We start from the raw sequence: 166,905 nt of genomic DNA, 5'->3' as shown, positions 1-166,905 counted from the left end.
CCCCCCCTCCGCCCCCTCCTTCCTCCGCATATGCGGGAAATTCGCAGCCAGGACCCCGTCCAGCACGCGAATTTCCCGCATATGCGGGGGTTGGGGTGGGGTGGGTCGCGGACCGTCTACGCTTCCCCCGTGGCTGGTGGACAGGGTGTGGTGTGGCAGGACGGACCGTGGGAGCACCGGTTCGTCCCGGCGAACGGTGCGCGCTTCCACGTTGTCCTCGCGGGCCCCGAGTCCGGTGAGCTCGTCGTCCTGCTCCATGGCTTCCCCCAGTTCTGGTGGGCCTGGCGCCACCAGCTGACTGCGCTGGCCGACGCCGGCCACCGCGTGGCGGCGATGGACATCCGCGGCTTCGGCGGTTCGGACAAGCCGCCCGGTGGGCACGCGACGCCGGTGCTCACCGCCGACGTCGGCGGCGTGGTCCGCTCGCTCGGCCGAGAACGGGCGGTCGTCGTGGGCCACAGCTTCGGCGGCATCCTCGGGTGGTCGATGCCGGTTCTCGAGCCGCGCGTGACCCGCGCCGTCGCCGTCCTCAGCGCCCCGCACCCGCTACCGCTGCTGCGCCTCCGCAACCACCTCGGCGCGCGCGCCCGCGCCTTCCTCGCCCGCGTGCAGGTGCCGTGGTTCCCGGAGCAGGCGCTGCGCCGCGGCGACCTCGTCACGCGCGTCCTCACCGACCTCTCCGCACCCGGCCGGGTCCTGCCACCCGAGGAGCTGCGCGCCTACCAGGCCGCGGTGCGCCTCCCGTCGGTCGCCCACACGAGCCTCGAGCACCTGCGCTGGCTCGTGCGCTCGACCCCGCGCCCGGACGGCCGCCGCTACCTCGCCGCCATGGCACACCCGGTGACCGTGCCGGTCCTCAGCGTGCGCGGGGGCGCGGACCGCTTCGCCCCCGCCGCCGCCTACGCCGCGGACCCGGCGTACGTGCGGGGCCCGCTGCGCACCGCCGTCGTCCCGGGTGCCGGGCACCTGCTGCCCGAGGAGGCCCCCGAGGCCGTCACCGGGCTCCTCCTCGACTTCCTCGCCGGCCTCCCCGACTGACCGGCGTCAGTCGGGGCGGCGCACGAGCCCCTCGGCAACCGCCGGGTCGGTCTCCCCGACCCCGTAGTTCGGGCACACGCCGGCGAGCACGCAGGCGCCGCAGGCGGGCCGGCGCGAGTGGCAGACGCGACGACCGTGGAAGATCAGCCGGTGGCACAGCATCGTCCACCGCTCCGCCGGCACGAGGGCGGCGATGTCGCGCTCCACCTTCACCGGGTCCTTGTTCTCGGTCCAGCCCAGGCGTCGCGCCAGCCGCCCGACGTGGGTGTCGACCGTGATGCCGGGGACGCCGAAGGCGTTGCCGAGCACGACGTTCGCCGTCTTGCGGCCCACGCCGGGCAGCTTCACCAGCTCCTCGAGGTCCGCCGGCACCTGCCCGCCGTGGTCGGCGAGCAGCGCCGCAGCGAGGCCGCGCAGCGAGGTCGCCTTGGCGCGGAAGAAGCCCAGCGGCCGCAGCACCTCCTCCAGCTCCCCCTGACCCGCGGCCGCCAGCTCGGCCGGCCCGGGCCACCGCCGGAAGAGCGTCGGGGTCACGGAGTTCACCCGCACGTCCGTCGTCTGCGCGGACAGGACGGTGGCGACGAGGAGCTCGAAGGGGGTGGAGAAGTCGAGCTCGCAGCGGGCGTCGGGCCACTCCGCGGTGAGGACGTCGTCGACCTCGACGGCGGGTGCCGGGCCACGCTCGGCGAGCGGCAGGTCGGTGCTCACCGGGCCAGGTTACGGGCGGCAGCCTGCTCTCAGTGGCAGGATGGTCGCCATGGGCTCCGGCCCGGCCGCCGACACCGACGTGAAAAGGAAGCAAACGTGGACGACTCCGCGATCAGCTCCGTGCCCCTCTTTGCCTCCCTCGACGACGACGCTCGAGCGGCCCTGCGTGAGGCCATGCACGAGGTGAGCCTGCGTCGCGGGGAGACCCTCTTCCACGAGGGTGACCCCGGGGACCGTCTCTTCCTCGTCATCGAGGGCAAGATCAAGCTCGGGCACCGCTCGACCGACGGCCGGGAGAACCTCCTGGCCATCCTCGGCCCGGGCGAGCTGCTCGGCGAGCTCACGCTCTTCGAGCCGGGTGAGCGCACCGCCACGGCCACCGCCGTCGCCACTGCCCGCCTGCTCGAGCTGCAGCACGACCCGTTCATGCACCTGCTCGACACGCGCCCCGAGCTGGCCAAGCACATGCTGCGCGCGCTGGCCCGCCGCCTGCGCCGCACCAACGAGGCGCTCGCCGACCTCGTCTTCTCCGACGTCCCCGGCCGCGTGGCCAAGGCGCTGCTCGACCTGTCGATCCGCTTCGGCGAGCAGACCCCCGACGGCCTGCGGGTGGCCCACGACCTCACCCAGGAGGAGCTGGCCCAGCTCGTCGGCGCCTCCCGCGAGACCGTCAACAAGTCCCTCGCCGACTTCATCTCCCGCGGCTGGATCCGCCTCGAGGGCCGCGCCGTGCAGATCCTCGACCTCGAGCGCCTCAAGCGCCGCGCGCGCTGACCCGCGCCTCCCGCCCCCACATTCGCCGAGAGCCGGATTCCTCCGTGGAGGAATCCGGCTCTCGGCGTGTGTGTGGGGCGCGTGTCGTCAGGCGACGGCGAGGACGAGCTCGATCTCCACGGGCGCGTCGAGGGGGAGGGCGCTGACGCCGACGGCGCTGCGCGCATGGCGCCCGGCCTCGCCGAAGATCTCCCCGAGCAGGTCCGAGGCGCCGTTGACGACGCCCGGCTGGCCCGTGAAGGCGGGGTCGCTGGCGACGTAGCCGACGACCTTGACCACCTGGACGACGGCGTCGAGGTTGCCGACCTTCGCGGCGACGGCTGCGAGGGCGTTGAGCGCCGCCACGCGGGCGAGCTCAGTGGCCTGCGCGGGCGCGACGAGCCCCTCGCCGTCGCCCACCTTGCCGGTCACGGGCAGCGCACCGTCGACCATGGGCAACTGACCCGAGGTCCACACGAGGTCACCGTGACGGACCGCGGGCACGTAGCTCGCGACCGGCGGCACGACCGGCGGCAGCGAGAGCCCGAGCTCCTGGAGACGCCGGGCGATGCTCATGCCTTGGGGCGCTTGAGGTAGGCGACCGGGTTCTGTGTGGGTCCAGGCACCACCTGGACGAGCTCCCAGCCGTCGGCGCCCCACTGGTCGAGGATCGCCTTGGTGTTGTGGATGAGCAGAGGAATGGTCGCGTACTCCCAGGTCGTCATGGCGCCATTCTAGGCCTGACGGATCTTGGCGAGGATGCGGGGCGCACGGTCGGCGCGGAGCTCGGCGATGATGTCGTCCTCCTCGTCCTGGAGCCGGTCGGCCCAGGACCGTACCTCGGGGTAGCGGCGCAGCAGCGCGCGACGCTCCCGCTCCGTCAGCCCACCCCACACCCCGAAGGTGACGTGGGAGTCCAGCGCATCGGCCAGGCACTCCATCCGCACCGGGCAGCGGAAGCACAGCTCCCGGGCCGCCCGCTGCGCAGCCCCACGGACGAAGAGCTCGTCCGGCTCGATCGTCCGACACGCGGCCCGCGCGGCCCACGTCTGGTCGTCGTGAGTGCTCATGCCCCACCTCCTGCGTTCCCACGGCATCGTTGCCGCTCGTCTGTGTCCCGACGCTAGCCCTCTTAGTCGGGACGTGGAAGGCCTATGGCGTAATCGTGACCTTGCCGAAATCGTCACATGTCACAGGCTGGATGTCCACAACCCTGCGAAAAGTCGGTGACCTGCCCCACCGTGCACCCCTGCGCGGGGCACGCGCCGTACCCTGGAGCAATGCCCTCACGTCCCATGCCGCGCGGGCGCGCCGTCCGCCCCGTCCAGCTCGTCGCCATGATGATCGCGTTCATGCTGATCGCCGTGGCCGGAGGAGTGCTGACGGCAGGGCTTCTCCTGCCCGCCGTCGGCTCCGTCGGCGCCGTCGGCAACGCCACCACCGACCTCTTCAGCGACATCCCCACCGAGCTCGAGATCGACGAGCCGTCCGAGCAGAGCGTCATGTACGACGCCAAGGGCAACGAGATGGCCGTCTTCTTCGCGGAGAACCGCGTCGTCGTCGGCTTCGACGACATCTCCCAGCACGTCAAGGACGCCGTCGTCGCCATCGAGGACCACCGCTTCTACGACCACGGCGGCGTGGACCCCGAGGGCATCCTGCGGGCCGTCGCCCGCAACGTCGGCGGCGGCGACCTCGAGGGCGCCTCGACGCTCACCCAGCAGTACGTGAAGAACATCCAGGTCGAGGAGAGCCGCGTCAGCAACGACCCGGAGCTCTACCAGGCAGCCACGGAGACCGACGGCGCCGCGGGCATCGCTCGCAAGCTGCGCGAGGCCCGGCTCGCCATCGCCCTGGAGAAGGTGCGGTCCAAGGACGAGATCCTCACCGGCTACCTCAACATCGCCCAGTTCGGGCCCTCGCAGTACGGCATCGAGTCCGCCGCGCACCACTACTTCAACAAGACGGCCGCGGACCTCAACATCCCCGAGGCCGCGATGCTCGCCGGCATCACGCAGAACCCCGCCAAGTGGGACCCGGTGAGCAACCCGGAGAACGCCGAGCAGCGCCGCAACACCGTGCTCGGGCGCATGCTGTCCCTCGACGCCATCACGCAGGAACAGTACGACGAGGCCGTCGCGATCCCCATCGCGGACATGCTGCTCGACGTCCAGGACACGCCCCGCGGCTGCGCCGTCGCCGGCACCGCCGCCTACTTCTGCCAGTACGTCGTCAACGAGATCCTCACCAACGAGGCCTACGGCGAGACCGTCGAGGACCGTCGCCAGCTGCTCAACCGCGGTGGCCTGGAGATCCACACGACCCTCGACCCGGACAAGCAGGAGGCCGCCTTCAAGGCCGTCACCGACTCGGTTCCGATCGAGGACCAGTCCGGGATCTCGATGGCACTGTCGTCGATCGAGCCGGGCACCGGCCGGATCTTCGCGATGGCCCAGAACACCCGCTACGGCATGGCCTCGGAGGACGACCCCCGCGCCACCCAGGTCAACTACAACGTCGGGCAGTCGCACGGCGGCGGCTCCGGCTTCCTGTCCGGGTCCACCTTCAAGGTCTTCACTCTCGTCCAGTGGCTGCGCGATGGCCACTCCCTCATGGACCGCGTCAACTCGGCGAACCGCGTGTTCCCGCGCGAGGTCTGGGACATCTCCTGCGGCGACTACGCGCCCGCGCCCGGCGATCCCTACAAGCCCAAGAACCTCGAGGGCTTCGGCGGCGGCGTGGAGACAGTGCTCGAGTCGACGCGGAAGTCGGTCAACACCTCCTTCGTCGTCATGGCGCAGCAGATGGACCTGTGCGACATCACCGATGTCGCCGCCGACATGGGAGTACGCACCGGTGACGGCTCCGAGCTGAAGCCGAACCCGGCCATGGTTCTCGGCACCAACACCGTGACCCCTCTGTCGATGGCCAACGCCTATGCCACCCTCGCCGCCGGCGGCACGTACTGCGAGCCGATCGCCATCACCACCATGGTCGACCGGAACGGCGAGGACTTCCCGGTGCCCCCCTCGGACTGCCAGCAGGTGCTCGAGGAGGACGTCGTCAACGGCGTCACTCACGCCCTCCAGGCGGTCATGGGTCCGGAGTGGGACTCCACCGGATCTCCCGCCCGCATCCCTCCCCGGCCAACCGCGGGCAAGACCGGCACGGCGAACGACGCGATGCACGCCTGGTTCGTCGGATACACCCCGCAGATCTCCAGCGCGGTGTGGATGGGGTACGCGAACGGTGACCAGCCGATGGTCAACCTCACCATCAACGGCCGCTGGGTGCCGAGCGTCTACGGCGGTCTCATCGCGGCACCGACGTGGAAGGCCTACATGCTCGAGGCCACCAAGGACATGCCGATCGAGAATTTCGACGACGCAGCGAGCACGGTGGTGCGCGGGGAGTTCCTCAGCGTGCCGAGCATCGGCGGGCAGACCGTCGAGGACGCCCGCCAGACGCTCGAGGCGGCCGGTTTCAACACCACCATGGGCTACCCCGTGGACTCCGGCTGGCCCGAGGGCCTGGCCGTGGCCACCACCCCCGAGGCCGGCAGCAGCGCCCGGCGCGGGGAGACGGTGACGATCTACACGAGCGGCGGCCGGGGCGGGGGCGACGACTGACCGTGCTCAGCAAGCTCGCGGCGGCCACCGCGCTCACCGCCGTCGGCGGTCTCGGCTGGGCCGTGACCGAGACGCGGCTCTTCACCGTGCGCACCCACGTGGTGCCGGTGCTGGCGCCGGGCAGCCGGCCGCTGCGGGTCCTGCACGTCTCCGACCTTCACCTCACACCTACCCAGCGGCGCAAGCAGGAGTGGGTACGCCGCCTGGCGGACCTGGAGCCGGACCTCGTCGTCTCCACCGGGGACAACCTCGCCCACCAGGAGGCGGTGCCCTCCGTGGAGCACGCCCTCGGCGAGCTGCTCACCGTGCCGGGTGTGTTCGTCCTCGGCTCCAACGACTACTACGCCCCGCAGCCGAAGAACCCGGCCCGGTATCTCATGCCCTCCTCGCGGCGGAGCACGACGAGCGAGGAGCCCCAGACCCTGCCCACCGACGAGCTCGCCGACGTGCTGGGCTCCGGGGGGTGGCTCGACCTCACCAACACCCGCGGGAGTCTCGACGTCGCCGGTCGGCGGCTGTCCTTCGTCGGTGTCGACGATCCCCACCTCGAGCGCGACCGCTTCCCCGCCCCCGGTGGCGAGCGCGGCAACCTCCACGTCGGCGTCTCGCACGCCCCGTACACGCGCGTCCTGGACCAGATGGCCGACGACGGGTGCGGGCTGGTCCTCGCCGGGCACACCCACGGCGGCCAGCTCCGCGTCCCGGGGTACGGCGCGCTCGTGACGAACTGCGACCTCGACCGGGAGCGAGCGAGGGGGCTCCACGGGTGGCCGGGGCCCCGTCCGGACGCGCCCGGGGGGCAGGGCTCGGCGTGGCTCAACGTCTCGGCCGGCATGGGCACCTCCCCGTACACGCCGGTGCGCTTCGCCTGCCGGCCCGAGGTCAGCCTGCTCCAGCTCGTGGCCACCGAGTAGCGACATGCCTCACACGGCGGGGTGGCGGTTTCACTCCTGAGCAGGTGCTCCGCTATCCTGATCTGGCTTTACCGGGGTGTGGCGCAGCTTGGTAGCGCGCCTCGTTCGGGACGAGGAGGTCGTGGGTTCGAATCCCGCCACCCCGACCGGTAGAAGGCCCGGGACCGTGAGGTCCCGGGCCTTCGTCGTCTCCGCGAGCGGCCGTCAGCCTGCGGGCCAGCCGTTGGGCAGGCAGCCGCCCAGGCCGAGGGTCTGCTGGACCATGACCGGGGCCGGCTCGCCCGGGGCGGGGCAGCCGACGTGCCCGTAACCGATGACGTGGCCGACCTCGTGGTTGACGAGGTAGTGGCGGTACTCGGCGACCGTCCCACCGGCCTCGAGGAAGGGCTCGGCGCCCTGCGCCCAACGGACCGCGTTGAGGACGGCGTAGCCCACCCGGCCGCACGAGACGGTGCCGCCGGTGTCCACCGGGGCGCACAGCTCGTCGGTGGTGGCCGGTGAGGCGAGCGTGAGGTCGACGTCCGCCTCGCCGTCGGTGCGGGCGAAGACGACGGAGCCGTCGTGGCCCCACCCGCGCGGGTCGTTGAGCGTGTCCATGACCTGACGGGCGAACTCGCGCCCGTCCACCCCCAGCCCCGTCTCGACCTCCACGCGCACGGTGACGACGCGCTCCGCCTCGTGCGGGGCCGCGACGGCGCCCGGGACGGTGCGCAGGTGCCCGCCGGCGTCGTGCGGCACGGCGGTGCGCCACAGGCCGCCCTGCTCGGCGAGAAAGGCGAGAGTGGGTGCCTTGGCGGGCGGCTTGCGGTCCTTGCCACCGACGGCGGATGCGCGGTTCTCATCAGGCGCGCGTGCGCCGTCGGGCACCCGTCCACCGTCGGGCACGCCCGTGCCGCCGAGGATCCGGGGGGCCACCCAGGGGTCCCCGGACTCGGGCACGGGCGCCGGCGTGGGCGCCGGGACGGCGCCCAGCAGGGCGGCCGCCGTCGCCAGCGTCGCCATGCCCCACGACACGCGTCTCATCTCACCTCACGGGACATTGCCGGCGTCCCCCGCCGCGCGGGGGGCGGCGGCGCGGACGCGGCCGAGTGTACTCAGGCCTGCTGCTCCGCCTGGGCGTCGGCAACCTTGGCCCGGACCTCCTCCATGTCCAGGCCCTTGACCTGGTCGATGAGCTGCTCGAGCTGCGGGCCGGGCAGGGCACCGGCCTGGGAGAAGACGAGGACGCCCTCACGGAAGGCCATGAGCGTGGGGATCGCGGTGATGCCGGCCTGAGCGGCGAGCTGCTGCTCCGCCTCGGTGTCGACCTTGGCGAAGACGATGTCCCCGTGCTTCTCGGAGGCCTTCTCGTAGACCGGCGCGAACTGCTTGCAGGGGCCGCACCAGTCGGCCCAGAAGTCCACCAGGACGATGTCGTTGTCCGTGATGGTCTGCTCGAGGGTCGTCGCGGTCACGTCGGTGGTAGCCATGCTCACTCCTGTCGATCGGGGTTGTCTGCGGGTCAACACGTGGCGCCGTCAACTATTCCGTCTCGCGCGTGCGCCGCCAACCTACGCTGGGCTCATGTCGAGGCTGTCACGCTCCCGCGGCCGGCGCACGCGCGCCGCACGCAGCTCACCGGGCGGTTGGCCGCCCCCGGCCTGGGAGCAGCGCTTCCGGGCGCCCGAGGTCGAGGTGCCCGAGTGGGCAACGGACGCGCCGGACCGCGCGTGCGTCGTCGCGACCGTCGAGGGGCGCCCGCAGGCGCACTCGTGGGAGGCGAGCACCGGACGTCTCGTGGCCGCCACGGACCGTCCCGCGGGCACGACCGACGCGACGATCGACCCGGCCGGCCGGTGGCTGTGGTGGTTCGCCGACACCGACGGCGACGAGTGGGGCAGCTGGCGGCGCCAGCCCTTCGGCTCCCCGCCAGGGTGGTCCGCCGAGACGCCGCTCCCGCTTCCACCCGCCTACCAGGCGGGTCTGCACCTCGCGCGCGACGGCACGGGCGTCGTCGGGCGCACCGACCCGGACGCCGGCACGACCATCCACCAGGTCTTCCTCGACGGCTTCTCGGCGACCCCCGCCCCGGTGCTCCTCTACGCCGGGGACCACGACGCCGAGGCCGCGGCCCTGAGCGACGACGGGAACCTGCTCGTCGTCGGCCACGGCGAGCGCGGCGACCCGCGCCACCCGGCCCTGCGCGTGCTCTCGGCGGACACCGGCGCGACGGTCGCCGCGCTCGACGACGGCCCGGGCCGTGGACTGTGGGCGCTCGACTTCCCGCCCCTCCCCGGCGACTCCCGCCTCCTCGTCCTCCACGAGCGCACCGGCACGCCCCGAGCCGCGGTCTGGGACGTGCTGAGCGGCGCGTGGCGCGAGCTCGCCCTCGACGTCGACGGCGAGGTCGCCGACGCCACGTGGTACCCCTCCGGGGACGCCGTGCTGCTGGCCGTGGACCACCGGGCGCGCACCCGCCTGCACCGCCACGACCTGCGCACCGGGCGCAGCACCCTGGTCGGGCCGGCCGACGGGACCGTCGACGGCGCGACGGCGCGCCCCGACGGCGACGTCTGGTACTCGTGGTCCTCGGCCGCCGAACCGCCCAGCGTCCGCACCACCCGGACCGGCGCCGTCCTCCTCGCTCCCGTCGGCCCGCGTCCCCGCCTGTCCGTCGGGGTGCGCGACGTCGACGTGCCGGGTCCCGACGGCGAGGTGCACGCGCTCCTGCGGCTGCCCGCCACGGGGACGGGCCCGCACCCCGTCGTCGTCGACGTCCACGGCGGGCCGGCCGACCACCGCACCGACTCCTTCTCCCCCACCCTGGCGGCCTGGGTGGACCACGGCTTCGCCGTCCTCAGCGTGAACTTCCGCGGCTCGACCGGCTACGGCACCCGGTGGCGCGACGCCATCGAGGGCGACGTCGGCCGGGCAGAGCTCGCCGACATCGCCGCCGTCCACGGCGGCCTCGTGGCCGAGGGGACGCTGGACCCGCGGCGCTCGGTGCTCGCCGGGGCGTCGTGGGGCGGCTACCTCACGCTGCTCGGCCTGGGCACCCAGCCCGAGCGGTGGGCGCTCGGCCTGGCCGACGTACCCGTGGCGGACTACGTCGCGGCCTACGAGGACGAGCTGGCCACCCTGCAGTCGGTCGACCGGGCGCTGCTCGGCGGCTCACCGGAGGAGGTCCCCGAGGCCTACGCGGCCGCGAGCCCCATCACCTACGTCGGCGCGGTACGGGCGCCGGTGCTGCTGCTAGCGGGGCTGAACGACCCGCGCTGCCCCCTGCGGCAGGTGCAGCGCTACGAGAGCGCCCTGCGGGAGCGGGGCGGCGTCGTCGAGCTCTACCAGTACGGCGGCGGGCACGGTTCGCACGTCGCCGCCGAGCAGGTGCAGCAGATGCGGGTCCAGCTCGACTTCGTCACCCGCCACCTCCCCACCTGACCGCCGAGTACGCACAAACGGTCACCGGGCGGCGCTGGCAGGCGCCCGCTGGTGACCGTTTGTGCGTACTCGGCGGAGGGGTGTGGGGGTTACGCGCCGGCGAGGATCTTCTCGGCGAGGAGCTCGGCGATCTGGATGGTGTTGAGCGCCGCGCCCTTGCGCAGGTTGTCCCCGACGACGAACAGGGCGAGCCCGCGGCCGTCCTCGACGCTCTGGTCCTGTCGGATACGACCGACGAAGGTCGCGTCCTTGCCCGTCGCCTCCAGGGGCGTGGGCACGTCGGCGAGCTCGACGCCCGGGGCGTCCGCGAGGAGCTCGCGGGCGCGCTCGGCGGAGATCGGGCGCTCGAACTCGGCGTTGATCGACAGCGAGTGGCCGGAGAACACCGGCACCCGCACGCAGGTGCCGGAGACGGCGAGCCCGGGCAGGTCGAGGATCTTGCGGGACTCGTTGCGGAGCTTCTGCTCCTCGTCGGTCTCCTCGCTGCCGTCGTCGACGATGCTGCCCGCGAGGGCGACGACGTCGAAGGCGATCGGCGCGACGTAGGTCTGCGGCTCGGGCAGGGTCACAGCGGAACCGTCCTGCGCGAGCGCCGTCGTGTCCTGCTCGACGGCGGCCCGTACCTGGGTGTCGAGCTCACGGACCCCGGCGACACCCGATCCGGACACGGCCTGGTAGGTCGAGACGATGAGCCGCTTGAGGCCGGCCTCCTCGTGGAGCACCTTGAGCGTCGGCATCGCGGCCATGGTCGTGCAGTTGGGGTTGGCGACGATCCCGGCGGGGATGTCCTCCAGGGCGTGCGGGTTGACCTCGGAGACGATGAGGGGCACCTGCGGGTCCTTGCGGAACGCCGAGGAGTTGTCCACGACGAGCGCACCGGCCGCGACGAAGCGCGGCGCCTGCTCCCGGGACGTGGCCCCGCCGGCGGAGAACACGGCGATGTCGATACCGCTGACGTCCGCCGTCGCCACGTCCTCGACGACGACGTCCTCGCCCTTCCAGGGCAAGGTCGTGCCGGCGGAACGGGCAGAGGCGAAGTAGCGGATGGCCGCGACGGGGAAGTCGCGGTCCTCGAGGATCTGGCGCATGACCGCGCCGACCTGCCCGGTGGCGCCAACGACGGCCAGCGTGACGCCGGCCCGGTCTGCTGCGTGAGTGCTCATCGCCCCGACCCTCCGTAGACCACGGCCTCGGACTCGCTGCTGTCCAGCTCGAAGGCGCTGTGGACGGCGCGTACGGCGGCGTCGAGCACCTCGGCGCGGGTGACGACGGAGATGCGGATCTCCGAGGTCGAGATCATCTCGATGTTGATGCCGGCGTCGAAGAGCGCGCCGAAGAGCTTGGCGGAGACGCCCGGGTGGGAGCGCATGCCCGCCCCGACGAGCGAGAGCTTGCCGATCTGGTCGTCGTAGCGCAGGTCCGCGTAGCCCAGGTCCCCGGCGGCAGCCCGCAGCGCGGCGAGGGTGGCCTCGCCGTCGGACTCGGGCAGCGTGAAGGAGATGTCGGTGAGGCCGGTGGCCGAGGACGAGACGTTCTGCACGATCATGTCGACGTTCGCGCCGGCGCCGGCGACCACCGCGAACAGGCGGGCGGCCGCACCCGGGACGTCGGGGACCCCCTTGACGGTGATCTTGCCCTGGCTGCGGTCGTGGGCGACCCCGGCGATGATCGGGTCTTCCATGCTGCTCTCCTCGCTCTGGGAGTCGTCGTTGCTGATCCAGGTCCCCACCTTGGAGGAGAAGGAGGATCGCACGTGGATGGGCACCCCGTAGCGGCGGGCGTACTCGACCGCTCGCAGGTGCAGGATCTTGGCGCCGTGCGCCGCCATCTCCAGGGTCTCCTCGCTGGTGATCGAGGTGATCTGGCGGGCGGTGGGCACGATGCGCGGGTCCGCGGTGAACAGGCCGTCGACGTCGGTGTAGATCTCGCAGACGTCGGCGTCCAGCGCCGCGGCGAGGGCGACGGCGGTCGTGTCGGAGCCGCCGCGGCCCAGGGTGGTGGCGTCCTGGTTCTCGCTCACGCCCTGGAAGCCGGCGACGATCGCGACGCCGCCCTCCTGGATGGTGCGGGCGATGCGCTCGGGGACGACGCCGACGATCGAGGCCTTGCCGTGGGCGGCGTCGGTGAGCACGCCGGCCTGCTGGCCGGTGTAGGACCGGGCCGTGACGCCGAGCTCGGTGATCGCCATCGCGAGGATTGCCATGGAGATGCGCTCGCCGGCCGTGAGGAGGATGTCCAGCTCACGCTCGGACGGCGTCGCGGTGACCGAGGCGGCGAGGTCGAGCAGCTCGTCGGTGGTGTCGCCCATGGCCGACACGACGACGACGACGTCGTTGCCGGCCTCCTTGGTCTCGACGATCCGTTTCGCGACGCGCTTGATGCTGGTGGCGTCCGCGACGGACGAACCGCCGAACTTCTGCACGACAAGGGGCACGAGAGGGCTCCGCTGGTTGGGTACAGGTGGAGCCGGCCGGGAGGGGGCGCGGCCCCGAGAACGCAGCACAGTCTAGGTCGATCTCAGATCTCGGTCATCCAAGTGTCCGCCCGCTGGAAAGCCTGCGTCAACGGTCACCCGCTGAGCACGTCCCAGCCCAGACGGGCGATGAGCGCGAGGACGACGACGAGGAACACGATCCGGACGAAGCTGCTGCCCTTCGCCACGGCCATCCGCGCGCCGAGGTAGCCACCGGCGAGGTTCGCCGCCCCGAGCGCCAGGCCCAGGCCCCACAGGACGGCGCCGTGCGGGACGAAGAACAGGAGCGCGCCGGCGTTCGTCGCGAAGTTGACGATCTTCGCCAGCGCCGAGGCCGGCAGAAAGGCGTAGCCGAGCACGGAGACGAGGCTGATGACGAGGAAGGTCCCGGTGCCGGGGCCGAGCAGCCCGTCGTAGGCGCCGATGATCAGGCCGAGGGCGGCGGCGGCGAGGTGGTGGCCGCGGCCGCTCCAGCGCAGGTCGGTCGTGGCGCCGATCTTGGGCCGGGCGATCGTCCAGGCCGCCACCGCGAGGAGGACGACGAGGATGATCGGGGTGAAGAGCTCGGCGGGGATCTGGGCGGCGAGCACTGCCCCGCCGAAGGCGCCGACGAGCGCGGCCAGTGCCATGGGCGCCGCTGTGCGCAGGTCCGGGCCTACGCGCCGGTAGTAGGTGAGGGCGCTGACCGATGTGCCCATGATCGAGCCGACCTTGTTGGTCGCCAGCGCCTGGACCGGGCTGATGCCCGGGACGAGGAGCAGCGCCGGCAGCTGGATGAGACCACCGCCACCGACGACGGCGTCCACCCAGCCGGCGGTGAAGCCGGCGAGCAGCAGGAGGACGAGGCCGAGGACGTCCAGGTCGAGGGGCACCCGCCCATCCTGCCGCACCAGGCCGGGCGGCCCCTTCGGGGATCGCGGCGGATGGGGTCAGGCGCCGCCGTCGGCGTGGAGGGCGTCGAACTCGGCGTCGGCGGCGACGTCGGCCGGCACGTCGAGGCGGACGTGGGAGAGCACCGAGAGCAGGGCGCGCAGGGCGGCCGCGGCGCGGTCGCCCCAGTTGGACAGGTAGGAGAACTGCCACCACCACAGCGCCTCGATGACGTTGCCGGCGCGGTGGTGGATGAGGCCGCGACGCAGCGCGAGGGCCACCTCGGCGATGTCCGCGGACAGCATGCCGGAGACGGAGACGTTGTCGACGAGCGGGTCGGGGACCTCGCGGTACTCGTCGAGGCCGTCGAAGACGTTCGCCAGACCGAGCCGGAGCGGGTCGGCGTCGGGCTCGTCGCCGTCGTCGGGCTCGAAGCGCTGCGGCGGGACGACGTCGGTGACCGCGCCGAGACGGGCCCCGGCGGCGCTGAGGTCGGCGAGCGCGAGGAGGAGCAGCGAGATGGCGAGGTCCGGGTGGGCGCCGGCGGCCACCTGCGTGGCCGTCTCGAGGAAGCGCTCCGACTCGGCGGCCATCGCGCCGGCCAGGGCGTGGAGGTCGGCGGCCTCCGCGGTCTGCGTCTGGTCCTCAGGCATCGATCCTCCTGCGTCCCTCGAAGGCCCGGCCCAAGGTGATCTCGTCCGCGTACTCGAGGTCCCCGCCGACGGGCAGGCCGGAGGCGAGCCGCGAGACGGGGATGTCCATGCCGCGCAGCATCCGGGCGAGGTACGTGGCGGTGGCCTCGCCCTCGATGTTGGGGTCGGTGGCGAGGATGACCTCGGTGACGTTGCCGTCGGCCAGGCGGGTCATGAGCTCACGGATGCGGAGGTTGTCCGGGCCGATCCCGTTGATCGGGTTGATCGCGCCACCGAGCACGTGGTACTTCCCCCGGAACTCGCGGGTGCGCTCGATGGCGACGACGTCCTTGGCCTCCTCGACGACGCACAGGACGTCGTCGCTGCGGCGGGTGTCCAGGCAGATGCGGCAGCGCTCACCCTCGGAGACGTTGCCGCACACCTCGCAGAAGCGGACCTTGCTCTTGACCTCCGTGAGGACGTGCGCGAGCCGCTCGACGTCCGCGGTCTCGGCCGAAAGAATGTGGAACGCGATCCGCTGGGCGCTCTTGGGCCCGATCCCGGGGAGTCGACCGAGCTCGTCGATGAGGTCCTGCACAGCGCCTTCGTACACCTGGACAGCGTACGTCCCCCCGGTGACACCGGGGCGGTGGGGGTGATCAGCTCCGCGCACCGACCGCACGCGAGACTGACGAGCGCTAGGGGTATGCCACCCGCGCTCGGTAGTTTCGCGTGCGCTCGCTGGCGGGCGGGCCGCGCCGCGGCGGCTACTCCTCGTGGATGATCGTCCCGCCGAGCATCCGCTCGATGAGGGGCGCCCCGACGAGCCCGGAGTGCTCCGCGTCCGGGTCGTCCATGCTCGGGACGTCGTCGGCGGGCGCGATCCGTGCCGCGGCGGGCGGCTCCGGCGCAGGCGGCGCCGTGCGCAGTGCAGCGGCGCCTGCCTGCTGGCCCGCTCCGTCCCGTCCCGTCGCGGACGACGACGGCGAGCCGGCCGACGGCGGTGACGCGGCGGGGGCCCGGGAGTCGGGCTCGGGGCTCGGCGGCGCCGCCGGCTCGGCGGTCCAGGCCGGCGGCTCGGGTGCGGGCTCGCCCCAGGGCTCGGCCGCGGGGCCGGGGTCCGGGGCTCCCCAGGCGGAGGAGGTGGCCGGTGCGGGGGCCGCGTAGGGGGCCTCGCCCTGCCGCCCGTCCTCGGCCGCGGTGCTGAGCACGGGCTCGATGCGGAGCTGGACCCCGAGGGTCTCGAGGAGCGCGCGCTGGAGGTGCTCGCTGTGGGCGCCGCTGCCGAAGGTGTGCGCGAGCCCGGAGGTGGCGAAGGCGAGGTGGAGCACTCCCCCGGAGACTTCGCCGACCTGGGCGTTCTGGGAGACCAGCGCCCAGGTGGTGCGCTTGAAGCGCGCGAGGGTGGAGAGCACCTCTGGCCACCGGCGGCGGATGAGGTCCGCGTCCGGGCCGGTCGGCGCGGGGGCGGCAGGCGCGGCGCCGCCGCTGGGCGTCACCCCGCGGCTGGGCGCAGGGCCGCCGGGGGCCGGGCTCGCGGGCGCGCTGCCCCAGCCGGCCTCGGACCGCGTCTCCGCCGCCTGCCGCGTGGCCGGGACCTGGGTCGCGGGGCGCTCGGACGTCCGGTCCATGCCCCACGCGGGCTGCTCGCGCTGCGGGGGCTGGATGGCGGGGCGGTCGTCCTCCTGCGCGGACCCGGAGGGCGGGGCGTCCTGCGAGCTTGCGACGTCCGACCGCTCGGGGGCGGCAGCCTCGCGTCCGGTCTGCTGCTCCTCGCGGGGGCCGTCGTGGCTGGGACGCTCGGCCGCCGCCGGACCGGCGTCCGACTGCTCCTCCACCCGGCGGGTGTCCTCCCGCTGCGGGTGGTCGTCGCGGTCCGGTCCGGAGGCGGGCTGGGACCCGGGGGCCGCAGACCCGGCCTGCGTCGGGGTTGGGGCCTCCTCGGCGGGCGCCGACGCAGCCTGGGACGGCGCGGACCGAGCGGGCGCGTCCTGCGCGGGAGCCGACGGCACGGGCGCGGCCGGGGTCGACGGCGCGGGCGCTGCCTCAGCCGGAGCGGACGGTGCAGGCGCAGCCTTGGCCGAGGTCGACGGCGCGGCGCCAGCCTCGGCGGGCGACGGCGCGGCCTGAGTTGGAGCCGACGGCGCGGGCGCAGCCTGGGCACGCGCGGACTGGGCCGCCACGGGCTGGGCGGCAGCCGGAGCGGCCGGTGCGCCTCCCCCGCTGGAGAGATGACGCTCGATGCGGTCCAGGCGGGCCCCGTGGCCGCGGGCGGCGTCGTCCGCGCCCGGCAGGAGCAGCCGCGCGCACATGAGCTCGAGCTGCAGACGCGGGGAGGTGGCGCCGCTCATCTCGGTGAGGGCGTCGTTGACGAGGTCGCCGGCGCGGGTGAGCTCGGCGGGGCCGAGCTGCTGGGACTGGACCCGCATGCGCTCGAACTGGTCCCTGGGCAGCGAGCGCAGCACGGAGACCGCGTGCTCCCCGGACACGGCGATGACGACGAGGTCGCGGATCCGCTCGAGGAGGTCCTCGGCGAAGCGCCGTGGGTCGTGCCCGGAGTCGATGACGCGGTCCACCACGCGGAAGAGGCTCGCGCCGTCGCGGGCGGCCAGCGCGTCGACGACGTCGTCGAGCAGGGTTGCGTGGGTGTAGCCGAGCAGGGCGACGGCCCGCTCGTAGCTGACCTCACCGTCCTGGGCACCGGCGATGAGCTGGTCGAGCACCGACAGGGAGTCACGCACCGAGCCGCCGCCCGCGCGGACGACGAGCGGCAGCACGCCCGTTTCCACCCGCACGCCCTCGGCCGTGCAGAGCTCCTCAAGGTAGGACTGCAGCCGCTCCGGCGGCACGAGGCGGAAGGGGTAGTGGTGGGTGCGGGAGCGGATGGTCCCGATGACCTTCTCGGGCTCCGTCGTCGCAAAGACGAACTTCACGTGCGCCGGCGGCTCCTCGACGAGCTTGAGCAGGGCGTTGAAGCCCTGGCTCGTCACCATGTGCGCCTCGTCGATGATGAAGATCTTGTAGCGGTCCCGGGCGGGGGCGAAGGCGGCCCGCTCCCGCAGCTCGCGCGCGTCGTCGACGCCACCGTGCGAGGCGGCGTCCATCTCGACGACGTCGAGCGAGCCGGAGCCGCCGCGGGCGAGGTCGACGCAGCTGGGGCAGACACCGCACGGGGTGTCCGTCGGGCCCTCGGCGCAGTTGAGGCAACGCGCGAAGATGCGCGCCGACGTCGTCTTCCCGCAACCGCGAGGCCCGGAGAAGAGGTAGGCGTGGGTGATGCGGTCCGAGCGCAGCGCGGCCCGCAGCGGGTCGGTGACGTGCTCCTGCCCGATGACGTCCGCAAAGGTCTCGGGGCGGTAGCGGCGGTACAGGGCGGTGCTCACCCGACGAACTCTAGGCGCCCGGAACCCCTCCCCGCGCCCCCCTGTGCAGACATGCAAGGACCCCTCGCGCACCCGCCAGAGCTCACCTGCCCTTGCTGCCTTCCGGCCCTGGGGGAGTTCAGTGAGGTGACGCCGCACGAGGGGTCGTCACCAAGTCTAACGGACGCTGAGGACCGGTCCATCCCGCCGCCCCGACCGGGGCCCGGGTGAGGGATGGCGCACACCTGGGCCCCGGCGGTTCGATCCGAGGCCGGTCCTCGGGTACTCTCGACCCGCCAGGAGGATTCGCCTAGTGGCCTATGGCGCACGCTTGGAAAGCGTGTTGGGTTCACGCCCTCGGGGGTTCGAATCCCCCATCCTCCGCAGTGGGACGGGCCCGCCGGTCAGCCGGCGGGCCCGTTCGCATCTCCCCCTTGGCGCGCTCGCCCCCTACTATCGACGAGTGATCTTCAAGGCAGTCGGCGACGGCCGTCCCTACCCCGACCACGGTGTGGAGACCACCCGCGACTGGGCCGCGGTGGCACCGCGGCAGGTCCGGCTGGACGATCTCGTCACCACCAAGAGCGAGCTCGACCTGCGCCATCTCCTGGCGGAGGACTCCACCTTCTACGGCGACCTCTTCGCCCACGTCGTCTCCTGGCGCGGCGTCCTCTACCTCGAGGACGGGCTGCACCGGGCGCTGCGCGCGGCCCTCCAGCAGCGCCTCCACGTACACGCGCGGGTCCTCGAGCTGGACCTCGACGGGACGGTCCTGTCCACCGGCTGACCCTCCAGGGAACGACATCCGGCGCGTGACGGGTTCACGCCGGAGCGTGCCCACGCACTACCTTTGCCTCTGTGACGACTGACCCCGCCGAGGCCGCGCGCCGTCGTGCCGCCCGTCGCCGCCATCTCCAGCAGCGCCAGACCCTGATCTTCGGGATCATCATCACCGCGATGCTCGTGGTGGCGCTGGTGGCCGCCGCGATGTGGGGCAACGTGATCCCCTCCCCCTTCGCCCGCCCCTTCAGCTCTCCGGAGCCCACCGACGCGGCCAGCACGAACGTGCCCTGTCCGCCGGCGGACGCGCTCCCGGCGCCCTACAGCGAGATCACCGCGAACGTGTACAACGCGACGGACGAGACCGGCCTCGCTGCCCGCACCGCCAGCGGCCTGGCGCAGTACGGCGTCGTCATCTCCCAGCAGGCGAACTACGGGGGCAACCTCGAGGGGGTCGCCAACATCGTGAGCGGACCGCGCGGCCTGCAGGCCGCCTACACCGTCGCCCAGATCGTGCCCGGCTCGACCGTGTCGCTCGACGGGCGGGACAACGCCACCATCGACGTCGTCCTCGGCGGTGCCTTCAGCGAGGTTCCCTCGCCCGAGGAGACGGCCGTGGATCCCGAGCAGCCGCTCCCCCCGCCGCCTGGCTGCACGCCCGTCCCCGTCCCGAGCGACCCCGTCGAGGACGAGGAGGCGGCAGCGGAGGGCTGAGCCGCTTCGCCGCCGCCGCCTCGAGCCTCCGGCCTCAGTCCTCGCGCGAGGCGTCCGGCACCGACGCAGGACTCGCCGGCTCCGCCGTCGTCCCACGCCACCGGGCCAGCGCCCGCATGAGGTGGTAGACACCGAGCGCCGCGGCAGTGCCGAGCGCGATGCCCTCGAAGCGCAGGTCCCCGGCCACCCACGTGTAGTTCGCGATGCCGACGATGAGCGCGATGGCCGCCGTCGTGAGGTTGACGGGGTCGGAGAAGTCGACCTTGGCCTGCACCCAGATGCGCGCGCCGAGCACGCCGATCATCCCGTACAGGACGGTCGCGGCGCCGCCGAGGACGCCCGCGGGGACGGTGTTGATGAGCTCGCCGAACTTCGGGGACATGCTGAGCAGGAGGGCGACGAGGGCGGCGACCCCGTAGGCGGCGGTCGAGTACACACGGGTCGCGGCCATGACGCCGATGTTCTCGGCGTAGGTCGTCGTGCCGGAGCCACCGCCGGCGCCGGCGAGCGTCGTGGCGAGCCCGTCGGCGAGGAGGGCGCGGCCGGTCACGTCGTCGAGGTTCTCCCCCGTCATCGCGGCCACGGACTTCACGTGGCCGATGTTCTCGGCGACGAGGACGATGACGACGGGCACGAACAGTCCCATGAGGGACAGGTCGAAGCTCGGCGCGGTGAAGGTGGGCAGCCCGAGCCAGTCCGCCTCGCCCACGCGGGTGAAGTCGACCTCGTCACGCAGGACCGCTACGACGTAGCCGGCGAGCACGCCGACGAGGATGGCGAGCCGCCCGAGGATCCCGCGGAACAGCACCGTGACGAGGACGACGACGGCGATGGTCGCCAGCGCCGTCGCCGGCGCCTTCTTCACGTTGTTCCACGCGCTCGGCGCGAGGTTGAAGCCGATGAGGGCGACGACGGTGCCCGTGACGATCGGCGGCATGACGACGTCGATCCACCGCGCCCCGGCGAAGTGGACGAGCAGCCCGATGAGCGCGAGGAGAACACCGACGACGAGGATGCCGCCCAGCGCGGCCGGCATCCCGCCCACCTCGGTCGCCGCACCGATGGGGGCGATGAACGCGAAGCTCGACCCGAGGTAGCTCGGGACGCGGTTACGGGTGATGAGGAGGAAGAGGACGGTGCCGACGGCGGAGAAGAAGAGCGTCGTCGACGGCGGGAAGCCGGTGATGAGTGGGACGAGGAAGGTCGCCCCGAACATCGCGACGACGTGCTGGGAGCCGATCCCGATGGTGCGCGGCCAGCTGAGCCGCTCCCCGGGGCCGACCACCTCCCCCGGTCCGATGCGGACCCCGTCCCCGTGAACCGTCCAGATCGCCATGTCCGTGCCCTTCGCCGCAGGTGTGTTCGCCGCCGCGCAGACTAGCGGCACCAGGGCGCCCGGCCCGGCCGTGTCCCAGCGTGCAATCCTTGACGCGTGGACGACGGTCAGTGGCGCGCGCCGGGGCGTGAGGAGGGCGTGCCCCCGCGAGAGCCGTACGCCTCCGCCGGCGCTGCGGTCCCGGCGGGCGAGCCCTACGGGGGCGCACCGGCGCGATCCCCGTACGTGACGCCGTCGTCGTCCGCGTTCGACACGAGCGAGCGCCACCGCGACCGGGTGCTCGGCGGGGCCGGCTACGACAGCCCCGCCTACCGCAACGACCGGGTCGCGGTCGCGGCGATGGTGTTCGGCGTGCTCGGGGTGGTGGTGCCGGGGCTGTGCCTCATCGCGATCGCCTTCGGGCACCTGGGCCTGCGCCGACTGCGGACCTCCTACGAGGGCGGGCGCGGGCTCGCGGTGGCCGGGCTCGCTCTCGGGTACGCGATGACCGCAGTGTGGACAGGGCTGTTCCTCCTCTTCCTCTCCGCGCGGACAATGATCTGAGCGAGCCGCGGCACGCAGGTAACCTGCGGACGTGAAGCCCTTCCTGCTGATCTCCACCCGCTCCGAGGACGACGCCGCCGACTCGGAGTACGCGTCGATGCTCGCGCTGGGCGGACTCGCCGAGGCCGAGCTCGAGCGGCTGCGGCTCGAGGCGGAGCCGCTGCCGGACCTCGACCTCGACGCATACTCGGGCATCATCCTCGGCGGCAGCCCCTTCACCAGCTCGGTCCCCGACGAGCACAAGAGCGACACCCAGCGCCGGGTGGAGGCCGAGCTCAGCGGGCTGCTCGACGTGCTGGTGGAGCGTGACTACCCCTTCTTCGGGGCTTGCTACGGGATCGGCACGCTCGCCCGGCACATCGGCGGGGTCCTGGACGGCACGTACTCCGAGCCGATCAGCGCGCCGGTCATCTCCCTCACCGACGAGGGCCGCGCCGACCCCGTCCTCGCGGGCCTACCGGTGTTCTTCCAGGCCTTCGTCGGCCACAAGGAGGCGTGCACGCACCTGCCGGAGAGCGCCGTCATCCTCGCCACCTCCGAGCACTGCCCGGTGCAGATGTTCCGGGTGCGCACCAACCTGTACGGCACCCAGTTCCACCCCGAGCTCACCCTCGAGGCGCTGGTGGAGCGGATGACCGTCTACCGCCACGCCGGCTACTTCGACCCTGACGACTTCGACGACGTCCACCGCGAGGTCGCGGCCGCCGACGTCACCGCGGCCGGCCGGGTGCTGACGAACTTCGTCCAGCGCTACGCGCGCTGAGAAACGGCAACGGCCCGGGGCTCACTGGGAGACCCGGGCCGCCGCGCTGGCGGTAGCGGTGGGATTTGAACCCACGGTGGCTTGCACCACACAGCATTTCGAGTGCTGCACCTTCGGCCGCTCGGACACGCTACCTCGGCGACCGAGTGTACCGGCCGGCGCGCCCGAGCCACTAATCGCTGGCTGCTCCTGCCGTGTGGGCCTCGCCTCAGGCCCGCTCCCTCAGGATCGCCGCCGGCGTGCCGATCGGTCGACATGGTGAGGGACGAGTCGTTCGAGAGGTAGGCCAGACCAGTGCTAGCAACCGCGCCGACGGGAGTGGCGCGCACCTTCGGTGAGGACGAGATCATCGTCTCCAAGACCGACCTCAAGGGTCGGATCACCTACGCCAACGACGTCTTCCTGCGGGTCTCGGCGTACTCAGAGGACGAGGTCCTCGGCCAGCCGCACAGTCTCATCCGCCACCCCGAAATGCCCCGCGGTCTGTTCCATCTCCTGTGGGAGACCATCCAGACCGGGGAGGAGATCTTCGCCTACATCAACAATCTCGCGAAGGACGGCGCCCACTACTGGGTGCTCGCGCACGTGACGCCCACCCGCGACAGCCGCGGCGCCGTCGTCGGCTACCACTCCAGCCGCCGCTCGCCCTCCCCCGCGGCTGTCGCCCGGGTCGCGAGGATCTACGCCGGCATGCGCGCCGCCGAGGCGAGGCACCGGCGAGCCTCCGAAGCTGCCGTCGCCTCCCGTGCCGCGCTCGAGGAGCAGCTCGCCGGGCAGCCCTACGACGAGCTGGTGTGGGAGCTCGTCGGGGAGGGACGGGCATGAGGCGCAGGCAGGTTGCCGCCCGGATCGCCGAGCTGGAGGCCGAGCTGGCGTCCCACCACGCGGCTCGCGCCGCCGTCACCGCCGTCGTCGAACGCGCCGCGGCCGGTGACCTGGAGGTCCGGGTCCCGGACTTGGGCGAGAACGTCGACGCCGACGCGCTGCGCGACGGCGTCAACCGGCTCCTCGACGTCACCGACGCCTTCGTCCGCGAGTCCCAGGCAGCACTCACCGCCGCCGCGGCCGGACGCTTCCACCGCCGCTTTCTCCAGCAGGGCATGCCGGGCAGCTTTCGGGAGGGCGCGGCACGGATCGACGCAGGACGGGCATCGATGCAGGACGGCGCGCGCAGGCTCGCCGAGCAGGTCGACGCGCGGACGAGCTTCGCCGGCTCCGCGCTCGCTGCCTCGGCGCAGGTCACGGCCGACCTCGTCGAGGTGGCCACCTCCACGAGCAGCCTCGCTGCCTCGACCGCCACCGCGGTCAGCGAGGCGCGGGCGGCGCTGGACACCATGCAGGAGCTGGAAGAGGCGTCCGCGGCCACGGCGGAAGCCGTCACCCTCATCAGCACGGTGGCGGCGCAGACCCGCATGCTCGCTCTCAACGCCACCATCGAGGCCGCACGGGCGGGAGACGCGGGCCGCGGCTTCGCCGTCGTCGCCCACGAGGTGCGCTCGCTCGCGGACGAGACAGCCACGTCCGCCGGGCGGATCGGCGCCCAGCTGGAGGCCGCCATCGACTCGGCCCACGAGGCCGCCGCGACCATCGACCGGATCGCCGGGCTCGTCGGGGAGATGGACACGCAGGTGGGGACCATCACGGCCGCCACAGGCGAGGGCTCCACGCTCGCGGAGATGGTCCACTCACTGCGTGAGCAGATCGGTACCTTCGCCGGCTGAGCGGACCGGTGGGCCCGGGGTTAGCCTCGGCCGGGTGGACCCGCAACGACCCCTTATCGTCGCGCCGCCGGCCGACGCCGCCCGGCCCGAGCCGGAGGACGTCCCGGCCGCACTGGCGCCCGTCGTCGAGCTGCTGTCCGGGGCGACGGTCGCGGCGCTGACCGGGGCCGGGCTCTCGACCGACTCGGGCGTGCCGGACTACCGCAGTCCCGGTTCCCCGCCGCGGCGGCCGATGACGCTGCAGGAGTTCATCGCCACCGAGGAGCACCGTCGCCACTACTGGGCACGCAACCACCTCGGCTGGCGCCACCTGCGCGACGTCAACCCCAACGCCGGCCACGCGGCGCTGGCGCTCATGGAGTACGAGGGCACGGTCAACGGGGTCGTCACCCAGAACATCGACCTCCTCCACCTCAAGGCCGGCTCCCGCAACGTCGTCCACCTCCACGGCCGCTTCGACCAGGTGGTCTGCCGCGACTGCGGGCGCACCTTCTCCCGGGAGGCCCACGACCAGGCCCTGTCCGCACTCAACCCGGGCTGGCGGGAGCGGCACGTCGACGACGTCGAGGTCGCTCCAGATGCCGACGCCGCCCTGGAGAGCACCGCACACTTCCGCGTCGCACCCTGCCCACGTTGCGGCGGCACCCTCATGCCCGACGTCGTCTTCTTCGGCGGGACGACGCCGAAGGAGCGGGTGGACCACGCCCGGGCGATCGTCGACGAAGCCGACGCGCTGCTCGTCGCCGGCTCCTCGCTGGCGGTCATGTCCGGGCTGCGCTTCGTCCGCCAGGCCGCCAAGTCCGGCAAGCCGGTGGTCATCCTCACCCGGGGCGAGACGCGGGGGGACGACCTCGCGACGGCGAAGGTCGAGGTCAGCACGACCGTCGCCCTGCCCTACCTCGCCCAGACCCTCCGCCCCCGGCTGACGTAGCACCGAGAGCCCAGCTCCCCGACAGCCGGCCCACGCTGTCGGGATCCTGCGCACAGGTTCGCGACACGCTGCCGACACGCCGGGACAGGCGACGATGAAGGGGCACCCCAGAGGACTTCTGCGCAGAACGCGAACACCCGGGCCCGGAGGAATCCGGCTGTCGGCGGGAGGGGCGAGCTCTCAGCGGCGGGCGGCGAAGAAGTCCCGCAGCAGGCGCGCCGAGCGCTCCTCCTCGACCCCGCCGACCACCTCGGCGCGGTGGTTGAGCCGCGAGTCCCGCACGACGTCACGGATCGAGCCGCACGCGCCGGCCTTGGTGTCCCAAGCACCGAAGACGATCCGGTCCACGCGGGAGAGCACCACCGCGCCGGCGCACATCGTGCACGGCTCGAGCGTGACGACGAGGGTGCAGCCCTCGAGGCGGACGTCACCGGTGGCGGCGGCCGCGGCGCGCAGGGCGAGGACCTCGGCGTGGGCGGTGGGGTCCCGGTCGACCTCACAGCGGTTGTGCGCCGTCGCGACCACCCGGCCGTCCCGGTCGAGGACAACGGCGCCGACCGGCACGTCCCCGCCCGCGAGCGCCCGCTCGGCGAGCTCCAGGGCAGTGTTCATCGCCACGGTCCACGGTGCCATGGGTCCCATCCTGCACGCCGTCGCCCGGGCACCGGTACGTTCTACCCATGCGCCTGCACGTCGCGGACCACCCGCTCATCGCCCACAAGCTCACCGTCCTGCGGGACGAGCGCACCGAGTCGCCCACCTTCCGGCTGCTGGTCGACGAGCTCGTCACCCTCCTCGCCTACGAGGCCACCCGTGAGGTGCAGACCGAGCAGGTGGAGATCGACACGCCGGTCGCGCGCACCACGGGCACGCACCTCGCGGCGCCCCGTCCGCTCGTCGTGCCGATCCTGCGCGCGGGCCTGGGGATGCTCGACGGCATGACGCGTCTGCTCCCCACTGCCGAGGTGGGCTTCCTCGGGATGCAGCGCGACGAGCAGACGCTCGAGGCGATCACCTACGCCAACCGGCTGCCCGAGGACCTCAGCGGCCGCCAGGTCTTCGTCCTGGACCCGATGCTCGCCACCGGCAACACGCTCATCGCGGCAATCGAGTACCTTCTGGCGCGCGGTGCCCGCGACGTCACGGCCATCTGTCTGCTCGTCGCGCCCGAGGGTCTACGGACCCTGGAGCAGGCGGTCGGCGCGCGCGGTGAGGTCAAGATCGTCACCGCCGCCGTCGACGAGCGCCTCGACGAGAACGCCTACATCGTCCCCGGCCTCGGCGACGCCGGCGACCGCCTCTACGGCGTGGTCTGAGCCGCCCCTCTCTCACTGTGCGCCCGTCGACTGCACCATGCTCCCGCTCGGCCGGGAGCACGGTGTACCGGCGGGCGCACGGTCGTTTCCGTGCCCGCCAGCAGTGTTACTCGTGTTACTTATGTGACATGTGAGGCCGGTGGGTCTACCCTGAGCGCGGACACATGGCTCGACGGCCCGCTGCACCCTCCCGCCGTCGACGCCTCGGCTAGTCACGGGCAGGGACGCACACGTGCGCAGGCGGAGGAGGAGCCGTCGTGGCATCTGACCCGCAGGCACGGACCGGCGCACGCCGTCCGCGCCGCACCGCTACGCGCGTGGGCGCCGTCGCGGCCTCCTTCGTCCTCACCCTCACGGTGCTCGCGAGCACCGTGACCGCGGCGCCGACGCTGCCCGCCTGGGTGCTCCTGCCGCTCGAGGCCAGCGGCATGCCCGCGCACATGACCGGCGGCACGATCGTGACGACGACGGCGGAGCGCGCGGACATCGCGATCTCCCTCGCCGACTACGCCGCCCAGGAGCGCGTCACCGAAGTGACGCTGGCCGCGGCCGCCGACGCCACCAAGGCCCGTACGGACTCCCTCGCCTCTCGCTCGCAGCGTCCGGAGAAGGCCACCCCCGCGGTCGTCATGAACGAGAGCCCGGTGTCGACGCCCGGCGGTGACAACCCCGTCCTCGTGCCCGACGCCGGTGAGGAGACCCTTCCCGAGCCAGAGCCGACCACCGCGCCGGCGCCCGTGCCCGAGCCCGAGGTGACAGAGGAGCCGTCCCCGGAGCCGGAGGTCACCGAGGAGCCGGAGCCGGAGCCCACTGAGCCCCCGGTCACGGCCGACCCCGCGCCCGCGCCGGAGGCGTCCGAGCCGGCCGAGCCCAGCGAGCCGGAGGCGCCGGCGAAGCCGGAGCCTACCGAGCCCGCGGAGCCGGAGGAGGGCAGCACACCGCGTCCGAAGCCCTCGGACACGCCGACCCCGGAGCCCAGCCCCAGCGCCACTCCGAAGCCGACGCCCACACCTCCCCCGGCCCCTGCCCCCGACCCGACGCCCACCCCGAAGCCAACGCCGGCACCCACGCCCACGCCGAAGCCGACGCCCACGCCGACGCCTCCACCCGCTGAGAACCCCGGCAAGTGCTCGGTCTCGTCGGCACGGAACTCCCTGTTCGCGCACATCAACTCCTTCCGAGCCGCGAACGGGCGCGGGCCGTTGGAGTACAGCACGCACCTGCAGAGCGTCGCGCAGGGCTGGGCCAACCAGCTGCGCACGATCGACGCCGTGCAGCACAACCCGAACTACCGCACCCAGGTGGGCGTCGAAGTGCGCGGCAGCGCCTGGACGCGGGCCAGCGAGCTCGTCGTCCGCAACACCGGCGGCGCCTCCATGGAGTGCGGGACGCTGTTCCTCGCCCTCCACACGTGGTGGACGAACTCGAACGGTCACGCCCCGTGGATGCTAGACCGCGAGTACACCCACGTCGGCTACGGCTTCACCTACAGCACGTCCGGCGTGCCCTACGCGGTCACCATCCTCGGCAAGAACGGCTGAGCCGCTACCGCACCTGGAAGTCCTGCTCCGCCCGCGGGTCCTCGACGCGCACGTCGACGTCCTGGACCCGTGCGGCGGGCGGACCCTCGTGCAGCCACCGCAGCACCTGGTCGACGGCGGTCTCCTCACCCTCGAGGACGGCCTCCACCCGCCCGTCGGGCAGGTTGCGCACCCAGCCGGCCACGCCTGCGCGCTCGGCCCGGGCGGCGCAGGCCATGCGGAACCCCACGCCCTGGACCCGGCCGGTGACGGTCACGTAGCAGCGCCGCATGTCACTCCTCCTCGGCAAGCACCTCGGCGGTCTGGCCGACGACGCCGACCATCCACCCGGCGTCGGGCACCGCAGCCACGTCCGTCGCCGCGATCTGGACGACGACGGCGTACCCCTCGCCGTCCGCCGACCCCAGGTACCACGAGCCTGCCATCTCACCGGGCGCGCTGCCGCCCTTGAAGCCGACGTACTCCCAGCCCTCGGGCGCCTCGATGCCCGGGTTGAGCGCGAGGATGCCGAGCACCGTCTCGTCGCCACTCTGCTTCAGGCCGGCGTGCGCACGGCACAGGTCCTGCGCCGTGGCGAACCAGTCGAGGCCGTCGGGCCAGATGACGTCCTGGGCGAGCGCCGGGTCGACGGCGACCTCGCCGCCGGGCAGGCCGGCGACGATCTCCTGCCGGCCGGCGGTGTCGGCGGCGGCCCACCGCTCGCGCAGCCCGGGGTCGGTGAAGCCAAGCTGGAACAGCTCGCGGGTGGTGACGAGCGGGGTGAGCAGTGCGGCGTCGTGGTGACCGAGCCGCTCGACCGCCGCGAGCACGGCCTCGCGCCCCACGGCGTCGATGAGGAGGTCGGTGGCCGTGTTGTCGCTGATGGAGATCATGAGCTCGGCCGCCTCGCGGACGCTCACCTCGTGGCCGGCCGGTTCCTCCTGGAGGACGCCGGAGGGCAGGGAGCGCAGGTCGTCGGTGAGCGTGAGGGTGTCCTCCCACGCGAGCGTGCCGTCGGCGACGGCCTGGCGGACGGCGTCCAGGACGTAGAGCTTGACGATCGAGCCGATCGGCCGTGCGACGTCGGACTCCCGCTCAAGGAGCGCCTCGCAGGTGGCGCCGTCGGCCACGAGGACGGAGGTCTCGGCGTCGAGACCGGCGAGCGCGGCGTCGAGGTCCTCCAGGGAGGTGACGTCCGGGACGGCGCGCGTCGCCTCGAAGAACAGGGTGCTCATCCGGCCGTCGGGCTCGGTGACGACGTGGAGGAGGAAGCGGCCGTCCTGCGCCGCGAGCGGCAGCCGGGCGGCGTCCTCGGTGCCGTCGTACCCCTCGACGACGTAGGGGCCGCCCGCCCGCAGCTGGGCGAAGACGGCGGCCACCTGAGCCGCGGGCACCTCCGCGAGGAAGGCGTCCGCGAAGCGCTCCTGCGCCTCCTCGGCGCTGGGCCCCTCGTCCGCGGCGAGCTGCTCGAGCACCCACGCCGCGGCCTGGCCCGCCCGTGTCTCCGGGAGGGTGACGCCGTCGGCGATGCTCACCTCCTCGGTGGGCGCGGGCGGCGAGGACGACGACGGCGCACCCTCCGAGTCCTCCGTCTCACCTCCCCCGCACCCGCCGACGAGGAGCAGCAGCGCGAGCGCTGCCGGCACGGTCCGACGTCTCCCCCGAGTCATGGCGACGATCCTCCCAGACGCCTGCGAGGATGCGGCCATGTCCGCCCGCCTCTCCCCGCCCCTGCCCGACGTCCTCGGTGAGCCGTGGGTGCAGCGCCGCATCGCCCTGCGTCCCTCGCCCGACTACGACGGGCAGCCCGAGGCCGTCCTCGTCCACCGGCGGGAGCCGACGAGCCGGCAGGCCGTGCTCTACCTCCACGGCTTCACCGACTACTTCTTCCAGGCCGCCCACGCCGAGCGCTGGGTGGCCGCCGGGCTGGACTTCTACGCGCTGGACCTGCGGATGAGCGGGCGGGCGCTCGGTGAGCAGACCCGCGCAGGGGACGTGCGCGACCTGCACCACCACGACGAGGAGATCGGCGTCGCGCTCGATGCGATCCGCGCGGACGGGCACGACCAGGTCGTCCTGCTCGGCCACTCCACCGGCGGTCTCATCGCGGTGAGCTGGGTCGACCGTCACCCGGGGCAGGTGGACGCCGTCGTCCTCAACAGCCCGTGGCTCGAGCACAACGGGCCGTGGGCGGAGCGCGTCCTCCTCACCCGGCTCATCGGCCTGCTCGCCCGGTGGCTGCCGAGCGTCGTCGTCAGCCACCTGGACGAGCCGTACGGACGGTGGCTGCGCGAGCAGGGCTGGGACTACGACCTCGCGTGGAAGCCGGTCGAGGGCTTCCCGATGCGTGCGGGGATGGCCGCCAGCGTGCGCCGCGAGCACGCCCGAGTGGCGCGCGGGCTGGCGGTCGACGTGCCGGTGCTGCTGTGCTGCTCCACCCGCTCCGGCTCGCCGTCCTCGCCCACCGCGGAGGAGCTGCGCAGCGCCGACTGCGTCCTGGACGTGCGGCACATGGTGGACCGCGGCCCGCGCCTGGGCCCGGACGTCAGCGTCGTCCAGGTCGACGGCGGGGTCCACGACCTCGCCCTGTCGCCCGGACCGGCGCGCCAGGCCTACGAGAGCACCGCCGTCGAGTGGGTGACGGAGCGGCTCGCGGCCCCGCGGGACGGCAGGGGTTAGCCCGCCCTGCGGGCCGGGCCCTCGTCGTCGGTGCCCGCGGCGTCGTCGGCGGCGGGCAGCTCACCCTTGACGTCCTCGACGGCGCGCTTGACCTCGAGGTCGACGGTGTCGCGCAGCGTGGAGCCACGCATGAGGACTGCCGCGACGAGGGCGACGACGGCGAGGACACCCATGATGAGGAAGATGAGGTCCATCCCGTCGCCGTAGGCGCTGCGGACGATCGCCTCGACGTCGTCGGGCAGTGCTGCGACGTCCAGCGTGCCGCCCCCACCGGCCATGGCGTCCGCCGGGATGCCCGCCTCGGTGAGCCGGGAGACGAGCAGGGTGGAGATGTGGGCGGAGAGCACCGCGCCGAGCACCTGGACCCCGATCGCGCCGCCGAGGGAGCGGAAGAAGGCGACGGCCGAGCTGGCGGCACCCATGTCCTTGAGCGCGACCGTGTTCTGGACCGCGAGGACGAGGTTCTGCATCGAGGCGCCCTGGCCGATGCCCATGAGCGCGAGGTAGATGCCCAGCACCCACAGGGGCGTGGACACCCCGATCGTTGCCATGAGCATGACGCCGACGGCCTGGATCGCGATGCCCCCGACGACGTACCGCTTCCACGTGCCGCCCGAGCTGACGAGCCGGCCGGCGATGGTCGAGGCGAGGAAGACGCCGAGCATCATCGGGACCATGAGCAGGCCCGACTCCGTGGGGCCGTAGCCGCGGCCGATCTGGAAGTACTGACCGAGGAAGACAGGGGCGGCGAACATCACGGTGCCGACGGCGAAGCTGGCGACGATGCTCAGGGCGGTGGTGCGCTCGGTGAGGATCCACATGGGCACGACGGGCTCGGCGGCCCGCAGCTCGACGAGGACGAAGGCGACCGTCCCGAGGACGGCACTGCCGAGCATGGCGGCGGACTGCCACGAGACCCACGCGAAGCTCGTGTCGACAAAGGACAGCCAGAGCAGGAGGAGGGTGACGGACATGACGATGAGAGCCGCGCCCCAGTAGTCGATCTTCGGCTTGCGGCGCGTGCTCGGCGGCACGTGCAGGCGCCGGTGGAGGACCCAGATCGCGATGAGCGAGAAGGGGATGGCGCTCCAGTAGCACCAGCGCCAGCCCAGCCACGGGGTGTCGACGATGACCCCGCCGATGAGCGGGCCGGACACGGTGGCCACCGCCATGACAGCGCCCATGTAGCCGTTGTACCGCCCACGCTCGCGCGGGGAGATGATCGTGGCGATCGTCGTCTGGACGAGCGCCATCTGCGCGCCCATACCCACGCCCTGGATGACGCGGTAGGCGATGAGCGTGTTCGCGCTCTGCGCGGACCCGGCGAGCAGCGAGCCGACGCTGAACAGGCCGATCGCGAGCAGGAGGAGCTTCTTCTTGTCGAAGAGGTCCGCGAGCTTGCCGAAGATCGGGGTGCTCGCCGTCGAGGCGAGGAGGGCCGCGGTGACGATCCACGTGTACTGCAGCTGCGTGCCGCCGAGGTCCGCGATGATGACCGGCAGCGCGTTGCCGACGATCGTGCCGGAGAGCATGGCAACGAAGAGGGCGAGGAGCAGGCCGGTGAAGACCTTCATCACCTCGCGGTGCTTGGCCTCCTCCGCCTCGGTGCGGCGGCCCGGGCGGGGCATGCGGTCGGGGCGTGCCATCAGCGCGCCACCTCCTGGGTCGCGTCGAGGAAGCGGGCCACAGTGTCCAGCACGTCGGTGAGCTGGGCGACGTCGTGCTCACTCCAGTCGGTGAGGGCCGACTCGAGGTGGCGACGGCGCAGCTGACGGACCGCCGCGAGCGCGTCCTCGCCCGTGGGCGTGAGCCGCAGGAGCGCGGCGCGCGCGTCCGCCGGGTCTTGGCGGCGCTCGACGCTGCCGTCCTGCTCGAGCGGACTCACGTGCCGGCTCACCACGGAAGGGTCGACGAGCAGGTCCTCGGCCACGTCGGCGATGCGGCACTCCCCCTGGCGGGCGAGAGAGGCGAGGACCGCCACCTGGGAGGCGGGCCGGCCGGACTCCCGAGAGAGGCGGACGGTGAGGTTGCGGTGGCGACGGGTGAGGTCGGCCAGCGCGTCGATGAGGCCTTCGAGGACGTCGTGCTGAGCTGCGGTCACGATGTCCACGATAACCCTTACATGCAGCATGCATCTATCGCAGAGCATGGTGAGGTCGCCCACCCTCGGGACCAAAGCCCCTTCCCCGCCGGGGACGCCCTGCGCCGACAGCCGGATCTCTCCGCGAGGAATCCGGCTGTCGGCGCGAGGGGTGGTGCTCGGTCGACCGCGAGGAATCCGGCTGTCGGCGTCAGGGGGTGGGTCAGTGGTTGCGGAGGGCCTTGATGAGCTCGTCCTTGTTCATGCTCGACCGGCCGTCGATGCCGATCTCCCGCGCGCGGTCCTGGAGGTCGTCGACCGTCCAGTCCTCGTAGGAGCCGGAGTGGCCGCCCTTCTCCCCCACGTCGCTGCGTGAGCTGTTGGCCGCGGCGTTGGCGATGCGGGCCGACTTCTCCTTGGAGTTGCCCTCGTCGCGGAGGGACTCGTAGAGCTCCTTGTCCTTGACGCTGGGGCCGGGGTCCTGCTTGCCGGGCATGTGCCGCCTCCTTCTCGTCGGGCCTCCAGGATCCGCCGGGGGCGCGGGGCTCGCATCCGCAGCGTGTCCACCCCTCGGTGGACACGTCCTCCACCCGGGAGGGGACGGCGACGGCGCAGGATCAGTCCCCCGCCCGACGCGCCCCGGCTGGTCGCGGCCGGAGGCTGGAGCCATGACAGCCCACACCTCCGCCCCGCCACCACCCACCACCGCCGCGGTGCCGGTCCTCAGCACTCGCGGCCTCACCATGACCTACGGGATGACGACGGCGCTGGCCGGGGTCGACGTCGACCTGCGGGCCGGGGAGTCGGTCGCCGTCATGGGAGCCTCCGGCTCCGGCAAGACGACCCTGCTCCACTGCCTCGCCGGGATCATCCGCCCGAGCAGCGGCCAGGTCCTGCTCTCCACGAGCCACGGGCCCGTCGTCATCAGCTCCATGTCCGACGCGGAGCGCTCCAGGCTGCGCCGCGAGCGTCTCGGCTTCGTCTTCCAGGAGGGGCTGCTCATCCCCGAGCTCACCGCCGTGGAGAACGTCGCGATGGCGCTCATGCTTCAGGGGGTCGGGCGGCCGGCGGCCGAGCACCACGCCGCCGTCTGGCTGCGCTACCTCGGCCTGGCCGGGATGGAGGACCGCCGCATCGGCCAGCTGTCCGGTGGCCAGGCCCAGCGCGTGGCGATCGCGCGGGCGCAGGTGACCGGCGCGGAGGTCGTCTTCGCGGACGAGCCCACCGGCGCGCTGGACAGCGACACCTCCCGCGAGGTCATGCAGGCCCTCCTCCACGCCACGACCGGTGCCGGCCGCACCCTTGTCGTCGTCACCCACGACGAGACGGTCGCCGCGCAGTGCACGCGCGTCCTGCGGCTGCGGGACGGGTGCGTCGTCGGGGACTCCCGCTCATGAGCACGGTGACGGGCCCGACGTCAGCGCCCACGCTGGCCCCTCCCCCGCCACCGGCCGGCAGCGGTACCGGGGTGGTGCTCCCGGTGGGCATGCTCCTCGCCCGCCGCGGCAGCGCGCGGTCGGCGGTGCTGCTCCTGCCGGTCGTCGCCTTCGCCGCGACGACGACGCTCCTTCTCACCGTCCTCGCCGGCGCCCTGTCCTTCCGGCAGTGGGACGACAGCTACGCCCTCGCCTACCAGCTCTTCGCGGCACTCGCCGTCGTCCTGCTCGTCGTCCCGCTCGCCTCCCTCGGCGGCGCCGCGGCGCGGCTCTCGGCCCGGCGGCGCGACGACCGCCTCGCCACGCTGCGCCTCCTCGGGGCGACGACGGCGACGGTCGCCAGGATGACCGTGCTCGAGGCCGCGACCGTCGCGCTGACCGGCGCGCTCGCCGGAGTCGCCGGGTACGTCGTCCTCGCTCCCATCGTCGCGCTCATCCACTTCCGCGGTGAGCCGATCGGCAGCGCCTTCTGGCTGGCACCGTGGGTCGTCCTGCTGGCGGTCGTCACCGTCGTCCTGCTCGCCGCCGTGAGCGCCGTCGTCGGCCTGCGGCAGGTGAGCATCTCCCCGCTCGGGGTCCGGCGCCGGACCGACGCCCCCACGGTCGGGTGGGTGCGGGCCGCCGTCAGCGTCGTCGTCATCGGTGCCGCCGCCGTCGCGATGCAGGGCAGCTACGCGGACCTCGCCGTCATGATGGCCGTCCTCCTCGGGGGCTTCGGGAGTGTGCTCGCCGTGCTCAACCTGCTCGGCCCGTGGGTGGTTGCGCGGCTCGCGCGCCGCCAGCTGCGGCGGGCGCACACGCCGGCGCAGCTGCTGGCCGCCCGCAGCATGGCGCAGTCGCCCAAGGCGGTGTGGCGGCAGGTCAGCGGCGTGGTCATGGCGTGCTTCGTCGCGGTCGTGGCCGGCAGCGGCGTCGCGGTGATGAGGGTGACCGCGGACATGAGCAGCCGCGACGACCAGATGCTGCTCGTGGACGTCCAGACGGGCATCGTCATCACGCTCGTCGCCACCTTCCTCATGGTCGCCGTGTCCGCCGGCGTCACCCAGGCCGCCGAGGTCCTCGACCGCGCCGAGCTCTACCGCAGCCTCGACCGGCTCGGGATGCCGGAGGCGACGATGGTCGTGGCCCAGCGCCGCACCGTGATGAAGCCCCTCGTCGTCGTCACCGTCATCGCGGTGGCCGCCTCGGGCACGCTCGTCCTCCCGCTCGTCGGGATCGCCGTCGTCACCGCGCCGATCTCGGTCCTCGTCACCGCGGCGAGCATCGTCGGTGGGGTGCTCCTCGTCCGTCTCGGGGTCACGACGTCCAGGAGCGTGCTCCGCGGCGTCCTGGCCGAGGGGAGGTCGTGATGGTCCCCGTCCCGGTCCCGCTCGAGGAGGCCGAGCTGCGGCTGCGGCGCGCGCTGGTGCTGCTGGCGCTTTTCGTCCTCGGCTGCGCAGTGGTCGCTGCCGGCACCGCCCTGGGGCTGGGCGCGGTGTGGCAGGACGTCCACGAGTGGGTGTTCTCCCGGGTGGCGGGCGACCAGCTCGGCGGGTGACAGCCCGACGCCCCTGCGCCGGTCCTCGCCGCGGTACCGTGCGAGCCATGAGTGACGTCGAGATCACCGTCCGCGGCTCGAGCCACGTCTTCCACCCGGCCGAGCGTGCCACCGTGCACGCCCAGCTCGGGCTCGAGGGCCCGGATGCGGACCGGGTGTACGCCGCCGTCGTCGAGCAGGCGGGCCGGTTGCACACGAGCGTGACGGCACTCCACGACCCGGCGCACGGGCCGGTGACCTGGTGGTCCGCCCAGGACGTCCGCACCTGGGCCGAGCGTCCGTGGAACACGGAGGGCAAGCAGCTCCCGATCGTCCATCATGCCCGCGCCGAGCTGCACGTGAAGTTCCGCGACTTCGCGCGGCTGGGCCGCTGGCTGTCCGAGGCGGCCACCGTCCCGGGGTTCGGCGTCGACCGGGTGGAGTGGGCCCTGACCGCCGCACGCAAGCAGGAGCTCGAGCACCGGGCCCGGTCCGCGGCGGTGGAGGAGGCCCGGGCGAAGGCCGGCGCCTACGCCGCGGCGCTCGGGCTCGACGGCGTCCGGGCCGTCGCGCTCGCCGACGCCGGGATGCTCGGTGACGGGCTTCGCCCGGTCGACGACGGCGGCGCACCGTTCGCGCGCGCCATGGCCGCCCCGGCGGCGGATGACATGCTGCAGCTCGTCCCGCAGGACATCGAGATCACGGCCCAGGTCGACGCCCGGTTCGTCGCCGTCAGGCCGTAGGGCTCCCACCGAGCTGACCCGGCGCGCGGTGGGCACGCTTCGGTGCCCACAGACACCGACAGCTGGACTCCCCGGAAGGAGCCCAGCTGTCGGCACTGCAGGACGTGTCAGGCGAGCCTGGCCGTGGTCATCACCACCCTGCCCACCGCGGCGGCCGCGGACACTGCCGTGGCCGGGAGCCGGCGCAGGCCCAGGCTGTCACGGCCGTCACCGTTCCAGTCACCCACGAAGGCCTCGTCGGTGGCGCGACCGTAGGTCACCACGACGTCCGCCGGCCCACCGGCCAGGGAGTTCTTCGCGTAGTAGACCGCACCGCGACGTACCGCCAGCGTGTCCTTGCCGTCACCGTCCCAGTCACCAGCAAGCGTGACGTCCCCGGCACGGCCGTAGTGGAACTCCACATCCGCACGGCCACCGGCGATGGAGTTCTTCACGAAGTACTGACTGCCCCGGCGCACGGCCAGGGTGTCCGCACCATCACCGTCCCAGTCACCGACCAGGACCGTGTCACCGGCCCGGCCGTAGGCGATGACCCGATCGGCCGCACCGCCACTGAGGGTGTTCTTCACCAGGTACTGGTTACCGCGACGCACGGCCAGCGTGTCGACCCCGTCACCGTCCCAGTCACCGACCAGCACCGTGTCACCGGCCCGGCCGTAGTGGAACACCTCGTCGGCCACCCCACCACGCGGGGAGTTCGACACGTAGAACGCGTTCCCGCGGCGCACGGCGATGGAGTCCGTGCCGTCCCCGTCCCAGTCACCGATGAACACCTCATCGGTGGCCCGGCCGTACTGGAACGCGTAGTGCGTGGTGCCCGACCAGTCATCGGTGAGGAAGAACCCGCTGCCCAGCGCCGGGACCGGCCCCTGCCCACCAGCGGTGGAGAAGGTGTGGGACCACTGGGTCTGCACACCCTCGGCCAGCACGAAGCCCTCCAGCGCACGAGCGGTGACGGTGACCGTGCCGGAGCCCGGGTGGGTCCCGGCGTCGACGACCTCGCCGTCGACGACGTACTCGACGCCCTCGACCGCGGGGACCGTGAACGTGTCGTTCGCGAAGCCGGCCCGGTCAGTGAAGGTCACCGCCGCAGGCGTCACCTCCACCGGCTCGGGGGTGGTGTCCTCGAGGTCCGCCACGCGCACGTTGCGGAAGTAGACGTCGTCCCCCTCGCCGTGGTTCTGCAGCCCGATGAAGCCGGAGGTGAGGTCACGGTCGGGATGGGTGCTGTCGAAGTCGTTGATCAGCACCTCGTTGAGGAACACCTTGATGTTCTGTCCCTGGACGACGATCTCGTAGGAGTTCCACTCCCCCGGCGCGTTGAGCGCCTCGTCGCGGGCCTCCAGGTCGGCGCTCTGGAAGGTGTAGATCGCACCGGTGGTGCGGTCGTCCGCGTCCGTCGCGTCGATCTGGACCTCATAGCCCTCGTTGACGGCCACCCACGGGTCGTCGCCCGGGTCCGGGAACCCGACGAAGACACCGGAGTTGTCATCCCCGGACATCATCCAGTCAAGCTTGAGGCTGTAGGCCCCCAGCTCCTCGGGGTACCAGAGCAGCCCCATGCCACCGACGCTCAGCATCGAGCAGTCCTCCTGCAGCTCGAAGCTGCCGGGGCCCGCCATCCGCCAGGCGTCCAGGCTGCCCTGCGTGCCGTCGAACAGCGCGCGGTAGCCCTCCTCGACCGCTCCCGGCTCGCAGGCCGGGGGCTCGGGCTCGCCGCCGTCGGTGGCGAAGGTGTGCTCCCACGTCGTGGTGGCGCCGTCGGCGAGCACGTAGCCCTCCGATGCCCGGGCAGTGACGGTGACCGTGCCGGAGCCCGGGTGGGTCCCGGCGTCGACGACCTCGCCGTCGACGACGTACTCGACGCCCTCGACCGCGGGGACCGTGAACGTGTCGTCCGCGGTGCCGTCCTCGTCGGTGAAGGTCACGGCCTGGGGAGTGACCTCCGTCGGCTCCGCGACCTCACCGGCAACCCTGAACTCGATCTCGTGGACCTCGCTCGTGTTGCCGGCCGCGTCGGTGGCCCGGAAGGCCGCCGTGTGCGCACCGGGCTCGTTGACCGCGACCGCACCCTCGTAGACCGTCCACTCCCCGCCGTCCAGCGCGTACTCGAGCGTGTCGACGCCCGAGCCCTCGCCGTCGTCGGCCGAGACGATCAGCGACGCGGGTGCGTCGTAGGCCGCGAACTCGGCGCAGGCGATGGGCAGCCCGGGGAGCTTGGAGTCGTGGATCATGATCGACAGCGGCTGCTGCCGGGCGATCCACGTCGCCGCCCCCGAACCCGTCGCGATGCCGTTGCGGTTGGGGACGAGGTTGCCCTTCGGGTTGCTGGTACTCGATGCCGCCCAGATCTCGTTCGGCGGCGCCTCCGGACCGTTCGGGTCGTGCTTGTAGTGGCCTCCGTGGTCCGTGCAGGTGCCGTCGTGCAGGTGCGAGGCGTACTGCTCACCCGGCACCAGCCCGGTCGCCCGCACCATCACCGAAGTGCCGTCCCCGTGCTTGAGCAGCGTGGCCGTGCCCCCGATGTCCAGGTTCGTCCGGTGGTTCGGGCTGAACTCACCGGTCGACGTGCCGAGCACGTTGCCCGACACCGTGGGAGCGTCCTCGTCGACCGGAGGCTCGACGTCGCCGTCGACCACCCGGAAGTAGTCGAAGCTCACGGTCACCGGCTCGGTCTGCTCCGGGCCGATGGCCACGAGGCCGACGGTGGAGAGGTCACCGGCGTGGGTCACCGGCTCGCCGAGCGGGGTCCAGGTCTCCCCGTCCGCGCTGACCCATCCCGCGTAGCTGTCACCGGTGCGGCTCATCCGCAGGTGCCAGTAGTCACCTTCGGGCTCACCGGCGAGGTCGACCGAGCGGTTGCCGCCGGCCCCGAAGGAGCCGTCGACCTCGGAGACGAGCTCCGCGCCGAGGTTGAGCGCCGCACCGGGCGCGTTGCGGGCCACGACGTCGAGCTTGACGTACTCGTCGTCGTCGCCGTACGCGAGCAGGCCCGCGTACTGCCACTGGTGGACGAGCGGCGCGTGGAAGCGCGTCTCGACCGTCCAGTCACCCTCGGGTGCCGACTGCAGGATGAAGTTCTCCGGCGAGTCGGGGTTGTCGTTGTTGATGTCGCCGGGAGCGGTGAGGATGTGCAGCTCCCCGTCGGCGACGGAGACGTTCTCCTCGTTGTACCTGACGGTCGCGTCCCAGCGGCAGCCGTCGAGGGCGTCGCCCTCGAACTCGTCGCTGGGCTCACGCTCGCCGTCGTCCTCGCGGTCCGGCGTGATGCGGACGTGGTCGACGACGGCGACGCCGTCACCCGCCCCGGTGTCGCCCGCGGCGACGACACCCACGGTGGCCTCGGGGTCGAGGGTCGCGGAGCCGTCGAGCGTGGTGAAGTCCACACCGTTGACGGAGTACGCCGCGGTGACGTTCTCCCCGTCGCTGCTCAGCCGCAGGTGGATGGTGGCCGGGGTGTCGGCCGGCAGGTTGACGTTCGCCGCGTTCGGGGTCCGTGAACCGCCGGACTCGGTCCAGAACTCGAGGAAGCGGCTGCCGTTGTTGCTCCGGGTGAACGTCAGCTTGGTGTAGTCGTCGTCCCCGGTGTGCAGCATCAGGCCGCTGTACTGCCAGTGCCGCTGGTGGTCGAGGGTCACCTGCGTGTCGACCTGCCACTCACCCGAGGGCACCGGCTGACCGACGTAGCTGATCGGGCCGGTGTTGGCACCGTCGATGTCGCCGCCGGTGACCGGCAGGCGCAACCCGCCGTCGGCGACGGAGACGTCACCGCGGACGGTGGTCCAGCGCTGAGCGTCCAGGCTCTCGCCGTCGAACTCGTCGCTCATCGACACCTGGCAGACCGGTCCGGGCCCCGGCTCGGGGTCCGGGCCGGGAACGACCGGGTCGTCGTCGAAGACGAAGTCGCTGAACACGACCTCGCTCGTCGCCGTCGCGTGGTGGGCGGTGACGAACAGGCCCAGGTCCTGGACCGATGCGGCCCCCGGCAGCGTGACCGGCTGGCCGATCTGCGTGAAGTCCTCCCCGTTGGTGCTGTGGAAGGCCGTGTACTGGTCGCCGTCGCGCACGATGCGCGCCCACGCCGGGTAGGCGGTGGAGCCGGCCGCCGTGGACGCGTTCAGCTGACCGTTGCCGCTGGCCGAACGCAGCCACTCGAAGCCGCCGCTGGGACGGATGCCGAGGGCGGCGTAACCCGCCGACTGTCCCGGGGCGGTCATGTCGTTACGGACGATGAGACCGGCCTTGGCGCTCCCGTGGGAGTTGCCCTGGCTGACGATCTTCACCGTGGCGGACCAGTTCTCGTCCGCGCCCGCGGGCAGGTACAGCGAGCTGTACTCGTCCGTCGCGTTCCACATGTTGCCGCCGCCGGAGGTGATGACGAACGAGCCGTCCTCACCGCGGGAGAACTCCCCGCGGGCGTTGGTGAACTGGCTGAAGTCGCCGAAGGGCTCACCGACGGTCACCGGGACGATCCGGGACGTCGTCGACACGCCGTTGTCGTTGGTGGCGACGGCGGTGAGCTGGAAGATCGACTCCTCGGTCGCCTCCCAGGTGACGCTGTAGGGCGCCTCGTCGTCGACGCCGATGGACTCGTCACCGACGAAGAACTCGACCTGGGTGATCTCGTTCTCCGCGTCCGTCGCCTCGGCGGTCACGGTGATGTCACCGGGGTCCAGGGACTCCGCACCGCTCGGCGCGGTGATGGCGACCCGCGGCTTGGACGTCGGGGACACACCCTTGCCGTCGGCCTCGATGAAGTTGAGCCTGCGCTCGCCCTCACCGGGGAAGACGACGTACAGCTCGAAGGACTCACCCGGGTCGGTGACCTCGACGGCCACGTCCGTGTAGCGCGACAGGCCACCGGTGGAGGAGACCTCCGCCGTGCCGAGGAGCTCACCGTCGGGGGCGTCGCGCCGCAGCTCGATGTCCCCGCCGGTCGCCGAGGCGACCCGCAGGAGCAGGCGGTCGATGTTGATGAGGTTGACCGGGTCGTACGAGGCCCAGGCCCCGTCCTGCCCGCTGATCGAGGTGCCGTGGCCCTCGACGTCGCGGGAGGGCGCCGCCGTGACGCCCTGGGAACTGGCGAAGAACTCTGCCTCGCGGATCTTGCCGAAGAGCAGCGTGGTGTCCTGGCCGGTGAGGCTCGACACGCCGTCTCCACCGGAGTCGGTGTATCGGGCGTCGAGCACGTAGAAGACGTTCATGTCCTCGCTGTGCCCGCCGCCGAGGCTGGTCGCGACCGTGCCCGTCCGGCCGGAGAACGGCTCAGCGGGGTGGGCGTGCGCGTCGTGGCCGAGCGCGGGCTGGACGATGATGTCCGCGTCCGCGATCTCCTCCTCGGCGTCGCTCGCCTCGATGTCCCAGCTGATCTCGTCGCCGAAGTCGAAGAAGGCGCCGGTCGGGGGAAGGTTGAAGCGGATCTCCGGGCGGGTGTTGCCGACCGTGACGGGGACCGTCGTCGTGCCGACCTTCCCGTGCGGGTCGGTCACGGTGAGACGAGCGTCGTAGACGCCGTTCGCGGCGTACGTCGTCGTGGGGCTGATCTCGGTGGAGTCGACGACGCCGTCACCATCGAAGTCCCACGCGTAGCTCAGCTCCTCCTTCTCCGGGTCGCTGCTGGCGGACCCGTCGAAGGTGACCTCCAGGGGTGCCTGGCCGCTGTCGGGGGTTGCCGTGGCCACGGCCGACGGCGAGCGCGAACCGGAGACGTAGTCGATGCGGTGCAGCCCGGAGTCCGGGTTGTGCCGACCGAAGCCGCCGCCCCAGTCCAGGACGTACATCGAGCCGTCCGGCCCGAACTTCGCCTCGATCGGCGCCATGAAGGGCTCCGAGGGCAGGAACGCGTTGACCTTCTCCAGGTCGGTGCCCTCCTCGTCGAGGAGGAAGGAGTACATCTTGTTGCGCGCCCACTCGAAGAAGAAGGGCTGGCCGTCGAAGTACTCGGGGAACTTCGTGTCCGACTCGAGCTCGGCGTCGAAGCTGTAGAAGGGGCCCCCCATCGGGGCGAGGCCACCACCCTTGGGGATGATCTCGGGGTGGGAGGCGCGCTGGTAGCCGTACCACATGTCCGGCGCGACGGCCGCCGGCAGCTCGGTGAGGCCGGTGTTGTGGATCGAGTCGTTGACCGGGTTCTCACAGTCGAAGTAGTCCCCGACGGTCACCGGGTTGGTCGTGTAGTCCACGTCCCGGAACGGCTCGTTGTCTCCCATGCACATCGGCCAGCCGTAGAAGCCGGGGCCTTCGACGAGCATCCACTCGGCGATGCCCGCCGGACCGCGGTTGGGGTTGTCGCTGCCGTTGTCCGGGGAGTAGTCGGCCAGTGAGATGTTGCCCGTCTTCTCGTCGATGGCGAACTGGAAGGGGTTGCGGAATCCCATCGCGTAGATCTCAGGAAGGGTCTTGTCCTCCGTGTCCTGCGACTCGTCGAACATGTTGCCCTCGGGGATCGTGTACGTGCTGCCGATCCCCGGCTCTGCGTCCGCGGCGATGTCCGCCACCGGCGTGATCCGCAGGATCTTGCCGCGCAGGTCGTTGGAGTTCGCCGACGTCGCGCGGGCGTCGTGGAACTGACCCTCACGCTCCGACAGCGGGGCGTAGCCACCCGAGGGCTCGCTGTGGGGGTTCACGTCGTCACCGACGCCGAGGTAGAGGTTGCCCTGCGCGTCCATCTCGACGACGCCGCCCGTGTGGCCCGGCTCGTCCGGCAGGCGCCGGGCCGGGACCTCGAGGACGACCCGCTCGGTCGCGGGGTCGATGATCCCCGTCTCGTGGTCCATGGTGAACCGGGACAGCGTGGAGATGAAGTTGGCCGGGTCGGTGTCGTCCTCGCTGGCCGGGGAGTAGTACAGGTACAGGTGGCCGCTGTCGGCGAAGTCCGGGGCCAGCGCGATGCCGAGCAGCCCGTCCTCACCGCCTGAGTAGACGTCCAGCTCGAGCGCCGTCGTCGTCGTGTGCGTCATCGGGTCGTAGACCTGCACCTGCCCGCGGACGAGCTCGGTGAAGAAGACCCTGCCGTCGTCGGCGATGTCCATGCCGAAGGGCGCGGAGGTGTTCTGGTCGAGCGCGACCCGCTCGTACATGCTCCAGTCGGTGCCGCCGCAGTCACCCTCGGCCAGACCGGCAGCCCACTCGACGCCGCCGACGATGTGCTGCACGAGGTCCGGCTCGTCGGTGAAGTGCGAGCCGAAGTGGCCCATGCCGGTCATCCAGGCGCGGCCGCCGTCGTAGGGCTTGCACCAGGAGATCGGGTGGTCGTAGCCCATGGCGTTGCCGCCGGGCTGGTAGGTCGACTCGTCCATGGTGGCAAGGACGTGGGCCTCGCCGCGGACGTTCGCGGAGTAGTTGTACCACTCGTCGGCTCGCTCCCACCGCTGGGGGAGGTGCTCGGTGGACGGGTGGGCGCGGTCCTCGACCCGCACGGTGCCGGGAAGGCCCGGGTCGGATCCGGTGGCGGCGTGACCGGGCATCAGCGCACCGATCATCTCGTCCCACCACTCGTAGTCGCCGCGCATGTCCGTGGCGTTGTGGATGGCGGCGATGCCACCACCCGCCTGCTGGTAGCGCTCGAGCGCGGCCTTCTCCTCGGCGTTCCACGGGTCACCGGAAGCCTGGAACATGACGAGGGCGTCGAACTGGGCGAGGTCCTCGTCGTTGAAGATGCTCGAGTCCTCGGTGTGCACGGACTCGATCCCGGCGTCCGCGAAAGCGTCGATGAGCACGGGCGTGCCCACGTCGATCGCGTCCGCGTGCCGGTACTGCGTCGTCTTGGTGAAGATGAGGACCTGAGGTCCGTCGTCCTCGCCCGGCGGCGGTGTCGTCTCAGCGACCGCCGGGACCGCTGTCAGCAGTGACAGGGAGAGCACGCTCGCGGACGCCGCGGTCAGTGCCCGCCACGCCCCACGTCTGAAATCGGGTCTCATTCACTTCCTCCACATCGATCGAACGGGTGCCGGCTCGGCCGGCAGCAAGGGACCTGTCGCGAGAAAGCGACCCCCCAGACGTCAGACGCTGCGCATCAACCCCCTCAGGTGGGCCAGACCGTCCACAGCGATGGCGTCCTGCGTGGCCGCCAGTGGGCGCCAGATGGATGCGGCCGTCGCGATCGTCGCGTTCTCGGCCGTGAAGGACTCGATGCACAGCGGGCCGTCGTAGCCGGCGTCGTCGAGCGCGGTGAGGATGTCGCGCCAGGGCAGGTGGTCGGCGCCGGGCGCGCCGCGGTCGTTCGCGCAGACCTGGACGTGGGCGATCCGGGAGCCGGCCCGTCGGATCGCGTCGGGCACGTCCCTCTCCTCGATGTTGAGGTGGTAGACGTCGAGGAGGATGCCGACGTCGGGCACCGGGGCGAGCGCCTCCAGCGCCTGGTCGACCGTGTTGATCAACGAGGTCTCGTACCGGTTGAGCGGCTCGACGGCGATGCGCACCCCGGCCTGCACGCCGTGCTCGGCCACGGGGGCCAGGTTCTCGGCGAGCTCGGCGTAGCAGCGGCGCCGCTCGTCGTCGTCCATCCGCCACGTGCGCCCGACCGAGGCGTAGGCGGGCCCGGCAATGACCGGGGAACCGACGGCCCGGGCGGCGTCGATCACGCCCCGCAGGTAGTCCTGGGTGGCGCGCACGGTGGCGGCGTCGGTGGCGACGAGCTCGCTGCCCTCACCCATGACGAGCGTGACGGTGGCACCGAGGCCCAGGTCCGTGAGCAGCGCCGCGGCGGCGGCGGGGTCCCAGTCGCCGAGGTGCTCGACCGGGAGCTCGATGAGGTCGAAGCCCCAGTCCTTGACCTGCGGCGCGAGACGGCGCAGGGAGTCGTCGGTGAGTGGGGAGGTCCACACCCACGTGTTCACGCCGATCTGGCGAGACGTCATCGTCCATCCTTTGTCGGGCCGGGCACCTGTGCCCAGCGGGGGCCGTGCTAGTTGCCCTGCCAGGCCTCGGGGAAGCCGGGCAGGTCCTCGCCGCCAAACTTGGCGTAGTGCAGCGAGGGCATGTCGGCGTTCCGCTCGAGGTAGTCGTCGAGGTCGGCGTCGGTGATCGGCGCCTGCGGGAGCACCCACTCGGCCGGGACCTCCTCGCCGTTCCAGATCATCTGGGCGGCCAGGACGGGCGTGCGCCACTGGAAGTTGGAGTAGCTCAGGCCGATGGCCGTCATCCCCGTCTCCTTCCACTTGCGCATGAAGCTCAGCTCGTCCTCACCGACGAAGACCGGGTAGTCCTCGCCCATGTCCTCAAAGGCCTCGACGGCGGCGACGGCGCCGTCACCGGCGTCCATCCAGATCCCGTCGACGTCCCCGCGCTGGAGGTACTGCGTGACGATGTCCTTGATCTGGGCGGCATCGCCACCGGTGAACTCCTGACCGACGACCTCGAGGTCGCTCTGGGAGAAGATGTCGTTCGCCGCGCCCCAGCGGTGCTCGAGGACGTCGACTCCCGGCAGGATCCTCAGCGCGAGGACCTTCGAGCCGGGCTCGAGGTTGTCCACGAGGAACTCCGCACCGCTCGCCCCGTAGGCGTAGCCGCCGATCGGGTGGATGAAGGTGACGGGGCAGTCGGTGTTGACGCCGCGGTCGAAGACGATGACGGGTGCGCCGCTCTCGCAGGCCGCCTCCACGGCGGGGGTGAGGGTCGCCGTCGTCGACGGGGAGATGATGATGGCGCCGCAGTCGCCGTCGGAGATGAAGGACTGGATGTCGGAGATCTGCTTGTTGTCGTCGTCGCCGGCGTCGGCGACGCGGAACTCCCCGATGACGCCCTCCTCCTGGAGGACCTCCACCTGCTGCTGCATGGTGGTCCACCCGGTGACGCGCCAGGGGTTGGAGATCGAGGCGTTGGAGAAGCACAGCGTCTGGGCGCCGTCGGCGGCGAACTCGGAGGTGTCGACCATCTCGATGGGCTCGATCATCTGCAGCCACGGGGTGGCGGGGTCGCCCTCGGGCTCCATGTCGCGCTGGGCGAGCTCGCGCTCGTAGTCGGCACGGACGAAGAACTCGCCCTCGGGGGTGCCGCCCTCGTCGCCGGTGCCGTCGCCGGCGTCGTCGTCGACGTCCTGGGAGGCGGCGGTCGTGGGGTCCGCGGACTCGGACGGGGTGTCGGTGGTGCAGGCCGTGAGGACGAGCCCCAGGCCGAGGACGCCTGCGGTGAGGCGGAGCGCGGTGCGCTTCATCAGTACCCTCCTTGGTAACGATGTAGGAAATCGGTAGGTCGTGTGTCGGGTGTGCGGACGGGACTGCGGTCAGCTCATGCGGCTCCCACGGGCTGGGGCTCCGCCGGGGTCTGCGGCGCCGTCCGGCTACCGCGGCGCATGCGCGACTGGTTCGCCGCGAAGGCGACGGCCGCGATGATGATGACGCCCTGGATGGTCGGGTTGAGGGTCGAGGGCATGTCGAGCTGGACGAGCAGGCGCTCGAGCAGCTGGTAGGTCAGCGCACCGGCGATCGCCCCGACGATCCAGCCGCGCCCACCGCCGAGGAGCACGCCACCGAGGACGACGGCGGTGATCGCCGTGAACTCCATGCCCTGGCCGACCTGCGCGGTGACGCCGGCGAAACCGCCGACGAGGATGCCCGCCACCGTGGCGAAGAGGGCGGACAGGACGAAGGCGCCCGTGCGGACGAGCCAGACGCGGCCGCCGGCGAAGGTGGCCGCGGTGTCGTTGTCACCCGTCGCGACGAGCACGCGCCCGTAGGAGGACCTCATGACGAGGATCCCGACAACGGCGAGGACCACCATGATGAGCAGTGCGTAGGGCAGTTGACGCAGGACGGGCATGTCGATGCCCATGCGGCCCCACTGGCGGAAGCTCTCCGACAGTGCGCCCGTGGGCGCGCCGCCTGTCCACAGCCGGATGGCACCGTAGAGGACGAGCATCGTGCCGAGGGTGGTGATGAAGGAGGGGACCCGCAGCAGGGTGGTGACGAGGCCGTTGACGAGCCCGACGAGCAGCCCGAAACCGATCATCAGCGCGATGACCGGCCAGGTGCGGTCCTCCTCGCCGTTGATGAGCTTGGCCGCGATGACGACCTGCGCTCCGACGAGGCTGCCGACGGAGAGGTCGAACTCGCCGGACACGATGACGAAGTACTGGCCGATGGCGAGGACGACGAGCGGCGCCGCGTTGCGCAGGAAAGCCATGAGCGACGGCGGCTCGTAGAAGCCCGGGTTGAGCACGAGCATGACGGCGATCAGCACGGCCAGGACGACGAGCACCGGGCCGCTGCCGTTGTGCCGCAGCTGAGTGAGGACGGAGGGCCGCGCCGGGCGGACCGTCTCGGTACTGGTGGTCATGAGTGGCCCCCTTCGATCGCCGGTGCCGGTCTCGTCCGTCGGGACGTCGCGTCCCGGAAGCGGGCTCTGGCCTTCTTCGGGTCGATCTGGCGGCGGGCGTACATGGCGACGGCCGCGATGATGATCGTGCCGCGCAGGACGTCACGGAAGAACGGGTTGATCTGCAGGGAGTTGAACAGGCTGTCGAGGACGCCGAGGATGAGGACGGCGGCGATCGTGCCGCCGATCCCGCCGCGACCGCCGAGGAGCAGCGTGCCACCGAGGACGACAGCGGCGATCGAGTCGAGGTCGTAGCCGGCGCCGTAGATCTGGGCGCCGACACCCGTGCTGAAGCGGGCGGCCAGCAGCAGGCCGGCCAGTCCCGCCATGGTCGAGCACATGACGTGCGCGACGATCATGGTGCGGTCGGTGCGGATGCCCGAGAGCCGGGCGACGTCGATGTTGCCACCGACGGCGAACATGCTGTGACCCAGCCGCGTGCGGTGCAGCATGAGGACGCCGACGCCCGCGATGACGAGCATGATGATCGCCGACAGCGGCAGCACCCCGATGCGCGTGTAGCCGAAGCCTTGGAAGGACGCGGGCACCGAGCCGGACGGGCCGGGGTACCGCGTGTCGACGAAGCCCTTGATGATGAGGCCAGAGCCGAGCGTCGTGATGAAGGCGTGGACGCCGAGCTTGGTCGTGATGATGCCGTTGAACAGGCCGACGGCGGCCGAGACGCCCAGCGCGGCGGCGACGCCGAGCAGGACCCGGGACTCGTCACCGTCCATGACGACAGCGGCGACGAGGCTGCTCAGGGCGGCCACGTAGCCGACCGACAGGTCGAGGGAGCGGCACAGGATGACGAGCGTCTGCCCGATGGCGATGAAACCGAGCAGGCTGGAGCGGGTGAGGATGTCGATGACCGACCCGCCGCTGAAGAGGTTGTCCCCGCGCATGGCGAGGAGCACGCCGGCGATGACGAGGAGGATCAGCAGGGCGACGTAGATGAGCGGGACCGAGCGCAGCGGGGACCGCCGGCCGGGAGCGGTGCGGGCGGGCTTACCGGGTGCGGCAGCAACCTCGGGGGTAGCGGTCATCATGCGCTCTCCTCCAACGCGTCGTGGCGGGTGGCCAGGGCCATGACGGCCTCCTCGTCACAGCCGCCGGGCAGCTCACCGCTGATCTCACCGTCGTGGAGCACGATGATCCGGTCGGCCATGCCGATGACCTCCGGCAGCTCGGAGGAGATGAGGACGATGGCCACGCCCTCGGCGGCGAGGTCGCGCATGAGCTCGTACACGGCCCGCTTAGCACCGACGTCGATGCCGCGGGTGGGCTCGTCCATGACGATGACGCCGGGGTCGGTGACGAGCCACTTGGCCAGGACGACCTTCTGCTGGTTGCCGCCCGAGAGGAAGCGGACCTCGTGGCTGCCGCTGCGCGCGGCGAGCTCGAGGGAGGAGAGGATCTCGGGGATGCGGCGCGCGCGGCGCGTGGCCTGGCGGGGCGCGACGGCGTCGAGCACGAGACGGGCGTTGGCGGCGACGGACTGGTTGAGGGCCAGGCCCTCGACCTTACGGTCCTCGGTGACGAGGGCCAGGCCGGAGCGCACCGCCTCGCGCGGGGAACGTGGGTCCACGCGCTTGCCGTCGACGTGCACCTCCCCGGTGCGGAAGTGCTCGACGCCGAAGAGACCGTGGGCGATCTCGGTGCGTCCGCTGCCCTGGAGGCCGGCGAGGGCGACGATCTCCCCGGCGCGGACCTCGAAGCTGATGTCCCGGACCATGTGGTTGCCCACACCGCGCAGGGCCAGGCGGACGTCACCCATGCGGGTGCCCTCCCGCGGCTCGGGGAACAGGGCGCTGATCGACCGGCCGACCATCTTCCGGACGAGCTCGTCGGAGGTGATGCTCGCGGTGTCGACCGTGTCGACGAGGCTGCCGTCCTTGAGGATGGTGATCCGGTCGCAGAGGTCGAAGATCTCCTTGAGCCGGTGCGAGACGTACAGGACGGCGACGCCGCGGTCCTGCAGGCGGCGCACGAGGCGGTAGAGGAGCTCGACCTCGTGGTCGGCGAGCGCCGCGGTGGGCTCGTCCATCGAGATGATCCGCGCGTCGAAGGACATCGCCTTGACGATCTCGACGACCTGCTGCTCGGCGACCGACAGCGCGCGGACCCTGACGTCCGGGGCGATGGCGTCCACACCGAGGTCCGCGAGCAGCGCGGCGGTGTCGCGCACCATCTGGGCGCGGTCGACCAGGCCGCGGCGGCGCGGCTCACGGCCGAGGTAGACGTTCTCGGCGACGGTGCGCTCGGGCAGGAGGTTGAACTCCTGGAAGACGGTCGTCACGCCAGCGGCCTGCGCCTCGAGCGGATGGGCGAAGGTGACGCGCCCGCCGTCGAGCTCGATGGTGCCGCTGTCGGCGGGCTGGACCCCGGCGAGGATCTTCATCAGCGTCGACTTGCCCGCGCCGTTCTCCCCGACGAGCGCGTGCACCTCACCGGCGCGGACCTCGAGATCGATGCCGGTGAGCACCTGGACTCCGAAGAAGGACTTGGTGATGCCGCTCATCCGGAGCAGCGGCGCTCCTTCACTCACTGCGGGACCTCCACCCAGGTTCGGGACGCGGCCGAGTGGACGACGGCGTCGGCCAGCCGGGTGGCGCGCAGCCCGTCCGCGAAGGTGGGCAGCCCGTCGACCGGCTGGCCGGCGATGGCGCGGGCGGTGTCGGCGACGAAGCTGGAGAAGCACTCCTGGTAGCCCTGCGGATGGCCGGCCGGCACCCCGGCGTACTGCGCCGCAGGGGCGGAGAGCGTGTCGGGGTCGCGCACGAGCAGGCGGGAGCCGTCGCGCGCGCCGAGCCACAGCTTCTCCGACTCCTCCTGGTCGAAGGCGATGGTCGAGCTGGCCCCGGAGACCTCGAGGAACAGCCGGTTCTTCCGGCCGGGGGACACCTGGGAGATCGTGGCCGCACCGACGACCCCCGCCGCGGTCTCGAACTGGAGGGCGACGAGGTCCTCGGTGTCGACGGCGGACCGGTCGTTGCCCCGCTCGGTGTTGACGGTGGCGCTGCGGGCGCTGACTGCCGCGATGCGGTGCCCCGTGACGAACTCGAGGAGGTCGCACCAGTGGGAGCCGATGTCCCCGAAGGCACGGGTCGCCCCGCCCAGGCGTGCGTCGACCCGCCAGTTGTCGTCCTCCGGGCCGGCGAGCCAATCCTGCAGGTAGGACCCGTGGGCGAGGACGATACGACCGAGGTCGCCGCGCCGGACCCGCTCGCGGGCCTCGCGGACCATCGGGTGGAAGCGGTAGACGAAGGGCACCGCACCGACGAGACCGGCGGCCTGCGCCGTCTCGTGCATCTGCGCGGCGTCCTCCGACGTGGTGGCGAGCGGCTTCTCGCACACGACGTGCTTGCCGGCGGCGAGCGCCCGCATGGTCAGCTCGTGGTGCAGGTAATTGGGCGTACAGACGTGGACGACATCGACGTCGTCGGAGGCGAGCAGGTCGTCGACGTCGCGGAACGGGCGCGTGGCGAGGAACTCGCCGGCGGCGCGGGCCGAGCGGTCCTTGTTGCTCGCCACCACCCCCACGACCTCTCCGCCGTTCACCCGGACCGCGCGTGCGTGCACGCCCCCCATGAACCCGGCTCCGACGATTCCCGCGCGATAGCCGCCAGCGTTGGCAGCCTCGCGTCCCCGGTCAACTGTGACCCCCATAACAGGCATGCCCGGACCGTACGAGGGACTTACGTCGCTTGTCAAGCAAAAGCCGCAATCCGCTTCGCGGACATGTGTTTACCGATGGGCGCGGACCGTTGCGGCGACGGCCGTGCCGGCCATGCACGCGGACGCGGCAGCCAATTGATCGGCGCCGGCTCACCGCGAGCATCGCCGGGCACGACCGCCCCTGACGGTCCCGCCGTCCAAATCTCGTCCTCGAGGTTGACGTGGCGGCTCTCCGGGCGCGCGCCCACATCGCCGCCATCGAGCAATGCGAGCGCACGACTGACCTCGTCGGAGATGCGCCGCCCACGGCAGGCATGCCGTGAGCAACCGAGCTGCTAGCGCGGTTCGACGTTGGCGATGAACACTGCCAGCGATACGAGAAACGGCCCCACCGTAGTGAGGCCGTCCCGTTCGCTGTCTCAAACGAAGTGCGCCCGGAGGGACTCGAACCCCCAACCTTCTGATCCGTAGTCAGATGCTCTATCCATTGAGCTACGGGCGCATCGGCCCCGCAGGGCCGAGAACGAGCATAGCCGTCCGACGCCGCCGGTGAAAACCCGATGCACCCCTCTAGGCCGTGATGTCCACCACGGGCGCGGGTGGCCCGGATGTCACTCGCCGGGGAACGCGCTCATCGTGTGTCAGGTCCGGCGTAGGCCCCTCTCGGCCGCACAGGAGAAGACCTGCGACGACGGCGAGTGCCGCAAGGAGCACGAGCCCACCGTTGCCGCTCCGGTTGGAAGGCCTGACCACGCTCGCCGGTACGTGCAACCTCTGTCGATTCAGCGGTTCGAGCGACGGTTATCTGGCTCTTCGGACGTCAGAAGAGCCGGTGAAGCGCGCCTTCGCCCGCACAGCGTGTATGCGGGCGAAGGCGCTACCGCTCCGTCCCGGCGGGGGGACGGAGCGGCGGTCTATGACCGGCTGACCCTGGTCCGGGTCCGCAGGACTACTCCGAGCCCGAGGACCGTGAGGAGTGCGGCGATCCCCGCGATCGTCCCTACACGGGTACCTGTCTCCGGCAGGTCCGGCGCGACCGGCACAGCGTCGTAGGCGTTGACCACGAACGCCTGCGCCTGACCAGGGGCAGTCGTCGAGCTGAGGCCCACCTCGGCGGTGGCGCCATCGGTCGTCACCGGGCTCTCGCCCTCGACCGCCACGGTGATCAGCGTGCCGTCGGCGTCGCTGGTGTCCGTCTCAGTCAGGTGGCAACTCGTGCCCACTGGCAGCTGCTCGAACACCGTCGTCAACTCGTTGTCGACGTTGAGCTCGCGCACCGCCCCGCCCGGGACGTCGACCGCCACTGTCTGGCCGTCGACCTCCCAGCTGCAGACGAGCTCGACCTCGAACGGACCGCTGGCACCCGGTGCGGTCAGGTCGCCCTGCACCTCCTTGGTGACCTCGAGCGAGGTGACGTCGAAGGTGTTGGTGAGCGTGACGGTGACCGTCTGCTGCTCCCCCTGGTCGTCGTTGGCCGGAATGGTGACCGCGCCGCCCTCGGGAGCAATGGCCGACGACGTCGCACCACCGGTGAGCGTCTCGGTCACCACACACTCCGCGCCCACGATGAGGTCACCGATGGAAGCGACGTAACCGTTCTCCTCGGAGAGGACCACCACGCCGTCGTTCGACAGATCGATCGGCAGTGTCACGCCCTCCTTGTCCCAGGTACAGACCGCCTGCGCCTCGAACGGACCGACACCGAACAGCTCCGCGCCGTCGCCCTCGATGATCTTCTCGATCTCCAGCACGCCGAGATCGAAGGTGTTGGTCAGCGTGACGACGGCGGCCTGGGCCGCACCATCGTCGTTCGGCGGGACGGTGACACCGTCCGCCGGCGCGATGCTCGAGGACGTCGCACCCCCGGTGAGCGTCTCGGTCACCACACAGTCCGCGCCCACGATGAGGTCACCGATGCTCGCGGCGTAGCCGTTCTCCTGCGAGAGGACCACCACGCCGTCATCTGCCAGCTCGATCGGCAGAGTCTCACCGTCCTTGTCCCAGGTGCAGACCGCCTGAGCCTCGAACGGACCGACACCGAACAGCTCCGCGCCCTCACCGTCGACAACCTTCTCGATCTCAAGGGATCCGAGGTCGAAGGTGTTGGTCAGCGTGACGGTGACCGCCTGCTGCCCCTCCTCGTCATCGTTGGCGGGAATCGTGACCGCGCCGCCCTCGGGGGCAATGGCCGACGACGTCGCGCCGCCTGCCGCGGTCTCGGTGACGGTGCAGTCGGCACCGACGATCAGATTCCCGATCGTCGCGCGATAGTCGTTCTCCTGCGACAGCGTCAGGACGCCGTCGCCCGGCAGCTCGATCGGCACGGTCTGGCCGTCCTTCTGCCAGGTGCAGACGGCGGTTGCCTCGAACGGGCCGACGCCGAACAGCTCCGCGCCCGTGCCGTCGATCACCTTCTCGACCGCGAGCACGCCGAGGTCGAAGGTGTTGGTGGCCTCAGCGGTGACGTTGCTGATCTCGTCCTGCCCGTCGGGGCTGACGATCTCGACGGTCCCGTCGGTCGGCGTGAGGACCGTGGCGGTCGCGCCGCCGGTGGCAGTCTCGGTGACCGAGCACTCGGTGCCGACCGGGAATACCCCGAAGGACCGGGTGTCGCCACCGAAGAGCTCGAAGCTCTCTGCCAGCAGTGTCTGGTCTTGGTAGGTGCACACGGCGTCAAAGCCGAAGGGTCCGCTGCCGAACAGCTCAGCCCCTGCGCCATTGACGTTCTTGGCCACCGTGAAGGTTCCCGCGTCGTAGCCGTTGGTCACGGTGACCTCGGCCGGGTCGATGCCCGGAACGATGGTCGCCGAGCCGTCACCGTGATCGGTGACGTTGTCCCCGAGAATGACGATCTCATCGGCGAAGAAGTCATCGGTCTCGGTGACCGTACAGCTCGCCCCGACCGGGATCCGGTCTGCCGGCGCGGTGAAGGTCTCGCCGTCCCCCAGCGTGAAGCTCAGCGTGGTCTGACCGTCGTCGCCCAGCGCCACCGGGATGTCGGTGGCAGAGGTGCAGGTGAGATCGAAGCTGAAGGGACCGAAGTCGCCCTCGGTGGCCGCGGTGTCGACCACCTTGGTGACCGACAGACCGGTGAACTGGTAGTCGTTGGTGACCGTGGCGACCTGCGCCGTCGGCACGTCTTGGTCCTCGACGGGGATGGCCGGGTTGGTCGGCTCGGTGAGGACGAGCTCGCCGCCCACCGGGTCGATGAACCGTGAGGTCTCACCGTACTGACCGGCGTCGCCGACCTCAGTGACGATGCACGACGTCAGTGGATCGACGCTGTATGGGATGCCGTCGACGCGTGCCCGGTAGTTGTTCTCGGCCGATAGCGTCAGCGTGGCGTACTCACCGAGGTCGAGCTCGTGCTCACCGATCGTGCAGGTGAGCGCCACGTCGAAGGACTCCGGTGCGTACGCTTCCGCGGCCGGGCCGGTGACCTCCTTCTCGACGGCGATCGAGCCGCTCCGCAGGTGGACGCCGACCTTGTTCGGCGCGAGCGCCTTGACGGTGCCGACTCCCTGGAGGTTGACGTCGGTGTACTGAACACCGAACTGGTTCCAGGCGATGGCATCGGCCGCGGGAACCACGTCCGGCGCGCCGCTCGGGTCCTCCTCGGTCGCGGGGACGTTCTGCGTCCGGAAGGTCACGTCCACCAACTCGGCGGTCTCCAGCTCACCAGCGTCGGTCGCGGTGAAGTCGAGGTGCACCCGCAGACCGCTGACCGCTGCCCAGTCGGTGTCTTGCCCCACGGTGGTCCAGACCTCACCGGCCTGCTCACAGGCAGCCTGCGAGCTCAGCATCGGCCAGGTCCCGGTGCATACGTCCGGGCTGGTGGTGACCTCGATGACCGTCTCGGTGCCGGCTGGCGCGATCACGTCGATCGAGTCAGCTACGAGCTGCGGCCGGTAGGCCGAGGCTCGACCGGCGCCGATGAGCATCCGGTCACCTTCCACCGGGAGCTGGTCGAAGACCGTCATCGACGTCACCGGGAAAGTCCCTGCGTTCTGGACACGCAGCACCCAGTCGTCGATTCCGCCCAGGTCGCTGTGCGCGACGCAGGTCGGCCGGTAGTAGGAGCCGCCCGCCGCGGTGAGCGTGGGGCTGCACTGCGCACCGGTGGAGCGGTTGTACGCCCCGCCGGCCGACGTTCCCTCGAGCGAGCCGCGCACGCCCTTGACCGCGAAGAGGTTCGGGCCGGCGACGGTGTCGACGTAGTCCTGCGTGGCGCAGGTGTTGTCGCCACCGGTCCAGTTGGCGCTGCCGTCGATGTTGCCGCAGGCGTCGAGGGTCTCGACGGTCGTCACGACGATGTCGTTGAACACCCGGGCTCGGGTGGGTTGCAGCTCGAAGGGCACGTCGATGACAAAGGTCTCGCCCGGTGCCATCCGGTTGCCGTCCGCCGGCCAGGTGAACACCAGCTCCGAGCCGTCACCCTCGATCGTGAGGCTGACGTCCTCGGACAGCAGGCCGTCCTCGTCGCCGGTGTAGACCGGCTCCGGGTCGCCCAGGTAGACCAGCTCGGCGGGGAGCGTGTCCCGCAGCTCGGTGATGGTCAGGAACCCGGTTCCGGTGTTCTCGAAGCTGAGCTGGAACGGCACGTTGTCGCCCGGGTTGGCGGAGCGGTTGCCGCTGTTGGTGAGCTTGTTGACGGCGATCTCCTGGGTGCCCTCGCTCAGCGTGATCCGCGCGTTCGCGGTCTTCGGCTCGGAGTTCTTTCCGTCGGTGCGCAGGCTCTGGGAGGTCTGGGTGTTGTCCACCGAGCCGGCGAAGACCATGTCATCGCCGGAGTCACGGTAGGTGTCCCGCAGCTCGACCATGAAGCTCGCGTCCGCCGCCCAGTTGGCGGCCGGCGACGTCGGGTGGAAGTAGCCCCCGTCGTCGCGGGTGTAGGTGAAGCGGATGCCCTGGATGTCACCGTAGTCGTCCGCGGCAACGGGCACCGCGGCTGTGGCTGCCGGCGTGCCGGTGGCCCAGGTGTCGGCGTCGTCGTCACCGAAGGGGCCGTAGACGTCCACCTGAACGCGGTCGGCGCCCTGAGGAAGGGTCACACCCCCGAGACCGGTGAAGTCGAAACTGTTCCAGAAGTCCGGTGAGCCGGCCTGGTCCTCGATCACCACGGTCGACGGCGAAAGCGTGCTGCGAGGGTCGGTCCCTTGGTTCGCACCGAGCGTGACCGTGACGGGCACGTCCGGGTCAGCGAGCAGGATCTCGGTGGGGGTCACCGACTTCGACGGGGCGATGTTGACGTCACCGCCGGTGAGCACGACGCCGATGTCGGCGAGGTCACCGGTGGGAACGCCCGGGCTGAGGACGTCGTCGTAGGACTGCGCGAAGACGCGGTTGTCCACGTCGATCGTCTGCGTGACGCTGAGCTCGAGGGGAATCTCACTGCTCCGCGGCGTCGTGCGCAGCTGGGAGTCCAGCGTGATGGTCAGCCGGTTCTCCTGGGTGATCGTCGTACCCACGCCGTCCACCCCGGCGTTCGCCGCCTGGAAGGTGGCCGAGATGCCGACGACGTCGGCCAGGTCGCCTGTGTCGAGGGCTTCAGCAGCGGTGCTGGAGAGCTGGGTGGTGGAGTAGGTCGCGTCCGCCGCGTCGTACCGCAACAGCCACACCACGGTGGCGTCGAGGTCGATCTGGTGCTCGATGCTCGCCGCGAGGTCGATGCCGGTGAGGTCGAAGTACTCGAAGGGGCTGTCCTTGAGCCAGTCGATCCCCTCATTGGCGAAGGGATTGCCATTCGGGTCTGCCAGCTGGCAGTCGGCCGATGGTGCCGGTGCCGAGCATGCGGCCGCGGGGTCAGTGACCCGCACGTACCCGGCCGAGGCGACCGACGCGTTGTTGGCGGTGATGGTCCACGTCGCCGTGGGCCACTGGTCCGCCGGCGTGTCCAGCTCGGGCACGAAGATCGGCTCCGCAGCCTCGACGGACTTCACGACGTTGACCGCCGGACCGGGCTCGAATATCTGGATAGTGGCGTTGTCGGTGTCGCGGCTCGGGTCGCCGCCGTCGAGCGGGATGCCGTCCAGGGACACCGCGTTGTCCACGGTGCCTGCGTCGGCGGTGTTGTACACGACGTCCTCGGTGACCCAGCCACCAGCGGCACCGTCATCGGTCCGAGTGCGGTCGCGCAGCTGCCACTGGAGCCTGAACTGCCTCGTGTCGCTGCTGGTGGCCACGCCGGTGCCGGGTGCCGGGGCGTAGGGGTCAAAGGCGCCGCCAACCTGCTGGGCGGCCTCGCGCGCAGCGGTGTTCTCCGCGAGCACAATGCGCACGCCAGTGGTCGCGGCGGCCTGCTCGGCGGGCAGGATGTATCCGGCGAAGGCACCGCCCTGGATCCATCCACTGCCAGGGGCCGGGAGGGTGACCCACGCTCCGTCCTGGTAGAGCTCGATGTCGGTGATGACGTCGTACTTCAAGTACCAGCCGTTGGTGAAGGGCGTGCTACTCGCCCCGACCGGGTCGATGCGCACGAGGTCGAAGGCCTCGAACACCGTGCCTGACGGCGTGTCGAACCCGCTCGCGGGATCGGTGACGGTGACGGTGCCGAAGCCCGGGGTCACCCGCCAGTCGAGCAAGGTACCGGCGGTGTCACCGGCCTGGGCGTTCACGAAGCCCTTGTTCCACCGCTTGTCAATGCCCAGCGGGCCGGGGCCACCGGGGTAGGTAATGACCGAACCGGTGCCGATGTCACCGTCGTCGTCGGTGAGGTCGTTGCCGCCCTGGGAGACACCGCTCGCGTCGACGACGGCGCTATTCTCATACGGCGCCGCCTGCTCGTCACCCGGGGTGATGTCGGTGCCGTCCCGCATCTGCGAGCGGGCATCGAAGATCAGCGTCGGCTTTACCGTGATGTCGCTCGGGAAACCTCCCACGCTGTGGAAGGAGAGCCGGGCTCCGGTGATGCCGTCCGCGGTGATTCCCGCGCCCGATGAGGCCGCAGCGAAGGCCGCGCGGTCGAGCTGGAAGATCGTCGCGGCGGCTTCCGGGCCGTACTGGCTGAGCTCGACCCAGCCGTCGGCAGTCTGTACCTGGATCGTCAGGACGGTGCCGGCCGGCACCTGGGTGGGTGCGATGCCCGCGAGGTCGAAAGCGTCCCAGAACTCGGCGTCGCCCTCGCTGATGGCATCCTCGATGACGAGGTCGTGCAGCGTGGCACGGTCAGTTGCGGTGCCGTGTGCCTCAAGACTGACGTAGGTGCTCTCGCCCGGCTGTACCGCCGTGGAGGGACGCACCTGCTTGTCGAGAGTCACGGTGACGGCCGGAGTGATGATGGTGAGCTGGTCGGAGGCCGAGGCGGTCGCGTCCTGGCCGTTGGCAGCGGTCGCGGTGGTCGCGACGGTATTGGTCAGCGTGGCCTGGGCGCTATCGCCGGCGGCGTCCTCGCTCGTGTTGATCGTGAACTCAACGGTGGTGTTGGCCGCCGACTCGATGGCGTTGCCATCGGCGGTGAAGACGACCTCGAAGCCGGAGATCGCGACCGACGGATCGGCGGGGACCGCTCCGTGACCGAAGGGCACCTCGACAGGCTCACCACCGCCGAGCGGGTGGTAGACGACGGTGGCGCCTGTGGCGCCGGCAGGCCAGGCGGGAGCCTGGTCGAAGCCTCCGAAAGTCACGTCTGCGGTGAAGAAGTCGAGGTCCGCGAGACGCAGCTCCTGGACCGGTGAGGTGCTGTTCGTCCCGATCAGGGTGCCGGTAGCACTATGGCCGCCGGTCACGGTGTTGGGCTTGATGTTCTTGGAGGTCTCGACACCGAGGCTCACGGGATTGACCGCGTAGGTCGCGCTGGCGTCAGCGGTCGCAGTCTCGTCGAGCTCGACGGAGGTTGCCGTGGCCTCGACCACGTTGTCAACGGACTGCGACGCGGTGGACAGGTCGGCACCGGTGTCGCGGTTCGTCGCGCGCTGAGCTAGTTCAAGGTTGACCGTGCCGCCTCCTCCGGGAGTGATGTCACCGGTGTAGCGCAAGCGCAAGCCGCCGACGTCCGCGTTCGAGACGCCGTCGGGCAGCGTGGGAGTGGCGCCCGGGGCACCACTGACCCAGGACCAGGTCGCGTCCCCGCCCAGGACATAAGCGTCGACTTCCACCTGCGCACCGTCGGGCAGCGTGGCGCCGCCGAAGCCGGTGAAGTCAGTGATCGTGAAGGGGTTGGTGGCCGCGAGCCCGGCGGCACCATCGGCGGCGTCCTTGGGCTCCTGCAGGGTGAGGACGTCGACGTCGACGTTCGAGGCGTTGGCGACGCCCAGCGCGATGGTCGACCCGGCGCCGGGATCGAAGCTCTGCGGGCTCGGGCCCCAGCTCTTGCTCGGTGTCACGTCGATGGTGACCGGGACGCTGACGGTGATCGGTGCCGGCGCCTCGTCGGGTAACGAGTTGGTCGCCGTCGTGCGCGCGGTGTTGACGATCTCGTGCTCGCCAGGTGCGACATCGGTGGGGACCTGGAGTGTGAGCTGGATGGTGAAGGTGGTGCCGAACTGCAGCCCGACGCCGTCGGGCGCGCTGACGGTGCCGTCGAAGTCGACGGTGAAGCCGGTCGCCGGGCCGACGACGGTCGGTGTACCGGGCAACGGCGCTCCGTCCTCAGTCCAGCTGATCGTGCGCGGGACACTGCTTGCGCCGGGATTGGTCGTGACGTTCTGGAGCGGGTAGCCCTCAAGCTCTGCCGGGAGGAGGTCGGTCATCTGCGCGTCCAGGCAGGATGCTTCATCGCACGTGACCTGGATGCTGTAGCTGAAGCTCTGCCCTGGATCGACCTCGTTCGGCGCAGCACTCTTCGTCACCGTCAGGTACGGGAACTGCGCATCGTCTGCTGCCACCGGCGCGGCAAACGCCGCCACTGCCGGCAGTGCCACCGCAAAAGCGGCAATGATGGCCCACACTTTTCGTAGCCGCTCACGTTGCTTTTGCCTGGTTCGGTTCCGAGCGCCCACCTGCGAGACCATTGTGCCCCTGCTTCTTTGTGTCAGCTGCGATTCGAGCCCCATGACCACAGAAGGAGACCGCCCACGGCTGTCCCTCGTCTCGGCGCAGGGCATACCAACGGCCTAATATTCCACATAAGTAGAAGTAAACCTAATTTGTGTGGCTCTTCGGACATTCGGTGAAGATCGGGTCTTGAATCCCCCGGCGGCGAGGAACGCGCGAGGCGGTAGTTGGTGAGGTTGCGGTAGCCCGGGCGAGGCGGTGGTGGAGCTCGATGATGCCGTTGATATCTCCTGTGTTTATCAAGCACCGACGAGTTCGTTCTCAGCGGCGGCATTGAGGCGGCGTGAATGCCGCGGGCGAGAAGCGCTGCAGCGACGTGCCTCTCGGAGGGGGCGTCGTTCGGCGGTGCGGCACTCGACGTAGTGACGGGTTCGCGGGTCCATGCGCATGCGGGTGACGACGGGCCGTGTGGAGTGCTCGGTTGAGGCGCCGGTCACCACCGCGGTTGATCCGGTGCCGGACGGTGTTGCCCGACGACGCTGGGATGGGGCTGGTCCCCCGCGAGGCTGGCGAACCCGGCTCCGGATCGGATGCGGCCACGGTGATCAGAGCAATGCCGGGCTGGTTGAGCAGGTCGTCTGCGGGGCTCTGTCGAAGCGGGCCGGCGACCCGCTTGGTCATGTTCTTGAGCTCGCCGTCGAGCGCCAAAATACCGCCCCACCAGCTGACGGAGGGTGACGACATCTACATGGGCAGAGCTCACCGCCGCCCCGCAGCGTGGACAAGCATCAAGGACGTCTTATCGACGTGCCCGTGTCGCGACTTTTCGTCCTACCTTCCCGGACGTCGGCCCAACGCAGGCGTGCCCGCCGGCTCACAGCTGCTTGCGAACCCCGGCCTCGTGCACCACGGAACTGAGCTCGTCCTGGGCGCTCCCGGTCATGGTGTCGGCGCCGGTACCGCGCCGTCCGGTCGGCAGGACGGTGCGGTGGTGGGTGTCCTCGAGCTCGAGGGCCAGCGCGGCGTAGAGTGCGGCAGCGGCGAGAACAAGGCCGGCACCTCCGGCGACGGTCGCCCACATGTCGCCCCCGGTGATCTCCGCGACCCCGGTGAGCGCGAAGCGCAGGGAGGTGAGGGCCATGACCGCGGCCGCGACGATCTTGGACAGGCCGGCCACGGCCGGGACGAGCATCATGGCCGCCGCGGCGAGGAAAAGAACGCCCAGGCCGGGCGAGGACGCCCCCGGTGGGGACGTGGCTGTCACCAGGCCCGCCGCCGCCCACGTGCCGGCGAGCGCCGCCATGCCGGTCCCGGCAACAGGGTCCCGGGCGAGGAACCCGTAGATCGCGGAGATGAGCTGCACCGGGACGGTCAACGCGAGGACGCCGATGGCGACGGCGCGGCCCTGCTCGGGCGCCAGCCAGCCGAGCTGCAGGGCGCTGAACCCCACGGTCGCGACGAACAGTCCCAGGAAGCCCAGGGGCAGCGGGGTCCCGATGGGGCGCACGACGATACGCGTGGCCACGGGCGCCGGTGCAGCGCTCAACTGACGAGCACCTGGGTCGCCTGCACCTTGAGCTGGGCGTTGGCCCACCGCATCTGACGCAGCGTGTCCGGGTGGCACTCCTCGGCCAGCTGCAGGAGATCGACGTGCTTGATCCCCTGTGCGGCCTGCGCGAGCAGCTCCCAGTCCACCGAGACGCCGGCGGCCTTCATGTAGACCTCACGCAGGTCCCGCAGCATGAGCAACCCCGGTGTCCTCGCCCGCCCCACGAGCTCGCTGCCCTTGTCCCGGGCCCGCTCCATCAACCCGAGCTCACCCTCCGGCTCGTGGTCGAGCTTCTCGCCGTAGTGCTCGGCGATCGTCGCGATCTCCCGCACGTGGCGCTGGGACCACACGGCGAGGTCACGGGCGACGTAGAAGATCTCGTGGTCCACCTTGTGCCGCTCGGAGACCTGGATGAGCTCGTGAGCGAGGTCGTTCTCCGAGCGGTGGAGCTCGCGCAGCGTCAGGCCGATCTTCATCGGGTGCCTCCTCCGGTGAGGTTCTCGTCAGCCGTGCCAGCGGGGCCGCCGACCGTGGCGGGCACGGAGGGGTCGACGGGCGCCGACCCCGCCGTCGTGGGAGCCGACGACGGCGTCCCCCCGCCGTCGTCGACCTTGCGGACACGGGCGGCGGCCGTCTTGAAGATGGGCTGCTTCGATGCCGGGTCCCAGTCGGTGATCGTGAGCTCGTTGGCGGCGCGACCGGCGCCGTCGGGCTCGTGGCCGGCGTCGGTGTCCCAGTAGCCGTAGTGGAACGGGAGGAAGACCACGCCGTCACGGATGCCGCTGACCCGGACCCGGGCACGGACGGAGCCGCGCGGGGTCGTGATCTCCGCGAGGTCCCCCTCGGACAGGCCGATGCTCGCCGCGTCGGCGACGGAGACCTCGACCCACACCTCGGGTGCCGCGGCCTGGAGCTGGGGTGCCCGGCCGGTCTTCGTCCTCGTGTGGAAGTGGTAGACGGTGCGCCCGGTGATGAGCTGGAGCGGGTAGTCCTCCCCCGGCTGCTCGTGGGGTGGGAACCAGGCCGCCGCCTTGATGATCGCCTTGCCGCTCGGGTTCAGCGCCTTGTACTCCGTCGGCTCCAGCGGCGCCCCGGTGACGAGGTCACGGCCGTAGCTCTCGCAGTAGTCCGGTGCGGACCAGAACTGTCCGTCGGTGTAGATGTGCTCGGTGCCGTCGGGGTGCTCGTCGGTGCAGGGCCACTGGATCCCGCCGGAGCCGCGCAGCTTGTCGTAGCTCATGCCCGTGTAGTCGCACGGCCGGCCGCGACTGCACTCCTTCCAGCCCTCAAAGGCCCCCTCGGCGTCGGCCCACTTGACGAGAGGGGCGCCGTCCTTGTCCTTCAGGCCCAGCCGGTGGGCGAAGTCGATGAAGATGTCGAGGTCGGCGCGGGCCTCACCGGGCGGGTCGACGGCCTTCTCCGAGAGGTGGACGGTCCGGTCGGCGTTGGTGAACGTGCCGGTCTTCTCCCCCCACGTGGCGGCGGGCAGGACGACGTCCGCGAGCTGGGCAGTCTCGGACAGGAAGATGTCCTGGACGACGAGGAAGAGCCGCTTCTGGCTGAGGATCGACCGGACCCGCGCGAGCTCGGGCAGCGAGACGGCCGGGTTGGTCGCCTGCACCCACAGCATCCGGATGGAGCCCTCCTCGGCGTACCGAAACATCTGCATGGCGTGGGTGGGCGGGGAGTAGTGCGGGATGTCCATCGGGTCGACGTTCCACACCCGTGCCAGGTCCTTGATGTGCTCCCCGTTGGACCAGTTGCGGAAGCCTGGCAGATCGCCGTCCGCACCTGCCTCCCGCGTGTTCTCGGCCGTCGGCTGGCCGTTCATCTGCAGCACCCCGCACCCGGGGCGCCCGAGCATCCCTCGCAGGAGGTGGACGTTGTTGACCTGGACCGCGGCGGCGGTCGCCTGGTGGGACTGGTAGAAGCCCTGGAGCACCGTGGACAGCAGCCGCTCCGCCGTCCCGAGGAGTCGTGCGGCGTGCCGGATCTGCTCGGCCGGCACGTCGCAGATCTCGGCCACCCTCTCGGGCGGGTAGTCCCGGACCCGCTTGGCGAGCTCCTCGAAGCCGACCGCGTGCGCGGCGACGTAGTCGTGGTCCACCCAGCCCCCCGCGACGATCTCGTGGAGCAGCCCGTTCATCAGGGCGACGTTCGTGCCGGGCCGCGGGGCGAGGTGGACCGTCGCCGCTCGGGCGACCGGCGTGAGTCGCGGGTCCACACAGACGATCTGCGGCGGGTTGGGGCCGGCCAGCCGGTCGAGGACGCGGGTCCACAGCACGGTCTGTGTCTCGGCCATGTTGTGCCCGTACAGGGCGATGACGTCGGCGTGGTCGACGTCGGTGTACGAGCCCGGCTGGCCGTCACAGCCGAAGGACTCCTTGAGCGCAGCCGCGGCCGTGGCGGTGCACAGGCGGGTGTTGCCGTCGACGTGGTTGGTCCCGATGCCGCCGTGCGCGACGAGGCCCAGGGTGTAGTACTCCTCGAGGAAGAGCTGGCCGCTCGTGTAGAAGCCCACCGCGCTGGGGCCCTGCTCCGCGAGCAGCTCCTTCGTCCGACCGACGACGAGGTCCATCGCCTCGTCCCAGGACGTCTCGACGAGCTTGCCCCGCTTGCGGACCAGCGGACGCGTCAGCCGGTCCGCCGATCCGTTCGCCTGCCAGCCGAAGAGGTCCTTGGGGCCGAGGCGCCCGTGGTTGACGCGGTCCTTCGCACGGCCGCGGACACCGACGATCCGGTCGTCCTTCACCGCGATGTCGATGCCGTCGCCGTTGGAGTGGAGGATCGAGGCGCTGGGTACCCACCGGTCGACGTCGTCGGGGTCGACGCCTTCCGCGAGGTGGGTGTCGACGCGGACCGGCCACGCCTCCCCCGGCCCGTAGGGCGTCCGTGTCCCCCAGATCTCTGCGATGCGGTCCGTCGTCGCCACCGTGCTCCTCCTGGCTGTCGTCGTCATGCCAGCAAAGACTGGTCCCGGAGGTGGCGCAACTGCGGGGTCGGCCGCCGCGACCCGGCGCGGTGGCCGCGAGCGCACGAAGGGCCCGGGACCTGCGACAGCGTCGCGGTTCCGGGCCCTTCAGGACACGAGCGGAGACGGTGGGATTTGAACCCACGGACGGGTTGCCCCGTCACGGCCTTAGCAGGGCCGCGCACTAGACCTGACTATGCGACGTCTCCAAGGGTCATGCGCCACCCAAGATACCCGGAGACGCGCGCGCGTCCAAAGCGCGTCGTCGTCACCGGTCGAAGGCCCAGTTCTTGTCGGTGAGCATGCGGGCCACCGCGAGCCCCACACCCAGCCCCATGACGACGAAGGTCGCCTCCACGCCGTTGCCCAGCGCCTGGGCCACCTCGCCCTCGTTGAGGTGCACGAGGGACCGGTAGATCATCACGCCGGGCACCATGATGACGACGGCGGGCACCGAGAGCGTCACCCGCGAGGCCCGGCCGCGGGAGGCCGCGAGCGCGGCGAGCAGCCCGATGACGCAGGCCGCCGCGAGCGAGGCCGCCTGCGGGGCGACGCCCGCCTCGACGAGGGAGATCCGCGCCGGGTTGGCGATCCCGCCGATCACCGCCGCGACGCACGCGGCCCGCGGGGTGGAGTTGAAGAGCATGGCGAAGCCGGCGGCTGCGACGGCACTGGCCACCACCCGCAGCGCGAGGAGGAGCGGACCGGCGAGCGCCGTCGTCGTCGTCCCGTCGAGCTCGAGCGCCGCCACCCATGACACCGCCCACACGCTCATCCCGGCCGACAGGAGCGTGACGGTGACGTAGGCGAGGCGCGCGACACCGGCGGACAGGTCCATGCGGACGAGGTCGAGCACGCCCGTGACGAGCGGGAAGCCGGGCACGAGATAGAGGACCGCGGAGATGAGGCCGGCCTCGTGGGAGGCGTCGGCGACGTCGAGCCGCTCGAGGCCGAGGACGATCCCCACGTACACGCTGCTCGACAGCGCCGCCGCGAGCGCCGTGATCGCGAACTTGTTGAGCCGCGCGTGCTGCATCCGCCGGCGGACCGTCTGGCCCAGTCCCGCGGCCACGAGCACGGCGGCACAGACGATCGGCCCGCCGTTGTTGAGGAAGGCGAAGGCCGCGCAGGCCAGGGCGACGGCGAGCGCGTTGAGGACGGCGCCGTAGCGCGGGGGCGTGCGCTCGGCCCGTCCCAGCGCCTCCTCCAGCTCGCTCACGGGCCGGCCGGGACGCAGGCGCTCGACGACGCCGGCGAGCGCGTCGATCCGGTCGGCGTTGACCCCCACCTCGCGCTGCTCGACGACCTCGGTGCGCACCTGCTCGCCGTCGCGGGCGGTCGTGGTGATCTCGGTGAGCGTCACCTGCGCGCGGTGCTGGTGCAGGCCGAGGGCGTGCGCCGCCCGCCGCATCGAGTCCTTGACCCGGTAGGAACCGGCGCCGGCGGCGAGCAGCATCGAGCCGAGCCGGAGGACGGCTGCCGACCTGCGCTCGAGGGAGTGTTCGGGAGCGTCCTGCACCGGACCATCATGCCGGGCCACGACGACGGCGCCACGGTCCGTCCGCCCGACGGCCGCTGGCCGCGTGGGAGACTTCCGTCATGCGACGCAACAGCCTCCTGACGATCCTCCTCGTCATCGCCGCCGTCGTGCTCGCGTGGTGGCTGGTCGGCGTGCTCTTCAGCGCGGTGTGGTTCCTCGTGCGGCTCGTCGTCGTGCTCGTCGTCGCCCTCGTCCTGTACCTCGCGCTGCGCTCCTGGTTGAACACCGACAGACGCTGACCCTCCGGGTGCGACCCTCCGGCCACGCTGGGACGCTGGAGGACATGAGGCGATCGGTACGCGTGTCCGCGATTCTCGCTCTGACGACGGGCTTCGTCGTCGGCTGCACGAGCGACGACGACCCACCCGCCGACGGCGGCGCGACGAGCGAGGGCATCGTCACCGACCGCGAGCCCGACAACCCCGAGTTCTCCCCCGGCGAGGACCAGTCGCCCGAGCCGGTCCCCGGTGAGGACGGCGCCGTCAACGCGCTGAGCACCGCGGCCGAGGAGCTGGGCGGGCAGGCCTTCGCGGTCGACCGCAGCGACGACGACGGCGAGGACCTGTGGGAGGTGTCGGTCGCCGTCGGGGACGAGGACGTCGAGGTGCACGTGTCCGCCGACGGCAACGAGATCGTGCGCGAGGGTGAGCGTGAGCCGCTCGAGGACGAGGACCGCCAGCGGTTGGACGCGGCGTCGATCTCCGCCTCCGAGGCCGCGATCACCGCCGCCACCGAGATGAGCGCGGCCGTCGAGGAGGTCGACCTCGACGAGCACCTGGGGACCGTCGTGTGGGACGTCGAGCTCCGGTCGACCGACGGCGCGACGACCGAGGTCCGCGTGGACGCGACGACGGGCGAGGTGCTTTAGCCCCCCCGACTTGGGTCGCCCTTTCCGCTCCGCGCCGGGGTGCCAGAAAGGGCGACCGGTGATCGGAAAGTGCGCGGCAAGCGGGGCACCGGCGGAGGGCAAGGGATTCGAACCCTTGGTGGGTTGCCCCACAACGGTTTTCAAGACCGTCACATTCGGCCGCTCTGTCAGCCCTCCCTGCCGCGGGCCTCTCGGCGCCACGGCGCGACCAGTCTACGCAGCGCGGGAGACCGGTTTGCTGTAGGCAAGAGGCATGCGCGCCATCACCGTCTCCGCCGACTCCCGTCTCGAGCTCACCGAGGTGCCCGACCCCTCACCGGCCCACGGCGAGGTGGTCCTCGACGTCGCTGCTGCCGGCCTCAACCGGGCCGACGTCCTCCAGCGGGCCGGCCACTACCCGGCGCCGCCCGGGGCCAGCGACATCATCGGGCTCGAGGTCTCCGGGACCGTGCGGGAGCTCGGTGAGGGCGTGGCCGGGTGGCAGGTGGGCGACCGCGTCTGCGCACTGCTCGCCGGTGGCGGCTACGCCGAGCGGGTGGCCGTGCCGGCTGGGCAGCTGCTGCCGGTGCCGGCGGGCATGGACCTCGTCGACGCCGCCGCCCTGCCCGAGGCCGTGTGCACCGCCTGGTCCAACCTCGTGGACGTCGGTGCCCTGCGCGCCGGCCAGACGGTCCTCATCCACGGCGGCTCCGGCGGCGTCGGTTCCGCGGCCATCCAGCTCAGCCGCGCCCTTGGCGCGCGCGTCCTCACGACGGCGGGCGGGCCGGAGCGGGCCGCGCGGTGCGAGGAGCTGGGCGCCGACGTCGCCATCGACTACCACGGTGACGTCCCAACCGCGGTGGACGAAGCCACCGGCGGCACGGGCGCCGACGTCATCCTCGACGTCCTCGGCGCCGGCGGCCTGGCCGACAACATCGCCATGCTCGCCACCGGTGGGCGCCTCGTCGTCATCGGCACGCAGCGCGGCACCCGCGGCGAGGTGGACCTCATGGCGCTCATGCGCAAGCGCGCGAGCGTGCACGGCACCACCCTGCGCGCCCGGCCGCTCGGGGAGAAGGCCGCCATCGTGACGGCGGTCCGCGAGCGGGTGTGGCCGATGCTCGAGGACGGCCGGCTGCGCGCCGTCGTCCACGAGCGGCTGCCGCTCGCGGAGGCTGAGCGGGCGCACGAGCTGCTCGACTCGGGCGAGGTCTTCGGCAAGCTCGTGCTCATCACCGGCGCCTGACCGGGCGGAATCCAGCTGTCGGCGGAGGAGGATCCGCGCCGGCGGCCGGCCGGCGGAATCCAGCTGTCGGCGGAGGTGGGAGGGTCCGCGCCGGCGGCCGGCCGGCGGAATCCAGCTGTCGGCGGAGGTGGGAGGGTCCGCGCCGGCGGCTGGCCGGCGGAATCCAGCTGTCGGCGCGAGGGAGGGGGGGCACCGCCGTCGGGAACAACTCAGCTGTCGGCGGGAATGAGGTCCCCGCCGACAGCTGAGTCGTCCCGGCTAGCCCTTGACGGAGCCCGCGAGCAGGCCGCGGACGAAGTACTTCTGCAGGGCGAGGAACACGATGATCGGCACGATGATCGAGACGAAGGCGCCCGCGGTGAGCAGGTGCCAGTCCTGGCCACGGGACCCGGCCATCTCCGCGAGCCGGGCGGTCAGCGGCTGGACGGCGTTGTTCCCGCCGGTGAAGGTGAGACCGACGAGGAGGTCATTCCACACCCATAGGAACTGGAAGATCGCGAAGCTCGCGATCGCCGGCACCAGCAGCGGCAGCATGACCCGCAGGAACACCGTGACGTGCCCCGCGCCGTCCACCCGCGCCGCCTCGATGAGCTCGCGCGGGATCTCCGACATGAAGTTGTGGAGCAGGAAGGTCGCCAGCGGCATCGCGAAGCACGCGTGGGCGAACCACACGGCCAGGTAGGGGAACATCTCCCCGGCCGCCGAGCCGGAGAAGATCCGCAGCAGCGGGATGAGCGCCATCTGCAGCGGCACGATCTGCAGCGCGAAGACGGCGATGAAGACCGTGTCGCGCCCGCGCCACTGGAGGACCGAGAAGGCGTACGCGGCCATCGTCGCGACTACGAGCGGGATGACCGTCGCCGGCACGGTGATGACCACCGAGTTGACGAAGAACCCCGACAGCGCGCCGGAGGACGCGCGCCCGAACAGCACCTCCTGGTAGTTCTCCAGCGTGAAGCTCGGGTTGGTGAAGAAGGTCCACCACCCCGAGCCGCGGATCTCCGCCTCGGGTCGAACCGAGCTGACGAGCATGCCGATGATCGGCACCGTCCACAGCAGGGCGATGACGATGGCGACGACGGATCCCACCCGGGAGGTGAGCATCGCCTTGGCGCGGCTGGCGGCCGGCTGCCCCGACATGGGGTCCGGCAGGGAGCGGGTGGGCCCCGGCTCCGTGATCGCCGGGTTGGCAGGTGTGACGCTCATGCTCCCCGTACCTCCCGGTTCTTGATCATCTGCCGGACGTTGAAGACGACGATGGGGATGACGAGGACGAAGATGACGACGGCGAGCGCCGAGCCCGTCCCCGCGTTGCCGAAGGTGAAGGACTGGTCGTACATCATGTTCGCCAGCACCTGGGTGTCGAAGCGCGCACCCGTCATCGTCCGGGGAATGTCGAAGATCTTGAGCGTCGCGATGGTGATCGTCGTGACGACGACGACCAGGGTGGGCCGCACGCTCGGCACCGTGATGCTGCGGAACATCTGCCATGCGCTCACGCCGTCCAGGCGCGCCGCCTCGACGATGTCACCGGGGATCGCCTTGATCGCCGCGGACAGCAGCACCATCGCAAAACCTGCCTGGATCCAGATCATCACCGCGATGAGGAAGAAGGTGTTCCACGGCGAGTCCTGGAGGAACCGCAAGGGTTCGAAGCCGAGGCTCACAATGATCGCGTTGAGCAGTCCGATCTGCTCCTGCGCGGCGCCGCGGTACTCGTAGACGAACTTCCAGATGATGCCGGCACCGACGAAGGAGATCGCCATCGGCGTGAACAGGAGCGTCTTGGCGACCTTCTCGAAGCGCGACTGGTCGATGATGATCGCGTAGAGCAGCCCGACGCCGGTCGCCACGGTCGGCACGAGCACCACCCACCAGAAGGTGTTGATGAAGGCCTGCAGCGAGTCGGGGTTGGTGAAGACCCACTCGTAGTTGGCGAACCCGACCGAGTTCTCGCTCGTCCGGTCCATGAAGGACATGATCGTGGTCCGGATTGCCGGGTAGATGAGCCCGACACCGAGCAGCAGCAGGGCCGGCCCACCGAAGAACAGCACCATCCACCACGTCCGTGAGCGGCCGGCGGCCCGGTCCGCGACGCGCGCGAGGAGCAGGATGACGGCGATAACGGCGAGGAAGGCGACGACGGCCAGGATCATCTGGCCGAACTTGGAGTAGAGGAAGAAGTCCACGGTGATCAGCTCCCGTCAACGAGCGGGGCGGGGACCCGGCAGTGCCGGGCCCCCGCCCCCCTGTCCTAGAGTCAGCCGGCCGGCCAGGCGGCCTCGATGCCGTCGAGCACCGTCGCCGTCTCGCTGCCGTTGATCCAGTCGACCATCCCGGTCCAGAAAGCACCGGCGCCCACCTCGGAGGGCATCATGTCGGAGCCGTCGAAACGGACCACGGCGCCCTCCTGCTGGAAGAGCTCGATGGCCTGACGCAGCACGTCGGAGGTCGCGAGCTCGGGGTCGACCCCGAGGTTCGCCGACGTCACGCCACCGATCTCGACCCGCGTGTTGGCCCACTCGGCGGAGGACATGAAGGTCTGCACCGCCTGGGTGGCCTCGCGGTCGTTGAACGCGGCGACGAACTCGCCACCGACGAGCAGCGGGACCTCACCGGCCGTCTCGCCCGGGAGTGGGAAGGCGAAGGCGTCTCCCTCGGGGCTGACGTCGGTACCTTCCGGCCACTGTGCCTCGTAGAAGGAGGCCTGGCGGTGGAGGAAGCAGTCGCCGTCGAGGATCGGCAGGCCGCCGTCGTTGAAGGACGTCGTGGCGATCGAGCGGGAGTCCCCGATGCCGCCGTTGACGTAGTTGTCGTCCTTGAGGATCGCCCCGGCCATGTCGACGGCCTCGGCGATCTGCGGGTCGTTGAAGGGGATCTCGTGGGAGACCCACTGGTCGTAGACGTCTCCGCCGCCCGTCCGCAGGACGAGGTCCTCGATCCAGTCGGTGGCGGGCCACCCGGTGGCGCCGCCGGACTCGATGCCGGCGCACCAGGGCTTGACGGTGTCGGAGCCGTGGTCCGCGGCGATCTGCTCGGTGAGAGTCATGAGGTCGTCCCACGTCTCGGGGATCTCGTAGCCGCTGTCCTCGAAGAGGGCGGGCGAGTACCAGACGAAGGACTTGACCGAGGAGAGCATGGGCGAGGCGTAGAACTCGCCGTCGACGGTGCCGTAGGCCTTCCAGTCCTCGGTCCACCCCTCGTCGACGTTCGCCTCGACGGCGTCGGGGGCGGGCAGGACGTGACCGTCGGCGACCATGCGCTGGAGCAGGCCGGGCTGCGGGATCGCCGCGAGGTCGGGGGCGTTGCCACCCTCCGCCTGGACGACCAGCTGCTGCTCGAACTCGCCCGAGCCGTTGTGGGTCACCTCGATGCCCGTGCACTCGGTGAACTCCTCGAAGGAGTCCTGCATCTGGTCGGCCTCGACCTCACGGATGGAGGTGAAGAGCGTGACGCTCTCGCCCTCGTGGGTGCCGTACTCCTCGAAGGCCGCACAGTCGGCCTCCGTGGCGGTGTCGTCACCGCCACCGCCACCACCTCCGCCCCCACCGAGGTCGTCAGCGCCGCCACAGGCGGCAAGAAGCAGTCCCAGGGACGCGGCCCCCGCCACGAGCGTCCCGGTACGTCGCTGCTTACGAGTCCTCATTGATCTCCTCCACACCATCGTCGGACAAGCGCACACAGTGTGTGCGCCTCAAATCAAGCGTGGATGTCGACTTCCTGCAAGGATTTCACCCCTTGCAGGTGGTCACGATCTGGTCACGCGGGGAGGAGAGCGGACAGGACCGGCACGATGCCGTCCTCCTCGACCGGTGCGGTGACGAGGTCCGCGGCCGCGCGGGTCACCTCGTCCGCGCCACCCATCGCGACACCGAGCCCCGCCCAGCGGAGCATCTCGACGTCGTTGCGCCCGTCGCCCACCGCGACCGTGGCGCCCGGTGCCACGCCCATGCGCTCGCGCAGCATGTCGAGCGCGGACGCCTTCGTGACGCCGTCGGGGGCGAGGTCGAGCCAGGCGGTCCACCCGACGGCGTAGGAGACACCGTGCAGGCCGACGCGCTCGACGAGCGCGTGGAAGTCCGCGGCGGACAGGTGCGGGGCGCGCAGCGTCACGCGGCTGGCCGGAGCGGCGCACAGCTCCTCGAAGTCGACGACGGTCATCTCCCCGCTCAGCTCTCCCATGGGGAAGGGGGCGGTGACCTTGAAGCCGCGGCCGAGGTCCTCGACGGCGAAGAGGCCGTCGGGCAGCTCCTCGCGCAGCAGGCGCAGCGCCGGCTCGGGGTCGAAGGTGACGACGTCGCTGATCTCGTGGCCGTCCTCGAGGGCCGGGTCCAGCCGCAGGCAGACGGCACCGTTGGAGCACACCGCCCAGCCCTCGCGCAGCTCAAGCTCCTCGAGGATGGGCACGACGGCGGAGACCGAGCGGCCCGTCGAGAGGACCACCCGGGCCCCCGCGTCGCGCAGGCGGCCGACGGTCTGGCGCACCGTCGTCGTCATCCGCTCCTCGTGGTCGATGAGCGTGCCGTCGATGTCGAGCGCGACGAGGAGCTCGGGCCCGGCTGCCGGGAGGGCGGCGGGGAGGCGGTCGCGGACGGCGTCGACGGTGAGCGTCATCGCGGCGCCACCGGTGAGAGGACCTCCAGGCCGCCGAGGTAGGGCTGCAGCCCGGCGGGGACACGGACGGAACCGTCCGGGAGCTGGTGGTTCTCGAGAATCGCGACGAGCCAGCGGGTGGTGGCGAGGGTGCCGTTGAGGGTGGCGACCGGCTCGGTGCCGTTCGCGCCGCGGTGCCGCACGCCGAGGCGGCGGGCCTGGAAGGTGGTGCAGTTGGAGGTGGAGGTGACCTCCATGTAGCGCTCCTGGCTGGGCAGCCAGGCCTCGCAGTCGAACTTCCGGGCGGCGGAGGAGCCGAGGTCACCGGCGGCGACGTCGATGACGCGGTAGGGGAGCTCGACCTTGGCGAGCATCTCCTCCTCCCAGGCGAGCAGGCGGGCGTGCTCGTCCTGGGCGTCGTCGGCGGTGGTGTAGCTGAACATCTCCACCTTGTTGAACTGGTGGACGCGGATGATCCCGCGGGTGTCCTTGCCGTAGGAACCCGCCTCGCGGCGGTAGCAGGTGGACCAGCCGGCGTAGCGCATGGGCCCGGCGGACAGGTCGAGGATCTCGTCGGCGTGGTAGCCCGCGAGCGCCACCTCGGAGGTGCCGGTGAGGTAGAGGTCGTCGGCGGGCAGGTGGTAGATCTCGTCGGCGTGCTCGCCGAGGAAGCCGGTCCCACTCATCACCTGAGGGGAGACGAGCGTGGGGGTGATCATCGGGGTGAAGCCGGCGGCGATCGCCTGGTCCATGGCCGCGTTGAGGAGCGCCAGCTCGAGGCGGGCGCCGACGCCGGTGAGGTAGTAGAAGCGGGCGCCGGAGACCTTCGCGCCGCGCTTGACGTCGATGGCCGCGAGGCCCTCGCCGAGCTCGAGGTGGTCGCGGACCTGCTCGAGCTCGCGACGCTCGCCCTCGGTGCGGAGCACGACGAAGTCGTCCTCCCCACCCGGGGGCACGCCGTCGACGATGACGTTCGACAGCTGGTAGGTGACCGTCGAGGCCTCCTCGGCGGCAGCGGCGGCGTCGCGCTCGGCGGTCTTGACGCGCTCGGCGAGCTCCTTGGCGCGGGCCAGGACGGCAGGGCGCTCCTCGGGGGCGGCCTTGCCGACGGAGCGGCTGACCTCCTTCTGCTCCGAGCGCAGCTGCTCGAAGGCGGTGAGCGCGGAGCGGCGGCGCTCGTCGGCCTCCAGGGCACGGTCGACCAGGCCCGGGTCCTCACCGCGGGCACGCTGGCTGGCACGGACGAGGTCGGGCTGCTCGCGCATGGCTCTGAGATCGATCACGTCCCGAGCCTATCCGGGGTGGCCGCCCGCCCCACACGCGGGCACGGGTGCCACTAGGGTCTGCCACGTGAGAATCCGCCGCGCCCTGGCCCGCGCCTACTGGCGCATGAGCCGCTGGTCCCCGGACCCGACCCAGCCGCCCGCCGAGGGACGCGGGATCCTCCTCGGTGCCCCGCACACGTCCAACTGGGACTTCGTCCTCATGCTCGCGCTCTCGTGGCACTGGGGCGTCAACGTGCGCTGGCTCGGGAAGAACAGCCTGTTCAAGCGGCCCTTCGGGCCGCTCATGCGGGCGCTGGGCGGAATCCCGGTCCAGCGCGAGGACCCGAGCGGCCTCGTCGACGAGCTCGTCGCACAGGTGCGCAGCGGCCCGACCTACCTCGTCATCACCCCCGAAGGCTCCCGCTCGGCGACGCCGTACTGGAAGTCCGGCTTCTACCGGATCGCCCGGGCCACGGGCATGACCGTCACCCTCGGCTACGTCGACCGCCGTTCGATGACCGCCGGCCTCGGCCCGACCCTCACGATGACCGGTGACGTCCGCGCCGACATGGACAAGGTCCGCGCGTTCTACGCCGGCAAGGTCGGCGTGCGCGGCGGCCCCGAGCGCGTCCCGCGCCTCCACGCCGAGGAGGAGTAGTCCCCACCGGACCCCCGGGCGCGCTGGGCCCGGGCGCCCACGACCGCCGACAGCTGACGTGTTACTCGCCGCACCGGCGACCGCGAGCACCTCTCAGGGGGTGCGCACGACCAGCCCACCGGGCTCGACCCGGGCGTGGACGACGGCGGCCTCGCCGAGGAGGTCGCCGTCGACCTGGACGGACTCCGGCTCCTCGGTGCGGATCGTCAGGGTCTGCGCCCGACGGAAGTCGATGCTGCCGGTGCTGTAGGGCAGCGGGTCGCGCCGCACGCCCACTCCCTGGAGCACGACCTTGCGCAGCAGGTCGGCCCAGCCGATGATCCCGCCGCGCGTGTCGATGGCCGCGACGTCGAGCCAGCCGTCGTCGAGCTGGGCGTCGGGGAAGAGGACGACGCCGCCGGGCAGGCGCCCGCAGTTGGCGATGAGCACGGTGCGCGCCTGGAATGCGGCGGTCTTGGAGGAGTCGCCCAGCTCCAGGGTCGCGCGCATCTTGCGGCCGAGCAGGTGCTTGACGCCGCCCACGAAGTAGGCGATCCAGCCGATCCGGGCCTTGAGCTCGTCGTCGGCGCCGCCGACCATCGCGGCGTCGAAGCCCATGCCGCCGATGACGAGGAAGACGTGCTCCTCCTCGAGCTCGGCGCCGGGCACCTCACCCGCCTTGACCTCCGGAGCCGTGCTGCCGTCCGAGGGCGTGGGCGCGACCTCGGTGCGGCCGGGCTCGCCGCGGTAGACGTCGTCCTCCGGCTGGGTGGCCGCGGGCGGCTTCTCCAGGCGGAGCCAGCCGAGGTCCATCGACCGGTTGCGGCCCGTCAGCGCCGCGACGGCCATGTCGCGGTGGCCGCTGAGCGGGAGGTCGAGGTTGCGGGCGAGGAGGTTGCCGGTGCCCATGGGCAGGATGCCCATCGGGGTGCCCGTCCCGGCCAGGCCCTGGGCCACGGCGCGGACGGTCCCGTCGCCGCCGGCGGCGATGACGACGGATGCGCCCTGCTCGAGGGCGGTGCGGACCTGGCCGCTGCCCGGGTCCTCGACGGTCGTCTCCAGCCACAGCGGCTCAGGCAGCCCCGACTCGGCCGCCACCTCGGCGACGAGCGCGCGCAGCCGCGCGCCGTCGGCGCCCTTGGACGGGTTGAAGACGACGGCGGGGGGTCCGCTCGGCACCTCGGGCTGCGGCGCCGGGGGATCGTCCTGCGAGAAGGACGGGGTGCGGCGCTGAAGCGCGCGCCACACAGCGAGCCCTACGACGAGGCCGGCGACGGCGACGACGAGTGCGATGACGGCGACCCACTGCTCCCAGCCCACGTGCCGACCGTAGTGGCCAGCCCGAGCGTCCGCGCCCCGGCCCGGAGGTGATCCTGCACTCCCGTCCCGCCTCGCTCCCCCCTCGTGCACTGTCGCCCGCTGCCGCCGACGGCCGGACTCCGGCGGGGCGCCGCCCCTCCCCCGCCGCCGCCGACGGCCGGACTCCGGCGGGGCGCCGCCCCTCCCCCGCCGACAGCCGGATTTCTCGGGCGGAGCGCCGCCCCTCCCCCGCCGACAGCCGGATTTCTCGGGCGGAGCGTCGCGCTCCGTCCGGAGAATCCGGCTCTCGGCGATACGGGGGGCTACACCTGGCCGGTGCGGACGCGCTCGACCCAGGCGCGGGCGGCGACGAAGTCGGCGTCGTGGGTGCCGGGCGCCACGTGCGGGGCCACGCGGTCCCACCGCGGGTAGGAGCCCATGAAGCGCACGAGCGGGCACACCCGGTGCAGGCCGATGAGCGCGGCCGCGACCCGCTCCTCCGCGACGTGCCCCTCGAGGTCCATCGAGAAGGAGTACCGCCCCAGGGAGTCCCCGATCGGCCGCGACTCGATGCGCGAGAGGTTGACCCCCCGCACCGCGAACTGCTCGAGCATGTCGAGGAGCGCACCGGCCTCGTTGTCGGGCAGATGGGCCATGAGCGTGGTCTTGTCCGCGCCCGTCGGCTCGGGCAGCACGCCGGGCCGGGAGACGACGACGAAGCGCGTCACCGCGTGCGGGTTGTCCGCCACGCCCTCGGCGAGCGCCTCCAGGCCGTAGCGCTCGGCGGACAGCGCCGAGCACAGGGCGGCGTCGAAGCCGGCCTCACGCCCCCCGTCGGCGAGGATCGCGGCGGCCGCGGCGGTGGACGTCGCCGGGACGTGCACCGCGCCGTCGAGCTCGCGGCCCACCCAGCCGCGGCACTGCGCCCACGCGTGCGGGTGGGTCGAGACCCGGCGCACCTGGTCGAGCGTGGTGCCGGGCACGACGGCGAGGACGAAGGCGACCGGGACGACGACCTCCCCCACGATGACGAGCGGCTCGGGCGAGGACGCGAGCGTGTCGAGGGTGACGTTGACCCCGCCCTCGACGGAGTTCTCCATCGGCACGACGGCGAAGTCGGCGCGGCCGCCGCGGACGGCGTCGAGCGCGGAGACGACGTCGGTGGAGGGGTGGGTGCGCACGTGCTCGGTGCCGACGAAGGCTCGCAGCGCCGCCTCGGTGAAGGTCCCCTCGGGACCGAGGTAGGTGTAGCGGGCCAGCTGCTGCTCGGACATCGGCTCTCCTCTGCGTCGGTGCGCGCCGTGCGCACCGGGGCAGCGTAGCCAGCGGTCGGGCGCCACGTAGGCTGCCGGGGTGAGGCGTCGTCGGAACACCGTCACGCGCGTAGGCCTGCTCCTGCTCGCGGTGGCACTCATCGCTGCACTTGTCCTGCCCGTCGCCGGCGCCGCCTTCGGCGCCACGGAGGACGACGCCGCCGCCCCGGCCCCGTCGTCCGGCGCACCCGTCGTCCTCCTCGGCACGGGCGGGCTGCGTTGGGAGGACCTGTCCGCCCTCGCCACCCCGCGGCTGTGGGCGCTCGCGGAGGACGCCGGTGTCGCGAACTCGGTGGTCCGTTCCGTGCGCTCGAGCACCTGTCCGGCCGACGGCTGGCTCGCCGTCTCCGCAGGTCGCCGCGCCGCGGACCTGCCCGCCGCCACCACCGGCGTCTGCCGTCGCCTCGAGGACGTCGCCGACGGCGTGGTCCCCGGCTGGTCGGACTACCTCACCGCCGCCGCGGACGCCTCCTACGACGCCCGCCCCGGCACCCTGGGTGAAGCCGTCTCCGGTGCCGGCGTGGCCGCGGCCGGCGTGGGGCCGGGCGCCGCGATCGCGCTCGCCGACCCGGCCGGCGCCGTCGTCGGCGAGTACGTCCCCCGCCCGGAGGACCCGGCCCGGCTCGGCGGGCTCGTCGAGCGGCTCGCGCGCGAGGCAGGGCTGCTCGTCGTCGACCTCGGTGCCGTCCGCGACCGCGACCGCCCGCTCCTGCCGGCCACGGACCGGCGCTTCTCCGGCCCCGAGGACGACGCCCCGGAGAAGGCGACGAGCGACTGGCCGCTGGCCGGGCTCGACCGGACCGAGCAGGTGGCCGTCGTCGAGGCGCGTGCCGCGGCCGTCGTGGACGCCCTGCCCGCCGACGCCACCGTCCTGCTCGCCTCGCTCGCGGACTCCGGCACCACGCCGGTCATGCAGGTGGCCGCGCTCGCCGCGCAGCACGAGCCGGCCGGGATGCTCGAGAGCCGCTCCACCCGCCAGCCGGGCATGATCCAGTCCACCGACCTCCTGCCCACGCTCCTCGACCGCCTCGCGATCGATGCCCCCACTGGCCTGGCCGGCGCACCGCTCCGGGTCGCCCCGGGCGAGGGCTCCGGCGCCGCACGCATCGCCACGCTCATCGACGAGAACCGGCACGCGATAGCCGTCCGCCCGCTGACCGCGCCCTTCTTCTCCGGGCTCGTGCTCGTCAACCTCGCGCTCTACGCGCTCGTCACCGTCGGTCTCAACCGCGGCGTCCTCGACCGCGTGAGCCGCTGGCTGAACCGGCGTCGCTCGAGCGGGTGGGCCGGGATCGGCCGCGCCGCGCGGGCCGTCGACCCGGACTCCGCACTGCGGGCACTGCGCGGGGCCGCCGTCACCGTTGCCGCCGTGCCCGTCGCCAGCTATCTCGCCAACCTCCTGCCGTGGTGGCGCACCGGCTCGCCCGGGCTCGTCGTCTACACCGCCACGCTCGCCATCGCCGCGCTCGTCGCGGGGCTCGCCCTCGCCCGGATCTGGCGCCGCCGCCTCCTCGCGCCCGTGGGGATCGTCGCCGGCATCACCGCCGTCGTCCTCGCCGTCGACGTCATCACCGGCGCCCGGCTCCAGCTCGCCGCGCTCATGGGCGTCCAGCCGCAAGTGGGCGGACGCTTCTACGGCATCAACAACTCCTCCTTCGCCCTGTGGGCCACGAGCACGGTCCTCACCGCGGCCTGCCTCGCCGAGCCGCTCGTGCGCCGCGGGCGACGGCGGGCAGCAGCACTCGTCGTCGGCGTCGTCGGGATCGTCGCGACGGTCCTCAACGGGGCGCCGGGCATCGGCGCGGACTTCGGCGGCCCGCCGGCGCTGCTGCCGGCCTTCATGATTCTCGCGCTGCTCGCCCTGGGGGTGCGGCTGACGTGGCAGCGAGTGGTGCTCGTCCTCGGCGTCGCCGCCGTCGTCGCCCTGTCGTTCTCGGTGGTCGACTGGCTGCGCCCGCCCGCCGAGCGCAGCCACCTGGGCCGCTTCGTCGAGACCGTGCTCGACGGCGGGCTCCTCGACGTCGTCCTGCGCAAGCTCGGGCAGAACCTCGCCAACCTCTTCGGCTCCACCCTCACCTTCCTCGCCGCGGGTGGGATCGCGCTCGTCGTCCTCGTCCTCACCCAGCCGCTGCGCCGCGCTGCGCGCCGGGGTGACCACGCCGCCTACGGGTGGCTCGCGGAGGGCTCCTCGCTGCGGCGCCTGGAGGCCGACGCGCGGATGCTGCGCCCGGCGCTCGTCGCCGTCGCGATCGCGCTGGGGATCGGCTTCGCGGTCAACGACTCCGGCATCGTCATCCCCGCGATCGGCATCTCGGTCGCGGTACCGCTCCTCATCGGGGTGGTCGCGAGCTGGCTGCTGCGGCTGCGGGCGGCGAGGCCGGCTCAGCCGGTGGCGACGGCGCGGTAGGGCCGGCCGGGCTCCTGCCGCGTGGGGCGGTCGCCGAGCCGGCGCGCGCCCACCCGCACGCCGCGGGCGCGGCGCACGGCCGCGGCAAGCGTGACGTCGCGGTACTGGGCGGCGCGGTGGAGCTGGCCGCCGAGGTCGTTGCTGCTCGCACGGTGCCGCAGGTCGCAGGGCACCTCGACGAGCGTGAAGCCCTTGACGAGCAGGTCGATCGTCATGCCGGTCTCCACGCCCCACCCGGCGGCCAGCGGCACGGCCGCCTCAAAGGCCTCGCGGGTGAGGCAGCGCTGGCCGGACAGCGGCTGGGTGGGCAGCCAGCCGGTCGCACGGGCGATGGCGCGCCGGGCCTTGCCGACGACGATCCCGCGCCCGCCCGCACCCGGCTGGGGCGGCAGGACGGCGATGGCGCAGTCGGCGGTGCCGCCGAGCACGGCGTCCACGAGCGGGGCCACCCCGACGGCGGTCTCCCCGAGGTCGGCGTCGATGAAGAGCAGGAGCCGGCGCGGGCCGTCCGGGGCGTCGCGCATGGCGACGACGGACGCACCGGTCTCCATCGCCGAGGCCTTGCCCCGGTTGACGGAGTGGCGCACGACGACGGCGCCCGCGGCCCGCGCGATGTGCTGGGTCGCGTCGGTGGAGCCGTCGTCGACGACGACGACGAGGTCGACGTGCGGGATGGCACGTGCGGCCCTGACGGTCGCCGCGATCCGCTCGCCCTCGTCCTTGGCCGGGATCACGACGGCGACCCGCTGGGGGCTGGGGCGCCGGTTCACCCCTCGAGCGTAGTCGCGGTCAGGGCCTTCGTGCAGGTTCACGGCACAGGGCAGTCAGCGGAGTGTGACCTGGCGGGAGACGATCCCCGCGCGAGCGCGCCGGGCGTCGGCGTCGAGTGGGCCCGTCTCCGCGAGCGCCGCCTCCAGACGCTTCTCGAACTCGGCGCACGGACCGGCGAGCTCGTCCGCCTCGGTGCCGGCCACCAGCTCCCACACCGGCACGAGGATCCCGCTGGTGCGGAAGGCCCCGACGAAGCGGGCGCCCTCCTCCAGCTCGGACTCGCGGCGGGCGTGGAGCCGCGCGAAGGCGTCCAGCACGTCCTCCTGCGGCTCGGGGCGTGCCCAGCGCAGGAACTCCCGGCCCATGCGGCACCAGTACGCGGACTGGACGCCGTCGACCTTGACGGTCGGGACGATGCCCTCGCTGGACTGCTCGATGGCAGCGGTGACCTCCGCGTCGCGCTCCTGGTCGGCGGCGAGCCAGAACGCGAAGTCGTCGTGGATGACCGGCTCAAAGGGAACGGTGAGATCGAGGACGTCCTGCAGGCGCGGGCCGGGCTCGAGGATGCCGAGGTTGAGAACCGGCGCGCCGGGCTCGGCGTCGAGGGCGAGGAGGAGCGCGGCGGCGACGTCGCGGCTCGCGTCCCCGGACTTCGCGGCGGTCTGCAGGCCGACGAGGACGGTGCCGTCCTCGCGGTGCAGCGCCGGCCAGAGCTCGGGGAGCATGGTGGCGACGACGACCTCGCGGGAGCCGTACTCCGCCGTCGTGCGGACGGTGGCGGTCGCGGAGGGGACGACCTCGCGCATCGCGACCCAGTCCGTCTCCCCCGGCAGGCCCTCGAAGGGACGCTCGACGAAGGGCACCTCCACCCGCTTGGGGCGGGGGGCCTCGGACTGGCGCTTACGGCTCTTCTTACCCATGGTCACCAAGCCTATCGGTGACTACAGGACGTACGGGTCACGCCCCTCGTCGGCGGTCATCGCCAGGCCCGCCGCGCCCCAGGCGTGCATGCCGCCGTCGAGGTTGCGGGCGGTGAAGCCGGAGTGGTTGAGCCACGCGGTCGCGCGCATCGAGCGGCCGCCGGAGCGGCACACGACGAGGAGGTCCTCCTCGGGCAGGTCGTCGAGGCGGTCGGGCAGCTCACCGAGCGGGATGTGGACGGCGCCGGGGATGTGCCCGGCGTCCCACTCGTCCTGCTCGCGCACGTCAAGGACCGCGTGCCCGGCCGGGACGGGCGCGGCGGGGTCGAGGTCGCCGACGGTGAGGTCACTGGGCTGGTCGAGGTCGTCCATGCGATCCACGGTAGCTCGCCCGCGGGTCGCGGGCGCTCGGCACCGGAACGCCGATCGGTGGGCCGGGGTGCGGCCGGAGTGGCAGGATCGGAGCATGCACGAGCGCGCCGGAACCCCCGCCCTGCCCGAGGACCTCATCGACGTCGACGCGGTCGTCTCCGCGTACTACGACCGCACGCCCGACATGGACGACCCGTCCCAACAGGTGGTCTTCGGGACCTCCGGCCACCGCGGCTCGAGCCTGGACTCCGCCTTCACCGAGGCCCACATCGTCGCGACGACGGCGGCCATCGTCGAGTACCGCCGCGCGCAGGGCACCGACGGCCCCCTCTTCATCGGCCGCGACACCCACGCGCTGTCCGAGCCCGCCTGGCGCACCGCCGTCGAGGTCCTTGCCGCCGCCGGGGTCGAGCTGCGGGTCGACGCCCGCGACTCCTTCACCCCCACGCCCGCCGTCTCCCACGCGATCCTCCTCGCCAACGGGGCCGGGACCGCCGCCGGCGTCCGCGTCGAGGGCCCGGGCCGCGCGGACGGCATCGTCGTCACCCCCTCCCACAACCCGCCCCGCGACGGCGGCTTCAAGTACAACCCGCCGCACGGCGGGCCGGCCGGCTCCGACGCGACCTCGTGGATCGCCGCGCGCGCCAACGAGATCCTCCGCTCCGGCGTCGCCGCCGTCCCGCGCGTCCCCGTGGAGCGGGCGCTGGCCGCGGAGACCACCCGGCGCCACGACTTCCTCGCCGCGTACGTCGACGACCTCGCCAACGTCGTCGACCTCGAGGCCATCGCCGGTGCCGGCGTGCGCATCGGCGCCGACCCGCTCGGTGGCGCCGCCGTCGAGTACTGGGGCGCGATCGGGGAGCGCTACGGGCTCGACCTCACCGTCGTCAACCCGGCGGTCGACCCGCGCTGGTCCTTCATGACCCTCGACTGGGACGGCAAGATCCGCATGGACTGCTCCTCGCCGTCGGCGATGGCCTCGCTGCTGCGGGTCATGCGCCCCGAGGACGGCGGACCGGCCCCCTACGACATCGCCACCGGGAACGACGCCGACTCCGACCGGCACGGCATCGTCACACCCGACGGCGGGCTGATGAACCCCAACCACTTCCTCGCCGTCGCCATCGAGTACCTCTTCGCGCACCGGCCGGGCTGGCCCCAGGCCGCCGCCGTGGGCAAGACGCTCGTCTCCTCCGCGCTCATCGACCGGGTGGCCGCCGGGCTGGGACGGCGCCTGCTCGAGGTGCCGGTGGGCTTCAAGTACTTCGTGCCGGGCCTGCTCGACTCCTCGGTCGGCTTCGGCGGCGAGGAGTCGGCCGGCGCGTCCTTCCTGCGCCAGGACGGGTCGGTGTGGACCACCGACAAGGACGGCATCATCCTCGGACTGCTCGCCTCGGAGGTCCTCGCGGTCACCGGCCGCAGCCCGAGCCAGCTCCACGAGGAGCAGGTCGAGCGCTTCGGTGCCTCCGCCTACGCCCGCATCGACGCCCCGGCCAGCCGCGAGCAGAAGGCGAAGCTCGGAGCGCTGAGCCCCGAGGCCGTCACCGCGACGACGCTCGCCGGGGACCCGATCACCGCGCGGCTCGTCCGCGCACCCGGCAACGACGAGCCGATCGGCGGGCTCAAGGTCACCACCGAGCACGCGTGGTTCGCCGCCCGCCCCTCGGGCACCGAGGACGTCTACAAGATCTACGCCGAGTCCTTCCGCGGCGAGGAGCACCTGGCCCAGGTGCAGGCCGAGGCCAAGACTGTGGTCGACGACGCCCTGGGCTGATCCCCTCAGCACCCCGGCACGGTGGGAGAATGCCGGGGTGCTCAAGCCGTACCGCGACGTGCTGGCCCGGCCGGGTGCACTGCGCTTCACCCTGGCCGGGCTGATCGCCCGACTCCCCACGCCGATGGTCGGGCTCGGCATCGTCCTCATGGTCTCGGCGCTGTACGGCTCCTACGGCATGGCCGGGCGGGTGTCGGCCGTGTTCGTCGTCGTCCAGGCGGTCTGCTCACCGCAGCTGGCCAAGCTCGTCGACCGGTACGGGCAGGCGCGTGTCATGCGTCCCTCGCTCGCCGTCGCGTGCGTCGGACTCACGGCGCTCGTCGTGGCCGCCGTCCAGCACGCTCCCGAGGCCGTGCTCTACCTGGCCGCCGGGGTGAGCGGCGCGACGATGGGGTCGATCGGCGCGCTCGTGCGCGCACGTTGGAGCGGCATCCTCACCACGCCGGCCGAGATGCACACCGCGTACTCCCTCGAGTCGGCCCTGGACGAGCTCACCTTCATCGGCGGCCCGGTCATCGCCACCTTCCTCGCCACGGGCGTGACCCCCTGGTCGGCCCTCGTCGTGCCGATCGTCGCCGTGCTCGTCGGCGGGTACTGGTTCCTCTCCCAGCGGGAGACCGAGCCGCCGGCCACCGGCCGCCCTCCGCGCCGCACCGGTGAGCCGATGCTCAGCGGGGCGCTGCTCGTCCTCCTCGTCATCTTCCTCGCCACCGGGGTGGTCTTCGGCGGGATCGACGTCTCGGTCGTGGCCTTCACCGAGGAGCACGGCGCGCCCGCGACGGCCGGGCTCGTCCTCGCCGCCGTCGCGCTCGGGTCCCTCATCGCCGCGCTCACCTACGGCGCGCGGCCGTGGACGAGCCCGCTGTGGCTGCGGCTCAGCGGCGGCACGGCACTCCTCGCCGTGGGCACCGCCGCCCTGCTCGCGGCCGGGTCCATCCCGGTGCTCGCCGCCGTCGGCTTCCTCGCCGGCTTCGCGATCGCCCCGACGATCGTCAACGGCAACTCCTTCGTCCAGCTCATCGTCCCGCCCCGCCGGATGACCGAGGGCTTCACCTGGCTCAGCGCCGCCATCGGGATCGGGGTCTCCCTCGGTGCCTCGGTGTCCGGCTCGGTCATCGACCTGCACGGCGCGCGCGCCGGTTTCGCGGTGGTCGCGGCGGCGGCAGCGGCCGCGCTCCTCGTGTCCCTGGTGGCGGTCCCGGCGCTGCGGCGGGCCGGCGAGCGCCGTCCCACCCTGGACGACGCCACCGCCTGACCGCCGGCTCGGGGTGCGGCGGCAGTGGAGTCCCGCCACACTCGGGGCACCTCTAACGGAAGGATGAGTCATGGGAATCGGTGGAGGGATCTTCCTCATCGTGGTCGGCGCGATCCTGGCCTTTGGGCTCAGCCCGGACACCTGGGAAGTCTTCAACATCCAGATCATCGGCTACATCCTCATGGCGGTCGGCGTGCTCGCCCTCGTGCTCGCCTTCGCCATGCAGCGTCAGCGCCGCAACACCAGCCACACCGCGTACGTCGAGCGACGGGACATCGGCGACCCCCCGCCGCCGGTCCGCTGACCTCCACACGGCCCGCGTCCCTCCCCGGGGCGCGGGCCGTCGCACGCTCGTCTACGGTCGTGACCATGGCCCGCCCCTCCCTCGCCTCCACCCTGGAGGACGGACTCAACCGTCGTCTCCTGCCCCTCCTGCGACGGCGCGGGTGGCGACCGACGACGATCACCTACACCGGGTACGGCAGCCCGGAGCGGCTGCGGGTGCTCGCCCGCGTGCTGCTCAAGGAGGACGACGGCGACGTCGCGGGCGCGGACGTCGGCGCCACCGAGGACGAGCTCGTCGAGGCGCAGGAGGCCGAGCGCGGGTGGCGCTCCTTCCTCACCACGCCCGTGTCGCACCTGCCCGTCGTCGTCGAGATCGCCGGGCGCGAGCACTCCGCGCGGGTGGACCGCGGCGGCTACCTCGACCTCCTCGTCCCCGACCACGGCCTGCCACCGGGGTGGCACGACATCACCGTGCGCGCCCGCGGCGCCCGGCCGACGACGGCGCGGGTGCTCGTCATCGGTGCCGAGACCCGCTTCGGTGTCATCAGCGACATCGACGACACCGTCATGGTCACCCGCGTGCCGCGCCCCCTCGTCGCCGCGTGGAACACCTTCGTCAGGCACACGAGCACCCGTCAGCCGGTGCCCGGGATGGCCGAGCTCTTCCGGCACGTCCAGGCGGCCCGGCCGGATGCGCCGGTGCTCTACCTGTCGACCGGCGCGTGGAACGTCGTGCCCGCCCTCGAACGCTTCTTCCGCCGCAGCGACCTGCCCGCCGGGCCGATGCTCATGACCGACTGGGGGCCGACGAACACCGGCTGGTTCCGCAGCGGCCAGGAGCACAAGCGCACGACGCTGCGGCGCCTGCTCATCGACTTCCCCGAGCTGAGCTGGCTGCTCGTGGGCGACGACGGGCAGCACGACCCGGAGATCTACGCCGAGCTCGCGCGCGAGCACCCCGACCGCGTCACCGCCGTCGCCATCCGCCAGCTCACGCCGACCGAGCACGTGCTCTCCCACGGCACCCCGCAGGCCCTGGACGGCGGGCGCGGGCAGCACGACGGCGGCCGGCTCACCGAGGGACACCGCGTCCCCTTCGTCGAGGCGGGCGACGGCGAGGCCCTGTGGGAGCAGCTCGCCCCGCACCTCACCTGACCTTCCCGCCCGCACCCCATAACGCCGAGAGCCGGATTCCTCATGGAGGAATCCGGCTCTCGGCGCACATGGGGGTCTATGCGGCGGGGCGTCCGCCGAGGTAGAGGTCGCTGAGCTTCGGGTCGGCGAGCAACTCGCGCGCCGGCCCGGTGGCGAAGACCCGCCCGAGGTCCAGGACGCAGCCGATGTCGGCCATCTCCAGCGCCCGGCGCGCGTTCTGCTCGACGAGCAGCACCGCGACCCCGGCCTTCCGCATGATGTCGACCTGCTCGAAGATCGTCGTCACGCGCTTGGGGTCCAGGCCCATCGACGGCTCGTCGAGGAGGACGACGTCGGGACGGATGACGAGCGCGCGGGCGAACTCGACCTGCTTCTGCTGGCCGCCCGAGAGCAGACCGGCCGTGTCCTTCCAGCGCTCCCCGACGAGCGGGAAGATCTCCTTGACGTACTCGCAGCGCTCCGGCAGGACCGACTGGTCCCCCAGGGAGTAGGCGCCGAGCATGATGTTCTCCTCGACCGTTATCTCCTTGAAGACGCTGTGCCCCTGGTGACGTGGGACAGGCCCCCACGCAGGAGCCGCTGCGGGCCCTGCCCGATGACGCGTGCCGGTGTGGCGGAAAGACTAGGGAATGGGCTTTCCATTTTGGTGAGCCGACAGCGGGCCGTCACCGCGTGACCTGCCCCACACATGCCGCGAGTAGGGAATAACGTTGAAGATTCATCTATTGACGGTGGCATGAGCACACAGAAGATCGGCATCATCGTCAGTTCCTCCCGCCCCACGCGTATCGGCGACAAGGTGGCCCAGTGGGTCGCCTCGCTCGCCCCGGAGGGCACCGAGGTCGACGTCATCGACCTGGCCGAGGTCGACCTGCCCTTCCTCGCCGAGCCGGAACAGCCGGCCACCGGCAACTACACCCTCGCCAGCACCGTCGCCTGGGCCGAGCGCGTCAGCGCCTACGACGGCCTCGTCATCACGGTCCCGGAGTACAACGCCGGCTACCCCGCGATCCTCAAGAACGCCATCGACTCCCTGCACGCGGAGTGGAACGGCCTGCCGGTCGGCGTCGTCGGCTACGGCTGGGGCGCTGCCGCCGGCGCCGCCCGCCAGCTCGGCGAGGTCCTCGACCGCGTCAAGGCCGTCACCCTCCCCGGCCCGGGCCTGAGCTTCGGCCAGGCCCTCACGCCCGAGGGCGAGATCCTCGAGGCGGCCCCGGCGGACGACGTCCGCGGCCTCTTCGAGCAGGTGCTCACAGCCGCCCAGCAGGCCGTCACGGTCTGACCAGCAGCTGATCCCGTCACGTGAGGCGGTGACCTCTAAGGGGTCACCGCCTTCGTGCTACCCGGGTCCGGGCGTGGACTCACGCAGGACGACCTCACCCGTCACCGTGACGACGTCGGGGGTGTCGCCGTCGCCCAGGGCCAGCGAGGTGGCCTTGCGACCGATCTCCACCATGTCGATCCGCACGGTGGTGAGCGTGGGGGTGACGTCGCGCAGCGCGAAGATGTCGTCGAAGCCGGCGAAGGCCATGTCACGGGGCAGGACCAGGCCCGCCTCGCGGGCCGCCGTCATCGCGCCGAGGGCCATGACGTCGTTGACGGCGAAGACGACCTCGACGTCGAGCTCGCGGCCCATGAGCTCGACCATCGCGTCGTGCCCACCGTCACGGACGAAGGGCGAGGGGATGATCGCCTCCTCGGCCACCGACGCACCGAGCTCGGCCAGCGCCTCGCAGAAGCCTCCGCGTCGCTCGGCGGCGGTGAGGTGCCGTTCGGGCCCGCCGAGGACGGCGAAGCGCCGGTAGCCCAGGCCGTGCAGCGCGCGGGCCAGTGCCGCGGACGCCCCGCGGTCGTCCACGTGCACCGCCTTGATGCCGAGGATCGGCTGGCCGACCATCGCCGCCGCTCCCCCGCGCTCCTGGTAGGCGGCCAGGGCCTCGCGCAGGCGCCGGTTCGCGTCGTCGTCGTCCTGTCGGCCACCGACGACGATGATCGACCGTGCCCGCAGGTTCTGCAGGGTCTGGATGAAGCCGACCTCGCGCTCGGCGTCGTACTGGGTGTTGGCCAGCGTGACGGCGAGGCCGGCGGTGTCGGCGGCCTCGGTGACACCGGCGGCGATCGTCGAGAAGAACGGGTCGGCGATGTCGTGGACGATCAAGCCGAGCGTCGCCGTCCGCCCGCGTGCCATTGCCTGCGCGTTGGCATTCGGGGAGTAGTGGAGCCGCTCGGCGGCGTCCAGGACGCGCTCACGCAGGTCGGCCCGCACGGAGCGGTTCGTGCTGCCGTTGATGGCGCGCGAGGCGGTGGCGAGCGAGACGCCGGCCTCACGGGCGACGTCGCTCAGCGTCGCCGCCCGTCCGTTGCCCGTGACGCCGGTGCGGCTGGGTGTCATCCAGGGCTCCTTGGTGCCGTCAGCGCTGCACTCGGGCGCTGCCGCCGGCAGCGAGCTTGACGATCTCGGCCTTGGTCACCATCGAGGTGTCACCCGGGGTCGTCATGGCCAGCGCTCCGTGCGCCGCTCCGTACTCTACTGCGGTGGCCACCGGCTCCCCGGTGAGCAGGCCGTAGATGAGGCCGGAGGCGAAGGAGTCCCCACCGCCCACGCGGTCGAGGATCTCCAGCCGCTCCCGGTGGGTGGCCTGGGCGAAGCCCTCGTCCTTGGACCAGGCGATCGCGCCCCAGTCGTTGATGGTCGCAGTGTGCACACTGCGCATCGTCGTGCCGATGACCTCGAAGTTCGGGTAGGCCGCTTGGACGTTCTCGATCATCGCGCGGAAGCTCGCCACGTCCAGGTCGGTGAGGTTCTCGTCCACGCCCTCGACCTCGAAGCCGAGGGAGGCGGTGAAGTCCTCCTCGTTGCCGATCATCACGTCGATGTGGTGCGCGATCTCCCGGTTGACCTCCTGCGCGCGCGCCTGCCCGCCGATGTCCTTCCACAGCGAGGGCCGGTAGTTCAGGTCGTAGGACACGACCGTGCCGTGCCGCTTCGCGGCCTGCACCGCCGCCAGCACCACCTCCGCAGAGGTGTCGGACAGGGCGGCGAAAATCCCACCGGTGTGCAACCACCGCACCCCGAGCTCACCGAACACGTGGTCCCAGTCCACGTCCTGCGGTCGCAGCCGGGAGGCGGCGGTGTGCCCGCGGTCGGACACGCCCACCGCGCCACGCACACCGAAGCCGCGCTCGGTGAAGTTCAGCCCGTTGCGCACGTTGCGCCCGATGCCGTCAGAGGGCACCCAGTGGATGAGGGAGGGGTCCACGCCGCCGGTGAGGATGAAGTCCTCCACCAACCGCCCCACCTCGTTGTCCACCAGCGCGGTCAGCACCCCGGCACGCAGCCCAAAGGCCCGCCGCAGGCCGCGTGCGACGTTGTACTCACCCCCGCCCTCCCACACACGGAAGCTGCGCGCGGTACGGATGCGCCCCTCGCCCGGGTCCAGACGCAGCATCACCTCACCCAACGACAGCACGTCATACCGGCACTCGGCGGCGTCACGGATCTGCAGACTCAACGGATTCTCCTTCGGATCGGGTCGGGGCCGACGACGGTCAGCGGGTCAGGGCGACGGCGTCGGCGACCATGGCGGCGACGTCATCGAAACGGCCGGCGGCGATCGCGTCGCGGGGCACCATCCAGCTGCCCCCGACCGCCGCGACCGCGGGCAGGGCCAGGTACTCGGCGAGGTTCGCCGGGCCGATGCCGCCGGTGGGCACGAAGTGCACGCCGCCGAACGGCGCCGACAGCGCCTTGATCGCCGCGGCGCCGCCGGAGGTCTCGGCGGGGAAGAACTTGACGGTCGTGATGCCCGCCTCGAGCGCCGCCTGGATCTCCGTGGCGGTGACGGCGCCCGGCAGGGCGAGCACGCCGCGCGCGGCGCAGCGCTCGACGACGGCACGGGAGAAGCCGGGAGACACGACGTAGCGGGCTCCGGCGTCGACGGCCTCGTCCACCTGGGCGGGCGTCAGCACCGTGCCGGCGCCGACGAGGATGCGACCGTCCTTGGCCATCTCCGCGATCGCCGCGGCCGCGGCCGCCGTCCGGAAGGTCACCTCGGCGACGGGCAGCCCGCCCTCGGCGAGCGCGCCGGCCAGCGGGCGGGCGTGGGCGGCGTCGTCGAGCACGACGACGGGCACGAGTCGGGCGGCAGCCAGCTGGTCGAGCGTCTCGGACATCGCCGGTCTCCTTCGTCTGCCGCGCGCGCGGCCGTCTCGTCACTGAGTCGCGGCCCCTCGGCCGCACTTGCCGTTGGACCGTAGCAGAAAGCGCTTCCCGCACAAAGGTGTCGGGCGGGACCGAGGCCTGCACCGTCGCGGTGCAGGGCCTCGGGTGTGACTGCGGGCGGTCAGCGACCCCAGAAGGTGGCGGTGTCCAGACGCGGCAGGTAGCCGTGGTCACCGCTGCACGTCGCCGTGAGCAGGGTCAGCCCCCGCACCGGCGGCAGTTGCACCTCGGCGCTGCCGTCCTCACCGACCGGCACCGTCCCGACGACGCGGAACCCGGCGGTCACCGTGACGGTGCCCGTGGGGGTCGGCGCGCCATCCCGTCCGGACACGTCGACGGTGACGTCCGGGGTGCTGCCCCGGGGGACTGTCGAGTCCACGTCGATGTCCACCCGCGAGAGCGCGGGGAGGACGACGTAGGTGGCGGCCCGGCTGGTCGACTCCGTGGAGCCGTCACTGCCCGGGAACACGGCCGTGAGGCGGTGTCCGCCCGCGGGCAGGTCCCGCGGCAGCACGACCGACGCCCGGCCGTCGGGCCCGAGCCCACCGGTGGCGACGACCTCGCCGTCGGCGTGGATCTCCACCGTGCCGGACGGCGTCCCGGACTCGGCGGCGACGGTGACTCGCGCCGTCGTCTCCGTGCCGTAGGTGGTGAGCTGCCGGGACAGGCTCAGCGACGTCGTCGTGGCGACGTCCTCCTGCGGCGCGGCCGAGACGGAGACGACGAGGTCGCGCATCCGTCCGGTGTTGTCGAAGGAGCCGAAGCCGATCTGGCCGGGGTCGAAGGTCGTGTCGGTCGCCGTCATGAGCGGGGTGTCGTGGCCGTCGACCCACACGGCGATCTCGCCGGTGCCGGCGCAGTGGACGACGCGGACGTCGTGCCACTCCTCGTCGGTGATGGCCGGGGGTGCTCCTATCGACCCGTCCCCAATGGTCGTCGATGCGCTCCCGGTCCCTGCCGTCCGTCTTGAAGATGCCGTTGTGCGCGTAGATCGTCCTGCGAGATGTGCGCGTAGTAGTACTCGGTGTCGGACTGCCAGCCCCGAGCCGGAGGCCGATGCGTCCTGCGAAAGAACGACGAATCGGGCGCTGCCTGCTGGGGACGCTGAGCCAGGTGGGCGCGATGTCAGCTCACGGGTGTGCCGAGGACCGGCCAGAAGACAGCGGTCACCAGCCCAAGTCAGCCTCCGGCTGCGAGGCGGTGCTCGACCCAGTGCTTGGCGAGCCAGTCGACCTGCTCGTCGCGGAGTCGAAGGCGCAACGGAGCGTCGTGCAACCGGGCGTACTGGGGAAAGGTGTGCAGCTCAGGGGCGACATCGGCGCGGAGCGCCGACGGCTCTACCGCGAGCGCCCCGTCGTCGAAGAGCCGGTGGATGTCCCGCCGGAGCATGAGTCCGCCGTGCTGGAAATGAGTACCGAGCTCGGCATAGCTGTACAGGTGTCCCGCCTCGAGGACGCGAGCGGGCGCCCCGCCCGTGAAGGCGCAGGAGCTGCCCTGGACTGCGAGGATCTGCTCGCGGAACTGGCGCTGTCCGCGACGAACACGCACGAGTGCCGTGGTGAACCCGTGGGACATCTCCACCTGCGGGCCGCTGAGGTGCTGACGGTCGATGTCCGCGCGGCTGTCCACCCTCCCTACGGCATGGGGTGCCCCAGCGGCGATGAGTGCCTCACCGAACGCCGCCCAGTCGAGCGGCCGCATCGCGTTGATGTCGCCCGGGTGCACGGCGAGTGATCGCACGGTTCGCTCATCGAGCACACCGTCGAGTGATGTCCACGCGGCGTCGTACCGCGCCCTGAACTCGTCGACCTCAACGACGTCCGTACTCGGCGTCTCGAACTGGTGGCGGCACTTCATGCACCGGTGCCGCGGCGTCGCTCTCTTCCGCACGCTGATGCGCGTCGTGCCACACGCCGGGCAGCGCTGGAGCACCTTTGTACCGCGCGAGATGTCGATCTCCTCGATCACCGAGACGCCGAGCAGTCGCTCCTTGTCCCACAGCGCGACGGGGTCTCCGACACTGAGCTTCTTGTGGTTGGGAACATTGCTGTCCCACGAGTAGTAGGCGTCGTACTGGTCGTCATACCCCGCGTTGCCACCGTGCCCGCGGTTGTCGCCGGCAGCCATGAGCAGCCATGCTCGTCGGGGCGCCGCACTGTCCACACCGTGAGCTTCGCACAGCGATCCGGCCGTCGTCGCGGAATGGTCAGGCGCGTGAGGCGTCGACCGCGAGAGCGCGGGCGTCGCCGTCAGCTCACCGTCGTGCCGAAGGCCAGTCCGAGGACGTAGGTGACCGCGGCCGCGCCGTAGCCGATGGCGAGCTGGCGCAGGGCACGCTTCAGCGGCGGCGCGCCGGAGAGCACGCCGACCACCGCGCCGGTGAGCAGCAGCGCGGCGCCCACGACGACGGCGGCGACGACGATCGCCATCGTCCCGGACAGGCCGAAGATCCACGGCAGCACGGGCAGCAGCGCACCGGAGGCGAAGAAGCAGAAGCTGGAGACGGCGGCGCTCACGCCCGTGCCGATCTCCTCGTAGTCCGGCTCGGCGTCCTCCCCGCGTCCCGGCCCGGTGGCCGACATGACCTCCCGGGCCTGCTCCTCGGCGGCGGCGGCGCTCATGCCGCGGGCACGGTAGACGAGCGCGAGCTCGTTGGCGTCGACGTCGAGGTGGGGGATGGCCTCCTGGGCGCGCGGGTCGGGGATGGAGGCCTCGAGCAGCTCGCGCTGCGACCGCACCGAGACGTACTCCCCCGCCGCCATCGACAGCGCTCCGGCGAGGAGGCCGGCGAGGCCGGTGAACAGGACCGTTTCCGACGCCACCCCCGTCGCCCCGATGCCCAGGACGAGGGCGAGGTTGGAGACGAGCCCGTCGTTGGCGCCGAAGACGCCGGCCCGGAACATCCCCGACATGCGGCTGCGGCCACGCGTGGCCAGCGACCGCACAACCTCCCCGTGGATCTGCTCGTCGGCCACCATCGCCGACGTCGCGTCGTCGTCGCCCGCGTAGGAGGAGCGTGCCTCGGCGCGCTGGGCGAGGGCGAGGACGAAGACGCCCCCGAAGCGGCGGGCGAGCCAGCCGAGCACCCGTGTACGCACGGCCCCACGCTTCGGGTGGCCGACGTGGTGCCCGAGCAGCTTGCGCCAGTGCTCCTCGTGGCGGCGCTCGGCCTCGGCGAGCTCGAGGAGGATCTCCCGCTCCTCGCCCTCGCGGCGGCGGGCGAGGTCGCGGTAGACGGCGGCCTCGGCGCGCTCGTCGGCGAGGTAGCGCCGCCAACGGCGCACCTGCGCACGGGTCGGCTCGGGACGGTTGGTCGGGCTCACGGCACAAGCGTCACAGGCTTCCGGCCCGTGGGGAAACGAGGCCCGCCTTCCCTGACGGCGGGTGTTCGGGTGCCCTCACACGCCGTCGGGCCGCGGAGTGTCACCCGCGGCCTCCGCCTCCAGACGGCGCCGGTCGAGCAGCGCGGTCCAGCGGCGTCCCGAGTCCACGACACCCGCCTTCTTCCACCGGCTCATCACCCGCGACACGGACTCAGGCGTCGAGCGCGCCAGCCCCGCGAGGTCAGCGCGGGAGAGCGGGACCTCGAGCATGACGGTTCCGTCGTCACGCTCCTCCCCGACCTTGTCGACCAGGCGCAGCAGGGCGGTCGCGACGCGCTGGGGGACGGTGTCCGTCGTCTGCCCGCCGATGTCGGAGTGCGCCCGGACCAGACGGGCCGCGACGTCGTCGAGCACCCGCAGGGCGACACCGGGGTGCTCGAGGAGCACCTCACGGAAGTCGTCCTGGTCGATACGGAGCGTGCAGGACCCGACGAGCGCCGTCGCCGTGTGCGAGTGGTACGGCTCCCCGAGCGTTCCCATCGCTCCGAAGAGCTCGCCCGGGACGAGGATGTCGGCCACCGTCTCCGTCCCGCCGGCGGTCACCTGGGAGAGCTTCACGCGCCCCTCCGCCACGACGTAGAGGGCGGTCGCCGGGTCCCCGGCCCGGTAGAGCGTGCGTCCCGCCGGCCAGGTGGTGGTCCGCATGCGCCGGTCGATGCGCTCGACGGCGTCCTCGCTCAGGCCCCGGAAGTACGGCGCCCGGGTCAGCACGTGCCTGCGCACCGGCCACGGACAGCGGTGCGGCAGCGTGACCTCGCGCAGCGGGATCATCCGCCGCCCGGGCTCGGTACGCACCGGTGCGGCGTCCTGGGACGACATGTCACTCCTCCCTCCGACCACTTCTCCACCTCGTGTGGTGTCTCCGGCCGCAGGCTATCGGGCGGTGAGCGCCCCGGCTCCGAGGTGACGATGCGGCTGATTGACCGCCGTCATGTTCTCGTCCGCCGGACCTTCCTACGTTGGGAGCACCGCGAGGGAGATGCCCTCACGGCGAGGAAAGGACCACACACCATGACCACCACCGCCGCCACCCGCTCCGTCTTCCGCGCCGAGGGCTTCAGCTGCCCGAGCTGTGTCGCCGCGATCGAGAAGCAGGTCGGGCGCCTGCCCGGCGTCGCCGGAGTGTCGGTGAAGTTCGCCTCCGGCCGCGTCGAGGTCGACCACCTCCCGGACGTCGTCACGACCGACGAGATCGTCACCGCGATCGGCAGGGCCGGCTACAAGGCCGCGCTGTCGGCCTTCTGACCCGTCCCCACCGACGGCCGGGCCCTGCGCCCGGCCTCCACCGCACGTCGCGAAAGGTACCGCCATGAATCCGACCAGCTGGACACGCGCCCCCTGGGCGGCCCCTGCCGCCGCGGGCGCGCTCATCACCGCCGCCGCCGTCGCCTCCTTCTCGGCCGGCGTCAACCCCTTCTCCAGCAGCCACGCAGGCGGCGGCACCTCGGCCGCGCTGACCGCCTCCCACGTGCTGATGGCCGCCGCGGCGGTGCTCGCCGGGCTGCCGATCCTCGTCAAGGCCGTGCGGGCGCTGCGCCACCGCACCATCGCCATCGACCTGCTCGTCACGGTCGCCGCGACCGGCGCGCTCGTCATCGGTGAGGTGTGGGAGGCCGCCGCAGTGACGTTCCTGTTCTCCGTCGGCCACGCGCTCGAGGCCCGCACCATGAACAGGACCCGCGCGGCCCTTGCCGAGCTCATCGCCGTCGCCCCGGACGTCGCGGTCGTGCTGCGTGACGGTGAGCAGGTCGAGGTGCCCTCGGTGCAGGTGGGGACGGGTGAGACCGTGCTCGTCAAGAACGGCGCGAAGGTGCCGGTCGACGGCGTCGTGACAGGAGGCGCCGCGGCACTCGTCGAGGCGTCGATCACCGGTGAGTCCGTGCCCGTGGAGAAGACCGAGGGCGACCGGGTGTTCGCGGGCACCGTCTCGAGCGGCGGCTTCCTCACGGTGCGCGCCACCGGCGTGGGCGCCGACACGACGCTGGCCCGCATCATCCACCGTGTCGAGGAGGCGCAGGACGCCAAGGCGCGGGCCCAGACCTTCCTCGAGCGGTTCTCCGCCTGGTACACGCCGGGGATCATCGTGCTGGCCCTGGCCGCCGCCCTGGTCACCGGTGACGTCGTCCTCGCCCTCACGCTCCTCGTCATCGGGTGCCCCGGAGCCCTGGTCATCTCGATCCCTGTGGCGATCGTCGCGGGCATCGGCCGGGGCGCGAGGGACGGCATTCTCATCAAGGGCGGGGAGCATCTCGAGGCGAGCGCCCGCATCGACACCGTCGCGCTCGACAAGACGGGCACCCTCACCGAGGGCCGGCCGCACCTGACCGACGTCGTGGTGCTGGCGGCGGGTCTTGGCCGGGCCGACGTCCTCGGCTGGGCCGCTCGCACCGAGGCGGGGTCCGAGCACCCGCTCGCTCGCCCGGTGATCGAGGCGGCCGCCGCCGAGGGCCTTCCCGTCAGCGGCCTTCCCGAGCACACCGTTCCCGTGCCGGGCAAGGGCATCGTCGCCACGCTCGACGGCCGCCGCGCCGCGGTCGGGAACCTGCCGCTCCTCCTCGCCGAGGGGATCACCGACGACGGCGGGGCCGCCGCCGAGGTCGACCGCCTCGCCGGTCTCGGACGCACCCCGATGGTCGTCGCGCTCGACGGCGAGGTCATCGGCGTCGTCGCGGTGGCCGACCGCGTGCGGACGGACGCACGGGAAATGATCACCCGCCTCCACGATGCCGGGGTCACCAGGGTCGTCATGCTCACCGGTGACAACCGCCGCGTCGCCGAGGCGGTGGCCGCCGAGGTCGGCGTGGTCGACGTCCGGGCCCAGCTGCTGCCCGAGGACAAGCTCACGGCCATCGAGGAGCTGCAGGCCGGCGGGCGGGTGGTCGCGATGATCGGCGACGGCGTGAACGACGCCCCGGCCCTGGCCACCGCGGACATCGGCATCGCGATGGGAGCCGCCGGCACGGGCGTCGCCGTCGAGACGGCCGACATCGCCCTCATGAGAGACGACCTGCTCAGGGTGCCGCAGGCCATCGGCCTCGCACGGCGGACCGTCTCCGTCATGCGTCAGAACATCGGCGTCGCGCTGGTGACGGTCGGCGCGCTCCTCGCGGGTGTGCTCACGGGTGGCGTGACCATGGCGGTGGGCATGCTCGTCCACCAGGCGTCCGTGCTCGCCGTCATCCTCAACGCGACGCGACTGCTCCGGCGCCGCGACGACGACGCGGGCTCGCCGGCCACGGTGAGCACCACGGGTGCCGCGACACCGCAGGTCCAGCCGGCCTGACCGGTCTAGGCCGGGCGCTCACCCGCTGCGGTGGACGCCCTCGACGAGCTCGACGACGGCGAGCGCGTCGCGGGGGTCCACCGGGAGCGGCGCCCCCTCGCGGAGCGCGGACGCCAGCAGTCCGTAGAAGTCCTGGTAGCGCCCGGGCTCGCTCGGCACCGGGCGGGACCCGTCGGCGGTGACGAGCCGCCCGTCTTCACCGCGGCCGTAGCCGGGGGCGGACGGGCGCATCCCGCCCGCCAGCTGCGCCTCCTGCACGTCACCCGCCACCATGACGAAGGTCGCGTCCGTGCCGACCACGCGCAGCCGCGGGCCGGGGTCCGCCGTCGTCGTGCTCACCCAGAGGTGGGAGCGGGCGCCGCCGGCGTGGGAGAGGGAGACGAAGGCGTCGTCGTCCGCCCCGCCGCGGACGCTGGCGAGCTCGGCGTGGACGTCGGTGACCGGCCCGAGGAGCGTGATCGCCTGGTCGACGAGGTGGGAGCCGAGGTCGAAGAGCACCCCGCCGCCCTCCCGCCACGTGGCGACGGCCTTCCACGCCTTGGTCTCGGCCGTCTTCCACCGCTCCAGGCGCGACTCCAGACGCCGGACCTCACCGAGCGCGCCCTCCGCGAGGAGCCGCCGGACCGTGAGGAACTCGCTGTCCCAGCGGCGGTTGTGGAAGACGGTGAGCGGGCGGCCGAGCCGATCAGCGCGGTCGAGGAGGGTGCGCGCCTGCGCCGGGTCAGGCCCCAGCGGTTTGTCGACGACGACGGCGCAGCCCGCGTCCAGCGCGGCCGTCGCGACCGGGACGTGCGTGGCAGGCGGGCTCGCCACGATGACGACGTCCGGCTGTGCCGCGAGCGCCTCGGCGAGGTCGGCGACGACGCGCGCCTGCGGGTGCAGGCGCGCGGCGTCGGCCGCCCGACCAGGGTCGGAGGTGACGACGACGTCGAGGCTGTACCGCGCGTCGTCGGCAATGAGCGGCCCGTGGAAGACCCGCCCCGCGTGGCCGAAGCCGACGAGGGCGGTGGAGAGGCGGGTCAGAGCTCGGGCTGGGGCGGGGTCGGGCGCATGGAGCCACCGACGCCGGTCTGCGAGGCGTCACCGTTGCTCGAACCCGAGGACCCGGAGGAGTCGGAGGACCCTGAGGACCCGCCCATCCGGCTCTTGACGGTGTCGGTGACCTTGTCGGTCACGGCGGAGGCCTTCTCCTTGGCCACCTCGCTGACCTTCTCCTCGACCTTGTTCACGCTGGACTGCACGCGCGGGTTGTCCCACACCTGCTGGCTCGCGGACTTGATCTTCTCGAACTGCTGCCGACCCGCCCGTGCACCGAGCACGTAGCCGAGACCGGCCCCGACGAAGAACGAGAGCTTGCCCATGAACGTCCACCTCCGAAAGTGATGTGTGGGGCACCACCCTATGGTCGGACCCGCCGCCGCGCGCGTTTCGGGGACGACTAGGATCGCCGGGTGAGTACCGAGCAGATCGCCACAAGTGACGCCGCCGTCTCGGACGCGCTGGCGGAGTCCACGTCCGACGCCTCTCTCGACCGCACCCGGGCCCGCTCCCAGGCGATCGAGGCGGAGATCGACGTCAACGCCTCGCGATTCCGCGTGCTGACCGGTGACCGGCCCACCGGCAACCTCCACCTGGGTCACTACTTCGGGACCCTGGCCAATCGGGTCTCGCTGCAGAACCGGGGCGTGCAGACATGGGTGCTCGTCGCGGACTACCAGGTCATCACCGACCGTGACGCGGTGGGGGAGATCCAGGACCGGGTGCTCTCGCTCGTCGCGGACTACCTGGCCATCGGCCTGGACCCCGCGCGCACGACGATCTTCACCCACTCCGCCGTGCCCGCGCTCAACCAGCTCATGCTGCCCTTCCTCTCCCTCGTCACCGACTCCGAGCTGCGCCGCAACCCCACGGTGAAGTCGGAGTACGAGGCCACCGGCGGGCGCCCGATGTCCGGGCTGCTCCTCACCTACCCGGTGCACCAGGCGGCCGACATCCTCTTCTGCAAGGCCAACCTCGTCCCGGTGGGCAAGGACCAGCTGCCCCACCTCGAGCAGACGCGGATCATCGCGCGCCGCTTCGACGAGCGCTACGGGCGCGCCGAGGCCGGCCGGCCGGTGTTCCCGCAGCCGGAGGCGCTGCTGTCCGCGGCGACGAACCTGCTCGGCACCGACGGGCAGAAGATGAGCAAGTCCAAGGGCAACACCATCGAGCTCGGGATGGACGCCGACACCACCGCCAAGCGGCTGAAGAAGGCCGTCACCGACGCCGACCGGCACATCACCTACGACCCGGCCGGGCGCCCGGAGATCTCCAACCTCGTCCTGCTCGCCGCGCTCGCCAGCGGCCGCGACCCGCACGAGGTCGCCGCGGAGATCGGCGACGGCGGTGGCGGCACCCTCAAGCGCGTGGCCACCGAGGCCGTCAACGAGCACTTCGCGCCCATCCGCGCCCGCCGCGCCGAGCTCGCGGCGGACCCGGGCTACCTGCGTCAGGTGCTCGACGAGGGCAACGAGCGCGCCAACGCCGTCGCCGAGTCCACGCTGGACGAGGTCCGCCGAGCCATGGGCATGATCTACACCTGAGCCACTCCGGGCCTCGAGGCTCGGCGCGCCCACCAATTGCGAAGCGGTGGGTGGCACCTAGCCTCGAGTGATGACTGCGCCTTCGGTTGACCGGGCGCTGGACGTCGTCGTCTACGGCGCCAGCGGATTCGTCGGACGGCTCGTCGCCGAGTACCTCGCGGAGCACGCGCCGGGCACCCGGGTGGGGCTCGCGGGCCGCTCCCGTGAGCGTCTCGAGCAGGTGCGCGACGGGCTGGGCCCCGCCGCGGCGGGGTGGCCGGTGGTCGTCGCCGACGCCGAGGACGACGCCGCCCTTGCCGATCTCGCGGCCACCACGCGCGTCGTCGTCACGACGGTCGGCCCCTACAGCCGCCACGGCATGCCGCTCGCACGCGCCTGCGCGGAGGCCGGCACCCACTACGCCGACCTCGCCGGTGAGGTCCTCTTCATCCGCGAGACCTCCCAGCGGCTGCACGACACCGCGCGGCGCACCGGTGCCCGGATCGTCCATTCGTGCGGCTTCGACTCCGTCCCCTCCGACCTCGGCGCCTTCCTCACCGCCGAGCGGGCGCGGGCCGACGGCGCGGGCGAGCTGCTCGCCACCACGCTCGCCGTCCGCTCGGCCTCGGGCGGGGTCAGCGGCGGCACGATCGACTCCATGCGCATCCAGGTGGACGCCGGCCGGGACCCCGGCAACCGCCGGATCCTCGCCGACCCGTACGCGCTCGTCCCGGACCGTGCCGACGCCCCCGAGGTCGACCAGCACACGCCGTCGCAGCCCTTCCGTGACGCCCAGACCGGCACCTGGGTGACGACCTTCCCCATGGCTGCCTTCAACAGCCGCATCGTCCACCGCAGCAACGCGCTCAGCGGCTGGAGCTACGGCCGCGAGTTCCGCTACCGGGAGGTCGTCGACCTCGGTCCCGGCTCCCGTGGACGACGGCGGGCCCAGGCCCTGTCCCTCGCCACCGGTGCCGCCGCCGGCGTCATGGCCTTCCCGCCCACCCGCTGGGTCGCCGACCGCGTGCTCCCCTCCCCCGGCGACGGCCCGGACGAGGAGACCCGCCGCAACGGCCACTTCCGCATGGAGGTGCTCGCCCGCACGACGACGGGGGCCAGGTACCGCACCGTCGTCGCCGCCCAGGGGGACCCGGGCTACGCGGCGACGTCGGTGATGATCGGGGAGTCCGCGCTCGCCCTCGCCCACGACGGGCCCCGGCTGCCCGGCGGCGGTGGCGTCCTCACCCCGGCGACGGCGCTCGGCACCGTCCTGGCGGACCGCCTGGTCGCCGCAGCCTTCGAGATCACGACGGAGCGCCTCGACTGACCCCCTCTCACACCCCCTCCTGTGCATATGCGGAAATCCTGCTGCCAGAAGTGAGGTCGAGCTGCAGAACTCCCGCATATGCGCAGGTTTTTCGAGCGCTTAGGGCAGGCTTGCGCGGACTCTCCGAGCCGCTGCCACGAGGTGGCGCAGGCTCGGCTCGACCTCGTCGTAGCCACGGGTCTTGAGACCGCAGTCGGGGTTGACCCACAGCAGCTGGGACGGCACGGACTCCGCCGCGAGCGCCACGAGCTCAGCGAGCTCCTCCTCGCTCGGCACCCGCGGGGAGTGGATGTCGTAGACCCCCGGCCCCACACCCCGAGCGAAACCGGCGGCCTGCAGCTCGGGCAGCACCTCCATGCGAGAGCGCGCGGCCTCGATGCTCGTGACGTCCGCGTCGAGCGCGTCGATCGCACCGATGACCTCGCCGAACTCCGAGTAGCACAGGTGCGTGTGGACCTGCGTGGCGGGCGCGGCGACCGCCGTCGCCAGGCGGAACGCACCCACCGACCACTCCAGGTACGCCGCGTGGTGCTCCGCGCGCAGCGGCAGCAGCTCGCGCAGCGCGGGCTCGTCGACCTGGATGATGCCGATGCCCGCGGCCTCGAGGTCGGCGACCTCGTCGCGCAGCGCGAGCGCCACCTGCGCCGCGGTGTCCGCCAGCGGCTGGTCGTCACGCACGAAGGACCACGCGAGGATCGTCACCGGTCCGGTGAGCATGCCCTTGACGGGCTTGTCGGTGAGCGAGGCGGCGTGCCGGGACCACTCGACGGTGATCGGCGCGGGCCGCGCCACGTCGCCCCAGAGGATCGAGGGCCGCGTGCAGCGGGTCCCGTAGGACTGCACCCAACCGTTCTCGGTGACCGCGAAGCCCTCGAGGTTCTCGGCGAAGTACTGGACCATGTCGTTGCGCTCGGGCTCCCCGTGGACGAGGACGTCCAGTCCCAGCTCCTCCTGCAGCCGCACCACACGCTCGATCTCCTCGCGCATCGCGGCCGTGTACTCCTCCGCGCCCAGCTCGCCGCGCCCGTAAGCGGCCCGTGCGCGGCGGATCTCGACCGTCTGGGGGAAGGAGCCGATCGTCGTCGTCGGCAGGGGCGGGAGGTCGAGGACCGCGGCCTGCGCGGCCGCGCGCTCGGCGAAGGGAACGCGGCGCCGGTCCGCGTCGGTGAGCGCGGCGACGCGGTCGCGGACCTCGGCGCGGCGCACGCCGGGGTGCTCGAGGCGACTGCGCCGGCGGTCCGCGGCGGCCGCGAAGGCCCCCTTGGCGGCGTCCCCGCCCTGGGTGAGTGCGGTTGCGAGCGCGAGGACCTCCTCGACCTTCTGGTCGGCGAAGGCGAGCCAGCCGCTCAGCTGCGGGTCGAGCCGCGTCTCCGCGCCGACGTCGTAGGGCACGTGCTGCAGGGACGTCGAGGTGGCCACGCACAGGCCGCCGTCACGCGCGGCGCCGGCGTGGAGCCCCGCCTCGAGCTCCTGCAGGCGCTCGAGCGCGGCGTCCAGGTCGGTACGCCACACGTTGCGTCCGTCGACCGCGCCCGCCACGACGACGGCGTCCCCCAGCTGCGACAGCACCTCACCGGACGGCACTCCGCCGCGGACGAGGTCGATGCCCACGGCCTCGACACCGGTCCTGGCCAGGACCGGGAGCGCGTCCTCCGCGGGCCCGTAGGCCACCGGCACGAAGAGGGCGGGCCGCTCTGGCCGCGTCGTCTCGGTCGCCAGCACGGTGTAGGCGCGCTCGACGGCGGCCAGCACCCGCTCGCGGGGCACCCCCCAGTCCACCGCGAGGGCAGGCTCCTCGAGCTGCAGCCACGGCGCCCCGACGCCACCCAGTGCGCGGAGCAGGTCGACGTAGGCGGGCAGCACGTCCTCGAGGCGGTCGAGGGGCGTGAAGCCCTCCGGTGGCGCGGCCGCGGGTGCGGCGCCGTCGCCCGGGTCCTCAGCGGCCACGGCCTTGCTCAGCAGGAGGAAGGTCACCGGCCCGACGACGACGGGACGGGTGGTCACCCCCTCGGCCGCCGCCTCGAGGAAGAGCCGCTCGACGCGGTCGTCGGACAGCCGGAACCGGGTCTGCGGGCTGATCTCGGGGACGAGGTAGTGGTAGTTCGTGTCGAACCACTTCGTCATCTCCAGTGGCGGCCGCTCCCCCTCACCCCGGGCCACGGTGAAGTAGCCGGGCAGGTTCAGAGCGCCGTCGTCGTCCAGGAGGTGCGCGAACCGGGGCGGGACCGCACCGAGCGTGACGGCGGTGTCGAGCACCTGGTCGTAGAAGGTGAAGTCGCCCGGGATGGAGGCGTCGTCCGGGGCGAGGCCGAGGTCGACGAGCCGGGCGCGCTGGCGGCGGCGCAGCTCGGCGGCGGCGATCTGGAGGTCGTCGAGCTCGCTGCGGCCGGCCCAGAAGGACTCCACCGCCCGCTTGAGCTCGCGCCGTGGCCCGATCCGCGGGTAGCCGAGGATGGTGGCGGCGGGCAGCTGGGGCGCGGTGGGGTCGGTCATGAGATCGTCCTCGGGCTCGTGGTGGACAGCGGGCGGCGGAGGCGCTCGACGACGTCGAGAGCCGGCCGGTACTGGTTGAACGTGAACAGGTGCAGGCCGGGAGCGCCGGCGGAGACGACGTCCTCCACCAGCGCGAGGGTCGCGTCGATGCCGATGCGGTGGCGCTCCTCGTCGTCGGCGGCCGAGGTGAGGCGGTCGAGCAGCGCCTCCGGGACCGGGACGCCGGTGAGCTCGGCCAACCGGCGCAGCCGGCGGGGGTCGGTCATCGGGATGATGCCGGCGACGAGCGGGAGCACCACCCCGGCGGCGCGGGCCTCCTCGACCAGCTCCACGTAGGCGGTGACGTCGTAGAACACCTGGGTGATGGCGAAGTCCGCGCCGGCCGCCTGCTTGTCACGCAGGGCGACGACGTCCTGCGTGCGGGTGTGGCTCGCGCCGGCGGGGTAGGCGGCGACGGCGACGCTCAGCACTCCGGTGGTGCCGAAGCGCGCCAGCTCCGCCGCCCGGATGAGCGCGACGAGCTCAGCGGTGGTGTTGACGCCCTCGGGCTGCGGCACCCACGTCGGCTGGCCGTCCGGTGGGTCGCCGCGCAGCGCGAGGAAGTCGCGGACGCCGTCGTCGAGGAGCTCGTCGACGAACTGCGTGAGCTCGGCGCGGGTGGAACCGACGCAGGTGAGGTGGGCGATCGGGGCGACACTCGTCTCGGCGAGGATGCGGCGCACGAGGGCGCGTGAGGAGTCACGGGTGGAGCCGGAGGCGCCGTAGGTGACAGAGAAGAAGTCCGGGGCCGCGGCGGCCAGGCGCTCGACCGTCTCCCACGCCGCCGCCTCGCTGGCGGGCGTGCGTGGTGGGTACAGCTCGAATGAGACCGTCGGTCGTCCACGCGGCACGGTCACGAGGCTAGCGGTGCTCAAGAGGTCTCTCCCATCGGGCCTGGCGGAAGCACCCGCACCCGTGGGACGGGGGGTTGCTGCGGCGTCGTCGAGCCAGGACTCTCGGCCGCTCTGGATGGTGGGGCGATCGTCGCGGGCAGGTCATGGCGTGGGCAACGCTCATCCGGGATGCGAGACCGAAGGCCCTCGTCGGGCCGCGTCGATGAGACGGCTCGCCGGATCCTCACGGTGACCTCACCTGCCGCCACTGGACTGTGGTCGCGGTCCACCGGGACCACCCGGCCTGGTCGACGTCTACCGTGGCGGCTCGGTCGGCGGGGGCGTCGAGGAGCTGGACGACGGCGCCGCGCACGTCGCCGGGACGGTCGGCGGTAACGTCAAGGCGCCCGGCCGCGGCCACCCTCCCCGCACGCGGGTGAGGGTGCGTCGCCCTGTCCCGCCCCGGCCGGTCGCTGCGCGCTAGCGTGGGCCCATGGCCACCAGACGGCACGACGAGGTCATCGGCGCGGACAAGGTGGCCCGTGCCACCGGCCGGCCCCGCGAGGAGTGGTTCGCAGTGCTCGACGCCGCCGGGGCGGACGGGTGGGCGCACAAGCAGATCGCCGAGTGGCTCGTCGCCGAGCACGGCGTCGACGGCTGGTGGGCGCAGAGCCTCACCGTGGGCTACGAGCAGGCGCGTGGGATGCGGCAGCCGGGGCAGCGCCCGGACGGCACCTTCGACGCCAACGCCTCGCGGACGGTGGGCCTGCCCGCCGAGGAGGTCTTCGCCCACGTCGTCGACGACGCGCTGCGCGCGACGTGGCTGCCGGGGTGGCGGCTGGCCAGCGCGAGCCCGCCCAGGCGTGCCCGGCTCACGGACGACGACGGCGAGGCGCGCATCGTCGTCGAGCTCACCGCCGGCGCCGGCAAGGTGCGGGTCGCGGTCCAGCACGGCCGGCTCCCGGACGCGGACAGCGTGGCCGAGTGGAAGGACTTCTGGAGAGCCGCGCTCGGCCGGCTCGCCACCCGCGCGACCGACGATGGGGACCGAGCGCCGCGCTAGCGTGGCGGGATGGGCAGACGCACCACCGTCCGCGCCGCCGCCCTCGTCCTGCTCGGAGGGCTGGCCACGAGCTGCGCCGGGGCCGGACCGAGCGACGCCGAGATCGAGGAGTGGCTCGAGAGCCGACCCACCACCGTGGAGGGCAGCGTGGTGGGTGCGATGTCCTCCGACATCCGGCCGCAGGGTGCGGCCGACGAACCGGCGGCCACGCTGCAGAGCGTGTCCGGGTCGAGGTCTTCGGGGAGGACGTCGTGGGCGCCGTCCACGTCGCGGTCCTCGGCGGGACCCAGCCGCGGCGCTGACCCGCCCGCGCTGACCTACCCGCACGTCCTCCCACCCCCCTCCTCCCCGCACCTCCGGGAGAGGCGAACAGGGGAGCCCACGACGGCGAAGCGCCGCTTCCCACTAGCGTGTTGCCATGGGAAGAGCGACGGCGGGTGCCGCGGGCGTCGTGCTGCTCGGCGCGCTCGTCACGGGCTGCTCGGGCGACGACGTCGACCCCTCGGAGGTCAGCGCGTGGATGAACGCCGAGGAGCGCGCCGTCGAGAGCGGACTGGGCCAGATGTCGAGCCGCGTCGGTCCTGGCGACGGACCCGCCCAGCCGGGGAACGGCATCACCGTGGACTTCGAGGCACCCCTGCAGGTGGCGGGCGTCCGCCTCTCCTGCTTCGGCGAGGACACGCTGACCTTCCTTGTCGAGGTCACCCGAGACACCGGCGGACTCAGCCAGACCACCGGTGTCGAGCACGACGTGGCCTGCGGCGAGGGCGCCCAGCTAGCGGAGGTCCCTGAACCGAAGGTCACCGCGGTCCGCGTCGATGCCTACGGCGCCGAGCACGACGGTGCCTGGCACGCCGTCATCCTCGGCCAGTAGGTCGGCTGGCGGCGGGGGCTACTTCGGGGAGATCTGGGCGACGACGGCCCGGTGGTCGCTCTCGCCCACCTCGAGAACGGCGGCGGCGTCCACCGTGTAGACGTCACCGTCCACCAGGACGTGGTCGATGTGGGCGCCCACGAGCCGCGGCAGGTGCGCGGGCCAGGTCGCCACGCCGCCGACGCCGCCCTCGGTGGACGCGTCGACGCAGGAGCCGATGTCCCGCATGGGGGCGTGGTCGAGGGTCGCGTTGAAGTCCCCGGCGACGATGACACCCGGCTCGCTGCGGCAGGGCTCGGTGACCGCCTCGAGGTCGGTGCGCCACCGCTCCATCGCGGGTCCGGGCGCGTGCGGGCTCATCGGGTGGACGCCCACGAGGACCGGTCCCGAGCCGTCGGCCGGCTCCGCACGGACCGCGCCGTGCGCCGTCGTCGGGGCCGCTGCGGGCGTGTACTCGCCCAGCTCCTCGCTCACGAGCAGCGCCGTCGAGCTCGAGTCCCACGCCCCGGTGCGCTCGACGAAGAGCTGGAAGGCGGTGCCGCTGCGCTCGGTCAGCCCGTCGGCGATCGCCCGTGCGCTGTCGGCGGAGGTCTCCGGGAGGACGAGGACGTCGGCGCCTGCGTCGTCGGCGGCGTCGGCCACCTGCTCGGGGCTCGAGCCGCCACCCAGGGTGTTGAGGCTGAGGACCGTGACAGCGCCATCCCGTGCCGCGGGCAGCGCCTCGTCGCCGAGGCCCCGGTGCCAGAGCACCGCGGCGTGCCCCGCGCCCACGGCGAGCAGGGCCACCGCCAGCACCGTCCGGCGCGGCCACCGGCGCCCGAGCAGCGCCGCGACGAGGACGCCGAGCAGCAGCACCCCGCCGAGCACGACGAAGCCCACCACGAGGTAGGGGCGCATGGCGATCGCCTGCGTCACCGGGACGAACGTCGAGAGCCCGAGCCGCGCGGGGTCCAGCGTGAGCACGGCCACCGCAGCCAGGGCGAGGGTGAGCACCCAGCCGAGAAGCTTCAACACCCCGCCATTGTCTCCCGCCAGCCGGCCGTCCCGTTGAACCACCCGCGTCCTCACACACTGGCCACAACCCCTCCCCACCTGGCGCCCACGCCGTTCACCCGGAGGAAACGAGGTGCCCTCCGCGCTGAGGATCGGCGAGAATGGTCGACCGTGACCACGGAGCGGGGCGCCGCGCAGCACGCCGACGGCAAAAGGCCGTCCCGGCGAGCCGACGACGGCGGACGCGGGGCGCGCCGTCGTCGCCCCGGAGGCCGCCGCCCGGCCGAGCACCGCGGCTACTCCCCCGAGCAGCTCGAGGCCCGTCGCGCCGCCGTCCCGACGATCACCTACCCCGAGCAGCTGCCCGTCTCCGCGCGCCGCGAGGAGATCGCCGCCGCGATCCGCGACCACCAGGTCGTCATCGTCTCCGGGGAGACCGGCTCGGGGAAGACGACGCAGCTGCCGAAGATCTGCCTCGAGCTCGGCCGTGGGGTCACCGGCACCATCGGCCACACCCAGCCGCGCCGCATCGCCGCACGCACGGTCGCCGAGCGCATCGCCGAGGAGCTCGACGTCCAGCTCGGCGGCGCCGTCGGCTACCAGGTGCGCTTCACCGACGAGGTCGGTCCCACGACCCTCGTCAAGCTCATGACCGACGGCATCCTCCTCGCGGAGATCCAGCGCGACCCGATGCTGCGGCGTTACGACACGATCATCGTCGACGAGGCCCACGAACGGTCCCTCAACATCGACTTCATCCTCGGCTACCTCGCCCGGCTGCTGCCCCGCCGCCCGGACCTCAAGGTCGTCATCACCTCCGCGACCATCGACTCCGCCCGGTTCGCCGCCCACTTCGGCCGCGACGGCGACGACGGCGAGCGCGTCCCGGCACCCGTCGTCGAGGTGTCCGGACGCACCTACCCCGTCGAGATTCGCTACCACCCGCTCGTCCCCGACACCGACGACGACGGCGAGGACGACGACGCGCCCGCCATCCGCGAGGAGGAGCTCGACCAGCCGACGGCGATCTGCCGGGCCGTCGACGAGCTGCTCGCCGAGGGACCGGGCGACATCCTCGTCTTCCTCTCCGGCGAGCGGGAGATCCGGGACACCGACGTCGCGCTCGCCGAGCACCTCGGGCCGCGGTACGCGGGCCGGGCGAGCGCCGGCCAGCCCGGCGTCGTCGAGGTCGTCCCGCTCTACGCGCGCCTGTCCGCCGCCGAGCAGCACCGTGTCTTCGAGCCGCACCGCCACCAGCGCGTGGTGCTCGCGACGAACGTTGCCGAGACCTCGCTGACGGTGCCCGGGATCCGCTACGTCATCGACCCCGGGACGGCGCGAATCTCCCGCTACTCCAACCGCACCAAGGTGCAGCGGCTCCCGATCGAGGCGATCTCCCAGGCGAGCGCGAACCAGCGATCCGGACGCTGCGGCCGCGTGGCCGACGGCATCGCGATCCGGCTCTACTCACGCACGGACTACGAGTCGCGGCCGGAGTTCACCGAGCCGGAGATCCTGCGCACCTCCCTGGCCTCCGTCATCCTCCAGATGGCGGCGCTCGGCCTCGGTGACGTCGAGGACTTCCCCTTCGTCGACCAGCCCGACACCAGGGCCGTGCGCGACGGCGTCCAGCTCCTCGTCGAGATCGGCGCCCTCGAAGCCGCCGACGAGGACGCCCGTCCCGGCGGCGCCGGACGCCACCGGCTCACGCCCGTGGGCCGGCAGCTCGCCCGCCTGCCCATCGACCCGCGGCTGGGCCGCATGCTGCTCGCCGCCCAGGAGAACGGCTGCGCGGCCGAGGTCATGGTCATCGTCGCGGCGCTGTCGGTCCAAGACGTGCGCGAGCGGCCGGCCGAGCACCAGCAGGCCGCGGACGCCAAGCACCGCCGCTTCACCGACCCCACCTCCGACTTCCTCGCCTACCTCAACCTGTGGCGCTACCTGCGCACCCAGCAGCGCGACCTGTCCGGCTCGGCCTTCCGGCGGCTGTGCCGGTCGGAGTTCCTCAACTACCTGCGGGTGCGGGAGTGGCAGGACGTCGTCAGCCAGCTGCGCCAGCTGGCCAAGCCGCTCGGCCTGACCATGCGTCCGCTCGCGCTGCCCCCCGCGGACGAGGTGGGCGAGGACCCCGCGGCGGCCGCCGTCGCCGTCGGGCAGTCCTCCGACGCCGCGAGCGCCGACGCGATCCACCAGTCCCTCCTCGTCGGTCTGCTGTCCAACCTGGGCAGCTACGACGAGCGGCGCCGCGAGTATGCCGGGGCGCGCGGGACGCGCTTCGTCGTGTGGCCCGGGTCCGGCCTGGCGAAGAAGGCCTACGACTGGGTGATGGCCGCCGAGCTCGTCGAGACGTCGCGGCTCTTCGCGCGCACCGCCGCGCGGATCCAGCCCTCGTGGGTGGAGCCGGCCGCCGCCCACCTGACGAAGAAGGTCCACTCCGAGCCGTACTGGTCCACCCGGCAGGGCGCCGCGATGGTCCACGAGAAGGTCCTCCTCTACGGGATGACGCTCGTCGCCGACCGCACCGTGCCGCTCGCCAGCATCGGCACCGCCTCCGCCCGCGCCCTGGCCCGGGAGCTGTTCGTCCGGCACGCGCTCGTCCAGGGTGAGTGGCGCACCCACCACACGTTCTGGGCGCGCAACCGCGACCTCCTCGCCGAGGCCGAGGAGCTGGAGAACCGCACCCGGCGCCGGGACCTCGTCATCGACGAGAACGGCATCTACGACTTCTACGACGAGCGCCTGCCCGAGTCCGTCGTCAGTGCCCGGCACTTCGACTCGTGGTGGAAGAAGCACCGCCACGAGGAGCCGGAGCTGCTCGACCTCACCCGCGAGCTGCTCTTCGGCGGGGAGCCGGACGTCTCCTCGGGCGACTTCCCCGACACGTGGAAGCAGGGGGACCTCACCCTGCCCCTCACCTACCAGTTCGAGCCGGGGACAGCGGCCGACGGCGTCACCGTCCACGTCCCCGTCAGCGTGCTCGGACGGCTGCGTCCCGACGGCTTCGACTGGCTCGTGCCCGGCCTGCTGCCCGACCTCGCCGTCGCGACGATCCGCTCGCTGCCCAAGAAGGTGCGCGTCCAGCTCGTCCCGGCCCCCGACGTCGCCCGCGAGGTGCTCGCGCTGCTGCCGCCGTGGTCGGATGTCGCGCCCGCCCCCTTCGGGGCGCCCTCCTTCCGGGAGGCCTTCACCGCCGCCGTCGCCATGGCGCGGGACGTGACGATCCCGGACGACGCGTGGGACGAGGAGAAGCTGCCCTCCCACCTGCGGCTGACCTTCCGCGTCGTCGACGACAAGGGCAAGGTGCTCGGCGAGAGCACCTCGTTGCCGATGCTCCAGCGGCGCCTCGCCGCCCAGACCCAGGCCGCGGTGCGCAGCGCCGTCAAGGGTGCCGTCGCGCTGGCGATGGAGGAGGCGCGCGAGCAGTCCGACGGGGGGAGGACGACGACGGCGCAGGCCGCGCCGTCGGGCACCGCACCCGCCGCGGGGGCACGTCCGTCCGCGCCGGCGCTGGCGGAGGAGCACGGGCTCACCGGGTGGCCGGCGGCCGGGACGATCCCGGCGCAGGTGGAGTCGACGGGGCCGCAGGGCCTGCTCGTGCGGGGGTACCCGGCGCTCGTGGAGGTGGCCGCCGAGCGCGGGAAACCACCGCGGGTGGACCTCCTCGTCCTCGCCGACTCGCGCGAGCAGGGGCGCGCGCACCGGCGCGGCGTGCGGCGGCTGCTCCTCCAGGAGACGGCGCTGGCGAGCGGGCGCGTGACATCACGGTGGACCGGCCGCGAGGCGCTCACGCTCGCCGCCAGCCCCTACCGGGACACGGAGTCACTCGTGGCCGACGTCCAGCTCGCCGCCGTCACGGCGCTGGCCGACGAGTGGGTCGCGGCGAACGGTGGGCGTGAGCCGATGGACGCCGAGCGCTACGGACAGCTGCGCGACGCCGTCCGGACCGGCCTCGAGGAGCGGGTGTACCGGGTGGTGGGCCACGTGGTGGCGGCGCTCGAGGCGCAGCGGGAGCTCGAGGCGGCGGTCAAGGACGCGACCTCGATGTTCCTGCTCAACACCCTCACCGACGTGCGCGACCAGGCCGGCCGGATCATCTACCCGGGCTTCGTCTCACGCACCCCGCCCGACCGCCTCGTCCACCTCCCCCGCTACCTGCGGGCCGCGCGCCGGCGGGTGGAGCGGGCCAAGGACAACGTCCACCAGGACGCCAACCTCGCCTGGCGCGTGGGTGAGCTGGAGGAGGAGTACGAGGCGGCCGCCTCCGCCGCCCGCCACGCGACCGCCGACCCGGCACGCACCGAGACGCTGGAGGAGGTGCGCTGGCTGATCGAGGAGCTGCGTGTCAGCCTCTTCGCCCAGCAGCTGGGCACCCCGGTCAAGGTCAGCGAGAAACGCATCCGCAAGCTCCTCGCCACCGCCTGACCCGACGTCCTCCCCACCTCCGCCGTCCCCCCGGCCCGCCACCCCCAGCCCGCCGCACCCACCCGGGGCGCGGTTCCACCGTCGGCCCCGCGGCGGTGCTCGGGATGCGCGCCGCCCGCCACACGGCGAGGGTCGGCGCCCGCCAGGCCGCGACGGCGGGACGCTGGTTCACTCGCCGTCGCCTGACCGGGTGGTCCCCTGGGGCACCTGCCCTGCCCTCGGGGGCCGACCTTCACCGAGGGGCAGACGGGCGCAGGTACGGGCGGTTACCCTCGCTCGAAGACTCCCGATCCTGAACCCTGCCGAGGCTGCCATGCGTTCCGTCCGTCACCTGCTCGCCTCCGCCCTCGCGGCGGCGCTCATGCTCGGGATGGTGGTCGCCCTGCCGACCGCCGCCTTCGCGGCCGAGAGCCACCCGCGGCCCGCATCCGGCTACTGGGAGGTCGAGGGCCGTGGTTGGGGCCACGGCATCGGGATGTCCCAGTGGGGCGCCCAGGGCGCCGCCCAGCAGGGCGTGGGCTATCGCCAGATCCTCGACTTCTACTACCCCGGCACCACCGTCGGCACCGTGCCGGACAACCCGATCGACGTGCGACTCATGGCGCGCCAGGGCACGACATCGGTCGCACTGTGGGCCCCGGAGGGCGTGACGCTCTCCGTCGCCGGTGCCGGGAGCACCACCCGCACCTTCCGGGGCGGCTTCGTCACGGTGGACCGCAGGGAGGGGGACCGCTTCTGGGTCCGCCACACGACAGCAGCGGGCGCCAAGGGGCCCGAGCACGCCTTCACCGCGGCCGAGCTCACCGTCTCCACCGACCGCGGCGTCGCGGTCGGCTCGGGGTCCTCCGGGAACGGCACCTGGTACCGCGGCACCGTCCAGCTCGTCCGGAAGGACACCACCACCTTCGACGTCCGCAACCGGGTACCCCTCGAGCAGTATCTGCGCGGCGTCGTGCCCAAGGAGGTCCCGGCGAGCTGGCACACCCAGGCGCTGCGCTCGCAGGCAGTCGCCGCCCGCAGTTACGTCCTCGCCGAGATCGCCGGGAACAGAGCAGGCCTCACCTGCGACACGACCTCCTGCCAGGTGTACGGCGGGCGAGCAGTGGTCACCAGGGCCGGCGCCGTCGTCACCGCACAGGAGCACGCCCGTACCGACGCCGCGATCACGGACACGGCACGCGAGGTTCGGATGTACGGCGGCTCCGTCGCCTTCACGCAGTTCTCCTCGACCAACGGCGGCTGGACGAAGGCGAGCACCCGCCCCTACCTCGTCGCCAAGCACGACCCTTACACCGGCACCGCCGCCGGCGACACCCGCACCACGTGGACCGACCGTCTGAGCGTGAGCACCGTCGAGGCCCAGTGCCCGAGCAACGGGCGCCTGCGCAACCTCGTCATCACCAAGCGGGACGGCAACGGCGCCTTCGGCGGCCGCATCACCGAGGCCCGGGTCGAGTGCAGCACCGGCAACCGCACCCTGACCAACCTCCGCTTCGACCTCTTCAGCGAGTGGTGGCGCGTGCCGCCGCCGCCCACCGGCTTCTTCCTGTCCAACACGCTCGGAGCAGAGGCGGAGATCGTCTTCCAGTACGGCCGCAACGATGACGAGGTTCTCATCGGCGACTGGGACGGCAACGGCACCGACACCATCACGGTGCGCCGCGGCACGACCTTCCACGTGAGCAACTCCCTGCGCGCGGGCGGCGCCGACTACTCCTTCGCCTACGGGCGGCCCGGCGACGTCATCCTCATCGGCGACTGGGACGGGGACGGGGTCGACTCGATCGCGGTGCGCCGCGGTCGTGAGTACCACATCCGCAACGACAACCGCCCGGGACCGGCACAGGAGGTCATCGTCTACGGCCACGCGGACGACAACGTCCTCGTCGGGGACTGGGACGGGGACGGGCGCGACACCCTGGCCGTGCGCCGGGGCAAGGTGTACCACGTGAAGAACTCGCTGTCGGCCGGGAACGCGGACGTGACGATCGCTTACGGCCGAGCGACGGACGACGTCATCGTGGGCGACTGGAACGGCGACGCCCGCGACACCCTCGGCGTGCGCCGCGGCAGTCAGTACCACCTGAAGGACTCGATCAGCGGAGGGAACGCCGATCACGTCGTCACCTTCGGCCGGGCGACCGACACGGTGCTCGTCGGGGACTGGAACGGCGACGGCCGCGACACCCTCGGCCTGCGCCGCCTGGGCTGACCGTCCTCCCCGCCGAGGGCCGGACTTCTCCCAAGGAGTCCGGCCCTCGGCACGATCGAGGGCGTACCCCCCGTCCCGCCGAGGGCCGGATCCCGCCCGCTACTGCTGGGCGAGCAGCGCGTCGATCTCCCGGACGGCGTCCCGACCGGCGCGGTTGGCACCGATCGTGGACGAGGACGGCCCATACCCGACGAGGTGCACGCGCGGCTCGTCGGACACCCGGGTGCCGTCCATGACGATCCCGCCGCCGCGGCCACGCAGCCGCAGCGGCGCGAGGTGGTCGAGCTGGGCACGGAAGCCGGTCGCCCACAGGATGACGTCGGCGGCCTGCTCGGTGCCGTCAGCCCAGCGCACGCCGTCGGGCACGATCCGCTCGATCATGGGCCGGCGGTCCAGCGCACCGCGCCGCGCGGCCGCCCGGAGCGACGGTGTCCACAGCAGGCCGGTCACGCTCACCACGGAGCCGGGCGGCAGCCCGGCCCGCACCCGCTCCTCGACCAGGGCCACCGACTCACGGCCCTCGTCGGGTCCGAAGGAGCCCTCGCGCCACACGGGCTCACGGCGGGTGACCCACGTCGTCGAGGTGACCTGCGAGAGCTCGTCGAGGAGCTGGACAGCCGAGATCCCGCCACCGACGACGACCACGTGCCGCCCGCGGAACTCCTCGGCGCTGACGTAGTCCGCGGTGTGGAGCTGACGGCCCAGGAAGGTCTCGCGTCCCGGGTAGTACGGCCAGTACGGGCGCTGCCAGGTGCCGGTGGCGTTGACGACGGCGCCGGCCGTCCAGGTGCCGCGGTCGGTGCGCACGCGCAGCGGGCCGCGCGGGTCGTCGTCGGCCCGCTCGACCGACTCCACGCGCACCGGCCGCACGACCGGCAGCGCGAAGCGGTCCTCGTACTCGGCGAAGTACCGGGGCAGCGCGGTGTTCGACGGCTCCTGCGCGTCCGGCGGTACCTGCTCCATGCCCGGCAGGTCGTGGATGCCGTTGACGGTCGCCATCCGCAGCGAGTCCCAGCGGTGGCGCCACGCCCCGCCCGGCCCGTCCTCGCCGTCGAGAACGACGAAGCTGCGCGTACCCGTCCCCAGCGCGGACCGGTAGCCGCGTCGCTGCAGGTGGTAGGCCGCGGACAGACCCGCCTGGCCCGCGCCGATGACGACGACGTCGGCCGCGTGCGCGGTCTCGTCGCGGCCCAGGGCGCGGTGGGGCTGGTCGAGGAGGACTGGGGGCATGTCTCCGTCAACGCGCCGGGCTGCCGCTTCCTTCCGTCCGCAACCGTCGTCGCGATCCCTAGGATGCGCGGTGTGAGCTTCGCTGCGGCCCCCACCCTCGTCGGCACCCTCGTCACGCTCGAGCCGCTGCGGCTCGACCACGCGGACGAGCTGGCCACGGCCGTGCAGGACGGGCGCCTCCACGAGCTCTGGTACACCCGCGTCCCCTCCCCCGAGTCGATGCACGACGACGTCGCGGCCAGGTTGGCCCAGCACGCCGCCGGTCGCGGGGTGCCGTGGGTGCTGCGACGCAACGCCGACGGCGCCGCCCTCGGCGTCACGACCTACCTCAACCTCCGCGAGGACGACCGCCGGCTGGAGATCGGCTCGACGTGGATCGCCGCGAGCGCCCAGGGCTCCGGCGTCAACACCGAGGCGAAGCTGCTCCAGCTCACGCACGCCTTCGAGACGCTCGGCTGCATCGCCGTCGAGCTGCGCACCCACTGGCACAACCACCGCTCCCGCCGCGCGATCGCCGCGCTCGGCGCGAAGCAGGACGGCGTCCTGCGCAACCACGACGTGTGGCGCGACGGCACCGTCCGTGACGTCGTCGTCTTCTCGGTCATCGACCGGGAGTGGCCCACCGTGCGGCTCGGCCTCACGGAGCGGCTGCGCGCGCTCGGCGCACGCTGACGCCTCAGGGCAGCGCGATGCCGTTCGCGGCGCGGTAGTCGGCGAGCAGGGCGTCGACGACCCGGGCGGTGCGCAGCGCACTGCGCCCGGTGCTCGGGCACGTGCCGTGCCCGGTCAGCTCGTCCACCACCGTCTGGATGAGCGGCAGCTGCACGGTGGCCGGGTAGGGCGCTTCGATGCGGCGCTCACCGTCGGCGGTGGTGAGGAGGATCGGCTCCTGGCCGAAGGTGGAGAACTGCAGCGACCCGGCCGAGCCGAGGATGCGGACCTCGTCGCGCTCCTCCTGGGTGCCGTAGCTCCACAGGCCGCTGCCGAGTGCCCCGGACTCCAGCTGGAAGGACGCGCTGACGACGTCCTCGGCCAGCGTCGCCCGGCCGAAGCGCGTGGCGTGCCCGGTCACCGTCGCGACCGGCCCGAGGAGGTGGTCGAGGAGGTCGAGGGTGTGGGAGGCGAGGTCGACGAAGTGCCCGCCGCCACTCACCTCCGGGCGCACCCGCCAGTCCGCGCCGTCGTCGATGACGGCCGGCTTGGACGCGTGCACGGCGACGGCGTGGACGGTGCCGATGACTCCGTCGTCGAGCATCTGCTTGACGGTGACGAAGCGCGGCATGGCGCGGCGGTAGTACGCGACGAACAGGGGCAGACCCGTGCGCTCGGCCGCGGCGATCATCTCCTCGCACTCGGCGGTGGTACGGGCCATCGGCTTCTCGACGTAGACGGGCTTGCCGGCCTCGAGCACGCGGACCGCGTAGTCGCGGTGGGAGTCGGGCGGGGTGGCGACGTAGACGGCGTCGACCTCGTCGTCGTGGATGAGGGCGTCGGCGTCGGCGTACCAGCGAGGGACACCGTGACGACGGGCGTAGTCGGCGGCCTTCTCACCGTCGCGGCGCATGACGGCGACGAGCGAGGACCGCTCCGCCTGCTGGAAGCCGGGTCCGCTCTTGACCTCGGTGACGTTCCCGACGCCGATGATGCCCCACCGCACTGTGTCCACCCGCGTGATGCTAGCGGCGAAGGCGTCACCCGTGCCCTCGCGCCGGCGCTACGCCGTCGGGCACTGCTCGCGGACGTATCCCTCCTCGTGCGGCCCGACGAGGAGCCGGTCGCGCACGATGGTCAGCGGGGCGCGCTCCTCACCCGTGCACAGCTCCGTGGGCGAGGGGTCGTCGTCGCCGACGTACTCGACCTGCAAGACGTGGGGTCCGTAGACGGCCCGGTAGGCGGCGCACTCCTCGAACGCTGCGCACTCCTCGACGACGGCGAGGTCGAACCCGACGTCGTCGCGGCCGGCAGCGCCGAGCTCCGCCGCGTTCTTCTGCGCGATCGCGAGCCCATGGGCGTGCGCCCGGTCCGCGTACACCCGGGCGAGGGCGAGCGCGCCGTCACGGTCCACGCCGTCGAAGCGGAGGAAGGTGTCGAGGTTGTCGATCTCGACGGCGTCGAACCCCGCCGCCGCGCACCCGTCGATCAGCGGGGCCACGACGGCGACAATCTCCTCGCGCTGCCCGGGCGTGGACGGGTCGAGGACGGCCTCGTCGGGCCAGTCGGGATCGACGACCGGGGCACCGTCGTCCTCGCGCAGGAGCGCCTCGGGGCGGTGGCGCTCCCAGTCGGGCAACGTGCCGGGCTGCGTCTGGAAGCCGTTGACGTAGCAGACGTTGTAGGCGCCCTCGAGGGGATCGGCCGCGCCGTCGCGCACCACGACGTCGAGCTCGCCCGGCTCGCCGTATGCCGTGCCGAGCTGGTAGTCGAAGGCACCCGAGGTGGGGGGGAGGGGAGGTGAGGTCCTGTCGCGAGCGACGTCGTCGGGGGACACGCACCCGACGCACGACGCCATGACGAGCCCGGCCGCGAGGGCGACTGCCGGCACGGTGCGCATCTGTGGATGCTAGACCGGGGCGTCGCGCCTTCCGCACCGCCGGCGTCCCCTCGCCACGCTGCCCCGGGGGCCGGTACCACGTGAGCTGTCGGCGGGAGGGCGCGGGGCTACAGGTCGGCGACGGCCTTGAAGCTGGCGTCGAGGGCGGAGCGGGTGGCGGGCATGTCCCGCATCGCCACCCCGACGAACACACAGTCGACGACGACGAGCTGGGCGATCCGGCTCGCCATCGCACCCGAGCGGAAGGTCGTCTCCCGGGTGGTCGTCACGAGCGCGATGTCCGCGATCTGCGCGAGCTTGGAGCCGGGGTGGTTGGTGAGGGCGACCGTCGTCGCGCCCTGCTCGGCGGCCAGGCGCGTGGGCGCGATCGCGTCGGGGGTGCTGCCGGAGTGGGAGACGGCGATGACGACGTCGCCGGGCCCGCGCAGCGACACCGCGGTGAGGGCGGCGTGACGGTCCTGGTGGTGGACGGCGCTGAGGCCGAGGCGTGAGAGCTTCTGGCACAGGTCCATCGCGGTGACGCCACTGGCCCCGACACCGATGATGTCGATGCGGCGCGCGCCGACGAGCGCGTCGACGGCCGCCTCGAGGGCGGGGATGTCGAGCATCGCGGTCGTGTCCTCGACGGCGCGCGCGTCGGCGTAGCCGATCTTGGCGACCACCTGCTCGAGGGTGTCGTTCGCGTCGAGCGTCCCGGAGATCGGGCCGCGCGCGGTGCGCCCCTCCTCGATGCCCGCCGCCTTGGCCAGCGCCAGCCGCAGCTGAGGGTAGCCGGAGAAGCCCATCCGCTTGGCGAAGCGCACGACCGTGGGCGCGGACGTCCGGCAGCGCTCCGCGAGCGCCGTGATGGACTCCCGGGCCACGGAGGTCGGGTCGGCGACGACCGCCTCCCCCACGCGTCGCTCGGCAGGGCGCAGCTCGGGCAGCAGCGCGCCGATCCGGCTGACGAGGGCGGCGCCGTCGGGCGGGGCGGACTCAGGCATGGTGTCCATCCTCCTCGATGAAACTAACTTTGCGTAAATCGTACTAGGGCGTAACTCCTTGACATCCCCCCGAGGAGGCGGCATCGTCCTCGGGAGCAAGACTGTCACGGGCCCAGCGCCGGGAGCACCACCGAACAGGAGTCGCGATGTCGCCAGGAGAGGGCACCCGCTGGGGTGTCACCGTCGACTCGCCCACCGAGGAGCGCAACCCCCGCACCGTCGACCTCGACGTCGTCGGCACCCTCGAGCTGCTCACCCTCATCAACACCGAGGACCAGCTCGTCCCCGACGCCGTCGCCGCCGCACTTCCCGAGCTCGCGCGCCTCGTCGACGGCGCCGCCGAGCGGGTCCGCGCCGGTGGCACCGTCCACTACGTCGGTGCCGGCACGAGCGGGCGCCTGGGGGTCATCGACGCCGCCGAGCTGCTGCCGACCTTCCGGCTCGAGGAGGGCGTCGTCACCGCCCACCTCGCCGGCGGACCGCCCGCCATCGTGCGTGCCGCCGAGAACGTCGAGGACGACCGCACCGCGGGGGCCGACTCCGTCGCCGACGTGCGCGAGGACGACGTCGTCGTCGGCCTCGCGGCGTCCGGGCGCACCCCGTACGTGGCCGGCGCGCTCGCCCACGCCCGCGAGCGCGGCGCCCTCACCGCCCTCGTCACCTCCAACCCGCGCGCGGTCCTGCTCGACGACGTCGACGTCGCGATCGTCCTCGAGACCGGCCCCGAGGCGCTGACCGGCTCCACCCGGATGAAGTCGGCCACCGCGCAGAAGCTCGTCCTGCACAGCTTCTCGACCGCGCTCATGGTCCGGCTCGGGCGCACCTGGTCCAACCTCATGGTCTCGATGGTCGCGACCAACGAGAAGCTCCGGGCCCGGACCGTCACGATCCTCACCCAGGCCACCGGCCTGGAGCGCCCCGTCTGCGAGGCCGCGCTCGAGGAGGCGGGCGGCGACCTCAAGGTCGCGCTCGTCATGGCCCTCGCCGGGACCGACCCCTCTGCCGCCCGCACCGCGCTCACCGCCGCCGACGGCGTCGTCCGCACGGCCGTGCAGTACCTGTCCGCACCGACCCCCAGCAGCCCGTCACGAAGGGAACCATGATGCAACGCCGCATTTTCGCCGCGACAGCGGTCTCCAGCCTCCTCCTCCTCGCCGCGTGCGCGCCGTCGTCGGACGCCCCCGACCCCGACGACCAGGACGCCGGCTCCGAGCAGACGGCCGACGGCGGGGAGTGCGCCGAGGACGTCAGCCTGCGCGTGTGGTCCTGGCGCACCGAGGACGCCGACGCCTACAAGACGATCTTCGACGTCTTCGAGGAGGAGAACCCCTGCATCACCGTCGACTTCCAGGCCTTTGTCAACACCGAGTACAACCAGATCCTGCAGACGGGCCTCACCGGCAGCGACGGCCCCGACGTCGCGCAGGTGCGCAGCTACGGGCTGCTCCAGCCGCTCGTCGAGGGCGGCAACCTCGTGGCGCTGGACGACATCGTCCCCGAGGTGAGCGAGTTCGACGAGACGATCCTCGCCGGCGCCCTCGGCCGCGAGGACGGGCAGACCTACGGCGTGCCCTTCGCCTCCCAGACCCTGCAGATGTACTACAACACCGCAATCTTCGAGGAGCACGGCCTCGAGGAGCCGACGACGTGGGAGGAGTTCGTCGAGGTCAACGAGACTCTCGCTGAGGCCGGTGTCACCCCGATGTCCGTCGGCGGCCTGGACGCGTGGATGATGCCGATCGTCCACGACATCCTCGGCTCGGCCCAGTACGGAGGCTCGGAGTTCGAGGCGGCCGTCCTCGCCGGGGACACCGACCTCACCGACCAGGCCTACGTCGACTCCCTGCAGACGGTCGTCGACGTCCAGGAGTACATGCCGGAGAACGTCGTCGGCGTCAGCTACACCGAGTCCCAGGTGCTCTTCACGACCGAGCAGGCCGCGATGTTCCCCGGCGGCTCCTTCGAGCTCGCCTTCTTCCAGGCCGAGAACCCCGAGATGGAGCTCGGCGTCTTCCAGGTGCCGCCGCCGCCGAACTCGGCCCTCGACCACCCCGTCACCCCGGCCTACGCCGACGGCAACTGGGGCCTGAGCGCCAACAGCACCCACCCGGAGGAGGCCGAGACGCTCATCAAGTGGCTCGCCACCCAGGAGTTCGGGCAGATGGTCGCCAACGACCTCAAGCAGTTCTCCCCCGTCCCTGGCGTCACCTTCGAGGACCCGCTCATGCAGGAGATGTGGGACCTCTACCAGGAGAACCCCGCCCCCTACCTGCAGCTCGTCAACTTCCGCTACGGCGACCCGAGCGGCACCGACCTCCTCGGCGCGGGCGTCCAGGAGCTCTTCCTCGGCGACAAGGACCCGGCGCAGGTCGCGCAGGACGTCAACGACGGCCTCGCAGAGTGGTTCACCCCGGGCCAGTGACGACCACCCCCGCACAGACGGCTGCCGTGGAGCCGGGGCAGCGCCGTCGTCGTCGGCTGACGACGGCGGCGCTGCCCACCCGGGTCGCGCTCCTGTTCATCGCCCCCGCGGCGGTGCTGTTCGCCATCTTCGTGCTCTACCCGATGGTCACCGCGGTGACCTACTCGATGTACTCGTGGCGCGGCACCAGCCAGGAGGACTTCGTGGGGCTGGCGAACTTCGTCAACCTCTTCAGCGCCGAGCCCTACCGCTCCACGCTGCCGCGGGCCTTCGGGCACAACCTCCTGCTGTTCCTCGGCGCGATGGTGGTCCAGAACTCGGTGGGCCTGCTCTTCGCCGTCATCCTGCACCGCCGCGCCCGCTTCCGGCGCTTCTTCCAGGTGCTGTTCACGATGCCCTACCTCGTCAGCCCGCTCGTCGTCGGCTACCTGTGGTCACTGCTGCTCTCCCCGCTGTTCGGTCCGGTCAACGCCGCCCTCAAGGCGGTGGGCCTGGACTCCCTCGCACTGCCGTGGCTCGGGACGCCGGGTACTGCCCTGTGGGTGGTCGTCCTCGTCACCGCGTGGCAGTGGGTGGGCTTCCCGCTCCTCCTCTACGGGGCGGCCCTCGGCGGGCTCGCGCCCGAGTTGGACGAGGCGGCCGAGCTCGACGGCGCGTCCGGGCCGCAGCGCTTCTTCGCGATCACGCTGCCGCTCATGACACCGGTCATCGGCACGGTCAGCGTGCTCACCTTCATCTTCTCCATGGAGGCCTTCCCGATCCCCTACGCCCTCGGCGGGTCCACCGGCGCGCCGGCGGGGGCGACCGACGTCCTGTCGCTCGTCTTCTACCGGACCGCCTTCGAGTCCGGCTCGTCCAACGCCATCGGCACGTCCTCGGCGATCGCGATCCTGCTCTTCCTGTTCATCTTCGTGCTCTCGACGGTCTTCACCCGATGGTTCCGTCGCACCGAGAGGAGGCTGGGCCAGTGACCACCGCCCCCGCGACGCGCCGTCCGGGCGGCCTGCCGCCCGTCGTCACCGACCCCACCGAGCGTCCGCGCCGCGGGCGCCGGGACCGGGGTTGGGCCGCGGCGATGACGACGACGGCGCTGTGGCTCTACGCCGCCGTCGCCGTCGTGCCGCTGCTCATCATGCTGCTGAACTCGCTGCGGACGAACCGGGAGCTGGCCACCCAGCCCCTCGGCCTGCCGCTGCAGCCGGACTTCACGAGCTACCAGCGGGCGTGGATCGAGGCGTCGTTCTCGACGTACTTCCTCAACTCGATCGTCGTCACCGTCTCCTCGGTGCTCATCGCGACGGCGGTGTCGCTGCTCGCCGCCTACGCGCTGGCCCGCGCCAAGGGGAGGCTCATGTCGGTCATCGAGGCGGTCTTCGTCTCGGGCCTCATGATGCCGGTCTTCCTCATGATCGTGCCGATCTTCTACCTGCTCGACTCCTTCGGGCTCGTCTCGACGCGGATCGGCCTCGTCATGGTCTACGCGGCGGTGAGCGTGCCGTTCTCGATCTTCGTGCTCACCACCTTCTTCCGCCAGCTTCCCGGGGAGCTGGAGGAGGCGGCACGGCTCGACGGCGCCGGGCCGCTGCGGATGTTCTGGAGCGTCATGGCCCCGCTCGTGCGGCCGGCGATCGCCACGGTGGTCGTCTTCCGCTTCGTGCCGATCTGGAACGACTTCTTCTACCCGCTCATCCTCATCCGCAACCAGGACAAGTACACGCTGCCGGTGGGGCTGACGAGCTTCTTCGGGGAGTACCAGACCGACTGGTCCACGCTCTTCGCCGGGCTCGTCATCGCCACCGTGCCGCTCATCTTCCTCTTCCTCGTCGCGACTCGGCAGATCATCGCCGGCCTCACGGCGGGGATGGGAAAGTAGCGGCGTGAGCACGATCCTCGCCGTCGACCTCGGCGGCTCCGGCTCCCGCGCGCGCCTGGCCGGTCCGGGTGGCGCGCGGGAGGCGAGCGGCGAGCGCCTGCGGGTGAGCGCGGGAGGGCTCGTCGCGGCGCCGCTCGTCACCGCGCTCGTCGAGGCGCTGGGCGTGCGCGCCGGGGACGTCGACGCCGTGTGCGTGGGCTCCAGCGGGATCCTCACCCTCTCCGACGGGCCGCAGGTGGTGCTCGACGCCGTCCGCGCCGCCGTCGGCGACGTGCGCACCGTCGTCGCCTCCGACGCCGTCACCTCCGCCGTCGGGGCGCTCGGCGGCCGGCCGGGCGCCGTCGTCCTCACCGGCACCGGCTCGACGGCGCTGGGCACCGACCTCGCCGACTGCTGGCGCAAGGTCGACGGCTGGGGCCACGTCCTCGGTGACGCCGGCTCCGGCTCGTGGATCGGTATGCGGGCGCTGCAAGCCGCGCTCGAGCAGCACGACGGGCGCCGGTCCGACGCCGCCGCGCTCCTCGCCGCCACCGTCTCCCGGCTCGGGGGGCCCGAGTCGTGGCCGCGGCAGATCTACACGCGTGAGGACCGGGCCGGGGTGCTCGCCTCCGTCGTGCCCGACGTCGTCGCCCTCGCCGCGGACGACGACGGCATGTGCCGCGCGCTGCTCCGGCTCGCCGGCCGCGAGCTCGCCCGCAGCCTCGTCGCTGCCATCCGCCCGCCGGTGCCGCCGCTCGCCTCGTGGACCGGGGGGATCTTCGGGGCGGCCGTGGTGCTCGAGGCGATGCGCGAGGAGCTGGCGGCGCAGCGTCCCGACGTCGTCCTCGAACCGCCGCGCGGCACGTCGCTCGACGGGGCCGAGACGCTCGCCCGCCGCGCGCTCGCCGGCGGCCTACAGTCTGCCGAGCCGCTCCTCACCCTGCACTGAGCCGGGGCGGGGGCCGCAGGGGGTGCTGAGCGCGGGACGTTAGATTGATCCACCAGGCGGATCAATCTAACGTCTCGGCACCATGCCACCCCGTGACCGTCGCCGCTCGCCTGGCAGGAGCCGGGAGTAGGCGTCAGTCGGTGAAGATCTGGCCCACCGGTTCGCGCTTCTCGGCCTGGAACTTGTCCTCAGTGCGGCCGTAGGCCCAGTACCCGGAGATCGAGACCTGCGAGCGCTCGAGCTCCCGGTGAGAGAAGAGGACGTCGCGCAGTGCCTTGACCGCCTCGCGCTCGCCGTGGGCAAAGGCGCAGACCCGGCCCTCGCGCCAGGGCAGGGTGGCGGCGGCGTCGGCGAGGAGCGTCGTCGTGCCGGCCGGGGCGCTGCCGCGGTGCAGCCAGCGCACCTCGACGCCCGCGGGAGCGCGCAGGGGCAGCTCGTCCTGCGGCCCGCCGACCTCGATGAGCGCGGTACCCACCGACTCCGCGGGCAGCACCTCGAGGGAGGCGGCGATCGCGGGGAGGGAGGACTCGTCGCCCAGGAACAGGTGCCAGTCCGCCGTCGGGTCGGGGGTGAAGGCACCCCCGGGCCCGGAGAGGACCACGCGCTCACCCGGCTGGACCCGCTCGGCCCACGGGCCGGCCAGGCCCTCCGCGCCGTGGACGACGAAGTCGATCGCCAGCCACTGCTCCGCGGCGTTGACCTCGCGCACGGTGTACGTACGGGTGACCGGTAAGTCCTGCGGTGCGAGGTGCTCGCGCAGGGCGGCGACGTCGTAGGGCGGCTCGAGGCCGAGCTCGGGCTTGACGAAGAAGATCTTGACGTAGCTGTCGGCGAACTCGCTGGCCTCGAAGGCGGCGAAGTTCGGGCCACCGATGTGCAGCCGGACCATGTGCGGGGTGAGTTGCTCGCGGCGGATCACCTCGAGCACGGTCTGGGGCTTCCGGCGGCGGACAGGACGGTCGGTCACAGGTCTCCTCTGAGGCGTCAGTGCGGCTCAATCACTGTACGCGACGTCTCTGCGGCGCCCCGCGGGCCGACTCAGCCGGACGCTGCGAGCGCGACCACGGGGTCGCTCGTGGGCTGGGTCGACCCGCCCATCGGCTCGACCGTCATCGCGATCGTCGCCCCGTCCGGGAGGTCGGCGAGCTCGGCGTCGGCGTGACCCGAGGCCACGGTGAGCACCCCGGCGGAGCGTGCCCCGCCGTCGTCGACGACCCACAGCTGGTAGACCTCCTCGCTCGTGAGCGGGGGCAGGTCGCGGGCGGAGAACACCGAGGTGTCGGAGCCGACGACGGCGACGGCCCGCCCACCCCCGGCGACGTCCGCGGCAAGGAGCTGGGCCCCCGGTTCTGCGAGCGCCTCGGCCACGGTCGTCAGTTGCTCCTCGGCCTGCGTGGCGCGCTCGTACTGCTGGACCGCGATGACGCCGGGCACCGCTGCCGCCGCGAGCACCACCGCTGCGACGAGCCACCGGTCGCGGCGTCGCGCACGGACGCGCGCGAGGTCGACGACGACGCCGTCGTCCTCGGCGTCGGTCCCGGTCCCGGTCCCGTCCTGAGGGGTGCGGGCCACGCGGTCGAGGACGTCGGCCCGGAGGGCGGCGGGTGGGGTCTCGCTCATGCCCACCGCGAGGAGGGCAGCGACCTCGCGGAGCGTGTGCGCCTCCTGGGCGAGCGCCGGGTCCGCGGCCACGGCACGGTCGACGGCGGCGGCCTCCTCGGGGGTGACCGCGTCCAGCGCCCACGCGGGCAGCAGCTCCCGCAGCTCGTCCTCACGCATGGTCGTCCACCCCCAGGCAGAGGCGGAGCCGGGTCAGGCCGTCGCGGATCCGCGACTTCACGGTGGGGAGCGCGACGCTGAGGTCCTCGGCCACCTCACGGTACGTGCGTCCCCGGTAGAACGCGCGGACGACGGCGTCACGCTGGAGGTCGCTGAGGCTCTCGAGGCACTCGCGCACCCGGGTCTGCTCCACGTCACGCTCCACGCTCTCCTGGACGTCGTCGAAGGGGGGTGAGTACTCGCGCTGGGCGGCGAGGTCGTCGCGGGTTCGCTGGGCCTGCACGGCCCGCACGCGGTCGACGGCGCGGCGGTGGCCGATGGTCGTCACCCAGGCCCGGGCACTGCCGCGCGCCGGGTCGAAGCGGGTGGCAGTGCGCCACACCTCGACCATGACCTCCTGGGTGACCTCGGCCGCGAGGTCCGGGTCGCGCAGGACGCGCCGGGCGGTGCCGTAGACGGCCGGGGCGGTCGCGTCGTACACGAGGGTGAAGGCCTCCCTGTTCCCGACCGCGACCCGTGCCATGAGCGCGGCGAGGTCCGGGGTGCCCGGCGAGGCCGGCGTGCCGGCACGTCCGGGACCGAGGGCGCTCATCGGGCAAGTGTGCCCGACGGCGGGCCCGGACGGCGGGCGGGAGGACCGCCCGCCGCCCGGAAGACCGTCAGGAGCCCTGGACGAGTGCGGCGTTGAGCGAGTCGATCGCGCCGGCGAGGGTCTGGACGTGCATGGCCAGGCCCTCGGCGACGGCGTCGGCGGGCAGCTCGCCTCCGGAGATCTCCTCGAAGAAGGCACCGGCCTCGCCGCGGTAGGAGTCGAGCTCGGTGAGGGCCATGTCCGCGGCCTCCTCGTCACCGGTCGAGATGGCGACGGCGTAGTCGACGAAGTAGCCGATGTGCTCGCGCCACAGGCCGAGGAACGCCTCGCCCTGCTCCGGGCCGGCCAGCGAGCCGACGGCGTCGGCGAGCGCGACGGTGTTGGCGTCGAGCACCTCGGCGGCGGCCGTGAAGGCCTCCGACTCGGTCCCGCCCTCGGTGGTGTAGGCGGTGAAGACGGCGACGCCGGCAAGGTAGACGTGCTCCTGGAGCAGCGCGGTGAGGTCCGCGCGGAGGGTCGAGGCCTCGTCCGCGGGGTCACCGGACATCTCGGTCGCCGTGGCGAGGCCGCCGGAGATGACCGCGGCCGCCTCGGTGACGTGCCCGGCGGCCTCGCGCAGCGAGGCGTACGCCTCGGGGCTGCCCGCGGCGAGGTCGTCGATGGCGGCGCCGAGCGTCGACACGTGCATCTCGAGCGAGGCGGCGATGTCCGCGGCGGGAAGCTCACCGCCGCTCACCTCCTCGAAGAAGGCGCCGGCATCCTGCGTGTAGGCCTGCAGGTCCTCGAGCGCGGCCTCCTTGCCGGCGTCGTCACCCTCCGCGGCGGCGGCCGCGTAGTCGACGAAGTAGCCGATGTGCTCACGCCACAGGGCGAGGAAGGCCTCGCCCTGCTCGTCACCGGCGAGGGAGCCGACGGCGTCGGCGAGCGCGACGGAGTTGACGTCGAGCGTCGCCGCGGCTGCCTCGAACTCCGGGGAGTCCAGCCCGGCCGTGTAACCCGTCGCCACGGTCATCCCGGCGAGGTAGACGTGCTCCTGCAGCAGAGAGGTCATCATGGCCCGCAGCGCGGCGGCGTCGGAGTCCACCTCCCCCGGGATGTCGAGCGCGGCAACGAAGCCGGCCGCGAGCGTCGCGGCGGTCTCGGGCATGTGCTGCGCGGCCGTGCGGGCGTCGGCGAAGGGGTCGCCGGTGCCCATGGGCATGACGGCGCTCATGTCGCCGCCCTCCATGGCGTCGGTCTCCTCCGGCGCCATCGTCGTCGTCTCCTGCTGGGTGGGCGTGCTGCCGGTGTCCTCGTCGGTGCCGGCGCCGCAAGCCGTCAGGCTCAGGGTCAGCGCGAGCGCCGCTGCGACGGCGGCCGAGGTACGGGTGGGGCGGAGCGTGCTCATGTTATTCCTCCAGGGTGGTCCTGCGCTGTCACCTGGGGTTCGGAGCACACGGGCACCCGGATGGGTCGGACCTTCGCGGCGCTAGCGCGTGGCCTCCTCGAGCAGCTCCAGCACGTGCCGGTAGGGGCGCCCCGTCGCGGCGCTCATTCCCATCTCGCAGGTGCGGTTGCACGAGGCGTAGGCGTCGAAGCGTCCCTCCTCACGCTCGACGGCGGCCAGCTCGGCCGCCTCCCGCTCGGTCGCACCGGCCGGCAGCTCCGGGTGGAGCATCCCGCGGTCCCCCGCCGTACCGCAACAGCCCCACTCGACCGGGACCGTCACCTCGCGGGCCACGGAAGCGGCCACGGCGGTGAGGTCCTCGACCGCGCCGAGGTGGACCGAGGAGCAGGTGGGGTGGACGGCGAGCCGGTCGAGCAGGCCGGCCTCGGGGACCTCGAGCCGGCCGAGCAGGTGCTCGCGGGTGAAGGTGACGGCGTCGACGACGCGGACCTGAGCCCACCGCTCGGCCGCGACGCCGGTGAGCCGAGCGCCGATCGAGCCCAGCCCGTGGGTGCAGCTGGTCGCGTCGCACACAAGGGGCAGGTGGCCACCGCCAGTCAGCGACCACACGGACTCCGCGACCCGGTGCGCCATCACGGCCGCGCCGTCGACCAGGCCCTTGGACTCCCAGACGGTGCCGCAGCACAGGCCGTCGATGCCGTCGGGAACGGCCAGGCGCACGCCGGCCCGCAGGCAGAGGGCCACGAACGCGGCCGATACCCCCGGCCCGCCGCCCTCCGCCGCGAAGAGCGAGCCGATGCAGGCAGGGAAGAAGACCGCGTCGTGCCGCGCCGGTAACCACTCAGCGCTCAGCGAGGGGGTGGGGCCAAGCGAGGGGGTGGGGGCCGGCGAGGTGGGGGCCGGCGAGGGGGTGGGGCTGGGGGCGCTGGGAGGGACGGGGAGGAGGCTGCGGGGGCGGCCGGGGCCGGGGAGGTGCTCGTCGACCTGCGGGAGGAGATCGCGCCCACCCCGACCGACGACGGCGCGGGCGGCGCGCGTCGCCGTCCCCAGGGCCGGCCCGGGCACGTGGTCGGCGACTGCGAGCGCCCCGCGGAGTGCCGCAGTCGCCGGCTCCCACGCCTGCGCGAGCCGGCGTCCGACCGCCTGGGCGACCGGCCCGTTGGCCGCGGCCCGCCGCTGCTTCATCACAGCGCCGGTGTCGATGTCGACGGGGCAGGCCACCCGGCACAGCGAGTCGGCCGCGCAGGTCTGGACCGCGGCGTAGTCGTAGTCGCGCTCGAGCTCCGCGCGCCGTTCGGGGCCGGAGTCGGCGGCCTCGCGGAGCAGCGCGATGCGCTGGCGCGGTGTCGTCGTCGTGTGCCGGGACGGGCAGGCGGGCTCGCAGAAGCCGCACTCGACGCAGCGGTCGAGCTCGGGGTGCACCTGCGGGTACTGCTTGAGGTCGCGCAGGTGGATGGTCGGGTCCTCGCTGATGACGACGCCGGGCGCGAGGACGCCGCGCGGGTCGCACAGCCGCTTGATCTCCCGCATCACCTCGTACAGCTCGTCCCCGTACTGGCGGCGCACGAAGGGCGCCATCATCCGGCCGGTGCCGTGCTCCGCCTTGAGCGAGCCGCCGGCGTCGAGGACGAGGCCGGCGAGCTCCTCACTGAAGGCGGCGAAGGCGTCCCGCGCGCGGGGGTCGCCGAGGTCGGGGCTGATCATGAAGTGGAGGTTGGCGTCCTTGGCGTGGCCGAAGGTCACCGCGTCGGCGTAGCCGTACCGGGCGAGCAGCCCCTCGAGCGAGCGCACGGTCCCCGACAGCGCCGGCCCGGGCACGACGACGTCCTCGAGCATCGCCGTCGTCCCCGTGGGACGCGCCCCGGCGACGGCGGCGTACAGGCCCTTGCGCACCTGCCACATTCCCGCCCGCGAGCGCGGCTCGGTGCTCAGTGGCGTGGCCACGACCGGCGCGGTGCCCGCCAGGAGCGGCTCGGCATCGGCGACCATGCCGGCCAGGCCCTCCGGGTCGGCGTGCTGGAGCTCGACGAGCAGCGCGGTGTGCCCGTCCACCACCAGCTCGCGCAGGACCGGGTCGGCGCGCGGGTCGCGCTGGGCCACGCGCAGGGCCGCGGCGTCCATGAGCTCGACGGCCACCGCACCGGTCGCGGCGACGGCCGGCAGCGCGGCAGTCGCCGAGCCGATCGAGTCGAGGACGAGCAGCGCCGTCGCGGCGTACGGGAGCAGCGGGACGGTGCGCAGGGTGACCTCGGCGAGGTAGCCGAGCGTCCCCTCCGAGCCGACGACGAGGTGGGCGAGGATCTCGACGGCGGAGTCGTGGTCCAGCAGCGCGTTGATGCCGTAGCCCATCGTGTTCTTCATCGAGAACTGGTGCTCGATCGCGCGGCGCAGGTCGGGCCGGGAGCGGACGTGTTCCCGCAGGCCCAGCAGGCCCGCGTGGAGGTCGGGCTCACGGGCGGCGAGGAGGGCGTCGGCGTGCGGTGCCGCGGTGTCGACGACCGTGCCGCTGGGCAGCGCGAGGACCATCGAGTCGAGGGTGCGGTAGGCGGTGGCCGCCGTCCCGGACGTCATGCCGGACGCGTTGTTGGCGACGACACCGCCGATCGTGCACGCGATCTCGCTCGCGGGGTCCGGGCCCAGGCGGCGGCCGTACCGGGCGAGGGACCCGTTGACCCGTCGCAGGACAGCACCGGGGCGGCAGCGCACGCGGGCGCCGTCGTCGAGCACCTCGATATCCTGCTGGTGGCGGCGCACGTCGACGAGGACGCCGTCGGTCACCGCCTGGCCGGACAGACTCGTGCCGCCGGCGCGGAAGGTGAGCGGCACGGGGACCGGCGCGCGGCCGGCGGCGGCCATGACCGCCGCGACCTGCTCGACCGAGGTCGCGGTCACGATCGCGCGGGGGCGCAGCAGGTAGTGGGAGGCGTCGTGGGCAAGGCGGGCGCGGTCGGTCTCTCGCGTGCTCAGCCCGCCGGGACGGGCCGCCGCCGCGACGGCGGCGAGATCGGACGGCTCGGCCCGCGGGCCGCGGGCGGGCCCGGCACCCACGTCGAGGTGCCGGGCCCGCCCCCGCCCGTCAGAGGGAGTCACGCAGCGCCACCGCGCGCTCCCGCAGCTCGGCTGCCGCCTCCTCGCCCAGCGTGTCCGGACGCTGGGGGGCGTCCAGGTGCTGGAGGAACCGGTCGAGCGAGTGGCCCGCCTGCCGGGTGCGGCCGGCCTCGAGGTGCCGCTCGGCCTGGTCGAGCGCCGTCGTCAGCTGACGGACGATCGGGCCCGCCACGGTGCCGTCGGCGACGTAGCCCTCGAGGGCGGTCCGCAGCCCGGCGAGGGTCGCGTCCTCATAGAGGCGGTAGTCCTCGGCGACGTCGTCGAAGGCGGCCAGCTCGTCCTGCCAGCCGGCGATGATCTCGTCGGGGTCGACCCCCGCCTCGAGCTGGAGGCGCACGTCCTTGTCACCGGTCAGTCGGTCGATCCAGCAGGTGTCGGCCTCGGTCTCGCACCGCTGGTTGGGATAGATGGTGCCCTCGCGCCAGTCCACGCCCTCGGTGTCGTAGAAGGCCTGGAGCACGTGGAGGCCGGTGCGGACCGGTACGTACGCGGCCGGGTCGGTGATGTGGAGCTGGACGCCACCGGAGAGCCGCCCGGCCTGCTTGCTCGTCGTCGGGTTGGCGAACATCGGGCGGAAGTGGACGCCCTCGAGCCCGCGGGAGTTGAGGTCCTCGGCGAGCGCGTAGGCGCCGAGCTCGTCGATCTCGCCGTGCCCGATCCACAGGAAGGGCGTGGTCGTGCCGCGGCCCTCGGAGGCGTCGAGGGACTCGATGAGGCCGGTACCCGCGTAGGCCCACGCCGTCTCGATCGTCGGGATGTTCGGCGAGGGCAGTACCCACTCCAGCCCGTAGCCGGTGACGAAGTCGTCGGGGTCGTAGCCGGTCATCTCCACGACGTGGAAGTCCTCCACCGGGTGGGGCAGGAACTCGCCGTTGAACAGGGAGGCGAGCTCGCCGACGGTGAGGCCGTGCTGCATGGGGATCTCCCGCAGACCGACGAAGGAGGAGACTGCCGGGTCGAGCACCGGGCCATCCATGCGGTCACCGAGCGGGTTGGGCCGGTCGAGGACGACGAACTCCTTGTCGAGCTCCCCGGCCGCGTCCATCGCGTAGTACATCGTCCAGATGTAGGTGTAGAAGCGGGTGCCGATGTCCTGGATGTCGAAGAGGAGGACGTCGACGTCCTCGAGCATCTCCGCCGTCGGGCGCTGCGTGGCGCCGTAGAGGGACCACACGGTCAGCCCGGTGCGCGGGTCGACGTAGCTCTCGACGCTCGCTCCGGCGGGTGCGCCGCCGAGGATGCCGTGCTCGGGCGCGTAGAGCGCGGTGAGCTCGTAGTTGCCCTCCTCCTCCCCGGCGATGAGGAGGTCCATCGAGTGGGTGAGCTCGGAGTCCACACCTGTGGGGTTGGTGATGAGGCCGACCCGCTTGCCGTCGAGGAGGGCGAGCTCGTCCGGGTCCGACAGCAGCCGCTCGACACCGAGCTCGACCGTCGGGCCCGGCTGGTCGGACGGCTGGGCCTGCGTGGCCGGCGGCGCGGCCGCGGGCTGCGGTGCCGACGTCGCGGCACCGAGTGAGCCGCCCACGAGGGCGACGGCGGCGGCGGCGCCCAGCACCGGGCTCCACTGCCTGAGACGTCGTACGAGCATCACGTGTCCTTTCACGGTGGGTGGCGGGGCGACCGCTCCCTGCTCACGACGCCCCCTCGCCTCGCTTACGGCGGGTCCCCCCACCCGCCTGGAGCCACTGTGGCCCAGCACACCCGCCTGCGTCAAGAACTGCCACACGCGCCGTGTAAGCGTCATCAACTTCCACGCGCGGCGACGGCGGCGATGTCGGCACAGTCATGAGTGCTTCCCCTTCGCGTATCGAACTGGTCATGCAACGCCCTGCGGGACGGGTAGCCTAGGCACGGACGATGCACTGGGAGGGCCTCATGGACCGCCGCGCGCGAGCCCGCGCAGGTGCCGCACTCGCGATTGCCGCGGTGATGGCGGCGTGCGGCGAGCCCGCGGGCGACGCCGCCGGTACCGACGCCACGGCCGGCCTGTCGACGGTGACCTTCCGCCTGTGGGACGACGCCGCGGCGGCCGCCTACCGCGAGTCCTTCGACGCGTTCAACGCCGTCCACCGCGACATCCACGTCGAGGTCGAGGTTGTGCCCGAGGCCGGCTACGCCGACCGCACCGCCTCCGACCTCTCCGACGGCACCATGGCGGACGTCTTCTGGACGACGAGCGACTCCGTCGCCGCCCTCGCCCACTCCGGTGAGGTCCTCGAGCTGCGCGAGACGCTCGGGGAGGACGTCGGTGACTGGGAACCGACCGTCACGGGGCTCTACACCCTCGACGACGGGCTGTGGGCCGTCCCCCAGCTGTGGGACTCCACCGTGCTCTTCTACAACACCGACCTCGTCGAGGAGGCTGGTGTCGACCCGGCCACCCTGACCTGGCACCCCGACGCCGTGCGCGAGAAGGCGCCCGCCGGTGGCGCCTCCGCGCCGGCCCTCGGCGACACGCTGCGCGAGGCGGTCCGCACCCTCACGCGGGACGAGGAGGGGCGGACGGCCACCGACAAGGACTTCAGCAAGGACGGCGTCGCCCAGTACGGGTTCACCACCGACCTCACCGCCCCGGCCGTCTGGCTGCCCTACCTCGCCCAGCTGGGCGCGGTCCCCACGACGGGCGACGACCTGTCCCTCACCAGCCCGGCGGCCCGCGACGCCTTCGGCTACCTCGCCGAGCTGCCCGCCGTCCCGCCCGCCCCCATCCCGGACCGCGAGCTCTTCACCAACGGGGACCTCGCCCTCTTCCAGGCGAGCTCCGCCGAGATGCGCCACCTCGCGGGGGCCACCGGGATCCGCTGGGGCGTGGCCTCCGTACCGAGTGGCCCGGACGGGAGGGTGTCCGTCGTCGACGGCGTGGGTGCGTCGGCCAACGCCGCCACCGAGAACCCGGACGCGACGGCCGAGGTGCTGCGCTGGCTCTCCTCGACCGACGGCCAGTCCGCGCTGGCCAGCCACGGTGTCGGGGTTCCGGCCGCCGCGGGCGCGCAGGACCTGTACCTCAGCTCCTGGTCCGACCGCGGCGTGGACGCCACCGCCGTCGTCGCCCCCGAGGCCGTCGTCACCGCCGCGAGCGGCCCGCGCGCGCGGGAGGTCCTCGAGGCGGTCCGACCGATCCTCGGGGAGATGTTCCGCGGTGACCGGCCCCTGACCGAGGCCCTCTCGGCGGCCCAGGCCACCGCCGAGCAGGCGCTCGGGTCCTGAGCGCGATATTCGCGTGACAGCGCTCCGGCGCCCTTCCTACCCTGGTGACCACACGGGAAAGGAGGTGGTCCGAGACATGATCTCTACTTGGACGCGTGAGGTGGCTGCCCGCTAGCAGTCCACGGACGGACCTACCGGTCCCCCGCCGACGGCGGCGGCAGTCACCGGCACCCGCGGGAGCCGTGGCTCGTCCACCACGGCACCCTGGCCAGGCCAGGAGCCCGCGGGTGCTCCCCTGTCCGGGCCTGGCAGGCTGTGCACATGGACCTTCGCATCTTCACCGAGCCCCAGCAGGGCGCCTCCTACGCCGACCAGCTCGCCATGGCGCAGCGCGCCGAGCAGCTGGGCTTCTCCGCCTTCTTCCGCTCCGACCACTACCTGCGCATGGGTGACGGCAGCCCGCTGCCCGGGCCGACGGACGCCTGGACCACCCTCGCCGGCCTCGCCCGGGAGACCTCGACCATCCGCCTCGGCACGCTGGTCACCTCCGCGACCTTCCGCCTCCCCGGCGTGCTCGCCATCCAGGTTGCCCAGGTGGACGAGATGTCCGGGGGCAGGGTCGAGCTGGGCCTGGGCACCGGCTGGTTCGCCGAGGAGCACCAGGCCTACGGGATCCCCTTCCCCGAGAAGCGCTTCGGCCTGCTCACCGAGCAGCTCGAGGTCATCACCGGCCTGTGGTCCACCCCGGTCGGCGAGACCTTCAACCACGACGGCGAGCACTACACGCTCGTCGACTCCCCCGCGCTGCCCAAGCCGGTCCAGGAGCGGGTGCCCGTCGTCGTCGGGGGCAACGGGCCGCGCCGCACCCCGGCCCTGGCCGCGCGCTTCGGCACCGAGTACAACCAGTCCTTCCCGGAGAAGAGCGCGATCGCCGCCCAGCGTGATCGTGTCCGCGCCGCCTGCGAGGCCGTGGACCGCGACCCGGACGAGCTCGTCTACTCCGTCGCGCTCGTCGCCTGTGTCGGCAGGGACGAGCAGGAGGTTTCCCGCCGCGCCGCGATCATCGGCCGTGAGCCGGAGGAGCTGCGTCGCAACGGCCTGGCCGGGACGCCGCAGGAGGTCGTCAACGGGATCGCCGCCCTCGCCGAGCAGGGCATCACTCGCGTCTACCTCCAGTGCCTCGACATGACCGACCTCGAGCACCTCGACCTCATCGCCTCCGAGGTCATGGCCCACGTGGGCACCACGGCATGAGCGCCGACGGCGCGCCCGGTCCCCCGCTGCGGGTGGGCCTGCACCTGGGCTACTGGTCCGCCGGCCCGCCGGCCGGGGCGGAGCGCGCCGTCGAGCTCGCCGAGGCCGCCGGCCTGGACTCCGTGTGGACCGCCGAGGCCTACGGCTCGGACGCGCTGACCCCGCTGGCGTGGTGGGGCGCGCGCACGACGCGCCTGCGGCTGGGCACCGGCATCGCCCAGCTCTCCGCGCGCACCCCGACGGCGACGGCGATGGCCGCCCTCACCCTCGACCACCTCTCCGGGGGCCGCTTCGTCCTCGGGCTGGGCGCCTCCGGGCCGCAGGTCGTCGAGGGCTGGTACGGCCAGCCCTACCCGCGCCCGCTCGAGCGGACCCGCGAGTACGTCGACGTCGTCCGGCAGGTGCTGCGGCGCCAGGCCCCGGTCGAGGTGGACGGCCGCCACTACCGCCTCCCGCTCGACGGCGAGGGGACCACGGGCGAGGGCAAGGCGCTGCGCCCCACCCTCCACCCGCTGCGGGCGGACCTGCCCATCCACCTCGCGGCGCAGGGGCCACGGAACGTCGCCCTTGCCGCCGAGATCGCCGACGGGTGGCTGCCCGCCTTCCACTCCCCCCGCCTGGACGGCTGGGCCCGTGAGCAGCTCGCCGCGGGCTTCGCGCGCCGCTCTGCCGACCTGCCGCCCGCGGACCGCTTCGAGGTCAACGTCAGCCTGCCGGTGGCAGCCGGGAGCGACGTCGAGGAGGCCGCGAACCTGCTCCGCCCGCACCTCGCGCTCTACGTCGGGGGCATGGGCTCGCAGCGGTCGAACTTCCACCGGGAGGCCGTCGAGCGGCTCGGCCACGAGGCCGCGTGCGCCGAGGTGGCCCGCCTGTGGGCCGCCGGTGACCGCGAGGGCGCCGCACGGGCCGTGCCCACCGAGCTCGTCCTCGACGTCGCGCTGGCCGGCCGGCCCGAGCAGCTGCGCGAGCAGCTCACCGCCTGGCAGGGCACGGTCGCCAGTGGCGTCCTCCTCCAGCTGCCGCCCGCCGCCGTCCCCGCAGTCGTGGAGGCCCTGACCGCCTGAGCTCAGCAAGGGCCGCTCGACCGCCCGACAGGGTTATGCTCTTCGCGAGTCGAAGTGCTACGCTCGCGCCGACACCCGCCCCTTCCTGGGAAGGCACGCCATGGCCCGGCCCGCCGCCGACACCTCCGTCCAGCAGTCGCTCACCCGCGCCGAGCGGCTCGATCGGCTGCCGTTCACCAGCGCCCACCGCAAGCTCCTCGGCGGCTCCGGCGTCGGCTGGGCCCTGGACGCCATGGACGTCGGGCTTATCTCCTTCGTCATCGCCGCCCTCGGGCAGGAGTGGGGGCTGACCGACGGGCAGAAGTCCTGGATCCTCTCCGTCGGCTTCGTCGGCATGGCGATCGGCGCGAGCGTCGGCGGCCTCCTCGCCGACCGGATCGGACGCCGGCAGGTCTTCGCGCTCACCCTGCTCGTCTACGGGCTGGCCACCGGGGCCTCGGCCCTCGTGACCGGCGTCGGCGCCCTCATCGTGCTCCGCTTCCTCGTGGGCCTGGGCCTGGGCGCGGAGCTGCCCGTCGCCTCGACGCTCGTCAGTGAGTACGCCCCGAAGCGGATCCGGGGGCGCGTCGTCGTCGTCCTGGAGGCGTTCTGGGCGGTCGGCTGGATCGCGGCGGCCCTCATCGGCTACTTCGTCGTCCCCGGCGAGAACGGGTGGCGGTGGGCCTTCGTCATCGGGATGGTCCCGGCCGTGTACGCGATCTACGTCCGCATGCGGCTGCCCGAGTCGGTGCGTTTCCTCGAGCGCAAGGGGCGCGTCGCGGAGGCGGAGGCCGCCGTGCGCGTCTACGAGGACGCCGCCGGTCAGGCGCCGGTCCCTTCCCCCACCGTCGCCGAGGAGACCGTCGCCCCGCACTGGCGCGAGCTGTGGTCCGGGCGATTCCGCCGCCGCACCGCGGCGCTGTGGGTCGTGTGGTTCGGGGTCAACTTCGCCTACTACGGGGCCTTCAGCTGGCTGCCGTCGCTGCTCGTGGACCAGGGCTTCTCGCTCGTGCGCTCCTTCGAGTACACGCTCATCATCACCCTGGCCCAGCTGCCCGGGTACGCACTGGCCGCCTGGCTCATCGAGAGGTGGGGGCGCCGTTCCACCCTCGCCACCTTCCTCGCCGCCTCGGCCGTCGCCGCCGTCCTCTTCGGACAGGCGACCACCGTGCCGACGATCATCGCCGCAGGAATGGCACTGTCGGCCTTCAACCTCGGCGCGTGGGGCGCCCTGTACGCGGTGAGCCCGGAGATCTACCCGACGGCGCTGCGCGGCACCGGGTCGGGCAGCGCCGCCGCCTTCGGCCGGCTCGCCTCGATCGCCGCGCCGCTGACCGTCCCCCTGCTCCTCGCGGCGGGCGGCTCCGGGCTCACCTTCGCCACCTTCGGCGTCGCATTCGTCGTCGCGATGATCGGGGCGCTGTTCCTGCCCGAGCTCCGCGGCGCGGCGCTCGAGGAGGAGTAGCTCACACCGTGCCGAGCTGCGCCTGCGCCGCCTCGCGGTGCTCGGGCCGGCCGGTGCTCAGCGCGTAGACCCCGTACCCCACCGGGCCCGCCGCCATGAGGGCGGCGCACCGGTCGGCGAGACGCGGCCCGACGTCGCGCCCTCCCGCAGCCGTGTAGGCGCGCAGCGTCACGGCGAAGGCCTCCGGCGTGGCGAAGGCGTGCTGGTACATGAAGTCCCGGGCCGGGTCGTCGCCGCGCGCGGTGGTCCAGTCCAGAACTCCGGTGATGGCCTCGTCCTGGTCGATGAGGACGTGTGCCGGGTAGAGCTCGCCGTGCGTGAAGGCCGTGGCCTCCGGCCACAGCTCGTCGTCCTCCAGCCAGGAGTGCAGCCGTTCGAGCAGCGCCGGATGGACGTCGAACGTGCCGGCCACCCGCGCGACGTCGGCCCGCCACGACTCGCGCACCGCCTCGGGGCTGCGCACCTCCACGCCGAGCTCGCGCACCTCGGCGAGCGGGACGGCGTGGAGCACGGCGAGCAGCGAGCCCAGCTCAGCGGCGTAGCGCTCGGACGCCGGGTCCACGAACCACGTCACGTCCTCGCCCGTGAGGGTGAGGCCCGGACGGCCCGGGAGGAGGGGGTAGGCGATGAGATCGTCGGACATGACGCGCCACTCGGGCACGGCGATGTCGCTCAGGTAGCGGGACGCCAGCGCCAGGGCCGCCTCCTCCTGCCGCAGCGTCTCGCGCATGCCAGGCCGCCGCGGGACACGGAGCACCCAGTCACGGCCGTGGACGTCGGTCGCGTACGCGACCCGGAAGTCGAGCCCGGCGTCGTTGTGGCTCAGTGACGCCGGGTCGAGCCGGAGACCGTGACGGGCTGCTCGCGCTACGAGCTCCTCGTCACCACCCATACCCCCACTGTGACAGCGGCCTCACCGACGCGCACACGGAGCCGCGTGACACGGCGAGCCGACGACCGAGGCGACCCGCCGCGCGAGGATCGTCTTGCCGGCGCCCGACACCCCCGCCACCAGCACGCGGTGCGGGCGGCGAGGGAGGGGGTCGTCGTGGCGCAGCACGCGCGGAATGCGACGCGGCGCGCTGCCCGGGCGAGGCTACTCCGTGGCGCCGACCATGAGCTGCCCGAAGTACTCCCCGACCCTGGCGTCCGCCCAGCCCCAGGCGTCCTCCCCGCGGAGGACAACGTCGGCGCCACCGTCGCAGTAGATGGTCTGGCCGGCGCAGTGGCTGTTCTCCACCGAGGTCAGCCAGATGCAGAGGTTGGCGATCGACTCCGGCGGCTGGTGGTAGTTCAGCGGCATCGGCACGACGGCGTCGACGAAGGCGAGCGACTCGGGCGTCGCCCGCAGCTCCTCGGTCATCGGCGTGGTGACGACGCCCGGGCCGACGGCGTTGAGCGGGATCCCCGCGCCGGCCCACTCCTGGGTGACCGACTGGGCGCGGACCCAGCGGGAGACCGCCCGCTTGGAGGAGCCGTAGATGAGGTTGCCGGTCTGCGGGTCGGCGGCCAGCTGCTCGGCGATCTGCCGGGCGGTGGCCTCGTCCCCGTCGAGCAGCGCCTCGACGAGCGGCGGGTAGTTCGGCTGCAACGAGGACATCGAGCTGACGACGACGGCCCGCGGCGCGTCGGCCTGCGCCAGCGTGGGCTGCAGCGCGGTGAGGAACTCGGTGACGCCGTAGTAGTTGACCGACACGGTGAGCGCGCTGGGGAGGGAGACACCGGCGGAGGCGATGACGGCGTCGATCTTCCCGCCGGTCGCCTCGAGCACAGCGGCGACCGCCTCCCGGCGCCCGGCGGGCGTGGCGAGGTCCGCCGTGACGTCCGAGCCGCGCAGGTCGACCCCCACGACGGTCGCTCCGGCCTCACGCAGCAGTCGTGCCGCGGCGGCGCCGATGCCTGAGCCGGCGCCGGTGATGACGTAGGTGCGTGCCATGGGATCCTCCGATGTTCGGTGTGGTCCCCACTCTTCCTGACGGAGGACCCCCGAACGACGGTCGAAGGTCCCGCGCATCCCCGCACAACGCCGAGACCTGGACTGCGCGGGTGCGCAGTCCAGCTCTCGGTGTACGGGCTTGGAGCTAGAAGTCCCAGTCGTCGTCCTCGGTGTCGACAGCCTTGCCGATGACGTAGCTGGACCCGGAGCCGGAGAAGAAGTCGTGGTTCTCGTCGGCGTTGGGGCTCAGCGAGGAGAGGATCGCCGGGTTGACGTTGGTCTGGTCCTTGGGGAACAGGCCCTCGTAGCCGAGGTTCATCAGCGCCTTGTTCGCGTTGTAGCGCAGGAAGGCGTTGACGTCCTCGGTGAGGCCGAGGGGGCCGTAGAGGTCCTCGGTGTACTGCTCCTCGTTGTCGTAGAGCTCCAGCAGCAGCTCGAAGGTGTAGTCCTTGAGCTCCTGGCGACGCTCCGGGGAGGCCGTCTCGATGGCCTTCTGGAACTTGTAGCCGATGTAGTACCCGTGCACGGCCTCGTCGCGGATGATGAGGCGGATGAGGTCGGCCGTGTTGGTGAGCTTGGCCCGCGAGGACCAGTACATCGGGGCGTAGAAGCCCGAGTAGAAGAGGAACGACTCGAGCATCACCGAGGCAACCTTGCGCTTCTCGGGGTCGTCGCCGCGGTAGTACTCCATGATGATCGCGGCCTTGCGCTGGAGGTGCTCGTTCTCCTCTGACCACGCGAAGGCGCCGTCGATCTCCCGCGTCGAGATGAGCGTGGAGAAGATCGAGGAGTAGCTCTTCGCGTGCACCGACTCCATGAAGGCGATGTTCGTGTACACCGCCTCCTCGTGGGGCGTGACGGCGTCGGGGATGAGGCTGACCGCGCCGACCGTGCCCTGGATGGTGTCGAGCAGCGTGAGCCCGGTGAAGACCCGGGTGGTCATCGTCTGCTCCGCCTCGTTGAGGGTGTTCCACGACTGGATGTCGTTGGACAGCGGAACCTTCTCGGGCAGCCAGAAGTTCCCGGTCAGGCGGTCCCAGACCTCGACGTCCTTCTCGTCCTGGACACGGTTCCAGTTGATGGCCTGGACCCGGTCGACGAGCTTGAGCTTCTCCACGGTGCTTCGTCTCTCTCTGTGTCTCGTTGCGGGGCGGTCAGCGTCCGTATTGCTACAACGTGCAGCTGACGCAGCCCTCCACCTCGGTGCCCTCGAGCGCCATCTGCCGCAGGCGGATGTAGTAGAGCGTCTTGATGCCCTTGCGCCAGGCGTAGATCTGCGCCCTGTTGAGATCGCGGGTGGTCACGGTGTCCTTGAAGAAGAGCGTCAGCGACAGGCCCTGGTCCACGTGCTGCGTGGCCGCGGCGTAGGTGTCGATGATCTTCTCGGGGCCGATCTCGTACGCGTCCTCGTAGTACTCGAGGTTGTCGTTGGTCATGTAGGGCGCGGGGTAGTACACGCGCCCGAGCTTGCCCTCCTTGCGGATCTCGACCTTCGACACGATCGGGTGGATCGAGGAGGTCGAGTTGTTGATGTAGGAGATCGAGCCGGTGGGCGGGACGGCCTGGAGGTTCTGGTTGTACAGACCGTGCTCCTTGACCGAGGCGGCCAGCGCGCGCCAGTCCTCCTGCGTGGGGATGTGGACGCCGGCGAAGAGCTCGCGCACCCGCTCGGTCTGCGGCACCCACTCCTGCTCGGTGTACTTGGTGAAGAACTCACCGCTCGCGTAGGTGGAGCGCTCGAAGCCCGCAAAGGACCGGCCCCGCTCGATCGCCAGCGTGTTCGACGCGCTGATCGCGTGGAAGGCCACCGTGTAGAAGTAGATGTTGGTGAAGTCGATGCCCTCCTCCGAGCCGTAGTGCACCCGCTCGCGGGCGAGGTAGCCGTGGAGGTTCATCTGGCCCAGACCGATGGCGTGGGACTCGTCGTTGCCCTTCTGGATCGAGGGCACCGAGGTGATGTGCGTCTGGTCGGAGACCGCCGTCAGCGCACGGACCGCCGTGCCGATCGTCTTGCCCAGGTCCGGGGAGTCCATCGCCTTGGCGATGTTGAGCGAGCCGAGGTTGCACGAGATGTCCTTGCCGACCTCCGCGTAGGAGAGGTCGTCGTTGTACGACGACGGCGTGGACACCTGGAGGATCTCCGAGCACAGGTTCGACATGCTGATCCGGCCGTCGATGGGGTTCGCGGCGTTGACCGTGTCCTCGAACATCACGTACGGGTAGCCCGACTCGAACTGGATCTCGGCGATCGTCTGGAAGAAGTCACGCGCCTTGATCGACGTCTTCTTGATGCGGTCGTCGGACACCATCTCGTCGTACTTCTCCGTCACGCTGATCTCGGAGAAGGGAACCCCGTAGACCCGCTCGACGTCGTAGGGCGAGAACAGGTACATGTCGGCGTTCGTCTTGGCGAGCTCGAAGGTGATGTCAGGGACGACGACGCCGAGCGAGAGGGTCTTGATGCGGATCTTCTCGTCCGCGTTCTCCCGCTTGGTGTCGAGGAACTTCATGATGTCGGGGTGGTGGGCGTTGAGGTAGACGGCACCGGCACCCTGACGTGCCCCGAGCTGGTTGGCGTAGGAGAAGGAGTCCTCGAGGAGCTTCATCACAGGGATGACACCGGAGGACTGGTTCTGGATGCGCTTGATCGGCGCGCCCGCCTCACGGAGGTTGGTCAAGGAGAGGGCAACCCCGCCGCCACGCTTGGACAGCTGCAGCGCGGAGTTGATGCCGCGGGCGATCGACTCCATGTTGTCCTCGGTGCGCAGGAGGAAGCAGGAGACGAGCTCACCGCGCGAGGACTTGCCGGCGTTGAGGAAGGTCGGCGTGGCCGGCTGGAACCGTCCGGAGATGACCTCCTCGACGATGTCGAGCGCCACCTGCTCGTCCCCGGCCGCGAGGGCGAGGGCCACCATGACGACGCGGTCCTCGAAGCGCTCGAGGTAGGACTTCCCGTCGAAGCTCTTGAGCGTGTAGGAGGTGTAGTACTTGAAGGCGCCGAGGAAGGACTCGAAGCGGAAGTCGAGGGAGTCGGCGAACTGCCAGACCTGGTCCAGGAACTCCGGGGAGTACTGCTCGAGCACCTCCTTCTCGTAGTAGCCCTCCTCGACGAGGTAGCGCAGGCGCTCCGCGACGCTGGGGAAGGTGACGGTGCTCGGCTCCACGTGCTGACGGAAGTAGGCGTCGACGGCCTGCCTGTCGGCGTCGAACTGGATGTTCCCGTCGGCGTCGTAGAGGTTGAGCATCGCGTTGAGGGCGTGGTAGTCGAGCTCCGGCGCCGCGCCCTGCGTCATGCCGATATCAGTGACCGTTGCTGCCAAAACTGTCCCAATCCCTCATGGACGCGCGAGACGTCCTCTGCTGTTCCGAGTAGTTCGAACCTGTACAGGTAGGGCACCTGGAGCTTCGCGGCGATGACGTCACCGGCGAGGCAGTAGGCGGTGCCGAAGTTCGTGTTCCCTGCCGCGATGACCGCGCGGCACAGCCCGCGGTTGTCGGCGTCGTTGAGGAACTTGATGACCTGGCGGGGCACTGCCCCGCGCTGGTTGCCGCCCCCGTAGGTCGGCACGATGAGCACGTACTCCTCATCCACGGTGAGGAAGGGCTCCGTCGGCCGCAGCGGGATGCGGTGCGCCTCCAGTCCCAGCCGCTCCATGAAGCGGTGCGTGGTCTGGGAGGCCGACGAGAAGTAGACGAGGTTTCCCATGTCACCCCCTCGGGAGTTGGTTGCGTCACCGGGCCGGGGCCCGGCTGGTCTCGGCCGGGTCGCCGGGTGAGGGCGACCCGGCCGAAGTTCGTGGGTCAGACCGCGACGGAGGCGGCCTGCGCCGCCAGCGCCTTGATCTTGTCGGGCCGGAAGCCCGACCAGTGGTCGCCGTCGGCGAAGACCACAGGAGCCTGCTGGTAGCCGAGCGCCTTGACGGTCTCGAGCGCCTCGGCGTCGGTGGAGATGTCGACGACCTCGTACTCCAGCCCCTGCTTGTTCAGCGCGCGGTAGGTGGCGTCGCACTGCACACAGGACGGCTTGCTGAAGACGGTGACACTCATCGGAGGATCTCCCCTCGGTTGCGATTCCCCGCCGGCGGAGGCGATGGAACGACAGACGTGTAGTTCTCTGGACGACTGGGCACGACACTACACCTAGTGGTCCGGCTTCGGAACAACCCCAAGGTGTTGTGTCGGCGAGTCGTGTTTTCGGCGTGTCATCCACAGCCTGCCGGGGTTTCTGTGCATGACGGTCCTCTCCCTGGGGACGGCCTGTGGAGGCCGTCGCGCCGCCTCGTCGGGCCCTGTCCCCACCATCCCACCGAGCACTGACATCCCCGGCGCCCGCTGTGTGTGCACACCCGCTCCCGGCGTGTCGTCCACAGGTGGTGGACAGGCCTGGGGACAGCCGGCGAGATTGCCGTCAGGGCCGCGGCGGGTGGCGCAACCCACACGCACCTGCCGGAGACAGGCCCAGAGCCATCGCCCATGATGGGAAGCGTGCGGAAGATGAACGTCGAAAGCTTCAACCTCGACCACCGAGCGGTGAAGGCGCCCTACGTGCGCGTGGCGGACGCCAAGACGCTGCCGGGCGGTGACACGCTCACCAAGTTCGACGTCCGCTTCTGCCAGCCGAACGTCGCCCACCTCGAGATGCCGGTCGTGCACTCCCTCGAGCACCTCATGGCCGAGCACATGCGCAGCCACACCGACGCCGTCGTCGACATCTCCCCCATGGGCTGCCAGACCGGCTTCTACGCCCTCCTCCTGGAGACCGACCTGCCCGCCTTCCTCCCCCTGCTCGAGGCGACGCTCCGCGACGTCCTCGGTGCCGTGGAGGTGCCCGCCGCCAACGAGGTCCAGTGCGGCTGGGGCGCCAGCCACGACCTTGACGGCGCGCAAGCGGAGGCCCGCGAGTTCCTCGACCGGCGCGACGAGTGGGAGCAGGTCCAGGCATGAGCGAGCTCTTCGGCTTCCCGGTCGCTCCCGGTGCGCCCCTCACCGCCCCGCTCGCGACCGTCGACGCCGTCGTCGTCGCCGCCATGGACACGGAGATCGCACCCTACGAGCAGCGCGCGGAGAGCCTGGCCCACCAGCGGCACGTCGGGATGGCGCGGTCCGTCATCGCGACCATCGGCGGACGCCAGCTCCTCCTCATCCGCTCGGGCATCGGCGGCGTCAACGCCGCGACGGCGACGGCCCTGGCCGTCCACGCCGTGCGGACCCCGCTCGTCGTCTCGACCGGGTCCGCCGGCGGCCTCGCCGACGGCGTGCGGGTGGGTGACGTCGTCGTCGGTGACGAGCACGCCTACGCCGGGGCCGACGCGACCGCCTTCGGCTACGCCCTCGGCCAGATGCCGGGCATGCCCGCCACGTACCCGGCGATCGACACCCTCGTCGACCGTGCGCGGCACCGTCCCGGCGTGCTCGTCGGCGCGATGATCTCCGGCGACTCCTTCGTCGACGGCCGCACCGTCGACGCGCACCGGGTGACGTTCCCACGAGCGCTCACGGCGGACATGGAGACCACGGCCATCGCCCAGGTCTGCTACTCCTTCGGCATCCCCTACCTCGCGGTGCGGGGCGTGTCCGACCTGTGCGGCCCCACCGCCGGTGACGACTTCCGTCTCGCCGTCGACGACGTCGCCGCCCTTGCCGCCGACGTCGTCCTCGACCTCCTCGACGTGCCCGCCCCCGTCCTCAACGGCTGAGCCGCCGGCGCACCCCGGCGAGAGCCGGCCCGCTTCCGGAGCAGCTCGGCTCTCGCCGGCAGGGGCGGGGCCGATCGTAGGATCGAACCGTGCTCACCTCCTGGTCCGCCCTGCTGCCGGTCATCGGCGTCATCGTCGTGCTCGGGGCTGGCGTGGCGGTGGTCGTCGTCCTCCTCGTGCGCCGCAGCGCCCGCCCCGTGGAGCGAGGGCCCGTCGCCGCGCCCGGCCAGGCGGAGCGCAACACGAGCGCCGGGCGTCTCGTCCACGAGCTCGACGATGCCGTCGCCCGGGCCGGCACATCCCTGCACTTCGCCCGGCTCCAGCTCTCCTCCGCCGCGCCGGACGAGCTGGCGGCCGCCGTCGAGGAGGCGCGGGCGAGCTCCGCGACCCTGGCCGCGACGCTGGCCGCCACCCGTGACGGCGCGGCGCACGGCCCGGCGGGCACGGAGGTCGCCGGGCGCCTCACCACCGCGCTCGGCCGCGCGGAGGCCGCGCGCGTCCGCCTCGACGCCGCGGAGACGCGGGTGGTGGAGGAGACCCGGCTGCTGGACCCGCCCCGCTGACTCTCCCGGTGCCGCTCCGGGCATCGACCTCGGCACACCTGACGCCACGCCGCCCAACGATGTCCGCGGGCCTCACCACAGCCGCTATGGTGATCTGGATCACGGCCGGCGGCGGGGCGCCCGCAGGCTCCACCGGTCGTCAACGACGAAGATCGGAGCGACGTGAACTCAGTGCTGCTCGCCGCCATCGGCATCGCCATGGTCCTCGCCGGGTACTTCCTCTACTCCACGTACCTCGGCAGCAAGGTCTACCGGCTGAGCGCCCACTTCCGCACGCCCGCCCACGAGCTCCAGGACGGCGTCGACTTCGTCCCGACGAACAAGTACGTCCTGTGGGGGCACCACTTCACCTCGGTCGCCGGGGCCGCCCCGATCGTCGGGCCGGCCGTCGCCGTCATCTGGGGCTGGCTGCCCGCCTTCCTCTGGGTCACCCTCGGCACCGTGTTCTTCGCCGGCATGCACGACCTCGGTGCCCTGTGGGCCTCCGTCCGCAGCCGCGGCCAGTCCATCGGCACCCTGTCCGGGCGCTACATCGGCGCGCGCGGCCGCAACCTCTTCCTCGTCGTCATCTTCCTGCTCCTGCTCATGGTCAACGCAGCCTTCGCCGTCGTCATCTCCGGCCTGCTCGTCAGCACCCCGACCTCCGTCATCCCTGTCTGGGGCGCCATCCTCGTCGCACTCGTCGTCGGGCAGGCGATCTACCGGTGGAAGCTCAACCTCGTCGCCGTCTCCGTCATCGGCGTCGTGGCGCTCTACGCGCTCATCGTCCTGGGCGACAGCGTCCCCGTCGTCCTTCCCGACACCGTCCTCGGGCTGTCGGCGGAGGCCTTCTGGGTCGTCGTCCTCTTCCTCTACGCCGGCGTCGCCTCCGTCCTGCCGGTGTGGGTGCTGCTCCAACCGCGCGACTACATCAACGGGCTCCAGCTCTTCGTGGGCCTGGGGATCCTCTACCTCTCCGTGTTCATCGCATCCCCAGACTTCGTCGCCCCCGCGTTCAACAACAACGTCCCGGAGGGGACGCCGAGCCTCGTCCCGCTGCTCTTCGTCACGATCGCGTGCGGTGCCATCTCCGGCTTCCACGGCATCGTCTCCTCCGGTACGAGCGCCAAGCAGCTGGACAAGGAGACCGACGCCCGCTTCGTCGGGTACTTCGGCGCCGTGGGTGAGGGCCTGCTCGCGCTCGGCTCGATCATCGCCGCGACCGCCGGCTACCGGACCCTGGCGGACTGGGAGGCGGTCTACTCCGCCTTCAACCAGGGAGGGGTCGCCGCCTTCGTCGAGGGCGGCGGAAACATCATGAACGCCGGGCTCGGCATCCCGGCCTCGCTCAGCGCGACGATCCTTGCCACCATGGCGGTCCTCTTCGCGGCGACGACGATGGACACGGGCATCAGACTGCAGCGCTTCGTCGTCCAGGAGTCCCTGGAGCTGGCGGGCCTGCGGCTGGGCAAGGGGATCGCCACGGTGATCGTCCTCGTCGTCGGCATGGGGCTGGCCTTCGGTGCGGGGGCCGACGGCTCCGGCGGCATGGTGATCTGGCCGCTCTTCGGCACGACGAACCAGCTGCTCGCCGGCCTCACGCTGTCGATCGTCGCCGTCATCCTGCTGCGCCAGCGCCGACCGGTGCTGCCTGTGCTCATCCCGCTCGTCTTCGTCATGGTGATGTCGCTGTTCGCCGCGATCGTCCAGGTCAGGACCTTCTACACCAGTGAGAACTGGCTCCTGCTCGTCCTCGACGTCATCATCATCGTCGCGGCCATCTGGGTGATCCTCGAGGCGACCATCGCGATGACCAAGGCACGCAAGTCCCCGCCCGAGATCGACGACGAGAGCCTCGCGGTGCAGACCAGCGTAGACGGGTGAGCGAGCACCCCGCCCGCCCGCCCGCGCGGGTCCGCCTCGCGGCAGGCCTGCGCGAGCTCTACGTCGGCCCGTACCGGCGCACCTTCGCCCGCGCGCAGCGCGACGAGGACGACCTCTTCATGATGATCGTCCTCGCCGAGGCGCTCGGCGTGCCCAACCCCGCGAGCTACTACACCGTGGAGCTGCTGCCCGTCATGTACGACCGCTTCCACGACTGGCACCGCCGCATGGGCATGGACCGCTCGCCGCTGGACCACCTCTCGTGCTGCTAGAGCTGGCCGCGCGGCGCCAGGTGCTGTTCGTCGGCGGCAAGGGCGGGGTGGGGAAGACGGCCGTCGCCTCCGCCGTCGCCCTCGCGCAGGCACGGGCGGGGCGGCGGGTGCTTGTCGTGTCCACCGACCCGGCCCACAACCTCGGGCACCTGTGGCAGCGGACCGTCGGTGACGCCGTCGTCCCCCTCGCCGACAGGCTCGACGGGCTGGAGATCGACCCGGCGAGGACGACCGATGAGCACCTTGCCGCCGTCGGGCACACCATGCGTCGCCTCATGCCCGAGCACCTGTCCGGGGAGGTGACCAAGCACCTCGAGCTCGCGCGGGACGCCCCCGGGACGCACGAGGCCGCCGTCCTCGAGCGGATCGCCGAGGTCCTCGAGGAGCCGCAGCACGACCTCGTCGTCTTCGACACCGCGCCGTCCGGCCACACCGCCCGCCTCATGACGCTGCCCGAGACGATGTCCGCGTGGACCGAGGGACTGCTGCGGCGGCAGGACCGCTCCGCCCGCTTCGGGGCGGCGATGAGGGCGATGGACGACGACGGCGCAGCGGCGGCCGTCGTCGGCACCGGGCGGCGGCGGGACCGCCGGGAGGACCGCGACCAGGAGATCCGGCGGATCCTCCTGCGCCGCCGGACCCGTTTCACCGCACTGCGGGACCTGCTGGCCGACGGAGACCGCACCGCCTTCGTCATCGTGCTCGCCGCCGAACGGCTCCCGGCCCTGGAGACGGTCGAGCTCTACGGGAAGCTGCTGCGCTCCGGCGTCGAGGTCGGAGCGCTCGTCGTCAACAAGCGCTCCCCCGCGGACCGGGGCGACTTCCTCGCCCGGCGGCACGCGCAGGAGGAGGTGCACCTGGACACCGTCCGCGCCGCGCTGCCGCACGTCCCGCTCGTGCAGCTGCCCCTGCTGGCCGAGGACGTCGTCGGGGAGCTTGCGCTCGAGCGCTTCGCCGCGGAGATCGCCCGCGCCCGCTGAACCGGCTCAGACGGCGTCGCGGCGGCGGAAGACGACGGCGCCGAGGACGACGACGACGGCGGTGAGGACAAGCACGTAGACCGCGCTGTGCCCGAAGGCCAGCGCATGCTCCGTGAGCTCGCACATCGTGCCGCCGGTGTCGGTCGTGCACTCCTCGGTGTAGTACGTCGTCCCGTGCCGGACCCATCCGTCGACGTTCGTGACCGGCATCCAGGGAGCGGTCCGCGGCACGAGTCCCTGGAGCATCTGGCTGGCGATGAAGCCGACGACCACGACGCCCAGGACGCCGGCCGTGTGCCGCAGCAGGAAGCCCAGCGCGGCGCCCACGAGCGCGCCCATCACCGCGAGACCGAGGATCCGCAGCACCATCCACGCGGTGTCGGTCCACTGGGCGGCGCCCATCCCGGACGCGAGCTCGAAGTGGTCGGCGATCAGCCAGGAGCCGGCGGTGACGACGGCGACGGAGAGCACCGCCACCGGCACCACGCCGACGGCAGCCGCGGACAGCTTGGAGGCGTACACCCGCAGGCGCCGCGGCTCGAAGCTCAGCCAGGTGCTCATGGCGCCGGTGCTGATCTCCGCCGCCGTGAAGGTCGCCCCGACGAGGCCGACCGCGAACAGGAGGAAGGTCGAGGCGGCGCTCAGCGAGGAGGGCAACGTCTCCGCCAGCGGCGAGGCGGTGAAGACGTACCACTCGCGCTCCGGTGCCGTCATGCCCTCGCAGCCCCAGTCCACGTCCTCACCGAGGCGCTCGGCCTCCGCGGCCTCGTCCTCCAGGCACTGGGCCATGTCCTCCTCGCCGTGCTCCTCCCAGTACGCCAGGTCCTGCTCGTACATCTCCTCAGCGAGCGTGAGGTCCGCGTCGGACATCGGCTGGGAGGAGTCCCACGCCGCCCACAGGACGAGCAGGGACGCCGCGAGCGCACCGAGCATCGTGAGGACGACGAGGCGCCGGGAGAACAGCCGGCGGAGCTCGACGCGCAGGAGCCGCATCATGCGGGGTCACCGCCGCCCGTCGTCGGGCCGGGCGCTCGGCCGTGACGACCGCCGGAGCCCTCGTCCAGGCCCTGGCCGGCGGTGAGGTCGAGAAAGACGCGCTCGAGGTCGACCCGCTCGGCGGTGAGCTCGTTGACATACAAGCCCTGCTGGGCGAGCAGCTCGGTGACCCGTGCCGGGTCCTGCACCCCGCGCACCCGCAGCAGGCCGCCGTCGACGCGGACCCGCAGACCGGCACGGGTGAGGACCTGCTCGGCCGCCGCGAGGTCGACGACGCCCACCTTGATCGCGCCCGCCTCGGAGCGGGAGCCGATGACGTCGGCCACCCGCCCCTCGGCGAGCAGCCGTCCACGCCCGATGATGGAGACGGTGTCGGCGACCTGCTCGACCTCGGCGAGGATGTGGCTGGAGACGAGGACGGTGCGGCCCTCGTCGCCGAGACGGCGCATCGTCTCGCGGATCTCCCGGATGCCGCCGGGGTCCAGGCCGTTGGTCGGCTCGTCGAAGATGAGCAGATCGGGTGACTTGAGGAGCGTGGCGGCGATGGCCAGGCGCTGCTTCATGCCCAGGGAGTAGGTCTTGTACCGGTCCCCGGCCCGCTCCGCGAGCGCCGTCGACTCCAGCACCTCGTCCACCCGGCCGCGTGGCGCCCCGATGGCACCGGCGAGCAGCTCGAGGTTGCGGCGCGCGGTGAAGGTGGGGAAGAACTTGGGGGACTCGACGATCGCGCCGACCCGGCCGATGACGTCGGGCAGCCGCTTGGGGACCTCCTGGTCGAAGATCCGCATCGTCCCAGAGTCCGGGCGGATGAGACCGAGGAGCATGCGGATCGTCGTCGTCTTCCCCGAGCCGTTGGGACCGAGGAAGCCGTGGACACCGCCGACCGGGACGTGGAGGTCGAGGTTCTCGACGCCGACGCTGCCGCCGCCGCGACGGCGGTAGGTCTTGCGCAGCGCGGAGGTGTCGACCGCGAGGTCGCTCATGCGGGGCTCCAGGGGAAGACGGAGACGGCCGACGAGAGCCAGCCTTCGGGGAGGTTACCGGTTCGTGGCCCGGCCGGACGGTGCTTTCGCGCGCGTCGTCGACAGGTGGGCGCACGCGCACGGGGCGCGTGGCCGTGCGTACGGTGGGTGCGGACCACCACCGGAGGGAAAGGGCAGGACCCATGGGACAGCGACGCATCGCGATCGCCGGCTACGGCAACCTCGGCAGGGGCGTGGCAGCCGCCGTCGGGCAGAACGCCGACATGACGCTGCACGCCGTCTTCACCCGCCGCGACCCCACGACGATCGAGCCGCCCACGCCGCAGACCCCTGTCCTGCCCTGGGACGAGCTGCTCGACCACCGTGACGAGGTGGACGTCCTCGTCCTGTGCGGCGGCTCCAAGGACGACCTGCCGCAGCAGGGACCCGAGCTGGCCGCCCACTTCACCACCGTCGACAGCTTCGACACCCACGCCCGCATCCCCGAGTACGTCGCAGCCGTCGACGCCGCGGCACGGGCCGGGGGCAACACCTCGATCGTCGCGGTCGGCTGGGACCCGGGGATGTTCTCCCTCAACCGGCTCCTCGGTGAGGCGCTCCTTCCCGAGGGCGAGACGTACACCTTCTGGGGACCGGGACTGAGCCAGGGGCACTCGGACGCGCTACGCCGCGTTCCTGGGGTCGCTGCCGGCGTCCAGTACACGGTCCCCTCGCCCGCGGCCGTCGACGCGGTCCGCAGCGGCTCGCGACCGGCGCTCAGCACCCGCGAGAAGCACACTCGCGAGTGCTACGTCGTCCTCGAGGACGGCGCCGACGCCGCGGAGGTGGAGCAGGCCGTCGTCACGATGCCGCACTACTTCGCCGACTACGACACCACCGTCACCGTCATCAGTGCCGAGGCGCTCGCGCACGAGCACGCGCACATGCCCCACGGCGGCTTCGTCATCCGCAGCGGCACCACCGGTGGTGGCCACGACCAGGTGGTCGAGTACCGGCTCCGGCTGGGGAGCAACCCCGAGTTCACCGCGAGCGTGCTGGTCGCCTACGCCCGCGCCGCCGCCCGGCTCAACGAGCGGGGCGAGACCGGCGCCCTCACGGTGCTCGACGTCGCGCCGTCGCTCCTCTCGCCCAAGCCGGTCGACCAGCTCCGTGCCGAGCTGCTCTGAGGGACTTTCCAGCCCCGACGACATCGGATACCCTTCATAAGTAGTAACGATCCGTCCGTGACGCTCCTCCTAAAGTATGAGTGAGATCACGGTCGAAAGGCCTTGCACCCTCCATCACCCCGTCGCAGACTTCATTTGTTCGCATGGATCGCGACTCCCGGGTACGCCCGGTGACTCCCATGGAGGGAACCCCAATGGCTTCGACATCTTCCCGATCGGCACGCTACGCAAGGTGGCTGGCAGTCCCGCTCGGCTTCGTCATCAGCGCGGTGCTCGTCTGGCAGGCGTCCTACGCGGCCTTCACCGACACCACGGAGAACGCCGGAAACTCGTGGACCGCCGGCTCTGTCACGATCACCGACGACGACCAGGACGCCGCGCTGTTCACCGCCGCGGACCTCGTCCCCGGGTCGACTGGCTCCCAGGAGATCACCGTCACCTACGAAGGCACCCTCGACGCCGCGGTCAAGGTCTACGGCGCGGACTTCGCCGTGCTCGCGCCGACGGGGGGCGGCCAGTCCCTCGAGCAGGTCAGCGCCACCGGCAACACCTTGGCCGACAACATCGTCATCACGATCGAGGGCAACGAGGGTGATGAGTTAGGTGCTGGCCCCACGGGAACGCTCTACACCGGGACGCTGGCCGGTTTCGCGTCGACGCACGGCGAGGCGAACACCCCGATGCGTTACGACGTCGCCGGGGACAGCAACATGAAGGGCACCTTCCGCTTCACCTACAGGGTGAAGGACGACGCCCCGCCGTCAGTCCAGGGCCAGCAGGTGCGCCTCAGCTTCGTCGCCGAGGCGACCAGCACCCGCTGATCGTTCGCGCCGCAGGAAGGAGCACGCCGTGAGCGAGGCGCCCCCGAACCGGTGGGTTCGGCACACCACCGCCCTGGTCGCGCGGTCAGTGCTCGCCACCTTCGCCGGCCTCCTCGTCTGGACGGTGCTGCCGGTCCTCATCGGCTGGCAGCCCGCCGTCGTGCTCAGCGGCTCGATGGAGCCGGCGATCCGCACAGGTGACGTCGTCGTCACCCGCGAGGTCCCCGCGAGCCGCTTACGTCCGGGCCAGGTCCTGCTCGCCGATGCCCCCGGCGAGCAGGGCAGCCGGCTCCTCCACCGCTTCGACAGCACCGATGACGACGGCGGCCTCGTCCTGCGCGGCGACGCGAACGCGGCGCCGGACACCCTGCACGTCGCGGCGGACGCCGTCCACGGCGTCGGGGTGCTGCGCGTTCCCTGGGTCGGGCTGCCGTACGCGTGGGCGGTGCAGGGCCGGTACCTGCCCGTGGCGCTCACCGTCCTCGGGCTGGGGGCCTGCCTCCTGCTCAGCCGGGTCCGCGAGCTCGACGGCTGCCGCCGGATCCCGGCCCACGCGGCCCCGAGGCGTGCGTGGGGCCAGGTGGCCGCGGCCGCGCTCCTCGCGGTGGCTGTCCCCTCGACAGGCGGCGTCGACGCGACCTTCAGCTCCTCCGTCAGCTCACCTATGACCTTCACCACGCGCGCCCCCGCCACGCCCTGAGCCGATTGCGTCACTCCGGGAGCAGGCGGAGCATGGCACCCATGGCTTCCGAGGACCCGGCGACCGCAAGCACGTCCCCCGCAGCTCCGGGGCGCACCAGTGAGGTCGGTGGCTTCCTCGGGCAGCCCCGCGGCCTGGCGAACCTGTTCTCCGTCGAGCTGTGGGAGCGGTTCTCCTTCTACGGCATGCAGGGCATCGTCCTGCTCTACATGTACTTCCAGACCACGCAGGGTGGTCTGGGGATCGACCGGACGGTCGCCGCCGGGATCGTCGGCGCCTACGGCGGGTCCGTCTACCTCTTCTCCATCCTCGGCGGCTGGGTGGCCGACCGTCTGCTCGGCTCCGAGCGCACGATGTACGTCAGCGCCGTCCTCATCATGCTGGGACACGTCGCGCTGGCGGTCGTGCCGGGCGTCGTCGGTCTCGGCGCCGGTCTCATCCTCGTCGCGATCGGCTCCGGCGGCCTCAAGGCGACGATCACCAACCTCGTCGGCGCCCTGTACACGGCCGACGACCCCCGCCGTGACGCCGGCTTCTCCATCTTCTACATGGGGATCAACATCGGCGGACTGCTCGGCCCGCTCCTCACCGGCCTGGTCCAGGAGAGCTGGGGCTTCCACCTCGGCTTCGGCCTCGCCGCCGTCGGCATGGCCATCGGACTGGTCCAGTACTCCCTGGCCCGCCGCCACCTGCCCCACCCCACCCGCCGCGTGCCCGACCCGCTGCCGCGCGAGCAGTACGGGCGGTACGGGGCGATCGCCGTCGGGGCCGTCGTCGTCCTCGTCGTCGCCGTCCTCACCGGGCTCCTCACCCCCGGCAACCTGGCCGACGTCGTCGTCGTCGCCACCGCCGTCGCTGCCGTCGTGCTCTTCGCCATCCTCCTCACGAGCCAGAAGGTGCAGGGGGACGAGCACTCGCGGGTCGTCTCCTTCATCCCGATGTTCATCGGCTCGGTGGCCTTCTGGGCGCTGTTCCAGCAGCAGTTCACCGTCATCACGATCTACTCCGAGACGCGCCTGGACCGGGACTTCACCCTGCCGCTGATCGGCGACTGGACCATGCCGATCCCGTGGGCACAGTCCTTCAACCCCTTCTTCATCATCGTCCTCGCGCCGGTCTTCGCGGCCCTGTGGACCCGGCTCGGACGCCGTCAGCCGACGACGCCGGTGAAGTTCAGCCTCGGCGTCATGCTCATGGGCGCGGCCTTCCTCGTCTTCCTGCCCATGGCCGGCACGGCGGCGGTGCCCGTGCTGTGGATCGCGCTCATCATGCTCGTCGCGACCTGCGGTGAGCTCCTGCTCTCCCCGGTGGGCCTGTCCCTGTCCACCAAGCTCGCGCCCAAGGCCTACCCGGTGCTCATGGTCTCGCTGTTCTACCTGTCCGTGGCGCTGGGCACCGCGCTGTCCGGCTCGCTCGCCTCCTTCTACAGCGAGGACAACGAGGTGGCCTACTTCGGGACCCTGGGCGCCGTGACCATCGGCATCGGCCTGGTCCTGCTCGCGCTCGCCCCGCGGATCACGCGGGCGATGCGCGGCATCAGATGAGCGGTCGGCCGCCAAGGTAGGCGCATGAGCACGCCGGTTGCGCAGGGTGGCACCCACGCCAACGTGCTCGTGCCCTGGTGGCAGGCACCGCTCGCGTGCCCGTGCTCTCACAGCAGTGCGGGGGTCGGGCTCGTCTCCTCACGGTGAGCCACAACCCCCGCACGGCCGCTCAGGAAGCCGCCGCAGGAGTGCGCCGCAGGCCCAGGGTGTCGCGACCGTCACCGTTCCAGTCGCCGACGTAGACCTCGTCACCTGCGCGCCCGTAGGCGGTCACGACGTCCGCCCTGCCCGCCCGTAGCGTGTTGCTCACGTGGTAGACGTTTCCGCGCCGGACGGCAAAGGTGTCCTTGCCATCACCGTCCCAGTCACCCGCGAGCGTCGCGTCGTCGGCGCGACCGTAGGCGAAGACGGTGTCGGCACGGCCGCCCGCCAGGGAGTTCTTGACGTGGTAGGTGGCTCCGCGCCGCACCGCGAAGGTGTCCCGGCCGTCGCCGTTCCAGTCACCGACCATGATGTCGTCGCCGGCACGGCCGTAGACGATGACGTGGTCCGCCTTCCCGCCGCTCAGCGAGTTCTTCACGTGGTAGGTCGCTCCCCGTCGCACCGCCAGCGTGTCGCGGCCGTCACCGTTCCAGTCACCGACAAGGACGACGTCGCCGGGCCGGCCGTAGACGAACTCGGTGCCAGCCGGCCCGCCCCGCGGATCGTTGTTGACGAAGAAGCGGTTGCCACGACGCACGGTGATCGAGTCGCGGCCGTCACCGTCCCAGTCGCCGATGAGCACCTCGTCGGTGAACCGGCCGTACATGAACGTGTGGTCGGCAGCTCCGCCACGCCAGCTGTCCGTGAGGAAGAACCCGTAGCGCTGGTGGGACTCTCCCGGCTCGCCCGGCTCACCGGGCTGCTCTGCGAGCGGCCCGGCCGGCCCTGCCCGCAGCGTCCCTGCCAGCGCCGACCCGAGCTCGTTGTCGTAGTCCCCGGCGATGTCCCAGAAATAGGCACCGCCCAGCCCGGCGTCGGCGATCCAGTCGGCCTTGGCCGTCACCGTGCGCGGGGTGTCCAGGCTCCACCAAGCGTCACCGTCCCAGCGGTAGGCAGCGACCGCCGTCTCGTCGAAGTACTCCTCGCCCACGTCCCGCAGCACCGAGTAGTTCGTGCCCGGCAGCGCGCCGCTGGCCGTCGCTCCGGGCGTGGGGTCACTGACGCCCTCCCAGCCCAGGCCGTACGCAGCAAGTCCGAGCAGGAGCTGATCGTCGCGGTAGCCCGCAGCCCGGTAGGCCTCGAGCACGTTGTCGGCCGCCAGCCCCCAGTTCGCCGAGCTGCCGTCGGGCCACTCGTAGGGGTGCAGGTTCCCCTGGTGGCCGGTGCGACCAGGCACCCAGCCACCGTGGAAGTCGTAGCCCTGAACGTTGAGGAAGTCGACGACGGCGGCGAGCCGCGGGTCGGTCCACCCGCCCACGTTCCGCGGGGACCCGGCGGGTGCAAAGGCGGTCAGCAGGTACTCCTCGCCGTCCGCGGCGGAGCGCTCGTCGAGCTTGTCGCGGAACAGCTCCATGAGCGCGAGGAAGTTCTCGCGGTCGACCTCAGGGTTCGGTGACGGGTGCTCGCCGTCGGCGGCGGGCCACTCCCAGTCCATGTCGAAGCCGTCGAAGATGCCGGCGGCGACCCCCGGTCCTCCCTGCTCCCCGTGCACGGGAAGGTTCCCGTCGAGGTAGAGGTCGATGCAGGAGTCGACAAGTCGTTCCCTGCTCTCCGGCGTGAGGGCCGCAGCGGAGAAGTTGTCCGACCACGTCCATCCGCCGAGGGAGATGAGGACCTTGAGGTCGGGGTAGCGCTCCTTGAGCTTGCGCAGCTGGTTGAAGTTGCCGGCGAGCGGCTGTGCCGGGTCGTCGGCGACGCCGTCGACAGCATCGTCGGCCTCGATGAGCCGCAGGTAGTCGTTCTCAGGGTCTCCTTCCGGCTCCCCCGGATCGACCCCGTCCTCGGGGACCACCTCGCTGGAGATGTCACACACGAGGTCGGTGGTGACATTGCCGAAGGCGTAGTTGAGGTGGGTGAGGTCATCCGCTGCACCTGTGCTCACCAGGTCCGCGAACTCGTAGTTGTGGGAGTCGGCGCTTGCCCACGCCGGGAAGTACCCGAGCGTGCGGTAGCCGTTCACGCCCTCTCCCGGCGCCTCGGGGGCGTCCGCGGCTGCCGGAACGACGGCAAGGGCGGTGCCGGCCAGGACGCCGGTCGCCGCCAACAGGGCCAAGGTCGAGCGGGTAGGTGTTCGCTGTGTCATGAGGGAGCCTCGCTGCTTCCTCCGGGTGTACACCCGGTTCCAGGTTTGTTTGGACTCCTTCATAATAGCCATGCGGTCGGAGATTTTGCCAGAGCGTCGTGACGCTGCGCAGCAACCCCGTTCCGCCCTGCCGCGACCGCGTGGGTGCTCAAGCAGGGGCGCGGTCGGGCGGGAAACCGCCCGTCGCGACGGGGCCCCACCCGGTGACGGTGATCCGGAGCAGCGACTTGCCCTGCCGGCGCATCGCCTGGCGGTACTCGGCCCAGTCGGGGTGCTCGCCCGCGATGCAGCGGTAGTACTCGACGAGCGCGTCCTCCGCCTCCAGTGAGGGCATGTCGAGGACCTCCGCCGTCCCGTCCACCTGCACCCACGCGTCGTCCCAGTCGTCCGAGAGCACGAGGACGGAGGCGGCCGGGTTCCGCCGCAGGTTGACCGCCTTCGCGCGGTCCGGGTAGGTCGAGATGACGATCCTGCCCTCGGCGTCGACACCGCCGGAGACGGGCGAGAGCTGCGGGCGGCCGTCGGCGCGCCTAGTGAGCAGCACGAGGTGATGACGGTCGCGCACGAAGGCGAGGAGCTCCTCGCGGGTCACACGGTCAGCGGCGGCGATGCGAGGCATGGCGCCATCGTAGGTGCGGTGCCCGGGCCGCGCCGGGTCAGTCCCCGCGCATCCCGAGCACGAGCCACGAGCCACCGAGCAGGAGCCCGCCGAGCATGACCATGAGTCCCAGGCCCTCCGGCCCGGACTCCGGCAGCGCCTCGAGCGTGTCGGCCTCCTCCGGTTCCGCGGCGCCGGCAACGGCGACCGTCGGCTCAGGAACCACTGCGGCAACCGTGAGCACCGGAGCGGAGAGCTCGAGCTGCTCCGCCGCCTCCTCCTGCGGCTCCCCGGGGGTCGTCTCGGGCACCGCCGGTGACGGCGCCGCCTCGGGGGCAGGTGCCGGCTCGACCGCTGTCGGCGGCACGTCGGTGAGGACGAGGAGCACCTCCGCGGTCCCTCCTGCGCCCGGGACGGTCTCGACCGGGGTGCCGTCGGTCTCGAGGCGGTGTCCGTCGGCCGCGGTGACGGTCAGCGTGATCGTGGCCACGCCGTCGACGTACTCGGCCGTGACCGGGTGGGTGCCCGGGTCGAGAACCTCGCCAGCGGGGTCGCGCACCACCTGGGTGGCGGCATCAGGCACGACGACGGCGTCCTCACGGCCCGCGCCGTCGAGCGCGGTGGGCGCGGCGAGCTCCGCCGCGGCACGTGGGTCCAGGACGGAACGGATCAGAGAGGTCGTACCGTCCGGGGCAAGGAGGGCGTGACCGGGGGCAGCGACGACGGCGAGCACGAGCCGCTCGATGTCCGTGCCGAGGGCGACGGCGCTGAGCTCGTACCAGCCGCCATCGGGCGACAGGCGTGCGGCGGCACCGAGCTCGTCGACACGGACGCCGTCGACGAGCCACGTGAAGCCACCGTTCCCGAGCGGCAACGTGTAGCCGGGAGCACCGTCGACGACGCTGCGCACGGGCTCGGGCACGACGACGAGCACGGGCCCGGCCTGCTCCGGCTCCTCGGTGGGGACGTCCTCGACCGGGTTTTCGGTGGCCGGCTCCTCGGTCGGGGTCTCGACCACCGGTGGCTCCTCGGCAGGAGGCTGCTCGACGGGGGGCTCGTCGGCCGGAGGGTCGGTCGGGTCACCGTCCAGAGGGCCGTCCGGGCCGACCTCCTCGACCGGGTCCTCAGCAGGCCCGGGAGTCTCCTCCGCGGGAACGTCGACGCCGGAAGCCGGGTCGGGCTCCGGCGGCTCGCGGTCGGCGCCGGGGAGGGCGCTGCCGCCGGCGAGGAGCAGGGCGGCCGTGCCGGCAGCCCATCGGCTCGACCACGCGCTGGCGCTGATCACGGCTGGCTCCCAGGGACGTCGGGTAGAAAGGGGGCGTACACGCGCCCACTGGACCTATCGGCAGACGTGGGCCGTGATCAAGAGATCGTGGCCAGCAGCTGGACGAGTACCTTGCGGTCGCCACGTTCACTGTCCGCTCGTCGCCCCGGACCTGCGCCAAGGGGCGACGGCGCAGGCGCCGGGAGAACGCTGCCGGTGGCGGAGTCACGAACGGCGGGGGCATCGCCGTCCGGGGCGACCTCCCGGCGGGTGACGATCGGCTCGAGCTCGGGGTCGGCGGCGATCGGCCCCAGGTGCGGACGCCTTCGCCTCATCGACCGTCTCCCTCAGCGGTTCCGTCAGGGAGCGGCTGGTCCGCTCCCGTGCCCAGCTCATCGGCGGAACCGGCCGGGAGCTGAGGGGTCGGCGGAGCCGGACACGTCGGCCGGGCGGGGCGGGTCGAGTGGGAGTGATCTCCTCCACGGCGGTGTCGCGGTGGTGGCTGTGGTGGTGTGGGTCCTGGAGTGGCGCCGGTGGCGTGCGGGCCGGCGGGCCGAGCGGCAGAGGGCTGCCCGCCGCCGGACCAGGTGGTGAGAGGACGGGTTGTCGCCCGGTGTCCAGCTCCGTGCCCCGGGCTCGCGGTGGGTGCCAAGCACCGGTCGCCCGGGACCCTGCTGCGCGGCGCAGGCTTGCTCGTAGGCCGCCAGGTGGGCCAGCTTCTGCTGCGCAGTGAACGCGCGGCGTCGCCGCGGCCCGTCAGCGCGGGGATGAGAACTGCTCATCACCCCATCATCCGTGCTCAACACCGTCGGCATCGAGAGGGTCGAACTGGTCATCATGAATGGTCCTGATCTCGCCCTGTCAGACGAAGTTGCTATGAACCGCTGGTCTCATCTCACCCTGACAGACAGGGGGCTGCTGGCACACGGCCGGGACAGGGATCCGGGGCAGGTCGCGCGTCTTGGTGATGATCACGCCGCTGAGTGCGGCGGCCGCGAGCAGGTCCCCGTGCCACCGCTGTCGGCCTTCTCCTCGTATAGACGAGCATGTACCGTCTGCGCCGGGCGGCGGGGCGGCGTGCACGTGTAGATGCGATTCGGCTCCGGCGGGGGTGGTGGTGTGCCAGTCTGGTGCTTCTGGCTGGTCCCGCGCTCCGGCTCGGGGGGGTGCCTTGAGCGTCCATGGCGGGTAGCGTTTCCATTTCGGTGTTGACCATTGACAGGGCCATTCCTGAACGCCAGACTTCGCAACACACAACCGAATAACTAGGGGGTCCACAATGAAGTGGCAACGCGCATGGAGAGTATCCTTGGCGACGGTCGCGATCGCGGCAACCGGATTTGGTGCGGGCATGGCCAACGCATACTCCTTCAAGGAGGCGGCGGTCACCGCGAAGGACGGGTCTGCGACGGTGGCGAGTGCGACCACAAAGATGGAACACGGCTACAGCTCACTGTCCGGGAACATCTTCCACAAGGGCGTGATGACGATTCGTGACCGGAGCGCGGGCGACGGGCGGGCCGTCTACGGGAAATTGACCGGCCAGAAGTGGGACTACGTGGTGCAGCGCCGGCCGGGCGGGAGCATCAAATATCTCGCGTGGATCGGAACGGGTCAGAAGGAGACCAGCCGTACCAGCAGCACTTTGAGCACGGTCCCGACCGTTTCGTGGGACTACCGCACGCATTACGGTCTCAAGACCTTCACGAACGTGTGCGTCGACATTCGGCTGCAGCCTGACAACTGCGCAGGCATCAGTGCCACCACGCTCTACTGACCCGTGCGGGACGCCATGATCACGGCCGAGGAGCTTACGTTCCGGTACGGGCAGCACGAGGCGTTACGTGGCGTGTCCGGTACGTGGGGTGCCGGGGTCGTGGGTGCGCTCGGGGCGAACGGGGCCGGGAAGACGACACTGCTGCGAGTTCTGGCAGGTATCGCGGCCCCGTCAGGTGGGCGGTTGACCGTCGATGGCGTCTCGGTCACCTCCCGTGCAGACCGGTCCCGGCTCCGCGCGCAGGTCGGGTTCCTTCCCCAGGCGCCGCGATGGTTGCCTGAGCTGACCGTCGCGGAGTTCGTCACGTACTTCGGCAGGCTCCGGATGGGCAGGCAGGGGGTGGACGCTGCGGTCTGCCGGGCAGTGGAGGCTGTCGGCTTGGAGGAGAGCCGAGATGTCCAGCTCGGGCATTTGTCCGGTGGGCAGCGGCAGCGCGCGTTCATCGCTCAGGCGATCGTGCACAGCCCGCGGATCCTGATCTTGGACGAACCGAGCGCCGGTCTCGACCCTCGGCAGCGGATCCGGCTCCGGGGGCTGCTGGCGACCTTGGCTGCGGACCGGCTCGTGCTGATCTCCACGCACTTGGTCGAGGATTTGCAACAGTTCGCCTCCCACATCCTCGTCCTCAACGAAGGCCGTGCCCTGTGGCAGGGCTCGTTCGCGGATCTGCAGGCTCGCGGCAAGCGGGACAGGTCGGAGGAGTATGGGCTGGCATCGGATGCGGAAGCGGGTTTCCTGTCGCTGATCGGTGGGGCCGTGCCCCTCGGTGCCGGAGCGGGCGAGGCCGATGGCGCTGTCCGTTTCTGACGAGGTTGTCGCGACCGTGCGACGTCGCGCCGTGATCTGGCGTCCGCAGGCGTGGTACCTCGCGCCCGTAACCATCATCGTCGCTGGCGTCAGCCTGTTTGGGCGCGCGGAGTTCGCCCATTCGGCGGTCTGGGCGGTGGACGCGGCTCTCACCTCGATCTATGTGCTCTGGCCGATTGCGCTCGGTGTCTCTGCGGTTCCGGTCATCCGGTTGCGGCGCACCGCTTCCCGGGAGCTGCTCGAGGCGTTGCCGACCGGTGCTCAGTGGCGCGTGATGGTCATGAGCGCTGCGTGGCCGGGCATCTGGATCTGTGCGGGCCTGCTCCTGGGCACTGCCCTGGCCCTTGGGGTCGCTGGTTGGCACGGGTCACCGCCTTCGTTGCGAGCGGTTGCTCCTCTTGCGCCGGCCCTGATCGGAACTATGGCGATGGGCGCCCTCGGGGGTGCGTGTGCCGTGCTGGTCCCGAACTGGGCCGTGCCGCCTCTCCTGTCTGTCACCGCGTTCACGTGCCTGGTCTTTGACGTCGCGGGCCTGCGCGCGCTGACCGACTTCGTGGGCGCGACCGGTTCGGTCGTCGTGGCGATGCAGCTGCGGCCTGTGGTGCTCCTCGGCCTGTGCGGTGCCTTCGCGGGACTGGTGCTGGCATCCCTGGCGGTGTCCGCCGCGTTCATGACCGGGTTGCGGCGCTGGTGGATCGTTGCTGCGGTAGCGGGCGCTACGGCCGTGCTCGTCCTGGCTACCGCTGACCTGCGGACACCGCGGACTTGGGCGGACGACGCGGGATGGCCGTGCACACCGGTCCCGGCGACCGACACAGAGGTGTGCCTGCCGCCGGACCAGCGGGCGATGACGGACGTGGTGAGCGAGGCACTGACGCCGACGGCCACACGGCTGGTGGAGCTGGACCCCGGGCTGGCGACGGCCCGGTTCTCCCCCAATGCTGCGGCGGCGGGTGCTGCGGGTCAACGGCCGACGGTGTGGATCACGCTGCCCGTCGGGCAGGCAGGGACCGCGACGGACGAGATGGTCCATGCCGTCACGGACGGTCTCGCCGTGTGCTGGGGTCCGGACAGCACTGGCGGCGAGGAGATGACGATGGCCCGGGCCATGGTCGTGCTGCAGTGGTGGCTCGCGCCAAATCTCGTCCCCGACGAGGCACTGCTCGAGGCCTACGGGATCGCCGAGCGAGCACCGACCCACAGTGAAGCCCAGCAGGCGTACGCCGTCCTGACCGAGTGCGCGTGATGACGACGCTGCGGTTGTACGCACGGTCCCGGGGAGGTGTCGCCCGGCTCGGGATCCTCGGCGCGGCAGCAGCGCTACCCGTGCTGCTCGCCCCAGTGGAGTTCCTCGGCGTGCCCGTCCGTGACGCAGCCGCCTCGATCTTCCTGAACGCCGCCCTGCTCGCCGGGACTGTCGTCGCATTCCCGCTCGGAGCACCCTGGAGTGAGTTGGACGAAGCGTTGCCGGACAGACCGCTGCGAGACCTGCGGCTGGTCTGGTTCATGGCCGTGACAGTGGCGGCCGTCCTGGCCGGTGCTGCGGCCGTCGCCGTCCGGGAAGACGCGGCCCTCCTGATGCCGTTCTACGGCAGGAACGTCCTGCTCGGCCTCGGGATCGGCGCGCTCAGCGTCTGTCTGCTGCCGCGCACCGTCGCCTGGCTGCCGGCGACCGCGTACGCCATGGTCTGCTGGGTCTGGGGAACGGAGGACCAGCTCGGGACCGCACGAGTGTGGGCACTGCCCAACCACGACTTGACGTCCTGGCTGTCCCTGCTGGTGGCCGTGAGCCTGTGGGCCGGGGCAGCAGCGCTGTACACGTACCGCGATGGTCAGCAGGTGCCCTGATGGGCAGGGCCGCATTCCGCGTCCGGCAGGCGCTTCGCCGTGCCTCTGCGCAGGTCATGAACCGAGACGTGCCGCGGCAGGTCGGCTAAGCCGTGGCGGCCGCAGTGATCGTGCTCCTGGTGATCGCGGCGTGCACGACCCCCGCAAAGGTGAACGGTGGACCCCACGGTGAGGTGGTGGGGCCGGACGGCTTTCATGTGGAGGCCGGTTCGTGACGATCTCGGCGGGCGCGGGTGTCGCACCCGAAGGGACTGCCGTGTCGGTGTCCCTGGTGGAGACGCTGCCCGCCGGCGCGGCACCGGAGTTCGTCGAGCAGAATCGGTCACGGTGTTCAGGTGGTGCTGGGTGATGGCCTGCAACCCCAGACACCGGTCGAGGTTCGTGTCGCGGTCGATGGCGAGCTGCCGCAGGACGGTGAGGTGGCCCTGCTGACCGTCTCAGTTGACGGGTCGACCGATCGCCAGGAAGGGGAGCCGGGGGACCAGAACCCGCCTACCAAGGCGAATGGAGGGGGTCATCCCTTCTCGATGCCCCGCGACACGGATCGGCGGTGCACCTGGAGGATGTCAGCGACCTCTCCGAGGGTGAGGGTCGCGCGCGTGCTCGCGATGGCGTCGTTCATGGTTGCCACCTTGCTGCCGCTGATGGGGGTGCTCGGTGCCGATCCTGCCGTGTTCAACGTGCTTCTCCTTGTATCTCCTCGCCCCGTACATCTGTCACCGTAGCGACGCGTATATACACGCAGGTCAGAGGCACAAGACTCCGTCCACGGAGACGGCAGGTGACCCGAGCCCTCGCTAGGACAGTTAGTCACATGGGACGTCACATGGGAACGAAAAAAGACCCGCAGGGCCCCAACTTTGCGTTGAGATCCTGCGGGTCTTCTGCTGTGCGCGAGGGGGGAGTTGAACCCCCACGCCCTTTCGGGCACACGGACCTGAACCGTGCGCGTCTGCCTATTCCGCCACTCGCGCGTTGTACAGCGTGGACGAGATTAGCACGCAGCCCGGGCGGCCGACGACGCCGTCGCCCCCAGGGAGAGGCGTCTCACAGCGCGGCACCCCGCTCCCCCGTATCGCGCCGTGGATACGTCAGCCGCGATGCACAATCGTTACGATCATGAGGGGTCGTGGGAGGAGGTGTACCGATGGGAACGCTCGATCGCTTCGAGAAGAAGGTCGAGAACGCGGTGAACAACGTGTTTGCCAAGGCGTTCCGCAGCGAGGTCAAGCCGGTGGAGATCGCGAGCGCGATCCGCCGGGACATGGACGACCGCGCTGCCGCCGTGTCGCGTGACCGCACCGTCGTGCCCAACGAGTTCACCGTGCTCCTGAGCCCCTCCGACCGCGAGCGCGTGGACGACTGGGGAGCCGACGCCCTCGCCGAGGAGATGGTCGCCACCGCCACCGCGCACGCCGACTCCCAGCACTACGCCTTCGTCGGCCCGGTCCGGGTGCACTTCGAGACCGACGAGTCCGTGAGCACCGGCCGCCTCAGCGTCACCTCCGCCACCCGCCGCGGCTCCACCGCGCCCGCGACGTCGACGGCGGCCTCCACCCGCCACCCCATCATCGACATCGACGGCCAGCGCTACCTCCTCACCGGGCCCGTCACGGTGCTCGGCCGCGGTACCGAGGCGGACGTCGTCGTCGACGACACCGGCGTCTCGCGCCGTCACCTGGAGCTGCGCGTCACGCCCGCCGGCACGGTCGCCACGGACCTCGGCTCGACCAACGGCACCTTCGTCGAGGGGCACCGGATCCAGGCCGCCACCCTGCTGGACGGCAACACGATCACGATCGGCCGCACCCGGATCATGTTCTGGAACGGTAACGACGACGACTTGGCAGGCGGCTGACCCATGACCGAGCTGGCCGTGACTCTCCTGCGCGTGAGCTACCTCGTGCTGCTGTGGGTCCTCGTCCTCGGCGCGCTGGCCGTGCTGCGCCGCGACATCTTCGGGACGAAGATCACCCGTCGCTCCCGGGGCGACGCCCAGCGCGGCCGCCGCCCCACGCCACCCGCCCCCAGGCGGCCCGCCCGCTCCACGCCCACCCGCCTCGTCGTCACGCAGGGACCACTCACCGGCACGACGATGCCGCTCGGTCCCTCCGCCGTCGTCGTCGGCCGCGCCGCCAGTTCCACCCTCGTCCTCGACGACGACTACTCCTCGGGACGGCATGCGCGCTTCTACCCCCAGGACGGCGCCTGGTGGGTGGAGGACCTCGGCTCGACCAACGGCACCTTCGTCGGTGACCAGCGCCTGACCCAGCCCGTGCAGCTGAGCGCCGGGACCCCCGTGCGCGTCGGGCAGACCGTCATCGAGCTGCAGCGCTGAGCCCATGCCCCTGACTTCCAACTACGCCGCCCGCTCCGACGTCGGGCTCGTGCGCTCGAGCAACCAGGACTCCGGCTACGCCGGCCCCTACCTGCTCGTCCTCGCCGACGGCATGGGTGGGCCTGCCGGCGGCGACATCGCCTCGTCCGTCGCCCTGGCCCGCCTCGTCCACCTCGACGACGACCACCCGCCCGCCGACGAGCTCCTCCCCAGCCTGCGCGAGGCCGTCGCCGCCGCCCACGCGGACCTCGAGGAGCGCGCCGACGCCGACCCCGAGCTCGCCGGTCTGGGCACAACCTGCATCGCGCTGCTGCGCTCCGGCAACAAGATCGCCATGGTCCACATCGGCGACTCCCGCGCCTACCTGCTGCGGGACGGGGAGCTCACGCAGGTCACGACCGACCACACCTTCGTTCAGCACCTCGTCGAGACCGGCCGGCTGAGCCCCGAGCAGGCCGAGCGGCACCCACAGCGCTCGGTGCTCCTGCGCGTGCTCGGTGACACCGACGGGGACGTCATCCTCGACGAGTCGGTCCGCGAGGTGCGCGTCGGCGACCGGTGGCTGCTGTGCTCCGACGGTCTGTCCGGCGTCGTCAGCGCCGAGACCATCGCCGACACCCTCATCCGTGTGCCCGACCCGGGCCGTTGCGCCGAGGAGCTCATCGACCTCGCGCTGCGCGGGGGCGGGCCCGACAACGTCACCTGCGTCGTCGCCGACTTCCTCGACTCCGACGACCTGCCCCCCGGCCTGGTCCCCGCCTCGGGCCCGCAGGTGGTCGGCGCCGCCGCCACGGACCGCCTGCGCGGCACCCGCGGCACCTCCGGGGCCGCCGGCCGGGCCGCCGCCCTCTCCCCCGCCGCCCCGTCCCCGGACGACGACGACGAGCCCGAGCCGCCCCGCCGGCGGCGCTGGATCGGGCGTACTCTCCTCACGCTCCTCGTGCTGGTGCTCCTCGGCGCCGGCGGGTGGCTGGGCTACCAGTGGACCCAGACCCAGTACTTCCTCG

At 72.1% G+C, this 166,905-nt stretch carries 141 protein-coding genes, 7 tRNA genes, 1 other RNA gene, 1 pseudogene and 1 riboswitch (1 of these 151 running past the window's edge); of the genes and pseudogenes, 66 read left to right on the top strand and 84 right to left on the bottom strand.

Annotated elements, in window-relative coordinates; translation table 11 throughout:
• The first annotated feature begins 129 nt into the window (after positions 1-129).
• Positions 130-1,038, top strand: a complete 909-nt coding sequence (locus tag M3148_RS10015; RefSeq protein ID WP_251304547.1) for an alpha/beta fold hydrolase — start codon at positions 130-132, stop codon at positions 1,036-1,038.
• Positions 1,039-1,044: 6 nt separating this feature from the next.
• Here the strand turns inward: M3148_RS10015 and nth are convergent, their stop codons facing one another.
• Positions 1,045-1,746, bottom strand: a complete 702-nt coding sequence (gene nth / locus M3148_RS10010) for an endonuclease III (protein WP_251304546.1) — start codon at positions 1,744-1,746, stop codon at positions 1,045-1,047.
• Between the two features lie 96 nt (positions 1,747-1,842).
• Here nth and M3148_RS10005 point away from each other — a divergent pair, with 96 nt between their 5' ends.
• A complete protein-coding gene (locus M3148_RS10005) occupies positions 1,843-2,520 on the top strand; it encodes a Crp/Fnr family transcriptional regulator (protein ID WP_308203235.1) in 678 nt (225 codons plus the stop codon).
• Positions 2,521-2,607: 87 nt separating this feature from the next.
• Here the strand turns inward: M3148_RS10005 and M3148_RS10000 are convergent, their stop codons facing one another.
• From M3148_RS10000 to M3148_RS09990, 3 genes are read right to left on the bottom strand one after another with little or no spacing between them, the layout of a single operon-like run.
• Positions 2,608-3,075, bottom strand: a complete 468-nt coding sequence (locus tag M3148_RS10000; RefSeq protein WP_251304545.1) for a RidA family protein — start codon at positions 3,073-3,075, stop codon at positions 2,608-2,610.
• Positions 3,072-3,224, bottom strand: coding sequence for a DUF4177 domain-containing protein (locus M3148_RS09995; protein WP_110851617.1), 153 nt, complete (start codon positions 3,222-3,224; stop codon positions 3,072-3,074). Before M3148_RS09995 ends, M3148_RS10000 begins: the two co-directional genes overlap by 4 nt.
• 9 nt (positions 3,225-3,233) lie before the next feature.
• The gene (locus M3148_RS09990) at positions 3,234-3,569 is read right to left on the bottom strand and encodes a WhiB family transcriptional regulator (protein WP_251304544.1); all 336 of its coding nucleotides are present in this window, start codon (positions 3,567-3,569) and stop codon (positions 3,234-3,236) included.
• Between the two features lie 210 nt (positions 3,570-3,779).
• On the opposite strand from M3148_RS09990, the gene M3148_RS09985 reads away from it, so the two are divergent.
• The 3 genes from M3148_RS09985 to M3148_RS09975 all read left to right on the top strand — a co-directional run bounded on the left by M3148_RS09985 (position 3,780) and on the right by M3148_RS09975 (position 7,188).
• Complete coding sequence (locus M3148_RS09985; RefSeq protein WP_251304543.1) at positions 3,780-6,128, top strand: transglycosylase domain-containing protein; 2,349 nt, start codon at positions 3,780-3,782, stop codon at positions 6,126-6,128.
• Between the two features lie 2 nt (positions 6,129-6,130).
• Complete coding sequence (locus M3148_RS09980) at positions 6,131-7,042, top strand: metallophosphoesterase (RefSeq protein ID WP_251304542.1); 912 nt, start codon at positions 6,131-6,133, stop codon at positions 7,040-7,042.
• 72 nt (positions 7,043-7,114) lie between these two features.
• Positions 7,115-7,188 (top strand) — tRNA-Pro (locus M3148_RS09975).
• A 58-nt stretch (positions 7,189-7,246) separates the two neighbouring features.
• Here M3148_RS09975 and M3148_RS09970 read toward each other — a convergent pair.
• On the bottom strand, positions 7,247-8,065 hold the full coding sequence (locus M3148_RS09970; RefSeq protein ID WP_251304541.1) for a DUF3152 domain-containing protein: 819 nt from the start codon (positions 8,063-8,065) through the stop codon (positions 7,247-7,249).
• A gap of 71 nt (positions 8,066-8,136) precedes the next feature.
• On the bottom strand, positions 8,137-8,511 hold the full coding sequence (gene trxA, locus M3148_RS09965; protein ID WP_251304540.1) for a thioredoxin: 375 nt from the start codon (positions 8,509-8,511) through the stop codon (positions 8,137-8,139).
• Positions 8,512-8,605: 94 nt separating this feature from the next.
• On the opposite strand from trxA, the gene M3148_RS09960 reads away from it, so the two are divergent.
• Positions 8,606-10,462, top strand: coding sequence for a prolyl oligopeptidase family serine peptidase (locus tag M3148_RS09960; RefSeq protein ID WP_251304539.1), 1,857 nt, complete (start codon positions 8,606-8,608; stop codon positions 10,460-10,462).
• An 89-nt stretch (positions 10,463-10,551) separates the two neighbouring features.
• Here M3148_RS09960 and M3148_RS09955 read toward each other — a convergent pair whose 3' ends face one another.
• The 7 genes from M3148_RS09955 to ffs form a co-directional block, all read right to left on the bottom strand.
• Positions 10,552-11,625, bottom strand: coding sequence for an aspartate-semialdehyde dehydrogenase (locus tag M3148_RS09955; RefSeq protein ID WP_251304538.1), 1,074 nt, complete (start codon positions 11,623-11,625; stop codon positions 10,552-10,554).
• A complete protein-coding gene (locus tag M3148_RS09950; protein WP_251304537.1) occupies positions 11,622-12,896 on the bottom strand; it encodes an aspartate kinase in 1,275 nt (424 codons plus the stop codon). The genes M3148_RS09955 and M3148_RS09950 overlap by 4 nt, the downstream gene beginning before the upstream one ends.
• A 134-nt stretch (positions 12,897-13,030) precedes the next feature.
• Complete coding sequence (locus M3148_RS09945; protein ID WP_251304536.1) at positions 13,031-13,807, bottom strand: sulfite exporter TauE/SafE family protein; 777 nt, start codon at positions 13,805-13,807, stop codon at positions 13,031-13,033.
• 57 nt (positions 13,808-13,864) lie between these two features.
• A complete protein-coding gene (locus tag M3148_RS09940; RefSeq protein WP_251304535.1) occupies positions 13,865-14,458 on the bottom strand; it encodes a DUF5063 domain-containing protein in 594 nt (197 codons plus the stop codon).
• On the bottom strand, positions 14,451-15,050 hold the full coding sequence (gene recR, locus M3148_RS09935; RefSeq protein ID WP_251304534.1) for a recombination mediator RecR: 600 nt from the start codon (positions 15,048-15,050) through the stop codon (positions 14,451-14,453). The genes M3148_RS09940 and recR overlap by 8 nt, the downstream gene beginning before the upstream one ends.
• 154 nt (positions 15,051-15,204) lie before the next feature.
• Positions 15,205-17,820, bottom strand: coding sequence for a DNA polymerase III subunit gamma and tau (locus M3148_RS09930; protein ID WP_251304533.1), 2,616 nt, complete (start codon positions 17,818-17,820; stop codon positions 15,205-15,207).
• Positions 17,821-17,872: 52 nt separating this feature from the next.
• Positions 17,873-17,969: signal recognition particle sRNA small type (ffs, locus tag M3148_RS09925), an RNA gene on the bottom strand.
• Between the two features lie 129 nt (positions 17,970-18,098).
• Between ffs and M3148_RS09920 the strand changes: the two genes are divergently transcribed.
• The 3 genes from M3148_RS09920 to M3148_RS09910 all read left to right on the top strand — a co-directional run bounded on the left by M3148_RS09920 (position 18,099) and on the right by M3148_RS09910 (position 19,293).
• Positions 18,099-18,183: transfer RNA gene (locus M3148_RS09920), tRNA-Ser, on the top strand.
• Between the two features lie 79 nt (positions 18,184-18,262).
• Positions 18,263-18,586, top strand: coding sequence for a type II toxin-antitoxin system VapB family antitoxin (locus M3148_RS09915; protein WP_251304532.1), 324 nt, complete (start codon positions 18,263-18,265; stop codon positions 18,584-18,586).
• 71 nt (positions 18,587-18,657) lie between these two features.
• Positions 18,658-19,293 carry a LytR C-terminal domain-containing protein gene (locus M3148_RS09910; protein WP_251304531.1) on the top strand — a complete coding sequence of 212 codons (636 nt, stop codon included), beginning with the start codon at positions 18,658-18,660 and terminating at the stop codon, positions 19,291-19,293.
• 34 nt (positions 19,294-19,327) lie between these two features.
• Here M3148_RS09910 and M3148_RS09905 read toward each other — a convergent pair whose 3' ends face one another.
• The gene (locus M3148_RS09905) at positions 19,328-20,629 is read right to left on the bottom strand and encodes a uracil-xanthine permease family protein (RefSeq protein WP_251304530.1); all 1,302 of its coding nucleotides are present in this window, start codon (positions 20,627-20,629) and stop codon (positions 19,328-19,330) included.
• Positions 20,630-20,725: 96 nt separating this feature from the next.
• On the opposite strand from M3148_RS09905, the gene M3148_RS18315 reads away from it, so the two are divergent.
• Both M3148_RS18315 and M3148_RS09895 read left to right on the top strand, forming a co-directional pair.
• On the top strand, positions 20,726-21,172 hold the full coding sequence (locus tag M3148_RS18315) for a DUF4190 domain-containing protein (RefSeq protein ID WP_251304529.1): 447 nt from the start codon (positions 20,726-20,728) through the stop codon (positions 21,170-21,172).
• Between the two features lie 31 nt (positions 21,173-21,203).
• Positions 21,204-21,935 (top strand): glutamine amidotransferase, encoded by a 732-nt coding sequence (locus M3148_RS09895; RefSeq protein WP_251304528.1) that lies wholly within the window; start codon positions 21,204-21,206, stop codon positions 21,933-21,935.
• 47 nt (positions 21,936-21,982) lie between these two features.
• On the opposite strand, the gene M3148_RS09890 is transcribed toward M3148_RS09895, so the two are convergent.
• A tRNA-Ser gene (locus M3148_RS09890) sits at positions 21,983-22,070 on the bottom strand.
• A gap of 159 nt (positions 22,071-22,229) precedes the next feature.
• Here M3148_RS09890 and M3148_RS09885 point away from each other — a divergent pair.
• The 3 genes from M3148_RS09885 to M3148_RS09875 are packed head-to-tail and all read left to right on the top strand — an operon-like array spanning position 22,230 to position 24,587.
• Entirely contained in the window at positions 22,230-22,760 is a 531-nt protein-coding gene (locus tag M3148_RS09885) for a PAS domain-containing protein (protein ID WP_251304527.1), read from the top strand.
• Entirely contained in the window at positions 22,757-23,656 is a 900-nt protein-coding gene (locus tag M3148_RS09880; protein ID WP_251304526.1) for a methyl-accepting chemotaxis protein, read from the top strand. Before M3148_RS09885 ends, M3148_RS09880 begins: the two co-directional genes overlap by 4 nt.
• A 34-nt stretch (positions 23,657-23,690) precedes the next feature.
• Positions 23,691-24,587, top strand: coding sequence for a Sir2 family NAD-dependent protein deacetylase (locus M3148_RS09875; protein ID WP_251304525.1), 897 nt, complete (start codon positions 23,691-23,693; stop codon positions 24,585-24,587).
• 180 nt (positions 24,588-24,767) lie between these two features.
• Here the strand turns inward: M3148_RS09875 and tadA are convergent, their stop codons facing one another.
• Positions 24,768-25,220: a tRNA adenosine(34) deaminase TadA gene (gene tadA / locus M3148_RS09870; RefSeq protein ID WP_251304524.1), complete on the bottom strand. Its 453-nt coding sequence runs from the start codon at positions 25,218-25,220 to the stop codon at positions 24,768-24,770.
• A 47-nt stretch (positions 25,221-25,267) separates the two neighbouring features.
• On the opposite strand from tadA, the gene upp reads away from it, so the two are divergent.
• Together upp and M3148_RS09860 are read left to right on the top strand one after the other, a co-directional pair.
• Positions 25,268-25,903, top strand: coding sequence for a uracil phosphoribosyltransferase (upp, locus tag M3148_RS09865; protein WP_251304523.1), 636 nt, complete (start codon positions 25,268-25,270; stop codon positions 25,901-25,903).
• A gap of 257 nt (positions 25,904-26,160) precedes the next feature.
• A complete protein-coding gene (locus M3148_RS09860; protein WP_251304522.1) occupies positions 26,161-27,444 on the top strand; it encodes a CAP domain-containing protein in 1,284 nt (427 codons plus the stop codon).
• A 4-nt stretch (positions 27,445-27,448) separates the two neighbouring features.
• Here the strand turns inward: M3148_RS09860 and M3148_RS09855 are convergent, their stop codons facing one another.
• Together M3148_RS09855 and M3148_RS09850 are read right to left on the bottom strand one after the other, a co-directional pair.
• Positions 27,449-27,715, bottom strand: coding sequence for an acylphosphatase (locus M3148_RS09855; RefSeq protein ID WP_251304521.1), 267 nt, complete (start codon positions 27,713-27,715; stop codon positions 27,449-27,451).
• A gap of 1 nt (position 27,716) precedes the next feature.
• Positions 27,717-29,093, bottom strand: coding sequence for a serine hydrolase (locus M3148_RS09850; protein WP_251304520.1), 1,377 nt, complete (start codon positions 29,091-29,093; stop codon positions 27,717-27,719).
• A gap of 37 nt (positions 29,094-29,130) precedes the next feature.
• Here M3148_RS09850 and M3148_RS09845 point away from each other — a divergent pair, with 37 nt between their 5' ends.
• A complete protein-coding gene (locus tag M3148_RS09845) occupies positions 29,131-30,102 on the top strand; it encodes an alpha/beta hydrolase (protein WP_251304519.1) in 972 nt (323 codons plus the stop codon).
• Here M3148_RS09845 and M3148_RS09840 read toward each other — a convergent pair.
• The 3 genes from M3148_RS09840 to M3148_RS09830 all read right to left on the bottom strand — a co-directional run bounded on the left by M3148_RS09840 (position 30,099) and on the right by M3148_RS09830 (position 32,678).
• Positions 30,099-31,748: an MDR family MFS transporter gene (locus M3148_RS09840; RefSeq protein WP_251304518.1), complete on the bottom strand. Its 1,650-nt coding sequence runs from the start codon at positions 31,746-31,748 to the stop codon at positions 30,099-30,101. The two genes, M3148_RS09845 and M3148_RS09840, sit on opposite strands and share 4 nt — an antisense overlap.
• Positions 31,748-32,203 (bottom strand): MarR family winged helix-turn-helix transcriptional regulator, encoded by a 456-nt coding sequence (locus tag M3148_RS09835; protein WP_251304517.1) that lies wholly within the window; start codon positions 32,201-32,203, stop codon positions 31,748-31,750. Before M3148_RS09835 ends, M3148_RS09840 begins: the two co-directional genes overlap by 1 nt.
• A 202-nt stretch (positions 32,204-32,405) precedes the next feature.
• Positions 32,406-32,678, bottom strand: coding sequence for a DUF7218 family protein (locus M3148_RS09830; protein ID WP_251304516.1), 273 nt, complete (start codon positions 32,676-32,678; stop codon positions 32,406-32,408).
• A 172-nt stretch (positions 32,679-32,850) separates the two neighbouring features.
• On the opposite strand from M3148_RS09830, the gene M3148_RS09825 reads away from it, so the two are divergent.
• The 4 genes from M3148_RS09825 to M3148_RS09810 are packed head-to-tail and all read left to right on the top strand — an operon-like array spanning position 32,851 to position 35,877.
• Positions 32,851-33,579, top strand: a complete 729-nt coding sequence (locus M3148_RS09825) for an ABC transporter ATP-binding protein (RefSeq protein ID WP_440136917.1) — start codon at positions 32,851-32,853, stop codon at positions 33,577-33,579.
• Positions 33,576-34,967: an FtsX-like permease family protein gene (locus M3148_RS09820; protein WP_251304515.1), complete on the top strand. Its 1,392-nt coding sequence runs from the start codon at positions 33,576-33,578 to the stop codon at positions 34,965-34,967. The genes M3148_RS09825 and M3148_RS09820 overlap by 4 nt, the downstream gene beginning before the upstream one ends.
• The gene (locus M3148_RS09815; protein WP_251304514.1) at positions 34,964-35,155 is read left to right on the top strand and encodes a hypothetical protein; all 192 of its coding nucleotides are present in this window, start codon (positions 34,964-34,966) and stop codon (positions 35,153-35,155) included. The genes M3148_RS09820 and M3148_RS09815 overlap by 4 nt, the downstream gene beginning before the upstream one ends.
• Positions 35,156-35,202: 47 nt before the next feature.
• Complete coding sequence (locus M3148_RS09810; protein ID WP_251304512.1) at positions 35,203-35,877, top strand: SIMPL domain-containing protein; 675 nt, start codon at positions 35,203-35,205, stop codon at positions 35,875-35,877.
• A gap of 107 nt (positions 35,878-35,984) precedes the next feature.
• Here the strand turns inward: M3148_RS09810 and M3148_RS09805 are convergent, their stop codons facing one another.
• The 15 genes and pseudogenes from M3148_RS09805 to M3148_RS18310 all read right to left on the bottom strand — a co-directional run bounded on the left by M3148_RS09805 (position 35,985) and on the right by M3148_RS18310 (position 65,835).
• Positions 35,985-43,796, bottom strand: coding sequence for a ThuA domain-containing protein (locus M3148_RS09805; RefSeq protein ID WP_251304511.1), 7,812 nt, complete (start codon positions 43,794-43,796; stop codon positions 35,985-35,987).
• Between the two features lie 81 nt (positions 43,797-43,877).
• Complete coding sequence (locus tag M3148_RS09800; protein ID WP_251304510.1) at positions 43,878-44,735, bottom strand: sugar phosphate isomerase/epimerase family protein; 858 nt, start codon at positions 44,733-44,735, stop codon at positions 43,878-43,880.
• Between the two features lie 47 nt (positions 44,736-44,782).
• The gene (locus tag M3148_RS09795; protein WP_251304508.1) at positions 44,783-46,030 is read right to left on the bottom strand and encodes a substrate-binding domain-containing protein; all 1,248 of its coding nucleotides are present in this window, start codon (positions 46,028-46,030) and stop codon (positions 44,783-44,785) included.
• A 74-nt stretch (positions 46,031-46,104) separates the two neighbouring features.
• Positions 46,105-47,151 (bottom strand): ABC transporter permease, encoded by a 1,047-nt coding sequence (locus M3148_RS09790; protein ID WP_251304506.1) that lies wholly within the window; start codon positions 47,149-47,151, stop codon positions 46,105-46,107.
• Positions 47,148-48,236: an ABC transporter permease gene (locus M3148_RS09785; RefSeq protein ID WP_251304505.1), complete on the bottom strand. Its 1,089-nt coding sequence runs from the start codon at positions 48,234-48,236 to the stop codon at positions 47,148-47,150. The genes M3148_RS09790 and M3148_RS09785 overlap by 4 nt, the downstream gene beginning before the upstream one ends.
• Positions 48,233-49,735 (bottom strand): sugar ABC transporter ATP-binding protein, encoded by a 1,503-nt coding sequence (locus M3148_RS09780; RefSeq protein ID WP_308203234.1) that lies wholly within the window; start codon positions 49,733-49,735, stop codon positions 48,233-48,235. The genes M3148_RS09785 and M3148_RS09780 overlap by 4 nt, the downstream gene beginning before the upstream one ends.
• The gene (locus tag M3148_RS09775) at positions 49,732-50,856 is read right to left on the bottom strand and encodes a Gfo/Idh/MocA family protein (protein WP_285884095.1); all 1,125 of its coding nucleotides are present in this window, start codon (positions 50,854-50,856) and stop codon (positions 49,732-49,734) included. Before M3148_RS09775 ends, M3148_RS09780 begins: the two co-directional genes overlap by 4 nt.
• Before the next feature lie 438 nt (positions 50,857-51,294).
• Positions 51,295-51,367: transfer RNA gene (locus M3148_RS09770), tRNA-Arg, on the bottom strand.
• A 412-nt stretch (positions 51,368-51,779) separates the two neighbouring features.
• Positions 51,780-59,723 carry a DUF5979 domain-containing protein gene (locus M3148_RS09765; RefSeq protein ID WP_251304501.1) on the bottom strand — a complete coding sequence of 2,648 codons (7,944 nt, stop codon included), beginning with the start codon at positions 59,721-59,723 and terminating at the stop codon, positions 51,780-51,782.
• Positions 59,724-60,164: 441 nt separating this feature from the next.
• A pseudogene (locus M3148_RS09760) lies at positions 60,165-60,400 on the bottom strand (transposase); the annotation flags it as partial.
• Between the two features lie 270 nt (positions 60,401-60,670).
• The gene (locus tag M3148_RS09755; RefSeq protein WP_251304500.1) at positions 60,671-61,342 is read right to left on the bottom strand and encodes a hypothetical protein; all 672 of its coding nucleotides are present in this window, start codon (positions 61,340-61,342) and stop codon (positions 60,671-60,673) included.
• Complete coding sequence (locus M3148_RS09750; RefSeq protein WP_251304498.1) at positions 61,339-61,821, bottom strand: hypothetical protein; 483 nt, start codon at positions 61,819-61,821, stop codon at positions 61,339-61,341. The genes M3148_RS09755 and M3148_RS09750 overlap by 4 nt, the downstream gene beginning before the upstream one ends.
• Positions 61,818-64,277: a molybdopterin oxidoreductase family protein gene (locus M3148_RS09745; RefSeq protein ID WP_251304496.1), complete on the bottom strand. Its 2,460-nt coding sequence runs from the start codon at positions 64,275-64,277 to the stop codon at positions 61,818-61,820. Before M3148_RS09745 ends, M3148_RS09750 begins: the two co-directional genes overlap by 4 nt.
• A 159-nt stretch (positions 64,278-64,436) precedes the next feature.
• Positions 64,437-64,525 (bottom strand) — tRNA-Ser (locus tag M3148_RS09740).
• A gap of 59 nt (positions 64,526-64,584) precedes the next feature.
• A complete protein-coding gene (locus M3148_RS18310; RefSeq protein WP_251304495.1) occupies positions 64,585-65,835 on the bottom strand; it encodes a threonine/serine ThrE exporter family protein in 1,251 nt (416 codons plus the stop codon).
• Between the two features lie 80 nt (positions 65,836-65,915).
• On the opposite strand from M3148_RS18310, the gene M3148_RS09730 reads away from it, so the two are divergent.
• The gene (locus M3148_RS09730; RefSeq protein WP_251304493.1) at positions 65,916-66,095 is read left to right on the top strand and encodes a hypothetical protein; all 180 of its coding nucleotides are present in this window, start codon (positions 65,916-65,918) and stop codon (positions 66,093-66,095) included.
• A 44-nt stretch (positions 66,096-66,139) separates the two neighbouring features.
• Positions 66,140-66,724, top strand: a complete 585-nt coding sequence (locus tag M3148_RS09725) for a PepSY domain-containing protein (RefSeq protein WP_251304492.1) — start codon at positions 66,140-66,142, stop codon at positions 66,722-66,724.
• A gap of 92 nt (positions 66,725-66,816) precedes the next feature.
• On the opposite strand, the gene M3148_RS09720 is transcribed toward M3148_RS09725, so the two are convergent.
• Positions 66,817-66,901, bottom strand: a tRNA-Ser gene (locus tag M3148_RS09720).
• A gap of 76 nt (positions 66,902-66,977) precedes the next feature.
• On the opposite strand from M3148_RS09720, the gene M3148_RS09715 reads away from it, so the two are divergent.
• Positions 66,978-67,949 (top strand): NAD(P)H-quinone oxidoreductase, encoded by a 972-nt coding sequence (locus M3148_RS09715; RefSeq protein WP_251304490.1) that lies wholly within the window; start codon positions 66,978-66,980, stop codon positions 67,947-67,949.
• A 258-nt stretch (positions 67,950-68,207) separates the two neighbouring features.
• On the opposite strand, the gene M3148_RS09710 is transcribed toward M3148_RS09715, so the two are convergent.
• The 5 genes from M3148_RS09710 to serS form a co-directional block, all read right to left on the bottom strand.
• Complete coding sequence (locus M3148_RS09710) at positions 68,208-69,155, bottom strand: carbohydrate ABC transporter permease (protein ID WP_440136916.1); 948 nt, start codon at positions 69,153-69,155, stop codon at positions 68,208-68,210.
• Complete coding sequence (locus tag M3148_RS09705) at positions 69,152-70,147, bottom strand: carbohydrate ABC transporter permease (protein WP_440136918.1); 996 nt, start codon at positions 70,145-70,147, stop codon at positions 69,152-69,154. Before M3148_RS09705 ends, M3148_RS09710 begins: the two co-directional genes overlap by 4 nt.
• A gap of 62 nt (positions 70,148-70,209) precedes the next feature.
• On the bottom strand, positions 70,210-71,595 hold the full coding sequence (locus tag M3148_RS09700; RefSeq protein WP_251304489.1) for an ABC transporter substrate-binding protein: 1,386 nt from the start codon (positions 71,593-71,595) through the stop codon (positions 70,210-70,212).
• Positions 71,596-71,708: 113 nt separating this feature from the next.
• Positions 71,709-72,563: an HAD family hydrolase gene (locus tag M3148_RS09695; protein ID WP_251304487.1), complete on the bottom strand. Its 855-nt coding sequence runs from the start codon at positions 72,561-72,563 to the stop codon at positions 71,709-71,711.
• Complete coding sequence (gene serS, locus M3148_RS09690; RefSeq protein ID WP_251304485.1) at positions 72,560-73,825, bottom strand: serine--tRNA ligase; 1,266 nt, start codon at positions 73,823-73,825, stop codon at positions 72,560-72,562. Before serS ends, M3148_RS09695 begins: the two co-directional genes overlap by 4 nt.
• Positions 73,826-73,892: 67 nt before the next feature.
• Between serS and M3148_RS09685 the strand changes: the two genes are divergently transcribed.
• The gene (locus tag M3148_RS09685; protein WP_251304484.1) at positions 73,893-74,465 is read left to right on the top strand and encodes a 1-acyl-sn-glycerol-3-phosphate acyltransferase; all 573 of its coding nucleotides are present in this window, start codon (positions 73,893-73,895) and stop codon (positions 74,463-74,465) included.
• Between the two features lie 93 nt (positions 74,466-74,558).
• Here M3148_RS09685 and M3148_RS09680 read toward each other — a convergent pair whose 3' ends face one another.
• Both M3148_RS09680 and pheA read right to left on the bottom strand, forming a co-directional pair.
• Entirely contained in the window at positions 74,559-75,764 is a 1,206-nt protein-coding gene (locus M3148_RS09680) for a diacylglycerol/lipid kinase family protein (RefSeq protein WP_251304483.1), read from the bottom strand.
• 302 nt (positions 75,765-76,066) lie between these two features.
• The gene (pheA, locus tag M3148_RS09675) at positions 76,067-77,017 is read right to left on the bottom strand and encodes a prephenate dehydratase (RefSeq protein WP_251304482.1); all 951 of its coding nucleotides are present in this window, start codon (positions 77,015-77,017) and stop codon (positions 76,067-76,069) included.
• A 79-nt stretch (positions 77,018-77,096) separates the two neighbouring features.
• On the opposite strand from pheA, the gene M3148_RS09670 reads away from it, so the two are divergent.
• A complete protein-coding gene (locus M3148_RS09670; RefSeq protein ID WP_251304481.1) occupies positions 77,097-79,463 on the top strand; it encodes a hypothetical protein in 2,367 nt (788 codons plus the stop codon).
• On the opposite strand, the gene M3148_RS09665 is transcribed toward M3148_RS09670, so the two are convergent.
• From M3148_RS09665 to M3148_RS09655, 3 genes are read right to left on the bottom strand one after another with little or no spacing between them, the layout of a single operon-like run.
• A complete protein-coding gene (locus tag M3148_RS09665; protein WP_251304480.1) occupies positions 79,439-80,233 on the bottom strand; it encodes a glycosyltransferase family 2 protein in 795 nt (264 codons plus the stop codon). The two genes, M3148_RS09670 and M3148_RS09665, sit on opposite strands and share 25 nt — an antisense overlap.
• A gap of 54 nt (positions 80,234-80,287) precedes the next feature.
• A complete protein-coding gene (locus M3148_RS09660; RefSeq protein ID WP_251304479.1) occupies positions 80,288-81,154 on the bottom strand; it encodes a DUF5926 family protein in 867 nt (288 codons plus the stop codon).
• 21 nt (positions 81,155-81,175) lie between these two features.
• On the bottom strand, positions 81,176-81,526 hold the full coding sequence (locus M3148_RS09655) for a rhodanese-like domain-containing protein (RefSeq protein ID WP_251304478.1): 351 nt from the start codon (positions 81,524-81,526) through the stop codon (positions 81,176-81,178).
• 94 nt (positions 81,527-81,620) lie between these two features.
• On the opposite strand from M3148_RS09655, the gene pgm reads away from it, so the two are divergent.
• The 4 genes from pgm to M3148_RS09635 all read left to right on the top strand — a co-directional run bounded on the left by pgm (position 81,621) and on the right by M3148_RS09635 (position 85,995).
• Positions 81,621-83,300 (top strand): phosphoglucomutase (alpha-D-glucose-1,6-bisphosphate-dependent), encoded by a 1,680-nt coding sequence (gene pgm, locus M3148_RS09650; RefSeq protein ID WP_251304476.1) that lies wholly within the window; start codon positions 81,621-81,623, stop codon positions 83,298-83,300.
• A 37-nt stretch (positions 83,301-83,337) separates the two neighbouring features.
• Positions 83,338-84,555, top strand: a complete 1,218-nt coding sequence (locus M3148_RS09645) for an MFS transporter (protein ID WP_251304475.1) — start codon at positions 83,338-83,340, stop codon at positions 84,553-84,555.
• Positions 84,556-84,625: 70 nt separating this feature from the next.
• Positions 84,626-84,859: a DUF6458 family protein gene (locus tag M3148_RS09640; protein ID WP_251304473.1), complete on the top strand. Its 234-nt coding sequence runs from the start codon at positions 84,626-84,628 to the stop codon at positions 84,857-84,859.
• Between the two features lie 65 nt (positions 84,860-84,924).
• A complete protein-coding gene (locus M3148_RS09635; protein WP_251304472.1) occupies positions 84,925-85,995 on the top strand; it encodes an App1 family protein in 1,071 nt (356 codons plus the stop codon).
• Between the two features lie 76 nt (positions 85,996-86,071).
• Here the strand turns inward: M3148_RS09635 and M3148_RS09630 are convergent, their stop codons facing one another.
• Entirely contained in the window at positions 86,072-86,497 is a 426-nt protein-coding gene (locus M3148_RS09630) for an ATP-binding cassette domain-containing protein (protein WP_251304471.1), read from the bottom strand.
• A gap of 234 nt (positions 86,498-86,731) precedes the next feature.
• Here M3148_RS09630 and M3148_RS09625 point away from each other — a divergent pair, with 234 nt between their 5' ends.
• Complete coding sequence (locus M3148_RS09625) at positions 86,732-87,277, top strand: NADPH-dependent FMN reductase (protein ID WP_251304470.1); 546 nt, start codon at positions 86,732-86,734, stop codon at positions 87,275-87,277.
• 57 nt (positions 87,278-87,334) lie between these two features.
• Here the strand turns inward: M3148_RS09625 and M3148_RS09620 are convergent, their stop codons facing one another.
• The 7 genes from M3148_RS09620 to M3148_RS09590 form a co-directional block, all read right to left on the bottom strand.
• Complete coding sequence (locus M3148_RS09620; protein ID WP_251304469.1) at positions 87,335-88,387, bottom strand: LacI family DNA-binding transcriptional regulator; 1,053 nt, start codon at positions 88,385-88,387, stop codon at positions 87,335-87,337.
• A gap of 19 nt (positions 88,388-88,406) precedes the next feature.
• Complete coding sequence (locus M3148_RS09615; RefSeq protein ID WP_251304468.1) at positions 88,407-89,507, bottom strand: sugar kinase; 1,101 nt, start codon at positions 89,505-89,507, stop codon at positions 88,407-88,409.
• A gap of 37 nt (positions 89,508-89,544) precedes the next feature.
• Entirely contained in the window at positions 89,545-90,168 is a 624-nt protein-coding gene (eda, locus tag M3148_RS09610) for a bifunctional 4-hydroxy-2-oxoglutarate aldolase/2-dehydro-3-deoxy-phosphogluconate aldolase (RefSeq protein WP_251304466.1), read from the bottom strand.
• 170 nt (positions 90,169-90,338) lie between these two features.
• Complete coding sequence (locus M3148_RS09605; protein WP_251304465.1) at positions 90,339-91,052, bottom strand: Ig-like domain-containing protein; 714 nt, start codon at positions 91,050-91,052, stop codon at positions 90,339-90,341.
• Between the two features lie 344 nt (positions 91,053-91,396).
• On the bottom strand, positions 91,397-92,344 hold the full coding sequence (locus M3148_RS09600) for an HNH endonuclease signature motif containing protein (RefSeq protein ID WP_251304464.1): 948 nt from the start codon (positions 92,342-92,344) through the stop codon (positions 91,397-91,399).
• Positions 92,345-92,466: 122 nt separating this feature from the next.
• A complete protein-coding gene (locus tag M3148_RS09595) occupies positions 92,467-93,540 on the bottom strand; it encodes a VIT1/CCC1 transporter family protein (protein WP_251304463.1) in 1,074 nt (357 codons plus the stop codon).
• Between the two features lie 75 nt (positions 93,541-93,615).
• Positions 93,616-94,419: a Crp/Fnr family transcriptional regulator gene (locus tag M3148_RS09590; RefSeq protein WP_251304461.1), complete on the bottom strand. Its 804-nt coding sequence runs from the start codon at positions 94,417-94,419 to the stop codon at positions 93,616-93,618.
• A gap of 192 nt (positions 94,420-94,611) precedes the next feature.
• Here M3148_RS09590 and M3148_RS09585 point away from each other — a divergent pair, with 192 nt between their 5' ends.
• Positions 94,612-94,845 carry a heavy-metal-associated domain-containing protein gene (locus M3148_RS09585; RefSeq protein ID WP_251304460.1) on the top strand — a complete coding sequence of 78 codons (234 nt, stop codon included), beginning with the start codon at positions 94,612-94,614 and terminating at the stop codon, positions 94,843-94,845.
• Between the two features lie 64 nt (positions 94,846-94,909).
• Positions 94,910-96,883, top strand: a complete 1,974-nt coding sequence (locus M3148_RS09580; protein WP_251304459.1) for a heavy metal translocating P-type ATPase — start codon at positions 94,910-94,912, stop codon at positions 96,881-96,883.
• A gap of 18 nt (positions 96,884-96,901) precedes the next feature.
• Here M3148_RS09580 and M3148_RS09575 read toward each other — a convergent pair whose 3' ends face one another.
• A complete protein-coding gene (locus M3148_RS09575) occupies positions 96,902-97,906 on the bottom strand; it encodes a Gfo/Idh/MocA family protein (protein ID WP_251304553.1) in 1,005 nt (334 codons plus the stop codon).
• A complete protein-coding gene (locus tag M3148_RS09570) occupies positions 97,903-98,244 on the bottom strand; it encodes a YtxH domain-containing protein (RefSeq protein ID WP_251304458.1) in 342 nt (113 codons plus the stop codon). Before M3148_RS09570 ends, M3148_RS09575 begins: the two co-directional genes overlap by 4 nt.
• 90 nt (positions 98,245-98,334) lie before the next feature.
• Here M3148_RS09570 and trpS point away from each other — a divergent pair, with 90 nt between their 5' ends.
• On the top strand, positions 98,335-99,465 hold the full coding sequence (gene trpS / locus M3148_RS09565; RefSeq protein ID WP_251304457.1) for a tryptophan--tRNA ligase: 1,131 nt from the start codon (positions 98,335-98,337) through the stop codon (positions 99,463-99,465).
• 70 nt (positions 99,466-99,535) lie between these two features.
• The gene (locus M3148_RS09560) at positions 99,536-100,771 is read left to right on the top strand and encodes a saccharopine dehydrogenase family protein (protein ID WP_251304456.1); all 1,236 of its coding nucleotides are present in this window, start codon (positions 99,536-99,538) and stop codon (positions 100,769-100,771) included.
• A 99-nt stretch (positions 100,772-100,870) separates the two neighbouring features.
• Here M3148_RS09560 and metE read toward each other — a convergent pair whose 3' ends face one another.
• Together metE and M3148_RS09550 are read right to left on the bottom strand one after the other, a co-directional pair.
• A complete protein-coding gene (gene metE / locus M3148_RS09555; protein ID WP_251304455.1) occupies positions 100,871-103,264 on the bottom strand; it encodes a 5-methyltetrahydropteroyltriglutamate--homocysteine S-methyltransferase in 2,394 nt (797 codons plus the stop codon).
• Positions 103,261-104,154, bottom strand: a complete 894-nt coding sequence (locus M3148_RS09550; RefSeq protein WP_251304453.1) for a methylenetetrahydrofolate reductase — start codon at positions 104,152-104,154, stop codon at positions 103,261-103,263. The genes metE and M3148_RS09550 overlap by 4 nt, the downstream gene beginning before the upstream one ends.
• Before the next feature lie 31 nt (positions 104,155-104,185).
• A riboswitch (SAM riboswitch) is annotated at positions 104,186-104,279 on the bottom strand.
• Between the two features lie 350 nt (positions 104,280-104,629).
• On the opposite strand from M3148_RS09550, the gene M3148_RS09545 reads away from it, so the two are divergent.
• A complete protein-coding gene (locus M3148_RS09545) occupies positions 104,630-105,199 on the top strand; it encodes a DUF4287 domain-containing protein (RefSeq protein WP_251304451.1) in 570 nt (189 codons plus the stop codon).
• Here the strand turns inward: M3148_RS09545 and M3148_RS09540 are convergent.
• A complete protein-coding gene (locus M3148_RS09540) occupies positions 105,196-105,465 on the bottom strand; it encodes a hypothetical protein (RefSeq protein ID WP_251304450.1) in 270 nt (89 codons plus the stop codon). The genes M3148_RS09545 and M3148_RS09540 overlap by 4 nt on opposite strands.
• Positions 105,466-105,617: 152 nt before the next feature.
• Between M3148_RS09540 and M3148_RS09535 the strand changes: the two genes are divergently transcribed.
• Positions 105,618-106,073 carry a hypothetical protein gene (locus M3148_RS09535; protein WP_251304449.1) on the top strand — a complete coding sequence of 152 codons (456 nt, stop codon included), beginning with the start codon at positions 105,618-105,620 and terminating at the stop codon, positions 106,071-106,073.
• 18 nt (positions 106,074-106,091) lie between these two features.
• Here the strand turns inward: M3148_RS09535 and M3148_RS09530 are convergent, their stop codons facing one another.
• On the bottom strand, positions 106,092-107,087 hold the full coding sequence (locus tag M3148_RS09530) for an endonuclease/exonuclease/phosphatase family protein (RefSeq protein WP_251304448.1): 996 nt from the start codon (positions 107,085-107,087) through the stop codon (positions 106,092-106,094).
• A gap of 150 nt (positions 107,088-107,237) precedes the next feature.
• Between M3148_RS09530 and hrpA the strand changes: the two genes are divergently transcribed.
• Together hrpA and M3148_RS09520 are read left to right on the top strand one after the other, a co-directional pair.
• On the top strand, positions 107,238-111,488 hold the full coding sequence (gene hrpA, locus M3148_RS09525) for an ATP-dependent RNA helicase HrpA (RefSeq protein ID WP_251304447.1): 4,251 nt from the start codon (positions 107,238-107,240) through the stop codon (positions 111,486-111,488).
• Positions 111,489-111,801: 313 nt separating this feature from the next.
• Positions 111,802-113,700 carry a SpoIID/LytB domain-containing protein gene (locus M3148_RS09520; RefSeq protein WP_251304446.1) on the top strand — a complete coding sequence of 633 codons (1,899 nt, stop codon included), beginning with the start codon at positions 111,802-111,804 and terminating at the stop codon, positions 113,698-113,700.
• Positions 113,701-113,799: 99 nt separating this feature from the next.
• On the opposite strand, the gene M3148_RS09515 is transcribed toward M3148_RS09520, so the two are convergent.
• Positions 113,800-114,930, bottom strand: coding sequence for an NAD(P)-binding domain-containing protein (locus tag M3148_RS09515; protein WP_251304445.1), 1,131 nt, complete (start codon positions 114,928-114,930; stop codon positions 113,800-113,802).
• 72 nt (positions 114,931-115,002) lie between these two features.
• Here M3148_RS09515 and M3148_RS09510 point away from each other — a divergent pair, with 72 nt between their 5' ends.
• On the top strand, positions 115,003-115,602 hold the full coding sequence (locus M3148_RS09510) for a GNAT family N-acetyltransferase (RefSeq protein ID WP_251304444.1): 600 nt from the start codon (positions 115,003-115,005) through the stop codon (positions 115,600-115,602).
• Between the two features lie 4 nt (positions 115,603-115,606).
• On the opposite strand, the gene M3148_RS18305 is transcribed toward M3148_RS09510, so the two are convergent.
• From M3148_RS18305 to M3148_RS09495, 3 genes are all read right to left on the bottom strand, one after another.
• The gene (locus M3148_RS18305; protein WP_251304443.1) at positions 115,607-116,596 is read right to left on the bottom strand and encodes a Gfo/Idh/MocA family protein; all 990 of its coding nucleotides are present in this window, start codon (positions 116,594-116,596) and stop codon (positions 115,607-115,609) included.
• A 48-nt stretch (positions 116,597-116,644) separates the two neighbouring features.
• Positions 116,645-117,481 (bottom strand): endo alpha-1,4 polygalactosaminidase, encoded by an 837-nt coding sequence (locus tag M3148_RS09500; RefSeq protein ID WP_251304442.1) that lies wholly within the window; start codon positions 117,479-117,481, stop codon positions 116,645-116,647.
• Positions 117,482-117,588: 107 nt separating this feature from the next.
• Positions 117,589-118,464, bottom strand: coding sequence for a MurR/RpiR family transcriptional regulator (locus M3148_RS09495; RefSeq protein ID WP_251304441.1), 876 nt, complete (start codon positions 118,462-118,464; stop codon positions 117,589-117,591).
• Between the two features lie 146 nt (positions 118,465-118,610).
• On the opposite strand from M3148_RS09495, the gene murQ reads away from it, so the two are divergent.
• The 5 genes from murQ to M3148_RS09470 are packed head-to-tail and all read left to right on the top strand — an operon-like array spanning position 118,611 to position 123,687.
• Positions 118,611-119,567: an N-acetylmuramic acid 6-phosphate etherase gene (murQ, locus tag M3148_RS09490; protein ID WP_251304440.1), complete on the top strand. Its 957-nt coding sequence runs from the start codon at positions 118,611-118,613 to the stop codon at positions 119,565-119,567.
• Positions 119,567-120,886: an ABC transporter substrate-binding protein gene (locus M3148_RS09485; protein WP_251304439.1), complete on the top strand. Its 1,320-nt coding sequence runs from the start codon at positions 119,567-119,569 to the stop codon at positions 120,884-120,886. Before murQ ends, M3148_RS09485 begins: the two co-directional genes overlap by 1 nt.
• On the top strand, positions 120,883-121,857 hold the full coding sequence (locus M3148_RS09480) for a carbohydrate ABC transporter permease (protein WP_251304438.1): 975 nt from the start codon (positions 120,883-120,885) through the stop codon (positions 121,855-121,857). The genes M3148_RS09485 and M3148_RS09480 overlap by 4 nt, the downstream gene beginning before the upstream one ends.
• A complete protein-coding gene (locus M3148_RS09475; protein WP_251304436.1) occupies positions 121,854-122,759 on the top strand; it encodes a carbohydrate ABC transporter permease in 906 nt (301 codons plus the stop codon). The genes M3148_RS09480 and M3148_RS09475 overlap by 4 nt, the downstream gene beginning before the upstream one ends.
• 4 nt (positions 122,760-122,763) lie before the next feature.
• Entirely contained in the window at positions 122,764-123,687 is a 924-nt protein-coding gene (locus M3148_RS09470; RefSeq protein ID WP_251304435.1) for an N-acetylglucosamine kinase, read from the top strand.
• Between the two features lie 133 nt (positions 123,688-123,820).
• Here M3148_RS09470 and M3148_RS09465 read toward each other — a convergent pair whose 3' ends face one another.
• The 6 genes from M3148_RS09465 to M3148_RS09440 form a co-directional block, all read right to left on the bottom strand.
• Positions 123,821-124,654: a siderophore-interacting protein gene (locus M3148_RS09465; RefSeq protein ID WP_251304434.1), complete on the bottom strand. Its 834-nt coding sequence runs from the start codon at positions 124,652-124,654 to the stop codon at positions 123,821-123,823.
• Positions 124,655-124,725: 71 nt separating this feature from the next.
• Positions 124,726-125,466: an anti-sigma factor gene (locus M3148_RS09460; RefSeq protein WP_251304433.1), complete on the bottom strand. Its 741-nt coding sequence runs from the start codon at positions 125,464-125,466 to the stop codon at positions 124,726-124,728.
• A complete protein-coding gene (gene sigK / locus M3148_RS09455) occupies positions 125,459-126,058 on the bottom strand; it encodes an ECF RNA polymerase sigma factor SigK (RefSeq protein ID WP_251304431.1) in 600 nt (199 codons plus the stop codon). Before sigK ends, M3148_RS09460 begins: the two co-directional genes overlap by 8 nt.
• Positions 126,059-126,125: 67 nt before the next feature.
• On the bottom strand, positions 126,126-127,445 hold the full coding sequence (locus M3148_RS09450; RefSeq protein WP_251304430.1) for a hypothetical protein: 1,320 nt from the start codon (positions 127,443-127,445) through the stop codon (positions 126,126-126,128).
• An 81-nt stretch (positions 127,446-127,526) separates the two neighbouring features.
• Entirely contained in the window at positions 127,527-130,535 is a 3,009-nt protein-coding gene (locus M3148_RS09445; protein WP_251304429.1) for an FAD-binding and (Fe-S)-binding domain-containing protein, read from the bottom strand.
• A complete protein-coding gene (locus tag M3148_RS09440) occupies positions 130,522-132,141 on the bottom strand; it encodes an exo-beta-N-acetylmuramidase NamZ family protein (RefSeq protein WP_251304428.1) in 1,620 nt (539 codons plus the stop codon). Before M3148_RS09440 ends, M3148_RS09445 begins: the two co-directional genes overlap by 14 nt.
• 269 nt (positions 132,142-132,410) lie before the next feature.
• Here M3148_RS09440 and M3148_RS09435 point away from each other — a divergent pair, with 269 nt between their 5' ends.
• From M3148_RS09435 to M3148_RS09420, 4 genes are all read left to right on the top strand, one after another.
• Positions 132,411-133,760 carry an extracellular solute-binding protein gene (locus M3148_RS09435; RefSeq protein ID WP_251304427.1) on the top strand — a complete coding sequence of 450 codons (1,350 nt, stop codon included), beginning with the start codon at positions 132,411-132,413 and terminating at the stop codon, positions 133,758-133,760.
• Positions 133,761-134,021: 261 nt separating this feature from the next.
• Positions 134,022-134,954 (top strand): LLM class F420-dependent oxidoreductase, encoded by a 933-nt coding sequence (locus M3148_RS09430; RefSeq protein ID WP_251304426.1) that lies wholly within the window; start codon positions 134,022-134,024, stop codon positions 134,952-134,954.
• A 26-nt stretch (positions 134,955-134,980) separates the two neighbouring features.
• Positions 134,981-136,018: an LLM class F420-dependent oxidoreductase gene (locus tag M3148_RS09425; RefSeq protein ID WP_251304552.1), complete on the top strand. Its 1,038-nt coding sequence runs from the start codon at positions 134,981-134,983 to the stop codon at positions 136,016-136,018.
• Positions 136,019-136,118: 100 nt separating this feature from the next.
• Positions 136,119-137,462, top strand: coding sequence for an MFS transporter (locus tag M3148_RS09420; protein ID WP_251304425.1), 1,344 nt, complete (start codon positions 136,119-136,121; stop codon positions 137,460-137,462).
• Between the two features lies 1 nt (position 137,463).
• Here M3148_RS09420 and M3148_RS09415 read toward each other — a convergent pair whose 3' ends face one another.
• The 6 genes from M3148_RS09415 to nrdH form a co-directional block, all read right to left on the bottom strand.
• Positions 137,464-138,354 carry a macrolide 2'-phosphotransferase gene (locus M3148_RS09415; protein WP_251304424.1) on the bottom strand — a complete coding sequence of 297 codons (891 nt, stop codon included), beginning with the start codon at positions 138,352-138,354 and terminating at the stop codon, positions 137,464-137,466.
• Between the two features lie 204 nt (positions 138,355-138,558).
• Positions 138,559-139,398, bottom strand: a complete 840-nt coding sequence (locus M3148_RS09410) for an SDR family oxidoreductase (protein WP_251304423.1) — start codon at positions 139,396-139,398, stop codon at positions 138,559-138,561.
• Between the two features lie 145 nt (positions 139,399-139,543).
• Positions 139,544-140,515: a class 1b ribonucleoside-diphosphate reductase subunit beta gene (gene nrdF / locus M3148_RS09405; RefSeq protein WP_251304421.1), complete on the bottom strand. Its 972-nt coding sequence runs from the start codon at positions 140,513-140,515 to the stop codon at positions 139,544-139,546.
• 52 nt (positions 140,516-140,567) lie between these two features.
• Positions 140,568-142,691: a class 1b ribonucleoside-diphosphate reductase subunit alpha gene (gene nrdE, locus M3148_RS09400; RefSeq protein WP_251304420.1), complete on the bottom strand. Its 2,124-nt coding sequence runs from the start codon at positions 142,689-142,691 to the stop codon at positions 140,568-140,570.
• Positions 142,688-143,104 (bottom strand): class Ib ribonucleoside-diphosphate reductase assembly flavoprotein NrdI, encoded by a 417-nt coding sequence (gene nrdI, locus M3148_RS09395; RefSeq protein ID WP_251304419.1) that lies wholly within the window; start codon positions 143,102-143,104, stop codon positions 142,688-142,690. Before nrdI ends, nrdE begins: the two co-directional genes overlap by 4 nt.
• 95 nt (positions 143,105-143,199) lie before the next feature.
• Positions 143,200-143,445, bottom strand: a complete 246-nt coding sequence (gene nrdH / locus M3148_RS09390) for a glutaredoxin-like protein NrdH (protein WP_251304417.1) — start codon at positions 143,443-143,445, stop codon at positions 143,200-143,202.
• 438 nt (positions 143,446-143,883) lie between these two features.
• On the opposite strand from nrdH, the gene M3148_RS09385 reads away from it, so the two are divergent.
• The 6 genes from M3148_RS09385 (at position 143,884) to M3148_RS09360 (ending at position 148,772) form a co-directional block, all read left to right on the top strand.
• Positions 143,884-144,342, top strand: a complete 459-nt coding sequence (locus M3148_RS09385; protein WP_251304416.1) for an S-ribosylhomocysteine lyase — start codon at positions 143,884-143,886, stop codon at positions 144,340-144,342.
• Positions 144,339-145,094 (top strand): 5'-methylthioadenosine/S-adenosylhomocysteine nucleosidase, encoded by a 756-nt coding sequence (mtnN, locus tag M3148_RS09380; protein WP_251304415.1) that lies wholly within the window; start codon positions 144,339-144,341, stop codon positions 145,092-145,094. Before M3148_RS09385 ends, mtnN begins: the two co-directional genes overlap by 4 nt.
• Before the next feature lie 89 nt (positions 145,095-145,183).
• The gene (locus M3148_RS09375) at positions 145,184-145,657 is read left to right on the top strand and encodes a hypothetical protein (protein WP_251304414.1); all 474 of its coding nucleotides are present in this window, start codon (positions 145,184-145,186) and stop codon (positions 145,655-145,657) included.
• 162 nt (positions 145,658-145,819) lie between these two features.
• Positions 145,820-147,520: a carbon starvation CstA family protein gene (locus M3148_RS09370; protein WP_251304413.1), complete on the top strand. Its 1,701-nt coding sequence runs from the start codon at positions 145,820-145,822 to the stop codon at positions 147,518-147,520.
• The gene (locus M3148_RS09365; protein WP_251304412.1) at positions 147,517-147,792 is read left to right on the top strand and encodes a cory-CC-star protein; all 276 of its coding nucleotides are present in this window, start codon (positions 147,517-147,519) and stop codon (positions 147,790-147,792) included. The genes M3148_RS09370 and M3148_RS09365 overlap by 4 nt, the downstream gene beginning before the upstream one ends.
• Complete coding sequence (locus M3148_RS09360; RefSeq protein WP_251304411.1) at positions 147,783-148,772, top strand: ArsA family ATPase; 990 nt, start codon at positions 147,783-147,785, stop codon at positions 148,770-148,772. The genes M3148_RS09365 and M3148_RS09360 overlap by 10 nt, the downstream gene beginning before the upstream one ends.
• Before the next feature lie 6 nt (positions 148,773-148,778).
• On the opposite strand, the gene M3148_RS09355 is transcribed toward M3148_RS09360, so the two are convergent.
• Together M3148_RS09355 and M3148_RS09350 are read right to left on the bottom strand one after the other, a co-directional pair.
• On the bottom strand, positions 148,779-149,768 hold the full coding sequence (locus tag M3148_RS09355; RefSeq protein ID WP_251304410.1) for an ABC transporter permease subunit: 990 nt from the start codon (positions 149,766-149,768) through the stop codon (positions 148,779-148,781).
• Complete coding sequence (locus M3148_RS09350; protein WP_251304408.1) at positions 149,765-150,751, bottom strand: ABC transporter ATP-binding protein; 987 nt, start codon at positions 150,749-150,751, stop codon at positions 149,765-149,767. The genes M3148_RS09355 and M3148_RS09350 overlap by 4 nt, the downstream gene beginning before the upstream one ends.
• Before the next feature lie 182 nt (positions 150,752-150,933).
• On the opposite strand from M3148_RS09350, the gene M3148_RS09345 reads away from it, so the two are divergent.
• The 4 genes from M3148_RS09345 (at position 150,934) to M3148_RS09330 (ending at position 154,982) form a co-directional block, all read left to right on the top strand.
• A complete protein-coding gene (locus M3148_RS09345; RefSeq protein ID WP_251304407.1) occupies positions 150,934-151,917 on the top strand; it encodes a diaminopimelate dehydrogenase in 984 nt (327 codons plus the stop codon).
• 194 nt (positions 151,918-152,111) lie between these two features.
• Positions 152,112-152,738, top strand: coding sequence for a CalY family protein (locus tag M3148_RS09340; RefSeq protein WP_251304406.1), 627 nt, complete (start codon positions 152,112-152,114; stop codon positions 152,736-152,738).
• 28 nt (positions 152,739-152,766) lie between these two features.
• Positions 152,767-153,438, top strand: a complete 672-nt coding sequence (locus M3148_RS09335; RefSeq protein ID WP_251304405.1) for a signal peptidase I — start codon at positions 152,767-152,769, stop codon at positions 153,436-153,438.
• Positions 153,439-153,470: 32 nt separating this feature from the next.
• Positions 153,471-154,982, top strand: a complete 1,512-nt coding sequence (locus M3148_RS09330; RefSeq protein ID WP_440136915.1) for a peptide MFS transporter — start codon at positions 153,471-153,473, stop codon at positions 154,980-154,982.
• A 169-nt stretch (positions 154,983-155,151) separates the two neighbouring features.
• Here M3148_RS09330 and M3148_RS09325 read toward each other — a convergent pair whose 3' ends face one another.
• The 4 genes from M3148_RS09325 to M3148_RS09310 all read right to left on the bottom strand — a co-directional run bounded on the left by M3148_RS09325 (position 155,152) and on the right by M3148_RS09310 (position 159,463).
• Positions 155,152-157,266 (bottom strand): glycoside hydrolase family 18 protein, encoded by a 2,115-nt coding sequence (locus tag M3148_RS09325; protein WP_251304403.1) that lies wholly within the window; start codon positions 157,264-157,266, stop codon positions 155,152-155,154.
• 148 nt (positions 157,267-157,414) lie between these two features.
• Positions 157,415-157,885, bottom strand: coding sequence for a PPOX class F420-dependent oxidoreductase (locus M3148_RS09320; protein WP_251304402.1), 471 nt, complete (start codon positions 157,883-157,885; stop codon positions 157,415-157,417).
• A 37-nt stretch (positions 157,886-157,922) separates the two neighbouring features.
• Positions 157,923-159,149, bottom strand: a complete 1,227-nt coding sequence (locus M3148_RS09315) for a hypothetical protein (protein WP_251304401.1) — start codon at positions 159,147-159,149, stop codon at positions 157,923-157,925.
• Positions 159,150-159,226: 77 nt separating this feature from the next.
• Complete coding sequence (locus M3148_RS09310; protein ID WP_251304400.1) at positions 159,227-159,463, bottom strand: hypothetical protein; 237 nt, start codon at positions 159,461-159,463, stop codon at positions 159,227-159,229.
• Positions 159,464-160,437: 974 nt separating this feature from the next.
• Between M3148_RS09310 and M3148_RS09305 the strand changes: the two genes are divergently transcribed.
• Genes M3148_RS09305 through M3148_RS09290 form a run of 4 tightly spaced genes read left to right on the top strand, consistent with a single transcriptional unit; the run spans position 160,438 to position 163,560 of the window.
• Complete coding sequence (locus tag M3148_RS09305) at positions 160,438-160,905, top strand: hypothetical protein (RefSeq protein WP_251304399.1); 468 nt, start codon at positions 160,438-160,440, stop codon at positions 160,903-160,905.
• Positions 160,906-160,920: 15 nt separating this feature from the next.
• Entirely contained in the window at positions 160,921-161,712 is a 792-nt protein-coding gene (locus M3148_RS09300) for an ATP-binding cassette domain-containing protein (protein ID WP_251304398.1), read from the top strand.
• The gene (locus tag M3148_RS09295) at positions 161,693-162,958 is read left to right on the top strand and encodes a hypothetical protein (RefSeq protein ID WP_251304397.1); all 1,266 of its coding nucleotides are present in this window, start codon (positions 161,693-161,695) and stop codon (positions 162,956-162,958) included. Before M3148_RS09300 ends, M3148_RS09295 begins: the two co-directional genes overlap by 20 nt.
• Positions 162,955-163,560 (top strand): hypothetical protein, encoded by a 606-nt coding sequence (locus tag M3148_RS09290; protein ID WP_251304396.1) that lies wholly within the window; start codon positions 162,955-162,957, stop codon positions 163,558-163,560. The genes M3148_RS09295 and M3148_RS09290 overlap by 4 nt, the downstream gene beginning before the upstream one ends.
• A gap of 890 nt (positions 163,561-164,450) precedes the next feature.
• On the opposite strand, the gene M3148_RS09285 is transcribed toward M3148_RS09290, so the two are convergent.
• Positions 164,451-164,534 (bottom strand) — tRNA-Leu (locus M3148_RS09285).
• A 173-nt stretch (positions 164,535-164,707) separates the two neighbouring features.
• Here M3148_RS09285 and M3148_RS09280 point away from each other — a divergent pair.
• The 3 genes in view from M3148_RS09280 to M3148_RS09270 are tightly spaced (at most 4 nt apart) and all read left to right on the top strand, a layout consistent with a single transcriptional unit that may run on beyond the window.
• On the top strand, positions 164,708-165,418 hold the full coding sequence (locus tag M3148_RS09280; RefSeq protein ID WP_251304395.1) for an FhaA domain-containing protein: 711 nt from the start codon (positions 164,708-164,710) through the stop codon (positions 165,416-165,418).
• 3 nt (positions 165,419-165,421) lie between these two features.
• On the top strand, positions 165,422-165,898 hold the full coding sequence (locus tag M3148_RS09275) for an FHA domain-containing protein FhaB/FipA (RefSeq protein WP_251304394.1): 477 nt from the start codon (positions 165,422-165,424) through the stop codon (positions 165,896-165,898).
• Between the two features lie 4 nt (positions 165,899-165,902).
• On the top strand, positions 165,903-166,905 hold the 5' portion of the coding sequence (locus tag M3148_RS09270) for a PP2C family protein-serine/threonine phosphatase (RefSeq protein WP_251304393.1). Its footprint extends 281 nt past the window's final position; only the first 1,003 of its 1,284 coding nucleotides appear in the window; its start codon is at positions 165,903-165,905; its stop codon lies beyond the right edge, outside the window.

This window comes from Georgenia satyanarayanai (assembly GCF_023715365.1).
In the GTDB taxonomy this organism is placed as follows: Bacteria; Actinomycetota; Actinomycetes; order Actinomycetales; family Actinomycetaceae; genus Oceanitalea; species Oceanitalea satyanarayanai_B.
The sequence above is the reverse complement of the archived record's forward strand: the minus strand, read 5'-3'. Positions and strand labels throughout refer to the sequence as shown.

Excerpts from the sequence above, each read along its gene's own strand:
- M3148_RS10000 (WP_251304545.1), bottom strand. The coding sequence starts at position 3,075 with ATGAGCATCGCCCGGCGTCTCCAGGAGCTCGGGCTCTCGCTGCCGCCG.
- M3148_RS09995 (WP_110851617.1), bottom strand. The coding sequence starts at position 3,224 with ATGACGACCTGGGAGTACGCGACCATTCCTCTGCTCATCCACAACACC.
- M3148_RS09990 (WP_251304544.1), bottom strand. The coding sequence starts at position 3,569 with ATGAGCACTCACGACGACCAGACGTGGGCCGCGCGGGCCGCGTGTCGG.
- M3148_RS09985 (WP_251304543.1), top strand. The coding sequence starts at position 3,780 with ATGCCCTCACGTCCCATGCCGCGCGGGCGCGCCGTCCGCCCCGTCCAG.
- M3148_RS09970 (WP_251304541.1), bottom strand. The coding sequence starts at position 8,065 with ATGAGACGCGTGTCGTGGGGCATGGCGACGCTGGCGACGGCGGCCGCC.
- trxA (WP_251304540.1), bottom strand. The coding sequence starts at position 8,511 with ATGGCTACCACCGACGTGACCGCGACGACCCTCGAGCAGACCATCACG.
- M3148_RS09960 (WP_251304539.1), top strand. The coding sequence starts at position 8,606 with ATGTCGAGGCTGTCACGCTCCCGCGGCCGGCGCACGCGCGCCGCACGC.
- M3148_RS09955 (WP_251304538.1), bottom strand. The coding sequence starts at position 11,625 with ATGAGCACTCACGCAGCAGACCGGGCCGGCGTCACGCTGGCCGTCGTT.
- M3148_RS09940 (WP_251304535.1), bottom strand. The coding sequence starts at position 14,458 with ATGCCTGAGGACCAGACGCAGACCGCGGAGGCCGCCGACCTCCACGCC.
- M3148_RS09905 (WP_251304530.1), bottom strand. The coding sequence starts at position 20,629 with ATGGCGATCTGGACGGTTCACGGGGACGGGGTCCGCATCGGACCGGGG.
- M3148_RS09880 (WP_251304526.1), top strand. The coding sequence starts at position 22,757 with ATGAGGCGCAGGCAGGTTGCCGCCCGGATCGCCGAGCTGGAGGCCGAG.
- tadA (WP_251304524.1), bottom strand. The coding sequence starts at position 25,220 with ATGGCACCGTGGACCGTGGCGATGAACACTGCCCTGGAGCTCGCCGAG.
- upp (WP_251304523.1), top strand. The coding sequence starts at position 25,268 with ATGCGCCTGCACGTCGCGGACCACCCGCTCATCGCCCACAAGCTCACC.
- M3148_RS09855 (WP_251304521.1), bottom strand. The coding sequence starts at position 27,715 with ATGCGGCGCTGCTACGTGACCGTCACCGGCCGGGTCCAGGGCGTGGGG.
- M3148_RS09850 (WP_251304520.1), bottom strand. The coding sequence starts at position 29,093 with ATGACTCGGGGGAGACGTCGGACCGTGCCGGCAGCGCTCGCGCTGCTG.
- M3148_RS09845 (WP_251304519.1), top strand. The coding sequence starts at position 29,131 with ATGTCCGCCCGCCTCTCCCCGCCCCTGCCCGACGTCCTCGGTGAGCCG.
- M3148_RS09840 (WP_251304518.1), bottom strand. The coding sequence starts at position 31,748 with ATGGCACGCCCCGACCGCATGCCCCGCCCGGGCCGCCGCACCGAGGCG.
- M3148_RS09830 (WP_251304516.1), bottom strand. The coding sequence starts at position 32,678 with ATGCCCGGCAAGCAGGACCCCGGCCCCAGCGTCAAGGACAAGGAGCTC.
- M3148_RS09825 (WP_440136917.1), top strand. The coding sequence starts at position 32,851 with ATGACAGCCCACACCTCCGCCCCGCCACCACCCACCACCGCCGCGGTG.
- M3148_RS09820 (WP_251304515.1), top strand. The coding sequence starts at position 33,576 with ATGAGCACGGTGACGGGCCCGACGTCAGCGCCCACGCTGGCCCCTCCC.
- M3148_RS09810 (WP_251304512.1), top strand. The coding sequence starts at position 35,203 with ATGAGTGACGTCGAGATCACCGTCCGCGGCTCGAGCCACGTCTTCCAC.
- M3148_RS09805 (WP_251304511.1), bottom strand. The coding sequence starts at position 43,796 with ATGAGACCCGATTTCAGACGTGGGGCGTGGCGGGCACTGACCGCGGCG.
- M3148_RS09800 (WP_251304510.1), bottom strand. The coding sequence starts at position 44,735 with ATGACGTCTCGCCAGATCGGCGTGAACACGTGGGTGTGGACCTCCCCA.
- M3148_RS09795 (WP_251304508.1), bottom strand. The coding sequence starts at position 46,030 with ATGAAGCGCACCGCGCTCCGCCTCACCGCAGGCGTCCTCGGCCTGGGG.
- M3148_RS09790 (WP_251304506.1), bottom strand. The coding sequence starts at position 47,151 with ATGACCACCAGTACCGAGACGGTCCGCCCGGCGCGGCCCTCCGTCCTC.
- M3148_RS09785 (WP_251304505.1), bottom strand. The coding sequence starts at position 48,236 with ATGATGACCGCTACCCCCGAGGTTGCTGCCGCACCCGGTAAGCCCGCC.
- M3148_RS09775 (WP_285884095.1), bottom strand. The coding sequence starts at position 50,856 with ATGGGGGTCACAGTTGACCGGGGACGCGAGGCTGCCAACGCTGGCGGC.
- M3148_RS09750 (WP_251304498.1), bottom strand. The coding sequence starts at position 61,821 with ATGAAGATCGGCCTGACGCTGCGCGAGCTCCACCGCTCGGAGAACGAC.
- M3148_RS09730 (WP_251304493.1), top strand. The coding sequence starts at position 65,916 with ATGCGACGCAACAGCCTCCTGACGATCCTCCTCGTCATCGCCGCCGTC.
- M3148_RS09725 (WP_251304492.1), top strand. The coding sequence starts at position 66,140 with ATGAGGCGATCGGTACGCGTGTCCGCGATTCTCGCTCTGACGACGGGC.
- M3148_RS09715 (WP_251304490.1), top strand. The coding sequence starts at position 66,978 with ATGCGCGCCATCACCGTCTCCGCCGACTCCCGTCTCGAGCTCACCGAG.
- M3148_RS09710 (WP_440136916.1), bottom strand. The coding sequence starts at position 69,155 with ATGAGCGTCACACCTGCCAACCCGGCGATCACGGAGCCGGGGCCCACC.
- M3148_RS09700 (WP_251304489.1), bottom strand. The coding sequence starts at position 71,595 with ATGAGGACTCGTAAGCAGCGACGTACCGGGACGCTCGTGGCGGGGGCC.
- M3148_RS09695 (WP_251304487.1), bottom strand. The coding sequence starts at position 72,563 with ATGACGCTCACCGTCGACGCCGTCCGCGACCGCCTCCCCGCCGCCCTC.
- pheA (WP_251304482.1), bottom strand. The coding sequence starts at position 77,017 with ATGTCCGAGCAGCAGCTGGCCCGCTACACCTACCTCGGTCCCGAGGGG.
- M3148_RS09660 (WP_251304479.1), bottom strand. The coding sequence starts at position 81,154 with ATGGGTAAGAAGAGCCGTAAGCGCCAGTCCGAGGCCCCCCGCCCCAAG.
- M3148_RS09655 (WP_251304478.1), bottom strand. The coding sequence starts at position 81,526 with ATGGACGACCTCGACCAGCCCAGTGACCTCACCGTCGGCGACCTCGAC.
- pgm (WP_251304476.1), top strand. The coding sequence starts at position 81,621 with ATGCACGAGCGCGCCGGAACCCCCGCCCTGCCCGAGGACCTCATCGAC.
- M3148_RS09640 (WP_251304473.1), top strand. The coding sequence starts at position 84,626 with ATGGGAATCGGTGGAGGGATCTTCCTCATCGTGGTCGGCGCGATCCTG.
- M3148_RS09635 (WP_251304472.1), top strand. The coding sequence starts at position 84,925 with ATGGCCCGCCCCTCCCTCGCCTCCACCCTGGAGGACGGACTCAACCGT.
- M3148_RS09630 (WP_251304471.1), bottom strand. The coding sequence starts at position 86,497 with ATGCTCGGCGCCTACTCCCTGGGGGACCAGTCGGTCCTGCCGGAGCGC.
- M3148_RS09625 (WP_251304470.1), top strand. The coding sequence starts at position 86,732 with ATGAGCACACAGAAGATCGGCATCATCGTCAGTTCCTCCCGCCCCACG.
- M3148_RS09620 (WP_251304469.1), bottom strand. The coding sequence starts at position 88,387 with ATGACACCCAGCCGCACCGGCGTCACGGGCAACGGACGGGCGGCGACG.
- eda (WP_251304466.1), bottom strand. The coding sequence starts at position 90,168 with ATGTCCGAGACGCTCGACCAGCTGGCTGCCGCCCGACTCGTGCCCGTC.
- M3148_RS09600 (WP_251304464.1), bottom strand. The coding sequence starts at position 92,344 with ATGGCTGCCGGCGACAACCGCGGGCACGGTGGCAACGCGGGGTATGAC.
- M3148_RS09590 (WP_251304461.1), bottom strand. The coding sequence starts at position 94,419 with ATGTCGTCCCAGGACGCCGCACCGGTGCGTACCGAGCCCGGGCGGCGG.
- M3148_RS09585 (WP_251304460.1), top strand. The coding sequence starts at position 94,612 with ATGACCACCACCGCCGCCACCCGCTCCGTCTTCCGCGCCGAGGGCTTC.
- M3148_RS09580 (WP_251304459.1), top strand. The coding sequence starts at position 94,910 with ATGAATCCGACCAGCTGGACACGCGCCCCCTGGGCGGCCCCTGCCGCC.
- M3148_RS09570 (WP_251304458.1), bottom strand. The coding sequence starts at position 98,244 with ATGGGCAAGCTCTCGTTCTTCGTCGGGGCCGGTCTCGGCTACGTGCTC.
- M3148_RS09560 (WP_251304456.1), top strand. The coding sequence starts at position 99,536 with ATGACTGCGCCTTCGGTTGACCGGGCGCTGGACGTCGTCGTCTACGGC.
- metE (WP_251304455.1), bottom strand. The coding sequence starts at position 103,264 with ATGACCGACCCCACCGCGCCCCAGCTGCCCGCCGCCACCATCCTCGGC.
- M3148_RS09545 (WP_251304451.1), top strand. The coding sequence starts at position 104,630 with ATGGCCACCAGACGGCACGACGAGGTCATCGGCGCGGACAAGGTGGCC.
- M3148_RS09535 (WP_251304449.1), top strand. The coding sequence starts at position 105,618 with ATGGGAAGAGCGACGGCGGGTGCCGCGGGCGTCGTGCTGCTCGGCGCG.
- M3148_RS09520 (WP_251304446.1), top strand. The coding sequence starts at position 111,802 with ATGCGTTCCGTCCGTCACCTGCTCGCCTCCGCCCTCGCGGCGGCGCTC.
- M3148_RS09515 (WP_251304445.1), bottom strand. The coding sequence starts at position 114,930 with ATGCCCCCAGTCCTCCTCGACCAGCCCCACCGCGCCCTGGGCCGCGAC.
- M3148_RS09500 (WP_251304442.1), bottom strand. The coding sequence starts at position 117,481 with ATGCGCACCGTGCCGGCAGTCGCCCTCGCGGCCGGGCTCGTCATGGCG.
- M3148_RS09495 (WP_251304441.1), bottom strand. The coding sequence starts at position 118,464 with ATGCCTGAGTCCGCCCCGCCCGACGGCGCCGCCCTCGTCAGCCGGATC.
- murQ (WP_251304440.1), top strand. The coding sequence starts at position 118,611 with ATGTCGCCAGGAGAGGGCACCCGCTGGGGTGTCACCGTCGACTCGCCC.
- M3148_RS09485 (WP_251304439.1), top strand. The coding sequence starts at position 119,567 with ATGCAACGCCGCATTTTCGCCGCGACAGCGGTCTCCAGCCTCCTCCTC.
- M3148_RS09460 (WP_251304433.1), bottom strand. The coding sequence starts at position 125,466 with ATGCGTGAGGACGAGCTGCGGGAGCTGCTGCCCGCGTGGGCGCTGGAC.
- sigK (WP_251304431.1), bottom strand. The coding sequence starts at position 126,058 with ATGAGCGCCCTCGGTCCCGGACGTGCCGGCACGCCGGCCTCGCCGGGC.
- M3148_RS09450 (WP_251304430.1), bottom strand. The coding sequence starts at position 127,445 with ATGAGCACGCTCCGCCCCACCCGTACCTCGGCCGCCGTCGCAGCGGCG.
- M3148_RS09440 (WP_251304428.1), bottom strand. The coding sequence starts at position 132,141 with ATGCTCGTACGACGTCTCAGGCAGTGGAGCCCGGTGCTGGGCGCCGCC.
- M3148_RS09435 (WP_251304427.1), top strand. The coding sequence starts at position 132,411 with ATGCACTGGGAGGGCCTCATGGACCGCCGCGCGCGAGCCCGCGCAGGT.
- M3148_RS09430 (WP_251304426.1), top strand. The coding sequence starts at position 134,022 with ATGGACCTTCGCATCTTCACCGAGCCCCAGCAGGGCGCCTCCTACGCC.
- M3148_RS09420 (WP_251304425.1), top strand. The coding sequence starts at position 136,119 with ATGGCCCGGCCCGCCGCCGACACCTCCGTCCAGCAGTCGCTCACCCGC.
- M3148_RS09415 (WP_251304424.1), bottom strand. The coding sequence starts at position 138,354 with ATGGGTGGTGACGAGGAGCTCGTAGCGCGAGCAGCCCGTCACGGTCTC.
- M3148_RS09410 (WP_251304423.1), bottom strand. The coding sequence starts at position 139,398 with ATGGCACGCACCTACGTCATCACCGGCGCCGGCTCAGGCATCGGCGCC.
- nrdE (WP_251304420.1), bottom strand. The coding sequence starts at position 142,691 with ATGACGCAGGGCGCGGCGCCGGAGCTCGACTACCACGCCCTCAACGCG.
- nrdI (WP_251304419.1), bottom strand. The coding sequence starts at position 143,104 with ATGGGAAACCTCGTCTACTTCTCGTCGGCCTCCCAGACCACGCACCGC.
- nrdH (WP_251304417.1), bottom strand. The coding sequence starts at position 143,445 with ATGAGTGTCACCGTCTTCAGCAAGCCGTCCTGTGTGCAGTGCGACGCC.
- mtnN (WP_251304415.1), top strand. The coding sequence starts at position 144,339 with ATGAGCGAGCTCTTCGGCTTCCCGGTCGCTCCCGGTGCGCCCCTCACC.
- M3148_RS09355 (WP_251304410.1), bottom strand. The coding sequence starts at position 149,768 with ATGATGCGGCTCCTGCGCGTCGAGCTCCGCCGGCTGTTCTCCCGGCGC.
- M3148_RS09350 (WP_251304408.1), bottom strand. The coding sequence starts at position 150,751 with ATGAGCGACCTCGCGGTCGACACCTCCGCGCTGCGCAAGACCTACCGC.
- M3148_RS09345 (WP_251304407.1), top strand. The coding sequence starts at position 150,934 with ATGGGACAGCGACGCATCGCGATCGCCGGCTACGGCAACCTCGGCAGG.
- M3148_RS09340 (WP_251304406.1), top strand. The coding sequence starts at position 152,112 with ATGGCTTCGACATCTTCCCGATCGGCACGCTACGCAAGGTGGCTGGCA.
- M3148_RS09330 (WP_440136915.1), top strand. The coding sequence starts at position 153,471 with ATGGCACCCATGGCTTCCGAGGACCCGGCGACCGCAAGCACGTCCCCC.
- M3148_RS09325 (WP_251304403.1), bottom strand. The coding sequence starts at position 157,266 with ATGACACAGCGAACACCTACCCGCTCGACCTTGGCCCTGTTGGCGGCG.
- M3148_RS09320 (WP_251304402.1), bottom strand. The coding sequence starts at position 157,885 with ATGCCTCGCATCGCCGCCGCTGACCGTGTGACCCGCGAGGAGCTCCTC.
- M3148_RS09310 (WP_251304400.1), bottom strand. The coding sequence starts at position 159,463 with ATGAGGCGAAGGCGTCCGCACCTGGGGCCGATCGCCGCCGACCCCGAG.
- M3148_RS09300 (WP_251304398.1), top strand. The coding sequence starts at position 160,921 with ATGATCACGGCCGAGGAGCTTACGTTCCGGTACGGGCAGCACGAGGCG.
- M3148_RS09295 (WP_251304397.1), top strand. The coding sequence starts at position 161,693 with ATGGCGCTGTCCGTTTCTGACGAGGTTGTCGCGACCGTGCGACGTCGC.
- M3148_RS09280 (WP_251304395.1), top strand. The coding sequence starts at position 164,708 with ATGGGAACGCTCGATCGCTTCGAGAAGAAGGTCGAGAACGCGGTGAAC.
- M3148_RS09275 (WP_251304394.1), top strand. The coding sequence starts at position 165,422 with ATGACCGAGCTGGCCGTGACTCTCCTGCGCGTGAGCTACCTCGTGCTG.